This window comes from Massilia endophytica (assembly GCF_021165955.1).
In the GTDB taxonomy this organism is placed as follows: Bacteria; Pseudomonadota; Gammaproteobacteria; order Burkholderiales; family Burkholderiaceae_D; genus Rugamonas; species Rugamonas endophytica.
Window position 1 is genome coordinate 2,721,647 of sequence record NZ_CP088952.1, and the last position, 222,626, is coordinate 2,944,272.

At 64.6% G+C, this 222,626-nt stretch carries 221 protein-coding genes, 11 tRNA genes and 1 riboswitch (2 of these 233 running past the window's edge); of the genes, 79 read left to right on the forward strand and 153 right to left on the reverse strand.

Going from position 1 to position 222,626, the window contains the following annotated elements:
• Positions 1–825, forward strand: the 3' portion of a protein-coding gene (locus LSQ66_RS12140; protein WP_231765468.1) for a beta-galactosidase. Its footprint begins 1,278 nt before the window's first position; the window shows 825 of its 2,103 coding nt (coding positions 1,279–2,103); the start codon falls outside the window, past its left edge; its stop codon occupies positions 823–825.
• On the opposite strand, the gene LSQ66_RS12145 is transcribed toward LSQ66_RS12140, so the two are convergent.
• Genes LSQ66_RS12145 through LSQ66_RS12155 form a run of 3 tightly spaced genes read right to left on the reverse strand, consistent with a single transcriptional unit; the run spans position 822 to position 5,663 of the window.
• A complete protein-coding gene (locus tag LSQ66_RS12145; RefSeq protein WP_231765469.1) occupies positions 822–1,694 on the reverse strand; it encodes an alpha/beta hydrolase in 873 nt (290 codons plus the stop codon). The two genes, LSQ66_RS12140 and LSQ66_RS12145, sit on opposite strands and share 4 nt — an antisense overlap.
• A gap of 6 nt (positions 1,695–1,700) precedes the next feature.
• Entirely contained in the window at positions 1,701–4,373 is a 2,673-nt protein-coding gene (locus LSQ66_RS12150) for a glycoside hydrolase family 97 catalytic domain-containing protein (protein ID WP_231765470.1), read from the reverse strand.
• A 3-nt stretch (positions 4,374–4,376) separates the two neighbouring features.
• The gene (locus tag LSQ66_RS12155; protein WP_231765471.1) at positions 4,377–5,663 is read right to left on the reverse strand and encodes a GDSL-type esterase/lipase family protein; all 1,287 of its coding nucleotides are present in this window, start codon (positions 5,661–5,663) and stop codon (positions 4,377–4,379) included.
• A gap of 137 nt (positions 5,664–5,800) precedes the next feature.
• On the opposite strand from LSQ66_RS12155, the gene LSQ66_RS12160 reads away from it, so the two are divergent.
• Positions 5,801–6,703: a CHAD domain-containing protein gene (locus LSQ66_RS12160; RefSeq protein WP_231765472.1), complete on the forward strand. Its 903-nt coding sequence runs from the start codon at positions 5,801–5,803 to the stop codon at positions 6,701–6,703.
• Between the two features lie 377 nt (positions 6,704–7,080).
• Positions 7,081–7,719 (forward strand): uridine kinase, encoded by a 639-nt coding sequence (gene udk / locus LSQ66_RS12165; protein WP_231765473.1) that lies wholly within the window; start codon positions 7,081–7,083, stop codon positions 7,717–7,719.
• A 69-nt stretch (positions 7,720–7,788) separates the two neighbouring features.
• Here the strand turns inward: udk and LSQ66_RS12170 are convergent, their stop codons facing one another.
• The gene (locus LSQ66_RS12170; protein ID WP_231765474.1) at positions 7,789–8,406 is read right to left on the reverse strand and encodes a LysE family translocator; all 618 of its coding nucleotides are present in this window, start codon (positions 8,404–8,406) and stop codon (positions 7,789–7,791) included.
• Positions 8,407–8,523: 117 nt separating this feature from the next.
• Complete coding sequence (locus LSQ66_RS12175; RefSeq protein ID WP_231765475.1) at positions 8,524–8,979, reverse strand: cache domain-containing protein; 456 nt, start codon at positions 8,977–8,979, stop codon at positions 8,524–8,526.
• Positions 8,980–9,289: 310 nt separating this feature from the next.
• Here LSQ66_RS12175 and LSQ66_RS12180 point away from each other — a divergent pair, with 310 nt between their 5' ends.
• A complete protein-coding gene (locus LSQ66_RS12180) occupies positions 9,290–9,958 on the forward strand; it encodes a hypothetical protein (RefSeq protein WP_231765476.1) in 669 nt (222 codons plus the stop codon).
• Positions 9,959–10,033: 75 nt separating this feature from the next.
• On the opposite strand, the gene LSQ66_RS12185 is transcribed toward LSQ66_RS12180, so the two are convergent.
• Both LSQ66_RS12185 and LSQ66_RS12190 read right to left on the reverse strand, forming a co-directional pair.
• Entirely contained in the window at positions 10,034–10,303 is a 270-nt protein-coding gene (locus tag LSQ66_RS12185) for a hypothetical protein (protein WP_231765477.1), read from the reverse strand.
• Positions 10,304–10,453: 150 nt separating this feature from the next.
• Positions 10,454–10,840: a hypothetical protein gene (locus tag LSQ66_RS12190; protein ID WP_231765478.1), complete on the reverse strand. Its 387-nt coding sequence runs from the start codon at positions 10,838–10,840 to the stop codon at positions 10,454–10,456.
• Positions 10,841–11,096: 256 nt separating this feature from the next.
• Here LSQ66_RS12190 and LSQ66_RS12195 point away from each other — a divergent pair, with 256 nt between their 5' ends.
• The 7 genes from LSQ66_RS12195 to LSQ66_RS12225 all read left to right on the forward strand — a co-directional run bounded on the left by LSQ66_RS12195 (position 11,097) and on the right by LSQ66_RS12225 (position 17,415).
• Positions 11,097–11,330, forward strand: coding sequence for a tautomerase family protein (locus LSQ66_RS12195; protein WP_231765479.1), 234 nt, complete (start codon positions 11,097–11,099; stop codon positions 11,328–11,330).
• 394 nt (positions 11,331–11,724) lie between these two features.
• A complete protein-coding gene (locus LSQ66_RS12200) occupies positions 11,725–12,591 on the forward strand; it encodes a helix-turn-helix domain-containing protein (protein ID WP_231765480.1) in 867 nt (288 codons plus the stop codon).
• Positions 12,588–14,786, forward strand: coding sequence for a xanthine dehydrogenase family protein molybdopterin-binding subunit (locus LSQ66_RS12205; protein WP_231765481.1), 2,199 nt, complete (start codon positions 12,588–12,590; stop codon positions 14,784–14,786). Before LSQ66_RS12200 ends, LSQ66_RS12205 begins: the two co-directional genes overlap by 4 nt.
• A 3-nt stretch (positions 14,787–14,789) precedes the next feature.
• Positions 14,790–15,839 (forward strand): alpha/beta hydrolase, encoded by a 1,050-nt coding sequence (locus tag LSQ66_RS12210; protein WP_231765482.1) that lies wholly within the window; start codon positions 14,790–14,792, stop codon positions 15,837–15,839.
• A gap of 108 nt (positions 15,840–15,947) precedes the next feature.
• Entirely contained in the window at positions 15,948–16,499 is a 552-nt protein-coding gene (locus tag LSQ66_RS12215) for a dihydrofolate reductase family protein (protein WP_231765483.1), read from the forward strand.
• Complete coding sequence (locus tag LSQ66_RS12220) at positions 16,496–16,960, forward strand: GNAT family N-acetyltransferase (protein WP_231765484.1); 465 nt, start codon at positions 16,496–16,498, stop codon at positions 16,958–16,960. Before LSQ66_RS12215 ends, LSQ66_RS12220 begins: the two co-directional genes overlap by 4 nt.
• On the forward strand, positions 16,957–17,415 hold the full coding sequence (locus tag LSQ66_RS12225; RefSeq protein ID WP_231765485.1) for a (2Fe-2S)-binding protein: 459 nt from the start codon (positions 16,957–16,959) through the stop codon (positions 17,413–17,415). The genes LSQ66_RS12220 and LSQ66_RS12225 overlap by 4 nt, the downstream gene beginning before the upstream one ends.
• Before the next feature lie 83 nt (positions 17,416–17,498).
• Here the strand turns inward: LSQ66_RS12225 and LSQ66_RS12230 are convergent.
• The 19 genes from LSQ66_RS12230 to LSQ66_RS12320 all read right to left on the reverse strand — a co-directional run bounded on the left by LSQ66_RS12230 (position 17,499) and on the right by LSQ66_RS12320 (position 30,819).
• A tRNA-Cys gene (locus LSQ66_RS12230) sits at positions 17,499–17,572 on the reverse strand.
• Positions 17,573–17,620: 48 nt separating this feature from the next.
• Positions 17,621–17,696: transfer RNA gene (locus LSQ66_RS12235), tRNA-Gly, on the reverse strand.
• A 36-nt stretch (positions 17,697–17,732) separates the two neighbouring features.
• Positions 17,733–17,808, reverse strand: a tRNA-Gly gene (locus LSQ66_RS12240).
• Positions 17,809–17,869: 61 nt separating this feature from the next.
• A tRNA-Gly gene (locus LSQ66_RS12245) sits at positions 17,870–17,945 on the reverse strand.
• Positions 17,946–18,016: 71 nt separating this feature from the next.
• Positions 18,017–18,601, reverse strand: a complete 585-nt coding sequence (gene pgsA / locus LSQ66_RS12250) for a CDP-diacylglycerol--glycerol-3-phosphate 3-phosphatidyltransferase (RefSeq protein ID WP_231765486.1) — start codon at positions 18,599–18,601, stop codon at positions 18,017–18,019.
• Positions 18,602–18,672: 71 nt separating this feature from the next.
• Positions 18,673–20,526, reverse strand: coding sequence for an excinuclease ABC subunit UvrC (gene uvrC / locus LSQ66_RS12255; RefSeq protein WP_231765487.1), 1,854 nt, complete (start codon positions 20,524–20,526; stop codon positions 18,673–18,675).
• A complete protein-coding gene (gene acpS, locus LSQ66_RS12260) occupies positions 20,519–20,917 on the reverse strand; it encodes a holo-ACP synthase (protein ID WP_231765488.1) in 399 nt (132 codons plus the stop codon). The genes uvrC and acpS overlap by 8 nt, the downstream gene beginning before the upstream one ends.
• Entirely contained in the window at positions 20,914–21,672 is a 759-nt protein-coding gene (gene pdxJ / locus LSQ66_RS12265; RefSeq protein WP_231765489.1) for a pyridoxine 5'-phosphate synthase, read from the reverse strand. The genes acpS and pdxJ overlap by 4 nt, the downstream gene beginning before the upstream one ends.
• Before the next feature lie 7 nt (positions 21,673–21,679).
• Positions 21,680–22,507 carry a DNA repair protein RecO gene (gene recO, locus LSQ66_RS12270; protein ID WP_231765490.1) on the reverse strand — a complete coding sequence of 276 codons (828 nt, stop codon included), beginning with the start codon at positions 22,505–22,507 and terminating at the stop codon, positions 21,680–21,682.
• A 3-nt stretch (positions 22,508–22,510) separates the two neighbouring features.
• A complete protein-coding gene (era, locus tag LSQ66_RS12275) occupies positions 22,511–23,413 on the reverse strand; it encodes a GTPase Era (RefSeq protein ID WP_231765491.1) in 903 nt (300 codons plus the stop codon).
• 13 nt (positions 23,414–23,426) lie between these two features.
• A complete protein-coding gene (gene rnc, locus LSQ66_RS12280; protein ID WP_231765492.1) occupies positions 23,427–24,215 on the reverse strand; it encodes a ribonuclease III in 789 nt (262 codons plus the stop codon).
• 12 nt (positions 24,216–24,227) lie between these two features.
• Positions 24,228–24,611 carry a DUF4845 domain-containing protein gene (locus LSQ66_RS12285; RefSeq protein WP_231765493.1) on the reverse strand — a complete coding sequence of 128 codons (384 nt, stop codon included), beginning with the start codon at positions 24,609–24,611 and terminating at the stop codon, positions 24,228–24,230.
• Between the two features lie 21 nt (positions 24,612–24,632).
• On the reverse strand, positions 24,633–25,556 hold the full coding sequence (gene lepB, locus LSQ66_RS12290) for a signal peptidase I (RefSeq protein ID WP_231765494.1): 924 nt from the start codon (positions 25,554–25,556) through the stop codon (positions 24,633–24,635).
• Positions 25,553–27,346 (reverse strand): translation elongation factor 4, encoded by a 1,794-nt coding sequence (gene lepA, locus LSQ66_RS12295; protein WP_231765495.1) that lies wholly within the window; start codon positions 27,344–27,346, stop codon positions 25,553–25,555. Before lepA ends, lepB begins: the two co-directional genes overlap by 4 nt.
• Positions 27,347–27,483: 137 nt before the next feature.
• Positions 27,484–27,729, reverse strand: a complete 246-nt coding sequence (locus tag LSQ66_RS12300) for a glutaredoxin family protein (RefSeq protein WP_231765496.1) — start codon at positions 27,727–27,729, stop codon at positions 27,484–27,486.
• A 41-nt stretch (positions 27,730–27,770) separates the two neighbouring features.
• Entirely contained in the window at positions 27,771–29,213 is a 1,443-nt protein-coding gene (locus tag LSQ66_RS12305) for a DegQ family serine endoprotease (RefSeq protein WP_231765497.1), read from the reverse strand.
• 172 nt (positions 29,214–29,385) lie between these two features.
• Positions 29,386–29,670, reverse strand: a complete 285-nt coding sequence (locus LSQ66_RS12310) for a sigma-E factor negative regulatory protein (RefSeq protein ID WP_231765498.1) — start codon at positions 29,668–29,670, stop codon at positions 29,386–29,388.
• A 54-nt stretch (positions 29,671–29,724) separates the two neighbouring features.
• Entirely contained in the window at positions 29,725–30,324 is a 600-nt protein-coding gene (gene rpoE / locus LSQ66_RS12315) for an RNA polymerase sigma factor RpoE (protein WP_231765499.1), read from the reverse strand.
• A gap of 87 nt (positions 30,325–30,411) precedes the next feature.
• On the reverse strand, positions 30,412–30,819 hold the full coding sequence (locus LSQ66_RS12320) for a protein YgfX (RefSeq protein WP_231765500.1): 408 nt from the start codon (positions 30,817–30,819) through the stop codon (positions 30,412–30,414).
• A 245-nt stretch (positions 30,820–31,064) separates the two neighbouring features.
• Between LSQ66_RS12320 and LSQ66_RS12325 the strand changes: the two genes are divergently transcribed.
• A complete protein-coding gene (locus tag LSQ66_RS12325; protein WP_231765501.1) occupies positions 31,065–32,009 on the forward strand; it encodes an IS110 family RNA-guided transposase in 945 nt (314 codons plus the stop codon).
• A gap of 126 nt (positions 32,010–32,135) precedes the next feature.
• On the opposite strand, the gene fabF is transcribed toward LSQ66_RS12325, so the two are convergent.
• The 8 genes from fabF to LSQ66_RS12365 form a co-directional block, all read right to left on the reverse strand.
• Positions 32,136–33,380, reverse strand: a complete 1,245-nt coding sequence (gene fabF, locus LSQ66_RS12330; RefSeq protein ID WP_231765502.1) for a beta-ketoacyl-ACP synthase II — start codon at positions 33,378–33,380, stop codon at positions 32,136–32,138.
• Positions 33,381–33,416: 36 nt separating this feature from the next.
• The gene (gene acpP / locus LSQ66_RS12335; RefSeq protein ID WP_028104092.1) at positions 33,417–33,656 is read right to left on the reverse strand and encodes an acyl carrier protein; all 240 of its coding nucleotides are present in this window, start codon (positions 33,654–33,656) and stop codon (positions 33,417–33,419) included.
• Positions 33,657–33,804: 148 nt separating this feature from the next.
• Positions 33,805–34,551 carry a 3-oxoacyl-ACP reductase FabG gene (gene fabG / locus LSQ66_RS12340; protein WP_231765503.1) on the reverse strand — a complete coding sequence of 249 codons (747 nt, stop codon included), beginning with the start codon at positions 34,549–34,551 and terminating at the stop codon, positions 33,805–33,807.
• Positions 34,552–34,566: 15 nt separating this feature from the next.
• Positions 34,567–35,508 carry an ACP S-malonyltransferase gene (gene fabD, locus LSQ66_RS12345; protein WP_231765504.1) on the reverse strand — a complete coding sequence of 314 codons (942 nt, stop codon included), beginning with the start codon at positions 35,506–35,508 and terminating at the stop codon, positions 34,567–34,569.
• Positions 35,509–35,734: 226 nt separating this feature from the next.
• Complete coding sequence (locus LSQ66_RS12350; RefSeq protein WP_231765505.1) at positions 35,735–36,715, reverse strand: beta-ketoacyl-ACP synthase III; 981 nt, start codon at positions 36,713–36,715, stop codon at positions 35,735–35,737.
• Between the two features lie 5 nt (positions 36,716–36,720).
• Positions 36,721–37,788, reverse strand: coding sequence for a phosphate acyltransferase PlsX (gene plsX / locus LSQ66_RS12355; protein WP_231765506.1), 1,068 nt, complete (start codon positions 37,786–37,788; stop codon positions 36,721–36,723).
• Positions 37,789–37,912: 124 nt separating this feature from the next.
• Positions 37,913–38,095, reverse strand: coding sequence for a 50S ribosomal protein L32 (gene rpmF / locus LSQ66_RS12360; protein ID WP_231765507.1), 183 nt, complete (start codon positions 38,093–38,095; stop codon positions 37,913–37,915).
• Between the two features lie 171 nt (positions 38,096–38,266).
• Positions 38,267–38,761: a YceD family protein gene (locus tag LSQ66_RS12365; protein ID WP_231765508.1), complete on the reverse strand. Its 495-nt coding sequence runs from the start codon at positions 38,759–38,761 to the stop codon at positions 38,267–38,269.
• 137 nt (positions 38,762–38,898) lie between these two features.
• Here LSQ66_RS12365 and LSQ66_RS12370 point away from each other — a divergent pair, with 137 nt between their 5' ends.
• Positions 38,899–39,489, forward strand: a complete 591-nt coding sequence (locus tag LSQ66_RS12370) for a Maf-like protein (protein ID WP_231765509.1) — start codon at positions 38,899–38,901, stop codon at positions 39,487–39,489.
• A 1-nt stretch (position 39,490) separates the two neighbouring features.
• Positions 39,491–40,228 carry an SAM-dependent methyltransferase gene (locus LSQ66_RS12375; RefSeq protein WP_231765510.1) on the forward strand — a complete coding sequence of 246 codons (738 nt, stop codon included), beginning with the start codon at positions 39,491–39,493 and terminating at the stop codon, positions 40,226–40,228.
• Here the strand turns inward: LSQ66_RS12375 and LSQ66_RS12380 are convergent.
• The gene (locus LSQ66_RS12380; RefSeq protein WP_231765511.1) at positions 40,214–41,479 is read right to left on the reverse strand and encodes an EAL and HDOD domain-containing protein; all 1,266 of its coding nucleotides are present in this window, start codon (positions 41,477–41,479) and stop codon (positions 40,214–40,216) included. The genes LSQ66_RS12375 and LSQ66_RS12380 overlap by 15 nt on opposite strands.
• A gap of 68 nt (positions 41,480–41,547) precedes the next feature.
• Positions 41,548–42,468, reverse strand: coding sequence for a 23S rRNA (adenine(2030)-N(6))-methyltransferase RlmJ (locus tag LSQ66_RS12385; RefSeq protein ID WP_231765512.1), 921 nt, complete (start codon positions 42,466–42,468; stop codon positions 41,548–41,550).
• Positions 42,469–42,598: 130 nt separating this feature from the next.
• On the opposite strand from LSQ66_RS12385, the gene LSQ66_RS12390 reads away from it, so the two are divergent.
• Together LSQ66_RS12390 and LSQ66_RS12395 are read left to right on the forward strand one after the other, a co-directional pair.
• Positions 42,599–42,856, forward strand: a complete 258-nt coding sequence (locus tag LSQ66_RS12390; protein ID WP_231765513.1) for a hypothetical protein — start codon at positions 42,599–42,601, stop codon at positions 42,854–42,856.
• On the forward strand, positions 42,853–43,065 hold the full coding sequence (locus tag LSQ66_RS12395) for a hypothetical protein (protein WP_231765514.1): 213 nt from the start codon (positions 42,853–42,855) through the stop codon (positions 43,063–43,065). The genes LSQ66_RS12390 and LSQ66_RS12395 overlap by 4 nt, the downstream gene beginning before the upstream one ends.
• Before the next feature lie 164 nt (positions 43,066–43,229).
• Here LSQ66_RS12395 and aceA read toward each other — a convergent pair whose 3' ends face one another.
• Together aceA and LSQ66_RS12405 are read right to left on the reverse strand one after the other, a co-directional pair.
• Positions 43,230–44,525 (reverse strand): isocitrate lyase, encoded by a 1,296-nt coding sequence (gene aceA / locus LSQ66_RS12400; protein ID WP_231765515.1) that lies wholly within the window; start codon positions 44,523–44,525, stop codon positions 43,230–43,232.
• Between the two features lie 292 nt (positions 44,526–44,817).
• The gene (locus LSQ66_RS12405) at positions 44,818–46,032 is read right to left on the reverse strand and encodes an MFS transporter (protein ID WP_231765516.1); all 1,215 of its coding nucleotides are present in this window, start codon (positions 46,030–46,032) and stop codon (positions 44,818–44,820) included.
• A 90-nt stretch (positions 46,033–46,122) separates the two neighbouring features.
• Here LSQ66_RS12405 and LSQ66_RS12410 point away from each other — a divergent pair, with 90 nt between their 5' ends.
• On the forward strand, positions 46,123–46,911 hold the full coding sequence (locus LSQ66_RS12410; RefSeq protein ID WP_231765517.1) for an AraC family transcriptional regulator: 789 nt from the start codon (positions 46,123–46,125) through the stop codon (positions 46,909–46,911).
• On the opposite strand, the gene LSQ66_RS12415 is transcribed toward LSQ66_RS12410, so the two are convergent.
• The 7 genes from LSQ66_RS12415 to LSQ66_RS12445 form a co-directional block, all read right to left on the reverse strand.
• Positions 46,899–47,417, reverse strand: coding sequence for a hypothetical protein (locus LSQ66_RS12415; protein WP_231765518.1), 519 nt, complete (start codon positions 47,415–47,417; stop codon positions 46,899–46,901). The two genes, LSQ66_RS12410 and LSQ66_RS12415, sit on opposite strands and share 13 nt — an antisense overlap.
• Before the next feature lie 75 nt (positions 47,418–47,492).
• On the reverse strand, positions 47,493–50,099 hold the full coding sequence (clpB, locus tag LSQ66_RS12420) for an ATP-dependent chaperone ClpB (protein ID WP_231765519.1): 2,607 nt from the start codon (positions 50,097–50,099) through the stop codon (positions 47,493–47,495).
• A gap of 82 nt (positions 50,100–50,181) precedes the next feature.
• Complete coding sequence (moaE, locus tag LSQ66_RS12425) at positions 50,182–50,634, reverse strand: molybdopterin synthase catalytic subunit MoaE (RefSeq protein ID WP_231765520.1); 453 nt, start codon at positions 50,632–50,634, stop codon at positions 50,182–50,184.
• Positions 50,631–53,060 (reverse strand): DUF349 domain-containing protein, encoded by a 2,430-nt coding sequence (locus tag LSQ66_RS12430; protein ID WP_231765521.1) that lies wholly within the window; start codon positions 53,058–53,060, stop codon positions 50,631–50,633. Before LSQ66_RS12430 ends, moaE begins: the two co-directional genes overlap by 4 nt.
• Positions 53,061–53,125: 65 nt before the next feature.
• Complete coding sequence (locus LSQ66_RS12435; protein ID WP_231765522.1) at positions 53,126–53,800, reverse strand: hemerythrin domain-containing protein; 675 nt, start codon at positions 53,798–53,800, stop codon at positions 53,126–53,128.
• A gap of 164 nt (positions 53,801–53,964) precedes the next feature.
• Positions 53,965–54,951, reverse strand: a complete 987-nt coding sequence (locus LSQ66_RS12440; protein WP_231765523.1) for a DUF2804 domain-containing protein — start codon at positions 54,949–54,951, stop codon at positions 53,965–53,967.
• Complete coding sequence (locus LSQ66_RS12445) at positions 54,948–56,180, reverse strand: winged helix-turn-helix domain-containing protein (protein ID WP_231765524.1); 1,233 nt, start codon at positions 56,178–56,180, stop codon at positions 54,948–54,950. The genes LSQ66_RS12440 and LSQ66_RS12445 overlap by 4 nt, the downstream gene beginning before the upstream one ends.
• A 123-nt stretch (positions 56,181–56,303) precedes the next feature.
• Here LSQ66_RS12445 and LSQ66_RS12450 point away from each other — a divergent pair, with 123 nt between their 5' ends.
• Genes LSQ66_RS12450 through LSQ66_RS12460 form a run of 3 tightly spaced genes read left to right on the forward strand, consistent with a single transcriptional unit; the run spans position 56,304 to position 63,945 of the window.
• Positions 56,304–58,952, forward strand: coding sequence for a sensor domain-containing diguanylate cyclase (locus LSQ66_RS12450; RefSeq protein WP_231765525.1), 2,649 nt, complete (start codon positions 56,304–56,306; stop codon positions 58,950–58,952).
• Between the two features lie 12 nt (positions 58,953–58,964).
• Complete coding sequence (locus tag LSQ66_RS12455) at positions 58,965–60,200, forward strand: exonuclease SbcCD subunit D C-terminal domain-containing protein (protein ID WP_231765526.1); 1,236 nt, start codon at positions 58,965–58,967, stop codon at positions 60,198–60,200.
• A 4-nt stretch (positions 60,201–60,204) separates the two neighbouring features.
• Entirely contained in the window at positions 60,205–63,945 is a 3,741-nt protein-coding gene (locus LSQ66_RS12460; protein WP_231765527.1) for an AAA family ATPase, read from the forward strand.
• An 8-nt stretch (positions 63,946–63,953) separates the two neighbouring features.
• Here the strand turns inward: LSQ66_RS12460 and LSQ66_RS12465 are convergent, their stop codons facing one another.
• Positions 63,954–64,109: a hypothetical protein gene (locus LSQ66_RS12465; protein WP_231765528.1), complete on the reverse strand. Its 156-nt coding sequence runs from the start codon at positions 64,107–64,109 to the stop codon at positions 63,954–63,956.
• A gap of 181 nt (positions 64,110–64,290) precedes the next feature.
• On the opposite strand from LSQ66_RS12465, the gene LSQ66_RS12470 reads away from it, so the two are divergent.
• The 4 genes from LSQ66_RS12470 to LSQ66_RS12485 all read left to right on the forward strand — a co-directional run bounded on the left by LSQ66_RS12470 (position 64,291) and on the right by LSQ66_RS12485 (position 66,741).
• The gene (locus LSQ66_RS12470) at positions 64,291–64,500 is read left to right on the forward strand and encodes a hypothetical protein (RefSeq protein WP_231765529.1); all 210 of its coding nucleotides are present in this window, start codon (positions 64,291–64,293) and stop codon (positions 64,498–64,500) included.
• Between the two features lie 62 nt (positions 64,501–64,562).
• Complete coding sequence (locus LSQ66_RS12475) at positions 64,563–65,375, forward strand: hypothetical protein (protein WP_231765530.1); 813 nt, start codon at positions 64,563–64,565, stop codon at positions 65,373–65,375.
• An 83-nt stretch (positions 65,376–65,458) separates the two neighbouring features.
• The gene (locus LSQ66_RS12480; RefSeq protein WP_231765531.1) at positions 65,459–66,616 is read left to right on the forward strand and encodes a methyltransferase; all 1,158 of its coding nucleotides are present in this window, start codon (positions 65,459–65,461) and stop codon (positions 66,614–66,616) included.
• A gap of 48 nt (positions 66,617–66,664) precedes the next feature.
• A tRNA-Met gene (locus tag LSQ66_RS12485) sits at positions 66,665–66,741 on the forward strand.
• A gap of 29 nt (positions 66,742–66,770) precedes the next feature.
• On the opposite strand, the gene LSQ66_RS12490 is transcribed toward LSQ66_RS12485, so the two are convergent.
• Positions 66,771–67,202 (reverse strand): hypothetical protein, encoded by a 432-nt coding sequence (locus LSQ66_RS12490; protein WP_231765532.1) that lies wholly within the window; start codon positions 67,200–67,202, stop codon positions 66,771–66,773.
• Positions 67,199–67,456, reverse strand: a complete 258-nt coding sequence (locus LSQ66_RS12495) for a hypothetical protein (RefSeq protein WP_231765533.1) — start codon at positions 67,454–67,456, stop codon at positions 67,199–67,201. Before LSQ66_RS12495 ends, LSQ66_RS12490 begins: the two co-directional genes overlap by 4 nt.
• A 128-nt stretch (positions 67,457–67,584) precedes the next feature.
• Here LSQ66_RS12495 and LSQ66_RS12500 point away from each other — a divergent pair, with 128 nt between their 5' ends.
• The 3 genes from LSQ66_RS12500 (at position 67,585) to dbpA (ending at position 71,001) form a co-directional block, all read left to right on the forward strand.
• Positions 67,585–69,216 carry an acid phosphatase gene (locus tag LSQ66_RS12500; protein WP_231765534.1) on the forward strand — a complete coding sequence of 544 codons (1,632 nt, stop codon included), beginning with the start codon at positions 67,585–67,587 and terminating at the stop codon, positions 69,214–69,216.
• A gap of 84 nt (positions 69,217–69,300) precedes the next feature.
• Entirely contained in the window at positions 69,301–69,525 is a 225-nt protein-coding gene (locus LSQ66_RS12505; protein ID WP_231765535.1) for a hypothetical protein, read from the forward strand.
• A 69-nt stretch (positions 69,526–69,594) separates the two neighbouring features.
• Entirely contained in the window at positions 69,595–71,001 is a 1,407-nt protein-coding gene (gene dbpA, locus LSQ66_RS12510; protein ID WP_231765536.1) for an ATP-dependent RNA helicase DbpA, read from the forward strand.
• Here the strand turns inward: dbpA and LSQ66_RS12515 are convergent, their stop codons facing one another.
• A complete protein-coding gene (locus LSQ66_RS12515) occupies positions 71,002–72,603 on the reverse strand; it encodes an amidase (protein WP_231765537.1) in 1,602 nt (533 codons plus the stop codon).
• A gap of 238 nt (positions 72,604–72,841) precedes the next feature.
• Here LSQ66_RS12515 and LSQ66_RS12520 point away from each other — a divergent pair, with 238 nt between their 5' ends.
• The gene (locus tag LSQ66_RS12520; protein WP_231765538.1) at positions 72,842–74,662 is read left to right on the forward strand and encodes a DUF4214 domain-containing protein; all 1,821 of its coding nucleotides are present in this window, start codon (positions 72,842–72,844) and stop codon (positions 74,660–74,662) included.
• 63 nt (positions 74,663–74,725) lie between these two features.
• Here LSQ66_RS12520 and LSQ66_RS12525 read toward each other — a convergent pair whose 3' ends face one another.
• From LSQ66_RS12525 to gltX, 14 genes are all read right to left on the reverse strand, one after another.
• Positions 74,726–75,301: an elongation factor P gene (locus LSQ66_RS12525; protein WP_231765539.1), complete on the reverse strand. Its 576-nt coding sequence runs from the start codon at positions 75,299–75,301 to the stop codon at positions 74,726–74,728.
• Positions 75,302–75,366: 65 nt separating this feature from the next.
• Entirely contained in the window at positions 75,367–76,509 is a 1,143-nt protein-coding gene (gene earP / locus LSQ66_RS12530; RefSeq protein ID WP_231765540.1) for an elongation factor P maturation arginine rhamnosyltransferase EarP, read from the reverse strand.
• Positions 76,510–76,560: 51 nt separating this feature from the next.
• Positions 76,561–76,636: transfer RNA gene (locus LSQ66_RS12535), tRNA-Glu, on the reverse strand.
• 58 nt (positions 76,637–76,694) lie between these two features.
• Positions 76,695–77,000 carry a cytochrome C oxidase subunit IV family protein gene (locus LSQ66_RS12540; protein WP_231765541.1) on the reverse strand — a complete coding sequence of 102 codons (306 nt, stop codon included), beginning with the start codon at positions 76,998–77,000 and terminating at the stop codon, positions 76,695–76,697.
• 10 nt (positions 77,001–77,010) lie between these two features.
• On the reverse strand, positions 77,011–77,670 hold the full coding sequence (locus tag LSQ66_RS12545; protein WP_231765542.1) for a heme-copper oxidase subunit III family protein: 660 nt from the start codon (positions 77,668–77,670) through the stop codon (positions 77,011–77,013).
• Between the two features lie 3 nt (positions 77,671–77,673).
• A complete protein-coding gene (locus LSQ66_RS12550; RefSeq protein WP_231765543.1) occupies positions 77,674–78,339 on the reverse strand; it encodes a cytochrome c oxidase subunit 3 in 666 nt (221 codons plus the stop codon).
• Positions 78,336–80,075 (reverse strand): cytochrome c oxidase subunit I, encoded by a 1,740-nt coding sequence (ctaD, locus tag LSQ66_RS12555; RefSeq protein ID WP_231765544.1) that lies wholly within the window; start codon positions 80,073–80,075, stop codon positions 78,336–78,338. The genes LSQ66_RS12550 and ctaD overlap by 4 nt, the downstream gene beginning before the upstream one ends.
• An 8-nt stretch (positions 80,076–80,083) precedes the next feature.
• Positions 80,084–81,184, reverse strand: a complete 1,101-nt coding sequence (locus LSQ66_RS12560; protein WP_231765545.1) for a cytochrome c oxidase subunit II — start codon at positions 81,182–81,184, stop codon at positions 80,084–80,086.
• A 1-nt stretch (position 81,185) separates the two neighbouring features.
• A complete protein-coding gene (locus LSQ66_RS12565; protein WP_231765546.1) occupies positions 81,186–81,686 on the reverse strand; it encodes a hypothetical protein in 501 nt (166 codons plus the stop codon).
• 113 nt (positions 81,687–81,799) lie between these two features.
• A tRNA-Glu gene (locus LSQ66_RS12570) sits at positions 81,800–81,875 on the reverse strand.
• Between the two features lie 19 nt (positions 81,876–81,894).
• Positions 81,895–81,970, reverse strand: a tRNA-Ala gene (locus tag LSQ66_RS12575).
• Between the two features lie 29 nt (positions 81,971–81,999).
• Positions 82,000–82,075: transfer RNA gene (locus LSQ66_RS12580), tRNA-Glu, on the reverse strand.
• A gap of 37 nt (positions 82,076–82,112) precedes the next feature.
• Positions 82,113–82,188, reverse strand: a tRNA-Ala gene (locus LSQ66_RS12585).
• Between the two features lie 75 nt (positions 82,189–82,263).
• The gene (gene gltX, locus LSQ66_RS12590; RefSeq protein ID WP_231765547.1) at positions 82,264–83,673 is read right to left on the reverse strand and encodes a glutamate--tRNA ligase; all 1,410 of its coding nucleotides are present in this window, start codon (positions 83,671–83,673) and stop codon (positions 82,264–82,266) included.
• An 86-nt stretch (positions 83,674–83,759) separates the two neighbouring features.
• On the opposite strand from gltX, the gene LSQ66_RS12595 reads away from it, so the two are divergent.
• Positions 83,760–85,202, forward strand: a complete 1,443-nt coding sequence (locus tag LSQ66_RS12595; protein ID WP_231765548.1) for a serine hydrolase domain-containing protein — start codon at positions 83,760–83,762, stop codon at positions 85,200–85,202.
• A 74-nt stretch (positions 85,203–85,276) separates the two neighbouring features.
• Here LSQ66_RS12595 and LSQ66_RS12600 read toward each other — a convergent pair whose 3' ends face one another.
• From LSQ66_RS12600 to LSQ66_RS12610, 3 genes are all read right to left on the reverse strand, one after another.
• Positions 85,277–86,311 carry an alpha/beta hydrolase gene (locus LSQ66_RS12600; RefSeq protein ID WP_231765549.1) on the reverse strand — a complete coding sequence of 345 codons (1,035 nt, stop codon included), beginning with the start codon at positions 86,309–86,311 and terminating at the stop codon, positions 85,277–85,279.
• Positions 86,312–86,393: 82 nt separating this feature from the next.
• Positions 86,394–87,422, reverse strand: a complete 1,029-nt coding sequence (locus LSQ66_RS12605; protein WP_231765550.1) for a WD40/YVTN/BNR-like repeat-containing protein — start codon at positions 87,420–87,422, stop codon at positions 86,394–86,396.
• A gap of 41 nt (positions 87,423–87,463) precedes the next feature.
• Positions 87,464–87,829, reverse strand: a complete 366-nt coding sequence (locus tag LSQ66_RS12610) for a VOC family protein (protein WP_231765551.1) — start codon at positions 87,827–87,829, stop codon at positions 87,464–87,466.
• A gap of 86 nt (positions 87,830–87,915) precedes the next feature.
• Here LSQ66_RS12610 and LSQ66_RS12615 point away from each other — a divergent pair, with 86 nt between their 5' ends.
• Entirely contained in the window at positions 87,916–88,221 is a 306-nt protein-coding gene (locus tag LSQ66_RS12615) for a helix-turn-helix domain-containing protein (protein WP_231765552.1), read from the forward strand.
• Here the strand turns inward: LSQ66_RS12615 and apbC are convergent.
• Positions 88,218–89,306 carry an iron-sulfur cluster carrier protein ApbC gene (gene apbC / locus LSQ66_RS12620; RefSeq protein ID WP_231765553.1) on the reverse strand — a complete coding sequence of 363 codons (1,089 nt, stop codon included), beginning with the start codon at positions 89,304–89,306 and terminating at the stop codon, positions 88,218–88,220. The two genes, LSQ66_RS12615 and apbC, sit on opposite strands and share 4 nt — an antisense overlap.
• Positions 89,307–89,420: 114 nt before the next feature.
• Here apbC and metG point away from each other — a divergent pair, with 114 nt between their 5' ends.
• Together metG and LSQ66_RS12630 are read left to right on the forward strand one after the other, a co-directional pair.
• Entirely contained in the window at positions 89,421–91,562 is a 2,142-nt protein-coding gene (gene metG, locus LSQ66_RS12625; protein WP_231765554.1) for a methionine--tRNA ligase, read from the forward strand.
• A 9-nt stretch (positions 91,563–91,571) separates the two neighbouring features.
• Positions 91,572–92,051, forward strand: a complete 480-nt coding sequence (locus LSQ66_RS12630) for a GNAT family N-acetyltransferase (RefSeq protein WP_231765555.1) — start codon at positions 91,572–91,574, stop codon at positions 92,049–92,051.
• Between the two features lie 78 nt (positions 92,052–92,129).
• Here LSQ66_RS12630 and LSQ66_RS12635 read toward each other — a convergent pair whose 3' ends face one another.
• Positions 92,130–92,675, reverse strand: coding sequence for a hypothetical protein (locus LSQ66_RS12635; protein WP_231765556.1), 546 nt, complete (start codon positions 92,673–92,675; stop codon positions 92,130–92,132).
• 62 nt (positions 92,676–92,737) lie between these two features.
• Complete coding sequence (locus LSQ66_RS12640; protein WP_231765557.1) at positions 92,738–93,640, reverse strand: DMT family transporter; 903 nt, start codon at positions 93,638–93,640, stop codon at positions 92,738–92,740.
• Between the two features lie 114 nt (positions 93,641–93,754).
• Between LSQ66_RS12640 and LSQ66_RS12645 the strand changes: the two genes are divergently transcribed.
• From LSQ66_RS12645 to panC, 3 genes are read left to right on the forward strand one after another with little or no spacing between them, the layout of a single operon-like run.
• Positions 93,755–93,967: a DUF3460 family protein gene (locus LSQ66_RS12645; protein ID WP_231765558.1), complete on the forward strand. Its 213-nt coding sequence runs from the start codon at positions 93,755–93,757 to the stop codon at positions 93,965–93,967.
• A 19-nt stretch (positions 93,968–93,986) separates the two neighbouring features.
• A complete protein-coding gene (locus tag LSQ66_RS12650) occupies positions 93,987–94,928 on the forward strand; it encodes a segregation and condensation protein A (protein WP_231765559.1) in 942 nt (313 codons plus the stop codon).
• Between the two features lie 17 nt (positions 94,929–94,945).
• The gene (panC, locus tag LSQ66_RS12655) at positions 94,946–95,785 is read left to right on the forward strand and encodes a pantoate--beta-alanine ligase (protein ID WP_231765560.1); all 840 of its coding nucleotides are present in this window, start codon (positions 94,946–94,948) and stop codon (positions 95,783–95,785) included.
• Here panC and LSQ66_RS12660 read toward each other — a convergent pair whose 3' ends face one another.
• From LSQ66_RS12660 to flhD, 19 genes are all read right to left on the reverse strand, one after another.
• Positions 95,786–96,256, reverse strand: a complete 471-nt coding sequence (locus tag LSQ66_RS12660; RefSeq protein ID WP_231765561.1) for a hypothetical protein — start codon at positions 96,254–96,256, stop codon at positions 95,786–95,788.
• Positions 96,253–96,888: a DVUA0089 family protein gene (locus LSQ66_RS12665; RefSeq protein WP_231765562.1), complete on the reverse strand. Its 636-nt coding sequence runs from the start codon at positions 96,886–96,888 to the stop codon at positions 96,253–96,255. The genes LSQ66_RS12660 and LSQ66_RS12665 overlap by 4 nt, the downstream gene beginning before the upstream one ends.
• Before the next feature lie 103 nt (positions 96,889–96,991).
• Positions 96,992–98,224 (reverse strand): hypothetical protein, encoded by a 1,233-nt coding sequence (locus LSQ66_RS12670; protein ID WP_231765563.1) that lies wholly within the window; start codon positions 98,222–98,224, stop codon positions 96,992–96,994.
• On the reverse strand, positions 98,221–99,429 hold the full coding sequence (locus LSQ66_RS12675; RefSeq protein ID WP_231765564.1) for an EAL and HDOD domain-containing protein: 1,209 nt from the start codon (positions 99,427–99,429) through the stop codon (positions 98,221–98,223). Before LSQ66_RS12675 ends, LSQ66_RS12670 begins: the two co-directional genes overlap by 4 nt.
• A gap of 51 nt (positions 99,430–99,480) precedes the next feature.
• Positions 99,481–100,125 carry a protein phosphatase CheZ gene (gene cheZ / locus LSQ66_RS12680; protein WP_231765565.1) on the reverse strand — a complete coding sequence of 215 codons (645 nt, stop codon included), beginning with the start codon at positions 100,123–100,125 and terminating at the stop codon, positions 99,481–99,483.
• 3 nt (positions 100,126–100,128) lie between these two features.
• Positions 100,129–100,518 (reverse strand): chemotaxis response regulator CheY, encoded by a 390-nt coding sequence (gene cheY / locus LSQ66_RS12685; RefSeq protein WP_028104141.1) that lies wholly within the window; start codon positions 100,516–100,518, stop codon positions 100,129–100,131.
• Between the two features lie 133 nt (positions 100,519–100,651).
• Positions 100,652–101,722, reverse strand: coding sequence for a protein-glutamate methylesterase/protein-glutamine glutaminase (locus LSQ66_RS12690; protein WP_231765566.1), 1,071 nt, complete (start codon positions 101,720–101,722; stop codon positions 100,652–100,654).
• Positions 101,723–101,742: 20 nt separating this feature from the next.
• Positions 101,743–102,342 (reverse strand): chemoreceptor glutamine deamidase CheD, encoded by a 600-nt coding sequence (gene cheD / locus LSQ66_RS12695; protein ID WP_231765567.1) that lies wholly within the window; start codon positions 102,340–102,342, stop codon positions 101,743–101,745.
• A gap of 11 nt (positions 102,343–102,353) precedes the next feature.
• Positions 102,354–103,220 (reverse strand): CheR family methyltransferase, encoded by an 867-nt coding sequence (locus LSQ66_RS12700; RefSeq protein WP_231765568.1) that lies wholly within the window; start codon positions 103,218–103,220, stop codon positions 102,354–102,356.
• 41 nt (positions 103,221–103,261) lie between these two features.
• A complete protein-coding gene (locus tag LSQ66_RS12705) occupies positions 103,262–104,965 on the reverse strand; it encodes a methyl-accepting chemotaxis protein (protein ID WP_231765569.1) in 1,704 nt (567 codons plus the stop codon).
• An 82-nt stretch (positions 104,966–105,047) separates the two neighbouring features.
• Complete coding sequence (locus LSQ66_RS12710) at positions 105,048–105,539, reverse strand: chemotaxis protein CheW (RefSeq protein ID WP_231765570.1); 492 nt, start codon at positions 105,537–105,539, stop codon at positions 105,048–105,050.
• A 16-nt stretch (positions 105,540–105,555) separates the two neighbouring features.
• A complete protein-coding gene (gene cheA, locus LSQ66_RS12715) occupies positions 105,556–107,778 on the reverse strand; it encodes a chemotaxis protein CheA (protein ID WP_231765571.1) in 2,223 nt (740 codons plus the stop codon).
• Positions 107,779–107,820: 42 nt separating this feature from the next.
• On the reverse strand, positions 107,821–108,186 hold the full coding sequence (locus LSQ66_RS12720) for a response regulator (RefSeq protein WP_231765572.1): 366 nt from the start codon (positions 108,184–108,186) through the stop codon (positions 107,821–107,823).
• Positions 108,187–108,239: 53 nt separating this feature from the next.
• Positions 108,240–108,788, reverse strand: a complete 549-nt coding sequence (locus LSQ66_RS12725; protein WP_231765573.1) for a chemotaxis protein — start codon at positions 108,786–108,788, stop codon at positions 108,240–108,242.
• 33 nt (positions 108,789–108,821) lie between these two features.
• On the reverse strand, positions 108,822–109,733 hold the full coding sequence (gene motB, locus LSQ66_RS12730; RefSeq protein WP_231765574.1) for a flagellar motor protein MotB: 912 nt from the start codon (positions 109,731–109,733) through the stop codon (positions 108,822–108,824).
• 12 nt (positions 109,734–109,745) lie between these two features.
• Positions 109,746–110,606, reverse strand: a complete 861-nt coding sequence (gene motA / locus LSQ66_RS12735; protein WP_231765575.1) for a flagellar motor stator protein MotA — start codon at positions 110,604–110,606, stop codon at positions 109,746–109,748.
• A 94-nt stretch (positions 110,607–110,700) separates the two neighbouring features.
• Positions 110,701–111,465: a class I SAM-dependent methyltransferase gene (locus tag LSQ66_RS12740; RefSeq protein WP_307730213.1), complete on the reverse strand. Its 765-nt coding sequence runs from the start codon at positions 111,463–111,465 to the stop codon at positions 110,701–110,703.
• A gap of 45 nt (positions 111,466–111,510) precedes the next feature.
• Positions 111,511–112,056, reverse strand: coding sequence for a flagellar transcriptional regulator FlhC (gene flhC / locus LSQ66_RS12745; RefSeq protein ID WP_231765576.1), 546 nt, complete (start codon positions 112,054–112,056; stop codon positions 111,511–111,513).
• A 28-nt stretch (positions 112,057–112,084) separates the two neighbouring features.
• Positions 112,085–112,402, reverse strand: a complete 318-nt coding sequence (flhD, locus tag LSQ66_RS12750; RefSeq protein ID WP_231765577.1) for a flagellar transcriptional regulator FlhD — start codon at positions 112,400–112,402, stop codon at positions 112,085–112,087.
• Between the two features lie 567 nt (positions 112,403–112,969).
• Here flhD and kynU point away from each other — a divergent pair.
• The 3 genes from kynU to LSQ66_RS12765 all read left to right on the forward strand — a co-directional run bounded on the left by kynU (position 112,970) and on the right by LSQ66_RS12765 (position 115,763).
• The gene (gene kynU / locus LSQ66_RS12755) at positions 112,970–114,211 is read left to right on the forward strand and encodes a kynureninase (RefSeq protein WP_231765578.1); all 1,242 of its coding nucleotides are present in this window, start codon (positions 112,970–112,972) and stop codon (positions 114,209–114,211) included.
• Positions 114,212–114,218: 7 nt separating this feature from the next.
• Positions 114,219–115,061 (forward strand): tryptophan 2,3-dioxygenase, encoded by an 843-nt coding sequence (gene kynA / locus LSQ66_RS12760; protein ID WP_231765579.1) that lies wholly within the window; start codon positions 114,219–114,221, stop codon positions 115,059–115,061.
• A 108-nt stretch (positions 115,062–115,169) separates the two neighbouring features.
• Positions 115,170–115,763, forward strand: coding sequence for a CHRD domain-containing protein (locus LSQ66_RS12765; protein WP_231765580.1), 594 nt, complete (start codon positions 115,170–115,172; stop codon positions 115,761–115,763).
• A 35-nt stretch (positions 115,764–115,798) separates the two neighbouring features.
• On the opposite strand, the gene htpG is transcribed toward LSQ66_RS12765, so the two are convergent.
• Complete coding sequence (gene htpG, locus LSQ66_RS12770; RefSeq protein ID WP_231765581.1) at positions 115,799–117,712, reverse strand: molecular chaperone HtpG; 1,914 nt, start codon at positions 117,710–117,712, stop codon at positions 115,799–115,801.
• A 65-nt stretch (positions 117,713–117,777) separates the two neighbouring features.
• Entirely contained in the window at positions 117,778–119,226 is a 1,449-nt protein-coding gene (locus LSQ66_RS12775; protein WP_231765582.1) for an aminotransferase-like domain-containing protein, read from the reverse strand.
• Between the two features lie 103 nt (positions 119,227–119,329).
• Here LSQ66_RS12775 and LSQ66_RS12780 point away from each other — a divergent pair, with 103 nt between their 5' ends.
• From LSQ66_RS12780 to LSQ66_RS12800, 5 genes are all read left to right on the forward strand, one after another.
• Positions 119,330–120,295, forward strand: a complete 966-nt coding sequence (locus tag LSQ66_RS12780) for a threonine dehydratase (RefSeq protein ID WP_231765583.1) — start codon at positions 119,330–119,332, stop codon at positions 120,293–120,295.
• A gap of 1 nt (position 120,296) precedes the next feature.
• The gene (locus LSQ66_RS12785; RefSeq protein WP_231765584.1) at positions 120,297–121,229 is read left to right on the forward strand and encodes a DMT family transporter; all 933 of its coding nucleotides are present in this window, start codon (positions 120,297–120,299) and stop codon (positions 121,227–121,229) included.
• Between the two features lie 41 nt (positions 121,230–121,270).
• The gene (locus tag LSQ66_RS12790) at positions 121,271–121,732 is read left to right on the forward strand and encodes a RidA family protein (protein WP_231765585.1); all 462 of its coding nucleotides are present in this window, start codon (positions 121,271–121,273) and stop codon (positions 121,730–121,732) included.
• 82 nt (positions 121,733–121,814) lie between these two features.
• Positions 121,815–123,008, forward strand: a complete 1,194-nt coding sequence (locus tag LSQ66_RS12795; protein ID WP_231765586.1) for an aminotransferase-like domain-containing protein — start codon at positions 121,815–121,817, stop codon at positions 123,006–123,008.
• 218 nt (positions 123,009–123,226) lie between these two features.
• Complete coding sequence (locus tag LSQ66_RS12800; protein ID WP_231765587.1) at positions 123,227–124,585, forward strand: diguanylate cyclase domain-containing protein; 1,359 nt, start codon at positions 123,227–123,229, stop codon at positions 124,583–124,585.
• On the opposite strand, the gene LSQ66_RS12805 is transcribed toward LSQ66_RS12800, so the two are convergent.
• From LSQ66_RS12805 to LSQ66_RS12815, 3 genes are read right to left on the reverse strand one after another with little or no spacing between them, the layout of a single operon-like run.
• The gene (locus tag LSQ66_RS12805; protein WP_231765588.1) at positions 124,582–126,144 is read right to left on the reverse strand and encodes an FGGY-family carbohydrate kinase; all 1,563 of its coding nucleotides are present in this window, start codon (positions 126,142–126,144) and stop codon (positions 124,582–124,584) included. The genes LSQ66_RS12800 and LSQ66_RS12805 overlap by 4 nt on opposite strands.
• Positions 126,137–127,759, reverse strand: a complete 1,623-nt coding sequence (locus LSQ66_RS12810; protein ID WP_231765589.1) for a glycerol-3-phosphate dehydrogenase/oxidase — start codon at positions 127,757–127,759, stop codon at positions 126,137–126,139. Before LSQ66_RS12810 ends, LSQ66_RS12805 begins: the two co-directional genes overlap by 8 nt.
• Entirely contained in the window at positions 127,756–129,357 is a 1,602-nt protein-coding gene (locus tag LSQ66_RS12815) for an FAD-binding oxidoreductase (RefSeq protein WP_231765590.1), read from the reverse strand. Before LSQ66_RS12815 ends, LSQ66_RS12810 begins: the two co-directional genes overlap by 4 nt.
• 65 nt (positions 129,358–129,422) lie before the next feature.
• Here LSQ66_RS12815 and LSQ66_RS12820 point away from each other — a divergent pair, with 65 nt between their 5' ends.
• Positions 129,423–130,457 (forward strand): AraC family transcriptional regulator, encoded by a 1,035-nt coding sequence (locus LSQ66_RS12820; RefSeq protein WP_231765591.1) that lies wholly within the window; start codon positions 129,423–129,425, stop codon positions 130,455–130,457.
• On the opposite strand, the gene LSQ66_RS12825 is transcribed toward LSQ66_RS12820, so the two are convergent.
• The 4 genes from LSQ66_RS12825 to LSQ66_RS12840 all read right to left on the reverse strand — a co-directional run bounded on the left by LSQ66_RS12825 (position 130,454) and on the right by LSQ66_RS12840 (position 135,783).
• Positions 130,454–130,894 carry a hypothetical protein gene (locus LSQ66_RS12825; protein WP_231765592.1) on the reverse strand — a complete coding sequence of 147 codons (441 nt, stop codon included), beginning with the start codon at positions 130,892–130,894 and terminating at the stop codon, positions 130,454–130,456. The two genes, LSQ66_RS12820 and LSQ66_RS12825, sit on opposite strands and share 4 nt — an antisense overlap.
• Positions 130,895–130,976: 82 nt before the next feature.
• Positions 130,977–131,504 carry an SRPBCC family protein gene (locus tag LSQ66_RS12830; RefSeq protein ID WP_231765593.1) on the reverse strand — a complete coding sequence of 176 codons (528 nt, stop codon included), beginning with the start codon at positions 131,502–131,504 and terminating at the stop codon, positions 130,977–130,979.
• A gap of 38 nt (positions 131,505–131,542) precedes the next feature.
• A complete protein-coding gene (locus LSQ66_RS12835; RefSeq protein ID WP_231765594.1) occupies positions 131,543–134,365 on the reverse strand; it encodes a M16 family metallopeptidase in 2,823 nt (940 codons plus the stop codon).
• A gap of 47 nt (positions 134,366–134,412) precedes the next feature.
• Positions 134,413–135,783 (reverse strand): MFS transporter, encoded by a 1,371-nt coding sequence (locus tag LSQ66_RS12840; protein WP_231765595.1) that lies wholly within the window; start codon positions 135,781–135,783, stop codon positions 134,413–134,415.
• 105 nt (positions 135,784–135,888) lie between these two features.
• Here LSQ66_RS12840 and LSQ66_RS12845 point away from each other — a divergent pair, with 105 nt between their 5' ends.
• The 4 genes from LSQ66_RS12845 to LSQ66_RS12860 are packed head-to-tail and all read left to right on the forward strand — an operon-like array spanning position 135,889 to position 139,227.
• Positions 135,889–136,764 carry a LysR family transcriptional regulator gene (locus tag LSQ66_RS12845; RefSeq protein ID WP_231765596.1) on the forward strand — a complete coding sequence of 292 codons (876 nt, stop codon included), beginning with the start codon at positions 135,889–135,891 and terminating at the stop codon, positions 136,762–136,764.
• 15 nt (positions 136,765–136,779) lie between these two features.
• Entirely contained in the window at positions 136,780–137,613 is an 834-nt protein-coding gene (locus LSQ66_RS12850; RefSeq protein ID WP_231765597.1) for an MlaE family ABC transporter permease, read from the forward strand.
• Between the two features lie 7 nt (positions 137,614–137,620).
• Positions 137,621–138,568 carry an MlaD family protein gene (locus LSQ66_RS12855; RefSeq protein ID WP_231765598.1) on the forward strand — a complete coding sequence of 316 codons (948 nt, stop codon included), beginning with the start codon at positions 137,621–137,623 and terminating at the stop codon, positions 138,566–138,568.
• Positions 138,565–139,227 (forward strand): hypothetical protein, encoded by a 663-nt coding sequence (locus tag LSQ66_RS12860; RefSeq protein ID WP_231765599.1) that lies wholly within the window; start codon positions 138,565–138,567, stop codon positions 139,225–139,227. Before LSQ66_RS12855 ends, LSQ66_RS12860 begins: the two co-directional genes overlap by 4 nt.
• On the opposite strand, the gene LSQ66_RS12865 is transcribed toward LSQ66_RS12860, so the two are convergent.
• Positions 139,224–140,471 carry a DEAD/DEAH box helicase gene (locus LSQ66_RS12865; RefSeq protein WP_231765600.1) on the reverse strand — a complete coding sequence of 416 codons (1,248 nt, stop codon included), beginning with the start codon at positions 140,469–140,471 and terminating at the stop codon, positions 139,224–139,226. The genes LSQ66_RS12860 and LSQ66_RS12865 overlap by 4 nt on opposite strands.
• 47 nt (positions 140,472–140,518) lie before the next feature.
• Positions 140,519–141,688, reverse strand: coding sequence for a mandelate racemase/muconate lactonizing enzyme family protein (locus LSQ66_RS12870; protein ID WP_231765601.1), 1,170 nt, complete (start codon positions 141,686–141,688; stop codon positions 140,519–140,521).
• A 92-nt stretch (positions 141,689–141,780) separates the two neighbouring features.
• Between LSQ66_RS12870 and LSQ66_RS12875 the strand changes: the two genes are divergently transcribed.
• Positions 141,781–142,662: a LysR family transcriptional regulator gene (locus LSQ66_RS12875; RefSeq protein ID WP_231765602.1), complete on the forward strand. Its 882-nt coding sequence runs from the start codon at positions 141,781–141,783 to the stop codon at positions 142,660–142,662.
• On the opposite strand, the gene LSQ66_RS12880 is transcribed toward LSQ66_RS12875, so the two are convergent.
• Together LSQ66_RS12880 and LSQ66_RS12885 are read right to left on the reverse strand one after the other, a co-directional pair.
• Positions 142,663–143,052 carry a VOC family protein gene (locus LSQ66_RS12880; protein ID WP_231765603.1) on the reverse strand — a complete coding sequence of 130 codons (390 nt, stop codon included), beginning with the start codon at positions 143,050–143,052 and terminating at the stop codon, positions 142,663–142,665.
• A 42-nt stretch (positions 143,053–143,094) separates the two neighbouring features.
• On the reverse strand, positions 143,095–143,493 hold the full coding sequence (locus tag LSQ66_RS12885; RefSeq protein ID WP_231765604.1) for a hypothetical protein: 399 nt from the start codon (positions 143,491–143,493) through the stop codon (positions 143,095–143,097).
• Between the two features lie 80 nt (positions 143,494–143,573).
• Here LSQ66_RS12885 and LSQ66_RS12890 point away from each other — a divergent pair, with 80 nt between their 5' ends.
• The 12 genes from LSQ66_RS12890 to LSQ66_RS12945 all read left to right on the forward strand — a co-directional run bounded on the left by LSQ66_RS12890 (position 143,574) and on the right by LSQ66_RS12945 (position 153,973).
• Positions 143,574–143,933, forward strand: a complete 360-nt coding sequence (locus tag LSQ66_RS12890) for a MerR family transcriptional regulator (protein ID WP_231765605.1) — start codon at positions 143,574–143,576, stop codon at positions 143,931–143,933.
• Between the two features lie 26 nt (positions 143,934–143,959).
• A complete protein-coding gene (locus LSQ66_RS12895; RefSeq protein WP_231765606.1) occupies positions 143,960–144,679 on the forward strand; it encodes a Mut7-C ubiquitin/RNAse domain-containing protein in 720 nt (239 codons plus the stop codon).
• A gap of 64 nt (positions 144,680–144,743) precedes the next feature.
• Positions 144,744–145,604 (forward strand): flagellar motor stator protein MotA, encoded by an 861-nt coding sequence (gene motA, locus LSQ66_RS12900; RefSeq protein WP_231765607.1) that lies wholly within the window; start codon positions 144,744–144,746, stop codon positions 145,602–145,604.
• Positions 145,605–145,679: 75 nt separating this feature from the next.
• Positions 145,680–146,897, forward strand: a complete 1,218-nt coding sequence (gene dapC, locus LSQ66_RS12905) for a succinyldiaminopimelate transaminase (RefSeq protein WP_231765608.1) — start codon at positions 145,680–145,682, stop codon at positions 146,895–146,897.
• A gap of 4 nt (positions 146,898–146,901) precedes the next feature.
• On the forward strand, positions 146,902–147,729 hold the full coding sequence (gene dapD, locus LSQ66_RS12910) for a 2,3,4,5-tetrahydropyridine-2,6-dicarboxylate N-succinyltransferase (RefSeq protein ID WP_231765609.1): 828 nt from the start codon (positions 146,902–146,904) through the stop codon (positions 147,727–147,729).
• A gap of 29 nt (positions 147,730–147,758) precedes the next feature.
• Positions 147,759–148,901: a PilT/PilU family type 4a pilus ATPase gene (locus LSQ66_RS12915; protein ID WP_231765610.1), complete on the forward strand. Its 1,143-nt coding sequence runs from the start codon at positions 147,759–147,761 to the stop codon at positions 148,899–148,901.
• A gap of 73 nt (positions 148,902–148,974) precedes the next feature.
• Positions 148,975–149,166 carry a hypothetical protein gene (locus LSQ66_RS12920; protein ID WP_231765611.1) on the forward strand — a complete coding sequence of 64 codons (192 nt, stop codon included), beginning with the start codon at positions 148,975–148,977 and terminating at the stop codon, positions 149,164–149,166.
• A complete protein-coding gene (locus tag LSQ66_RS12925) occupies positions 149,163–149,561 on the forward strand; it encodes a hypothetical protein (protein WP_231765612.1) in 399 nt (132 codons plus the stop codon). The genes LSQ66_RS12920 and LSQ66_RS12925 overlap by 4 nt, the downstream gene beginning before the upstream one ends.
• A gap of 51 nt (positions 149,562–149,612) precedes the next feature.
• On the forward strand, positions 149,613–149,963 hold the full coding sequence (locus LSQ66_RS12930; protein WP_231765613.1) for an ArsC family reductase: 351 nt from the start codon (positions 149,613–149,615) through the stop codon (positions 149,961–149,963).
• 4 nt (positions 149,964–149,967) lie between these two features.
• A complete protein-coding gene (gene dapE / locus LSQ66_RS12935) occupies positions 149,968–151,101 on the forward strand; it encodes a succinyl-diaminopimelate desuccinylase (RefSeq protein ID WP_231765614.1) in 1,134 nt (377 codons plus the stop codon).
• A gap of 5 nt (positions 151,102–151,106) precedes the next feature.
• A complete protein-coding gene (prmB, locus tag LSQ66_RS12940; protein WP_231765615.1) occupies positions 151,107–151,994 on the forward strand; it encodes a 50S ribosomal protein L3 N(5)-glutamine methyltransferase in 888 nt (295 codons plus the stop codon).
• Positions 151,991–153,973 (forward strand): ATP-binding cassette domain-containing protein, encoded by a 1,983-nt coding sequence (locus tag LSQ66_RS12945; RefSeq protein ID WP_231765616.1) that lies wholly within the window; start codon positions 151,991–151,993, stop codon positions 153,971–153,973. The genes prmB and LSQ66_RS12945 overlap by 4 nt, the downstream gene beginning before the upstream one ends.
• A 6-nt stretch (positions 153,974–153,979) precedes the next feature.
• Here LSQ66_RS12945 and LSQ66_RS12950 read toward each other — a convergent pair whose 3' ends face one another.
• From LSQ66_RS12950 to LSQ66_RS12960, 3 genes are all read right to left on the reverse strand, one after another.
• Positions 153,980–154,450, reverse strand: coding sequence for a chemotaxis protein CheW (locus LSQ66_RS12950; protein ID WP_231765617.1), 471 nt, complete (start codon positions 154,448–154,450; stop codon positions 153,980–153,982).
• Positions 154,451–154,563: 113 nt separating this feature from the next.
• Positions 154,564–156,426, reverse strand: a complete 1,863-nt coding sequence (locus tag LSQ66_RS12955) for a flagellar assembly protein A (RefSeq protein WP_231765618.1) — start codon at positions 156,424–156,426, stop codon at positions 154,564–154,566.
• 177 nt (positions 156,427–156,603) lie between these two features.
• Positions 156,604–157,005 (reverse strand): hypothetical protein, encoded by a 402-nt coding sequence (locus LSQ66_RS12960; RefSeq protein WP_231765619.1) that lies wholly within the window; start codon positions 157,003–157,005, stop codon positions 156,604–156,606.
• Positions 157,006–157,183: 178 nt separating this feature from the next.
• On the opposite strand from LSQ66_RS12960, the gene ompR reads away from it, so the two are divergent.
• The 6 genes from ompR (at position 157,184) to LSQ66_RS12990 (ending at position 162,306) form a co-directional block, all read left to right on the forward strand.
• On the forward strand, positions 157,184–157,951 hold the full coding sequence (gene ompR / locus LSQ66_RS12965; protein WP_231765620.1) for an osmolarity response regulator transcription factor OmpR: 768 nt from the start codon (positions 157,184–157,186) through the stop codon (positions 157,949–157,951).
• A 6-nt stretch (positions 157,952–157,957) separates the two neighbouring features.
• Complete coding sequence (locus LSQ66_RS12970) at positions 157,958–159,301, forward strand: ATP-binding protein (protein ID WP_231765621.1); 1,344 nt, start codon at positions 157,958–157,960, stop codon at positions 159,299–159,301.
• Positions 159,302–159,410: 109 nt separating this feature from the next.
• Positions 159,411–159,887 carry a VOC family protein gene (locus LSQ66_RS12975; protein WP_231765622.1) on the forward strand — a complete coding sequence of 159 codons (477 nt, stop codon included), beginning with the start codon at positions 159,411–159,413 and terminating at the stop codon, positions 159,885–159,887.
• A 19-nt stretch (positions 159,888–159,906) separates the two neighbouring features.
• Positions 159,907–160,332 (forward strand): YciI family protein, encoded by a 426-nt coding sequence (locus LSQ66_RS12980; RefSeq protein WP_231765623.1) that lies wholly within the window; start codon positions 159,907–159,909, stop codon positions 160,330–160,332.
• A 16-nt stretch (positions 160,333–160,348) separates the two neighbouring features.
• Positions 160,349–161,047: a YciI family protein gene (locus LSQ66_RS12985; RefSeq protein WP_231765624.1), complete on the forward strand. Its 699-nt coding sequence runs from the start codon at positions 160,349–160,351 to the stop codon at positions 161,045–161,047.
• Positions 161,044–162,306 (forward strand): RNA polymerase sigma factor, encoded by a 1,263-nt coding sequence (locus LSQ66_RS12990; RefSeq protein ID WP_231765625.1) that lies wholly within the window; start codon positions 161,044–161,046, stop codon positions 162,304–162,306. The genes LSQ66_RS12985 and LSQ66_RS12990 overlap by 4 nt, the downstream gene beginning before the upstream one ends.
• Positions 162,307–162,334: 28 nt before the next feature.
• On the opposite strand, the gene LSQ66_RS12995 is transcribed toward LSQ66_RS12990, so the two are convergent.
• Positions 162,335–162,796, reverse strand: coding sequence for an Imm26 family immunity protein (locus tag LSQ66_RS12995; RefSeq protein ID WP_231765626.1), 462 nt, complete (start codon positions 162,794–162,796; stop codon positions 162,335–162,337).
• 34 nt (positions 162,797–162,830) lie between these two features.
• Positions 162,831–163,133, reverse strand: coding sequence for a ferritin family protein (locus LSQ66_RS13000; protein WP_231765627.1), 303 nt, complete (start codon positions 163,131–163,133; stop codon positions 162,831–162,833).
• A gap of 106 nt (positions 163,134–163,239) precedes the next feature.
• A riboswitch (TPP riboswitch) is annotated at positions 163,240–163,337 on the forward strand.
• Positions 163,338–163,391: 54 nt separating this feature from the next.
• Here LSQ66_RS13000 and LSQ66_RS13005 point away from each other — a divergent pair.
• Positions 163,392–165,488 (forward strand): TonB-dependent siderophore receptor, encoded by a 2,097-nt coding sequence (locus tag LSQ66_RS13005; protein WP_231765628.1) that lies wholly within the window; start codon positions 163,392–163,394, stop codon positions 165,486–165,488.
• Here the strand turns inward: LSQ66_RS13005 and LSQ66_RS13010 are convergent.
• The 10 genes from LSQ66_RS13010 to LSQ66_RS13055 all read right to left on the reverse strand — a co-directional run bounded on the left by LSQ66_RS13010 (position 165,485) and on the right by LSQ66_RS13055 (position 182,291).
• On the reverse strand, positions 165,485–166,192 hold the full coding sequence (locus LSQ66_RS13010; RefSeq protein ID WP_231765629.1) for a hypothetical protein: 708 nt from the start codon (positions 166,190–166,192) through the stop codon (positions 165,485–165,487). The two genes, LSQ66_RS13005 and LSQ66_RS13010, sit on opposite strands and share 4 nt — an antisense overlap.
• 2 nt (positions 166,193–166,194) lie before the next feature.
• Positions 166,195–166,716, reverse strand: coding sequence for an AAA family ATPase (locus LSQ66_RS13015; RefSeq protein WP_231765630.1), 522 nt, complete (start codon positions 166,714–166,716; stop codon positions 166,195–166,197).
• A complete protein-coding gene (gene pnuC, locus LSQ66_RS13020; protein WP_231765631.1) occupies positions 166,713–167,345 on the reverse strand; it encodes a nicotinamide riboside transporter PnuC in 633 nt (210 codons plus the stop codon). The genes LSQ66_RS13015 and pnuC overlap by 4 nt, the downstream gene beginning before the upstream one ends.
• 50 nt (positions 167,346–167,395) lie before the next feature.
• Positions 167,396–169,534: a S46 family peptidase gene (locus LSQ66_RS13025; protein WP_407659507.1), complete on the reverse strand. Its 2,139-nt coding sequence runs from the start codon at positions 169,532–169,534 to the stop codon at positions 167,396–167,398.
• Between the two features lie 87 nt (positions 169,535–169,621).
• Positions 169,622–171,037 (reverse strand): efflux transporter outer membrane subunit, encoded by a 1,416-nt coding sequence (locus LSQ66_RS13030; RefSeq protein WP_231765632.1) that lies wholly within the window; start codon positions 171,035–171,037, stop codon positions 169,622–169,624.
• Entirely contained in the window at positions 171,034–174,264 is a 3,231-nt protein-coding gene (locus LSQ66_RS13035; protein WP_231765633.1) for an efflux RND transporter permease subunit, read from the reverse strand. The genes LSQ66_RS13030 and LSQ66_RS13035 overlap by 4 nt, the downstream gene beginning before the upstream one ends.
• Positions 174,261–177,362, reverse strand: a complete 3,102-nt coding sequence (locus tag LSQ66_RS13040) for an efflux RND transporter permease subunit (protein WP_231765634.1) — start codon at positions 177,360–177,362, stop codon at positions 174,261–174,263. The genes LSQ66_RS13035 and LSQ66_RS13040 overlap by 4 nt, the downstream gene beginning before the upstream one ends.
• Complete coding sequence (locus tag LSQ66_RS13045) at positions 177,359–178,732, reverse strand: MdtA/MuxA family multidrug efflux RND transporter periplasmic adaptor subunit (protein WP_231765635.1); 1,374 nt, start codon at positions 178,730–178,732, stop codon at positions 177,359–177,361. Before LSQ66_RS13045 ends, LSQ66_RS13040 begins: the two co-directional genes overlap by 4 nt.
• Positions 178,733–178,948: 216 nt before the next feature.
• Entirely contained in the window at positions 178,949–180,808 is a 1,860-nt protein-coding gene (sppA, locus tag LSQ66_RS13050; RefSeq protein WP_231765636.1) for a signal peptide peptidase SppA, read from the reverse strand.
• A gap of 10 nt (positions 180,809–180,818) precedes the next feature.
• Positions 180,819–182,291, reverse strand: coding sequence for a sodium:solute symporter (locus tag LSQ66_RS13055; protein ID WP_231765637.1), 1,473 nt, complete (start codon positions 182,289–182,291; stop codon positions 180,819–180,821).
• 75 nt (positions 182,292–182,366) lie between these two features.
• Here LSQ66_RS13055 and dgt point away from each other — a divergent pair, with 75 nt between their 5' ends.
• Positions 182,367–183,581, forward strand: coding sequence for a dGTP triphosphohydrolase (gene dgt / locus LSQ66_RS13060; RefSeq protein WP_231765638.1), 1,215 nt, complete (start codon positions 182,367–182,369; stop codon positions 183,579–183,581).
• 1 nt (position 183,582) lies between these two features.
• On the opposite strand, the gene LSQ66_RS13065 is transcribed toward dgt, so the two are convergent.
• Complete coding sequence (locus LSQ66_RS13065; protein WP_231765639.1) at positions 183,583–184,791, reverse strand: MFS transporter; 1,209 nt, start codon at positions 184,789–184,791, stop codon at positions 183,583–183,585.
• Positions 184,792–184,893: 102 nt separating this feature from the next.
• On the opposite strand from LSQ66_RS13065, the gene LSQ66_RS13070 reads away from it, so the two are divergent.
• Both LSQ66_RS13070 and LSQ66_RS13075 read left to right on the forward strand, forming a co-directional pair.
• A complete protein-coding gene (locus LSQ66_RS13070) occupies positions 184,894–185,103 on the forward strand; it encodes a DUF3820 family protein (protein ID WP_231765640.1) in 210 nt (69 codons plus the stop codon).
• A 216-nt stretch (positions 185,104–185,319) separates the two neighbouring features.
• Positions 185,320–185,706: a KGG domain-containing protein gene (locus LSQ66_RS13075; protein WP_231765641.1), complete on the forward strand. Its 387-nt coding sequence runs from the start codon at positions 185,320–185,322 to the stop codon at positions 185,704–185,706.
• A gap of 70 nt (positions 185,707–185,776) precedes the next feature.
• Here the strand turns inward: LSQ66_RS13075 and LSQ66_RS13080 are convergent, their stop codons facing one another.
• The 5 genes from LSQ66_RS13080 to LSQ66_RS13100 all read right to left on the reverse strand — a co-directional run bounded on the left by LSQ66_RS13080 (position 185,777) and on the right by LSQ66_RS13100 (position 191,613).
• Entirely contained in the window at positions 185,777–186,682 is a 906-nt protein-coding gene (locus tag LSQ66_RS13080) for a DMT family transporter (protein ID WP_231765642.1), read from the reverse strand.
• The gene (locus LSQ66_RS13085) at positions 186,679–187,341 is read right to left on the reverse strand and encodes a glutathione S-transferase N-terminal domain-containing protein (RefSeq protein WP_231765643.1); all 663 of its coding nucleotides are present in this window, start codon (positions 187,339–187,341) and stop codon (positions 186,679–186,681) included. The genes LSQ66_RS13080 and LSQ66_RS13085 overlap by 4 nt, the downstream gene beginning before the upstream one ends.
• Before the next feature lie 88 nt (positions 187,342–187,429).
• Positions 187,430–189,472, reverse strand: coding sequence for a putative bifunctional diguanylate cyclase/phosphodiesterase (locus tag LSQ66_RS13090; RefSeq protein WP_231765644.1), 2,043 nt, complete (start codon positions 189,470–189,472; stop codon positions 187,430–187,432).
• Between the two features lie 103 nt (positions 189,473–189,575).
• Complete coding sequence (locus LSQ66_RS13095) at positions 189,576–190,547, reverse strand: EAL and HDOD domain-containing protein (RefSeq protein WP_231765645.1); 972 nt, start codon at positions 190,545–190,547, stop codon at positions 189,576–189,578.
• 112 nt (positions 190,548–190,659) lie between these two features.
• Positions 190,660–191,613 (reverse strand): LysR substrate-binding domain-containing protein, encoded by a 954-nt coding sequence (locus LSQ66_RS13100; RefSeq protein WP_231765646.1) that lies wholly within the window; start codon positions 191,611–191,613, stop codon positions 190,660–190,662.
• Between the two features lie 126 nt (positions 191,614–191,739).
• On the opposite strand from LSQ66_RS13100, the gene LSQ66_RS13105 reads away from it, so the two are divergent.
• The 4 genes from LSQ66_RS13105 to LSQ66_RS13120 all read left to right on the forward strand — a co-directional run bounded on the left by LSQ66_RS13105 (position 191,740) and on the right by LSQ66_RS13120 (position 195,565).
• The gene (locus LSQ66_RS13105) at positions 191,740–192,438 is read left to right on the forward strand and encodes a pirin family protein (protein WP_231765647.1); all 699 of its coding nucleotides are present in this window, start codon (positions 191,740–191,742) and stop codon (positions 192,436–192,438) included.
• Between the two features lie 104 nt (positions 192,439–192,542).
• Positions 192,543–193,196, forward strand: a complete 654-nt coding sequence (gene ribA, locus LSQ66_RS13110; protein WP_231765648.1) for a GTP cyclohydrolase II — start codon at positions 192,543–192,545, stop codon at positions 193,194–193,196.
• A gap of 36 nt (positions 193,197–193,232) precedes the next feature.
• Positions 193,233–194,588, forward strand: a complete 1,356-nt coding sequence (locus LSQ66_RS13115; protein ID WP_231765649.1) for a S1 family peptidase — start codon at positions 193,233–193,235, stop codon at positions 194,586–194,588.
• Positions 194,585–195,565, forward strand: coding sequence for an FHA domain-containing protein (locus tag LSQ66_RS13120; protein ID WP_231765650.1), 981 nt, complete (start codon positions 194,585–194,587; stop codon positions 195,563–195,565). The genes LSQ66_RS13115 and LSQ66_RS13120 overlap by 4 nt, the downstream gene beginning before the upstream one ends.
• Before the next feature lie 44 nt (positions 195,566–195,609).
• On the opposite strand, the gene LSQ66_RS13125 is transcribed toward LSQ66_RS13120, so the two are convergent.
• The 3 genes from LSQ66_RS13125 to LSQ66_RS13135 are packed head-to-tail and all read right to left on the reverse strand — an operon-like array spanning position 195,610 to position 197,250.
• A complete protein-coding gene (locus LSQ66_RS13125) occupies positions 195,610–196,020 on the reverse strand; it encodes a VOC family protein (RefSeq protein ID WP_231770107.1) in 411 nt (136 codons plus the stop codon).
• A gap of 11 nt (positions 196,021–196,031) precedes the next feature.
• On the reverse strand, positions 196,032–196,934 hold the full coding sequence (locus LSQ66_RS13130; RefSeq protein WP_231765651.1) for a hypothetical protein: 903 nt from the start codon (positions 196,932–196,934) through the stop codon (positions 196,032–196,034).
• A 13-nt stretch (positions 196,935–196,947) separates the two neighbouring features.
• On the reverse strand, positions 196,948–197,250 hold the full coding sequence (locus tag LSQ66_RS13135) for a hypothetical protein (RefSeq protein WP_231765652.1): 303 nt from the start codon (positions 197,248–197,250) through the stop codon (positions 196,948–196,950).
• A gap of 104 nt (positions 197,251–197,354) precedes the next feature.
• Between LSQ66_RS13135 and LSQ66_RS13140 the strand changes: the two genes are divergently transcribed.
• Both LSQ66_RS13140 and LSQ66_RS13145 read left to right on the forward strand, forming a co-directional pair.
• On the forward strand, positions 197,355–197,627 hold the full coding sequence (locus LSQ66_RS13140) for a BrnT family toxin (protein ID WP_231765653.1): 273 nt from the start codon (positions 197,355–197,357) through the stop codon (positions 197,625–197,627).
• Positions 197,563–197,832, forward strand: coding sequence for a hypothetical protein (locus LSQ66_RS13145; RefSeq protein WP_231770200.1), 270 nt, complete (start codon positions 197,563–197,565; stop codon positions 197,830–197,832). Before LSQ66_RS13140 ends, LSQ66_RS13145 begins: the two co-directional genes overlap by 65 nt.
• Here LSQ66_RS13145 and ispF read toward each other — a convergent pair.
• The 27 genes from ispF to LSQ66_RS13280 all read right to left on the reverse strand — a co-directional run bounded on the left by ispF (position 197,810) and on the right by LSQ66_RS13280 (position 219,816).
• The gene (ispF, locus tag LSQ66_RS13150) at positions 197,810–198,304 is read right to left on the reverse strand and encodes a 2-C-methyl-D-erythritol 2,4-cyclodiphosphate synthase (RefSeq protein ID WP_231765654.1); all 495 of its coding nucleotides are present in this window, start codon (positions 198,302–198,304) and stop codon (positions 197,810–197,812) included. The genes LSQ66_RS13145 and ispF overlap by 23 nt on opposite strands.
• Entirely contained in the window at positions 198,301–199,005 is a 705-nt protein-coding gene (ispD, locus tag LSQ66_RS13155) for a 2-C-methyl-D-erythritol 4-phosphate cytidylyltransferase (protein ID WP_231765655.1), read from the reverse strand. Before ispD ends, ispF begins: the two co-directional genes overlap by 4 nt.
• Before the next feature lie 5 nt (positions 199,006–199,010).
• The gene (locus LSQ66_RS13160; RefSeq protein WP_231765656.1) at positions 199,011–199,712 is read right to left on the reverse strand and encodes a hypothetical protein; all 702 of its coding nucleotides are present in this window, start codon (positions 199,710–199,712) and stop codon (positions 199,011–199,013) included.
• A 3-nt stretch (positions 199,713–199,715) separates the two neighbouring features.
• A complete protein-coding gene (locus LSQ66_RS13165; RefSeq protein ID WP_231765657.1) occupies positions 199,716–200,273 on the reverse strand; it encodes an NUDIX domain-containing protein in 558 nt (185 codons plus the stop codon).
• A 38-nt stretch (positions 200,274–200,311) separates the two neighbouring features.
• Positions 200,312–200,614, reverse strand: coding sequence for a DUF2818 family protein (locus LSQ66_RS13170; RefSeq protein ID WP_231765658.1), 303 nt, complete (start codon positions 200,612–200,614; stop codon positions 200,312–200,314).
• Between the two features lie 3 nt (positions 200,615–200,617).
• The gene (gene nuoN / locus LSQ66_RS13175) at positions 200,618–202,102 is read right to left on the reverse strand and encodes an NADH-quinone oxidoreductase subunit NuoN (protein WP_231765659.1); all 1,485 of its coding nucleotides are present in this window, start codon (positions 202,100–202,102) and stop codon (positions 200,618–200,620) included.
• Between the two features lie 22 nt (positions 202,103–202,124).
• Positions 202,125–203,630 carry an NADH-quinone oxidoreductase subunit M gene (locus LSQ66_RS13180; RefSeq protein ID WP_231765660.1) on the reverse strand — a complete coding sequence of 502 codons (1,506 nt, stop codon included), beginning with the start codon at positions 203,628–203,630 and terminating at the stop codon, positions 202,125–202,127.
• A 24-nt stretch (positions 203,631–203,654) separates the two neighbouring features.
• Complete coding sequence (gene nuoL, locus LSQ66_RS13185) at positions 203,655–205,727, reverse strand: NADH-quinone oxidoreductase subunit L (protein WP_231765661.1); 2,073 nt, start codon at positions 205,725–205,727, stop codon at positions 203,655–203,657.
• A 37-nt stretch (positions 205,728–205,764) separates the two neighbouring features.
• On the reverse strand, positions 205,765–206,073 hold the full coding sequence (gene nuoK, locus LSQ66_RS13190; RefSeq protein WP_231765662.1) for an NADH-quinone oxidoreductase subunit NuoK: 309 nt from the start codon (positions 206,071–206,073) through the stop codon (positions 205,765–205,767).
• Positions 206,070–206,702, reverse strand: a complete 633-nt coding sequence (locus tag LSQ66_RS13195; protein ID WP_231765663.1) for an NADH-quinone oxidoreductase subunit J — start codon at positions 206,700–206,702, stop codon at positions 206,070–206,072. The genes nuoK and LSQ66_RS13195 overlap by 4 nt, the downstream gene beginning before the upstream one ends.
• Before the next feature lie 16 nt (positions 206,703–206,718).
• Positions 206,719–207,207 (reverse strand): NADH-quinone oxidoreductase subunit NuoI, encoded by a 489-nt coding sequence (gene nuoI / locus LSQ66_RS13200; RefSeq protein WP_231765664.1) that lies wholly within the window; start codon positions 207,205–207,207, stop codon positions 206,719–206,721.
• Positions 207,208–207,219: 12 nt separating this feature from the next.
• Positions 207,220–208,296 carry an NADH-quinone oxidoreductase subunit NuoH gene (gene nuoH, locus LSQ66_RS13205; protein WP_231765665.1) on the reverse strand — a complete coding sequence of 359 codons (1,077 nt, stop codon included), beginning with the start codon at positions 208,294–208,296 and terminating at the stop codon, positions 207,220–207,222.
• Positions 208,296–210,626 carry an NADH-quinone oxidoreductase subunit NuoG gene (nuoG, locus tag LSQ66_RS13210; protein ID WP_231765666.1) on the reverse strand — a complete coding sequence of 777 codons (2,331 nt, stop codon included), beginning with the start codon at positions 210,624–210,626 and terminating at the stop codon, positions 208,296–208,298. Before nuoG ends, nuoH begins: the two co-directional genes overlap by 1 nt.
• 12 nt (positions 210,627–210,638) lie before the next feature.
• Positions 210,639–211,937, reverse strand: coding sequence for an NADH-quinone oxidoreductase subunit NuoF (gene nuoF, locus LSQ66_RS13215; RefSeq protein WP_231765667.1), 1,299 nt, complete (start codon positions 211,935–211,937; stop codon positions 210,639–210,641).
• Positions 211,934–212,410, reverse strand: coding sequence for an NADH-quinone oxidoreductase subunit NuoE (gene nuoE / locus LSQ66_RS13220; RefSeq protein WP_231765668.1), 477 nt, complete (start codon positions 212,408–212,410; stop codon positions 211,934–211,936). The genes nuoF and nuoE overlap by 4 nt, the downstream gene beginning before the upstream one ends.
• Before the next feature lie 17 nt (positions 212,411–212,427).
• Positions 212,428–213,681, reverse strand: a complete 1,254-nt coding sequence (locus tag LSQ66_RS13225; protein WP_231765669.1) for an NADH-quinone oxidoreductase subunit D — start codon at positions 213,679–213,681, stop codon at positions 212,428–212,430.
• Positions 213,681–214,274 carry an NADH-quinone oxidoreductase subunit C gene (locus LSQ66_RS13230; protein ID WP_231765670.1) on the reverse strand — a complete coding sequence of 198 codons (594 nt, stop codon included), beginning with the start codon at positions 214,272–214,274 and terminating at the stop codon, positions 213,681–213,683. The genes LSQ66_RS13225 and LSQ66_RS13230 overlap by 1 nt, the downstream gene beginning before the upstream one ends.
• Positions 214,275–214,291: 17 nt before the next feature.
• Positions 214,292–214,768, reverse strand: a complete 477-nt coding sequence (locus tag LSQ66_RS13235) for a NuoB/complex I 20 kDa subunit family protein (protein ID WP_008450353.1) — start codon at positions 214,766–214,768, stop codon at positions 214,292–214,294.
• 3 nt (positions 214,769–214,771) lie between these two features.
• Positions 214,772–215,131 (reverse strand): NADH-quinone oxidoreductase subunit A, encoded by a 360-nt coding sequence (locus tag LSQ66_RS13240; protein WP_231765671.1) that lies wholly within the window; start codon positions 215,129–215,131, stop codon positions 214,772–214,774.
• Positions 215,132–215,306: 175 nt separating this feature from the next.
• Positions 215,307–215,391, reverse strand: a tRNA-Leu gene (locus LSQ66_RS13245).
• Positions 215,392–215,487: 96 nt separating this feature from the next.
• Positions 215,488–215,913 (reverse strand): preprotein translocase subunit SecG, encoded by a 426-nt coding sequence (gene secG, locus LSQ66_RS13250; RefSeq protein WP_231765672.1) that lies wholly within the window; start codon positions 215,911–215,913, stop codon positions 215,488–215,490.
• A 41-nt stretch (positions 215,914–215,954) separates the two neighbouring features.
• Positions 215,955–216,704 carry a triose-phosphate isomerase gene (tpiA, locus tag LSQ66_RS13255; protein ID WP_231765673.1) on the reverse strand — a complete coding sequence of 250 codons (750 nt, stop codon included), beginning with the start codon at positions 216,702–216,704 and terminating at the stop codon, positions 215,955–215,957.
• 65 nt (positions 216,705–216,769) lie between these two features.
• Positions 216,770–217,750, reverse strand: coding sequence for an NAD(P)H-quinone oxidoreductase (locus LSQ66_RS13260; protein ID WP_231765674.1), 981 nt, complete (start codon positions 217,748–217,750; stop codon positions 216,770–216,772).
• A gap of 49 nt (positions 217,751–217,799) precedes the next feature.
• On the reverse strand, positions 217,800–218,417 hold the full coding sequence (locus LSQ66_RS13265; RefSeq protein WP_231765675.1) for a tetratricopeptide repeat protein: 618 nt from the start codon (positions 218,415–218,417) through the stop codon (positions 217,800–217,802).
• A gap of 54 nt (positions 218,418–218,471) precedes the next feature.
• Positions 218,472–219,230 (reverse strand): GIN domain-containing protein, encoded by a 759-nt coding sequence (locus LSQ66_RS13270; RefSeq protein WP_231765676.1) that lies wholly within the window; start codon positions 219,228–219,230, stop codon positions 218,472–218,474.
• A gap of 86 nt (positions 219,231–219,316) precedes the next feature.
• Positions 219,317–219,523 (reverse strand): hypothetical protein, encoded by a 207-nt coding sequence (locus LSQ66_RS13275; protein ID WP_231765677.1) that lies wholly within the window; start codon positions 219,521–219,523, stop codon positions 219,317–219,319.
• Between the two features lie 131 nt (positions 219,524–219,654).
• Positions 219,655–219,816, reverse strand: coding sequence for a hypothetical protein (locus tag LSQ66_RS13280; RefSeq protein ID WP_231765678.1), 162 nt, complete (start codon positions 219,814–219,816; stop codon positions 219,655–219,657).
• On the opposite strand from LSQ66_RS13280, the gene LSQ66_RS13285 reads away from it, so the two are divergent.
• Positions 219,796–220,035 carry a hypothetical protein gene (locus LSQ66_RS13285; protein ID WP_231765679.1) on the forward strand — a complete coding sequence of 80 codons (240 nt, stop codon included), beginning with the start codon at positions 219,796–219,798 and terminating at the stop codon, positions 220,033–220,035. The genes LSQ66_RS13280 and LSQ66_RS13285 overlap by 21 nt on opposite strands.
• Positions 220,036–220,153: 118 nt before the next feature.
• On the opposite strand, the gene LSQ66_RS13290 is transcribed toward LSQ66_RS13285, so the two are convergent.
• Positions 220,154–221,203, reverse strand: coding sequence for a zinc ribbon domain-containing protein (locus tag LSQ66_RS13290; RefSeq protein ID WP_231765680.1), 1,050 nt, complete (start codon positions 221,201–221,203; stop codon positions 220,154–220,156).
• A gap of 89 nt (positions 221,204–221,292) precedes the next feature.
• Between LSQ66_RS13290 and LSQ66_RS13295 the strand changes: the two genes are divergently transcribed.
• Positions 221,293–222,626, forward strand: the 5' portion of a protein-coding gene (locus LSQ66_RS13295) for a c-type cytochrome (protein WP_231765681.1). Its footprint extends 46 nt past the window's final position; the window shows 1,334 of its 1,380 coding nt (coding positions 1–1,334); its start codon is at positions 221,293–221,295; the stop codon falls past the right edge of the window.

Below are 222,626 nucleotides of genomic sequence, written 5' to 3' on the forward strand. Positions count from 1 at the left end.
ATGCCCTTCGCAAAGGAAACGCAATGGGGAGCTGGCGGCAGCAAGGCCGATTACGGCTCGCTCGTGCGCCAGATGCACCGCGCGCTCTACGACATGAACGTTGGCGCCGACTTCGTTTTTCCGGATACGGAGAACTTCTCTTCCTACAAGCTGCTGCTCGTGCCGTCGCTGTACATTGCCGACGAAGCCCTGCTCAAGCGCATTGCGGAATACATCCGCAAGGGCGGGCACGCCGTGATGACCTTCAAGAGCGGTTTCGCCAACGAAAACGCCGCCGTGCGCTGGACCATGGCGCCCGGCCCCCTGCGCGAAGCCCTCGGCTTCCACTATCAGGAATTCTCCAATCTCGCGCAGCCGCTGAAGCTGAAGGACGATCCCTTCCAGACCGGCGCGGACAACAAGGTGCAATACTGGGCCGAATTCCTGCAGCTCGATACCGCAAGGGCCCTCGCCTACTACGACCATCATTTCTTCGGCCGCTGGCCCGCGGTCACGCAGAACCAGTACGGCGCGGGCAAGGTGATTTATGAAGGGAGCTACCTCTCGGACAAGCTGCAGAAGGCCGTGCTGCAAACGGCCCTGCGCGAGGCAGGCCTCGCGGGGCCGGACCAGCAGCTGCCGCCGCAGATCCACACCCGCAGCGGCACGAACGGCAATGGCCGCACCGTGCGCTACTTCTTCAACTATTCCGGCGCGGCAGCCAGCTTCACCTACCAGCACAAGGCGGGAGCCGAGCTGCTCGCCCCGCGCCAGGTCAAGCCGGGCGACACGCTGGCCCTGGCGCCATGGGATGTCGCGATTATCGAGGAAGGGACGGGCCGCTAGCGGAACAGGAAGCGGGCGAAGTGGTACAGGTTCTCCGCCCAGCTTTCGCGGTCATGCCCGTACGCGTCCACATTCCACACATGCGGCACTCCCTGCTGCTGCAGGTAGCTGTGCAGGTCCTGCGATACGCCCATTAATCCGTCCTGCCTGCCGCATGAAAGATAGAGCAATTGCAGCTGGCGCCGCGCGGCGGCGGGTTCCGGCAGCAGCGCGGCTGCGGGCCGGGTATTGGGCGCGGACGAGAAGCCGCCCACCCAGGCAAACGTATCGAGGTGGGTGAGGCCGAAGTTCAGCGCCTGCCCGCCTCCCATCGAGAGTCCGGCAATCGCCCGTTTCGTGCGGTCGGCCAGGGTGGGATAGGCCTTGTCCACGGCCGGAATCAGGGACTCCAGCAGGTCGCGCTCGAACTGGGCAAAGGCAGCGATGTGGTCGGGCGCAAAGGTGCGCTCGCCTGGCGGCACCCTGTCGTCGGCCATCGCCCGTCCATTGGGCATGACCACAATCATGGGAACGGCCCCGCCCTCTCCAATCAGGCCGTCGAGGATGGGTTGCGCCCGCACATAGCCGGTCCACTCATGCTGGTTGCCTCCAATGCCGTGCAGGAGGTAGAGCACGGGATAGCGGCGCTGCGGGGTGTAGCCGGGAGGCAGGTAGACTCGCGCCATGCGCTGGGTGCCGGTGACGGCGGAGGCATAGCCGAAGTCCGCCACCGTTCCCTGCGCGGCGCCTGGCTTCACCTTGTCGAAACCGGCCGCCGGCGCTGCCGCCTGGGCACGCACTTCCTGCACAGGCGACGCGGCGCCGATTGCGGCCAGAGCGCCAGCGAGCAGGGCCGGCGCCAGTTTTTTCAGGGTGGAATTCATCGCCATGGAGCCTCAGGGCAGCGGCGAAAGCACGGCGACCGCGCCGCCGGAGGCGGCGAGCGAAAGCTTCACCCGGCTGCCGCGCTTCACGCGCGCTTCGCTGGAGTTCAGGTGATTGGCATCCTTCCCGTCCTGGAGAATTTCGGCGCGGTAGTTCACGCCCGGCTCGATGAAGGAAAGGGGCAGGTCGATCACGCGCGGCGCTTCGTTGCCCATTGCCCCGATATACCAGGTGCGCCCCTTGCGGCGGGCGGTGACGATGTACTGGCCGATATCGCCTTCCAGGACGCGCGTTTCGTCCCAGCTCGTGGGCACCTTGCCGATGAAGCTTGCGCCGTCGGCCCAGCTGCCGTCGGCGTTCCTGTACGCATCCGGGCTGTCCGCAACCATGGCCACTGGCGAATCGTAGACCACATACATGGCCACCGCCTGGCCGCGCGTGGTCTGCACGAAGGGCTTGGCGGAGCGGATCTGCTTGGGGAACTCGGATGACGCCAGCGAGCGGAAGCCGCCCGGCGTGTAGTCCATCGGTCCAAGCAGCATGCGGGTGAAAGGCAGCGTCACGTTATGGGTGGCCGTGATGCGCTTGCTCCACTTGTTGTACTCGGCGCCCAGCACGCCTTCCTGCGTCATGTAGTTCGGATAGGTGCGCAACAGGCCATCGGGCGGATAGGCCCCGTGCAGGTTCACCATGAGGCGGTTGGCTGCAGCCTTCTCCAGCAGCTTGTGGTAGAAGCCCACCATCTCCTGGTCGTTGCGGTCCATGAAGTCCACCTTGATACCCTTGATGCCCCAGGAGGAATACAGGCGCAGGGCATCGTCCATCTGCCGGTCCAGCTGCTTCCACTGCAGCCATACCCAGACGCCTACGCCCTTCTCCCTGGCATAGGAAATAATGCCCGGCATATCCATCGCCGCGATTGGGCGCAGGACATTGGCGGGCGCCGGGGTTTCGGAACTGCCCTCGTACCAGCCTTCGTCGATGAGAATGTATTCGAGGCCCATGGAGGCGGCAAAGTCGATATAGGCGCGGTAGGTGGCCGTGTTCACGCCCGCGTTCGGAACGCCGGCGGCCCAGCCGTTCCACCAGTCCCAGGCAGCCTTGCCCGGCTTGATCCAGCTGGTATCGGCAATCTTCGAAGGGGCGCCAAGGGTCGCAATGAGACTGGACGCCGTGAGCCCGCCCGGCGAGTCGGCCAGCATGACCACGCGCCACGGCGTAGCCAGAGGAGCTTCCGCCAGGTTCGCATTGACGGCGGGACGCTGCCAGGGCGACTCATCGCCCTCGCCTTTGCCCCACGACAGCGACACCTGGACACCCAGTCCGCCCTCGCCCCGTCCGGCGTAGTAGGCGCCAGCGTAGTCCCGCTTGTCGGCTTCGGCGATGGCGAAGGTGGTGCTCTTGCGGCCCGTCTTGCACACCAGCGGCGCGTCGAACAGGTGGGCGGGGCGGATGGCCGAGGCCTTGACGGGATCGAACTCGCCTTCGTGGGAATTCTCGTTGCGGCCCGGGTTGAAGCCCCAGCACTGGTAGTCGGACGGGAAATGGAAACCCGTCATCTCGCCGAAGATGCCCAGCTTCTTCTCCTGTTCCTGCTTCGGCAGCACGTAGCGGAACGCGATGCCATCGTCGTATGCCCGCGCCACCAGCCGGAGCTGCAGGGGCTTGTCCTTTCCGGTCAGCGCCAGCTCGGCTTCGTTGTAATGGTCTTGGACACTGGCCGCCTTGCCAGCGACGGGACGATAAGTGTCGTTCACTGCCCGCTGCTCCACGCCCGCCAGCCGCAGCGAGTTGCCGTCCAGCGCGCCCGCATTGGTGGCCAGGCCGAGCGGCGACTGCGCAATCACCACGGCGCCGTCGCGGGTGACGGTATAGGCCAGCTTGCCATCGCGCACCGCCAGGTCGATGCGGTTACGTCCGTCGGGGGACGTCACCGTATAGGCCGGATCGGCGGATGCCAGCAGGCGCTCGATATCGGGAACCATCGCGCCAGCCAGCAGCTGGTAGCCTTTCTCGGAGAAATGCAGGAGATCGGGCTGCAGCTCCTTCGACAGCTCGCCGCCCGGTCCGGTGAAGAGCGATCCATAGTCATGGACGAAAACCGCCTTGCCGTCGTCCAGCGTCCTGATTTTCGCGTTGAGCGCCGCGATCTGCTTTCGCTCCCCGGAATCCGGCCCTGCTTCAGGGAGCACGGAATTGAGCAGGATACGCGCCGCCGGGTACTGCTTGCGCAGCTTCGCCACAACGGCCTGGATGCCGCCGAACACCTGCCCGGCCTTTTCGTTGCAGAGATTGATGTTGTTCACGCCAATCATCAGCACCACCAGCTTGGGCTTCAGGGACGCGATGGCGGGGTCCTTCAGCCGCCACAGAACATTGCCGGTGTGGTCGCCGCCGATGCCGAAGTTGGCGGGATTGAAGCGGCCGAAGCTGCTCTCCCAGAGCGCTTTCGGCCACATTTCGGTGAGAGAGTCGCCGACGAATATCACATCGACATTGCCCTGCTTCGCGCGCGCCACCTGCTCCGCGTGCATCCCGCGCCAGCGCTCGATGGACATCCATGGGTAGTCGACAGTGCGCGGGGCCACATTGAGCGCGCAGCTGGCTGCACTTGCCGACTGCGCGAGGCTCGCAGCCAGCAGGAGAAAAACGGCACAGGCGGATTTACGCATCGGTTCTTTCAAGGTTTACTCCGATAACAGTTTTTGCAGGACGGGCTCCATGCTGCGAGCCCAGATTTCGTAACCCTTTTCCTGCGGATGCAGCATGTCGGGCATGATCTCGCGCGAGAGCGTGCCGTCGGCATTCAGAAGGGAGGAATTGATATTGGCGAAGAAGACATGGCGGTCATCCGCGTATCCCCCGATGATCGCGTTCACCCGTTCGTTCAGGCGGCGCAGGAAGGCCGAAGGCTGTTCTTCGCGCGGGAAAATGGCCAGCAAAAGGATCTTGGTCTGCGGCAGGCGGCGGCGCAGGTCCTCGATGATTGCCTTGACGCCTGCCGCTGTCGCTTCCGGCTCGTCCTCGCGGTGGCCCGCGTTGTTTGTGCCTATCATGAGCACCGCCACCCTGGGCGCAATCCCATCCACCTCGCCATGCTGCAGGCGCCACAGCACGTTCTCCGTGGTGTCGCCACTGAAGCCGAGGCCCACCGCGTTGTATTTCGCGTAGTAGCGCTGCCAAACCGGAGCGCCGGACTTCTCCCAGCCTTCGGTGATCGAATCGCCGACGAAAATCAGCTGCGGGCTCTTGCCCGCTTCCCTGAGCTTGCGGACCTCTTCCAGCTTCTTCTCATGGCGCGGAATCCACCAGCCGAGCGACCAGGCGTGGGTAAGCGGCGCCGGGGTCACCGCCTCGGTGCGGTAATCCGCACATTGCGCATTGGGCTCCCCGCCGCGCACAAGCCGTATATTCGCCACCGCCACCTGGCCTGCGCCATTGCCCTCCAGCGCGAAAGGCGTGGAGACCTTGCTGAAATCGTCGCCTGCGCGCGCGAAGCACGCCAGGGAGAAGGACAGGCGCCGCCAGCCCTTGCCCTGCAGCGCACGCCCTGGCAGCACATAGGAGACTTTGCGCTTGCAGTCCGGTCCGCAGCGCATGGTGAAATAGATGCCGCCTTCGGAGAGGTCGGTGACATGGATGTCGAATTCCAGCGTTCCGTCCCCGGTGAACGGCCGTAGATCCAGAGGCGCCCCGCCGTCCAGGCGCAGGCCGGAGAACCAGGCGTCCTTCCATTGCAGCGAAAGCGCGTCATGCCTGCCCGCCACCTCCCCTGCCCGCGCGCTCACCCGGCCGTTCACCGCCGGGGAGTCGGCCCGCAGGACCTGCTCGGGCCCCTCGGTACCCGCTACCATCACGCTCCACGAAGGGAGCGGCTTGCCGTTGTAAAGGATCAGCTCACGGTTCTGAGCACAGGCGAGGGGCACGGTCGCCGCGAGGGCGGCCGCTGTAATGAGTGAGATTGCAGTCTTCATCCGGCGATTGTGCAAGCGGCAGATGAGCGGAGCAATTACAAAATTCGCTAATCGGGAAAACGATATTGCACAGGCCAGAACAGAACCTGGGCAAGTCTTGCGATATCATCGGCTCGCATGCGTGTCGTGGAGCAGCGATGGAAACCGAGATCAAACGCCAGCTGGCCCCCAAGAAAGCCACCCCGGTAGCGTTGCATCCGAAAATGACGATGGCCCAGGCCTTTCGCCGCATTGCCGGGAACTGCCTGGACCAGATACAGGCCAACGAAGAAGGCGTGAGGCATCTCGACGCCGAGAGCCTGCACCAGATGCGGGTGGGTGTGCGCCGCTTCCGTGCGCTGCTCGACCTGTTCTCGCCACTGCTGGCCCCTCCCTCAGACCTGGAGCAGCACCTCGAGTGGCTGGCTGGCGAATTTGGCCCGGCGCGGGACTGGGATGTGCTGGCCCATGTAACTGCACCGCGCGTCACCGAAACCTCCGCCGTGGCCCTACCCCTTGTCGCGGCGGCGCAGAAGCGCGCCGAAACGCATCACTCGCGGCTGGCGCAGCTATTGCAGGAAGCGCGCTACGCAGGCTGCATGCAGGAACTGCATACCTGGCTGCTGGGGGAAACATGGGCGCAGGACGGTGGCGGTATCTGGGCGCGAAAGGCGCGCAAGGAAATGCTGCCCCTGCTGAATAATGCGACACGCCGCCTGCGCAAGCGCGCCAGAAAATGGGAGGAGGCGGATGCGCAGGCCCGGCACCGAGTCCGCATGGCCGCCAAGAAAGCGCGCTACGCGATCGAATTCTTCGCCGACCTGCTGCCGGAACGACAGGTAAAGGCAAGCAGCCGCCTGCTGGCCGATCTTCAGGAAAGCCTGGGGCGCCTGAACGACGCAGCTGTGGCGGACGGTCTGCTCGTCGATCTTTGCGCCCGGGACGCCACAGCGGGTGAGGCGGCCAGCTTCGTCCGCGGGTATTTGTGCGCAGAGGCTGGCAGGGCCGACCGCGGGCTCGGCAAGCTTGTGAAAAAGGCCGCCTCCCTGCGCATCGGCTAGCGCGCCGGCGTGTCCTCAGCCCGCAACGCACCACCGGCCAGAACCCGCGCGATCACCTCCTGGCGCAAGCCCTGCCCTTTCAAATGCTCTACGGCCGCCACGGCGCCCACTTCGCGCCGGATGACCAACGCATGCCGCACTGCGGCCGATTGCTTCAGCGCGTTTCCAGCACGCCGTCGCCGTTATTGCTCCCTGAGTCCATAACATCCCTCTCACTGCTGTGCTGCAATAAGTACAATTTCCGCAAGTTGTTGAGCTGCGGAAAACTCTGCCATCATAGGCCGCGATTGCGACAAGAATTTGATATGGATTTCCTGCGGCCGCAAATCATTCCGGCGATACTGTCAGTCCGCACTTGACTCCGGTAAAATTCGGGGATGAATGAGATTTCTTTCCGCCCGTTTGTGATTGGCGTCGCTGGGGGCAGCGGCAGCGGCAAGTCTACGGTTTCCCAGCAAGTGCTGTCCTCCTTTGGCGCCGATATGGTGTCGGTGGTCATGCAGGACGACTACTACTGCGATCAAACCCACCTCACCCCCGAGGTTCGCCGCCAGCAGAACTACGACCACCCCCAGGCTTTCGACTGGCCGCTCCTTATCCAGCATGTGCAGGCCCTGCGCAACGGCGAAACGATCCAGATGCCGGAGTACGATTTCACCATCGACAACCGCTCCGACAGGACCATTCCCGTCAAACCAGCCCCGGTTATCGTGATCGAAGGCCTGTTCGCGCTGTATAACGCGGATTTGCGCGACATGATGTCGCTGCGGATCTTCGTCGACACAGCCTCCGACGTTCGCTTCATCCGCCGCATGCAAAGGGACATCGCCGAACGCGGCCGTTCGCTCGAAAGCGTTGTCGCCCAGTATATGGAAACGGTGCGCCCCATGCACAAGCAGTTCATCGAGCCCACCAAACGCCACGCCGACGTGATCTTGCCTCACGGCGCCAATGGGCCTGCAGTCGACATCATCACGACAAAAGTAGCGAGTGTTGTTGGCCAGTTGAAGCTGTAGTGAGCGCGGCCGCCTGCGCGCCGATACGGGAGCTCAGCGTCCGGTGAGAATGAAGCCATCCATGTGCTTTCATGCAGGTGACACGCAGGTCATCAATCCGGCTGAGCCGAGCAGAGCGAGACCGCACAGCCTGTTCGCCCAGACGTTGGCCGCTGGCGGCAGTCGCAGTGTCCCAGTGCGACTGCCGAGCAAGGCATAGCCCCCGTAACTTAGGCAGTCGGCAACAAGGCAGGTTGCACCGAACAGTACAAACTGCGGCGCCAAGGGCTGCGACTGCACGACAAACTGCGGCAATAGCGCCGTGAAGTACAACAGGGCTTTAGGATTGGACAACTCAATCAGGAGCGCCTGCAGGAGTTTCGGCATACCGCCCCTGCCGCGCGCAATAGGGCTCATCATAACGAAGCGCCGGCGTGAAAGCAGCGAGCTGAGGCCGAGATAGCCCAGATATACTACACCTGTCCACTTGATGGCCGAGAACAAAGCAGGAGTAGAGACCAGCGCCGCGGCGACCCCCATGGCGGACAGGATGAAGTAGCCGGCGTTCGCAAGGGCGATGCCTGCAATGGACCAGCTTGCAGCCCGCCACCCCGCAACAGCGCCGTGGGAGGCTACGATTAGCGCCGCCGGGCCCGGAGCCAAGCACACCAGGAAGGTTGTGGTAGTGAAAAGCAAATAAGAGTTCATGGGGATACGAGTGCAGGTAGTTACTGGGCTTGCGTTTGTTCCCCACCCTTAGCGTACGACGTTACCATTGGCATATGGCAGGCGACGTGCGCGACAGTCCCGGCGATGTTGCGGGGCTTACTTATAGATGCCGCAGGCCACGATCAACGGCCCGGCCAGCTGGACATAGGTGGCCTTCTTTTCCAGCCCTTTCGTGACCGGGTTGACCCAGATGTAGTCCACCCAGCCACTGCCCTTGGTCTTTGCCACCTTGAGAAAGTCCTGGATGAAATACTTTCCCTCTGCATCCTTAATCTCCGAAACGTCTTTCCCGATCAGCTTGGGATTCGCGCCGTGGGACAGGATTTTCCCCTTCAGATCCATAACGAGGACGTACAGGTCCCGGTCGGAAAATTGCGGGGACTGCTTGTTGATGTCTTCAAAGACCTTGTCCATACCGCGCTTGTTTATGTCCGCGATGGCGCTCTTCACCAGTGCAACCGCCTCATCCGCCGTACCTTTATCGCCAGCGCAGGCCACCGAGGCAACGCACAGCGCGCCGATCCCCACCACCGTTTTCCACCATGCTTTCATGAATCCTCCGTCCAGGTTGCTTTGCCCAATCACTTCTTGCGTGCTACTCCAATCCGCGACACCCTACCTCGCTACCGCTTACCGATGGCTTACGGATGTCTGCTGGTAGCAAAACCGGCGGGGCGAGCCCCACATACCGCCGCACGGGTACAGCCTGGCGCGACTCCCTGGCCCTACTCCTCCAGACCGAGCACACTAACCGATCCATTACCAATGGCGTCTCAGTGTGCCTTGCGTATGCCATCGGTATCCTGCGCGGCGCTACGGTGCTCGTTCCGCCTTTGGCACCTAAGAAAGTAGCGAACTGAACATGAATCCATCATTGCACTGGCCTGATCTGGATGACAGGACGATCGATCCTGATTTCACCCTGCACCATCTGCGCGCGCAGGATGTCGCACGCGTGAGCAGCTGCCTGAAGGCCTGGTATCCCGACATCGGCACAGGCGCCGCGCAAGGCTTCCTCGATCCCCACTTCTACGCCGAGAACGCCGCCCTGGCTGGCAGCGGCAAAGGGAAGATCCTGGCCTTGCTGGTCCTGACCGCTGGCCGCCCCGCAGCGTTTTACGCCTACGAACAGGATCCCGACGCCCTGAGCCTGTATTGCCGCCTCGTCGTTATCGCCCCGGAATTCCGGCGAGGGGGTCTGGGCGGACATTATTTGCGGCTGGCAGAATACCTCGGGCGCAGAATGGGACTCGGCTTTTTGTATGGCCTGGTCAGCATGAAGCAGCGCGCCAACATGGAGGGGGCCGAGAAGAGCGGATGGCGGCTGGTGGGCATCATGCCTGGCGCGGACCGGGAGCAGGTGGCGCCCGGCGTCGTCAAGCGGGTCTATGAAGCGATCTATGCCAAACAGCTGGCGCCGGCAGAGGACTTTATGATTCCGGAACCAGAGGTGCTGTCGCAGCAAGGCCGGGCGCTGGCCGAGGTGCTGTTCCCAGAATTGCTGGCTCCAGTGCCGGAACGCAGGCGCTGAGCCAGACGAGTTGGCGGCTTTGGCACTCTGCCCAAGCCGCGCCCGGCGCTTGCCTAGGACAAGGCCGCTAGTTGATCAGCCGAGAAGCTGCAGCTCAACCGGACTGCCCACAATTTCCACCATCATCGGTGCAATAAGGTGGGCTGGTGTGAGGTCGATGTAGAGCGCGGTCACGCCCGGGCCAGTGCCCGGACCACCGTCGTCAATTACACCGGGACCGGTACCTGGACCACCGGTGGTGCCGGGGCCAGTGCCCGGGCCGCCGCCGTCAAGTATGCCTGGTCCGGTACCTGGAACACCCGACACAACCACAGTGTCGTTATCAAACAGTATATCGAGCTTCATTACTACTCCCATTTACGTAAATGGCCCAGCCAGGATAGCCGGGCCGTCCTGGCGAAAAGTTAATTCGCCGCCCTGCGGCGGCCAGAGCATCTTACGGACGCTGACCCTACACTTCGCATACGGATATAGTTCTTCGTGGCAATAGTTTGCTCAGGGGCTGGGCCAGAAATAGCAGGAAAGAATGAACAAGGCCAACCAGAAGGCAGCCTCGATCGTTTCCTGACGCGGCTGGACACTTCGCCAGCCGCCGTACAAATGCACCAGCACCATCGAGCCGAAGCAGGCGGACGAAAGGGCGAAAAAGAAGGCATGAAGGACCGGCTTGAACGCGGCGTAAAGCCCAGCTAGCCCAAGCAATGTGCTGACACAACCCAGGCAGCGGCCGTAGTAGACGGACAGGTCGGTTTGCGGACCAACTCGCCAGCCGACACAACGCGCCCATGCCAAAGGAAACAGGATCATGGGCAGAAACGCCAATACGGCGCCAGCGCCCACAAAGACAAGGAAACGGCCTGCTGTGCCGAGCTCGGAGAGCATGTTTACGCCTTTCAGTTAGCAAGCGGCACGGCGACGGCGAGGCAATCGCGGCACCGAAGAAGACGGCCGAGATCATAGTCAGCGACCAAGTACGGATCGCTTACGTTTAAGCACGCGCGCGAACAATCCAGCCGACACCCGACCTCCCCCATTTCGAGGATGCGTAAGCCAACTGTAGGAGCGGGTATGTGCTAATCGCTGATACCTCCCCCCGGGGCGGTTTCTTACTTCCGATACATCTTGAAGGAGAGTTGAAATGCCTATCGTGCACATCTACACGACCGAAGGCTGGGTATCCCCCGCGCGAAAGAGAATGATGATCGAAAAAGTCACGAACGCAGTGGTGGAAGCGGAGGGCTTGCCGCAGGTACGCGACATGACCTATGTTGTCATCCATGACGTGCCGGATGGCGGATGGGGGTTCCAGGGCCGAGTGTATCTCAAGAAAGATTTTGCGTCGCACATTCCGCCGGATCCAACCGAATCCTGAGCCAGGCGCGTACCATTACCACCTGCCGCGGTGGCAGGAAAGGCGATTGAGACCGCTGCGATATTGGAGGCAAGGATCGGAATTGAACCGGCGTACACGGCTTTGCAGGCCGAATCGCACTTTCGAAATCAAATCCTGAGAAAGCCGTTCGGTGACGGTCGCCATGGTTCGGTTCAACTTACTTCCTCTCGCATTCTAGAGAGGACCTTGCCGATTCCCGGGGAGCTGCCTTCGTTGCATCTCCTTCATCCCGTCGTGATCAGCCACAGGGCGTGAGGCATTCTGGGGATGCGACGTCCAAAAAACAATAACGCGAAAGGTAATCGTTTCTTGACCTTTCAGGTCATGGCTTCCAACTTGCGTTTGCAGGTAGTATCCTTGCATGCCAGCTCTCTTGAATACGCCTGCAGCAGTCGGACATCTGTTGCGTGAGTGGCGCGCCGCGCGCCGTTACAGTCAACTCGATCTCGCCCTGGAGTCGGACACTTCCGCACGCCACCTCAGTTGCATCGAGACCGGAAAAGCCCAGGCAAGCCGCAATCTGCTGATGCGGCTGGCCGATGTGCTCGACATGCCGCTCCGGGAACGCAATGCACTGCTGCGCGCCGGGGGCTACGCGCCGAAATTTCCTGAAACCAGTCTCGATAGCCCGAGGATGGAGCAGATCAACCGGGCCATCCAGTTCATCCTCGACCAGCAGGAGCCTTACCCGGCCTTCCTCATGAACCGGCACTGGGACGTGCTCGCCGCCACGCGGGGAGCCTTCAACATCTGCAATTTCCTGCGCGACGGACGCCCCGAGAAGCACACCAATATGCTGCTGTCGGCCTTTGATCCGGACGACGTCCGCGGGGCAATCGTCAACTGGGATGATGTCGCCAGCACGTTGATCGGACATCTGCATGCATTGGTGTCGAACTCCCCGACCGATACCAGGGCGCGCGCCCTGTTGGATGAGATACTGGCATTCCCCGATATCCCCGACCGCTGGCGCTGCCGCGACCTCGATACTCCCCCCGCCCCGCTGCTGAACACGGTATTCCGGCACCGGGGCGTCACACTGCAGTTCTTCTCAACCATTACGACCTTCGGCACGCCGCGCGATATCACTGCCGAAGAATTGCATATCGAATCCTGCTTTCCGATGGACGAGGACACGGCGCGCTTCTGCCGCGAACTGGCGCAGGGCGAGCCAGATGCCATCGCAGCGGGGCAGCGGCCCGGGCCGGCACTATGCCTGGCCAGCGGGAGCCAGCCATGATCGAATGGAACGTGCGGAGCAGCGGTGCGCGTGACGGCCTGTCGCGCAGGTCCTTCTTCAAGGCCAGCGCTGTGCTGGGCGGCGGACTGGTGCTGGGCTGGTTTGGGCCCGGTTCGCCACGGACAGCGCAAGCCGCCGAAGCCAATGCCATCTACACACCCAATGCGTTTATCCACATTGCACCGGACAACACCGTCACGGTGGCGGTCAACCGGGCGGAACTGGGACAGGGCATTGCCACGGGCCTGCCTATGGTCATTGCCGAAGAACTGGACGCGGACTGGTCCCTGGTACGCTCCGAACTCGCTCCCGCAGCCGACGTGTACAAGGATCCGGTACGCGGACACCAGATGACAGGCGGCTCCGGCTCGATCAAGCGCTCCTTCGCCCAGTACCGGGAAATCGGCGCCCGCGCCCGCGCGATGCTGCTGGCGGCCGCCGCGCAACGATGGAACGTCAAGCCCGGACAATGCCGCACGGCGCGCAGCATGGTGTTCGGGCCGGCGGGCCAGAAAGCCAGCTACGGCTCACTTGCCGAGGCTGCCATGCGCCTGCCGGTACCCGAGCAGGTCGCGCTCAAAGACCCTTCAGAGTTCAAGCTGATCGGCCAGCCCACGCGCCGCCTCGACGCCCGCGCCAAGTCCAGTGGGCGCCAGGTGTACGGAATGGATTTCAAGCCAGCCGGCAGCAAGGTGGCCGTGGTCGCACGTCCGCCCGTCTTTGGCGGCAAGGTGGCGCGCTTCGATGCGGCGAAGGCCCTGGCTGTCAAAGGCGTGCGCGCCGTGCTGCCAGTCCCGACTGACCGCGGCGGAAACGGACTGGCTGTGATCGCCGACGGCTACTGGCCCGCCAAGCAGGGCCGCGATGCCCTGGATGTCCAGTGGGACACGGCGGGCGTCGAAAAGGTCGACACGGCGCAGTTGTTCGCACGCCTGGCCGCCGTATCCGGGCAACCGGGCGGGGCCGCCATGAGTGCCGACATCCGGCCGCTCGCCCAGGCATCGAAACGCATCTCCGCGGTCTATACCTTCCCCTATCTTGCGCACGCGCCGATGGAGCCGCTCAACTGTGTGGTGGACCTCGGGCCCGACCACTGCGAAATCTGGGCGGGAAGCCAGTACCAGACCATCGACCAGAACCATGCGGCGCAGGTCCTGGGACTCGATCCTGCGCGGGTGACATTCCACACCATGATGGCAGGCGGTGGTTTCGGGCGCCGCGCGGTGCCCTCATCGGACTACATTGTCGAGGCCGTCCAGGTGGCGAAGGCCTGGCGCGCTTCCGGACAGTCAGGACCGCTGAAAGTCATCTGGAGCCGCGAAGACGACCTGCATGGCGGCTACTACCGGCCGGCCCACCTGCACCGGGCCGAGATCGGGCTCAATGCCGATGGACGCATCGTCGCCTGGGACCACGTCATCGCCGGCCAGTCCATCCTGATGGGGACGCAGTATGAAAAGTTCGTGCAGGGCGGAGTCGATGGCACTATGGTCGAAGGCATGGGGCGGCCGTACGAGCTGCCGATCAACCTGACAACCCACATCGTGCAGGCCAATGTGCCGGTGCTGTGGTGGCGCTCGGTCGGCTCGACGCACACCGCCTTTGTCATGGAGACGCTGATCGACGAAGCGGCGCAGCTGGCCGGCATCGATCCTGTTGCGTACCGCAGGCAGCTTATCCCACCGGACAAGCTCCGCCATCACGCAGCGCTCGACCTCGCCGTCGCCAAGTCCGGCTACGGAAAAAGGACGCTGCCGAATGGGCATGCCTGGGGCGTGGCCATGCACGAAGCGTTCGATTCCATCGTGGTATACGTGGTGGAAGCCTCCGTGCAGGACGGCGTGCCGCGTTTGCATCGCGCCACGGCAGCGGTCCATTGCAACCTGGCGGTCAATCCCATGTCGATCGAGGCCCAGGTGCAAGGTTCCGTCCTGATGGCAGTCGGCACGACCTTGCCGGGTGCAGCCATCACCCTCAGGAACGGCATCGTCGAGCAGGACAATTTCCATGCCTATACCGTGGCGCGCATGCCCGACATGCCCCATGTGGAGGTGCATATCGTCCCTTCCGCCGATGCGCCGACAGGGATGGGTGAACCCGGCTTTCCGCCGCTGGCGCCTGCCTATGCCAACGCCATCGCGCGCCTGACCGGCAAACGGCTGCGCTCGCTGCCATTCTATCTGAAGGAGGCTTGAACCGTGCGTACCGCTCTGCTGGGCTGCCTCGTGGCGCTCGCCCTCGCCGCGGCCGGCGCCGCAGCACAAACCGTGGCCGACTCCCATGTGCCCACGGCCGACGGCGTACGCATCTTCGTGCGGGAAATCCGTCCAGCCGGCCCTGCCGTGGGAGAGCCGGTCATCCTCATCCACGGGGCGCGCGCGCCGGGCCTGGCGAGTTTCGACCTGCCGGTCGCACGGGGTTCGCTGGCGCGCGACCTGGCTGAGCGCAGCCATCGCGTGGTCTTTGTCATGGATGCCCGCGGCTACGGCGCCTCGGACCGGCCGCCCGGCATGGAGAAGCCCGCGCAGGGCCAGCCATCTGTGGCGCGCAGCTATGAAGTCGTGCGCGACATCGGCGCCGTCGTGGCCTTCGCGCGCGAGCGCACCTCGGCCGGCCGCGTGTCCCTGTTCGGCTGGGCCACGGGCGGCCTCTGGGCGGGCGCCTACGCCGCGCTGCACCCGGAACGGATCGGGCATCTTGTCACCTTGAATGCGCTGTATGGCGCCAATGTGCCGCATCCTCGATTCGGCGCAGGCTCTCCGCTCAGCGATCCGAAAAATCCTGAACGCTTCAATCCGGACATCGGCGCATGGACCGCGAACGAGGCGGCGTCGCTGCGCGCCGTGTGGGAGCGCTCTATTCCAACTGCCGACAAGGACCTGTGGCGCGACCCCGCCATTGCCGACGCGCTTACGCGTGCCGTTGCCGACAGCGATCCGGGCTATGGCCGTGCGCACCCGGGCCAGTTCCGTGCGCCCAGCGGCGCCCTGGAAGACAGCTTTTACCAAGCCTGCGGACGCCGCCTGTACGATGCTTCATCCATCACAGCCCGTGTACTGCTGATTCGATCGGGCCACGACTTCTGGAGCCGGCCCGAAGACCTTGCCGCTTTCCTGCACGATGCGGCGCATGCGGCAGCGGCACGTGCGCTGATGCTCCCTGATGCCACCCACTTTGCGCATCTGGACCGCGACGAGCGGGGCCGCAGCGAGCTGCTGGCGGCAGTCGTACGCTTCCTCGACGAATAAGACCCTGCACCTGCGCTCAAATTGATGTGCGACGTCATTGCCCCCTTTGTGCTGCAAGCCTAGCATCTGCTTCGCTTCAACATAATCTTTTACTGCAGAGGAGCATCAATGCGCAAAGTGGTCGTCACTGAATTCATGTCGCTGGACGGTGTCATCGAATCGCCCGAGAAATGGTCTTTCCCCTACTGGAATGACGAGATCGAAAATTTCAAGAACGCAGAGCTTGCCGCCACTGGTGCTCTGCTACTTGGCCGCAACACTTACGAGGCCTTTGCCGCCGCGTGGCCCACACGCAGCGGTGCTTTCGCCGATCGCATGAACAGTCTCCCGAAGTATGTCGCATCGTCCACGCTCGATGCCGTGCATTGGCAAAGCGCCAGCTTGCTGGGGCAAGCGCTGCCTGACGCGATGGCGCAACTTAAGCAGGATGAAGGGAAGGACATCGTGGTGCACGGCAGCGCGGCGCTGGCGCAATCACTCATGCGGCACGATCTGGTGGACCAGTATTCCTTGCTGGTGTATCCGACCATCCTCGGCACGGGCAAGCGCCTGTTCAAGCCCGGACAGCAGGCCAAGCTCAAGCTGGCCGGCTCGACGATGTTTTCGTCGGGCGTGGTGGCGCTCACCTACCATCGGGCAGCTTCCGAACCCGGCGCATGAGCGCGCGCGAAAGCACGGGCTTCATGAACATGTGCATCCGGGCGGCAGAAGCCGGCGACCTCGACTCCATGTGGGCCGTGGTCCAGACCATTAGGGCCGATGGCGATGCCCCGCCATTTTTCGCTGGTTTCGACAAGGAGACTTTTCGATCGCATTGGTTCGGATCGCAAGCGTCCTACGTGGCTGTTCGGGAAGGCGAGGTGCTGGGCATGTACAAGCTCGGCGCAAACTATCCGGGCACTGGATGGCATTTCGCCAGCGCCACGTACCTCGTCAGCCCGCATGGCAAGGGCCTGGGCATCGGACATTCGCTGGTTGCGCACAGCATTGGCCATGCTTCTTGTGACGGTTCTCTAGCCATGCAGTTCAATTACGTGGTGAGCAACCTCGCCACCGCTGTCATGTTCGATGAGGAAAAAGGCTTTTCCATTGTTGGCACCCAGTATAGGAACAGCACATGATCACCTTGAACATCAATGGGCGCGACATTCAAGTTGACGCCGCGCCGTCCACACCTGTTTTGTGGGCTTTGCGCGATAACCTGGACCTTACTGGCACCAAGTTTGGCTGTGGCGCAGCGATGTGCGGCGCCTGCACAGTGCATTTGAACGGTGAACCGGTCCGTTCCTGTATTACGTCCATCTCCACTGCCGCTGGACAGAAGATCCTCACTATCGAGGCGATGGAGAATGACCACATCGGCAAGGCGGTGCAGGACGCGTGGGTGCGCCATGACGTACCGCAGTGTGGATACTGCCAGAGCGGACAGGTGATGAGCGCCGCAGCACTGCTGCGCACGAAGAAGCATCCCACGGATGCGGATATCGACGCTGCGATGAGCGGAAATATCTGCCGTTGCGGCACCTACCAGCGCATCCGGGCGGCCATCAAGGACGCCGCCCAATCCCTGGCCTGAGCGGCCGTTTGGGCGGCAAGCGGGCAGCAAAGTGAAATGACCGGGAAATCCCGGTCATCTCACTTATAAATGCTTGATTTCTTTGGAGGCGAGGGCCGGAATCGAACCGGCGTACACGGCTTTGCAGGCCGCTGCATAACCACTTTGCTACCCCGCCTTGGAGGGGAAGAAAAAACGCGGCCAGCGCCGCGTCTGTTCTGTATTCTGGAGCGGGAGAAGAGTCTCGAACTCTCGACCTCAACCTTGGCAAGGTTGCGCTCTACCAACTGAGCTACTCCCGCATGGAGTTTTGCTGCTTGTACGGCCCCAGAGTTATCTGGAGCGGGAGAAGAGTCTCGAACTCTCGACCTCAACCTTGGCAAGGTTGCGCTCTACCAACTGAGCTACTCCCGCGTACAGGAACCGCATTATCGCAGAAACATTAATACATTTCCAGCGAATATTGACGCCAATTTGGAGCGGGAGAAGAGTCTCGAACTCTCGACCTCAACCTTGGCAAGGTTGCGCTCTACCAACTGAGCTACTCCCGCTTTGCTTGTCGTCATCAACAACAGGCCAGCATTATAGAGCATGGGGCTGGCCTGTCAAGAGTAATGTTTCGTCAATCCAGAACGCCGGAGCGTTCCTTGATCAGGGGCCAGGCTTTGCGCAGGTAGTAGAGCATGGACCAGACCGTCAGCACGCTTGCCAGCCACAGCAGCTTCTCGCCCCAGAAGCGGGTGTCGATAGCGCCCAGCAGCACGTCGTAGTACAGCAGGGCCGGAATGGCCGTCATCTGGGCCGCCGTCTTGATCTTGCCGATGGAGTTCACCGCCACGGACTTGGAGGCCCCAATCTGCGCCATCCATTCGCGCAGGGCGGAGATGGTGATTTCGCGGCCGATGATGATGAAGGCGAGGATGGCGTTGCAGCGGTCCAGCTGCACCAGCACCAGCAATGCCCCTGCCACCATCAGCTTGTCCGCCACGGGGTCGAGGAAGGCGCCGAAGGCCGAAGTCTGGTTCCAGCGGCGTGCCAGGAAGCCGTCGAACCAGTCGGTGATGGCGGCCACGATGAAGACCAGTGTCGCGGCCAGGTTGCGGTCTTCCAGGGGGAGCCAGGCGGGGGGCAGGTAGAACACGCCTACGACCAGCGGAATGAGCGCGACGCGCAGCCAGGTCAGCAGGATCGGAATGTTAAAAGGCATAAGACAGCGGCGGTAAGAATAGTTATCACGCGCCGCTAGTCTAACCCGTATTACTGACGGGCACGACAACTTTAATGCAGCTGCCGGTATATTTCTTCGGCCAACGTGCTCGAAATGCCTTCAACGGACATCAAATCCTCCACGCTGGCGTTGGCGACCCCGCGCAGGCCGCCAAAGCGGGCCAGGAGCTTCTGCCGCCTTTTGGCGCCAATTCCTTCGATCTCCTCCAAACGCGAGGTCTGGCGGGCCTTGGCGCGCTTGGCGCGCATGCCGGTGATGGCGAAGCGGTGGGCTTCGTCGCGGATCATGGCCACCAGCATCAGGGCGGCCGATTCCTTGCCCAGCTCCTGGGGCGCGCGGCCGTCCACGAACATCAGGGTTTCCAGGCCTACACGCCTGCCCTCCCCCTTCGCCACGCCCACGATCAGGCTGATGTCCAGGCCCAGTTCCACGAAGACCTGGCGCGCCATTTCGATCTGGCCCTTGCCGCCGTCGATCAGCACCACGTCCGGCATCACCCCGTCGCTGTTGGCCACCTTTTCGTAGCGGCGCGTGAGCACCTGGCGCATGGCGGCGTAGTCGTCGCCCGGGGTGATGTCGTTGATGTTGTAGCGGCGGTATTCGCTGTTCTGCATCTGGTGGTGGTGGAAGACCACGCAGGAGGCCTGGGTCGCCTCGCCCTGGGTGTGGCTGATGTCGAAGCACTCCACGCGCAGCGCGTCCAGGTCTTCGCATTCGATGCCCAGGGCATCCACCAGCGCCCTCGTGCGCGACTGCTGGGAGCCCTGCTCGGACAGCAGGCGCGCCAGCGAGATCTCGGCGCCCTTCTGCGCCAGTTCCAGCCACTGGCGCCGCTGGCCCTGGGGCTGGAAGATGAGGTTGATGCGGTGGCCGCACTGCTCCTGCAGCGCGATCATCAGCTCCGGCTGGTCGAACTCGATGTTCAGGATCAGGCAGCCCGGAATGTACTTCTCCGTGTAGTGCTGCACCAGGAAGGCGGCCAGCACTTCCACTTCGATGGGGCGTTCGGCCACGGCTTCCGCGTCCATCACATGGGTGGGGAAGTAGGCGCGGTCGCCCAGGTGGCGGCCGCCGCGCACCATGGCCAGGTTGACGCAGGCGCGGCCGCCCTGCACCACCACGGCGATCACGTCCACATCGGCATCGCCCGAGGTCTCCATGCTCTGCTGGTGCAGCACCTTGGACAGGGACTGGATCTGGTTGCGCACGCCCGCCGCCTGCTCGAACTTGAGGTCGGCCGCGTAGCTGTGCATCTTCTTTTCGAGTTCTTCCATCACCTCGGTCTGACGCCCGCGCAGGAAGCGCGCGGCGTTGTTGACGTCCACGCGGTAGTCCTCGGCCGTGATGGCGCCCACGCAGGGCGCGCTGCAGCGGCCGATCTGGTGCAGCAGGCAGGGGCGCGTGCGGTTCTGGTAGACGCTGTCCTCGCAGGTGCGCAGCATGAACACCTTCTGCAGGATCTGCATGGATTCCTTCACCGCCCAGGCGGAGGGGAAAGGTCCGAAATACTGGTTCTTCTTGTCCACCGAGCCGCGGTAGTAGACCATGCGCGGCACCTCGTCGCCCGTGAGCTTCAGGTAGGGGTAGGACTTGTCGTCGCGGAAGAGGATGTTGAAGCGCGGCTGCAGCGTCTTGATCAGGTTATTTTCGAGGATCAGCGCTTCCGCCTCGCTGTGCGTGACCGTGGTTTCGAGGCGCGCGATGCGTTCCACCATCATCGCAATGCGCGGGCTCGAAAGGTTCTTCTGGAAGTAGCTGGACACGCGCTTCTTCAGGTCGCGCGCCTTGCCTACGTAGAGAACCTTGTCCTCCGCGTCGAAATACCGGTACACGCCCGGCAGGTTGGGCAGCTTGGCGACGGTCGCCAGCACCTGTTCGCGCGGGTCTTGAATCTGTTCAGTCATCTGCCTTCTCAACGATCACGAATGCGACCGCCACATCGTCTTCATCGCTGACGGACACCTGCGCCGTCAGCCGGTTCTGCTGCATGAATTGCTCGAGCGGCCCGCTGCACACCATCATGGGCTTGCCGCTGGGGGCGTTCAGCATCTGCGCCGTTTGCCAGGTCATGGGCGCCGTCAGCCCGAGGCCCAGGGCCTTGGAGAAAGCCTCCTTGGCGGCGAAGCGCGTCGCCACATAACGCACGCCGCGTACCGCGTGGCGCGCACTGCGGTGGTGATACTCTTCCAGCTCCTCCGGGCCGAGCACGCGCTGCGCGAACCGCACGCCGTGGCGCTGCAGCGCGGCCTCGATGCGCGGAATCTTGCAAACGTCCGTGCCGACGCCGTAGATCATTTTGCTCCCAGGCGGGTCGATACCATGATCGCCTTCATCTCGCGCACGGCATTCTCCCAGCCCGCGAACACGGCATGGGCCACGATGGCGTGGCCGATGTTCAGTTCTGCGATCTCGGGAATGGCGGCAATCGCCTGCACGTTCGTGTAGTGCAGGCCGTGGCCGGCGTTGACCTTCAGGCCCTTCTGCACGCCCCAGCGCACACCGGCCTTGATGCGTTCCAGTTCCTTCAGCTGTTCTTCGCCTTCCGCGTCGGCGTAGGCGCCCGTGTGCAGCTCGATCACGGGCGCGCCGACATCCGCGGCGGCCGCGATCTGGGTTTCATCGGCATCGATGAACAGGCTGACGCGGATGCCCTCGCCCTGCAGCTGCTTCACGGCGGCCGCCACTTCCTTGTGGAAGCGCACCACATCGAGGCCGCCTTCGGTGGTGATCTCCGTGCGCTTTTCCGGCACCAGGCATACGTCGGCAGGCTTGATGCGGCAGGCGAAGTCAATCATCTCCTGGGTCACCGCGGCTTCCAGGTTCATGCGGGTGATGAGCTGGGGCGCCATCGCGATCACGTCGGCATCCTTGATGTGGCGGCGGTCTTCGCGCAGGTGCAGGGTGATGCAGTCGGCGCCCGCCTGCTCGGCCAGCAGCGCGGCGCGGAGTGGATCGGGGTAGCTCGTGCCGCGCGCATTGCGCAGGGTGGCGACGTGGTCGATGTTCACGCCCAGGTCGATCACCGGGCCGGATGGTTGAAGAAAGCTCATTGTGTTTTTAGAGTTGCATCAGGTCGATCAGAATCTGGCGCGTGTTCAAGGGCGCGCCGCCGAGGTGGTGCGCGAGCAGGAAGCGCATCAGCTGCTTGGATTGGGCTTGCGTGATGGCGTCCTGATAATCCTCGCGTTCCATGTCCAGCAGCGTCTTGCCCGATACGCGAGGGACGAAATCGTCGTCGTCGCGTTCGGGACGGGGGCCGCGCTCCGGCTCCACCACATACTGTACATCGACCAGCACTTTCGTGCGCGTGGCGGTGCAGCGGGTGAGATCTGCCGCAACGCCAGTCTCCTTAAGTAAGGCCGTTTCGAACTTGCGCAAGACGATGGGCGCCGGTTCCGCGTGCGCCAGCTGGTTCAGGGTCGATACATAGTGATCGAACAAGGCGGGGTGGGCGTCGTCTCGCGCCAGCAGCTTCACCATCAGCTCATTGAGGTAGAAGCCGCACAGGAGGGCCGTCTTTTCAAGGGGGAGCATGCCGCCGACCCAGTCGGCATCCGTGAGGGTGCGCAGCTCGTTCTTGCCGGTCCAGCTCACGGACAGGGGCTGGAAGGTTTGCAGCACGCCGCGCAGCTGGGAATGGGGACGCTTCGCGCCCTTGGCGATCAGTGCTACCCGCCCGAAGTCGCGCGTCAGCAGCTCGACGATCAGGCTCGTTTCCTTGTAGGGATAGCTATGCAGGACAAAGGCTGGCTGGCCGCTGACGCGGATGCCGACCGTGCGCGGCGCTGTCCGCTTGCGTACAGCCGAGCCCGCCGGATGGCCGTACCCGTCATTGGGGTCTGACCCCAACGTGGACACGGCCTCGGCAGTCACAGCGGAGGACATGCTTTATTCGTAACCGTAGGCGCGCAGGCCGGCTTCGTTGTCGGCCCAGCCGGATTTGACCTTGACCCAGATCTCGAGGTACACGGGGCCGCCGAACAGCTTTTCCATGTCCAGCCGCGCCTGCGTGGACACTTCCTTCAGCCGCGCGCCCTTGTTCCCGATGATCATGGACTTGTGCCCGTCGCGCTCGACGAGGATAGCCGCAAAAATGCGGCGCAAGTTGCCTTCCTGCTCGAATTTTTCGATCAGCACCGTGCTCGTGTATGGCAGCTCGTCGCCCACGAAGCGGAACAGCTTTTCGCGCACGATTTCCGATGCGAGGAACTTTTCGCTGCGGTCGGTGATGTCGTCTTCGCCGAAGATCGGCTCGTTCTCCGGCAGGAAGCGCTTGATCTCGTTCTGCAGGCCGTCCAGCTGGAAGCGCAGCTTGGCCGACACCGGCACCACGGCCGCGAAGTCGAATTTGGATGCCACCTGCTGCGCGAAGGGCAGCAGCACCGCCTTGTCCTTGGCCCGGTCGGATTTGTTGATGACGAGGATCACCGGCACGTTCTTCGGCAGCAGGTCGATCACCTGCTGGTCCGCTGGACCGAAGGTGCCCGCTTCCACCAGGTAGAGAATCACGTCGGAGGAATCCAGCGTGTTCGTCACCGTCTTGTTCAGCGTCTTGTTCAGGGCGTTCGAGTGGCGCGTTTGGAAGCCGGGCGTGTCGACGTAGATGAACTGGGCGTCGCTCACGGTCTGGATGCCGGTGATGCGGTGGCGCGTGGTCTGCGCCTTGCGCGAGGTGATGCTGACCTTGGCGCCGATCAGGGCGTTCATCAGCGTCGATTTGCCCACGTTGGGACGGCCGACGATGGCAATGTATCCGCAGCGGAATCCGGCGGGAGTGGGAACGCTAGTCATACTCGATCTCGATTTATTTGGTGGCGGCTTTGCTGTCCGCCGGTTCGTCGCTCTGGACGGTGGCGATGCCTGCCAGTTTCAGTTGCGCAGCCCGGGGACGCGCCTTGCGCGCCGCAGCCGGCGTTTTTTGCAGGGCCTGCTCGGCCACTTCCAGGGCCAGCTTGGCGGCGGCCTGTTCGCCCGCGCGGCGGCTGCCGCCCCGGCCGTAGACCTGGATGCCCAGCTTGGGCACCAGGCATTCGATCTCGAACTCCTGGCTGTGCGCGGCGCCATGGGTGGCCACCACGTTGTACAGCGGCAGGGAGATCTTCTTCGACTGCAGGAATTCCTGCAGCAGGGTTTTGGCGTCCTTGCCCAGGGTGCGCGGGTCCACCGTGTCCAGGATCGGAATGTAGAACGCGCGAATCACCTTGGCCGCGGCATCGAAGCCTGAGTCGAGGAAGATGGCGCCCAGCAGGGCTTCCAGGGTATCGGCGAGGATGGAGGGACGGCGGAAGCCGCCCGACTTCAGCTCGCCCTCGCCCAGGCGCAGGAACTGCGAGAGCTCCAGCTTCTGGGCGATTTCGTACAGGGACTGCTGCTTGACCAGGTTGGCGCGCAAGCGCGACAGGTCGCCTTCGTCGATGGCGTTGTAGCGCTCGTAAAGGATGGAGGCCACTACGCAGTTGAGGATGGAGTCGCCGAGGAATTCGAGGCGTTCGTTATGCAGGCTGCTATGGCTGCGGTGCGTCAGGGCCTGCTGTAACAAACCAGCATCCTGGAACGTGTGGCCTAGCCGAGTCTGCAATAACTGTAAATTCATCGTGTCCCAAACTTACTGCGCGGGCGCCGTTGCGGGCATGCCGTTCTTCGAGGTGGTGCCTTTATATTCCAGCAGCAGGCTGGCCGGGCCGAACAGGTGCACTTTCTTGTCGTAGGCGTAGCTCACTTCCATTCCGCTCTCTTCGCGGGTAATGATGAGGTCGCTACCCTTGATCGAGGTGATGTAGTTGACTTCCGCGCTCTTGTCGAAGGAAGCCTTGATCTCGGCCGGGGTGCTGCCGGCCGTCTTGGCCTTTTCCACCGCCGACTGCACCGAGCGGTATTCGGTATAGGTCGGGAAGACCTGGGCCGCAATCAGGCCCACGAAACCGAGAATTGCCAGCACCAGGATCAGGCTCACCAGGGAAATGCCGCGCTGCTTGTCGATTGCTACCATCCCGTTCTCCGCTCGTTGTTGTCAGTGGATCCCGCCAATGCGGCGCGGGTTGCTCAGGTTCATCCAGACTGCGACCGCCTTGCCGACGATATTCTTGTCCGGCACGAAGCCCCAGAAGCGGCTGTCTTCGCTATTGTCGCGGTTGTCGCCCATCATAAAGTAATTGCCTGGCGGAACGACGCACGTGAAGCCTTCGTAGGTGTAGCTGCAGTTTTCGCTGTGCGGAAAGTCCTTGACGTTGGCGCGGATAAAGGCGGGCGCGCGGTCGTCGTTCAGGATGCGGTGTTCGATGCCCGTCAGGTTCTCCGCAAATTGTTTCTTGTAGGTAAGGCTTTCACTGCCCTCTTCCAGGTAATCGTCCAGGGGCTTGTAGTCCAGCGGCTTGCCGTTCACCGTTAAGCGCTTGTTTTCATACACAATTTTATCACCGGGAACACCGATGACGCGCTTGATGTAGTCCTGGCTCATGTCGCGCGGGAACTTGAACACCATTACGTCGCCGCGCTGGGGGTCGTTGATCTGCACGATCTTCTCGTTGATGATGGGCAGGCGGATGCCGTAGGTGAACTTGTTCACCAGGATCAGGTCGCCCACCAGCAGGGTCGGCACCATCGAGGACGAAGGAATCTTGAAGGGCTCGTAGAGGAAGGAGCGCAGGAAGAACACGAGCGCAATCACGGGGAAGAAGCTGCCCGAGTACTCGATCCAGGTAGGCTGGCGCAGCAGGGCATGTTCGATCTGGGCGCGGGCGCCGTTCTGTTCCACCTTGATGCCGTCCGCCGTCAGCTTGGCGGTGCGCGCGTCGTACTCGGCCAGGGCCTTGTTGGCGGCGATGCGGCGCTTCTTGGCCAAATAGAAGACGTCGAGACACCAGATCACGCCCGTGATCACCATCAGCACGAACAGGATCAGGGCGAAGTTGCTCAGGATACCTTGGAGGCTCATTTCTCTTCCACTTGTAGGATTGCCAGGAATGCTTCTTGTGGGATCTCGACCGAACCCACCTGCTTCATGCGCTTCTTGCCGGCCTTCTGCTTCTCCAGCAGTTTCTTCTTACGGGTGATGTCGCCGCCGTAGCACTTGGCCAGCACGTTCTTGCGCATCGCCTTCACGTTTTCACGCGAGATGATATTGGAGCCGATGGCGGCCTGGATGGCCACGTCGAACATCTGGCGCGGAATCAGCTCGCGCATCTTCGCCGCCACGGCGCGGCCGCGGTAAGGCGCATTGGCGCGGTGCACGATGATGGCCAGCGCATCCACCTTCTCGCTGTTGATCAGCATGTCCACTTTCACCACGTCGGCGGCGCGGTACTCCTTGAACTCGTAGTCCATGGAGGCGTAGCCGCGCGAGGTGGACTTCAGCTTGTCGAAGAAGTCCAGCACGATCTCGGCCATCGGCATCTCGTACACCAGCTTCACCTGGCGGCCGTGGTAGCTCATGTCCAGCTGGATGCCGCGCTTGGCGATACAGAGGGTGATGACGGAACCCACATACTCCTGCGGCATGTAGAGGTTCACGGTAACGATGGGCTCGCGCACCTCCGTGATGCGGGAGGGGTCCGGCATGCGGGACGGGTTGTCCACGTTCAGGATGGTGCCGTCGCGCTGCTCCACTTCGTACACCACGGTCGGCGCCGTGGTGATGAGATCCATGTCGAACTCGCGCTCCAGGCGCTCCTGCACGATCTCCATGTGCAGCAGGCCGAGGAAGCCGCAGCGGAAGCCGAAGCCCAGGGCCTGGGATACTTCCGGCTCGAACATCAGGGCCGCGTCGTTCAGCTTCAGCTTCTCCAGCGAGTCGCGCAGGGCGTCGTACTGGTTCGCTTCCACCGGGAACAGGCCCGCGAACACCTGCGGCTGCACTTCCTTGAAGCCGGGCAGCGGCGCTTCGGCAGGCTTGGCGGCGGTGGTGATGGTGTCGCCCACGCGGGCCACCTTCAGTTCCTTGATGCCCGCAATGACGAAGCCCACCTGGCCCGCGCTCAGCTCGGGCAGGGAAACGGAACGGGGCGAGAAGATGCCGATGTCTTCCACCAGTTGCACGGAGTCCGTGGCCATGAGGCGGATCTTCTCTTTCGGGCGCATGGTGCCGTTCACCACGCGCACCAGCATCACCACGCCCACGTAGGCGTCGTACCAGGAGTCGATGATGAGGGCCTGCAGGGGCGCTTCCGGGTCGCCCTTGGGCGGCGGCACCTTGGCGATGATGGCTTCCAGCACCTCGTCCACGCCCAGGCCGGTCTTGGCCGAGCAGTGCACGGCGTCGCCCGCCTCGATGCCGATCACGTCCTCGATCTCGGCGATGGCGGTGGGCGGATCGGCGTTCGGCAGGTCGATCTTGTTCAGGACCGGCACCACTTCCACGCCCAGGTCCAGCGCGGTATAGCAGTTGGCCACGGTCTGGGCTTCCACGCCCTGGGAGGCGTCCACCACCAGCAGCGCGCCTTCGCAGGCGGACAGGGAGCGGCTCACCTCATAGGAGAAGTCCACGTGGCCGGGGGTGTCGATCAGGTTCAGGTTGTAGGTCTGGCCGTCGCGGGCCTTGTACTGCAGCGCTGCCGTCTGGGCCTTGATGGTGATGCCGCGCTCGCGCTCCAGATCCATCGAATCGAGCACCTGCGCTTCCATCTCGCGCTCGGACAGGCCGCCGCACAGCTGGATGATGCGGTCAGCCAGCGTGGATTTGCCATGGTCGATGTGGGCGATGATGGAAAAATTGCGTATGTTCTTCATTAAAATTCAAAACCGGTATGACGGCAGCTATACAAAAAAAGCGCTCATGAGCGCCTTTGGACCGCGAGAAGCAAAGGAAAACCCTTCGCATTTTACCGGATTTCAGAGGGGAAAGCCGGAATTCTGACGTATTCCCCTCACAAAGATGCCAAAATGGCACGTACCTTATTTTCGTCCAGGAAATAGTGGCAAATCTCGGGCTGGTCGAGGCTGGCGAACAGCACGGGAACGAGCTCGTCGAAGCGCTCCACCAGCTTCGGGTCTTCATCGACGTCGATCACCTGCACGGTGAAGGGCTTTTCGGGAGTCTGCAGGGCATTCAGGGCGTCCAGCATGTCCTGGCAGAGGTGGCAGTAGCTGCGCGAGTAGAGGGTAAATTGCATGCGTTGGGGGGCGGCGGAGAGGCCTCCGCCGCCTTCAGGTCTTACTTGGCCGCCGGGCGGATCACGATATGGGATGCCGCTTCGCCGCGCCGCACCAGCACCACGGCAGGCTTGGCGGGATCGAGCTTGCTCACCATGGCGTTGAACTGCGCCGCGCTCACGATGGCCGTGCTGTTCAGCTGCAGCAGCACGTCGCCAGGACGCAGGCCCGCGCCCGCGGCACGGCCTTCCGCCGCGTCCACCATCACGCCGCCTGTCACGCCCAGCTCCTTCCTCTGGGCGGCCGTGAGGTCGCTCACCTTGAAGCCCAGGGCATTGGACGGGCCCTCGGCCTTCGGCTTGCTGCGCTCGCCCGGCTTGCCCTTGGTGGGCTGGTCGGATTCGCGCTCGGCCACGGTAATCGGCAGATCCACCATGGCGCCTTCGCGCCACACGGTGACGGAGGTCTTGGTATTGGGCGCGGTATTGCCCACCAGGCGAGGCAGGTCGGTGGAGCGCGCGATCTCGGCGCCGCCGAACTTCACGATGATGTCGCCGGGCTTCAGGCCGGCCTTGGCTGCCGGACCACCCTCTTCCACCATGGCCACTTCGGCGCCGCGCGCGCCTTTCAGGCCCAGGGCGTCCGCCACCTCGCGGCTCACTTCGCTCAGCGAAATGCCGATGCGGCCGCGGGTCACCTTGCCCGATTTCTTCAGCTGGTCGGCCACCCGCATGGCCTCGTCGATCGGCACGGCGAAGGAAATGCCGTTATAACCGCCGGACAGGGTGGCGATCTGGGAATTGATGCCGATGACCTCGCCGCGCATGTTCAGCAGCGGACCGCCGGAGTTGCCGGGGTTGACCGCCACGTCGCTCTGGATGAGGGGCAGGTATTCCCCCGTGTCGCGCGCCTTGGCCGAGATAATGCCCGCCGTGACGGTGCTTTCGAGGTTGAAGGGCGAGCCGATCGCCAGCACCCATTCGCCCGGACGGATCTTGCTGGAGTCGCCGATGGTCAGTACGGGCAGCCTGGCGCCGTCAATCTTCAGCACGGCCACGTCCGTGCTCACGTCCGAACCCAGCACCTTGGCCTTGAACTCCCGCTTGTCGGTCAGGGTGACATAGACTTCATCGGCCCCCGCCACCACGTGGGCGTTGGTCAGCACGTAGCCGTCCGCCGAAATGATGAAGCCCGAACCCACGCCGCGTTGCACTTCCTGCTCCTGCTGCGGGGCCTGGCGGCGGTTGTTGCGGGGCGCCTGGCCGCGCGGCATCTGGCCGCCGAAGAAGCGGCGGAAGAACTCCTGCATTTCGTCTTCGTCCGGCATGTCGCGCATCTTCAGGCGTTCCGTGGTGCGGATGTTCACCACGGCGGGGCTGACACGGTCCACGATGTCCGCGAAATCCGGCAGGCCGGCCACGGCCGGAGCGGCCACGGCCGCCGGGGCGGCGCCCATGAGGGCAGGCGCGAACAGTACTCCCGCGCTGATCAGCAGCGCCGACATCGTTTTACTACCAGCAGAAAATTGAGTTTTCATATGAAATAGTAGGTTCATCAATGAGTCAGGGGTCGCTTGGCGCACGCGCGAAGCCTCACCATGGTAAGCGAATTCGGGCGTTGCAGCACACACAAGATGTTGCAAGCCATTGGGAATTTCAAGAGGGAATTTGTAGCGTTTATGTTGCGGCGGGGGCGGCGCGCTTCAAGGGGGCGGCCTCGGGGGCGGCGGCGGGGGCCTCCTCCTGGGCCAGGCGGGCATTCAAGCGGGCGTGGAAGTCCTTGCTCAGCTCCGATCCCGGCTGGTCGGCGCGCAGCAGGTCGCCGATCAGCTGGTAGGTGTGCCAGGCATCCTGTCCTTCCGGCAGGGCCAGGGCGGCGAGCGTCAGCTCGACTTCGCTGTCCGGCAGTTCGCCGTCCAGCATGGCCGAGATGTTCTCTTGCAGGTGTTTGGAGCTGTTCATCGCCAGAGATCTTTACCAGAAATTACAGCAAACTGATCCTTAGTTTTAAGCCTGTTACCAGCGCTTGTCAACCGGCATATCCAATAAAGGACGTAATTTTTCCGCAATCACTTCCCGCGCCCGGAAAATCCGGCTGCGCACCGTGCCGATGGGGCAGCCCATGATGGCGGAAATCTCCTCATAGCTCAGGCCTTCGATCTCGCGCAGCACAATGGCGGTCCGCAAATCGAGCGGCAGCGCGTCCATCGCCTCGTTCACGGTGGCCGCAATCTGCTTGCTGGCCAATACCGATTCCGGCGTATTGATGTCGCGCAGCGGCTCGCCCTCCCCCTGGGCCGCCGCCTCCAGGTCCGCCTCGGTCGAGGTGGGCGGGCGCCGTCCCTGGTTCACCAGGAAGTTCTTCGCGGTGTTGATGCCGATCCGGTACAGCCAGGTATAGAACGCCGAATCGCCCCGGAAGTGGCGCAGCGCGCGGAAAGCCTTGATGAAGGTTTCCTGCACCACGTCTTCCGCCTCCGCCGGGTCGTGCACGATGCGCGACACCAGCCGCATCAGCCGCCGCTGATACTTCGAAACCAGCAAGTCGAAGGCCTGCCTCTCGCCTGCCTGGACTCGCTCGACCAGCAATTGATCGCCCTCACGGTCTGTCGTCACACCAATATCCTCGGTGGGCTGCGGCAGGACGCTTCTTGTTATAGAGTTTGTCCGCTGCAATAAGTTCAGGGTTCGGCGGCCTTTTTTTCAGCCGCGTGCGGCTATCGCCCGCAACGCCAGCGCCAGCCGGCGAAAACCGTCCGGCGCCACGCTGTCCGGCAGCACCAGCAGCCAGCGGATGCGCCCGCCCTCCAGGCGCAGCAGCATCAGCCAGGGCCAGAATGTCGAGCCGGGCAGCAGGCGCACCGCCACGCCTTGCTGCTGGTATACCGTCAGCCGGATTCGCCCGACACCAGAAATATCAATGCCTACCGGCTTGACAGGCCGGCACAACGCAAGAAGCGTGGTCAGCGCGCAGGCCAGCAGCACGCCGCCGGGCCAGGACGGCAGCTGCACCAGCCCGCCCGCCGCCAGCGTCAGGCCAAAACCGGCCCGCAGCAGCCGCAGCCTGGGCGAAGCACGGATGACAAGGGATAGGGCAATCGCACCGCTCACTCCGGTATGAGTGCGGTGGTGGGAAAAAGTTCAGTGGAGGAGGAAAATTCCGGGGACAGAGGGGACAGACCTCGGGGGGTCTTATATCTTCAACATACGCTAAATTATGTCTGCGGGCATGCCAGTCTGATAGGTCTGTGGGAGCAAATCCCGTGGGACAGCCAATGACGGCATGCTCGATTCTTTGTAGCCCGAACAGTTGTCAGGGGGCGAACCCCGGATCAGTAAGAATGGGAGAAAGAATCATGCAGAACGCAGACGATGGGTTGTACGTCGGGATCGATGTCAGCAAGAAGAGTCTGGACGTCGATAGTCTTCCGCTGTCACATCGGGCGCAGTTCCCCAATGACGCGGGTGGTCATCAGAACCTGAAAGCCAGGTTGTTGCAGCTACAGCCGCGATGGATCGTGGTGGAGGCGAGCGGCGGTCTCGAAATGGAATTGGTCAGCGTACTGGCAACTGCGGGGTTGCCAGTGGCGGTCATCAATCCCAAACAGGCCAGGGATTTCGCCAAGGCCATTGGCGTGCTTGCGAAAACTGACCAGGTCGATGCCATTGTTCTGGCCCGCTTCGGGCAAGCGGTCAAACCGGCACTGCGTCCAATTAAAGACGGTGAGCTACGCCATCTGGAGGACGTTCTGACTCGAAGACGCCAGTTGGTCGATATGCTCACAGCTGAGAAGAACCGAAAGCTGCAGGCGACCGCTCTCATTGCAAAAGAGATCAATGAGCATATTGAATGGCTCGAGCAGCGTATCAAGGGCACCAATGGTGATCTGGGGCGGGCTATCAAGGAAAGTCCGCTATGGCACGCTAAAGCCGACCTGCTCTCCATCCCCGGCGTAGGCTCCATCACCGTCGCAACCCTGCTGGCGCAGTTACCCGAGCTTGGCACGCTCAATCGGCGCGAAATCGGTGCGCTGGTTGGCGTCTGCCCATACAGCCGTGACAGCGGCAAGATGCGGGGGAAGCGAAGAATTTGGGGTGGCAGGGCATCGGTACGGGCGGTCCTCTACATGGCCACCTTGGTCGCCATCCGACACAATCCCGTCCTCAAAAGCGCCTACGCCCGGCTGCTCGCGGCAGGAAAACTCAAGAAAGTAGCCATCGTGGCTTGCATGCGCAAGCTGCTCGTCACCATGAACGCCATGTTGCATAACAACGAGAGGTGGGCAGCAACCCTCGATTAATTAATCAAGACAGTTGCTGTCCCCGAGAGCCGAGTCCGCTACCGAACACAGTTAGCTGACTATGTTCGGTGGCGGACCAGGTTACCGGGGACAGACCCCGTGCGGGGTCTGTCCCCTGCACTATCTTCAGATCTTGCCGAAGACCAGGCTGCCGTTGGTGCCGCCGAAGCCGAAGGAGTTCTTCACGGCATAGTTGATCTGCATATTGCGCGCGGTGTTGGCGCAGAAATCCAGATCGCAGGCAGGGTCCTGGTTGAAGATGTTGATGGTCGGCGGCACCACCTGGTGGTGGATCGCCAGCACGGTAAACACCGACTCCAGGCCGCCCGCGCCGCCCAGCAGGTGGCCGGTCATGGACTTGGTGGAGGACACCACCATGTTCTTCGCGTGCTCGCCGAAGGTGCGCTTGATGCCCACCACTTCGGCCACGTCGCCCAGGGGCGTCGAGGTGCCGTGCGCGTTCACATAGTTGACCTGGTCGGGGTTGATGCCCGCGTTGCGGATCGCCGCCACGGCCGACTTGCTGCCGCCGCTGCCGTCTTCGAGCGGCGAGGTCATGTGGTAAGCGTCCGCGCTCATGCCGAAGCCGAGCAGCTCGGCGTAGATCTTGGCGCCGCGCGCCTTCGCGTGTTCGTATTCTTCCAGCACCATGACGCCGGCGCCTTCGCCCAGCACGAAGCCGTCGCGGTCCTGGTCCCAGGGGCGGGACGCGGTCGCGGGGTCGTCGTTGCGGGTGGACAGGGCGCGGGCCGAGGCGAAACCGCCCAGACCCAGCGGCGACACGGTCGATTCCGCGCCGCCGGCAACCATGATGTCGGCATCGCCGTACTCGATCAGGCGGGCCGCCGCGCCGATGCTGTGCAGGCCGGTGGTGCAGGCCGTCACGATCGCCAGGTTGGGACCGCGCATGCCGTACTTGATCGAGAGGTTGCCGGAGATCATGTTAATGATCGAGGCCGGGACGAAGAACGGGGAGATACGGCGCGGACCGCGCTTGTCGTAGTCTTCCTTCTGCTCTTCGATCATCGGCAGGCCGCCGATGCCGGAGCCGATGATCACGCCGATGCGGTCGGCGTTCTCTTCGGTGACGACCAGACCGGAATCCTGGATCGCCTGAATGCCTGCTGCCATGCCATAGTGGATAAAGGTATCCATGTGGCGGGCTTCCTTGGCGTCGAGGTAGTCCTCGACGTTGAAGCCCTTGACCTCGCCTGCAAAGCGGGTCGAGAACGGCGCTGCATCAAACTTGGTGATGTTAGCGATACCGGACTTACCCTCGGTAATTGCGCTCCACGCTTCGGCAATCGTATTGCCGACCGGGGAAACGCAGCCGAGGCCGGTTACCACTACACGACGGTTTTTGGAACTCAAGCGAATCTCCTGGAGTCGATCGGGTACTGCTGAAACTTAGGCCTTGACGTGGGCGGTAGCGTAGTCGATGGCTTGCTGCACGGTGGTGATCTTCTCAGCCTGCTCGTCAGGGATTTCCATTTCGAATTCGTCTTCCAGTGCCATCACCAGTTCAACGGTGTCCAGAGAATCGGCGCCCAGGTCATCCACGAAGGAGGATTCGTTCTTGATGTCTGCTTCAGCGACGCCCAGTTGCTCAGCGACGATTTTCTTAACGCGTTGTTCGATATCCGACATGTTATGGCTCCATTATGTGTATGTTACGGAAAGCGCGCATTTTATCAGGTTTGCGCGCTGAAAAACTAATTTCGGCTTTTGCGTCCAGCTGGACCGAAATCACTGCTAAAAGACGGGAACGCGCAGCCAACGTGCCGCGCGGGCCTCATCAATTCATATACATGCCACCGTTCACGTGCAGCGTGGTGCCGGTGATGTAGGCCGCAGCCGGGGACGCCAGGAATGCGACCGCTGCTGCGATGTCTTCCGGTTTGCCCAGGCGGCCCAGGGGAATCTGGGTCAGCAGGGCTGCATGCTGGTCTTCGCCCAGCACCTTGGTCATATCGGTATCGATGAAGCCAGGGGCAACGCTGTTGACGGTGATGTTGCGGCTGCCGATCTCGCGCGCCAGCGCGCGGCTCATGCCTTCCACGCCGGCTTTCGCCGCCGCGTAGTTCATCTGGCCGGGGTTGCCGGAAGACGCCACCACCGAAGTGATATTAATAATACGCCCAGTCTTCGCTTTCATCATGCCGCGCAGGACCGCGCGGGACAGCCGTCCCACAGCGGACAGGTTGGTGGAGATGACGCTGTCCCATTCCTCGTCCTTCATGCGCATGGCCAGGTTGTCCTGGGTGATGCCCGCGTTGTTGACCAGGATGCCCACGGCACCGTAAGTTTTGCCGATCTCGTCGATGACAGCGTTGCAGCGCTCGACATCGGTCACGTTCAGCATCAGGCCCTTGCCTGCCTCGGGGCCGATCTCGGCCAGGTAGGCGGAAATGGCTTCCGCGCCCGCCTCGGTGGTGGCGGTGCCGACCACGATGGCGCCCTGGCGCGCGAGCTCCTGGGCAATGGCCTTGCCGATGCCGCGCGAGGCGCCCGTCACCAGCGCAACTTGCTTGGACAGATTCATTCGAACTCCTTCTTATTATTTAAGGGAAGCCAGCAGGCGTTCCAGCGAAGCCTGGTCGGTGATCGCATCACCCACCAGACTGGCGTCGATGCGCTTGGTCAGGCCCATCAGCACCTTGCCCGGACCGCATTCGATCACGTTCACGATGCCGTCGGCCGCCACCTTCTGCATGGTTTCGACCCAGCGCACGGGGCTCGCGGCCTGGCGCACCAGCGCATCCTTGATACCGGCCGGGTCGTTCACCACGGCCACGTCCACGTTGTTGATCAGGGCGATCTGCGGGGCCTTGAATTTGATGTTCGCCATGTAGTCGCGCAGGCGGTCCGAAGCGGGCTTGAGCAGCGAGCTGTGGAAAGGCGCGGACACCGGCAGCTTCATGGCCCGCTTGGCGCCCTTGGCCTTGGCGATCTCGCAGGCTTTTTCCACGGCGGCGGTATGGCCCGCGATCACCACCTGTGCGGGCGCGTTGAAGTTCACCGGCTCCACCACTTGCGAGGGATCGGCGGCAGCCGCTTCGGCGCAGGAGGCGCGCACATCGTCGTCCGACAGGCCGAGTACCACGGCCATGGTGCCCTGCCCCACGGGCACGGCTTCCTGCATGGCCTGGGCGCGGAAGCGCACCAGGGGAACGGCGTCCTTGAAATCGATCACGCCCGCGGCGACCAGGGCGGAGTATTCGCCCAGGCTGTGGCCCGCGACCACGGAAGGGACGGCGCCGCCGGCGGCAATCCAGGCGCGGTAGGCGGCCACGGCGGCGGTCAGCATCACGGGCTGGGTGTTGGTGGTCAGGTCCAGTTCTTCCTTCGGACCTTCGGCCATCAGCTTGCCCAGGTCGAAGTTCAGTGCATCGGAGGCTTCGGCAATGGTCTGCTCCACCACAGGGTTGCCCGCAAAGCCTTCCATCATGGCGACGGCCTGGGAGCCCTGGCCGGGGAATACGAATGCAAATTTGCTCATAGTTGTGTTCTTTTAGACTACTAATTCTAAAGATGTGCGATTTTACACGGGTCCGGGAAGCTGCCCTTACATTTTCGCAAGCTGCCGGCGCCGGGGTCAGACCCCGCATGGGGTCTGACCCCGGTACCACAGTCAGCCACCGATCACAGTTGGCTGACCGTGTTCGGTGGCGGACTAGGCTTTCGGGGTCAGACCCCGTCCGGGGTCTGACCCCATCTGCCGCCGACTACATCCGGGCGAGGACGGCGCCCCAGGTGAAGCCGCCGCCCACGCCTTCCATCATCACGGTCTGGCCCTTTTTCACGCGGCCGTCGCGCACGGCCAGGTCCAGGGCCAGGGGAATGGAGGCGGCCGAGGTGTTGCCGTGCTGGTCCACCGTCACCACCATTTTCTCGGCAGGCAGGCCCAGTTTCTTGGCCGTGCCGTTCATGATGCGGATATTGGCCTGGTGCGGAATCAGCCAGTCGATCTGCTCGGAGGTCATGCCCGCCTGCTCCAGAGCCTCGTTGGCCACCTTTTCCAGCACGTTCACGGCCAGCTTGAAGACGGCCTGGCCGTCCATGTAGAGGAAGGCATTGCCCTCGACCGCGCCGCCGGAGAGATTGCCCGGCAGGTTCAGGATGTCGCCATGGCGGCCGTCCGCATGCAGCTTGCAGGCCAGGATGCCCGGCTCTTCGGAAGCCGTCATCACCACGGCGCCCGCGCCGTCGCCGAACAGCACGCAGGTGGTGCGGTCTTCGAAATTGAGGATGCGCGAGAACACTTCGGAGCCGATCACCAGGGCGTTCTTGTGCATGCCGGACTTGATGAAGCTGTCCGCCGTGGCCATGGCGTAGACGAAGCCGCTGCACACGGCCTGCACGTCCAGGGCCGCGCCGTTATTGCTCATGCCCAGCTTGCGCTGCACCACGCAGGCGGTGCTGGGGAAGCTGCCGAAGAAGTCCGGCGTGGAGCTGGCGACGATGATGAGGTCGATATCGTCCGGCTGCAGGCCCGCCATTTCCAGCGCCTTCTTCGCGGCCAGCACGCCCAGGTCGGAGGAGTTCTGCTCCGGCTCGGCGTAGTGGCGGGCGGAGATGCCGCTGCGCGAGGTGATCCACTCGTCCGAGGTTTCGATGCCCTTGGCCGCCAGCTGATCGGTCAGGTCCTGGTTCGTGACACGTTTTTCCGGCAGGTAGCTGCCAGTGCCAATGATTTTGCTGTACATAGGTCTCACCCGATATTCGTCGTAGCAACCGGTTCTTGTGGAGGAGTCTCGCGCGGCATCAGTTCGGCAATCATGGTAGAGAGCTGGTGCAGCACGTCCTGCTGGGCTGCGTCGTGCGCGCGGCGGATCGCCCATTGGAAGGCTTCCGCGTCCGCGCCGCCATGGCTCTTGAACACCAGGCCGCGCAGGCCGAGCAGGCTCGCGCCGTTATAGCGCGAGGGGTTCAGCCTGTTAGAGATGCGGCGCAGCGCGGAGTTCGCGATCAGTGCGCCCAGCATGGTGATGGGGTTGCGTTTGAATTCGGTGGTCAGCACCATCTTCACGAAGCGCGCCAGGCCTTCCACGGCCTTCAGGGTCACATTGCCCACAAAGCCGTCGCACACCACGATGTCGGTGGTGCCCTTGAAGATATCGTTGCCTTCCACATTGCCGTAGAAGTTCAGGGCGCCGCGCTCGTGGTCGGCCTGCAGCAGCTTGGAGGTGAGCTTCACCACCTCGTTGCCCTTGATGTCTTCCGTGCCCACGTTCAGCAGGCCGATGGTCGGGCGCTCGATGCCTTCCATGGCGTGCACCAGCACGGAGCCCATGATGGCGAACTGGTGCAGGTGGTGCGGTTCGCAGTCCACGTTGGCGCCCAGGTCCATCACATAGGTCGGACCGTCCTTCTGGTTCGGCAGGATGGAGCAGATGGCGGGCCGGTCCACGCCGGCCATGGTTTTCAGCACATAGCGCGACACGGCCATCAGCGCCGCCGTATTGCCCGCGGAAACGCAGGCATTGGCCTTGCCGTCCTTGACCAGCTCGATGGCGACGCGCATGGAGGAATCCTTCTTGCGGCGCAGGGCCACTTCCAGGGGATCGTCCATGGTCACCTGCTCGGAAGCGTGGTGGACGGTGATGCGGGGATGCGTGTCGGCGCCGGTCTTCTTGAGTTCAGCGCGGATGACGTCTTCCAGGCCTACCAGGATCAGTTCGGCGTCGGGTTTGCGTTGAAGGAAGGAGACTGCGGCGGGAATGGTGACTGAGGGGCCGTGGTCGCCGCCCATGCAGTCGATAGAGATTTTGAGTGTCATTGCGGGGCTAGGAGCAACGCTGACGAACGTCAGTTGCTGGGGAGTTCAAAAAAGAAAAAGCGGCGCCACGTCAGCATGCACTGCGTCGCACCGCTTTAGTCTCGGGCCCAACAAAAAACGTCGATTACTCGTCGTTCTTGGTCTTCAGCACTTTGCGACCACGGTAGAAGCCGTTCGGGCTGATGTGGTGACGCAGGTGGGTTTCACCGGTGGTTGGCTCGACTGCCAGTTGCGGAGCAACCAGGAAATCGTGCGAACGGTGCATACCGCGCTTCGATGGGGACTTCTTGTTCTGTTGAACTGCCATGATGACTCCTAATACTTAAGTTCTAAAATTTTAACACAGTCGATCGGCAAAATCATGCAGATCGAGTATCCCTGGGGCAAATATTTTTACCCCTTACTGCCTACCTACCAAATGCCAATACTCGATCAACTACACGCGTTTTGACACGTTCCTGCGCGAAGCTCGCTCCGCTTATTTCTTCAGATCCTTGAGGCCCGCGAAGGGGCTCGCCTTTTCGCTTTTCAGCTTGTCGAGCAGCGCCGTATCCGGGCAGACCTCGTGACGCGGCGATTGCGGCAGCGCCAGCAAAGCCTCGTCTTCAATCAAATCCATCAGGTTCATGGAGCGGGTGCCGACGATCACGTCGATCGATTCGTCGTCGATGAGCTCTTCGATCTCATCGGCATCGGCATCGCTCTCGCCCAGCATCAGCAGCGTGGACGAATTCATTTCGTATGCAAACGGGGTCAGGCAGCGCTGGCAGGCCAGTTGCACGGTGCCCGCGACGCTCAGGCGCATCTGCGGATAACCCTGCTTGCTGGTGCTGCCCTCGGCCGTCCAGCGAATCAGGCCGCTGTCGTCGGCGCAGTCCTTGGACAGGCGCTCCATTTCAGCCACCGGCGTCACGCCGTCGCGCTTGCTGTTGGTCCGACAGAACTCGAAAGCGTCGATCACAAAAGCATTCATTGGCTAAAATTTCCCTCGAAAACCTGCGATAATAACAGGATTTTCACCGCCGAGTCAAAGACTTGCGCGCTTTTTCGCACAAAACCGACGGCGCACAGAGCATATAACAAATCCTGCCGCCTAGCCAGAACAAAAAAATGCCGAATCCGCCATTGATCCTCGCCTCCAGCTCCGCCTACCGGCGCGAACTGCTGTCGCGCCTGCAACTGCCTTTCACGGCCGAAGCGCCCCACCTCGACGAAACCCCGCTGCCGGGCGAATCGCCCTCCGCCACCGCCCTGCGCCTGGCGCGCGAGAAGGCGGCCGCCGTCGCCGTCCGCCATCCCGGCAGCCTCGTCATCGGCTCCGACCAGGTGGCCACCCTGGACGGCGCCCAGATCGGCAAGCCGGGCGACCATGCCCGCGCCCTCGCCCAGCTGCAAACCATGCGCGGGCGCGAAGTCGTCTTTCATACCGCCCTCTGCCTGTGGGACGGACGCGATGGCAGCCATCAGTTGGAAGACATCCGCACGGCCGTGAAGTTCCGCGATCTGCCCGACGCGGAGCTGGATGCCTACCTGCGCATCGAACAGCCCTACGATTGCGCGGGCAGCGCCAAGAACGAGGCCCTGGGCATCGCCATCCTCGAACGCATCGATTCCAGCGATCCTACCGCCCTCACCGGCCTGCCCCTGATCGCCCTGACCGGCATGCTGCGCAAGGCCGGCGTCACCTTCTTCCAGCTTTGATATGCCAGGCACTCTTTTCCTGATTCCCAATACGCTCGGCGAGACCGAATCCCTGTCCCATGTCATTCCCGAGCAGGTGCAGATCCTGACGGCCAGCCTCGATCACTTTGTGGCCGAGAACGCCAAGACGGCGCGCGCCTTCCTCAAGCTGGTGGGCGCCGCGCATCCGCTGTGCAAGCCGATGCAGGAAATCGCCATCGCCGAGCTGAACGTGAATACGAAGCCCGAGGCCCTGGCCGCCCTGCTGGCGCCGCTCCAGGCGGGCCACGATGTGGGCCTGCTGTCCGAAGCGGGCGTGCCGGCCGTGGCCGATCCGGGAGCGGACCTGGTGCGCCTCTGCCACCAGCACGGCATTGCCGTGCGCCCCCTGGTGGGGCCGTCTTCCCTGCTGATGGCGGTGATGGCGAGCGGCCTGAACGGGCAGAGTTTCGCCTTCAACGGCTACCTGCCCACCGATGCGGCGGCGCGCGGCAAGCGCATCAAGGAGCTGGAGGAGCGCTCGCGCAAGGAGAAGCAGACCCAGCTCTTCATCGAGACGCCTTACCGCAATGCGGCCATGCTGGATGCGCTGGTGGCAGGCTGCCAGCCGTCCACGCTGATCTGCGTGGCGACCGACCTCAGCCTGCCTTCGGAAACGGTGCACACCCGCTCGGGCGCGCAATGGAAAAGCCTGCTGGGCGCAGGCCAGGCGCCGGACTTCCACAAGAAGCCGACGGTCTTCCTCTTAATGGCCGGATGACACGCCGTTGACCCACTCGTAGGCGGTAAGCTGGGTTTCGTAGAGGTCCTGCAGGTCCATGCCCAGCTTTTCCAGGCGCTCGCCCAGCTCGCTGCCGCCGTGCGCCATCTCCACCAGCTCGATCAGGGTGAGCGCCTCGCCAAACTGGCCTTCGCGATTGAGCAGCGCATCGCGCACCTCTTCCGGCACGTTGATGCTTTCCAGCAGTTCGTCCATCTGGATCGAGAACAGCGCATCCATCAGGGACATGATGCCCACGGTGAAGCCGATTTCGGCCGTCACGCGGTCGCGCGGGCGCAGCTTCTCCATCATCAGCTCCATCATCTTGCCGCGCGAAGTGGCCAGCTGGAGCAGCGGAGAGTCGAACTCGGAGCCGCGCGCATACAGCAGGATCTGCAGCCAGCGCTGCAGCTGGCGGCGGCCCAGCACCATCAGCGCGTGGCCGACGGAGTTGATGCGCACGCTGGAACCGAGGCCTGGGGTGTTCACCAGCTTCAGCAGGTTCACCGAAATCAGCGGGTCCTGCTTCACGTGCTGCTCGATATCGCGCTGCTCGGCGTCGCCGGTCAGCAGTTCCAGCAGCTTGATGATGGCGATCTGGGACGGCGAAATCTTCTTGCCGGTGAGGACGGCGGGCTTGGCGAAGTAATAGCCCTGGAAGTATTCGTAGCCCAGGTCCAGGCACTGCTGGAATTCTTCCTGGGTCTCGACCTTCTCGGCCAGCAGCTTGTGCTGCGGGCTGCGCAGGGAGTCGGTCAGCGCGGCCAGGCCCTCGGGCGGAATGGCCTTGATGTCCACCTTGATGATGTCCACCAGGGGCTGCAGTTTCTGCACCACCTCGCAATCGGTTGCCACGTCGTCCAGGGCAAATCGGTAGCCCATGCCCTTCAGCTCATGGATGCGGCCGATCACCTCTTCCGTCGGGATCACGGTCTCCAGCACTTCCAGAATGACCTTGTCGTGCGGGAGGAAGCCGATGAAGTCGCTCATCAGGCCCGCAGCATCCACGTTGACGAAGGCCAGCTGGTCGCCCACGACCTGCTGCATGCCCAGTTCGTTGGCATGGGCGATCACGGAAGCGGTGGCGGACGTCCCGTCCGGGAAGGCGCCGCCCGGGGTGTAATTGGCATTCCGGTACAGCAGCTCATAGGCGAACAGGCGCTGTTCGCGGTTCAGGATGGGCTGGCGGGCCAGGAAGAATTGATTTACGACACCGGGGGAGGCGAAGGCGGCGCTTTCGGCGACCATCATGGCGGGACTCACTTACAAAAGGGGATCTTCTGTAAGACTAGTCCTACTAGTGACATTTGGCAACATCTTTATGGTTTGCTACCACCCTTGCCAGAAGATGTAGCTGCCTCGCCACTTTCCAATGTAAATTTAGCACCATTGTCCCGGGCGAGCGCCTTGACAAGCCAGGGCATAACCTGCTTGAGGGTGGGCTCCAGGGTGTATGGCGGATTCAGCAGGAACATGCCGCTGCTGTGCAGGCCGAAGCCGTCCGGCCCCGGCGTGGACACGGTCAACGTGACGTTCAGCCAGCTGGCCGCGGGCAGGCGCTTGAGCTTCTCGGCAAAATTGCGCGCCTCGATCCGCTGCAGCACGGGATACCAGATCGCGTAGGTGCCGGTGGGGAAGCGCTTGAGCGAGTCCGCCAGCATGTCGACCACCTTCTTGTAATCCTGCTTGTCCTCATAAGGCGGGTCGCACAGCACGAGGGCGCGGCGCGACGGCGGCGGCAGCAGCGCCTTCACGCCCAGGAAGCCGTCGGCCTTGTTGACGATGACGCGCTTGCCGCGCGCGGCGGGACGGCGGCCCTGGGCCGCTTCATGCTGTTCCAGCTTGCGGAAGTTCTCGTCCAGGATCTTGGCGTCGGCCGGGTGCAGCTCGAAGAGGCGGATGCGGTCCTGCTCGCGCGCCACCTGCTCGGCGACATACGGCGAGCCGGGGTAGTAGCGCATCTTCCCGCTCGGGTTCATGGCGCGCACGAGGTTCACATACTCGGCCAGGGCGGGCGGCAGGTCTCCGCGCTCCCACAGGGGGCCGATGCCGGTTTCGAATTCCGCGTTCTTGGTGGCCTGGGCGCTGTCCAGGGCATACACCCCTGCGCCGGAGTGGGTGTCGATATAGGTGTAGGCGACGTCCTTCTGGTTCAGGTATTGCAGCACCTGCATCTGGACGAAGTGCTTGAGGACGTCGGCGTGATTGCCGGCATGGAAGGCGTGGCGGTAACTGAACATGGATGCGGATTATTCTTGGGCGATCCGCCATTATCCCATATCGACCTGGATCAAAGGCGAGCCCGGCAGCAGGCATACCATGGAGCATCCGTGCGCAATTGGGCGTGCGGCATGTTCAATGGAGGACACCATGGCATTCAACAACGTCGGTCCCCTGACCTTCCTGGCTCCAGGGCAGTCGGCCTTCTGGTTCTACAGCTATGGCGGCGACCATGGCACCCAGTTCGCTTCGGCGGACATCAAGACGCCCAACCTGGGCGCGGTGCACCTGGCCGACCAGCAGCGCAAGCAGAAGCTGAACGACGGCACCACCAACTACTTTGTCGCCATCCACAACCTGGGCACGGGCGGCTGCTTCCACAACCTGCAAGGCGGAGGTATGAAATGAAGATGACCATTGTGACGGACCGCGCCGGCAACATCATCGGCGCCGTGCAGGGCGAGTCCCTGACCGAGAAGAAGGATGGCGTGGAAGCGACGGTGAACTTCGCGCCAGGCCACCAGCTGCATACCGTGGAAGTGGACGACGACATGGGCACCATCCGCGACCTGGATGAATACACCCAGCGCCTGTCGGCGCACATTCCAAAGCCGTAGTTGGCAGAGGGGACAGACCCCACTTACGAAGTAACTGGGGTCTGTCCCCGAAAACACAGTCCGCCACCGAACACGGTTAACGGATTGTGATCGGTGATCGACTGGGTTACCGGGGACGGACCCCGGTTTCGGCTGCGCCGAAAGCAGGGTCCGTCCCCTCCGCCTTAGGCTACTTTCTTGTCGAAGAACTGCTCGTCTTCCGTGGAGCCGTGCAGCGCCGTGGTCGAGCTCTGGCCCTGCTGGATGGTCTGGGTCACGGCATCGAAGTAGCCCGTGCCCACTTCGCGCTGGTGCTTCACTGCAGTGAAGCCCTTCTCGGCAGCAGCGAATTCCGCCTCCTGAAGCTCGACGAAGGCCGACATCTGGCGGCGCGCATAACCATGCGCCAGGTTGAACATGCCATAGTTCAGCGCGTGGAAACCGGCCAGCGTGATGAACTGGAACTTGTAGCCCATGGCGCCCAGCTCCTTCTGGAACTTGGCGATGGTGGCGTCGTCCAGGTTCTTCTTCCAGTTGAAGGACGGCGAGCAGTTATAGGCCAGCATCTTGCCCGGGAACTTGGCGTGCACCGCTTCGGCGAACTGCTTGGCGAAGGCCAGGTCCGGCTTGCCGGTCTCGCACCACACCAGGTCCGCATACGGCGCATAGGCCAGGGCACGTGCGATCGACTGGTCGATGCCGGGGCGGACCTTGAAGAAGCCTTCCACCGTGCGCTCGCCGGTGCAGAAAGGCTGGTCGTTGGCATCGATATCGGAGGTGAGCAGGTCGGCCGCCTCGGCGTCGGTGCGGGCGATGATAAGGGTGGGTGTGCCCATCACGTCCGCCGCCAGGCGCGCCGCGGTGAGTTTCTCCACCGCCTCGCGGGTCGGCACCAGCACCTTGCCGCCCATGTGGCCGCATTTCTTGACGGAGGCCAGCTGGTCCTCGAAGTGCACGCCCGAGGCGCCCGCCTCGATCATGGATTTCATCAGCTCGAAGGCATTCAGCACGCCGCCGAAGCCCGCTTCCGCGTCGGCCACGATGGGAGCGAAGAAGTCGATGTCGTCCTTGCCTTCGGACCACTGGATCTGGTCGGCGCGCTGGAAGGTGTTGTTGATGCGCTTGACCACCATGGGCACCGAGTTGGCCGGATACAGCGACTGGTCGGGATACATCTCTCCCGCCAGGTTGGCATCGCCCGCCACCTGCCAGCCGGAGAGGTAGATGGCCTTGAGGCCCGCCTTCACCTGCTGCATGGCCTGGTTGCCGGTCAGCGCGCCCAGGGCGTTGACGAAGGGCTCGTTGTTCACCAGGTCCCACAGTTTTTCGGCGCCGCGCTTGGCAAGCGTGTGCTCGATCTGCACGGAGCCGCGCAGGCGGACCACGTCTTCGGCGGTGTAGCTGCGGGTGATGCCCTTCCAGCGCGGGTTGCTGTCCCAATCTTTTTGCAGTGCTGCGACTTGCTGTTCACGAGTTGCCATGATGCTCTCCTATGAATGAAAACGAGATGTCAGAAAAAGCGAATCCGTTAAGAACATCATAGGCACTATTGTTCAGTGCAACAATGGTCTTATATAAGACAGATGATCAATTTATTTTCCTTTTTTATCAAATACTTGCATTTCAAATTCCATGATACGCAATGACATTTCTTGGAATGGAAGGCAAACCCATGCTTGAGTTTGTGCACTTTTCAAGATGTGAAACAGGGTTCTCGCAGGATGAAAAATAATGCCCCGGCAAGCGGGGCATCGTGTTGCGTTAGCGCATTTTCTAAGCGGTCCGGAGCTGGGCCGCCCGTGTGCTTCCGCCGACGCCCACCGCCGTCGCAATCGCCAGCGCCTGGAACAGGGCGATACCGGCGAAGACCCAGCTGGGGTGGCCCGCATCCATGACGGCGCCGAACAGCAAGGGCCCGATGGCGAGACCGCTGTCCAGGCCGGAGTACACGACGCCATACACCCTGCCCGTTGCGCCTTTCGGCGCCGCGGCCCGGATCATCAGGTCGCGCGACGGACCGGCGATACCGGAGCACAGGCCGATCATGGCCATGAGCGGCAGCGCCATCCAGGCCGGTCCCGCGCCTGCCGCGAGCACCAGCGCCAGCAGGGCCGCAGCAGCGAAGGCCAGGGCCACCGTGCGGTCATGATGCCTGGCGCCTGCGCCCAGGAAGCCGCCAGCCAGCATGCCCGCCGCGGAGGCCAGCATGTAAGCCGTATAGGAACTCGTGGCCAGTTCACGCGAAATGCCGTACAGGGACTGGAGGCTGATGGAGGCGAAACTCTGGATGCCGCCCAGGGCCACGGCCGTCAGCAGGAAGAAGGCAAAGCACATCCACACGGAAGGCAGGCGCATGAAAGCCATGCTGCCGCCCTGCCCCGCCGCCGCGCTGCGCGGGGCAATGGGATCGGGACGCAGGGCCTCGCGGTTCAGCCACAGCACGAGCAGCACGCCGAACGGCAGCAGGGCCGCCCACAGCAAGGCCGAGCGCCAGCCCGATACGGCGGCCACCGACGTCAGGAACAGGGGCGCGGCCGCCCAGCCGATATTGCCGCTGATGCCGTGCACCGAGAAGCCGTGCGCCAGCCGCGCCCGCGATACGCGCTGGTTCAGGAGCGTGTAGTCGGCGGGGTGGAAGATGGCATTGCCGACACCTGCCAGCACGGAGCCCGCCAGCAGGGCCGCATAGCTGGCCGCGCCGGACAGCATCAGCGCGGACAGGCCCAGCATCGCCATGCCGAAAAAGAGCACGGCGCGCGCGCCCACGCGGTCCACCACGAAGCCGGCCATGGCCTGGCCCACGCCGGAGACCACGAAGAAGACCGTCATCAGCATGCCCAGCTCCGTGTAACTGAGGTTGAAGGCGGGCTTCAGCCAGGGAATCAGCGCGGCCAGAATGAGGTGGTAGAAGTGGGAGGTGCCGTGGGCGATGCCGACCAGGCCGATCACGCGGGCGTCCTGCCGGAATGGGGCGGTTTCCGTGCTCATGCGAATAATCCTTCAAGAAAGGATTTCAGTTTAAGCAAAAGCTGTCCGTCTGAATTAAGATAGATAGCCAACATTTATCGCAAAACCGCCATGCACCCTACCCTTCGCGTCCCGCCCATGGCCGGAGCGGGTCCGACACCCGGCCGCCCGGTCACGATCTCCGGCCGCACTCTCGATGCGGACACCGTCGTCGGCGCGCACAGCCACGAATGGGGCCAGCTTACCTATGCCGGGCACGGAATGATGCGGGTCAGCGCGGAGCGCAGCAGCTGGATCGTACCGCCGCAGCGCGCCATCTGGATCGCGCCCGGCGTCCTGCACGAGGTGGTGACGCTGGAAGAAGCCTACCTCTGCCCCTTGCGCATCCATGCGGCGCGCGAGCCTTTCAATGGCGAGAAGTGCCGGGTGGTGGAAGTGAGCCCCCTGCTGCGCGAGCTGATCGCCGCGCTCGAGCCGGCAGATGGCGAGCTGCCGGAAGCGCGGGCGGCCCTGCTGGGAGAACTGATTCTGGATGAACTGGCGCGGGCGCCGACGCGGCCGATACGCGTACCCCTGCCGCAGGACAAGCGCCTGAAGGCGCTCTGCGAAGCGCTGATCGAGGCGCCGGGCGCGCCGCAGACGCTGGAACACTGGGCGCGCGAGGTGGGCGCCTCCGAGCGCACGCTGGCGCGTTTGTTCGAAAAGGAGCTGGGCATGCGCTTCGGCCAGTGGCGCCAGCAGGTGCGGCTGGCGCATGCCGCGCCCATGATCGCGCGCGGCATGCCGCTCTCGCGGGTGGCCGAGGAACTGGGCTACGCCAGCCAGTCGGCCTTCACTGCCATGTTCCGCAAGACTTTCGGCAGTCCCCCATCGAGCTTTTTCGCGCGTCAGCCTCCCTGAGCGGCCGGCTGCTGGCGCACGAACACCATTTCGTAGTCGAGCTTCCCGCGCGGCGAGTCGGTGCTGCGGCGGACGGTCAGCACATTGCCGTCCGCGCTCAGGCTCCAGTCCTCGGCGTCGTTGCTGGTAATCTGCTGCCCGCCCATGGGGATGGTGCGTTTGGTGAGGAAGTGGACGCCGCCCTCCGCGTCGGTGCTGCCCGTCACCGTCGCGGGAACGCTCACCTGCCCTTGCTGCATGCGGATCTTCGATTCGGTGTTGAGCACACTGCCGTCCAGGGGATAGACGATGGCCGTTTTGTCCTTCTCGGGCAAACCGGCATCCATTTCCACCATCACGTTCAGGCGCGTGGGAGTCTGGGTGTTGATCAGGATATGGCTCCTGACCCGCTCATATGGCGGCGGGAGCTTGCTGCGGGATTTGTCGAGCGCCCAGGTGCCGCTGTAGTCGGCGGCACGCGCAAGCGTGGACAGGGCGAGAAGGGAAGCCAGCAGAATCGATTTCATCAAGGTACTCCGTGTATGCCGCGTGAGCGGTGTGCCACGCGCGCCGGGGCAGCATAGCACGGAGACCGGTGAGCATTACATGTGGACGACTTCTTCCTTGCCGTCCGCGCTGAAGACCAGCGAGCCGTTGCGGGCGTCGATGCGGATCACGTCCTTCGGCCCGAAGCGGCCTTCGAGGATCAGCTTCGACAGCGGGTTCTCGATCTGCTGCTGGATCGCGCGCTTCAGCGGACGGGCGCCATACACCGGGTCGTAGCCCGCTTCGGCGATCTTCTGCAGCGCGGCGTCGCTCACTTCCAGGCCCATGTCCATGCGCTTCAGGCGCTCTTCCAGGATCTTGAGCTGGATCTTCGCAATCGAACCGATATTCTTGTCGTCCAGGCCGTGGAAGACAACGATCTCGTCGATGCGGTTGATGAACTCCGGCCGGAAGTGGGAACGCACCTCCGCCATCACGGCCAGCTTCACCACGGCCGGATCGCTTTCGTCCATCGACTGGATCTTGTGAGAGCCAAGATTGGAGGTCATGATCACCACAGTGTTCTTGAAGTCCACGGTGCGGCCCTGGCCATCGGTCATGCGGCCGTCGTCCAGCACCTGCAGCAGCACGTTGAACACGTCGTGGTGGGCCTTCTCCACCTCGTCGAGCAGGATCACGCTGTAAGGCTTGCGGCGCACGGCCTCCGTCAGGTAGCCACCTTCGTCGTAGCCCACGTAGCCCGGCGGCGCGCCGATCAGGCGGGCCACCGAATGCTTCTCCATGAATTCGCTCATGTCGATGCGGATCAGCGAATCCTCCGTGTCGAAGAGGAAGGCCGCCAGCGCCTTGGTGAGCTCCGTCTTGCCCACGCCCGTCGGGCCGAGGAACATGAAGGAGCCGTATGGGCGGTTCGGATCGGCCAGGCCCGCGCGCGACCGGCGGATGGCGTCGGCCACGGCGTTGATCGCCTCGTCCTGCCCCACCACGCGTTCGTGCAGCTTCTCCTCGATGTGCAGCAGCTTGTCGCGTTCGCCCTGCATCATGCGCGAGACGGGAATGCCGGTGGCACGCGAGACCACTTCCGCGATCTCCTCCGCACCCACCTGGGTGCGCAGCAGGCGCGGCTTGTCCTCGGCCTCACCGCCTGCCGTTTCGGCCTGCTTCAGCTGGGCCTCCAGCTCCGGCAGCTTGCCGTACTGGAGTTCGGACACGCGCTGCCAGTTGGAGGCGCGCGTCGCTTCCTCCATCTGCTGCTTGATGCGCTCGATCTCTTCCTTGATATGCGTGGTGCCCTGTACATTGGCCTTTTCGGCCTTCAGCACCTCCTCATAATCGTTGTACTCGCGCTGGAGCTTCGCGATCTCCTCGTCGATCAGGTCCAGGCGGCGGCGCGAGGCCTCGTCCTTCTCCTTCTTGACGGCTTCCTTCTCGATCTTCAGCTGGATCAGGCGGCGTTCGAGCTTGTCCATCACCTCCGGCTTGGAGTCGATCTCGATCTTGATCTTCGAAGCCGCTTCGTCGATCAGGTCGATGGCCTTGTCGGGCAGGAAGCGGTCGGTGATGTAGCGGTGCGAGAGCTCGGCCGCCGCGATAATGGCGGGGTCGGTGATCTCCACCTTGTGGTGCAGCTCGTACTTGTCCTGCAGCCCGCGCAGGATGGCGATGGTCGCCTCCACGCTCGGCTCGTCCACCAGGATCTTCTGGAAGCGGCGCTCCAGCGCGGCGTCCTTCTCGATGTATTTGCGGTATTCGTCCAGCGTGGTCGCGCCCAGGCAGTGCAGCTCGCCGCGCGCCAGCGCAGGCTTGAGCATATTGCCCGCGTCCATGGCGCCTTCGGCCTTGCCCGCGCCCACCATGGTGTGCAGCTCGTCGATGAAGACGATGGTCTGGCCTTCGTCCTTCGCCAGCTCGTGCAGCACGGCCTTCAGGCGTTCCTCGAACTCGCCGCGGAACTTGGCGCCTGCCAGCAGGGCCGCCATGTCGAGCGAGAGCACGCGCTTGCCGCGCAGGGAATCGGGCACCTCGTTGTTCACGATGCGCTGGGCCAGGCCTTCCACGATGGCCGTCTTGCCCACGCCCGGCTCGCCGATCAGCACGGGATTGTTCTTGGTGCGGCGCTGGAGCACCTGGATGGCGCGGCGGATCTCGTCGTCGCGGCCGATCACGGGGTCCAGCTTGCCCATGCGGGCGCGCTCGGTCAGGTCCAGGGTGTATTTCTTGAGCGCCTCGCGCTGCCCTTCCGCCTCGGCCGAATCGACCTTGTTGCCGCCCCGGACGGTATCGATGGCCGCTTCCAGGGACTTGCGGCTCAGGCCGTTCTCCCGCGCCAGGCGGCCCGCGTCGGATTTGTCGTCCGTCAGGGCGAGCAGCACCATTTCGCTGGATACGAACTGGTCGTTGCGCTTCTGGGATTCCTTGTCCGCCAGGTTGAGCATGGACACGAACTCGCGGCTCACCTGCACATTGCCGCCCGTGCCCGACACCTTGGGCAGGCGCTCCAGGCCTGCTTTCAGGGCGTTCATCAGGCCGCCGATGTTCACACCGGCGCGCTGCAGGAGGGAGCGGGCGCCGCCGTCCTCCTGGTTCATGAGCGCCATCAGCAGATGGATGGGCTCGATATAGGGGTTATCGCTTCCGACCGCCAGGCTCTGGGCGTCGGCAATCGCTTCCTGTAGTTTTGTAGTCAGTTTATCTTGACGCATCGTGCAACCATGCCTCCCAAATTTATCCTAACGACAAAATATGGCTGCGCGACCACTTTTCAAGTGTGAAACTGGCGTGTTCCTACTTCCACTTCTCCAGGGCAGCGTCGTCGCTGTTGCGGGCGTCGACCCAGCGGGCGCCGCCGGGGGTCTGCTCCTTCTTCCAGAACGGGGCTTCGGTCTTCAGGTAGTCCATGATGAACTCGCAGGCGGCGAAGGCTTCGCCGCGGTGCGCCGCCGTCACGGCTACGAGAACGATCTGGTCCAGGGGCTTGAGTGGGCCGATGCGGTGGATGACGCGCACCCCATGCACGGGCCAGCGCTCTTCGGCCTGCACGATGATGGCTTCGATCGACTGCTCCGTCATGCCCGGATAATGCTCCAGCTCCATTTCCGCCACGTCGGCGCCATCGTTCAGGTCGCGCACGGTGCCGACGAAGCTCACTATAGCGCCAACCTTGCCCTGTCCGGCGCGCAGTTTGGCGACCTCGGCGGACAGGTCGAAGTCCCCGGCCTGCACGGAAACCCGGCTCATCGGGACTCCGAGGCGCCGATGCGGCGGAACAGCTGTTCGATGCGGCTGGCCGTGCGGTCGTCCACCAGGGCTGGCATGGCGCACAGCGCGAGGAACTGGGCCGCGTGGCTGGCGGGCTTCTGGCCGGACTTGAGGGAGTTCTGCAGCACCTCGACCTGCATCTTCAGGCGGTCGCGCGCGAACTCGGCGCCGCTGTCGATGCCGGCCACGATCTCCAGGCGCAGCACCTCGGACAGCAGGCGCGGCCGGTTCGCTTCCAGCTGGCCCGCATAGGCGGCGCGGGCGCTCGCCTCCCCTCCGGCGGCCTTCAGGGCCGCGTCGAAGCGGCTGCGCAGGGTTTTCTCATAGTCGGCGGGCAGCGCAGGGAGGGCGTGCCAGCGGGCGCCCCAGTCCTGTGCATCGATCTCGTCCGGCGCGGCGATGGCATTTTCCAGCGCCTGCGTCAGGCGCAGCTTGTCGCGCATGGCGTTGGCCTGGGCCGCCCCGGCGCGCTTGCGCACCGCGTCGCCCTGGGCCTGCACCTTGGCCACGGCGGCCCGGTAGCGCTGCTCGATGCGCTGTTCGGCCGCGCGCGGCACGGTGCCGGAGGCGTGCCAGGCCGTGGCCGCGTCGCGCAGGGCCTTGGAGATGGCGGCCTGCACGGCCTTGTCATCGCCCTCGAAGACGGCGTTCTCCAGGGTGGCGCAGATGGCTTCGCGGGCATGCAGGTGGGCCTTGCGTTCGTGGTCGGCGGCATGGGCCGATTCCTTGCGCTGGGCGAACACGGCATCGCAGGCGGCGCGGAATTTCTGCCACAGGGCCTGCTCCGCCTTGCGCTCCAGCGGCAGGGCCTTGGCGTGGGTCTGCCAGGCCTGCTGCAGGCCGCGCAGGGTGTCCACCGTGTGGCGCTCGCTCGGCTTGAGCTTGCCCACCTCCTCGATGAGCTGCTCGCGGCGCGCCACCTCGATCTTGCGCTGTTCTTCCAGCGGCGCCATCAGCGCATCCATGGCCTTGCCGAAGGCGGTGTCGAGCTTGCGCTTGTCCTTGCGGTCGATGGTGCCCAGCTTGCTCCACGCCTGGCGCAGGCGCTGGGAAGCGGAGGCGATGGCGCGCCAATCCTCCTTCGCTGCCGGGTCGGTGGCGATCAGGGCCTGCACCTCGTCGATCAGGGCCTGGGCCTTGGCGGCGTTGCCGTGGCGCTCTTCGGCCAGATGCTTGAAGTGGGCCGCTGCAGGCGCATAGGCGGCCGTGCAGGCGGCGTCGAATTTCTCCCACAGGCTGCGGGGAGCGGGGCCGGATACGCCGTCCAGCGCCTTCCAGCGCTCGCGCATGCTGCCCACCTTCTTGGCCAGTTCGCTCATCGAGAGCTGCTGGGCGGGCAGCTGCTCCACCGCGTGCACCATCTCTTCACGCGAAACATTGCCGCTCCAGCGCGCCCAGTCGCCCAAGCGCTTGAGCTCGCTTCTCACATGGGCCAGGCGGTCGGCCTGGGGCGGCGTGAGGCGGCCCGTCTTGGCTTCCTTGAGCGCCTTGTCGAGATCGGAGGCAATGTGCAGCTGGCCCTGGCTGAGGGCGGCTTCCATCTGGTCCACCATGGCCATGAAGCGCTGGTTGGCTTCCTTGTCCGCCGGGGTGGCCTTGTGGCGTTCGCGCGCAGGCTTGGCGGGCGCAGCGGCCGTTTCCGGCGCGGCGCTCTCGGACGCGGGCGGGGCCGCGTCGGGCGCCGGCGCCGGGCTGCCTGCCACGCGGGCCCGCGCCGCCGCCAGCGCTTCGTCGAAATCGTTCAGGAGATGGCGCGGCAGCGAGGCATGCTCGGGCGCCGCCAGCTGGGCCGCATGGGCCTCGGCAATACGGGCCAGTTCGGCCTCCCCCGCTTCGCCGGGCGCCAGCTGGCGCAGCACGTTCAGCTCGTCGCGCATCTGCCGCTGGAGAGTGACCTGGGTTTCCAGCCGGGCGCCCAGGGCCGTGCGCAGCTGGTCGAACTGGGCCGCCAGGGCGGGCGGCGCGGCGATCACCTGCCACTGGCGGTCGAGGTCGGCCACCTGGTTCGGGGCCAGCTTTTCTTCCTGCAGGAGGCGCTGGGCATTGGAAATGGTGAGCTCGGCCTGCCGCTCCTCGGCCTGGCGGTGGCGGATGGCGTCGAGGCGGCCCTGCACCAGCTTGGCCACGCGGCGGTCCGAATTGCGCACGGCCTGCTGTACCTTGGCCAGCATGTCCTGGGACACCACGTGCTCGGCCGCAGCCAGCCGCACGTCGGCGAATTCGCTGTGCAGGATCAGTTCGACGGCCGCGGCTTCGTCCCCGGCCAAGGCGCGGGCCTGCTCCACCTGGGCGGCCCGGCGCGCCGCCGCGTCCGCTGCGGCAGCCTCGCCCGCTGCCGCGGGCTGGCCGGCATCGCTGTCGGAACCGGAGGATTCGCCTGGACGCTTGCGGAGAAATTCGAACATGATGAGCTATGGATGGATCAAAACCACCATCATAGCGCAGCGCCGCTTTTCACGGCGGGCGGACCCTATTCGGCCGCAGCACGGTGTGCGGCGCGATGGCGGCGCTGGAAATGCAGGTCGGGCACCCGGATGTCCATGGCCTGCACCGCACCGGCTGCGGGCGCGGCGCGCGGCAGCAAGGCAATGGGCTCGGCTTTCTGGACCGGCTGGCCGGGCTGGGCGGCGGTGCGGCGCGCCTCGGCGACTTCGGCGTCGTGGGCCAGCAGCTGGTTGGCGATGGAAAACCAGGCTTCGCCGCCGATGACGGTGCGGGCGATGCCGAACAGCTCGGTCTCCTCCTTTTCCAGGCGCTTGAGCATGGCCTGGCAGAAGCCGTCCATGGCCTCGCAGACGGCGGCGGCCTGGGCCTGGCCGTCCGCGCCCAGCTGCTCGACCTGCAGCTTGACCCGGCGGATGAGGGCCAGGGCGTTCTGGTTCAGGCGGCTCAGCTCGTCCAGCAGCTTGTCGGCGCGCTCCGTGGCCTGGCGCACGGCGGGAATCAGGTAAAGCTCGACCTTGCGCCAATGGCAGGCCTGATAAAGCTGGTCCAGCATTTCGCAGGCGTGCTCCAGCTGCGCCAGGCTCAGGGTGCTGTGGCGCATGAGGTTGGCGTGAATTGTCTTCTGGAAAGACTGGAGACTGAGGCGCACGCTGGCCTGCTCGACAGACAAGGCAACCAGGGTGTAAGTGGCCGTTAACATTCTGACTCCCAATGACACTGTGGCGGAAAGGAAGTTCAAGTGTAAAGATGCCCGACAAGCCCACTTTGACCTTGCTCAAGGCCGTAACCTCAGCGGAGTCCTATTAAGTTAGGATGTTTTCATGGGCAATTCAAGCAAAAGATCGCCCAGCTCGGCTGGATACGTTACCAGCGCGAGTAGTGGTCCTCGGTCACGCCCACCAGGCTCTCGACCATGCGTTTGGGAGCGTCCGGGCTGGCGCGCACCCAGCCGCTGAAGCTGCCGATGGGCTGGATGTAGCGGCTGGCGGCCACCACCATCCTGCGGTCCTGGCGGCGCGCGCTTTCGGGGGTGAAGATGAGGTCCAGCTGGTCGTCCTCGGTGAAGATGTGCCAGGGCTCCAGCGGGTCCTTCTGGTCGTAGATGAAATGGGCGGGGGCCAGCGGGATGAGTTCGCCATCCAGCCACAGGGCGTTCTCGTTGCCGCCGAAGTAGCCCGCCTGCAGGTTGAAGCCCATGTCCAGCGTATGGGCGGAAGCCCATTTCCAGGACGTCTCGCGCGCCAGCAGGCCGTTGGAATAGTCGAAGCTGGCGGCGCCGCCGTCCAGCCGGTATTCGTCGCGCCAGGTGCGCACCTCTCCGCTCAGCGCCATGCCGGGGGATTTCTGCGTGGCGTGCACCGAGCCGCCATTGACCGTGCCCGTGGCCAGCAGCAGGGGCGCGGACGGCGGGCCGAATTCCGCGTCGATCTCCAGATACGGGCACACCAGGGTAAGGCGGTAACGCCCGTCCGCCAGCGCCTCGATATCGATGCTCGTGCCGCGCGCCGAGAAGCTGCTGCTGCCGCCCGCGCTGTCCGCCACACGGGCGGAGGCGCCGAAGGGACGGCCGTCCTGCGAGAAGTTGGCCACGATGTCGCCGTCGTTGCGGTCGAAGGCGTAGCCGAAGCAGGTGCTGGTCCAGCCCACGTCCACGATGGCGACGGCGCACAGCACCTGTTCGCTCACCAGCGCCACGTAGTGCCACTTCTTGTGGTGGAACCGGCGCCACAGCGCGCTGCGCGCGTGGGGCGCGGCAAGTCCGGCCCAGTCGAAGCTCTCCGCCTCGCCTGCAAAGCGGCCAAGCAGCGGCAGGCCGTCCGGTCCCACGATGTGCTTCGGCGCGCGCTTCATGCCGCCATCGCCTCGCCGTCCAGCGCGGCCTGCAGCATCGGTCCGAAGGCTGCGGGTTCGCAGCGCTGCAGCCTGACCTGCGGGCACTGGTGCCATGCGGCGCAGCGCTGGAAGGCTCCCGCCACGTCGCGCACGAAACGGTCGGTCAGGCGCACGCCCGGTTCCAGCGTGAGCGCCTTCAGTTCGAAGACACCTTCGCGGCGGTGCGCCTTGGCGTCCACCCGCCCCACCAGTGCGCCGCGGCGCAGGATCGGCAGGGTGAAATAGCCGTAGCGGCGCTTCTCCGCAGGCGTATAGCATTCGAGGCGGTAGTCGAAATCGAACAGTTCGAGCGCGCGGCGGCGGTCCCATACCACCGGGTCGAAAGGCGAGAGAATCGTGGTCACGCTGGGCGCCAGCGCCCCGTCCTGGGCGGCGCGCGCCAAGTCCGCCAGGTCGGGATGGATGTAGACCGGCTCCTTCCAGCCTTCGACCCGTGCGCGCAGCAGCAGGCCCTGCTCCGCAAACGCTTCGGCGTTCGGGCGCGGCGGCTTGGTACGGTAATAGTCGGCGATCCATGCGGCTTTCGACAGGCCGAGGGCGCGCACGGTCTTGAGGGCTAGCTCGCGCTGCGTTTCTTCGGATGGGGGGAGCTGGCTGTCGTCCCAGCCTGGCAGCACGCGCTCGGCGATGTCGTACACGCGCTGGAAGTTCTGGCGGCGCGCGATCATCAGGCGGCCCGCCGTGAACAGCACTTCGAGGGAGCGCTTCTCGGGCTTCCATTCCCACCAGCCGCCGCTCTTGCCGTCGTTGCGTTCGAAATCGGAGGAACGCACCGGCCCCTTGCTGCGCACGTGATCGAGCAGCGCATCCACTTCGGTGCGGCGCTCCTGCATCCAGCGCTCCGAGTACTTCCACCCCATGGCGGCGGGATCGAGCATGCGGTGGCGCATCAGGCGGTAGTCCTCGATGGGCAGGAAGCAGGCCTCATGCGCCCAGTACTCGAACAGCTTGCCCTCGGCCAGAAGCTCCTCCAGCCAAGCCAGGGGATAGTCGCCGAGGCGGCTCCACAACACCAGGTAGGGGCTGCGCGCAACCACATGGATGGTGTCGATCTGCAGCACGCCGAGGTGGCGGATGGCGTCCAGCACGTCGGCCTTGCGGGCTTTTTTCCTGCGCGGCTGCAGCAGTCCCTGGGCGGCCAGGTGCAGGGCGCGGGCGGCGGGCAGTGAGAGTGTGAAATCGGTCAAAAGGTCGTCCTCGGCTAGTCGGCGTGGCTATTCTAATAAAGTTTCCGTGAGGACCCCATATTTGTGGTGCCAAGGGCGGCATTTGCAGGCAGAATACTGTGCAGGAACAGGAGAATTCGACACGTGACAGCGACTACGACCACCGTCCTGCGGCTCGTGAGAAAAATGTATCGGGCGATACTGCTGCCCGGCTTTACCCTGGTCCTGCTGGCATCGATGTGGGCCGCCGTCGCATGGCAGATAGGACAGGAGCAACACAGCGCGCATATCGAGGCCGTGCTGCATGCCCATGCGCAGGCGCGCACCATGGCGGAAAACGCGAGCCACCTGCTGCGCCAGACCGATCACGCCACCCAGCTTTTCAAGCTCAAATTCGAGGAAACGGAAGGCGCCCTGCGCCTGCCTGAGTTCACGCGCCGCAATGGCCTGCTCGATTCGCTCATGCCCTCCAAGCTGCAGCTGCCCATCGCCCTGTACGGGCCGGACGGCCAGCTCCTGGACAGCCTGTATGGCAGCTTCCCAGCCAGCGTGGGAGAACGGAACTTCTTCCGCACGCTCGGAGCCAGCAGTGCCGACCTGGCGCTGGTCACGAATCCCATGGTGGATCCGCTCAGCAAAAAATGGCAGATCCAGATTTCGCGCCGCCTGAACGACCGCAAGGGCGGCTTTGCGGGAGCGGTGGTGATGATGGTCGATCCCGCCTACTTCGTGGAGGATTACGACCGCCTGCACCTGGAATCGGGTGGCATGATGATGCTCCTCAGCCGGGATACAGGCCTTTCCACCGGCCGCGTGGACGACACGCTCTTCATCAGCGATAACATCGACTTCGTCCCCTCCTCCGATCAGCTCCGGCTTCCCGAGGAAGTGCTGCTCAAGCGCCCCTTCGACGCGATGGAAAGGATCTACAGCTTCCGCGAGATGCCACGCTACGGCCTGACGGCGGTGGTGGGCATCAACACCCGGCACGCCATGGCGCGCTTCGAACGCCGCCGCAGCCTGTATTTCGGCGCGGTGACGGCCGCCTCGCTGCTGGTACTCGCGTTCGCGGTGCTGCTGTTCCAGCAGGGCCGGCGCCTGCGCAACAGCAGCCGTATCGCGCTTGAGGCGCAGCAGCAGCTGCGCGCGGCCGCCGATGCGAGCCTGGACGCGGTTTTCCTGCTCAAGGCCTGCCGCAGCGCGGGAAAGGTGGTCGACTTCACGCTGGTCGACGTCAACGAACGCGGGGCGCAGATGCTGGGCTATCCGCGCGCCGCGGCATTGGGCAAGCGCATCGGCGAACTGGAGCCGGCCTGGCGCAGCGAGGGCTTCATCGACAAATACTGCTCCGTGCTGACGACGGGCCAGCCGCTTGAAGAGGAATTCGAAACCCGCAACCTGCCCGGCGAACCGCGCTGGCTGCGGCACCAGATCGTGGCCATCGAAGACGGCGTCACCGTCACCACCCGCAACATCACGCCGCGCAAACTGGCCGAACTGGCCATGCGCCAGAACCAGGCGGAGCTCGCGGCCGTCAACGATGCATCCCCCCTCGGCCTGCTGCGCGCCGACCGCTTCGGCCACTGCACCTACGTCAACCGCACTTTCGAAACCATTACCGGCATGTCGCGCGCCCTGGCCCTGCATGACGGCTGGATGCAGGGCGTGCACCCGAACGACCGCGAGCTGCTGCGCAACGCGCTGGAGCAGCTGCGCAGCACCCACCAGCCCTTCCAGGACACGGTACGCTGCGTACACCCGGACGGCACGCTGGTGTGGACCTCCGTGAAGATCGCTCCCATCGTGGTGGATGGGAGGATCGAGGGCTACGTGGGCACGCTGGACGACATTACCGTGGTGCGCAAGTCCCTGATGGCGCTGCGCGAAAGCGAAGCCCGCCTGCGCACCATCGCCGACTCCCTGCCGGCGATGATCGCGTACATCGATTTCGACGAGATCTTCCGCTTCCAGAATGTGGCCTATGAGCGCGAATTCAGCGTCAACGGCGAGCCGCCCACCGGCCACCCCGTGCGCGAAGTGGTGAGCGAGGAACGCTACCGCTTCCTGCAGCCCTATATCCGCCGCGCGCTCAAGGGCGAAACCCTGAGTTTCGAGGAAGAGGACGACAGCGGGCCGATGCCGCGCACCTTCGAAGTCGTCTACATCCCGCAGATGGATGCGGATGGCATTACCGTTATCGGCTATCACGTGATGCGCCAGGACGTCACGGCCCAGAAGCGCGAGAAGCAGCGCCTGCTCAAGCTCTCGCAGATCGATGCGCTCACGGGCCTGACCAACCGCGCGGGCTTCCTGCAGAAGCTGGGCGAGAGCATGATCGCCTGCCGCGAGCAGGGCAGCACCATGGCCATCATGTACATGGACATCGACCGCTTCAAGCCCGTGAACGACACCTACGGCCACAGCGTTGGCGATGCGCTGCTGCGCGCCTTCTCCGGCCGCCTCACCCATGCCCTGCGCGGCACCGACACCGTGGCGCGCCTGGGCGGCGACGAATTCACCATCATCATGGAGCGCATTGCGCGCCGCGAGGATGCGGCAGCGACGGCAGCCAAGATCGTGAGCGCCATGCAGGCGCCATTCGACCTGGATGGCATCAAGGTCAGCATTTCCACCAGCATCGGCCTCACCTTCTATTCGAACGAGGACATGAGCAGCGCCGACCTGCTGAAGCGCGCCGATGTGCTGCTGTACGAGGCGAAACAGGCGGGCCGCAACACATTCCGTTCCGGCCCCGCCCTTGCGCCGGAACAGGCGGCGCCGGACGCCGCCTGATAAAATCGCGGCATGCGTCTTCTGCACACCTCGGACTGGCACCTCGGCCAGTCGCTCCACAATTTCGACCGCCACTACGAGCACCAGCGCTTCCTGGACTGGCTGCTCGACCTGATCGTGAGCGAGCGCGCCGACGCCCTGCTGCTGGCGGGCGATGTGTTCGACAACGCCAATCCCTCGGCCGTGTCGCAGCGCCAGTTCTACCGCTTCCTGCAGCAGGCCCGCGAGCGCGCGCCGCAGCTTGACCTCGTGATCATCGCGGGCAACCACGACTCGCCCGGCCGCCTGGAGGCGCCCTTGCCGCTGCTGGAAGCGCACGGCGCCCGCGTTGTCGGCAATGTCACGCGCAAGGAGGACGGGAGCATCGACGTGGGCGGCATGGTGCTGCCGCTGAGGAATGGCGACGGCAAGGTGGCCGCATGGTGCATCGCCATTCCCTTCCTCCGGCCGGGCGACGTTCCACGCGTGGAAGCGGGCGAAGGCGAAGAAGCGCCGGATCCGTACCTGGCCGGGATCGCGGAGCTGTACCGGCTCGCGCTGGAGCACGCGCTGTCCCTGCGCAAGGACGGGCAGGCCATCGTAGCCATGGGCCACTGCCACCTGGTGGAAGGCCAGATGTCGGCGGATTCGGAACGCCGCATCGTCATCGGCGGCACCGAAATGCTGCCCTCGGGGATCTTCGGGCCGGAAATTGCCTATACGGCGCTCGGCCACCTGCATCTCGCGCAGGGCAAGCAGGAACATATCCGCTACTGCGGCAGTCCGATCCCCCTCTCCTTCTCGGAAACCCAGTACAAGCATCAGGTGCTGTGCGTGGAACTGGAAGGTGCGGCGCTGAGCGCTGTCCGTCCTGTTTTCGTGCCTCGCAGCGTTCCCTTGCTGCGGGTGCCTGCGTCGCCCGCTCCGCTGGAGGCCGTACTGGCCGAGCTCTCGGCGCTGGAGCTGCCCGAATGCGAAACCCATGCGCAGCCCTATCTCGAAGTAAGGGTAAGGCTGGATGCGCCCGAACCGGGCCTGCGCGCGCGGATCGAGGCCGCCATCGAAGGTAAGCCGCTTCGCCTGGCAAAGATCGAAACGTCCAGCAGCGCGCGCGGCCAGTCCCTCGAAGATGCGGCCGTGTCACTCGACCAGTTGGCCCGGCTCCAGCCGGACGAGGTGTTCAAGCGCCTCTACCGCCAGAAATACGACAGCGAAGCTCCCGAGGAACAATTGCAGGCCTTTGCCGAACTGCTCCTGGCGCGGGAATGAGGCAATGAAGATACTGCGCATCGGCGGGAAAAACCTCGCTTCGCTGGCGGACGAATTCTCCGTGGACTTCCAGGCCGAGCCCCTGGCGTCGGCGGGCCTGTTCGCCATCAGCGGGCCGACCGGCGCGGGCAAGAGCACCTTGCTTGACGCGCTCTGCCTCGCTCTCTACGACCGCACTCCGCGCCTGCTCAAGGCGACCGGCAAGACTCCGGATGCGGGTGACATCATCGCTTCCGACGATACGCGCACGCTTCTTCGGCGCGGCACGCCGGAGGGCTATGCGGAAGTGGACTTTGAAGGGAACGACGGCCAGCCCTACCGCGCCCGCTGGAGCGTGCGCCGTTCGCGCAACAAGGCGGCGGGCGCGCTCCAGGCGACGGCGATGTCGCTGGCCTCCTTGCCCGGCCTTCTGCCTATCGGCGGCACCAAGACGGAAGTGAAGGCGGAGATCGAGCAGCGCATCGGCCTGAGTTTCGACCAGTTCACCCGCTCGGTGCTGCTGGCCCAGAACGAATTCGCCACCTTCCTCAAGTCGCAGGACGACGAGCGCGGACAACTGCTGGAAACGCTGACCGGCAGCACCGTCTACAGCGAGATATCGAAACGCGCTCACGAGCGCGCCAGGCAAGAGCAGCAGGCATTGCAGCGTCTTCACGCGCGGCTGGCGGACCAGAAACCGCTCGGCGCCGAAGAACGGGCCGCCGCGGAAGAACGGAATACGGCGGCCCAGACGGCGCTCGCGGACATCGACCGGCGCAAAGGAATACTGGAAGCGCAACTGCGATGGCGCTTGCAGGCGGACCAGCATGCGCAAGGCATCGCCCATGCGCAACAGGAGATTGCCGCACGCGGGGAAGCGCTGGAAGCCGCCGCCCCGCGCCGCGCCGCGCTCCAGCGTCTGGAAGCCGTGCAGGCGGCGCGGCCGCTCGCCGACGAATCGCAGCGCCTCACCACGCAGGCGGACGCTATCGTCAGCGCCATCGCCCAGGGTGAAGCCGGCGCCCAGGCGGCACATGCCGCGCAGAACGAGGCCGCCTCCCAGTTGCAGCAGCATGCGGCACGCCTTGAGGCCGCGGAGCAGGCGCGCCGCGCTGCCGCCGCATCGCTGGACCAGGCCAAGGCGCTGGATGCGCGCATCGAGGCGCTTTTGCCCGCGCACTCGCAAGCGCAGGCGGCACTTCAAACCGCAGTGGCAGCGGAGGCTTCCGCACGCAATGCGCTCTCCGCAAAACAGGCCGCATTGGACTTGCTGCACGCCGCGCAGAACGCGGGCGCGGCATGGCTGGACGAACATGCATCGCGGGCTGCCATGGCGCGCGAGTGGCCACGCTGGGAGGTGCTGTTCAGCGATGCTGAACAGGCTGGCGCACGCGCCCGCAAGGCCGATGCGGCGGCCATGGATCTCTCCCAACGCCTCGCGGCTGCCAGCACTCGCCATACCGCGCTGGCAGCGCGCGCATCCTCCGCGGCCGAAAACCTCAAGGCGCTGGAATCGCGGCGGCAGCACGCAACGGCGGCGCTTCAAGCCTTCGATCCTGCCGGACTGGCAGCGCGCCGCAATGCCATTTCGCAGCGCCAGACAGCACTGGGTGCGGCCGAACGCGCGTGGACAGAGCTCGATGCCGCGCAGCAGCGCAAGGAACAGCTGGAGGCGCAGTCTTCGGAACTGCAAGCGGTGCGCTCCGGCGCCGAACAAGAACTCGCAGTGGCGGAGCAGGAGAAAACGGCGCAGCGCGCCGCCGCAGCGCAGGCCGAGCGTTCGCTCAGGCTCACCGAGGCGGCTACGGGCGCCAGCGTGGAGAGCCTGCGCGCAACGCTGGAAGACGGCTCGCCCTGCCCCGTCTGCGGCGCCACAGACCACCCCTATCAGCAAGGCGGCGACAAGCTGCATGCGATGCTGGCGGAGCTGCAAGCGGAGCTCGCGCGCTGCCGCACGCGGCTCCAGGCTGCAATCGAGCAGGAGGCGACACAGCGCGCCATCGCACAATCGGCTGCCGACAGGCTGGCGCGGACGGCCGCAGACCTGGAGGCGCTGCATGCCACCCTGAAGGCACTCTCCGCGCGCTGGACGGCGGCGGCGCATGCGCTTTCCGGCCTGCCGGACGAAGGCCGCGCCGCCTGGTTCGCTTCGCAAATAGACACCGTCCATGCGGAACAGAAGGCATGCGAAGCGGAGGAGCAGGCACTGACAGCAGCGCGCACCGCCCGCGATGAGGCGCAGGCGGCATTCGAGCAGGCCTCCGCAGAGCTGGCCAAGCTTCAGCAGGCGGCAGCGGAAGCGCAGAATGAGGTGACGCAGCTTGGCACCCAGCTCGAGGCCACGCGGCAGCAGGCCAGGGAGGCCACGGATCATCTGGAGGACCGGCTAAGCCGCCTGGATGCGGCTTTTGGGGACTCCACGTGGCGCAGCAGCTGGCGCAGCGATCCCGCCCGGTTCCACAGGCAGCACCAGGAAGAAAGCCGCGAGTGGCTGGCGCAGCAAGCCGCCTGCGACGAACGCAAGGCCGAGATCATTTCCGGCTCCGTTGAGCTGCGCGCGCTCGAGGCAGCGGCGAAAAAGGCGGCGGGCGACCTCCAGGCGGCACGCCTGGCGCATGCCTCCGCCGAGGAAGGAATGCGTGCCGCCCGTTCCGCGCGCGCCACCTTGTGGGACGGCCGGCCGGTGATGGAGGTGGAAGCCGAATTGCAGCTGGCCGTCGATACCGCACGCACCGCGCTGCAAGCGCAGCAGAACGCAGTGCACGCGGCGGGCCAGCAGCGCGCACGCGCCGATGAAGCCCTTGCGCAATGCCGCCAGCGCATGGCCGATACGCAGGCGGCGCAGCGCAGCGCGGCGGAAAAGCTGGAGCAATGGCTTGCACAGTTCCGCCAGCGCCCGGATGCCGCGCCGGACGATCCGCAAACACCCGAAGCGCTGCGAGCCCTGCTCGCCCGGCCAGCGGACGACATCCGCAGCGAGGGCGAAGCATTGCACGCGCTGGAACGCGCACTGGCCAACGCCCACAGCGTGCTGGCCGAGCGCACCGCGCAGGCCGCGCGCCATGCAGCGGACGCGCCGCCAGGAACGCCGGAGGACGCGCAAGCCGTCCAGTCGGCGCTCGATGCCGTCACCGCCGAGCGCAAGCTCGCGCACGATGCGGCGGCAGCCTGCCATTTCGCGCTGGCCCAGGACGACGCACGCCGCGCCGCCGCCCAGTCCATGCTCGCCGAGATCACGCGGCAGGAGAACGAGCACCGGCGCTGGGCGCGGCTCGATGACCTCATTGGTTCATCGGACGGCAAGCGGTTCAGGAACTACGCGCAGCAGTTCACACTCGAGGTGCTGCTCGGCTATGCCAACGCGCACCTGCAGCAGCTCGCGCCGCGCTATCTGCTGCAAAGAACGGACAATCCCGCCCAGCCTTCGCTCGGCCTCCTCGTGCGCGACCAGCACATGGGGGACGATCTGCGCTCCGTGCATTCGCTGTCCGGCGGCGAATCCTTCCTGGTGTCGCTGGCCCTCGCTTTGGGACTGGCATCGCTGTCCTCGAACCGGGTGCGGGTGGAATCGCTGTTTATCGATGAGGGCTTCGGCAGCCTGGATGCGGAAACCCTGCGGGTGGCAATGGACGCCCTGGACGGGCTGCAGGCAATGGGGAGGAAGGTGGGCATCATCTCGCACGTGCAGGAGATGACGGAGAGGATCGCGGCAAAAATCGTCGTACAGCCCGCTGCGGGAGGCCGCAGCGCGGTCAGCGTTCAATAGCCAGCAAGTCAGCGGTAATTCGTTGCGCCCCGCTCCATCTTCACCAGGTCCCATCCCAGCTCACGCCGGATCTGCTTGGGGTCGGGCGGCGGACGACGCTCCTCCACTTGCGTTTGCAGCCAGTGGCGGACTGCTTCCTTGCTCGGTTGCTTCTTCTCTTCCATGACGCGAACCTCATCTGAGAACTGGCGGTACTGCTGTCTACTCAACGCGGGCGCCAGATAGCCCGTTGACCCTTGAATTGTAAAAAATATGTCTATCTCCGGATTGTCATGTTGTTATGGTCGGTGATCCGCTGCTTTGCCTGATAAAATCCTGCTTTACGCCACATACGTCGAATCAATCATGTTGAAAGCACCACGTACCCTGACCTTCAAGTGCGCCAAGTGCGGCAAGGCGGTCAAAGTTTCCGTTCAAAAGGTTTCCGCCTGCTCGCACATCACGCCGTACTCGGGCGTGTGCTCCTGCGGCGAGGTCAAGCTGCACGCCATTGGCCAGGCCGACGCCGTGAAGTCTTATCTCGATTCCAACGGTTTGTGGACCCATCACCACTGATCCGCCTCAAGTAATGGCGCGAAAGCGCCGTTAAAAAGTCAACACTGTCCAAGGTAGGCACCATGACTTCGATTAATTCGCTGGCCCCGCGCGGCTACCAGAACCCGGCACTCGGCAATAACGCCGCGGCGCTCCGCAATCCGCCCGCAGGAGAACTCAAGCGCGCGGACCAGGGCAGCCCGGTTTCCCTGTCGAGCAAGGGCCTCGACCTGGAACAGCGGGTGAGCTCGCTGGGCCATGCCACCGTGGACCTGGCGCAGAACCTGCTGGGCAGTTTCGCCCAGAAGATGTTCGGCAATGCCATGCAGGGCGCCACCATCGATTACGATGCCGTCAGCCTGGAATCGGCTGCCAGCTTCGAATCGGGCGTGCTGCACAGCGAAGGCCCGGACGGCGTGTTCGACGCCCAGGCCTTCAGCCTCAGCGAAAGCTCCCATTTCGTCGGCAAGGGCACCATTACCCTGGCGGACGGCCAGCAGTACGAGTTTGAAGTCGAGGTCCGCTACGAGGCCTCGCTCAAGGCCGCTTCGGCATCGAGCAGCAGCGCCGGCGAGAACCCGGCCATGCCGCTGCCTGCCGTCGAGTTCCCGGACATCGACTTCCCCGGCAGCCTGGCCGACCTGTTCCGCCTGCTCGAAAAACCCGTCAAGGGCGAGGTCAAGAAGGACGAGGACAGCCTGGGCGCCCTCTCCCTGCGCCTGCTCAAGCTGGTCAACCGCGAAGCCAGCGACATCTACAGTCCGCCCGAAGCGAAGGCGAAGGCGGTAGCCGATGCCTACGGCGGCGAAATTGCACCGGCTGTTGCGGCCGAGGCCCCTGCCGCGCCCGAAACGCTTGTCCCGGCCGAGCCTGCTGCTCAGGGCGACAGCGCCTGACGCCGCGCGTATAATAAGCAGCTCATCGAAACCGCTTGCCTCCGCGCAGGCGGTTTCGCCGTTTACTCCCGACGAAGAAGACCATGCAAGAAGCCGGCGCGCCTCAACTCATCCATTGGACCGAAAACGGCGAAGAACGTTCCGCGCGCTGGCATTCGGAAGCGGGCATGCCGCCGCCCAGGCGCGTGGCGATTGCGGACGACCGCATGAATGCCGACGTGGCCTACCGCCTGGCCTGCGAAGGCACGGCGCTGCTGTGGCGGGGCGACTTCCAGAACGCGCGGCAGCTGCTCCAGGCGCTGGCGCGGCGCACCGGCCACAAGGGCAAGGGCGGCAAGAAAGCCAGGGCCCCGAAGGTTCCTGGCTCGGCCACCGAAGCCTTCCACCTGCACCGCCAGGCACAGTCGCAGCGCGCCCGCACCCTGGCCATGCTGCTGATTCCCTTCGAGCCCGGCTATACCATTCCCCTGCGCCGCGCGCCGGATGTAAAGCTGGCCTGCAATGAGGCCTACGGCCGGGGCGAGGACGCCTTCGTCATCTCCCTGCGCGAACTGCTGGGCCTGATCGGCGCCCACGAGTGGCGCAAGGCGGGCGTGGAGATTCCTGCGCTGGGCGAACGCATCCATCCGCATTACGGCGTGTTCTCGCCGGTGCGCGGCGAGTATGTGCAGCTGGTGGCGGAAACGCCGCTGCCGCGCGGCGCCCAGCTTGCCTTCGATATCGGCGCGGGCACGGGCGTGCTCTCGGCCGTGCTGGCGAAACGCGGCGTCGCCCATATTGTGGCGACCGACATGGACCAGCGGGCGCTGAGCTGCGCCCGCGACAATATCGCGCGGCTGGGACTGGACGAGCAGATCGAGCTGATCGAGGCCGACCTCTTTCCCGAAGGACGTGCGCCGCTGGTGGTCTGCAATCCACCGTGGGTGCCAGCGCGGCCCAGCTCTTCCATCGAGCACGCCGTGTACGACCCGGACAGCCGCATGCTGCGCGGTTTCCTCGCCGGCCTGAAGGACCACCTGACGCCAGGCGGAGAAGGCTGGCTCATCCTTTCCGACCTGGCCGAGCATCTGGGCCTGCGCCCCCGCGAGCAACTGCTGGGCTGGGTTGCCGAGGCGGGGCTGCAGGTGCTGGGCCGCCAGGACGTGCGCCCTGTGCATCCCCGCTCCCAGGACGCTGACGATCCCCTGCACGCGGCGCGCGCGGCGGAAGTGACCTCGCTGTGGCGGCTCGGAATCGCATAAGCCGACCTTGCGGAAATGGCGGTCACGATATATAATGCTTGCCTCAGACGCGGGGTGGAGCAGTCTGGCAGCTCGTCGGGCTCATAACCCGAAGGTCACAGGTTCAAATCCTGTCCCCGCAACCAGATACGCAAGCCGTTGATTTCGAAAGGAATCAGCGGCTTTTTGCTATGGACTGCCCGAGGTGTTCCCATCTTTCGCGGAGAATCTGGCAGACCTCCAGCGATTGGCGATCTGTCGTGTCGACGAACGCCAGCAGGCCTGAGCCTGCCAACAGACGATTCTGGACCTCGACCAAATCGGCAATGTCCTCCGGCGCCTCCCCAGCATGCGCTGTAGTGAGAACATTCAGCCTGCGTTCATCCTCCAGTATTTCGTCGGCCGCATCTTCGATCTCGTGCGCATTTTCGCTGCAGCAAAGGAACACGCTTACGCCAGCTAGTGCAGCGTTCCTGACGATACGCGATACAGGCACCTTCCCGCGGAGTGACAGTAGACACATCTTCACGGGATCACCGGATGCCATAAGCTCCGTCCAATCAGGCTCCGCACCATCCGGAAAAACCTGCAGCTGTAGATCTTTCATGGTTTCCCACCTGATCCTTTGCTTAAAACCGCATCAATGCTGCGCTCGAATGTCCGGATTTCGCTTTCCAGATGCCTGATGCGTGCCACTCTTTGAGCTTCGATCAGTTCATCCGGCATAGCCTCCATGCCCCGGCGCACAGACCTTTGACGCTGAAAATCTTCAATCTTGCGCTGATGGCGCTCGATCTGGCGCCGCCATGACCGGACAGCACGTCTTTCCTCTGCTGACAATCCGCTTTCGTCAGGATTCATTATAGGCACCGGCACACGGGGAGGCACCAACGATAAGATGCACGCGCCCCCGCTGTGCTGAGCAAATGCAAAATGAGCTCGTTCGGAGTTGCCGGGGTGATACAATTTTCGCGCCGCTAACTCAGGAGATGTATGTGAACGACAAGGACCAGCCAAGCAATCCATCGCGACGGAAAATTTTTCAGGCAGCCACCGCCGCCGGTATCGCCAGCAGCCTGCCCGCCGTTGCGGCGGCGCCGAAAGCCGCAAAGGGCTCGCTCGACGAGAAGCTGAAGGCGAATGTGAAGAATGTGGTGGTGATCTATCTGGAGAACCGCAGCTTCAACAACCTGTTCGGCGACTTCCCCGGTCTTGCGTCTCCCCTCTCTTCGCTGTCTGCGGACCGCTACCAGCAGCGCGACCGCGATGGCAAGGTCCTGCCTTCGCTGCCGAAGATCTGGGGCGGCATGGTGCCCACGCCGCAGGATATCGGCGGCAAGCGCTATGAATTGAAAGAGGACGAGATCAAGGATCTGCCGAACGCGCCGTTCGTGCTCAGGGATACCGCGGGCAAGCCGCTGCCGGAATCCGTCATCACGCGCGACCTCACCCACCGCTTCTACCAGAACCAGATGCAGATCAACGGCGGCAGGAACGATGCCTTCGTGGCCTGGGGCGACACGGGCGCCATGGTGATGGGCTACTACGGCGAAACGCACAAGAACCTCGGTCTGTGGCAGGTCGCGCGCCAGTTCACGCTGTGCGACAACTTCTTCATGGCGGCCTTCGGCGGCTCCTACCTGAACCACCAGTTCCTGATCTCCGGCCGCACGCCCGAGTACTTCAACGCATCCAGCACCGCCGCCAAGCGCAAGATCGCGCAGACCAGCGACGGCCCCACCGGAACCAAGCTCGCCGTGACGCCGGACAGCCCGCACGGCGCGCTGCAGGGCAAGCCCAAGTTCGTGAACGACGGCGCCATCACGCCGGACGGCTACGCGGTCAACACCATGGCGCCGCCCTATCAGCCGAGCTATGTCCGCCCGGCGCCCGGCGGCGACCCGCGCTATGCCGATCCGGCCGATGCCTCCACGCTGCCGCCGCAATCCTACGACACCATCGGCGACCTGCTGTCGCGCAAGGGCGTGAGCTGGGCATGGTATGGCGGCGCATGGCAGGCCGCGCTGGACGACAAGGGCGCGGGCTCGAAGCCGAACTTCCAATATCATCACCAGCCCTTCAACTACTTCAGCAATTACGCGCCGGGCACCGCGGCGCGCGCCGAGCACCTGCGCGACGGCGGCATGGGCGACAGCCCCATCTCGAACAAATTCCTGGCCGACGCAGTGGCAGGCAAGCTCCCCGCCGTAAGCTTCTACAAGCCGCAAGGGAACCTGAACCTGCACGCAGGCTACTCCGACATCGAATCGGGCGACCAGCACATCGTGAACGTGATCGAGCACCTGAAGCATTCGCCGCAATGGGCGAACATGGTGGTGGTGATCACCTTCGACGAGAACGGCGGCTGGTGGGACCATGTGGCGCCGCCCAAGGGCGACCGCTGGGGCCCGGGCAGCCGCGTTCCCGCCATCGTGGTGTCGCCCTTTGCGAAGAAAGGCGCGGTGGACCACAGCTTCTACGACACCACCTCGATCCTGCGCTTCATCACGCGCCTGCACGGGCTGCCGCTGCTGGAAGGCCTGGCTGCGCGCAACAAGGCCTTCGCGGAACACCATGCGCTGCCGCCGGGAGACCTGACGGGCGCCCTCGTTTTCCGTTGACGGTTGTGTTACACTGCGCCCCGCTTTAGATATCGAAGCCCGACTGTTTCAGCCGGGCTTTTGTTTTGTACGGCGCTTTGGACGATGAGAGACAAAAAAGATCACGCGACATTCGACCTGCCCGGCTTCGGCCCCGCAGCGCCAATGGAACCGGAACCGAAGCGCCCTCCTCCGCCGCGCCAGCGCAGGCCTGCCATGAAGCAGGAGCAGCTGGAACTGCTGGAACCGACCGACACAACCGGGCTGCCGCTGTGGCAGCGCGACGAGAATCTCGACCTGACAGGCCTGCCGATCTGGCGCCGCGACTGAGGCGGTGCAGCCGCGCCGCCGGGGGCGCGACTTTGCTAGACTGTACCCACCCTCTTTCCTATCTTCGCCATGACTTCCTTCGCCAGCCTGCCGCTTTCCCCCTCCTTCCTCGCGAACCTCGATTCGCTGGGCTACCGCGAAATGACGCCGATCCAGGCGCAAAGCCTGCCGCATGTACTGCAGGGCCGCGACCTGATCGCGCAGGCCAAGACGGGCAGCGGCAAGACGGCGGCTTTCGGCATCGGCCTGCTGCAGAAGATCAATCCCGCCTGGTTCGCCACGCAGGGCCTTGCACTCTGCCCCACGCGCGAACTGGCGGACCAGGTGGCCAATGAGCTGCGCCGCCTGGCGCGCAGCATGGGCAATGTGAAGATCCTGGTGCTGACGGGCGGCGCGCCGATGCGCCCGCAGATCGCGTCGCTGGAACACGGCGCGCATATCGTCGTGGGCACCCCGGGCCGCATCCGCGACCATATCTCGCGCCAGACCATCGATCTCTCCACCGTGCAGGCCCTCGTGCTCGACGAGGCGGACCGCATGACGGACATGGGTTTCTACGACGAGATCGCGGGCATCGTCAGCGCCTGCCCGAAACGCCGCCAGACCTTGCTGTTCTCCGCCACCTACCCAGACGATATCCGCCAGGCCACGGAAGCTTTCCTCGCCGATCCCGTGGAAATCAGCGTGGAAGTGCAGCACACGGGCGGCCAGATCGAGCAGCGCTTCTACGAGATCGGCTTCGACGAGCGCGACGAGGCAGTGGCCCGCCTGCTGAAGCACTACCGCCCGGCCTCCTGCATCATCTTCTGCAACACCAAAGTGCATTGCCGCGAACTGGCGGACACCTTGCGCTCGCAGGGCTTCTCCGCCCTCGCCCTGTACGGCGAGCTGGAACAGCGCGAGCGCGACGAGATTCTCGTGCTGTTCGCCAACCGCAGCTGCTCCATCCTGATCGCCACCGACGTGGCCGCGCGCGGCCTCGACATCCAGAACCTGGAAGCGGTGATCAACGCCGACGTGTCGAAGGACACCGAGGTCCACATCCACCGTATCGGCCGTACCGGCCGTGGCGGCGAAAAAGGGCTGTCGCTGACGCTGTGCGCGCCCAACGAGAAGAAATGGGTGAAGCTGATCGAGGAATACCAGAACGCGCCAGCCGAATGGCACGCCGTTTCCGAGCTGGCCGCCGACGAATACGCGCAGGGCGATCCCGCGCCCATGGTCACGCTGTGCATCGCCGGCGGCAAGAAGGACAAGCTGCGCCCCGGCGACGTGCTGGGCGCCCTCACCGGCGACGGCCAGCTCACGAAGGAACAGGTGGGCAAGATCAACGTGACGGAATTCCAGACCTATGTGGCGCTGGACCGCCGCTTCGCCTACGACGCCTTCACGCGCCTGAACGACGCGAGCGGCCTCGGTCCCGAATTCGGGAGCTTCAAGGGCCGCAACTTCAAGATGCGTTTTATCGAGGTGTGATCAGCGCACGGCCAGCGACACGCTGGCCGGGAACTGCGGCGCGCGGCGGTGCTGCGTGGCCTGTTCGTAGGCGTAAGCCATGCCGATCAGCGCCGCTTCGCTGAAGGCCGTGCCCACGAAGGACAGGCCCACCGGCAGCCCGTGCACATAGCCCGCAGGCACGGTGATGTGCGGATAACCCGCCACCGCGGCCGGGGACGAGAAACTGCCGCCGTAATGGTCGCCGTTGATGAAGTCCGTGAGCCATGCAGGGCCGCCCGTTGGCGCCACCAGCCCGTCCAGCCGCTGCTCCTTGAGAATCTGGTCGATGCCTTCGGCGCGCGAATAGCGCTGGTTGTTGGCCAATGCTTCCTGATACTCGCGGCTGTCCAGACCCGTCTTCGCCTCCGAACTCTCCAGGTGTTCCTGGCCGAAGTAGCGCAGTTCCGTGGAAGCGTTCTGGCGGTTGAAGGCGATGAGGTCCGCCATGTTGGCGATCTTCGCGTTCGGCGCGTACTGCTTCAGGTAGGCCTCCAGGTCGGTCTTGAATTCGTAGAGCAGCACCTGCAGTTCGCTGTCGTTGTACTTGTCCGTGTTGGGAACCTTCACGTCCACCAGCTCCGCACCCTGCGCCTTCAGTACTTCCAGCGACTTTTCGATGGCTTCGTCCAGGTCGTCGTTCGAGCCGAAGAAGTTGCGGGCCACGCCCAATCGTTTGCCCTTGAGCGCGCCCTTGTCCAGGGCCTTGGCGTAGTTCGTGTCCACCGTGCCTGCGGCGCGCGTGACGGCATCCTTCTCGTCCACGCCCACCATGGCGCTCAGCATCAGGGCGGCGTCGGAAACGCTGCGGGCCATGGGCCCGGCCGTGTCCTGCGAATGCGCGATGGGAATGATGCCGCTGCGGCTCACCAGGCCGATGGTGGGTTTGATGCCCACCAGGCCGCACACCGATGCGGGCGACACGATGGAGCCGTCCGTCTCCGTGCCCACGGCCAGCGTGGCCAGGCTGGCGGCGATGGCCGCGCCGGAACCGGAGCTGGAGCCGCTGCAGTTGCGGTCGAGGGCATAGGGATTGCGGGTCAGGCCGCCGCGCGCGCTCCAGCCGCTCACGGAATGCGTGGAGCGCATGTTCGCCCACTCGCTCAGATTGGTCTTGCCGATAATGACGGCGCCCGCCGCGCGCAGCTGCGCCACCACGTGGGCGTCGCGCTCGGCGCGCACACCCGCCAGCGCCAGCGAACCGGCGGTGGTGCTCATGCGGTCGCCGGTGGCGATATTGTCTTTCAGGAGAACCGGTATCCCGTGCAGCGGGCCGCGCACCTTGCGCGCCATGCGCTCGCGGTCCATTTCACGGGCGATCTTCAGGGCCTCGGGATTGATTTCAATGACTGAGTTGATGCGGGGGCCGGATTTGTCGATGCTCTTGATGCGGGCCAGGTACTGCGAGGTCAGCGAGTGGGAGGTGAGCTTGTTCGCCTCCATCCACTGCTGCTGCTCGGCCACGCCTGCGTCCAGAATGCCGCCCTGCCAGATCTTGGAGGGCGATGCGGCGGCCCTGGCGGGCGCCAGCGAGACCGCGCCGCCGGCAGCGAGTCCCATTCGTACGAAATCCCTGCGATCCATGTGCAAACCCCGGCTTTGATATTGGAATTGGTGCCACAATGCAACATTGAGGATAGTTGCATAACTCAAAATGATCAATCAATTCATCGACTTCCGCTCACAAATTGCAGAAAAACGACAAATGTGTGCGCTAAATGGGGTAAAAGCAGGCTGTGACAGCCGTGTAACAAGGGGCTTTATTTCTTGACAGCATCATAGGGCGCGGCCACACTTATGGAATCGCCTCACAGACGCTGCCATGAATTCCAATCGACTCACCCTTATCAAAGGGCAGGTGCTCGCCGCCGACACCACGCCTGCCATTTCCGGCAATGGCCAGCTGGTTGCCTTCACCACGTCCCAGTCCCTGCTCGCCAGCGACACGACGCCCGGCGACGACGACATCTACATCAAGAACCTGCTCACCGGTACGCTGGAGCAGGTCACGCTGAATGCCGGTGTGGCGGTGGGCGGCACGAATTCCCGCCCCGAGTTATCCCTGGATGGCGGCTTCGTCGCCTTCGAGAACGTGCAGGTGGGCGGCCTGCGCACGGTGATGGTGCGCGACATGGCCGGCGGCGGGGTCACGGAGGCCTCCACCGACGCCAGCGGCGTCGCCGCCAATGCGGCAAGCCACAGCGCGTCGCTGTCGTCCAATGGGCAGTTCGTCGCCTTCCTCAGCGCGGCCGACAACCTGACGGCAGGCGATACCAACACCCTGGTGGATGGATACCTGAAGGATATCGGCACTGGCGCCATCATCAACGTTTCCACGAAGGCGGACGGAACGCTGGCCAACCGGGCGACCAATGGCATCATGGTCTCGGGCGACGGCAACAGCGTTGTCTTCAGCTGCGGCGCGACCAATCTGGGCGCCGAGGAGCAGAGCGCGCTGGAGCGCATCTATATCAAGAAGGTGGCTAGCGGCGCACTGAGCCTGGTATCGGCAACGGCCCTCGGTGAAATGGCCAATGCCATCAGCTACCATCCGGCCGTGTCGGAGAATGGACGCTATGTCGTCTTCACCAGCTCTGCGACCAACCTGAGCAGTGATGCCGTGGCAGGCGTGAGCAGCATCTATCGCAAGGATATGCAATCCGGGGCCATCATGCTCGTGTCGACCGACGCCCAGGGCGCGAGCGGCAGCGGCAATTCGGACAATGCCATGATCTCGGCGGACGGCCGCTACGTCATGTTCGAATCGACCTCCAACCTCACGCCCGGCGACGGCGACGGCAAGCTGGATGTCTTCATCAAGGACCTGGTCACCGGGGCCATCACGCGCATGTCCACCGGCAGTGCGGCGGGCACAAATATCGAATCGGGCAGTTTCGCGCGCAGCAGCCTGGACACCGTCTTCATCTCGAAGCTGGGCGCGGGCGCCACGGGCGTGGATGTGATCCATGGCGCCCTGGGCGCCGGCTTCAACAGCGTGGCCAACACGCTCTACACCGGCGACGCGGGCAAGAACACCCTGGTGGGCGCGGCGGGCAACGACACCTTCAAGGGCAATGGCGGCAACGACCTGATCGACGGCGGCCCCGGCATGGACGAGGCCTACTACAGCGGCAATCTGTCGAGCTATACCATCAAGAAGACTGCCGCTGGACTCGTCGTAACGGATGTGCGGGGCATCGACGGCATCGATACCCTGGGCAATGTGGAAACGCTGCGCTTCGCGGACCTGAATCTGTCCTTCGACACCAAGGGCATACCCGGCCAGGTCTACCGCCTCTACCAGGCCGCCTTCGACCGCGTGCCGGACCAGCCCGGCCTCGGCCACTGGATCGAGCTGATGCAGGAAGGCATGGAGTTGCGCGAGGTGGCGCGCCAGTTCTTCGGCTCCACGGAAGCGCAGGCCCGCTACGGCGTCAATCCGAGCAACGAGACGCTGGTGGAAGCCATGTATGCCAACGTGCTGCACCGCGCCCCGGAACCGGCGGGTTTCTCGCACTGGCTGGCGCGCCTCCAGGAAGGCCTGACGACGGCGGACATGCTCGTGAGCTTCAGCGAAAGCGCGGAAAACCAGGCGGCGCTGGTCGGTGTCATGCAGAACGGTTTCGCCTACACGCCCTTCTGATTCCTGGCGCAGGGACAAAAAAAACGCTGCCGAGGCAGCGTTTTTTCATGGCAGGCGCAAAACTTAGTTGCGCACCACTTTCTTGTACTCGTTGGTACGGGTGTCGATCTCGATCACGTCGTCCTGGTTCACGAACAGCGGCACCTGGATGGTGAACTGCTTCGATTCGATGGCGTTTTCCAGCTTGGCTTCTTTCAGCACGTTGCCGGAGGTGTTGCCCTTCACTGCAGGCTCGGTGTAGATCACCTGGCGAGCGATGGTGATCGGCAGTTCCACGGAGATGGCTTTGCCGTCGTAGAACACGGCTTCGCATTCCATACCGTCTTTCAGGTAGTTGATGGCTTCGCCCATGTTTTCTTCTTCGATTTCGTACTGGTTGTACTCTTCGTCCATGAACACGTACAGCGGGTCCGCGAAGTAGGAGTAGGTCACCGGCTTCTTGTCGAGCACAACGACGTCGAACTTGTCGTCGCCGCGGAACACGTTCTCCAGCGGAGCGTTCGTCAGAAGATTCTTCATCTTCCACTTGTAGGTGAAGCCCGTGCGGCTAGAACCATTGACGTCGGAACGCAGCACGATGAAAGGCTTGGCATCGACCATGATGATATTGCCAACACGAATTTCTTTTGCGGGTTTCATAGAGAGTGTACGTATAAAAATGGGTTGCGGTAACCGCTCATCATAACATGTTCCCGGCGCCGCGACTACCGATGTGAGCGCACGAAGGTGACCAAATTGGTGGCCAGATCCCCGATTTCCAACACCTTTTGCGCCCATTCCCCCGCTTTTTCCGCGATTGTTGGCGTTTCTGCTTGCAGGGCGGGCCACAACTTGTCCATCTCGCCAGCCTGGGCGCCGTTCCAGCACAGGGAAAAGTCCGCCAGGGCGTCCAGGCCCTGGGCGTAGCGCCCGAGGAAGGCGCGCAGCTTCTTGTGGTGCAGGTTCTCGTCCTGCGGATAGATGTGCCAGACGAAGGGCCGCAGCGCCCACTGGGCGCGCACGAAGGAGTCCTCGCCGCGCACGAAGTTCAGGTCGCAGGCCCAGAGCAGGCGGTCGTAATCGTCCTGCGGCAGGAAGGGCAGCACGTGCACAGTCAGCTTGCCTTGTGTCCGGGCGGCGCCCGCCTTCGCCTCTCCGCCCAGGAAGCGCTGGACGGCATCGGCCGCCACCCCTTCGGGCACCAGGCAGCAGACCGGCTCGCTTCCCGCGGCCCAGGCCTCGAACAGCGGAGCGACGGGCGCGTGGGGATAGCAGAACAGGCTGATCTTGCGCGCTGCACAGTCGGCATCGCCCAGGCCCAGTTGGGCCAGGAAGCGGCGCTGCGCCGCCGGGTCGGACTGGAAGCGTTCACGCGCCTCCAGCAGGCCCGCTTCGCGCAGCAGGCCGCCCGTCTTCGGCGTGAAGCCGGGGAAGAAGAAGTATTTGGTGAGCGGCAGGCGCGGGTGCATGGAGGGCAGCGTATGGCAGCCCTCCACCCACTCCTCCGCCGTCAGGCCTTCGAGGTTCAGCCATACGGGACGCGGCGCGCGGCGCGCCATCGCTTCGACATAGCCCGGCGGCAGGTCGACGGCGAAGAACTCGATCGCCACATCGCCGGTCTCTTCGGGCGCGAACTCGCCTTCCATCGATGTCCAGTGGCGCACGGTGACCCCGCGCAGCTGCTGGAGCGGCGCCTGCACGTCCACCTCGGGGCAGATGCGGCGGAAACTGGAGAGGTCGTCGACCCAGAGCGTGACGGCGATGCCGTGCTCGGCCTGCAACTGGCGGGCCAGGCGCCAGCAGATGCCGATGTCGCCGAAGTTGTCGACGACACGGCAGAACAGGGTCAGCGTGGAAGGAAAGCTCATAAGCGCCCAAAACAAAAGAGCCGCACAAGGCGGCTCGTCTGCAGAATTCGGTGGCGTCCCCACGGGGATTCGAACCCCGGTACTCACCGTGAAAGGGTGATGTCCTAGGCCTCTAGACGATGGGGACGTCGTAAAAGCGTGGCGAGATTATAGCACGCGGCAATTTTAGGGCACAAGGGCAAGACTTAGCGGAAATAAAGGCTGCGCGTCAGGAAAACATAGTCCGACTCCGCCACCATCATGCCTGCCAGCACGAGCAGCGCGGCAGGCGGAATCACCACCAGGCAGATCAGCGCCAGGCGCTCCCAGCGCAGGTGCATGAAGACGGCGACGATGAGCCCGGCCTTCGCCATCATCAGGCTCAGGATGAGGGTCCAGCGCAAGTAGCTCTGCACGTGGAAGAAATCCACCAGATAGGACAAGGCGCTGAGCAGGAACAGCAGGCCCCATACCTTGAAATAGATGCCCAATCCACCGGCTGCATGGTCCATATGCCCTCCCCTACCACAGATAGAACAGCGCGAAGATGAAGACCCAGACCAGGTCCACGAAGTGCCAGTACAGGCCCGCGATCTCGACGATGGAATAGTCGCCCGCCTTCTCGTAGTAGCCTGAGAGCACGCGGCGCGCCACGATCAGCAGGTAGATCACGCCCGCCGACACGTGCAGGCCGTGGAAGCCCGTGATCATAAAGAAGCTGGCGCCGAACTGGGCCGCGCCCATGGGATTGCCCCAGGGCCGCACGCCCTCGGCAATGAGCTTGCTCCATTCGAAGGCCTGCATGCTCACGAAGATCGCTCCGCAGGCGGCCGTGGCGAACATGAGCTGGGCGCAGCGGCGCCGGTCGCGCCGGTAGCCGAAGTTGACGGCCATGGCCATGGTGCCGCTGCTGCTGATGAGCACGAAGGTCATGATGGCTATAAGGATGAGCGGCAGGTGCACGCCGCCCAGGGTCAGGGCGAACACTTCGCTGGGATTGGGCCAGCCCGTGGTGGTGGCGATGCGCACCGACATGTAGCCGGTGAGGAAGCTGCCGAAGATGAAGGTGTCGCTGAGCAGGAAGATCCACATCATGGCCTTGCCCCAGGGGACGCGGAAGACTTCGCGGTCCCCCGCCAGGTCATGCGCGGCGCCGCGCCACCCTTGATATCCGGTATCCATGCTTCACCTCGCAGAAATGCCCGTGATGCCGATTGCGCTGCACAGTTCGCGCACCATCTCGGGCGGCAGCGCGAAGAGCAGGCCGAAAAGCGCCAGCCACAGCAGCAGAAGAAGGTGCCAGTACTGGGCGCACAGGCCGATGGCCGCCGCGTCGTGCGCTTCGCGCGGCCGCCGCAGCGTGAGCCAAGCTGCGGCCGCGAGTCCCCCGGCCATGTGCAGCCCATGCAGGCCCGTGAGCAGGTAGAAGAAGCTGCTGGCGGGACCGGAGGCCACGCTGTGGCCGCTCGCCGACATGGCCTGCCAGGCGCTCAACTGGCTGCCCACGAAGAACAGGCCGAGCAGCCACGCCAGGCGGACCAGGCCTTCCGCCTTGCGCAGCTCGCCGCGCCGCGCCCTGCGCGCCGCCAGCTGCCAGGCCAGGCTGCTCAGCGCCAGCAGTCCCGTCGAGAGCCACAGCTGCCAGGGCGGAGGCGGCAGTACGCGCCAGTCCTCGTAGGCAATGCGCATCAGGTAGGCCAGGCCGCAGAGCATGAAGAGCGCGCACATCACGCCCATGAAGCACCACAGGCCGACCTGGGCGGCGCTGCGCGGCGCCGGCTGGATGGGCCACTGGCCCGAGCCCGGATGGAAATAGCTGGCGCCGAATGCGCCGGGCCGCGGCAGGTTCATGACGGTTTCTCCGTACGCAGGGGCAAGCCTTCGGGCAGGTTCTGCGGCAGGAAGTCGCCCTCCTCGCTCGCATGGCCGTAGTCGTAGGCGCCGCGGTAGACGACGGGCAGCTCCTCGCCCCAGTTGCCATGCTGCGGCGGCGTGTGCGGCGTGTGCCATTCCAGGCTGGCCGCGCGCCAGGGGTTGGGCCCCGCGTCCCTGCCCTTGAAGGCGCTCCGGCCCAGGTTGTAGAGGAAGATCAGCTGGGCCAGGCCGACCACGATGGCCGCCACGGTGATGTAGGCGTTCAGGGTGTGGGCCGACTCGGGAATGAACTGGTAGTTCTCGTAGGCGTAGTAGCGGCGCGGCATGCCGAGCAGTCCCAGGTAATGCATGGGGAAGAAGATGGCATAGGCGCCCAGGAAGGTGATCCAGAAGTGCCATTGCGCGAGCTTCTCGTTGTACATGCGTCCCGTCACCTTGGGGAACCAATGGTAGAGCCCGCCAAACACGGCCAGCACGGGCGATACGCCCATCACCATATGGAAGTGGGCCACCACGAAATAGGTGTTCGAGAGCGGAATATCGACGCTCACATTGCCCAGGAAGAGGCCCGTCAGCCCGCCGATCAGGAAGGTGCTGATAAAGCCCAGCGCGAACAGCATGGGCGCGGTGAGGTGGATGTCGCCCCGCCACAACGTCAGTGTCCAGTTGTAGACCTTGAGCGCGGTGGGCACGGCGATCACCAGGGTGGTGATGGCGAAGAAGAAGCCGAACCAGGGGTGCATGCCGCTTACATACATGTGGTGGGCCCAGACCACGAAGCTCAGCGCGCCGATGATGACGATGGCCCACACCATCATGCGGTAGCCGAAGATCTCCTTGCGCGCATGCACGCTGATGAGGTCGGAGATGATGCCGAAAGCGGGCAAGGCCACGATATACACCTCCGGGTGGCCGAAGAACCAGAACAGGTGCTGGAAGAGCAGCGGACTGCCGCCCTTGTAGTTCATGGACTGCCCCATGGAGAGGATGGCGGGCATGAAAAAGCTCGTGCCCAGCACGCGGTCCAGCAGCATCATCACGCCGCTCACGAAGAGCGCGGGGAAGGCCAGCAGCGCAAGAATGGTGGCGATGAAGATGCCCCAGACGGTGAGCGGCATGCGCATCAAGGTCATGCCGCGCGTGCGCGCCTGCAGGATGGTGGTGACGTAGTTCAGGCCGCCCATGGTGGCGGCCACGATGAAGACGATGAGGGACACCAGCATCACCACGATGCCGCCATCCACGCCCGGCGTGCCGCGCAGGATGGCTTGCGGCGGATACAGGGTCCAGCCCGCGCCCGTGGGCCCGCCCGTCACGAAGAAGCTGCCCACCAGGATCAGCACCGCGAGCAGGTAGAACCAGTAGCTCAGCATGTTCAGGAAGGGAAAGACCATGTCGCGCGCCCCCACCATAAGGGGAATGAGGTAGTTGCCGAAGCCGCCGAGGAAGATGGCCGTGAGCAGGTAGATCACCATGATCATGCCGTGCATGGTCATGTACTGGTAATAGCTCGCGGGGTCGATGGACTGGAACTTGCCCGGGAAGCCCAGCTGCAGGCGCATCAGGTCCGACAGCACGATGGCGAGCACGCCCACCGCCAGCGCCGTCAGGGTGTACTGGATGGCGATCACCTTGTGGTCCTGGCTCCAGACGTAGCGCGTCCAGAAGCTCTGCGGCGCGTGCGCCTCTGCCTCATGCTTGCCGTAGCCCATGCCCCCTCCTAGTGCAGCGACTTGATGTACTCCACCACCGCCGCCGTCTCCGCCTCGCTCAGCTGGGCAGGCGGCATCACGGGCGCGAAGCCCTTGACGATGCGGGCCTGCGGCGCCGTGATCGATTCCTTCAGGTAGTCCTCGTCCACGGCCACGGACTTGCCGTCTGCCATGGCTTCGCTGCGTCCGAACAGCCCTTTCCAGCTGGGGCCGACGCCCGCCGTGCCGTCCACGCTGTGGCAGGCCAGGCAGCCCTTGCCCTGCGCCACGAGGCGCCCCTGCTTGCCGGGCTCGGCGGGACCGCCGACGCCCGCCTTCCCGCCGCCGCCGAAGGTAGGCTGGCGCGCCAGCCAGTTTTCATAGGCCGCCATGTCTTCCACCACCACGTAGCTGCGCATATTGGAGTGGCCCACGCCGCACAATTGGGCGCACAGCACCTCGAAGCGCCCGTTCTTTTCGGGCGTGAACCAGAAATGGGTGACCATGCCCGGCACCATGTTCATGCGGGTGCGGAACTGGGGCACATAGAAGTCGTGCAGCACGTCCTGGGCGCGCAGCTGGGCCAGTGCGGGCCGCCCTTGCGGCAGGTGCAGCTCCTGGCCGTCCACCAGCACATCGTCCTGCCCTTTCGGGTCCTCGGGATCGATGCCGAAGGGGTTGGAAGGCTGCATGAAGCGCACGTCCGTCACGCCCAGCTTGCCGTCCTTGCCCGGCAGGCGGTAATGCCATTGCCATTGCTGGCCCATGACCTCGAAAACGCTGGCGTTCGCGGGCGGGGTAATGAGATGGGCATAGACCGTGAGGCCCGGCGCCAGCAGGCCGATGATGCCCAGGGTCGTGAGCCCGATCAGCCACCATTCGAGCTTGCGGTTGCCGTGCTCGCGCGAAGCCACGCGGCCGGGCTGGTGGCGGAAGCGCATCACGGCATAGGCCACAAAGAGATGCAGGGCCACGAAGACCACGCCGGTGATGGCAAAGGTCAGCAGCAGCGCATCGTCCATCGCGTGCCAGTTGGAGGCGATGGGCGTCAGCCACCACGGGCTGGCGTAGTGGAAGGCCAGCGAGCCGATGGCGATGGCCACCAGCGCTATGGCGATGGCGGCAGCCATGTCAGGCCTGGACGTAGGGACGTTCGAGCCAGCGGTAGATCCACGCCGCCGCCATGCCGAAGACGACATGGCCCAGCAGCGTATAGCCGTCGCGCATCTCCGCGAACCAGGGGAAGGCGCTGGTCATCACGTAGAAATTGAAAAGATAGAGCGCGAGGCCGAAGCCGAAGCCCGTGAGCAGCACCATGCCCAGGCTCGAGTCGAGCTGGAAGGGCGCGATCAGGCAGGCCAGGGCCACGCCGAAGGCGGCCCCCAGCAGGTAGTGCACGGCGAGGGCCGCGGCCAGGACGGCGGCGCTGTAGCCTGTGGTCTGCAGGGCGGCGTCGCCCATGAGGAAGGCGGCCACGAGGCGCGGTGTTCGCCAGGGATCGCTGCCCATGGCCATGGCGAACGCCAGTTCGGCCAGCATCAGGATGCCGCCGGCGCCAAAGCCGGCGATGGCTGCAACAGTCCAGTCCGGCTGTCGCGCGATCATGCGGTGGGAATGCAGATGGATATCCATAGCGCCTCCTTGTCCTCGCTGTCCCGGTTAGAGGCCGGGCTCGCAAAAAGGTTCCAGCGTACAGATCATCATAGTAAAAAAGCCGCTCAGCGAGCGGCTTTTTTGTCAATTCTTGGCGTCCCCACGGGGATTCGAACCCCGGTACTCACCGTGAAAGGGTGATGTCCTAGGCCTCTAGACGATGGGGACCCGGACGGTTGTTTGTACTTGGTGGAGGTAAGCGGGATCGAACCGCTGACCTCTTGCATGCCATGCAAGCGCTCTCCCAGCTGAGCTATACCCCCCTGGTACAAACAATGTACTACGCGCACTCTGGCGTCCCCACGGGGATTCGAACCCCGGTACTCACCGTGAAAGGGTGATGTCCTAGGCCTCTAGACGATGGGGACCCTGGACTGCTTTTTTACTGCCTCTCTCTCGCCAAACTGGTGGAGGTAAGCGGGATCGAACCGCTGACCTCTTGCATGCCATGCAAGCGCTCTCCCAGCTGAGCTATACCCCCGTTTGCGAAAGAGACAGAAGTATAGCAGCTCTTCCGCGAATTGCAAATGCACATTTGCAAGTTCTGCGAATATTTTCAGAGATATTTCGCGAGGCGCGCGCTTACCGTGTCGCGGCCGAACACCTGCAGCACGGCATCGATGGCCGGGGTCTGCAGCTGGCCGGTGATGATGAGGCGCAGCGGCATGGCGATCTGCGGCATCTTCAGGCCGTGCGCGGCCAGCACTTCCTTGATCATGGCGGCAATGGCTTCCTTGCTCCACTCCACCGTCTTGATGCGCTCGGCGAAGGCGGCCAGGGCGGGCTTGACGGCGTCCGTGAAGTGCTGGGCCATCAGGGCCGCGTCCGGCTTGGGCTCGCGGTAGAACAGCATGGCGGCGTCGGCCAGTTCGTTGATGGTGTTGGTGCGCTCCTTCAGCAGGGCCAGCACCACGGGCAGCGCGGGCGCGCCCTCGAACACGGCGCCGTCGGCGATCAGCTTCGGCTTGGCGAGCTCGGCCAGACGCTCATTGTCCGCCTGCTTGATCCAGTAATTGTTCAGCCAGGCCAGCTTCTCGTTGTTGAACTGCGCGGCCGAGGCCGTGAGGTGCTCCAGGTTGAACCACTCGCAGAACTGCTGCATGGAGAAGACTTCGTCGTCGCCGTGGCTCCAGCCCAGGCGGGCCAGGTAGTTCAGCATGGCTTCCGGCAGATAGCCCTGGGCCGGGTACTCCATCACGCTCACGGCGCCGTGGCGCTTGGACAGCTTCTGGCCGTCCGAACCCAGGATCATGGGCAGGTGGCCGTACTCCGGCAGCGGTGCGCCGATGGCGCGCAGGATATTGATCTGGCGCGGCGTGTTGTTCACGTGGTCGTCGCCGCGCAGCACGTGGGTGATGCGCATGTCCCAGTCGTCCACGGCCACGCAGAAGTTATAGGTGGGCGTGCCGTCCGGGCGCGCGATGACCAGGTCGTCCAGCTCCTTGTTCGAGATGGTGATGGTGCCCTTCACCACATCGTTCCAGGTCACGTCTCCGTCCAGGGGATTGCGGAAGCGGACGACGGGCTTGCGGTCCGCCGGCACGGGCGGCAGGGTCTTTCCCTCCTCCGGGCGCCAGGTGCCGTCGTAGCGCGGCTTCTCGCCGGCGGCGCGCATGCGTTCGCGCATGGCCTCCACTTCCTCGGGCGAGGAATAGCAATGGTAGGCGGTGCCCTCCTTCAGCATCTGGGCCACCACCTCGCGGTAGCGGTCCATGCGCTGCATCTGGTAGAAGGGGCCCTCGTCGTGGTCCAGGCCCAGCCACTTCATGCCGTCCAGGATGGCCTGCACCGCCTCGGGGGTGGAGCGTTCCAGGTCCGTATCCTCGATGCGCAGCACGAAGGTGCCGCCGAAATGGCGCGCAAAGGCCCAGGAATACAGCGCCGTGCGGGCGCCGCCAAGGTGCAGGAAACCGGTCGGGCTGGGCGCGAACCGGGTGCGGACGGGAGTTGCTGGTGCAGTGGTCATTTCAGTCGAAAGCGATAGGTATAAAGGCGATATTTTACCCGCAAAGGCCTTATACTCGGATGTCACAACAATAAGGGAGCCGCCTCTTGAGAACCAATGCCCGCCTGCTGGCCATCGCCGCCCTGCTTGCCGCCCACAGCGCCGCCTTCGGCGCGGACGATGCGCTGGCCAAACGCATCGCCAATGTCGAACAAGGCCTGCAGCCGGCCGTCGCCATCCAGGGTGCGCCCGTCCAGCGCAAGACGCTCGCCGAGGAAATGGCGCGGCTGGGCGTGCCGGGCGTGAGCGTGGCCGTGATCCACGCGGGCGAGATCGAATGGGCCAAGGGCTACGGCGTGGTGACGCCGGGCGGCGCGGCGGTGACGCCGAATACCCTGTTCCAGGCAGCCTCCATCAGCAAGCCCGTGACGGCGATGGCGGCGCTCAAGATGGTGGAAAACGGCGCCCTCGCCCTGGACCGCGACATCAACGCCTACACGGGGCTCTGGCGCCTGCCAAGGCAATACGACGACAAGCCGGTGACCTTGCGCCAGCTGCTGTCGCACACGGGCGGCGTGACCGTGCACGGCTTCCCCGGCTATGCGGCAGGCAAGCCCGTGCCAACGCTGATGCAGATCCTGAACGGCGCGCCGCCAGCCAACACCCGCGGCATCCAGTCGCGCGGTGTACCGGGCAGCAAATGGCAGTACTCGGGCGGCGGCTACGAGGTCCTCCAGTACATCATGGCCGAGCGCAGCGGCGTCGGCTTCACGCAGCTCCTGCGCGACACCGTGCTCACGCCGCTCGGGATGAAGGACAGCACCTACGCCCAGCCCCTGCCCGCCGAACTGCTGGCGAACGCCGCCCTGCCCCATGACAGGGAGGGCAAGCCCGTGCCGGGCGGCCCGCACACCTATCCCGAACAGGCGGCGGCCGGGCTGTGGTCCACGCCGAGCGACCTGGCCCGTTTCGCCATCGAGACGCGGCGTTCGGCGGCCGGGCAATCGAACCGGGTGCTGTCGCAGTCCATGAGCAATCTCATGCTCGCGCCGGTGATGGACAACTACGGGCTCGGCTTCTACGTGGAGGGCGCGGGCCAGCAGCAAGGCTTCGGCCACAGCGGCTCCAACGAGGGCTACCGCTGCGCCATGACCGCCTACACCGAGCGCGGCGACGGCGTAATCGTGATGACGAATGGCGAGCGTGGCGGCGAGCTGCTCGGCGCGATCATCCGCGCTGTCGCAGCCGAATATGACTGGCCGACCTTGCGCACCAAGGTGCGCGAGAGCGTGCCCGTGAGCGCCGCGGCACTGGACGCCCTTCCCGGCAGCTACGAAGCGGGCGCGGCGGGCGGCTTCGCCATCGCGCGCGCCGGCAACGGCCTGACGATCGCCTTTGGCAAGGGCACACCGGAAACGCTGTATGCCGGTCTGGGCGGCGTCTACTTCATCACCTCGCGCGACACCGAGCTCCGCTTCGACGGCCCCAACAACAGCGGCCGCCTGACCTCCGGCACCTTCACCGCCCCCATCACGCCAGCCAAGCGCTAATACCGTAACGGCCGAGCTTGTGTCCACTTCTGGTGCCAGGGAAGAAAAGTGGACACGGGCTCAGCGCTAACGCCCTACGGCCGAGTTCGTGTCCCAATTTCTTCCCTGGCACCAGAAGTGGACACGGAGTCATCCGTGAGGAAGCGCAGGACTTCGCGGTAGAGGTCGTGGCGGGCGGCTTCGAGGTGGGCGACGTGGGTGCCTTTGGGGACGACGCGGTAGTCCCTGGAGGCGGCGTTGCCGAGGCCGCTTAGCAGGGCGAGATAGTCTTCGTGCGTGGGGTAGGCGTCCCATTCGCCCCGTATCAGCAGGACCGGCGCGCGGATGGCGGCGGGGTCGTAGTAGCTGCGGCCGTGCGACAGGTCTTCGATGTCCTGGCTCGGACCTGAAGGGAAGCGCACCCTGTCCTTGCCGCCGTTGATGCCCGCTGTGTCCGAAGCCAGCCACTGCGCGCCCCAGCGGCTCAGTACCTCGGGCGCCAGCTGCGGACGCGCTTCCACCGGCGCAAGGCCGTTCATCCCCGCGATACGCTGCTCGGGCGTCAGTTCCTCGTAGGCGCTCTGCACTTGGGCCGCAGGCGCTGTGCCGCTACGCGCCGTGATCGCGGCGAACAGCACCAGCTTCGATACTTTCTCAGGATGCAGCCCGGCGTAGCGCGCCGCTACCGAGCCGCCCCAGGAATGGCCGATCAGCAGGACTCGGCGCTTTCCCGTCCTGCGCAGGATCAGGTCCACCGCCGCGTCGACATCGCCCGCCACATCCTTCGCACGCCCCACCGGATAGGCCGCGCCGGATGACATCTCGGGATAGCGGTCTGACAGGCCATAGCCAGTGAAATCCAGCGCATAGACGTCGAATCCCTGTTCCGCCAGCTGGTCCATCCACGAGCCCCCTGCCATCTGGAAGTCGAAGGCCAGCGCGGAGGGGAAAGAGGAGCCGTGCACGAAGAGCACAGGGTCGCGGCCAGCCTTCACGGCGCCATGTTTATGGCGGATGCCGAGCTTGAGCCCAGCGCGGTGGCTGGGCGCGGTCAGCACCTCGTTCGGATACCCGGCATGCGCCGGAATGACGGAGCCTGCAAGAACGGCAGCAAGAAGAAGATGTCGCATGGGTCGGTGCCTCGGCAATGGAAAAAAAATCCATGCTAAGGCCCCACGCACTTCTACAATTCGCCCACGGTCGAAGTGTGGATTACTTGCCGAGCACCGGTCCGGCGTACTTCATCAGCAGCCCTTTCGGGCCGACGGCCCAGCCCACCGTGGGCGACGCGAAACCGACGGTATTCATGGGCGTGCGGTCGAGCGCCGTCCAGCTCTTGCCGTCGTCGTTGCTGTAGCCGGAACCGGCCAGGCCTGCCGCCACATAGCTGTGCAGGGTGCCCTTGACCGGCACCACCACGGACATGTACCCGGCAGGGAGAATGGATGCCGCCGTCCACGTCGCGCCGCCATCCTCCGTACGCGCGCCGTTCGTGGCAGCCATCGCCGTTTCCTTGTAATCGCCGCCCGCGGCAATGCCGTTGCGGCCGTCGCGGAAGCCGACGGAGAAAATGCCGCGCGCTGGCGCGCCGGCAGGAATGGGCGCCGCACTCGCACGCCAGCTGCGGCCGGCGTCCGACGAATGGAAGACCCGCGCGGATGCGGCGCCGCCGGTGGCGAACCATGCGTCCTTGCTGCCCGCAACCGTCAGACAGGTGCCGCTGGCGGCAAACGCGCCTTCGTTGGGCAGGGCAGCGAGACCGGGATCGTTTTTCGGCTGCCAGCTGGCGCCGCCATCCGCCGTCACGAGCACCTGGAAGGCGCCCTTCACGGGGTCGCCGAACATGATGCCGTTGTTGGAGTCCCAGAAGGCGATGGCGTCCCAGAAGCCCGCCGGATCTGGATTGGTGATGGCGAGCTTCCACGTCGCGCCGCCGTCCGTCGTGCGGTAGACGCGCGACGCGTCGCCCGGACCGGCGCTCATGATGATGGCGGTATCCGCATCCACCGCGTGGATATCGCGGAAGTCCAGATGCTCCGCGCCAGGCACGGTCATGGCCTTCCACACCTTGCCGTCCACGGTGCGCAGCACCCTGCCCTTCGCGCCGCTGGCCCATGCCACGCTTTCGCTCACCACGGACAGGCCGCGCAGTTCGGTATCGATTCCGCTTTCCTGCGGCTGCCAGGACTGCGCCATTGCGGGCCAGGCGGCCAGCGCCAGCATCATTACTGCTGTTTTCAAGGTGTCGTCTCCGTGGTTGGCAAAACGGCACCCATTATGCCCTAGCTGGACGAGAGCACGAAGGTGTTGCCGTCCGGGTCGCGGAACTTGGCGAAGGTGCCCCAGGGCTGGCTCGTTGGCGGCTCGACGAACTCCACGCCGCGCGCACTCAATTGGCGGTAAGTGGCCTCGACGTTGTCGCAGGCCAGCGCGCCGTTGAAGAAGGTGCCGATGCGGTCTTCGTGCCCGTCCGGGGTGAACAGCACCACCTTCGTTTGCGAGTGCGCGATGCGCAGCTCGATCCAGCGCTGGCCCGGCCCCATGGGCTGGTCGGTGGCGATTTCAAAGCCCATCTGCTCCGTGTAGAAGCGCAGTGCGCGATCCTGGTCGCTGACGGGAATGCCGACGAATTTGACCATGGTGATCATGATGTCCCTCCTTGTGTTCGAATGCCTGCCATTCTAACGGCCCGGCATGGCCCTCCATAGCAATGGATGCTATAGTAATTAATACCATGAACGACCATTTCGATCCCTACGTGCTGAACGTGCTGATGCCCGACCTGGTGGGGCATGACCGCAGTCCTGCCGCCTTTGTCGTCTACCTGTATTTATTGGGGAAAGCGAACCGCGCCCGGCGCGATACGGTGTCGGCAAGCCTTCAGACCATTGCCACCGAAACGGGATTGTCGAAATCCGCGGTGCAGATCGCGTTGCGCCGCCTGAAGCGGCGCGGCCTGCTGGATGCGTCGGTGACGGCAACCGTCACCGATCCTGTGCGGCGCGTGCTGCAGCCGTGGCTGCGGCTGCGCCGTTCCTAGTCGTGCTTGATGACGATGCTCGGGAACTTGCTGCTCATGTCCTTCGCCTTCTCGGCAATGCTCACTGCAACCTTGCGCGCGATCTCCTTGTAGGTCGCGGTCACCGGGCTGTCCGGATCCGCCACCACGGTGGGCTTGCCGGAATCGGTCTGCTCGCGGATCGCCATCTTCAGCGGCAGCTTGCCGAGGAAGGACACGCCGAAGTCGGCGCACATCTTCTCGCCGCCGCCTGCACCGAATATCTCCTCGGTATGGCCGCAGTTCGAGCAGATATGGGTGCTCATGTTCTCCACCACGCCCAGGATCGGAATGCCGACCTTCTCGAACATCTTCAGGCCCTTGCGCGCGTCCAGCAGGGCGATGTCCTGCGGCGTGGTCACGATCACGGCGCCTGTCACCGGCACTTTCTGCGACAGCGTGAGCTGGATATCGCCCGTCCCCGGCGGCATGTCCACGATCAGGTAGTCCAGGTCGCGCCAGTTGGTCTGGTCCAGCAGCTGCTGCAGGGCCTGGGTGACCATGGGTCCGCGCCACACCATCGGTTCGTCCGGATCGATCAGGAAGCCGATCGAGGAGACCTGGATGCCATGGCCTTCCATCGGCTCCATCGTCTTGCCGTCGTTGGACATGGGCCGCCCGCTCACGCCCAGCATCATCGGCTGCGAGGGGCCGTAGATGTCGGCGTCGAGAATGCCCACGTTCGCGCCTTCCGCCGCCAGCGCCAGCGCCAGGTTCACGGCGGTGGTGGATTTGCCCACGCCGCCCTTGCCCGAGGCGACGGCAATGATGTTCTTCACATTGGCCAGCGGCTTCAGGCCGCGCTGCACGGTGTGCGAAATGATCTTGCTGTAGACGTTCAGGTGAATCTTGCCGCTGCCCGCCAGGGGCTGGAGCGCGGCCAGCACACTGGTGCGCAGCGCGTCGATCTGGCTGCGGGCCGGGTAGCCAAGCTCGATATCCAGCGAAATGTCGCCGTTTTCCGTTTTCAGGTTGCGCACCGCCTTGGAAGTGACGAAATCCTTGCCCGTATTCGGGTCGATCACTTGGGACAGCGCTGCCTTGACGTCTTCTACCGTGGTGCTCATATGACAATCTCCGTATTCGATGCCGCAGTCTAGCGCAAAACGGCAAGAATGCGCAGCCATGTCATCCGCTGGTAAAATGCTCTTTTTTGCCAACTTAACCAGCGCATCAACACCATGACCCGCAAGCTGTTCGTCACCACTGCCCTGCCTTACGCAAACGCCGCCTTCCACATCGGCCACATGATGGAGTACATCCAGGCCGACATCTGGGTCCGTTTCCAGCGAATGCAGCGCGAGGGCGAGGGCCTGCGCGAGGTGCATTTCGTGGGCGCGGACGACACCCACGGCACGCCGATCATGATCGCTGCTGAAAAGGAAGGCATCACGCCCCAGGAATTCGTGGCCAAGATCGCCGCGGGCCGCGCCCAGTACCTGGACGGTTTCCATATCGCCTTCGACAACTGGTATTCGACCGATTCGCCGGAAAACGTGGAGCTCTCCCAGGGCATCTACCGCAAGCTGCGCGACAATGGCCTGATCCAGACGAAGACCGTCGACCGCTTCTTCGACCCGGTGAAGGGCATGTTCCTGGCCGACCGCAATATCAAGGGCGAATGCCCGAAATGCGGCGCCAAGGACCAGTATGGCGACAACTGCGAGGTGTGCGGCGCGGCCTACCAGCCCACCGACCTGGTGAACCCCTATTCCGTGTTTACCAACGCCACACCCATCCTGAAGCCTTCGGAGCAGTACTTCTTCAAGCTCTCCGACCCGCGCTGCTTCGAGTTCCTGCGCGACTGGCTGAACACGCCCGGCCGCCTGCAGCCGGAAATGGTCAACAAGGTGAGCGAATGGCTGGGCGAAGCCGGTGAAAAGCTGGCGGACTGGGACATCTCCCGCGACGCGCCCTACTTCGGCATCCCCATTCCCGACGCGCCGGGCAAGTTCTTCTACGTGTGGCTGGACGCGCCCGTGGGCTACCTGGCTTCGCTGAAGAACTACTGCGCCAAGCAGGGCATCGACTACGAGGCCCTGCTGCGCGATCCCGGCACGGAACAGGTGCACTTCATCGGCAAGGACATCGTCTCCTTCCACCTGCTGTTCTGGCCCGCCATGCTGAAGTTCTCGGATCACCCGGTGATCGACAAGCTGAAAGTGAACGTGCACGGCCACCTCACCGTGAACAACGAGAAGATGTCCAAGTCGCGCGGCACCGGCATTTCGCCGCTGCGCTACCTGAACCTGGGCATGAATCCGGAATGGCTGCGCTACTACATCGCCTTCAAGCTGAACTCCAAGGTGGAAGACCTGGACTTCACGGGCGAGGACTTCGTGGCCCGCGTGAATTCGGACCTGATCGGCAAGTACGTGAACATCGCCAGCCGCTGCGCCGGCTTCATCGCCAAGAAGTTCGACGGCATGCTCGCCTCCGAGCTCTCGCCGACCGCGCACGGCTGGATCAAGCGCGCGCTGCTGAACGCCGACGGCGCCGAGCGCCAGGCCTCCATCGCCGCCAACTTCGAGAACCGCGAGTTCGGCAAGGCCCTGCGCGAGATCATGGAGATCGCCGACGTCACCAACCAGTACGTGGACGAGAACAAGCCCTGGGTGCTGGCCAAGGACCCGGAAAAGACCGCCGAACTGCACGAAGTGTGCACCACGGCCCTGATCCTGTTCCGCCAGCTCACCATCCTGCTGTCGCCAGTGCTGCCGGGCGTCGCCGCCCAGGTGAAGAGCTTCCTGAACGACGAGAAGCTGGTGTGGGCCGATACCGAGCTGTCCACCGGCGCCGTCTTCAGCACCATGCTGGGCCGCTCGATCTGCGCCTATAACCACCTGATGACGCGCGTTGACGCCAAGATGATCGAAGATCTGTTCGACGCGCCGAACCAGCAGGCCGCCGCCGCGAAAGCCGCTCCGGCAGCCGCTGCCCCCGCCGCCGCTGCGGCGCCCGCAGGCATCGAGGAGCTCGCCCCCGAAATCAAGATCGACGACTTCCTGAAGGTGGACCTGCGCATCGCCCAGATCGTGAACTGCGAACACGTGGAAGGCTCGGACAAGCTGCTGCGCCTGACGCTCGACGTGGGCGAAGGCCGCCACCGCAACGTCTTCTCCGGCATCAAATCCATGTACAAGCCGGAAGACCTGGTGGGCAAGCTGACCGTGATGGTCGCCAACCTGGCTCCGCGCAAGATGAAGTTCGGCGTGTCGGAAGGCATGGTGCTGGCCGCCTCGGCAGCCGATGAAAAGGCGGATCCGGGCATCTACATCCTGAATCCATGGCCTGGCGCCAAGCCGGGCATGCGTATCCGCTAAGGGCCGGCCGTGAATATCGTAGTGCGGGAGGCGGCCACTGACGATGCTCAGTTATTGGCCGCCCTCACCCGCGCTGCGTGGGCGAATAAGGTCGCCGTCACCTCCAGCGGACATCGCGAAACCGCCGTCAAATGCGCAGAGGATTTGCGCCTTGGCGGCGGTTTTATTTTATTGGCCGATAATATTCCCGTGGGTTCGGTGCGCTGGCTGCCGGTCGAATCCGAGCCGCATATCTGGGAGATATTAAGGATGGGCGTTATTCCCGAATATCGCGGCCACCATTTATCCCAGCATTTACTGGAAGCCGTGATCCACCACGGCCTGCTTTCCGATATCGAAGAGCTGCGCCTTGCCGCCCGTGCGGACCAGCCCCAGCTGATCGACTTCTACACCGCCTTCGGCTTCGAGCTCGCTCCCGAGCTGGAGTACAGCCACGCCAATCCCCTCGAACCGGCGCCGCTCGTCATGCGCCGCGTTCTCAGGCCCTGAAACGCCCCGCCACCCCGCAAGCCGCACAATTGCGTCCCGCGCGTGCCAGGTCCTGATTCGATCAAGCCAGAAGCTGGCTTAAAGGCAGCCTTCGACGTAGGAAACGGAGGGCTGCATGCCCGCCCGCAGCTTGAGGATGCGGCGGCTGTTGTCCTCCAGCACGAAGGCCGTGTTGCCATCGCCCGCGATGGTCAGGTAATGCCCGTTGTGGAGGTATTTGTGCGGCGTCACCTGAACGTTGGGGAATTTCCTGCGCACCTGATCCACAGGCGAATCGATATCCACGCCGATAATATTCGGCACGCCCCGCTCCGCATCGGCGCGCGTAATAATCCCCTTCTCGACCATAAAGCGGACCCGGGGCATGGACGCAAACCGCACGGTACTGCATTCGGCATTCACCGGGCCCAGCGGCTGGGCATTTTCATTCAATGCCCTTTCGGCCTCCTTTAAGCCCATGCCAAATACCACGCCGCCAATTCCGGACGCGGATAAAGAAACAGCCGGCTTATCGGCGGCCGGCTGTTCGATTACTGCTATGGGTTTGGGTGGTTTCGGCGGCGCCTTATCGCAAGCCGTCAGGAATAACACGGCCACGCCTGCCGCAATGACAAGCTGTCGCATACGCACTCCTCTGGCAGTTGGACAGGCTCACCATAACAGAAAGGCAAGTCCGCTGTCGCCCGCTAGGCGCGGCGCGAGGACACCACAATGCCGCCCACGATCAGCAGGAAAGCCACCGCGTGGTAAAGATGCGGCGCCTCGCCCAGGATGAGGGAGGACATGAGCGCGGCGAAGAGCGGGGTGAGATTGCTGAAAAATGCCGCAATCGCCGGACCCGCCCGGCGCACGCCCTCGCCCCAGCAGCGGAAGGCGATAACGGCCGGGCCCACGGCCACGTAAAGCAGCGCGGCCGCCAGGGTCCAGTTCCAGTCCACCCTGGCGGCGCCCAAGGTCCATTCGCCCGCCGCGAAGGCGCCGGACCAGACCACGCCGAAGGCCACCTGGGCCAGCAGGAAGCCGGCCCAGTCGGCGCGCAGGCCTGCCGGTTCCGTGGTGCGCATCAGCAGCCAGCTGTAAAGGGACCAGGCGATGGTGGCGAAAATCATGAAGATATCGCCGGCCACCAGCCGCAGCGCCAGCAGGTGTTCCAGTTCGCCGCGCGCCAGCACCACCAGCACGCCCGCAATGGACAGCACCGCGCCCAGCACCTGGCGGCGCGACACGGCGGCGCCGAAGAAGAGCCAGCCGGTCAGCATCATCCACACCGGCATGCCCGCCGCAACGAGGGTGACGTTGATGGGAGTGGAGCTTTGCAGCGCCATATACTGGAGGGCGTTATACAGGCCGATGCCGAGCAGGCCGAGCACCGCGAAGCGGCGCCAGTGCGTCCACACGCCGGAACCGGAGCGGAACACGGGGCCCGCGAGCGGCAGGAGGATAAGGAATGCGAGCGCCCAGCGCAGGAAATTGAGCAGGATGGGCGGCACCATGTCGTGCACCATGCGGCCCACGATGGCATTGCCCGCCCACAGGACGGGCGGCAGGGTCAGCAGGAATGCGGTGCGGAGGCTCAGGCGTGAATTCATGTGGCGGACAGCATAACCGATCTGGCAACTCGTCGCAGGGCGGCGACAGAAATTCCCTGCGGCACGCTGCGGCGCGGTAAAATAAGCCCTTGGTTCTCACCACTTTTTCACGATATGAAACTCTTCTTTAAACAGCACCGCATGTACGAGTCGGACCACACCAAGTTCATCAAATCGCTGAAGGACCAGAATCCGTCCATGGAAGAAGGCCAGCGCCAGGGCCGCTCCCTGCTGTGGGACAAGGCGCCGCTGTCGCTCGAAGAGCGCGCTCGCCAGCAGCAGTCCGCCATCAAGCAGCAAGCCTACGTCTACCAGACCAAGGTCTGAGTCTCCAGGACGGCACGCCATGCTGCCACAGGAAGCCGCGGACGAGGCGCCGGAAGACCACGGCGCCGGCGCCCCCTTGCACCTCGACGAGGCCGCGCTGGCCCTTGCCGCTGAAGCGGCAGGCGATGCTGCCACTTCCGGCGCTGCCGAATCTGGCAACGGCGCCACTGCGGAAGCCGAAAACGCTGCGCCGGCCCGCCTGTACGGCGAGCCCCTGCTGCGCCTGCCGACCGACCTGTATATTCCGCCGGACGCGCTGGAAGTTTTCCTCGAAGCCTTCGAAGGCCCGCTCGACCTGCTGCTTTACCTGATCCGCAAGCAGAACTTCAATATCCTCGACATTCCGATGGCGCAGGTGACCCTGCAATACCTGAAGTATGTCGAGCAGATCCGTCTGTCCAACCTGGAGCTGGCCGCCGAGTACCTGCTGATGGCGGCCATGCTTATCGAGATCAAGTCGCGCATGCTGCTGCCGCAGCGCCAGCACGACATCGAAGCCGAAGCGGAAGACCCGCGTGCGGAACTGGTGCGCCGCCTGCTCGAATACGAGCAGATCAAGCTGGCCGCCTACGAGCTGAACTCGATGCCCCAGCTGGACCGCGACTTCGTACGCACCCAGATCTACATCGAGCAAAGCCTGGTGCCCGTGTGGCCCAATGTGAACGTGGACGACCTGCAGGCCGCCTGGCGCGACCTGATGAAGCGCGCCACGCTGAAGCAGCACCACAAGATCACGCGCGAAGAGCTTTCCGTGCGCGAGCACATGACCATCATCCTGCGCAAGCTGCAATCGAGCCGCTTCGTGGAATTCGCCGACCTGTTCGATACGGACGGCGGCGTGCCCGTGGTGGTAGTGAACTTCGTCGCCATGCTGGAGCTGGCGAAGGAAACGCTGATCGAAATTACCCAGGCCGAGCCCTTTGCACCCATCTACGTGCGGCTGGCCTACTCTCCTGCCTAAGAACAGAATAAAGCAATATGAAAATCATTACCTCCATCCAGGAACTGCGCGACCAGCTGAGCGGCCAATTGCGGACCGCCTTCGTGCCGACCATGGGCAACCTGCACGAAGGCCACCTCTCGCTGATGCGCCTGGCGCGCCGCCATGGCGACCCGGTGGTGGCGTCCATCTTCGTCAACCGACTGCAGTTCGGCCCGAACGAAGACTTCGACAAATACCCGCGCACCTTCCAGGCCGACGTGGAGAAGCTGGAGAAGGAAGGCGTCTACGTGCTCTTCGCGCCGACGGAGAAGGACATGTATCCGGAGCCGCAGGAGTACCGCGTGACGCCGCCGGATGGCCTGGGCAATACGCTGGAAGGCGAATTCCGCCCCGGCTTCTTTACGGGCGTGTGCACGGTGGTGACCAAGCTGTTCTCCTGCGTGCAGCCGCGCGTGGCGGTGTTCGGCAAGAAGGACTACCAGCAGCTCATGATCGTGCGGAACATGACGCGCCAGTTCGCGCTGCCCACCGAAATCATCGGCGCCGAAACCTACCGCGCGGAAGACGGCCTGGCTCTGTCCTCGCGCAATATGTACCTGTCGACGGAAGAACGCGCCGAAGCCCCCGCCCTGTACCGCAGCCTGAACTTCGTGGCCGGTGAAATGCGCGGCGGCCATCTGGACGTGACGCAGCTGGAACGCAAGGCGATGGACGACCTGGCCAAGCGCGGCTGGAAGCCGGACTACATCTCCATCCGCAAGCGCTCCGACCTGCAGGCTCCGAACGCGGGCGACCTGGCGCAAGGCGAACCGCTCGTGGTGCTGGCCGCCGCCAAGCTCGGCACCACCCGCCTCATCGACAACCTGGAAATCTGATCAGGGCGTGTTGTCGGGGAAGAAGCCGTGCACGCGCATCTCAAGGTGTTCCGCCTGCGGTCCGCTTCCGTTGTAGATCGCGCCGCCCGAGCAGGCAGGGTCGAACAGGCGCGTGACAAGGCCCGCCCAGCTGATTTCCCGATGGCCTGAGTCGTCAGGCCCGTTGGGCTGCGGCGTCGGCAGCCAGTCGATGCCGCTCGGCCCGCAATAAAAGCCGACCGCAGTAACGGTCGTCGCCGCATTGAAGCGGATCTTGTAGGACAGGAAGACTGTCACGAAGCGCACCGATCCTGGCGACGTGCCGGGGATGGACCAGGTGCACTGCTGGCTGGCGTTGGCGTCGCAGGCGATCACCGTGCTGCCGCTGTTGCCCAGCCGGTCGATGTTGCGCACCAGGGCCGCCTTCTGCGCCAGCGCAGGCGCGCACAGAACGGCCGCCAGCGCCAGGCTCACCACCTTCAGCGTTTTCATTTCGGAGCTCCCTTGTGAATTGGCCGCGCCAGCAGGAGCAGCCCGGCCAGCACCAGCAAAAGCGTGGCTGGCGCGGGCACCGCCACCAGCTCACTGTTGGAAACAATGTCGAAGGCGTAGACGCTGCTGCACACGCCGCCGCAGGCGCCATCGGAGAAGCTGGCATCGAGCCCGATGAAGCCGTCGCCCAGGGTGCCGCTGCCCAGGTTCTCCGCAAAGGAGAAGTTGAAGGGCAAGGTCAGCGCCAGCGTGTAATAGCCGGCGGGCACATTCAGCAGGTCGAGCGTGGAATCGGCGCACGCGGGAGCCGCCGTGCCGGGCGGGCAGGCGCCGTCGTCGTTCGAGGCGAGGAAGGTGGCGCCTGGCCCAAGGCCCAGGAAAAGCGACAGGTAGGGATCGAAGCCGCCGGGGGCAACGGCCTGGCCTGCGGCATTGACGCCGCCGGGAGCGGATGCGCTGCCGCCGTAGCCGTAGGTCTGGAAATGCAGGTCGCCATCGGCGAGCAGGCGGAAACCCAGGAGCACCACCGCATTCGGGTCGCCGGCGGGCATCTGGCCGGTGGCCGAGATCTCTCCGCCGCGCGCCAGGGCCGCCGATACCAGAAGGCAAAGAAGACACAGGAGTTTTTGCATGGCCGGCCTCGCGCATCGGGGAATGCGCAAGGGGATGCATATCGCATGCCATCGCAGTATGCCCCTGGGGGGCGGACAGCCTGTCAAAAAGTCCGACGCTCGCCTACTTTGCGGCGTCAGCCTTCCACTCGTCCTTCGGCGGCAGCATCTTCACGATGGGGTCCGGCCGGTCGGGCTTCGGCTTGAATACGGCATCCACGAAGGCTTCGATGCTGCCGTACTGCTTCACGGTGCCGGCCTGCTGCTCGGGGGAATCGATCATCTCGATGCGGCGCTTCAGCTCCCGCTTGAAGGCGGGGGTGTAGATGTCGAAGGTGCCGCTGGCCTGGTACTGGTCCAGCGGGCCGGGGAAGATCACGGCATCGTAGGCGTCAGCGATGGTCTGGCCCGGCGCGGCATCGAGCATGTGGTTGCCGAGATAGGACGCCTTTCCGAAAGGCGTGCCCGCGAGCTCCACCGCCTTGGGCATGCCGCCCGCGGCGTCGAAGGCGCTGTCCCACAGGCCTTTCTCCATTCTCACCCAGCGGTACTCCACGTTGTCCAGGCCCTCGCGCGTGGCGGCCTTGCCTTCGCCGCGCTTCTTGATGAAGAGGATGGGAGCATGCACGCGCAGCGAATAGGATTTGCCTGGCGAGTGCTGGCTGAAGAAGGTGCCCGCGTTCCAGTAAAACTGGCCCTTGCTGTTGCGGATGCCCTTGTAGGCGTGCCGTGTGTTCGTGAGCAGAATGCCTTTCCGCCCCTGCTTGAAGTCGCCCATCACTTCCTTCACCACCGAGTACATGTGGTAGTCGCGCGCCGTGCCGGAGAGGCGGCTCTGTTCCCAGTCCTGGTGGGTGCGCTGCAGCGGATAGGTGGCGGGCATGTCGGTGGCGATCACGCGCATGCGCCGTTCCGCAGGCTTGCCCGCATTGGCCTCGCGCACAGCCTTCAGCAGGTCGAGGTAGGTGGTGAGCGCCCAGCCCATATCGCTCGCGTCCTGGAACAGGGGCAGCAATTGCTCGTCGCTCGCCTTGCCGTCCATCCAGGCGTCGATCAGGGGCTGGTGGTTCAGCGGGGCCACTTCGAGGAAGATATAGCCCACCTTTGAGGCGAATTCGGGATTGCGCACCAGCTGGATGTAGAACTGCCAGGGGTCTTTCGCGCTGTGCAGGCCGTCGTCGAAGATCAGCACATCGTGCTGCTCCAGCTTGCGGTTGACGAAGGTGGCGGGATCCGGCGCGGCGCGCAGAGCGGCGACATACGGCGCCAGGGCGGCATCCGCCGGCGCCGCCTGCGCGCCGGACGCCATGAGGCAGGCGGCGCTCAGCAGCAACGCCCGGGTCCAGTGCGCCGTCATGCGGTAATGTTCTGGGTCCAGGCCAGTGCCGAGAGGTGGGCCTTGTTGATCTCGGCGGGCGGCAGGTTGAGCGAGGCCGCCATCGAGGATACGAGGCTGGAATTGAGCTCGCAGGCCTCGGCCAGCGCCAGGTAGGGGCCGTACTTGCCGCCCCGCTCCAGCAGCGCTTTCTGCACTTCGTCGGAGAGCTGGATGGTCTGCAGCACTTCTTCCATGCTGATGCCGAGCAGGCGGTCCAGCAGGGAGAACATGCCCGCCACGAACACATTCTCCGCCTCGGCCTTGCCCAGCGGCTTCTGGGCCAGCAGCTCGGCCAGGCGGCCGCGCACCACGGCCGTTTCCAGCAGCACGGGCGAATAGCCGCTCGTGCTGGCGGTGGCCAGCAGCACGGTGAGCCAGCGGTAGAGCGGCTGGTAGCCCAGCAGCGTGATGGCCTGCTTCAGGGACTGGATTTCGCGCCCCGCGCCAAAGCCTGCCGAGTTAATGTGGCGCAGCAGCTTGTAGGACAGGGCGGCGTCGCGTTTCAGCACGCTTTCCAGCTGGGCGATGTCGGCGTTCGCGTTCACCATCTGCATCAGCTGCAGGATGATGGTCTGGGCCGGGTTCATGCCCGCGCCGTCGCTGCCGGGGCGCGGCGTCAGGTGCAGCTTGCCGACGAAGGCGTCCAGGCCCAGTGCCGCGCAGGCGTCGAAGTCGGCCCAGGTGGTGACGGGGCGCCCCACCATGCGCAGGTTGGACTGCTTGAGCGCCGCATAGGTGCGCGCCTGCGAGGCGACGTCCGCGCCCGAGAAGCGCACTTCCACGTAGGAGGCGATGGTGCCCAGGCGGCTGCCCACGCGCGCCAGGTCGGCTTCGCGCAGCAGGATGCCCACGCCGCCCGCGCGCAGGGCCTGCACGGCCGCCAGCGTATCGGGGTTGGCCAGTTCCGCGGTGCGGATCGACAGCACCGTGTGCTGCGGCGGCAGGGTATGCAGGGCGTCCGTGGACAGCATGGCCGGCACGGCTTGCAGGAAAAGGGTCTTGTCGCGCAGCAGCCAGCCCCGCTCTTCGTCGCAGACCTGGCCTGCGACGAAGCTCACCAGGTCTTCCAGCTCGGCCTGGGTGTAGGGGGCGCCGGTCTGGTGCTGCCAGCGCAGTTCGTAGCCGACGACGCGCTGCTGCGGATCCAGCAACGGCTCACGGACAAGAAATTGGGTTTGGTGCATGGCTGTCTTGTGTGAGGCTGATTGGGCTGCCGGCCGGCAGCGGAAGCCGGCTTAGAAGCCCAGGCTGTCGAGCAGGTCGTCGACCTGGCTCTGGTCCGCCACCACGCCTTCCTTGGTGGTATCGATCTGCGGGCCGTTCAGCAGGCCGTTGTCGATTTCCTTCTTCAGCTGTTCGGGTGCGAAGTCGATCAGGGTCTGCACCAGCTGCTGCTCCAGGTTCTGGGCGATGGCCGTGACCTTCTTGATCACCTGCCCTGTCAGGTCCTGGAAGTCCTGGGCCATCATGATATCCATCAGGTGCACCTTGGTGCTGGCGGCGGAGATGGCGGCCATGTCCAGCTTGGCCATCGTCTGCTGCGCCAGGGCGCGCCACTGCTCTTCGCTGGCGGGACCGTCGAGCAAGGCCTGCCAGGCGCCCTTCAGGTCCTTGGCGTCCGCGCTGATCCGGTCCTGCAGGGGGCCTGCCTCGTCGGTGGCGTTCAGCACCTTCTGCGCCGCGTTTTCGCTCAGGCGCGCCACGTAATCGAGCCGGTCGCGGGCATCCGGGATATCCTCGGCCGCCTTCTCGATCAGCTTGTCCAGCCCCAGGCCACGCAGGTTTTCGTGCAAGGCCCGCGTCATGTGGCCGATGCGCGACAGGAACTCCTCGTTGGCCAGCGCCGGTACAGCCCCGGCCTCAGCGTGATGCTCAACCATCGATCAGGCTCCGAGCTTCTCGAAGATCTTGTTCAGCTTTTCGTCCAGGGTGGCGGCGGTGAAGGGCTTCACCACATAGCCGTTGGCGCCGGCCTGGGCCGCCGCGATGATGTTTTCCTTCTTCGCTTCCGCGGTCACCATCAGCACCGGCAGCTTGGCCAGGGCGGGATCGGCACGGATGTTTTGCAGCATGGTCAGGCCGTCCATGTTCGGCATGTTCCAGTCGGAGACCACGAAGTCGAACTGCTCGGCGCGCAGCTTGGCCAGCGCCATCACGCCATCTTCGGCTTCGTCCACATTGGCATAACCCAGTTCCTTCAGCAGATTCCGGACGATGCGGCGCATCGTCGAGAAGTCGTCCACCACCAAAAATTTCATCTTCGGATCAGCCATGAATCACTCCGTTGTTGCTCAAAACGCGGTTATTAAATTGGTTGCTTAGCACTAGCAAGTTGTAGGATAGCATTTATGTTGTTCCAAAGCGAACAAAAGGCCCCCCAGCGAGGGGCAAAACGCCAATACCGTATCAAACGCGCAAAGCGCGCGATCCATGCTGGGCAAGATATCCCAGCACCATGCCCGGCAGCGCCTGCAGCGCCCCTACCTCGTGCGTGGCGCCGACGGCAATCGCCTCGCGCGGCATGCCGAACACGACGCAGCTCGCCTCATCCTGGGCAAAATTATACGCCCCGGCCGCCTTCATCTCCAGCATGCCCGCCGCGCCGTCCTTGCCCATTCCGGTCAGGATAACGCCAACCGCGTTTTTACCCGCGTTCTGTGCGGCGGAACGGAACAGCACATCCACAGAGGGGCGGTGGCGGTTGACGGGCTCGCCCTGATCCAGCTTGGTCATATAGTTGGCGCCCGAGCGCGCCAGCATCAGGTGCGAATGGCCGGGCGCGATGTAGGCATGGCCCGGCAGTATGCGCTCGTTGCCCGCCGCCTCCAGCACCGCGATCTTGCACAGGGAATCGAGGCGCTTGGCGAAGGAACGGGTGAAGCCTTCCGGCATGTGCTGGGTGATCAGGATGCCGGGGCAGTCCGACGGCATCTGCATCAGGAATTCGCGGATCGCCTCGGTGCCGCCGGTGGAGGCGCCCACGATGATCAGCTTTTCCGAGGACATGAGCGGATTGCGCAGCTGGGGCAAGGTGCCCTGCCCTTCCGCGCCCGGCTGCGGCAGGGTGCGGGCCCGGATGCGGGCCTTGGAGGCGGCGCGGATCTTGTCGGCGATGAGGTCCGTGTACTCGCGCATGCCGCTCTGGATCGAGATCTTGGGCTTGGTGACGAAATCGACGGCGCCCAGCTCCAGCGCGCGCATGGTGATCTCGGAACCGCGCTCGGTCAGCGAGGACACCATCACCACCGGCATGGGGCGCAGGCGCATCAGCTTTTCCAGGAAGTCCAGGCCGTCCATCTTCGGCATCTCGACGTCCAGGGTCAGCACGTCCGGGTTGTGCTGCTTGATCAGTTCCCGCGCCACCAGGGGGTCGGGCGCCGTGGCCACCACCTGCATGTCCGGCTGGCTGTTGATGATCTCGCTCATGACGCTGCGGATCAACGCAGAGTCGTCGACGATCAGTACCTTCGTTTTCATGGAACGTCCCTTGTCTCTTTCTAGAACAGCTCGACCTCGCCAGCCACCGGCTGGACTTTGAGGCGGCTTGCATATTCGATTTCGCGTTTGGCCAGCGTATCGTTATGGGTCTGCATCAGCTTCTTGACCAGCACCTTGCCCGTGCGGGGGAAGAAGTACACCTTGCGCGGATAGATGTCGTTCAGGTCCTCGGCCACGATGCGGATCTTCTCGTTCTTCAGGAAGGTCTGCACGAAGGCCGCATTGCGCTCGCCCACGTTCATGGCCGTGAAGCCTTTCAGCACGGCGCCGCCGCCGAAGACCTTCGCTTCCAGGTTCTCGCGCCGCGCGCCCGACTTCAGCAGGTCGTTGATCAGCACCTCCATCGCGTAGGTGCCGTAGCGCGCCGAGGCGGACACGGGGCTGTTCACGTCGCCGCCCCCGTCCGGCAGCATGAAGTGGTTCATGCCGCCCAGGCCCGTGGTGCGGTCGCGGATGCAGGCCGACACGCAGGAGCCGAGCACCGTCACGATCAGCATGTCCTTGTTGGTGAAGTAGTACTCGCCAGGCAGGATCTTGGCGGCGTCGCAGTCGAAGGTGCGGTCGAAATAGACGTTTGTGGCGAACTGTTCTTTATCCATGATCTTCTTTCTTACGCACGCTGCGGCGACTGGCGGACGGCGGCGCCACGCCGTTCGTCCAGCTCATACACCGTCTTGCCGCGCAGTTTCAGCGAGTCCGACACATACAGGAAATTCTCGGAGTGGCCCGCGAACAGCAGCGCGTCCTGCTTCATCAGCGGCACGAAGCGCGACAGGATCTTGCGCTGCGTGGCCTTGTCGAAGTAGATCATCACGTTGCGGCAGAAGATCACGTCGAAGGGGCCGCGGATGTCCCACTGCTCGTCCAGAAGGTTGAGCTGGCGGTAGACGATCAGCTGGCGCAGCTCGGGGCGCACGCGCACCATGCCCGCCTTGTCGCCCTTCCCGCGCAGGAAGAAGCGGCGCTGGCGCTCGGCGGCCATCTTGTCGATGCGCTCGATCGGATAGATGCCGTTGGCGGCCGTCGCCAGCACATTGGTGTCGATGTCGGTGGCGATGATGTTCACCGGCGGCGTGAGCGTGTTGAAGGCCTCGCAGCAGGTGATCGCGATCGAATAGGGCTCCTCGCCCGTGGAGCTGGCCGAGCACCAGATGTTGATCGGCTCGTTGCGGTGCGCCTTCACATGCTCCGCCAGCAGCGGAAAATGGTGCGCCTCGCGGAAGAAAGAAGTCAGGTTGGTGGTCAGGGCGTTGGTAAACGACTCCCACTCGTCGCCCAGGCGGCCCGCTTCCAGGTCGTCCAGGTACTTGACGAAGGAGTTGATGCCGGTGGCGCGCAGGCGGCGCGCCAGGCGGCTGTACACCATCTCTTGCTTGCTGTCGGCCAGCGCGATGCCGGCCCGTTTGTAGATCATCGCGCGGACCCGCTCGAAGTCCTTGCTGTTGAAATCAAACTCTTTGACGGTGTCTTTGGACATATCCCATTCCTGCCAGGCGGGGGCTCAGCCCCGCGCCTCGATTAAAACTCTTCCCAGTCGTCGCCCGGTGCGGCCGCGGCTGCGGCCAGCTTCTTGGGCGCGGCCGGCTTGGCCGCCACGCGCGGCGCTGCCGGACGCGGCGCCGGGGCGGGCGCCGCCGCCGGAGCCGGACGCACCGGCGCGGCGCGCTTGAATTCGTCGCCCGCCAGCTTGAAGATGCTGACGGCCGCCGCCAGCTTCTGCGCCTGCTCCTGCATGCTTTCCGCCGCTGCCGCCGCCTCTTCCACCAGGGCCGCGTTCTGCTGCGTCATTTCGTCCATCTGCGTGATGGCCTGGTTCACTTCCTCGATGCCGTGGCTCTGCTCCTGCGTCGCCGCCGTGATCTCGCCCATGATGTCGGCCACCTGCTTGATCGAGGTCACGATCAGGCCCATGGTCTGGCCGGCCTCGTCGACCAGGCGCCCGCCGGTATCGACCTTGGTCACGGAATCGTCGATCAGGGCCTTGATCTCCTTGGCCGCGCTGGCCGAACGCTGGGCCAGGTTGCGCACTTCGGATGCCACCACCGCAAAGCCCCTGCCCTGCTCGCCCGCGCGGGCCGCTTCCACGGCCGCGTTCAGCGCCAGGATATTGGTCTGGAAGGCGATGCCGTCGATGACACCGATAATGTCCACGATCTTGCGCGAGGAGTCCTTGATCGAGCCCATGGTATCGACCACCTGCTCCACCACGCTGCCGCCCTTGACTGCGATCGAGGACGCCGACACGGCCAGCTGGTTGGCCTGGCGCGCGTTGTCCGCGTTCTGCTTCACGGTGGACGTCAGTTCTTCCATCGAGCTCGCCGTCTCCTCCAGCGAGCTGGCCTGCGATTCGGTGCGGGCCGACAGGTCGGCGTTGCCCGAGGCGATTTCCTGCGAGGCCACGGTGATGGTTTCGGTGCCGCTGCGCACTTCGCTCACCGTCTTCACCAGGCTGTCGTTCATGTCCTTCAGGGCCTGCAGCAGCTCGGAGGTTTCGTCCCTGCCTTCCACGGTGACCTGCGAGGTCAGCTCGCCGGCGGCCACGCGCTGCGCCACTTCCACCGCGCCATGCAGCGGCACCGTGATCGAGCGGGTGATGACGAAGGCGCAGCCCGCGCCCAGCGCCAGGCCGATCACCGACAGCACGACCGTCAGCGTCACCACGCGGCTGTCGGAAGCTGCCGATTCCTCCTTGGTGGCGAGCACCTCGGCCGCCTGCATGTCCACCAGCTTGTTCAGGGCCGCGAGGGTGCGCTGGTTCAGCGGGTCGATGCGGCTGGCGATGACCTTGGCCGCGCCTTCGCTGTTAAAGGCCAGCACCTGGCCGATGGCTTCCTTGAAGGCCGAATCGACTTCCGCGTCCAGCGCGGCGATGTCGCTCAGCACCTTCTTCTCGGTGTCGTTCAGGCCCGTCGCCTGCAGCTTGCCGCGCGCCGCCTCGTAGCGTGCGCGCTGCTGCTTCACCTTGGCCTCTTCCGCCTGCATCTGCGCCACGTCGGACTGCAGGCCGATATTGCGCATGGCGATGCCGGTTTCCAGCATGGCGCTCTTCATGGCCTGCACGTGCGAGGTCTGGGCCGTGACCAGGTCGATCCCCTTGGTCAGCGCGACCTTGCTGCGGTAATTCAGCACGTTGGCGGCCAGCACCACCACCACCAGGATCAGCAGAATGATGCCGAAGCCGATGCCGAGCCGTGTGCCAATCTTGAAGTCGCGGATACTCATGACTTGTCTCCCTCGATGAACCCTGTTGTAGTCTCTCTTGTGCCAGCCCGCCTTCTTGCGAGGCCTTGCGGCCGGCGCCGAATCACGCGGCCAGCTTCTCGATCAGGCCCATCTCCGGGCTGGACATCAGCTTGTTGATGTCCACCAGGATCAGCATGCGCTCGTCGATGGTGCCCAGGCCGATCATGTACTCGGTGCTGAAGGCCGTGCCCATCTCGGGCGCGGGCTTGACCTGGTCCGGCGTCAGGGTCGTCACGTCGGACACGCTGTCCACCACCATGCCCACCACGCGGCCGTTGATGTTGAGGATGATGACGACGGTGAACTGGTCGTACACCGGCTCGCCCAGCTTGAACTTGATGCGCATGTCCACCACCGGGATGATGATGCCGCGCAGGTTGATCACGCCCTTGATGAACTCGGGGGCGTTGGCGATGCGCGTCACAGCCTCGTAGCCGCGGATCTCCTGCACCTTCAGGATGTCGATGCCGTATTCTTCCGAACCGAGTTTGAAGGCCAGGAACTCGTGGCCTGCGATGTCCGCAGCGCCAGCACTCTGGATTGCGTCTGCCATGGTGGACTCCTTTTACTTAGAGCGTGTGAAAAATGGATTCGTCGGCCAGCTGGCGCGACGAACGGATCAGGGCGGCCACGTCCAGGATCAGCGATACGCCGCCGTCGCCCAGGATGGTGGCGCCGGAAATGCCGGCCACCTTGCGGTAGTTCGATTCCAGGTTCTTGACCACCACCTGCTGCTGGCCCACCAGTTCGTCCACGAAGAGGCAGGCCTTGCGCCCTTCCGTCTCCAGGATCACGAGGATGCCTTCGGACGGATCGGTGAAGCGCGGCGTGATCTCGAACATCTGGTACAGCGGGATCAGGGGCAGGTATTCGCCGCGCACCTTGACCACGCGGCCCTTGCCGCTGATTTCGCGCACATCCTCGGGCTGCGGCTGCAGCGATTCGATGACGAAGCCCAGCGGCAGGATGTAGACCTCCTCGCCCACCCGGATCGACATGCCGTCCAGGATGGCCAGGGTCAGCGGCAGCGAGATGGAGATGGTGGTGCCGAAGCCCTTGGCCGAGCGGATGTCCACCGAGCCGCCCAGGGCCGTGATATTGCGCTTGACCACGTCCATGCCCACGCCGCGGCCCGACACGTCGGTGACCTGTTCGGCGGTGGAGAAGCCGGGCGCGAAGATCAGCTGCCACACGTCGGCGTCGCTCATGTTATCGCTCACGGGCAGGCCGTTCTGCCGGGCCTTGGCCAGGATGCGCTCGCGGTTCAGGCCTCCGCCGTCGTCCGACACCTCGATGATGATGTTGCCGCCCTGGTGGGTGGCGGAGAGGAAGAGCTTGCCCGTTTCCGTCTTGCCCGCGGCGCGGCGCACTTCCGGCATTTCGATGCCGTGATCGATGCTGTTGCGCACCAGGTGGGTGAGCGGGTCGACGATGCGCTCGATCAGGCCCTTGTCCAGTTCCGTGGCGGCGCCGTTGGTGATGAAGTCCACCTTCTTGCCCAGCTTCGTGGCCAGGTCGCGCACCATGCGCGGGAAGCGCGAGAACACGAAGTCCATCGGCATCATGCGGATCGACATCACCGCTTCCTGCAGGTCGCGCGTGTTGCGGGTCAGTTGGGACACGCCGTTCAGCAGGCGCTCGTGCAGCATGGGGTCGAGCTGGCTTGCGCGCTGCTCGATCATGGCCTGGGTGATCACGAGTTCGCCCACCAGGTTGATGAGCTGGTCCACCTTCTCCACCGACACGCGGATGGAGGAGGATTCGGCGCCGTGGGCGGCGGCCGGCGCAGCCGCCTTGTCGCTTTCGCGGCGGGCAGGCTTCTTCTCCAGCTCCTCGGCGGGCTTGTCGGGCGCAGGTGCATCGGTGATGCCGGCTGCCGCGCGGATCTGCTCCACCGGCTGGAAGAAGCCGTAGCCGCGCTGGTCGTCCGCCGCCGCGCTGGCGTTGGAGCGGATCTCGTCCAGCGGCTGGAAGAAGCCGTAGCCCGGGTCGCCGTCCTTAGCCTGCGGGGCGGGCGCGCCCGCCGCGGGCTGGTCGAAGAAGCCGTAGCCCAGGGCGTTCTCCACCTTGCTGCGCTCCGCGTTCTCGCGCGCGGCCTGGGTGGGCGTGAGCGCGGGCAGTTCGGAGATCTTCATCTCCTCGGTGTTCAGCACGAAGGAGCAGATGGCGATGATGTCGTCCAGGCTCTCGTGGGTGGTGGCGACGATGGCGCTGCGTTCGGCGTCGATCGGCGTGATCGACACCTCGGCCATCAATCCCAGTTCGGCAGCCAGCGCATTGACCTCGCGCTGCGCCATCTTGGGCAGCTCCAGGCGGTAGCGCCTGCCGCCGCTGTGGTCCACCGCCTCCTCCTGCGCGGCGCCGTGGAAGGACGGCGCAACGGGGGCCAGTGCGGCCATCTGCACGTCCTGCGCCAGGTGCTGCAGCATCATGCGCACGTCGCCCACGGCGTCCTGGTCCACTTCGGAACCCAGGCGGTGGCCGTCCAGCTGCATCTTCAGGATATCCTTGGCCGCCAGGAAGGCGTCGACATGCTCGCCGGTGAGCGCCATCTCGCCCTTGCGGATGCGGTCCAGCAGGGTTTCCAGGATATGGGTGACCTCCGTCATGTCCGACAGGCCGAAGGTCGAGGCGCCACCCTTCACCGAATGCGCGGTGCGGAAGATCGCATTGAGATCCTCCTCGGTGGGCGATGCCACATCGACGGCCAGCAGCAGCCGCTCCATTTCAGCCAGCAGCTCCTCGGCTTCATCGAAGAAGACCTGGAAGAACTGGCTAATGTCGATGGTCATGGCGAGACTCCGTCAAGAACTAAACACATGGCGCACCTCTAATCAGCCGATGACCTTCTTCACCACTTCGATCAGGCGCTGCGGGTCGAAAGGCTTGACCAGCCAGCCGTTGGCGCCGGCGGCGCGGCCCTTGGACTTCATTTCGTCGGAGGATTCGGTGGTCAGCATCAGGATCGGCACCTTGGCATAGGCGGGCTGCTCGCGCAGCAGCTTGATGAGGGTCAGGCCGTCCATGCGTGGCATGTTCTGGTCGGTCAGCACCAGGTCCACCGTCTGCAGCTTCGCCTTTTCCAGGCCGTCCTGGCCGTCGACGGCTTCCACCACCTGGTAGCCCGCAGCCTTCAGGCTGAAGGCCACCATCTGGCGCAGGGAGCTCGAATCGTCAACTGCAAGAATTGTCTTAGCCATCTTCTTTTCTCACTTAAAGTTTGGGCAGGTGTTTATCGATAATCGGGGGCGGCTCAGAACAGCTCGATGTCGCCGCTTTCAAGATGCTTCTGGCTGACGGCCTTGCGCAGCACGCTGCGCAGCTCCAGGCTCTGGATGGCCAGCGCCATGCTCACGCGGCCCAGCAGGGCCACGATCTCGTCGTTGTCGCTTTCGGCCACCATCTCGGCGCCGTGCGCGCCCAGGGTGCCGAGGAATTCGCGCAGGCCGGTCACGCGCTTCAGGGTGCGGTCGATCAGCTGGCTCGTCATGTCCTGGAACTGCATGCTGGTGATGGCGGCGTTCACGTGGCCGCCGACCTGTTCGCCCAGGGCTGCCAGGGCGGCCTTCTGCTCCGGCGTGGGCTGGCCGCCATCGAGCAGCAGCTTGATGGTGGCCTGCTGCGCATTGACCGCTTCGTGGATCGCCACGAAATTGCGGGTCAGCTTGTCGATCGCCTCCTCCAGCAGCAGGTTGGTCTGCAGCAGGTCGGTTTCCACTTCGGTCAGGTGCCGCTTGCCATGGTCGGAAACGCCGGACAGGAGGCGCTTGACATGGGAGCCGAGGATTTTTTTTCTCGTCATAACAATCTCGTCTTGGGCGGTGGTGCTTGTTTCTTACTGCGTCGCCGGGGCCGCGTCGGCGCCTGCGCCCACTTCCAGCTTGCCGGCATCGCGCATCAGGCCTTCTTCGGTCTTCTTGTTCATCACGATGATGCTGATGCGCCGGTTGATCGGGTTGAACGGGTCCTTGCGGTCCAGGTGCGCGACCGAGGCCAGGCCCACCACGCGCAGGACCTTATTATCCGCCATGCCGCCCTGGACGAGCGCGCGGCGCGAAGCGGCGGCGCGGTCGGCCGACAGCTCCCAGTTCGAATAGCCCGTCTCGGTGAAGTAAGGCGTCGAATCCGTATGGCCCGACAGGCCGATCTTGTTGGGCACCTCGTTGAGCACGGGGCCGATGGCCTGCAGGATTTCGCGGGTATAAGGTTGCAAGTCAGCCTTGGCCAGGGCGAACATGGGGCGGTTCTGCTCGTCCACGATCTGGATGCGCAGGCCTTCGCTGGTGAAGTCCAGCAGCAGCTGGTCCTTGAACTTCTTCAGGTTGGGATTGGCGTCGATGGTGGCCGAGATGCGCGTCTTGAGCTGCTGCAGGCGCTCCTTCTCCTCGCGCTCAAGCTGGGCCTTGGCGGCCGTGAGGTTGTAGGTCTTCTTGACGGCGGGATCGTCGCTGGCCTTGACCTGGCCGTCGCTGCGCGTGAGGTCCTTGCCGCCGCCCTTGATGATGTGGGAGCTGTCGCCGGAACCGGCGCCGCCTTGCATGGCCACCTTCAGCGGGGTCTTGAAGTATTCTGAAATACCGTTGAGGTCACCCTTGGTGGTCGAGCCCAGCAGCCACATCAGCAGGAAGAAGGCCATCATGGCCGTCACGAAGTCGGCATAGGCGATCTTCCACGCGCCGCCATGGTGGCCGCCGCCGTGTTTCCTGACGCGCTTGACGATGATGGGCCGCAGGCCTTCTTCAGCCATGGTGGATCCTCATTACTTCGCTTTCGATTTCTTGATGTGGTCTTCCAGCTCGGCGAAGCTTGGGCGCTCGGTGGAGTACAGCACCTTGCGGCCGAACTCCACGGCCAGGGCCGGGGCGTAGCCGTTCAGGCTGGCCAGCAGCGTCACTTTGACGCACTGGAACATCTTGGTCGATTCTTCCAGCTTCTGTTCGAGCAGGCTGGCCAGGGGGCCCACGAAACCGTAGGCCAGCAGAATACCGAGGAAGGTGCCGACCAGGGCGTGCGCGATCATGATGCCCAGCTCGGAAGGCGGAATGCCCACCGATTCCATGGTGTGCACCACGCCCATCACCGCCGCCACGATACCGAAGGCGGGCATGCCATCGCCCAGCTTGGCGATCACATGGGAGGGCACGATGCCCTCGGCGTGGTGGGTCTCGATCTCGTTGTCCATCAGGTTCTCGATCTGGAAGGCGTCCATATTGCCGGAGACCATGAGGCGCAGGTAGTCGGTCATGAATTCCACGATGTGGTGGTTCTCCAGCACACCGGGGTACTTGCTGAACAGGGGGCTCTCGGCCGGGGCCTCGATGTCGCTTTCGATCGACATCAGGCCCTCCTTGCGCACCTTCGACAGCACGTCGAACAGCAAGGACATGAGCTCCATGTACAGGTCCTTGGTGAAGCGCGAGGGCTTGAACAGGGTTGGCAGGGCCGCCAGCGTGGCCTTGATGGCCTTGCCGTTGTTCCCGACGATGAAGGCGCCTGCGGCGGCGCCGCCGATCATCAGCAGCTCCAGCGGCTGGAGCAGCGCGGCCAGGTGTCCGCCCTGCAGCGCAAAACCGCCGAAGACGGAGGCCAGCACCACGACATAACCAATAATGACTAGCAAACCTGCAAACTCCCCAAAAAATCGCCCAAAATCGATAAATTCTTCAGGGAACTACAATAACGTGAGAACGCAGGTTCCGGCAAGCAAAAGCAGGCTAAAACGACCAGATATAGAGTGGCGGATGTCCCTCTGTGGTAACTATGGTCTTGTCCGCTTCATAAGCGGGGACGGGGAACTCGTAGCTGATGAGGAGGCTGCCCGGCTTCATCTCCGCGCGGGCCTTGCGCATTAGCGACTCCATGGCGGCCGGCGACAGGTAGGCGAAGACCAGGTCGAAGGCGCCGAAATCGAGCTGCTGGTAGTCGCCGCGCAGGAACTGCGCGCGGCTGCCTGCGAGCCGGGCGCGCAGCCAGGACAGGAGCCACGGCAGGGGCGCGATCTCGACGCCGATGCATGCACATTCGGGCCGCACCCGCGCCAGATACAGGGACAGGCCGCCCAGGCCGCTGCCGATTTCCACCACCCGCCCTGCCCTGCCCGGCGGCAGCTGGGCCGCCACGGCCTCCCACACGTCCTGGCCGGAGGGGTAGTACGGCACCTGGGTGCGGAAAGTGGACCAATAGACCAGCAGCAGGACGCCGAAGACCAGCAGGTAGACCCAGGACGGCAGTCCCAGCCCCAGCGCCAGCAGCAGCGCGGGTGCGAACAGCAGCAGGATGGGCCGCCACCAGGCGGCGAGCCGCAGGCGCCAGCCGATCAGCATGGCGGACAGGCCATGCAGCAGGGCGCCGTGCAGCAGGGTCGGGGTGGCGCCGGCCGCGTCCAGGGCGAAGGCGGCCAGGGCCGTGGGCGCCAGCGCCAGCAGCAGGGCCAGCAGCGCGCGCAGGGCCGGAATGCGCCAAAGCCGGGACCGCATCATCTGCGGCCCCGGCTTTGGCGGAGGGAGTTCGGGGAGATTGGCACCTCAGGCGGCCAGCGCCTCGGCATCCTTGGCCTTGCGGGTCTTCCCGGCGCGGGAAGGCATGTGGCACAGGCCGCAGTGGTAGCCGCCGTTCAGGTCCATGGCGTTGACCACGAACTTGCCCTGGCATTTGGCGCAGGGTTTCAGTTCCAGCATCTTGCTGCTGAAGAAGCGCACCAGGGTCCAGGCGCGGGTCAGGGACAGTACCGGCTCTTCGCCCGCTTCCGGCGGCATCTGTTCCAGGTAGAGCTGGTACGCCTTCATCACGGCCTGGATGCCGGTGGCGCCTGCGTGCTGCACCAGGAAATTGTGGATGTTGATGAACAGCGAGGAATGGATGTTCGGCTGCCAGGTCAGGAACCAGTCGGTGGAGAACGGCAGCATGCCCTTCGGCGGCGACACGCCCTTCAGCTCCTTGTAGAGCTTCAGCAGGCGCTCGCGCGACAGCGACACTTCCGATTCCAGCAGCTGCAGGCGCGCGCCCAGGTTGATCAGCTCGATGGCCAGCTGGATTTCCTGTGCTTCGGTGACGACGCTCTTCTTGCTCATGATCCGGGCTCCAGTGAAGTGGGCAGGCTTAAACGATCTCTTCGGCAGGCTGGCCGGCCATCAGGATGGCGGCGTGGGACTGGGCCAGGCCGCGGTCCTTATTGTAGTTGGTCAGCATCGAGAGGATCGCGCCGTCGTCGAAGCGGAAACGGGCCAGCATCATGTTGCCGCCTGCCAGTTTCAGGATCTGGGCGTTGCTCATGCCTTCGATCAGGTCGGCGATGTCGGCCGAAATGCCCAGACGGAAGATCGCGGTCACCTTGTCCGCGCGGATCATCTGCTGAGCCAGCATCAGGTAGCTCAGGTTTGCATCGCGGATCTCAGCCATCATATCGTTTGCGGTCATGTCCATCTCCCTGTTGAATTTGTATCTCGAACGCAATTGCGTTTCCGTTGAGATACATTCTGCTGGAGCAAGGATAGGCCGAGAAGAGGCAGCTTTCTGTATTTTCGGTCGGAGAATGCGGAGATAGCCCTGTCCGCCTTTGTCTGACAAAGGCAGGGCGACAGAGCTGCAAGCCAGTACTGGCGCGGCTTTCCGATTTTTGACGCCCTGGACAAAAATGCCGTCTCAAGGCAAGAAAAGAGATGGCGCAGTGCGACTTTTTTGCGACATCTATGCTGGTAACGGCTGAGTTTTGGAGAACTTTAGGGTCTGGACGAAAAAATTTTAAATTTTTTTCGCCCTACCCCAAGCCTCGAACAAAGGCCTTTTACCGGACATCTAAGAACGGTAACGGCAGCACTTTCGGGAACTTTAGGGTTTTTCGAAAAAATTTTTAAAATTTTTTGAAAAAGTTCCCAAACCCAGTATCCATGCGGGTTTGCGGCCGGCGGGACGGGCCCGCACCTTGCAGAATCGCTACTTTATGCGTGCTAAACTGCCGTTTTCTTTCAAGCTTCAAGCATTTTTATGGTCAACCGTAACGACTGCCTGAACCGCGACGCCGCCGACCCCCTGGCCCCGCTGCGCGACCAGTTCGACCTGCCCGCTGGGGTGATTTATCTCGATGGCAACTCCTTGGGCGCCCGCCCCAAGGCCGCCCTCACCCGCGCCACCGAAGTCATCGCGCGCGAATGGGGCAAGGACCTCATCACCAGCTGGAACACGGCAGGCTGGTTCCACATGCCCAAACGCCTGGGCGACCGGCTGGCCTCCCTCATCGGGGCCCGGGAAGGCGAAGTAGTGGTGACCGATACCACCTCCATCAACCTCTTCAAGGCCCTGGCTGCTGCCCTGAACATGCAGGCGGGTGCTGCTGAGCGCAAGGTCATCGTTACAGAACGTAGCAATTTCCCGACTGACATATACATGGCCCAGGGCCTGAGCAGCTGGCTGGACCGGGGCTATAGCCTCAAGCTGGTGGAGTCGCCGGAGGAAATCGCCGCCGCCGTGGGCGCCGATACGGCCGTGCTGATGCTGACCCATGTGAACTACCGCACCGGTTACCAGCACGACATGGCTGCCCTTTCCGCCCTCGCCCGCCAGCACGGCGCGCTGACGGTCTGGGACCTGGCCCATTCGGCGGGGGCGGTGCCGGTGGACCTGCATGCGGCCGGGGCGGACTTCGCCATCGGCTGCACCTACAAATACCTGAACGGCGGGCCCGGTGCGCCGGCCTTCATCTGGGTGCCGCAGCGCCACCAGGCCGCTTTCACCCAGCCCCTGTCCGGCTGGTGGGGCCATGCCCAGCCCTTCGCCATGGCGCCGCACTTCGCGCCCACGGAAGGCATCGGCCGCGCCCTGTGCGGCACCCAGCCCGTGGTCTCGCTGGCGATGGTCGAATGCGGGCTGGACGTCTTTGGGCAAACGACCATGGCCGCCATCCGCGAAAAGTCCCTGGCCCTGACCGACCTCTTCATCGAGCTGGTGGAATCGCGCTGCGCGGGCCATCCGCTGCAGCTGGTGACGCCGCGCGAGCATGGGCGGCGCGGCAGCCAGGCCAGCTTCGCCCACCCCCATGGCTATGCCGTGATGCAGGCCCTGATCGCGCGCGGCGTGATCGGCGACTACCGCGAACCCCACATCATGCGCTTCGGCTTCACGCCGCTGTACACCAGCTTCGCCGACGTATGGGACGCGGTGGAGATCCTGAAACAGATCCTGGACGACCAGGCCTACGATATCGCCGCCGAGCGCGGCGCAGTCACCTGAGCACACTATGAGCGACGACAAGAAACCGGCCGGCCAGTGGCATGGCGCACAGATGGACTTCTCCAGGTCCATGAGCTACGGCGACTACCTGGCGCTGGACAAGATACTGAACGCCCAGCACCCCCTGTCCCCCAACCACAACGAAATGCTCTTCATCGTGCAGCACCAGACGAGCGAGCTGTGGATGAAACTCATGCTGCACGAGATGCATGCGGTGCGCGACCACCTGCGCGCGGGCGACCTGCCGCCCGCCTTCAAGATGCTGGCGCGCGTGGCGCGCATCATGGACCAGCTGGTGCATGCCTGGGACGTGCTGGCCACGATGACGCCGCCGGAATACTCGGCCATCCGCCCCTATCTGGGCGCATCGTCCGGTTTCCAGTCCTACCAGTACCGCGAGATCGAGTTCATCCTCGGGAACAAGAACGCCAACCTGCTCAGCGTGCACAACACAACGCCCGACACCTATGTCATCCTGGAAAAGGCGCTGAACGAGCCCTCGGTGTACGACGAGGCGGTGCGCCTGCTGGCGCGCAACGGGCTGCCCGTGTCGGAAGCGCGGCTGAACGCGGACCCGACGCAGCCCACGGTGGCGGACGAGTCGGTGAAGGCGGCGTGGCTGGAGGTCTACCGCGATCCGGACCACCACTGGGCCCTCTACGAGCTGGCCGAAAAGCTGGTGGACCTGGAAACGGCCTTCCGCTTCTGGCGCTTCCGCCATGTGACGACGGTGGAGCGCATCATCGGCTTCAAGACCGGCACGGGCGGCACGGCGGGCGTGAGCTATCTGCGCAAGATGCTCGACGTCGTCCTCTTCCCCGAACTTTTCGCCCTCCGTACCGCTCTGTAACAAGAACGTTACGGTTCCAGTAGCGGCGGGGACGCTGCCTCCTCTGGAGGATGCGTGGCGCGCGTTTTGCATGGATTTCTCCATCCTGTCTGCGATGGAGGAGTCGCCATGAAATCCCTGTTCCTGAAGTGCCTTGCCGCCCTGGCCCTCGCCCTGGGCAGCGCCGCCGCCATGGCGGAGAGCTATACGACGAGCATGACCGGCCTGCAGGAGGTCACGCCCAACGATTCGCCCGCCGTCGGCGCCGGCATTGTCACATTCGATGTGACGAGCCATACCATTACCATCGGCGCGGTCTTCACGGGCCTGGAAGCGGGCGTGACGGCGGCGCATATCCATTGCTGCACGGCCGATGCAGGCGTGGGCGGCGCCCCTGTCGCGACCATGGTGCCAACCTTCGCCGGCTTCCCTGCGGGGGTGACGGAAGGCACCTACCTGATGAGCTTCGACACCTCGATGGCCTCGTTCTGGAATCCCGCCTTCATTACCGCCCATGGCGGCACCACCTCGGGTGCGGAAATGGCCCTGCTGGATGGCATGAATGCGGGAATGGCCTACCTCAATATCCACACGAGCGAATACCCCGGCGGCGAGATCCGCGGCTTCCTGATGCTGACTCCGGTGCCGGAGCCGGGAATGGGATGGATGCTGCTGATGGGTGTGCCCCTCGCCGTGGGACTGGCAAGGCGCAGGAGGGAATAGGAAGGGAGGGGACGCACGTCCCCTCCGGGTGAAGCTTACTTACCGCCCAGCAGCATCTCGTTCATGCGCTTGACGAAGGCGGCCGGGTCGCTCAGCGAACCGCCTTCGGCCAGCAGCGCCTGGTCGAAGAGGATATGCGACCAGTCGGAGAATTTGACGCTGTCCGGCCCTTCGTACTTCAAGCGCGTGACGAGCGGGTGATTCGGGTTGATCTCCAGGATCGGCTTGGACTCGGGCGCATTCTGTCCGGCGGCCTTCAGCATGCGCAGCAGGTTGCCGGAGAGCTCGTGCTCGTCCGCCACCAGGCAGGCCGGGGAATCGGTAAGGCGGAAGGTCACGCGCACGTCCTTGGCCTTGTCGGCCAGGGATTCCTTCATCTTGGCGACCAGATCCTTGTACTGGGTTTCGGTCTCCTCGTGTTCCTTCTTCTCGGCTTCGTCTTCCAGCTTGCCCAGGTCCAGGCCGCCCTTGGCCACGGATACCAGCTCCTTGCCTTCGAACTCGGTGAGGAAGGACAGCATCCACTCGTCCACGCGGTCGCTCAGCAGCAGCACTTCCACGCCCTTCTTGCGGAAGATTTCGAGGTGCGGGCTGTTCTTCGCGGCCGTGTAGTTGTCGGCCGTGACATAGTAAATCTTGTCCTGGCCTTCCTTCATGCGGCCCACGTAGTCTTCCAGCGACACGTTCTGGGCATCGCTCTCGTTGTGGGTGGAGGCGAAGCGCAGCAGCTTGGCCAGACGGTCCTTGTTGGCCATGTCCTCGCCGATGCCTTCCTTGAGCACCTGGCCGAATTCGGTCCAGAAGGTGGCGTACTTGTCCTTCTTTTCCTGCTCCTCGGCGTTCGCCAGTTCCTCCAGCATGCCGATCACGCGCTTGGTCGAACCTTCGCGGATCGCCTTCACGTCGCGCGATTCCTGCAGGATCTCGCGCGACACGTTCAGCGGCAGGTCGGCCGAATCGATCACGCCTTTCACGAAGCGCAGGTAGGTCGGCATCAGCTGCTCGGCATCGTCCATGATGAAGACGCGCTTCACATAGAGCTTGATGCCGCCGCGCTTGTTGCGGTCCCACAGGTCGAACGGCGCCTTGGCGGGGATGTAGAGCAGCTGGGTGTATTCGCTGCGGCCTTCCACGCGGTTGTGCGTGTACGTGAGGGGCGCCTGGAAGTCGTGCGATACGTGCTTGTAGAACTCTTCGTACTGCTCCGGCGTAATGTCGCTCTTGCTGCGCGCCCACAGGGCGCTGGCCTGGTTGATGGTCTCCAGTTCGTCCTTGAGCGCCATCTCCTTCTTCTCTTCATCCCACTCTTCCTTCTGCATCTGGATCGGCAGGGAGATGTGGTCGGAGTACTTGCGGATGATGGATTTCAGCTTCCAGCCGGAGAGCAGCTCGTCCTCGCCTTCGCGCAGGTGCAGGATGATGTCGGTGCCGCGCCCCGCCTTCTCGATCTGCTCCACGCTGTAATCGCCCTCGCCGGTCGATTCCCAGCGCACGGCCTCGTTGGCGCCCAGGCCCGCACGGCGGGTCTCGACGGTGATCTTGTCGGCCACGATGAAGCCGGAGTAGAAGCCCACGCCGAACTGGCCGATCAGGGCGGCGTCCTTCTGCTGGTCGCCGGAGAGCTTGCCGAAGAACTCGCGGGTGCCCGATTTGGCGATGGTGCCCAGGTGGGCGATGGCCTCGTCGCGGCTCATGCCGATGCCGTTGTCCGAGATGGTGATGGTGCGGGCGGCCTTGTCGAAGCTGACCTTGATCTTCAGTTCGTGGTCGTTGCCGTACAGGGCGTCGTTGTTGATCGCCTCGAAACGCAGCTTGTCGGCGGCGTCGGAGGCATTTGAAATCAGCTCGCGCAGGAAGATCTCCTTGTTGGAATACAGGGAGTGGATCATCAGTTGCAGCAGTTGCTTGACTTCTGCCTGGAAGCCCAGGGTTTCTTTGTGATCGGCCATTGTTTTCCTCAATAGTCTTGTGGGGTTGTACGGATTCGCGCCATCTGGGGGCGGCTTTCGCTATTTCAAGAGCTTTTTGACAGCATTTCGCGTTCCAGGAAGCGCCAGACGGCCGCATCCCCCATGGCCGCCACGTTCAGGCGCAGGTAAGTGGACGGCAGCTGGCTGGGCGAGAACAGGCTGCCGGGGGCCAGCAGCATGCCCTCGGCCATGGCGCGCTCGGCCATCACATTGGTGTCCCGGCCCGTGTCCGCCCAGACGAACATGCCCGCCGTGGGGGCGCTGCCGAAGCGCATGCCCACGCGTTCGAGCTGGCGCAGGGTGCGGGCGCGCAGACCGTCCAGCCGCACCCGCATGCGTTCCACATGCTTCCGGTACAGGCCTTCGGAAAGGATCTTGTAGACCACCCGCTCCCCGATATCGCTGGTGGTGAGGGTCTGCAGCATCTTGCGGTCGGCCAGGCGCTGGGCCAGCTCGGGGGCGGCGGCGATGAAGCCCACCCGCAGGTTGGCGGCCATGGTTTTCGAGAAGCCGCCCAGGTAGATGACCCGCTTGAGCTGGTCCAGGGCCGCCAGCCGGATCGCGGGCTGGACGGCGCTGCCGGGATGCAGGTCGCAATAGATATCGTCCTCCACCACCATGAAGCCGTTTTCCTCCGCAATGCGCAGCACCTGGAAGGCCTTGGCCGCCGAGAGCGAGGTCGAGGTGGGGTTGTGCAGGATGGAGTTGATGACGTAGAGGCGCGGCTTGTGCACGGCCGCCAGCTCCGCCAGGCGCTCGATGTCCGGCCCGTCCGGCAGGCGCGGGATCCCCACCACCTTGGCGCCCAGCGCGGAGAAGGAGCCGAACATCAGGAACCATGCCGGGTCGTCCACGAAGACCGTGTCGCCGGGCCGCAGGAACTCCCTCGCCACCATGTCCAGCGCCTGGGTCACGCCCGCCGTGGTGACGAACTGCTCGGGCGCGGCGCCGATCTCCAGCTCGGCCAGCTTGTGCTGGAGCTGCTGGCGCAGCGGCAGGAAGCCCTGGGGCAGGCCGTAATTGAGCATGCCTGCGGGACTCTGGCGGCTGATGCTGCGCAGGGCATTCGCGACGGAGGGGCCATCCAGCCAGTCCGTGGGCAGCACGCCGGCGCCCGGAGTCTGCTGGTGGGGCAGCTGGCGAAACATGTTCCGCACCAGCCAGACCACGTCCAGCGCCTGCTGCGGACTGCTCTCGGGCGCCGCATCCTGGGGCCGCTGGCTGTGCAGGGGAATCCGCTCGCGGACGAAGAAACCCGCGCCGCGCCGCGACTCCAGGTAGCCGCGCGCCACCAGCTTGTCGTAGGCGGCCACCACGGTGAAGGGCGATACAGCGTGCGAGGCGGCGAAGCGCCGGATGGAGGGCATGCGGCTGCCGCTGCGCAGCACCCGTTCATCGATGCGGGCTGCCACGGTGCGCACGATCTGATCGATCAGCGATTCGCCCGCATCGCGCGAGAGCAGCGCCAGCGGCGCCGAGAGTGTACTGGTCATTTTACCGTCACAGTGTGTGAAATTATGCAGGGAAGTGTATTGGCTCTGTACTGGTCAATTATTCTACGATACACCCATCGCCTTCACTTTTCCACTACCTGCCATGTTCCTGCCCGACGCCGCCGCCCTCGCCTCCGCCGCCGATATCGTGTACCAGTTCGTCCCGCCGACGCCACAGTACTCCTGGCCGCAGATTAACGCGGCGCTGGGCACGGAGGCCTGGGTGAAGCACGAGAACCACACGCCGCTCGGGTCCTTCAAGGCGCGCGGCGGCGTGGTTTACGTGCGCCGCCTGCTCCAGCGCGAACCGGAGCTGAAAGGGCTGATTGCGGCGACCCGTGGCAACCATGGCCAGTCCGTGGCCTTCGCCGCCCGCGAACACGGGCTGAAAGCCACCATCGTAGTCCCGCACGGGAACAGCGCGGAGAAGAACGCCGCCATGCGCTCCCTCGGCGCACAGCTCATCGAGCACGGCGAGGATTTCCAGGCCAGCCGCGAATACGCGCAGGTGCTGGCGGTACGGGACGGCCTGCACATCGTGCCCTCCTACCATGAGGACATCGTGGCCGGTGTAGGCAGCAGCTGGATGGAGCTGTTCCGCGCCCAGCCGGATTTGGATACCGTCTTCGTGCCGATCGGCCAGGGCTCGGGCTTCTGCGGCGCCATTGCCGCCCGCCAGGCGCTCGGCCTGCGCACCCGCGTGATCGGCGTGGTGTCGGCGCTGGCCCCGGCCTACCAGCTCTCCTTCCAGGCGCGGCGCAGCGTGGAGGCACCGGTAAGCACCATGATCGCCGACGGCATGGCCTGCCGCGTGGCCGATTCGGGCTCCCTGGCATGCGTGCTGGAATTTGCCGACGACGTGGTCACGGTCAGCGACGAAAGCGTGGCTGCCGCCATGCGCCTGTACTTCAGCGCCACCCACAACGTCGCCGAGGGCGCGGGTGCGGCTGCCCTCGCCGCTGCCCTTCAATTGAAGGACGATTCCCGCGTTCGCGGCTGCCGCATCGGCCTGCCCCTCACCGGCGGCAATGTGGATGCTTCACTGTTCCGTACCGTCCTGGAAAGCTGATATGCAGAAGTCCCTTTCCCTTGCCCTGTCCTCCCGCCGCGGCCTCCTGTCCCACCTGTCGGCGGAATCGGCCGGAATGCTGCTGGGCCTGATCGGCGTCGCCATCTTCAGCCTGACCCTGCCCTTCACGCGCATGGCCGTCGCCGAGCTCGATCCCGTGTTTTCGTCCATGGCGCGCGCCGTCATCGCCGCGGCGCTCTCCGGCGGCTGGCTGCTGTGGAGCCGTGCGCCCCTGCCTTCGCGCGCCATGTTCGTGCCCCTCTTCTGGGTGGCGGCAGGCTGCGTGATCGGCTTTCCCCTGCTGACATCGATGGCCATGCAGCATGTGCCCGCCTCCCACGGCGCGGTGCTGATCGGCATCCTGCCGCTGATGACGGCCCTGTTCTCGGCCCTGCGCAACAAGGAAAAGCCTTCGCGCGGCTTCTGGGCCTTCGCGCTGCTGGGTTCGGCCATTGTGGTGGGCTTTGCCCTGCGCGAGAACAGCGGGGTGCTGCATCCGGCGGACCTTGCCATCCTGGCGGCAGGCATCATGGCTTCCTTCGGTTATGCCGAGGGGGCCCGGGCTTCCCACACCCTGGGCGGCACCCAGACCATCTGCTGGGCCCTGCTGCTGGCCTTGCCCGTCACGGTGCCGCTCACCCTCGTCCAGGGCCTTGCCCATGCGGACGGGATTGCCGAAGCCGGCGCCCGCGCCTGGACCGGCCTGGCCTATACCAGCGTGTTCTCCATGTTCCTCGGCTTCTTCTTCTGGTATCGCGGCATGGTGCTGGGCGGCGTGGCGCGCGTGGGCCAGGTGCAGCTGGTGCAGCCCTTCCTCACCCTGCTGGGCGCGGCCCTGGTGCTGGGCGAGCCGCTGCAGGGCCAGCACCTGCTGTTTGCCCTCGCCGTGATCGCAACAGTCGGCTTCGGCCGCCGCATGGCCATACGGCGCTGATACAATAACGGTCTTCGCCGTCTTATTTTTGGAATACGAATATGTCCGTCTACGAAAAACTGAAGTCGCTCGATATCACCCTCGCTCCGCCAGCCGCCCCGGTTGCCGCCTACGTCATGTACGTACAGACGGGCAACCTGGTCTTTATTTCGGGCCATATCGCCAAGAAGCCGGACGGCACCCCCTGGGTGGGCCAGCTGGGCAAGAACATCGACACCGCCGAAGGCCAGAAGGCCGCGCGCGCCATCGCCATCGACCTCATGGGCACCCTGCAGGAAGCCGTGGGCGGCGACCTGAACCGCGTCAAGCGCATCGTCAAGGTGATGTCCCTGGTGAACTCGACCCCGGACTACACCGAGCAGCACCTGGTGACCAACGGCTGCTCCGAGCTGCTGGGCGAGGTGTTCGGCGACGCCGGCAAGCATGCACGCTCCGCCTTTGGCGTGGCGCAGATTCCGCGCGGCGCCTGCGTGGAAATCGAACTGATCGCTGAAGTAGCATAATAGAGTCACGGGCGGGGCCTACCCGGCGCCGCTCTTCATGAAGCCGCCACAAGCGCGCTTGTTCCCCACCAGAGAGAATGGTATGAAAATCGAAAACCCGAACCCGATCCAGTGGCGCTTTTCCGAACGCGCTGCACAGCTGCAAAGCTCCTTCATCCGCGAGATCCTGAAGATCACGCAGCAGCCTGAAATCATCTCCTTCGCCGGCGGCCTGCCTTCGCCTGCCACCTTCCCGGTCGATGTGATGAAAGCGGCGTTCGACAAGGTGCTGTCCGCCAACGGCAAGACGGCCCTGCAATACGGCCCGACCGACGGCTACATGCCGCTGCGCCAATGGGTGGCCGATTCCCTCTCCGGCAATGGCGCGAAGATCGCGCCGGAACAAGTGCTCATGGTATCGGGCTCGCAGCAGGCGCTGGACCTGCTGGGCAAGGTGCTGATCGACGAAGGCAGCAAAGTGCTGGTGGAGACGCCGAGCTATCTGGGCGCCCTGCAGGCTTTCTCGGTGTACCGTCCCCAGTTCGCCTCCGTGCAGACCGACGACGACGGCCTGGTGCCGTCCTCCCTGGACGCCGTGGCTGAAGGCGCCCGCCTGCTGTACGCCCTGCCGAACTTCCAGAACCCCACCGGCCGCTCGCTCTCCGTGGCGCGCCGCCAGGAACTGGTGGAAACCTGCGCCCGCCTGGGCCTGCCGCTGATCGAGGACGATCCTTACGGCTCCCTGAGCTACAAGGGCGACCCGATGCCGAAGATGCTGACCATGAATCCGGACGGCGTCATCTACATGGGCTCCTTCTCCAAGGTGCTGACCCCCGGCATCCGCCTGGGCTATGTGGTGGCCCCGCTGGCGCTGGCGCGCCGCATGGAACTGGCCAAGCAGGCCACCGACCTGCACACCGCCCAGCTGACCCAGATGGTGGTGCACGAGGTGGTCAAGGACGGCTTCCTGGACCAGCATATCCCCACCATCCGCGCCCTGTACGGCAACCAGTGCCAGGTGATGCTGGATGCCATGGCCGAACACTTCCCGGCCGGCGCCACCTGGACCAAGCCGGAAGGCGGCATGTTCATCTGGGTGACCCTGCCCAAGCACATCAACGCCATGGAACTGCTGGACGAGGCGATCCGCGAAAAGGTGGCCTTCGTGCCGGGCGCGCCCTTCTATGCCAACGAGCCGGAAACGAACACCCTGCGCCTGTCCTTCGTGACGGTGCCGCCGGAGCGCATCCGCCAGGGCATCGAAATCCTGGGCAAACTGATCAAGGCGCGCATGTAATTGCTTCAGCGCTGAACGAACAAACGGCGGCTTCGGCCGCCGTTTTTCATTTGTGCGACGGAAGTGTATCGCTTTAGCTATAATTTCCATGCAGCAATTCAAATGTGTCGCAGGAAATTAAAAATTGGCGTATTGTCCTATTAAACTTTCCTAAGCTCACTATTTTTTCTGCTAACCCAGGCGTATGATCATGGGATAGTTAACATGCATAGGACAACATGAACCTTGGCAGTGCCAGTTTCGCTCCCCGCCGCGACGCCGCGATCCTGATCGTGGACGACGCGCCGGATCACCTGAGCGCCTTACGCAAGCTGATGGTCGAACAGGGCTATCAGACTTTCGTGGCGAACTCGGGCGAGCGGGCGCTGCAACTGGCACGCCGGGTGCACCCCGACCTGATCCTGCTCGACGTGGTCATGCCCGGCATCGACGGTTTCGAGACCTGCCGCCAGCTCAAGGCGCATCCCGTCACCCAGCGCATTCCCGTGGTCTTCATGAGCGCCCGCAACGAGAGCGACGATGTGGTGGCCGGTTTCGACCTGGGCGCTGTCGATTACATTCCGAAACCGCTGCGCATGGCCGAAGTGTGCGCCCGTGTGCGCACCCAGCTCCAGATCCGCGCCAGCAGCGAGACCCAGCAGGAACAGGCCGAGCGCCTGCGCACCATCGTCAATAACATGGCGGAGGGCCTGCTGATCATCGAGGCCAGCGGCCGCATCCAGTTTACCAATCCGGCCTGCGACGCATACCTGGGCTACGACGCGCACGAACTCTCGGGCCAGTACATCTCCGACCTGCTCAATCCCCTGGTGGCGCAGGAATACCTGGAATACTTCGCGCGCTACGCGGCCAATCCCGAAACGGCGCACAGCCACGGCACGCGCGAGGTCATCATCCGCCACAAGCAGGGCAGCTCCGTGTGCATGGACCTGACGCTCACGCCCATGTTCCTGCGCCAGCCGCTCTTCATCGGCCTGCTGCACGACATCACGCACCACAAGCTGTCGGAAGATGCGCTGCAGCGCGCCGCCATGGTCGACCCGCTCACGAAGATCGCGAACCGCCGCCATTTCGACAGCTTCCTGGAGAAAGAGTGGCAGCGCGCCATCCGCACCGGCTCCCCGCTCTCGCTCGTGGTGCTGGATGTGGACCACTTCAAGCTGTACAACGACACCCTGGGCCACGCGGCGGGAGACATCTGCCTGCAGCAGGTGGCCCAGGCCATCAATGCGCACGCGCTGCGCGTGACCGACCTCGCGGCACGCTACGGGGGCGAGGAATTCGTGCTGCTCTTCGCGGAGACCGATGGCGAGGCCGCCGCCATGCTGGCCGAGTCGATCCGCTCGCATGTGGAAGGCCTGCAATTGCCGCATCCCCGCTCGCCCACCTCGGCCTGGATCACCGTCAGCATCGGCGTGGCCACCATCGTGCCGAGCCAGCTCGATAATATCGAATCGCTCTTCGTCGCTGCCGACCGCGCCATGTACGTGGCGAAGGAAGAAGGCCGCAACCAGGTGCGCTCCACCCGTCCGGGCAACGCCGCCATGGATGCGATCAAGGCCGTTGTCTCGGGCTAGCAGGTCTGCGGATACCCGGTGATATCGGCAATGTCCTCGTACATCGGCTGCAGGCGCTGGTACATCTTCAGGTAAACGCGGCGGTACAGTTCATCGTAAGTCCGGCTGTGGGCAGGATCAGGCATGAACGTGCGGCCGGGACGCGTCATGGCGCCGATGGCGGAGTCGAAATCGCGGTAGGCGCCTGTTCCCACCGCGCCTGCGATGGCCGCTCCCAGGCCCGAGGATTCATAGATGTGCGCGCGTGAGGCGGGCAGGCCGAAGATATCGGCCGTGAGCTGCATGGCCGCGTCGCTCTGCGATCCGCCGCCCGCGACGCGCAGCTCCGTAATGCGCGTGCCGCTGCGCTTCTCGATGCGCTCCCTGCCCTCGCGCAGCGCATACGCCAGCCCTTCAAGAATGGCGCGGTACATGTGGGCGCGCGTGTGCACGTCCCCGAAACCGATCATTGCGCCTTTCGCTTCAGGCCCGGGCACCCGCACGCCGGGACTCCAGTAAGGCTGCAGCATCAGGCCCATGGAGCCGGGCGGCACGGCGTTCACGAGCTGGTCGAAGAGCGCTTCGGCGCTCATGCCCTGTTCGCGCGCGGCGGCCTGCTCGCGGTCGCCGAACTGCTCCTTGAACCAGTTCACCATCCAGTAGCCGCGGAAGATCTGCACCTCGGTGTTGTAGGCGCCCGGCATGGCGGCGGGGTACGGCGGAATGAATGGCGTGACCTCAACGTATTTGCGCGTGGTGGTGTTGATGGTGGCCGTGGTGCCGTAACTGAGGCAGCCGATGTGCGGAGCGAGGCCGCCGGAGCCGATCACTTCGCAGGCCTTGTCCGCTGCTGCGGCTATCAGCGGCAGGCCCGCCGGAATGCCCGTCGCGCGTGCTGCGTCCTCCGTAACCGCTCCAATGGCCTCCCCCGGCTTCACCAGATCCGGCAGCATGGAAGGCTTGATGGTGAGCGCCTGCCATTTCCAGTCGCGCGCGCCCGCCCAGCGGTGCTTCCTGTAATCGAAGGGAACGTAGCCGACCTGCGAGCCGACGGAATCGGCATAGCGGCCGCTCAGGCAGAAATTCAGGTAGCCCGAGAGCAGCAGGAACTTGTGCGTGCGCTGCCAGACGTCCGGCTGCTGGGCGGCGATCCAGTTGATCTCCGCCTCGCGCTGGAAGTAGCGGATGGTGCGGTCCACGCGCGCCAGGCGGAAAGCCGCGCTCCACAGTGGGCCGATCTGCGGCACCTGGTCGGTGCGGCGCTGATCCAGCCAGGTGATGGCCGGCCGCAGCGGCCTGCCTTCGGCGTCCACATTGATCACGGTGGCGCGCTGCGTGGTGACGGCGACGGCGCGGATGCGCGACTTGTCCACTCCACTCTCTGCCCACAGCGTGCGGCAGGCTTCGCATACTGCATCCCAATAGCCTTCGGCCTTGTGTTCGGCCCAGCCGGGATGATCGGAATAATAGGCCTGCAGGGGAACCTGCGATTTGGCGAGCAGGTTTCCCTGCAGGTCGAACAGCAAGGCGCGCACGCTCTGCGTTCCGTTGTCGATGGAGAGAATGATGTCGTCAGCCATGGTGTCCCGTGTCCCGCTCTGCTGGCAAGCTGTAATGTGACTTGCATAATGCCAGATAAGCGTCCGCTTCGGCAGTCCATCGCTGCCGGTCCCAGCCCAGTTCCTGCGCGCAGATCACCTGCACGCGCGGCAGCAGCCGCTTGCCTCCCTGTGGCAGAAGGATGCCCAGGCGTGTGCGGCGCAGCATCAGGTCGTGCAGGTGCTGCACCGACTCATGGCGCGCGGCCCAGCGCAGCTCCGCCCACAGCGTCTCCGTGCCCGGCACCGTCTCCAGCTCCCCTGCTTTCGCCGCATGAATCAAGGGCTGCGCCCATGGTCCATAGCGTCCGCCGATACGCCGGGCCTGGCCCGGCGGTAGAACCGCGCTGTAGCGCACTTCCTCCGTGGGCGCGAAGATCGGCCGCGTTTCCAGTTTCTCCGTCCAGCCGGGCAGCTCGGGCCGGGCAAGCCTCAGGGCGTCCATTGCAATGGCGCGGAAAGTAGTCAGCTTTCCGCCCATGACCGTGAGCAGTCCGTCTTCGAGCCATAGCGCATGGTCGCGTGTTTCCTTCGAGGGGTCGGCCTGGCCGCTGTCGATCACCGGCCTCACGCCCGCGTAGGTGGCGATCACGTCTTCTTCGCCGAGCGCCAGCGAAGGGAACTGGAAGCGCAGCGCCTCGATAAGGTAGTCCACTTCTTCCTGCGTGATGGCCGCTTCCTCGTTGAGGCCAGCGCGGTGATCGATGTCCGTCGTACCGGCGAGCACTGCGCCTTCCCAGGGATAGGCGAACACAGGGCGCCCGTCTCGCGGGTGCATCAGGCTGACCGCCTGCGCCAACGGCAGGCGCCAGGCAGGCAACACAAGGTGGCTGCCCCGCAAAGGCCGCAGGCGTCTTCCGGCCTTTCCTCCGGCCGTCTGGAGCAGGCCGCCGGACCAGGCCCCGCACGCATTCACCGTAAGCTTCGCGCGCACGGCATGGCGTTCGCCTCCAGGAACATCCAGCAGCGATGCGCCGCTCACCCTGCCCTCCTCGCGCAGCAGCGCATCGGCTGCGAGGTAGTTCACGGCCATGCCGCCGTGCTGGCGCGCTTCCTGAAGCACGCGCAGTACCAGCCGGGCGTCGTCGGTGCGGGCGTCCGTATAGCAGATGCCGCCGCGCAGCCCCTCCACGGCAACATGCGGCGCCAGCGCCAGGAACTCGTCGCGGCTGTGGTAATGGCGCTCGGAGTGGCCCGCCATGCGGTCGTAAATGGCGAGCCCGAAGAGCATGGAGCGTTTGCCGGGCTTGCGGCCTTCGTAGTCGCCAAAAGCGAAGCTTTGCGGTTCGACCAGCCCCGCCGCGTCGCGCAGCAGGCTCTCCCGCTCATGCACCGATTCGCGCGTCAGGCGGAAGCGGCCTTCCTTCAGGTAGCGCAGGCCGCCATGTATCAGCTTCGAGGAACGGCTGGAGGTGCCCCATGCGAAATCCCGTTGCTCGACCAGCAGCGCCTTGAGCCCGCGGCGCGAGGCTTCGAGCAGGATACCTGCTCCCGTTATGCCGCCGCCGATAATCAGGAGATCCCACTCGCGGGCCAGCAGGTCTGGCAGCAGTTTGCGCCCGCCGGGCTGCCAGTGCGCACCACCGGGCGTGCTCACCTCAGGTCCCCCAGCAGCTTCCCGGGATTCATCATGCCGTCCGGATCGAAGTGGCGGAACAGCGCGCGCATCGCGGACATGCCCTCTGCGCCTTTTTCCGCCTGCAGATATGGGGCGTGGTCCGTGCCTACCCCATGCTGGTGGCTGATGGTGCCGCCATGTTCGACGATCGCAAGGCTGACCGCATGCTTCAACGCCCGCCAGCGTGCGAGGTCCTGCTCGAAGTTGCCCGCCAGCCGGAATACGAAGGTGCTGTACACGCTCGCCCCCTGCGCATAGACATGCGAAAGATGGGTATAGGTATGCAGTCGCTCCCCCATGGCTGCCAGCGCGGCCCTCGCCGCCTCTTCGATGGAGCGCATCATCGTTCCCACGCGCGGCCAGTCCACCGCCGTTTCGACCGTATCGATGGCATAGCCGCGTTCCCACGCAGCGTTGCGCAGGTAGACGTTGCGGAAGCGGCCCTGCTTCCATTTTTCTCCCAGCCTGCGCCCCACGTGCACGCCCCGGTGCCTGCCGCACAGGCCCAGCGCCGCACGCAAGGCGTTTCGCGCCAGGCCTCGCGTGCCACTTGCTCCGACAAGCAGCATGCATTTGCCTTCCCCGCAACCGCGCAGGCGCAGCCAGCCTTCCAGCACGGCGACCAGCCTGCGGTGCCCGGCCAGCGCCAGCATGGTTTCCGTCTCAACGGAGTTCGACAGGCGGAGCATGGACAGGCCAGGCCGCAGCTGGGCCAGCGCGCGGATCGCCGCCTCGCCCTCTTCCCAGGCCGGGAAGAACACGGCATGGAAAGCCTCATATTCCGGCGCAGGCGTTACGCGTACGGTGGCCTCGGTCAGGACGCCCGCGCGGCCTTCCGAGCCGAGCACCATTTCGCGCAGGTCGATACCCGCAGCGGAAGCGGGAAAGGCCGGAATACGCAAGGTGCCCGCAGGCGATTCGAGCATGCCGCCCGCGAAGAGCTGCTCGATGCGGCCGTAGCGCAGGGATTGCTGGCCCGAGGAACGGGTGACGATCCAGCCGCCGAGGGTGGAATATTCGAACGACTGGGGATAGTGGCCCAGCACATAGCCGTGGGCACGCAGCTGTGCTTCCAGGTCCGGCCCGTAGATGCCCGCGCCGAAGGTCGCCAGCTGCGACTCCTTGTCCAGGTGGAGCATGCGCGCCAGGCGCGTGGTGTCCAGCGACAGCACAAGGCGGCCGCCTCCGTTGGCGCTCAGATGGCCCGCAACGCTGGTGCCGCCGCCATGCGGGATGAGGGCCACGCCATGATCCTTCGCGTAGGCGAACAGGGCGCGCACGTCCTCGCCGCTTTCCGGGAAGGCCACGCCATCCGGCGCTGCGTCGACACGGCCATGGCGCAGCCGCAGCCAGTCCGGCAGGCTCTGGCCCAAGGCATGCCGCAGGCGCGTGCCGGGCCGCGTATCGATCAGGGGATGCGAAGGCAGGCGCGAAGGCGCGATGGCCGCGCAGGCCTGCTCGAAACTCGCATCCGTCCCTGGCTGTCCATGCCCGATTCGCCTTGCCAGGAAGGCCAGCGCACCGCCGTGCAGCGGATACTCAATGCTCTCGTCACCCCAACCATTCCATCGCCGCATCGTTTCCTCATCGTTATATACTGACAAGAGATTACGTTACGGCTCCGAGCCGGTCTTGCGGATTCATGCCAAACACCTTGTCCGATCATGCCAGCGCCGGACGGCGCGTGGCGGGCTCCTATGTCCAGCCCTTGCTGGAAGCCGCTGCTGCGCGCGGCGTCGGCTCGCCCGCGCTGGAGAAAGCCGTGGGTCTGCCGCCGGGGAGCCTCGATCCCCTGCCCGAGTGGCTGCCTGCCGACAGCTATGTCGCCCTCCTCGACGCAGGGGCGGAACTCGCGGAAGATCCGCACTTCGGCCTGCACGTGGGCGAGCGCGTCAAATTGGGAACCTACAGCGTCTATGGCCTGATCCTTCTGAGCTGCCGCGATTTCGGCCAGGCCCTGGAACAGACCATCCGCTACGAACAGCTTGCGCATGATCTCGGGCGTTCCAGCGTGCGGCTGCTGGGCAGCCAGGCCGAATACGCATGGCACAGCAACTACCCGGTGCGCCACCGCCATCTCGTGGACAGCGTGTTCGCGGGCATCCGCGTCTTCGGCAACTGGCTGGCAGGTCGCCCCCTGCCTTCCGGCGAGCTGGCCTTCATGCATGACGGCGGCGACCCGGCCGGATACGGCGAGTACGAACGCATCTTCGGCGCCGTCCCCGTCTTCGGTGCGGCAGCTAACGCTGGCCGGGTGGATGCGCAGATGCTGGCCTGGCCGGTGCCGAATGCCGACGTGAGCCTATACCCCGTTCTCCAGCAGCATGCCGAAGCGCTGCTGCAGAAACGCAGCGCCGGTTCGGGTATCGTGGCGCAGGTGGAAGCCTGCATCGGCAAGGCGCTGCCGCAGCAGGTGCGGCTAGCCTCGGTGGCGGAGCAGCTTGGGCTCACGCCCCGCACTTTGCAGCGCAAGCTCTCCGAGGCGGATGCCAGCTTCCAGCAGGTGCTGGACCGCACGCGCTTCGCCATGGCGAAGGACTATCTTGCCCAGCCCGGGCTCAGTCTCGTGGATATCGCATTCCTCCTCGGTTACCAGGAGCAGAGTGCGTTCAATCACGCCTTCAGGGAATGGGCGGGCATGAATCCCGGCGCCTGGCGCGAGGGCCGGCGAGCTTAAATCGTTGCCGTGCCGCGCACGCGGATAAAGGGACCGATGCAGGCCCTGGTATCCCGCTGCTGGCACATGAGGAACATATTGCCGCTGCCGTGGAACAGCAGGTAGCTGGTGACAGAGCGCCCCACTTCGGTCACGTTGCCGGAACAATCGAGCTTGCCGTTGTCCTTCACGATCTTGTCCTGCGACTTGTAGAAGCCTTCTTCGTCCGGCTGATCGTCGATGGTGAAGTGGGACTCGGCCACTTCCTGGGCGCTGGTAATGAGCGTGGTGCCGTCCGCGCGGATACGGTAGGTCTCCTCGCAGGAGCCGTCCGGCAGTTCGAATTTCCAGATGCCGAGAATGGGGTGATCGCCGCGCACGGGGGGCGCGGCGGCGGCAGGAAATGCCAAGGCTGCGGTGCAGGCAAGCAGCGCAGCGCGCGTCGAAAGCTTATGCATGGATCACCTCACTCGAAGGGCGTCCCGCCCAGTATAGCGCGGCGGGACGCTTTGCACTTTTTCAATCGAGCGGGATGCAGTCTTACTTCTCAGCCACTTCCTTGAGCTGGGCCAGGCCTTTTTCGAAGTCCTTGCCGATCATCTTGTCCATGCTGACGAAGAGGCCCATCAGCTTGGTGATGAAGGGGCTCGGACCGGACATGGTCCAGGTCACGAGGGTGCCATGCGTCTGCGGAACCAGCGTGAAAACGGTGGTGTTGTGGGCTTCGAAGGGTTTGATGAAGCCCAGCTTGATGCCTACCTTGTTGGGGACCACGTTCTCGGTGATTTCCATGCGGCCCTGGCCAACATCGTCATTGCCGCTCCAGCCGTAGGCGGATCCCACGCCGCTCGCAGGTCCCTCGAAGTTGCGCTGCATGTTCGGGTCCAGCTTTTCCCATGGCGACCATGCCTGCCACGCGTGGAAATCATTCAGATAGCCGATCACCTTTTCAGGCGGCGCATTGATCGTGATGGTGCGCTGCACCTGGAAGCTGTCCGGCTGGGTCATGGCCAAGCCAAGCACCGCCACGACGACGACGACCAGCCCGATCAGAATCTTTTTCAGCATCTTGCCCCTCCATCGTTGTTAGTATGCGAAAAAGACTATCACAAGCCTGGGGTCTCGGGATAGAGGACCACTTGCACGTAGTTTTCGAAGTCGAAGTAGCGAGCCGCAGCCTTTTGCAGGTCGCCCGGCTTGAGCGCATCCACCCGTTCGGCGTACTGCAGGATGGTGGCAGGCGCGAGTCCGTTCAGGTAGGCGCTCTGGAAGTAATTGAGCCAGTAGCCGTTTTCCCGCATGGACTTGCGATGGTTGTTGGTCCAGTTCTGCTTCACCTTTTCCAGGTCGCCCGCTTCGGGGCCCTGGGTCTGCAGCTTGCGGATCTCGGCGAAGGCCGCGTCGATCACCTTGTCCACGTTCTCGGGGCCGCATGGCAGGGACAGCGTGATCGCATAGTTCCCGTAAGGGAGCTTGCTGAGCGTGCCATTCGCACCGCCGCCGTAGATCAGGCCCTTCTGCTCCCGCAGCACCTCGGTGAGCTTGATATTCAGGACCTCCAGCATGGCCTGCAGCTTCGTCTGCTCCATCTGCGAATAGTCGGCCGTGCCGCTGAAGGTGATGGAAATGCTGCTCTTGGCCTCGCGCCCGCGCCGCACTTCCTTCTTTACCACGCCGCGCACGGGGCGCACCATGGGATCGTGGAAGTTCAACGGGATGTCCGGAACTGGCAGGCTTGCGATATAGGTCGCTACCAGCGGCTTGATCTTCTCCGCATCGAAGCTGCCGACGATGAAGAAGGTCCAGCCCTTCGCGCTGCCGAAGCGGGAGCGGTAGATCTGCTCTATGCGGTCCAGCTGCACCTTGTCGAAGTCCTCCACCCGGGGTGCACGCGGCACGCGGGGGTGGTTGTTGAACAGGGTGCTGGCAATGGTATCGGCGAACACCGCTTCCGGCCTTGCCAGGCTGTTGCGCGCCGCATCGCGCTGGCGTGCCAGGAAGGACTCGAACAGCGCCGGGTCCTTGCGGGGATACATGAGCCGCACGTACAGGAGCTGCAGCATGGTCTCCACGTCCGCACTGCCCGCGGTGCCCGCCAGGCCTTCGGACAGGGCGCTCATGGACACGGCGGCGTTGACGCTGCGCCCGGCGAGGATTTTCTGCAGGTCGAGCGGGGTGTAATCCAGCGCGCCCATGCTCGCCATGACGGCATTCGCATAGCGCGCGTTGAAGATGTCCTCGTCGCCCACAAGGGACTGCCCTCCCAGACGCACGGCGCCCAGCAGCACCTGGTCGTTGCGGAAGTCGGTGGGTTTCAGGATCACATGCACGCCATTGCCCAGAACCAGCTCGGTGGTGCCCAGCGCCGCGTCACGCGTTTCGCTTACGATGCGGCCCGGTTCCGGCAGCTTTTCCAGTAGCTGGCTGGCGTAGGCCTTGTCTTCGCGGGCGGTGACGGTGGCGCCGCGCGCTGCGTCCACGGCCGCCAGCAGCTCCGCAGGCACTGGCGCAGGCACGTCGGGACTATCCACACCCATGTACACCACCAGCTTCGGCTCCTCGGTGGGAATCGCCTTGCGCACGAAGGCGTTCACCTCGTCCAGCGCGATCCCTGGCAGCAGCTCACGTGCATAGCGGTACTCGTTCTCGATGCCGGGCATGGACTCGCCCTCGAGGAAATTGCGGATGTATTCGGCCACATAGCCTGCCGAATCCGACTTTTCCCTTTCGTTGTACACCCGCTCGTAGTTGCGCAGCAGGCTGCGCTTGGCGCGTTCCAGTTCGGAAGCCGTGAAGCCGAACTGGCGCGCCCTTTCGTTCTCCTGCACCAGGGCGTTGATGGCCGGCGTGGGGCCGCCCTTTCCCAACAGGGCGCTCACATTGAAGGCACGATAACCGCGCGCGACCTTCACCATGCCGCTGCCGCCCTGGATGAAGGGCGGATCGGCGCGCTGCGTCAGCTCCGCCATGCGCTGGCTGAGTATCGCGGAGGCGAGGCGCTCAACCAGGTCGCTCCGGTAGCCGCCCACCGTGGTGCTTTCCACCTTCGGGATAATTGGATAGCGGATCAGCAGCATATTGCCGCTCGCCTCGCGGTCGCGCAGCACCAGCACGTCTGACTTGAGGCGCTCGGGAATGCGGGCATACTCGCGCGGCCGCGCGTCTTCGGGGTTTTTCAACTGGCTGAAATTGGCGCGGATCATCTGTTCCGCAGCGGCGGGATCGATATCGCCAACCGCGATCACGGCCATCAATTCGGGCCGATACCACTCCTTGTAGAAGCGCCGGATGGCGTCGGGCTTGAAGCTGCGCAGCACTTCCGCCTTGCCGATGGGCAGGCGCTCGGCATAGCGCGAGCCGTTGAAGATCCGGGGAAGCAGGATCTTGTTCATCCTGTCGTTGGCGCCTTTCCCCAGCCGCAGTTCCTCCAGCACGATACCGCGTTCGCTCTCGATATCGGCATCGTTCAGCTTCAGGCCCTGGGCCCAGTCCTGGAGCACCAGGAAGCCTTTCTCGATGTTCTCCGGCTTGTCCGTTGGAATGGGCAGGATATATACCGTTTCGTCGAATCCGGTGTAGGCATTCAGGTCGGCGCCGAACTTGATCCCGATGGACTGCAGGTAGGACACCAGCTCGTGGCGCTTGAAATGCGTGGAGCCGTTGAACGCCATGTGCTCTGTGAAGTGGGCGAGGCCCAGCTGGTCTTCGTCTTCCAGGATGGACCCCGCCTTGACCACGAGCCGCAGCTCCAGCTTCTTCTCGGGCCGTGCGTTCTTCTGGATATAGTAAGTGAGGCCGTTGGCCAGCTTGCCCACCCTCACCTGCGGATCGACGGGCAAAGGCTCGCTCAGGGCTGGCGCGGCAGCCTGGGCGAGAAAGGACAGGGATAGCAGCGCAAGCGCGGCAAGGCGGATCAGGCGGAGCGGCATAGGACCTCGGTGTACGTTTCGAGCGCATACGATACACCAGAATCCGGTCAGGAATCGCTTCCCAGGGCCGGGCTGCGATCCTGCAGCATTCCAGCTTTCGGCGCCTGGATTTTGCGGTACACAACGGCCCAGGCCAGCGCATAGGCCAGCGCCATGGCGCCGAAAGCGAGGGGCAGCCTGCGATCCCAGTCCGGCGCCATGTGCAGCACCGTACCTGCGATGGCAACGCCAACCAGGGCGCCGATCTGGCGGTTGGCATTCAGGGCAGCCGAGGCCACGTTCGCGTCGCTGCGCCCAGCCGCCTTCAGCACGGTCGTCGTCATGGCGGGAATGGCAAGGCCGACGGCGAAGAAAAGCAGGACGCAGCCGGCCATCACCAGCCAGACAGGGGTTGCAGCGCGGCTCCCTGCCAGCAGCATGGCGCACATGGCCGCCACGCCCAGGCCGCCCAGCAAGGGCGGCCTGGCGCCAAGGCGATCGATCACCCGTCCCGCGGCGAAATTGGTAATGGTGCTGGCCACCATGGTGGGCATCAGCCACAGGCCGGTGTTCAATGCACTGGCGCCGTGCGCCTGCTGCAGGTAGAGGCTCATCACGAAGAGCTGGCCGAAGACGCCGAAGTTGATCAGGAAGCCGGTGCCGATGGCGGCGGCGAAGCCCGGCCGCTGCAGCAGCGCGCGGGGGACGAGCGGCTGGGGTGAGCGCCGCTCGCGCAGCACCATGGCCGCCCCAAGCACCGCTGCCAGAACGGCCGCGCCCAGTACCGCGGGATGCGTCCAGCCCAGAACCGGGCCTTCGATGAGCAGGTAGCTGAGCGATGCCAGGGCGGCCATGCCCAGCGCGTGGCCCGCAATGGGAATTGGCCGCCGCGTCGCGGCAGGCGCCGCGACGCGCAGCTGGGCCAGCACAATACCGGCCAGACCTATCGGCAGATTGATCCAGAACACCGAGCGCCAGCCGAACGCCTGCACCAGCAGGCCGCCTACCAGCGGCCCCGAAGCGGCCGCGCAGCCGACGATGGCCGACCATGCGGCGACCATGCGGGCGCGCTCGCCGTCGCCAGGAGCGGCATGCGTCAGCAGGCTCAGGGAACTGGGCATGAACAGGGCCGCGCCGCAGCCTTGCAGCAGGCGTGCCCCGATCAGGGCATCGCCGCTGGGCGCCAGCGCGCAGCAGACGGAACCCAGGAGAAAGACGGCGAGTCCCCCCTGGTAGACCGCCTTCGGTCCATAGCGGTCGGCCAGGGCGCCGCCCGCCAGCAGCAGGGCTGCGAAGCTGAGTGTATAGCCGTCCAGCACCCACACCAGCCCATCCAGGGGAACATGCAAATCGGCGGCGATGTTGGACAGCGCCGTGTTGACGGCGGTGACGTCCAGCATTGCCATCACGAATCCGATGGCCAGCGTCAGCAGCAGCATGGTTTTCCTTTGATCTGGTTCATCCGGCCATGCTAGCCAGCTTGCGCGATGCAGTAAACGTGCATAACATCAGCGCTGTGATGCATTTTTGCATCGGGAGCGACCATGGACTGGGACAACGCACGCATTTTCCTCGGCATCTACCGTGCAGGCACCCTGCGCGGCGCGGCAGCGCAGCTGGACATCGACCAGGCCACGGTGGGCCGCAGGCTGGCGGCCATGGAAAAATCGCTGAACGCCCGCCTCTTCCTGCGCACGCCAGCAGGCTATGTCGCCACCCCGGCCGGGGAAACTGCGGCCCGTTCGGCGGAACTCATGGAGGAGGCGGCGCACCGGCTCCAGCGCGAGATGCAAGGCATCGACAACCGGCTCTCCGGCACGGTGCGCGTCACCACCACGGACACCATGGCCGTTCACTTCGTGATGAACGCCATGGCGCTGCTGCACGAGAGGCATCCCGAGATCCAGGTGGCGCTGAGCATTGGCACCCAGTTGACCAGCCTTACGCGGCGCGAAGCGGATCTTGCCGTGCGCACCGCCCGGCCTTCGAGCCCGGACCTGATCTCGCGGCACCTGGCGCGGCGCACTGCGGGACTGTACGCGACGGCGGATTACCTGAAACAGCGGGGCATGCCGGTTCCCGGCAGCGGCTTCGAGGGCCACGATATCGTGGTGTACGAGGCGGCCGTCGCCCCGCGCCACAGTGAGAAGCTCGCGGGCGAGCCGGTACACAACGCGCGTGTGGCCATGACGGTCAACACGGGGCTGATGCTGCTGCTGGCAGCGAAGTCCGGCCTGGGCATCGCCGAGCTGCCGACCCATCTGGCCGACCCGGATCCCAATCTCCAGCGGATCTGGCCGGAGCGCGAGCACCACTACGATACCTGGCTCGTCATGCATGGAGACCTGAACCGGAGCGCGAGGGTAAGGGCCGTGGCGGACGCCATTGTCGAATCCGTGCCCGGCATGTCGCCGGAGTGATGCTAAGATCGCAATATGGCTACCCATGCATCAATTCTCCCGCCGCTCCAGCGGCTGCACCGCGCCACCATGGCCTGGCTCACCAGTTGGTGGCGCCTGTTCCAGTTCGCCGGGCTGCTGCTGATGCGCGCCGTGGCGCCGTCCAGCTACCGGCGCGACAACCGCAATGCGCTTGCCAATCACCTGGTGCTGGCGACGGCCCCCAACCTGCTCTGGTTTTCCGTGCTCGCGGCCCTTATCAGCCTGGTCATCATCCGCATTGTGGTGGTGACGGCAGCCAGCTACGGCCTTTCCGGCTACGCGCTGGAAATGGTGGTGCGCGTCCTCGTGCTGGAGCTGATTCCGCTGACCGCAGCCCTCTTCGTCGCCCTGCGCAGCACTCTCCCAGCCTCTGTGGAATTCGCGCAGATGCGGGTGGCGGCGGCGGCTGCCGCTCCTGCCGGTTCCGCAGGCGATGTGCCCTCCCCTGCCTTCGTGCTGCGCACCGAGTTCTATCCCCGTGCGGCGGCCGGCATCTTCGCCGTATGGATGCTCGCGGCCGTGAGCTGCGTGCTGACATTGATCCTGGCCTACATCACCATCTACGGCTTCACCCCATGGGCGCTGCCGGGATACACGCGCGTGGTGGGCCAGATCTTCAATCCCGCCGTGTCCATGATCCTGCTGCTGAAGATCTTCTTCTTCAGCCTTGCTGTCGGCATTATTCCGCTCGCCTCGGCGTTCTACGACGAAGCGGCGAACCCGGTACTGCACCGTTTCAGGTCCACGCACGGCCTGTCCGACATGGTGCGGATGTTTTCCGTGATCCTGCTGATCGAGGCAGCGTCCCTGATGGGCAATTACTACTGATACTGCTATGAACCAGCCATCCACTACACCGCAGCCGGTGCGCAACGCCGAGTTCAAGGCGGCGCTGCTGCTGATCCTGATGGCGGCGCTCCTGATCGGCGCCGTTCTCTATCTCATGTATGCGCGCGGCGCATTCGAGGCGACACAGCGGCTGGTACTCACCGCGGACGACTCCGAGGGCGTAAGCGTGGGGATGGACGTGACGTTCGCGGGCTTCCCCATCGGCCGCGTGCAGCGCATCGAATTGAGCAAGGACGGCAAGGCGCGCATCCTCATCGATGTTCCGAAGAAGGATGCGCACTGGATGCGCACCAGCAGCATCTTCACCCTGGAGAAAGGCATTGTGGGCGGCGCCCGGCTGCGCGCCTTCACAGGCATTCCCACCGACCCGCCGCTGCCGGAAGGGGCGGAACGGACCATCCTCGTAGGCGACGCGGCGGCCGAGATTCCGCGCCTGCTCTCCGCCGCGCGCGATGTCCTGGCCAATATCACTGCCCTTACCGCCAGCGACTCAGCCCTGGGCAACAGCCTGCGCAATGTGCAGAGCGTGACCGAGAAGCTGAACGGTCCCGGAGGCGCCATGGGCCTCATCGCTGGCGAGGACCGCAAGGCTCAGGAACTGCTGCGCAATGCGAACTCGCTGATCGTCAAGGCCGACTCCCTGGTCGGCAATGCGGACCGCCGCGTCTTTGGCGACAAGGGCATTGCTACGGATGCGCAGGCCGCCGTGGTCCAGCTGAACGGCCTGCTGGCCGACGCCCGCACAAGCCTGAAGAAGATGGACGCGGTACTGGCCGAAGCGCAGGCCGTAGGCGCCAATGCACGCGAAGCGACGGAAGACCTGGGCGCCCTGCGTGCAGACATCGACAGCAACCTGCGCAAGATCGAAGAACTGGTCAATGAGATCAACCGCAAATGGCCGTTCAAACGCGAAACGGAGATAAAGCTCCCATGAAAACCCGCCTCGCCCTGATCGCGCTGGCCACGCTCGCTGCCTGCAGCAGCGGTCCGCCCGTGCCGGACTGGAAAATGAATGCGCAAAGCTCGCTGAAACGCGCCACCGACGCCTATATGGACGGCAAGGCCCAGATCGAAAAGAACGAATTCGCACGCGCCCGTGCCGAAATCGGCAGCACGGGCAAACTCGATCTGGCCATCCGCGCGGAACTCATTCGCTGCGCGGCCCGTACGGCGGCGCTGGATTTCGAAGAATGCAGCGGGTTCGAAGCCATGCGGGCCGACGCCAGCGCTGCGGACCTGGCTTACGCCGCGTATCTCGCTGGCCGCGCCAGCCAAGCCGATGCTGCCCTTCTGCCGGATCCGCAGCGCGCAGTGCTGGCTGCGGGGTCCGACCAGGCGGCAGCGGCAGCCGCCAACGCAATCGCCGATCCGATGTCGCGGCTGGTCGCGGCAGGCGCCCTGTTCAAGGCGAACCGGGCCACGCCTGAACTGATCGCGCAGGCGGTGGAGACTGCGTCCGGCCAGGGCTGGCGGCGCGCGTTGCTGGCGTGGCTGAACGTGCAGGCCCTGCGTGCAGACAAAGCTGGCGACACCGCGGAAGCGGAGCGCATACGCCGCCGCATTGTGTTGGCGGAGACGTCGGCCAAACGCTAGCCGTCGCTCTTCCCCTGTGCGGCCGCCTCGCGCAGCTTGTCCTTCTTGCTCTTGCGTTTTCCCTTGATCCCGCCGTTCGGGTCTGACGCGACCGGAGCCGCCGCCTGCTGCACGGGCTCGAAGCCTGCGATGCGTTCGCGCGGCACGCGCTTTTGCTGGCGGTTTTCGATCAGCCGAAAATGCGCCTCGGTGTCCGCGCTGACGAAGCTCACGGCGACACCGCTCTCCCCCGCCCGGCCCGTGCGGCCGATGCGGTGGGTGTAGTCCGCCGGGGAACGCGGCAGGTCGTAATTCACTACAACCGGCAGGCGCGCGATGTCGATGCCCCTCGCTGCGACATCGGTGGCCACCAGCACCTGCAGCCTTCCCGACTTGAAGTCGGCCAGCACCTCGGTACGCGCGCCCTGGCTGAAATCGCCGTGGAAGGCTTCGGCCCGCACGCCGTTGCGGCGCAGCTTGTCCGCCACGTGTTCGGAGGCGTATTTTGTGGCGACGAACACCAGCACCCTGCTCCACTTCTCCTGCTTGATCAGCTGCCGCAGCAGCTGCGTGCGGCGCGGCGCATCCACCTCGATGGCGCGCTGCAGGATGTCCGGTTCGTGCGCTTCTTCGTTCGACGCCTCGATCCGCACCGGTTCGCGCAGCATCGCTGAGGCCAGCGCCTGCACGGCGGGTGGGAAGGTGGCCGAGAAGAACAGGTTCTGGCGCCGGGCGGGCAGCTTGGCGAGTATGGATGCAATCTCCTCGCTGAAGCCCATGTCCAGCAGCTTGTCCGCTTCGTCCAGCACCAGGACAGACGTGGCGTCCAGTTTCAGGGCGTTGTGCTCAACCAGGTCGAGCAGGCGGCCGGGCGTGGCCACCATGATGTCCGTGCCGCCCCGCAGGGCCATCATCTGGGGATTGATGGACACGCCGCCGAAGGCGATCGACACCTTTACCGGCTGCGGCAGGCGCTGCACCAGTTTGCGGATCGCCTCGCCCACCTGGGTGGCCAGCTCGCGCGTCGGAACCAGCACCAGCCCGTACAGCCCGCGCCGCTCGCGCTTTCCGCTGATCAATGCATGCACCATCGGCAGCGCAAATGCTGCAGTTTTGCCGGAGCCCGTCTGGGCGGATCCCAGCACATCCGCACCGCGCAGGGCGGCGGGAATGGCGGCCGCCTGGATGGCGGTGGGCTGTTCGTAGCCGATGCCTGCAACGGCATCGGCGAGTTCCGGCGCGAGGCCGAGTGAGGAGAAGGACATGGTCTGCCTGATATTGCTGAAGGCAGCAGTATAAAGCAGGCCCGCTTCTACTGGCCGCTCAGCGCCCGCATTTCGGCGTAGAGATTGGACTTTCCTTCGAAGCCGATACCCGTCAGTTCCGGCATGGTGATGTAGCCCTGCTCCACGCGCACGCCGTCCGGGAAGCCGCCGAAAGGCTGGAACAGGTCGGGATAGCTCTCGTTGCCGCCCAGGCCAAGCCCCGCCGCGATATTCAGCGACATCTGGTGGCCGCCATGGGGAATGCAGCGGCTGCGCGACCAGCCGTGTTCATGCAGCATGTCCAGGGTGCGCAGGTACTCGACCAGGCCGTAGCTCAGCGCGCAGTCGAATTGCAGCCAGTCCCGGTCGGGCCGCATGCCGCCGTAGCGGATCAGGTTGCGCGCGTCCTGCATCGAGAACAGGTTTTCGCCCGTGGCCATTGGCTTGCTGTAGTAGCTGCGCAGCGTGGCCTGGAGCTCGAAGTCCAGCGGATCGCCGGCCTCCTCGTACCAGAACAGGTCGTACCGGGACAGGGCCTTGGCATAGGCAATGGCGGTATCGAGGTCGAAGCGGCCATTGGCATCCACCGCCAGCTTCTGTCCGTCCTGAAGCACGCTCAGGATGGAGTCGATGCGGCGCAGGTCCTCGTCCAGCGATGCGCCGCCGATCTTCTTCTTCACCACCGTGTAGCCGCGGTCGATATAGCTGCGCATCTCGTCCTTCAGTGCGTCGTGGCTCTGCCCCGGATAGTAGTAGCCGCCCGCCGCGTAGACGAAGACCTTGGGGTCCGGCTTGCCGCTGCCATAGCGCTCGGCCAGCAGGTGGAACAGCGGCTTGTCCGCGATCTTGGCGGTGGCGTCCCAGATCGCCATGTCGATGGTGCCGATGGCCACGGAGCGTTCGCCATGGCCGCCCGGCTTCTCGTTCTTGTACATGCAGTCCCAGATCTTGTGCGGGTCGAGGTTGCTGCCGTCCTCGTTCACAAGCGTGGACGGATCTGCTTCAAGGATGCGGGGAATGAAGCGTTCGCGCATCAGCATGCCCTGGCCGTAGCGGCCGTTGGAATTGAAACCATAGCCCACAACCGGCTTGCCGTTCCGGATCACGTCCGTGATCACGGCGACGAGGCTCAGCGTCATTTTGCTGAAGTCGATATAGGCATTGCGGATGGGGGAGCTGATGGGGATGGTCTTCTCGCGGATTTCAACGATGCGCATGGCGTTCTCCTGTAGCGGTATTCGATGAACGAAGCATATCCTTGTTGCCGACAGCTATAATTCATCCATATTCACAATATTATTCAGTTAAAGTGAAAAGCGATCTGGAATTCTTCGTGCTGCTGGCGAAGCTGGGCAGCCTGTCCGCTGCAGCCCGTGAGCTGGGCATCACGCCGCCGGCCGCCACGCGCCGCCTCATGACCATGGAACAGCGCCTCGGCGTGCGCCTGGCCAACCGCAGCACGCGGCGCGTGAGCCTGACCAGCGAGGGCGAACTGTATCTGGTGCAGGCCACTCAGATCCTGGCGGATATCCAGGCCATGGAAGAATCCGTGCGCAGCAGCCGCGCGGCGCCAAAGGGCCTGCTGCGCGTGAACGCCACGCTGGGCTTCGGCCGCACCACCATCGCGCCGCTGGTATCACGCTTCGCCCGCCGCTACCCTGAGGTCGAAGTGCAGCTCCAGTTGACGGACCGCGCCATCAACCTGGTGGAGGAAGCCTTCGACCTCGGCATCCGCTTCGGCGAGCTGCCGGACACGCGGCTGACGGCGCGCCGCATCATGTCCAACCGGCGATTCCTGTGCGCCGCGCCTTCCTATCTCAAGAAGCACGGCACGCCTGCATCGCCTGCCGAACTGGCGCAGCACGACTGCATCCTGCACCGCCAGAATGACGACGCCTACATGAGCTGGAAACTGAGCAAGGGCCGCAAGACGGAAACCGTGAAGGTGCGCGGCAAGCTGTCGAGCAACGACGGCGATGTGGTGCTGGGCTGGGCGCTGGACGGCCACGGCATCCTCCCGCGCTCCGAATGGGATGCGGCGAAATACCTCGAGAGCGGGCGGCTGCAGGTGGTGCTGCCGGACTACGCCCTGCCCTCCGCCGACCTGTATGCCTACTATCCCAGCCGCCAGCACCAGCCGGCCAAACTGCGCGCCTTCATCGACTTCCTGGCGGGCGAGCTCGCGGCCTGACTACATGCCGACATCGCCATAGGGCCCGGCGACCACCACCACATAACCCTCGGGATCGCGCAGCCAGATTTCCCTGTGCTGGGCATTGCTGTTTTCCTTGGGCCCTTCCAGGACGGTGGCCCCGGCGGCCGCAATGCGGTCCACGGCCTCGTCGAAATCCTCGGTATAGAACCACAGCAGCGCGCCGTTCCCGTAAGGCCGCTTTTCGGGATCGCCCAGATGGGGATGATGGTGGGCGCCCCAGCGGTGCAGCTGGAGTACCATGAGGTCGCCCCACAGCAGCTGTTCGTATTCCTTGCCCCCATGGCGGCTGCGCAGGCCCAGCACGGACTGATACCAGCGGCTCGATGCTTCCACATCGCTCACGGCAATCAAAGGTTGCGCTTGCATGATCCCTCCTTCGGCTCGTCGGAGGAACAGGATACACCCGCCTCACTCGCCACGGCGCAGCGGTAGCCACTGCACAATGGCCCAGATCAATTCCGGCGCCAGAAAACACCACAGCAAGGGAGCCCCGGTCTGCCACAAGGCCCAGGCCATCCACAAGGAGAACAGCATGCGCCCGGCGCCGTCGAAGCGGCCGAAGCGCGGCTGGGGATCGGCAATGCGCAGCACGGCCCACACCAGCACAATACTGCCGAGCAGGCAGGCGAACAGCACGTGGAATGGATCGAAGAGTGGCAGCGGCGAGCCGCCCAGCGCCACATTCATGCCCGAGAGATGATCGCGCGCCAGGGCGAAGGTCCAGGGCGTTGCGAAGGGCGCTGTCACCAGCAGGTCGTAGATTGCACTGCCGCGCACGAAGCGCCGGAAAACTGCGGAAGAAACCATGGCTGCTCCATCAGGTTGAGATGGGCGGATGCTAAAGCCTGGAGTACACTCCATGGTCAAGCATTTTTTGAGGAGAGAGCATGCGCATCGGCGACCTGGCCGCGGCCAGCGGCATCAGCCGCGATACCCTGCGCTTCTACGAGAAGCGCGGCCTGCTGCGCGCGCGGCGCGGCGCGAACGGCTACCGCGACTATCCCGAGGAAGCGGTGGACTGGCTGCGCTACCTGCGCACCGCCCAGTCGCTCGGCTTCACGCTCAGCGAGATCGAAGCGGACCTGCCCCTGCTCTCCGGCGGCGGCAGCACGGCCGCCGCCCTGCGCGCGGCGCTGGCTGCGAAGCTGGAGGAGATCGACCGGCGCATCTCCGGGCTGCAGGCGCTGCGCGGGGAGCTGTCCCTGCGGCTGGGCGAAGACATGGCGGCCTGTCCCCTGCGCCCCTGAGCTGCCTGCGGTGCCATACTGGGCGCATGGTGACGGCCCGCTTCCGCCTGTACGAAGAACTCAGGGACTTCCTGCCGCGCGAGCGGCGGGATACGGCGTTCGACGCGCCCTGTGCCCGGAACGCCACCGTGAAGCACATGCTGGAAGCGCTGGGCGCGCCGCATACCGAAATCGGCCCGGTGCGCCGTAACGGCCGGGCGGCTTCGCTGGACGATCTGCTGGCCGATGGCGACCTGGTGGAAGCCTGGCCTCTCGCTCCGGCGCCGCCGCCGCACTCGCCGCCCCGCTTCGTCGCCGACGCGCATCTCGGCGGGCTGGCGCGCTTCCTGCGCATGGCCGGTTTCGACACCCTGTACGAAAACGGCTTCGCGGACGACGCCATTGAAACCATCGCCAGCATCGAGCACCGCATCGTGCTGACGCGCGACCGCGAGCTGCTGAAGCGGAGCGGCGTGCTGCGCGGCTGCTATGTGAGGGCGCTGAAGCCGGAACCGCAGCTGCGCGAGGTCTTCCTCCGCTACAGCCTTGCCCCGGCGGTGCGCCCCTTCTCGCTCTGCCTGAACTGCAATACGCCGCTGCGCCCTATCGATAAGGCCGCCATCGCAGACCGCCTCCCGCCCTCGGTGCGCGCCAGCCACGAGCACTTCCAGCATTGCCCCAGCTGCGGCGGCGTGTTCTGGCAAGGCTCGCACTGGCGCCGGATGCGCGCCCTCATCGCGTCCATCGCTCCCGGTGCGACGACGTAAAGTCTCCAAATCCCGCTGAAAAACAGTTAATATTGCCGTCTGGCATCTTTTTAGCGAGGTAAGCGTGCTGGTTATTTTCGGATTCATCGTGGTCATGGCCTCGGTGCTGGGCGGTTTTGCCCTTCAGGGCGGCCATCTCGCGGCCCTGTTCCAGCCCACCGAACTGCTGATCATCGGCGGAGCGGCGCTGGGCGCCTTCTTCGTGGCCAACGACGGCAAGGCGATCAGGGCCACGCTCAACTCCATCCCCACCCTGTTCCAGACCTCGCGCTACACCAAGGGCATGTACATGGACCTCATGTCCCTGATGTTCGAGCTGCTGACCAAGGTGCGCAAGGAAGGTCTGATGTCGGTGGAAGGCGATGTGGACGATCCGTACGACAGCCCGATCTTCACCCGCTACCCGCGCATCATGGAAGACGGCCATATCCTCGAATTCATCACCGACTACCTGCGCCTCATGATCTCGGGGAACATGGACGCCTTCCAGATCGAGAACCTGATGGACAACGAGATCGAAACCCACCACGAGGATGCCGAGCTGCCCGTCAACACCATCCAGTCGATGGCGGAAGCCATGCCGGCCTTCGGCATCGTGGCGGCGGTGGTGGGCGTGGTGCACACCATGGCCTCGGTGGGCCTGCCTCCCTCGGAGCTGGGCGTGCTGATCGCCGGAGCGCTGGTGGGCACCTTCATCGGCATCCTGCTGTCCTATGGCTTCGTGGGTCCGCTGGCCCAGCTGCTGCGCCGCAAGCACATGGAACAGGCCAAGATGTACCAGTGCGTCAAGGTGACGCTGCTGGCGAGCCTGAACGGCTATGCGCCCGCCCTCTCCGTGGAGTTCGGCCGCAAGGTGATCTCGGCCACCGAGCGGCCCTCGTTCCTGGAACTGGACAAGCAGGTGCGCACCGTGAAGGTCAAGTAAGCCCGGCGCGGCTTCACGTTATAATGGGCGGCTATATATCCATGCCTTATCCGAATTGCCCGACTGGTCCGCAACGTGAATCCTCTTCTCGACAAGCTGCAACCGTATCCGTTCGAAAAGCTGCGCCAGCTCTTCGCCGCCGTCAAGCCCAATCCCGAGTACCGCGCCATCAGCCTTGGTATCGGTGAACCGAAACATCCCACGCCTGCCTTCATCCAGCAGGCGCTGACCGAAAACCTCGCCGGTTTGGCGAACTATCCGCTCACCGCAGGAAGCGACGCGCTGCGCGGCGCCATCGCCGCCTGGCTGGAGCGCCGCTACGACCTGCCTGCGCTGGACACGGCCACCCAGGTGCTGCCCGTGAACGGCTCGCGCGAGGCGCTCTTCGCGCTCGCCCAGGCGGTGATCGATCCGAAGGCAGGCGCGCTGGTGGTGTGCCCGAATCCCTTCTATCAGATCTACGAAGGCGCGGCCTATCTGGCGGGCGCGGAGCCTTACTTCGTGAACTCCGACCCGGCCCGCAACTTCGCGCCCGACTTCGACACCGTGCCGGAAGAGGTCTGGAAACGCGTCCAGCTGCTGTACATCTGCTCGCCCGGCAATCCCACCGGGGCCGTGCTGACGCTGACGGACTGGGAGCACCTGTTCGCCCTGTCCGAGCGCTACAACTTCATCATCGCGGCGGACGAGTGCTATTCCGAAATCTATCACGGCGATGAACCGCCCATGGGCGCCATGCAGGCCGCCCACATCCTGGGCCTCGCAGGCGTGGAACGCCCGTATGCCCGCCTGGTGATGTTCTCCAGCCTCTCCAAGCGCTCCAATGTGCCGGGCATGCGCTCCGGCTTCGTTGCAGGCGATGCGGACGTCCTGAAAAAATTCCTGCTGTACCGCACCTATCACGGCGGGGCCATGAGCCCTCCCGTGCAGGCTGCGTCCATCGCGGCCTGGAACGACGAAACCCATGTCGAGGCCAACCGCGAACAGTACCGCGCCAAGTTCGACGCCATCACCCCGCTGCTGCAGGAAGTGATGGATGTCGCCCTGCCCGACGCCGGCTTCTACCTGTGGGCCGACGTGAGCCGCACCGGCCTGTCGGACACCGAATTCGCGCAGCGCCTCTACGCCAGCCACAGCGTGACCGTGCTGCCCGGCAGCTACCTGGCGCGCGAAGCGCATGGCGTCAACCCTGGCCGCAACCGCATCCGCATGGCGCTCGTCGCCGAAACGGCGGAAGGCCTGGAAGCTGCGCAGCGCATCGTCCAATTCTGCAAAACCCTGACCACTCAATAAGATCATGACTCAACAACTTCAGCAAATCATCGACCAGGCCTGGGACAACCGCGCCGAGATCAATCCTTCCAACGGCAGCGCCGAGCTGCGCGACGCCGTGTCGCACGTGCTGGCCGCGCTGGACAACGGCAGCCTGCGCGTGGCGCAGAAGGATTCGGGCGCCTGGGTGGTGAACCAGTGGGTCAAGAAGGCCGTGCTGCTGTCCTTCCGCCTGGAGAACAACGTGGTGCTGCCGTCGGACGGCACCATGCAGTTCTACGACAAGGTGCCAACCAAGTTCGCCAACTACACGGCCGACGATTTCGCCAAGGGCGGCTTCCGCGTGGTGCCGCCAGCCGTGGCGCGCCGCGGCTCCTTCATCGGCAAGAACGTGGTGCTGATGCCTTCCTACGTCAACATCGGCGCCTACGTCGATGAAGGCGCCATGGTGGACACCTGGGCCACCGTGGGCTCCTGCGCGCAGATCGGCAAGAACGTGCACCTGTCCGGCGGCGTGGGCATCGGGGGCGTGCTGGAGCCGATGCAGGCCAATCCGACCATCATCGAAGACAACTGCTTCATCGGCGCCCGCTCCGAGATCGTGGAAGGCGTGATCGTGGAAGAGAACTCGGTGATCTCGATGGGCGTCTACATCGGCCAGTCCACCAAGATTTACGACCGCTCGACCGGCGAGGTAAGCTACGGCCGCGTGCCTTCCGGTTCCGTAGTGGTGTCGGGCTCCCTGCCTTCCGACGACGGCAAGTACAGCCTGTACTGCGCCGTGATCGTCAAGCGCGTGGACGCGCAGACCCGCGCCAAGACCGGCATCAACGAACTGCTGCGCGGCGTATAACAAAACCGTTTTGACCTGAGGAGGCCGATATGGCGATGGACCGCTTGTTCCAGCTGATGAAGGAAAAAAGTGCATCGGATATGTTCTTTGCGGTGAACTCGCCGGTCCACATCAAGATCAACGGCAACCTCGTTCCCGTGAACCAGCAGAAGCTGGAGAACGAGAACATCCTGCAGCTGCTGGGCGAAATCTGCACGCGCGAGCAGCTGCAGGAGCTGGAATCGACCAATGAACTGAACACCGGTTTTTCGGTGCCGGGAACGGGACGGTTCCGTCTTTCCGCCTTCCGCCAGCGCGGCAGCATCTCCTGCGTGTTCCGCTTTGTGCCCGCGAACATTCCGGCGCTGGGCGAACTGGGGCTGCCGGAAGTGCTGGCGGACCTCATCATGGAAAAGCGCGGCCTGCTGCTGCTGGTGGGCTCCACCGGTTCCGGCAAGTCCACCACCATCGCGGCCATGCTGGACCACCGCAACGAGCAGAAGACGGGGCATATCCTCACGCTGGAAGACCCCATCGAGTACCTGTTCCAGAACAAGAAGTCCATCGTGAACCAGCGCGAGATCGGCGCGGACGCAAAGGACTTCTACACGGCCCTGCGCAACTCCATGCGCCAGGCGCCGGACTGCATCCTGATCGGCGAGATCCGCGACAAGGAAACCATGGCTGCGGCGCTGGCCTATGCCCAGTCGGGCCACCTGGTGCTGGCCACCCTGCACGCCAACAACAGCTACAACGCGCTGAACCGCATCATCAGCTTCTACCCCATCGAGAACCGGGCGGCGCTGCTGCAGGATCTCTCGTCCACCGTGAAGGCGATTGTGTCCCAGCGCCTGATCCGCTCTTCGGACGGCGGCAAGCGCACACCTGCGGTGGAAGTGCTGGTCAACACGCGCCTGATCGGCGAGATGATCGAGAAAGGCGAGATCGGCGAAATCAAGGAAGCACTGGAAAAGAGCCTGTCGCCGGGTTCGCAGTCCTTCGAGCAGGCCCTGTTCCGCCTCTTCAAGGAAGGGAGGATCACCCAGGAAGAAGCGCTCGCCAACGCGGACTCCGCCACCAACCTCCTCTGGCTCCTCAACAACGCCACCGACGCCAAACCCGCCGAAGGCGAAAAGGAAGCCAAGCCCGCCGCCGCCGAAACCTCCTTCACCGAGTTCACCCTCAACACCTGAGCGCCCGCAAGGATACCGACGACGGTAACGCCTTCAACAACTGATTGGCGAGCTATCCGAACTCCCGGAAGGATTGGCGCAACTGCCAAACGAAATCCGGTATAAACTGAAGGCGCTTGAGCGCTCGGTGCCAGTTCGGCCGTGGTCCTCCTGGACCATCAAAGGGCGCACCATGCTTGAACTTCGCAAGCAGATTGCAGCCGAGAATATTCCTGCAATAAAGGAGGTGCTGAAGGACTGGCGTTCCTTTACGGAGGATTTATGAACGAGTACGAACGTCTTTTTGCGGAAATCGTCCAACAGACAAAAGACGGCAGCCTCCAATGGCGCCAGGTCCGCCGCACGGAAAACGCGGAGCTGCTGCTGAATGCCGACACGGTGATTCGGCAGTTCGAGGCGACTTTTACAAGGAACTCTCATCCGTACAAGTTGCTCTTGCTGGAAAAGCGCGTGGAAGATGAGCATTTTTTCTGGACCTTCCAGCAGAGGGAGCCCGAACTGCACGTTGTCGACGACGGTGAATTAGTGACGTCGCTGGACCGCCTCTATATTGATGCAAATGAGATCAGAGGCCTGCTTGGCTTGGTAGAACCGCGTGCAGACAGATCCTACCGCCTATTCGGCACAGTGCATCCAGGCAGAGCCGCGAGCCAGACCTGAGCGGGATATAATGTCGCCTTTGGCCGCGCGCCAGGCGACACGTTTATCCCCATGACGACACTCTACGGTATCCCCAACTGCGACACAGTGAAAAAGGCCCGCACCTGGCTCGCCGGGCAGCAGCAGGACTTCACCTTCCACGACTTCAGGAAGCAGGGCCTGACCGAGGCCATCGTCCAGGAGTGGCTCAAGCACGTGGACTGGGAAACGCTCGTCAACAGGAAGGGCACCACCTGGCGCGGCCTGCCCGATGAGCGCAAGGCCTCTGTCACCGACGCGGCCAGCGCCACACAGCTGATGCTGGAGTTCCCCTCCGTGATCAAGCGCCCCGTGCTGCAAACCCCGTCCGCCAGCCACGTCGGCTTCTCGGACGCCCAATACCGACAAATCTTCCAGCTGTAAGCCAATGACCGCTTCCCGTACCCTCGCGCTGACCGAAAAACTGATCGGCCTTTCCTCCGTCACCCCTGAAGACAAAGGCTGCCAGGACCAGCTGATCCACCTGCTGGAGCCGCTGGGCTTCCAGTGCGAGACCATCCAGTCCGGCGAGGTCACGAACCTGTGGGCGCGCAAGGGCACGGAACAGCCGCTGCTGGTCTTCGCCGGCCACACCGACGTGGTGCCCACCGGCCCAGTCGAGCAGTGGGCGTCGGAACCCTTCTACCCCACCCACCGCGACGGCAAGCTGTATGGGCGCGGCACGGCGGACATGAAGACCTCCATCGCCGCCATGGTCGTGGCCTGCGAAGAGTTCATCGCCGCGCATCCGGACCACAAGGGCTCCATCGCCTTCCTCATCACGAGCGACGAGGAAGGCCCGGCCACGGACGGCACGGTCGTCGTATGCAACAAGCTGAAGGAACGGGGCGTAAAGCTGGATTACTGCATCGTGGGCGAACCCACCTCCAGCCAGACCCTGGGCGACATGATCAAGAACGGCCGCCGCGGCTCGCTCTCCGGCTGCCTTACCGTCAAGGGCGTGCAGGGCCATATCGCCTACCCCCAGCTGGCGAAGAATCCCATCCACCTCGCCGCCCCTGCCATGGCCGACCTGGTGGCCGAAGTCTGGGACGAAGGGAACGAATACTACCTGCCCACTTCCTGGCAGATGTCCAACATCAAGGCAGGCACCGGCGCGAACAACGTCATTCCGGGCGAGATGGTCATCGACTTCAACTTCCGCTTCTCCACCGCCAGCACGGCGGACAGCCTGAAGGAGCGCGTGCACGCGATCCTGGACCGCCACGGCCTCGAATACGACCTGAAGTGGACGCTGAGCGGCCTGCCCTTCCTCACGCCGCGCGGCACCCTGTCCACCGCCATCTGTGAAGCGATCAAGGATGAAACGGGCGTGGACACCGAGCTCTCCACCACCGGCGGCACCTCGGACGGGCGGTTTATCGCCCAGATCTGCCCTCAGGTGATAGAATTCGGCCCGCCCAACGGCAGCATCCACAAGATCGACGAGCACATCGAAGTGCGCTTCATCGACCCGCTGAAAAACATCTACCGCCGCACGCTGGAAAACCTGCTGCGCTGACCACCATGGATACCACGCTCTTTACGACGCCGCGCGACCTGCTGCGCTATGCCACCACCCGTTTCAACGCGGCCAAGCTGTTCTTCGGCCATGGCAGCGCGGAAGCCTTCGACGAGGCGGCCTACCTGATCCTGCACACCCTCAAGCTGCCGCTGGACAAGCTGGATCCGTTCCTGGATGCGCGCCTGCTGCCGGAAGAAGTGCAGCAGGTAATGGCCGTCATCGAGCGCCGCGCCACGGACCGCATTCCGGCCGCCTACATCACGAACGAAGCCTGGCTGGGCACCTATAACTTCTACGTGGACGAGCGCACCATCGTGCCGCGCTCCTACATCGCCGAGCTCATTCCGCAGTACTTCGCGCCCTGGGTCAACGAACCGGAAGGCATCGCGAACATCCTCGAACTGTGCACGGGCTCCGGTTGCCTGGCCATCATGATGGCCGACGCCTTCCCGGACGCGGTGGTCGACGCGGTCGACATCTCGCCGGACGCGCTGGACGTCGCACGCCGCAACGTGGACACCTACAAGCTGCAGGACCGCGTGAACCTGATCCAGTCCGACCTCTACGCGAACGTGCCGGACAAGAAGTACGACCTGATCATTACCAATCCTCCCTATGTGAATTCGGGCTCCATGGCGAAACTGCCGCAGGAATACCTGCACGAGCCGCAGATCGCCCTGGACGGCGGCGCGGACGGCATGGACCTGGTGCGCAAGATCGTGGAAGGCGCAGCGGGCCGCCTCACCGACGAGGGCCTGCTGATCGTCGAAATCGGGAATGAAAAAGAATTCGCGGAAGCGGCCTTCGGCCATCTCGGCCTGACCTGGCTCACCACCAGCCAGGGCGACGACATGGTCTTCCTGCTGACCGCAGACCAACTGAAACTATGATCAAACTGACTAACGTCAGCCTGATGCGCGGCCTGAAGCCGCTGCTCGAACAGGCTGACCTCACGCTGAATCCCGGCGACAAGATCGGCCTGATCGGCGCCAACGGCGCCGGCAAATCCAGCCTCTTCGCCATGCTGCGCGACGAGCTGCATCCCGACCAGGGCAGCATCGACTTTCCCGCCAAATGGCGCATGGCCTACGTGGCCCAGGAAACGCCGCCGCTGGAGCGCGCGGCCCTGGACTACGCCATCGACGGCGACGTGAACCTGCGCAAGCTGCAGGCCGAACTCGAACGCCTGGAAGCCCTGCCGGACACGCCGGAAAACGGCATCGCCCTCGGCGAAGTCCACAGCGCGCTGGCCGATGCCGACGCCTACACCGTGCAGTCGCGCGGCGAACAGCTGCTGCTGGGCCTCGGCTTCACGCTGGACCAGATGCGCCAGCCTGTCGCCAGCTTCTCCGGCGGCTGGCGCATGCGCCTGAACCTGGCGCAGGCCCTGATGTGCCCTTCCGACCTGCTGCTGCTGGACGAACCCACCAACCACCTGGACCTGGACGCCATTATCTGGCTGGAGGACTGGCTGAAGCGCTACACGGGCACGCTCATCATCATCTCCCACGACCGCGATTTCCTGGACGAGATCGTGAACGTGATCGTTCACATCGACGAGCGCAAGCTGAAACGCTATTCGGGCAACTACTCCAGCTTCGAACGCCAGCGCGCCGCCCAGATGGTGCTGGCCGCGGGCGCGGCCGAGAAGCAGGCGCGCAAGAAGGCCCACCTGGAGTCCTTCATCAACCGCTTCAAGGCCAAGGCATCCAAGGCCAAGCAGGCCCAGAGCCGCATGAAGGCCCTGGCCAAGATGGAGGAGCTGGCGCCCCTGCGCGCGGCCGCCGAATTCTCCTTCGAGTTCCGCGAGCCCCTGAGCGCTCCCAATCCCCTGCTGGTGATGGAAGACGTGAACGCGGGCTATCGCACGGAACAGGGCGACAAGACGATTGTCCGCGGCATCAACTTCTCGCTGCAGACGGGCCAGCGTATCGGCCTGCTGGGCGTGAACGGGGCCGGTAAATCCACCCTGATCAAGACCATCGCGGGCGAACTGAAACCGCTGGAGGGCGAAGCCACCACCGGCAAGGGCCTCATCATCGGCTACTTCGCCCAGCACCAGGTGGAGATGCTGCGCCACGACGAATCGCCGCTCTGGCATTTGCAGAAGATTTCGCCGAACACCCGCGAACAGGAACTGCGCAACTTCCTCGGCGGCTTCAACTTCCCCGGCACCATGGTCACCAGCCCCATCGCCCCCTTCTCGGGCGGCGAGAAGGCGCGCCTGGCCCTGGCCCTCATCGTGTGGCAGCGTCCCAACCTGCTGCTGCTGGACGAACCGACCAACCACCTGGACCTGGAAACGCGCGAGGCGCTGACCGAGGCGCTGGCCCAGTTCGAAGGCACCCTGGTGGTGGTCTCCCACGACCGGCACCTGCTGCGCGCCACCACCGACCAGTTCATCATCGTTGCGGACAGCAAGCTGCAGCCCTTCGACGGCGACCTGGACGACTACAAGGACTGGCTGCTGCAAACGAAGCTTGGCAAGGGCACGGACGTGCTGCCCGCCGCGGGCAAGGAGAACAAGACCAGCTATCCCTCCACCTCGCCCGTTGCGCCGCCGCCTTCCGCTCCCGCCGTCGACAAGCGGGAACAGAAGCGCCTGGAAGCGGAGCAGCGCCAGCGCCTGTCCGTCCAGCGCAAGCCGATCGAGAACAAGATCAGGCAGCTGGACGACCTGATTGCCAAGCGCACGGCGCAGAAGGCGGAAACGGATGCCGCCCTGGCCGATCCGGCCATTTACGAAGCCGCGAACAAGCCGAAGCTCAAGCAGCTGCTGGCGGACCAGTCCTTCTACACGAAGGACCTGGAGAAGCTGGAAGGCGAGTGGCTGGAGCTGCAGGAGCAGCTGGAAGCGCTCGCCGCCTGAGGCGGCTCACGCTGCGTGGCGCGAACCCAGCGTCACGCGGCGGATCGCCATCAGCTTGTCGATGTCGATCACAATCAGCTTGCGGGCATTGATCGTGCCCATGCCGAGCAGGTAGCCCGCATCTTCGCTCAGGTTGTCGAAAGGCCGGATCTGGCCTGCGCCCATGGTGACGATGTCCGTCACGCCGTCCGTCACCATCCCCATCACGCAGTTGGACAGCTTCAGGATGATCACGTCCGTGTGCGGGTCGTGCTCGGGCGGGCGCGGACCGAAGGCGATGCGCATGTCCACGATAGGCATGATCACCCCGCGCGACACCGCCACGCCGCCGAGCACCTCGCCATCGGCCGCAAAACGCTCGAGCGAAAGCAGCGGACGGAGTTCCTGCACCTTCGCATAGTCGAGCGCATATTCAAGCCCCCCCAGACGGAAGGTCAGGTACTGGCGGGGTGCGGTGTCTTTGCGGGCGGATGGCATGGCAGTCCTTTCGGGCGGCAAGGTGCCGCTGCTGTCCTGCCATGCTAAGACTGCTCTGCTCCTAATGCGTTGATTGTGCTCAACTTTTTCAGCGCCCTGCCGAAGTGCGGCGCCTAGGTCTTCGTAGACCAGTCGATCTCGCCCCCGCCGCTGTTGAAGATGGGGGGCTGCACATAGGTGCCCGCGCGCAGGCGCGCCTTGACCTCGCGGGGCGGCAGTTCGATCATGGGGCCTTCGTCAGGCTTGAACACCATGGTCCGCAGCAGGGTTTCGCCTGAAATGGCAGCCACCTTGCACCGGGCCTCCCCCGCCACGGCGGCCTTCTGCTCCCGCAGCTGCTCCGCCTGTTTTTCCAGCACCGCGCGCTGCCCTTCGCCCTCCTTGGATGCGACAGACAGGCGCGCCACTTCCTTCAGCGCCGGGCCTACCTGCACCGCCATCTTCTGGAACAGGGGCAGCTGCTCGGGCGTCAGGGTCACCTCCTGCTTGCGCACTTTCGTGGCCAGGGTGAGGTAGCTGCGCACATCCTGCTGGCTCGTGATGGCGTCGATCTGGGCCTTGAGCTTCTGGGCCTGGGCGTCCAGCTGCGCGAGGCGGATGGCCACTTCCTGCAGCAGCTGGTCGAACTTGCTGGTATCCGGCACCAGGGCAAAGAGCAGCATTTCGCTCTGCTTGCGCGGTCCCGCGCTCTCGATACTGATATTGCGCGCGGCAATGGCGCAGCCATTGGCCACGCCGATCACCACTTCGTCCGCCACGATCTCGCAATTGGTGGCCTCGGTGATGATCACGCGCGGCGCCGTGATCACGCTGTTCTGCACCGAATTGAGCGTCACCTGCCCCACCTTGGCGTGCACCACGGAGTTCGACACCACGCCGCCCACGGTGATCGGCCCGTCCGCATTGGTGGCCGCGCCGCCCATGAGGTTCTGCTTGAGGTGGATGGAACCGCCGCGCGAAACGATCTTGCCGAACACGTCGGCATGGATGGTGATGTTGAAGCCATCCACCACGCGCCCTTCCTGCACCTCGCCGAATTCCTCGTACTCGCCGGAGAGCTGCAGGTTGCCGGTGGTGCGCACGCTCACGCCCTCCCGGCTGATGATCTTGGGGCCGATGGAGATGCGCTTGCTGCGCCGGTCCACATTGATGAAGCCCTCGACGGATGAAACGAGGAAGTCCTCGCCCGCCAGGTGCTGGATCACGGTGCCGGCGCCCGCCATCGGGTTCAGCTCCACATCCTCCGGCAGGGGCGGCTCCACGGGAATGCCGGACAGCTCGAAACCCCGCGTTCCCGGCACGCGCGGCACCTTCTTCAGGAGCGGCGTGTGCGCGGCCACCTGGGGGAAGCGGTTCTGGTAGGTGTGCAGATCGAAACGGCCGTTGGCCATTTCCTTGGGGGCGTTGGAGCGGTGGATCTTCTGCGAGACTTCCACGATCATCGCATCCTGGCCCGGCGCGGGGCTCAGGCGGCGCGCCACGGTCAGGCGGGTGGACTTTCCCTCCTCGATGGCCTGGCTCACCACGGGCGCGTCGATGCCGAAGCGGATGCCCTTCTCCCACATGTCGGCAACGAATTCGCCGAAATCGAGATTCGAAGGCGTTTCCTCTGGCGTGCCCGAATTCAGGTAGACGGGTTCGAAGTAGTATTCCGCCTCGCCCGCGATGATGCGCACGGACTTGTACAGGGAGCGGCGCTGCTCGCTGAAGGGCGCCACCGCGTCGGCGAAGCGCACCAGGGGCTTGTCCTTGTATTCCGGGGGCAGCTCGGGGCCTGCCTCGTACAGCATGCGGATGAAGACACCGTAATCGATGCCCGTGAAATAGGCGCGCGCCTGGAACAGCTGGTTGACGGCCGCCACGCAGGCCGCCGCACCGGCGTCCGCACGGAAGTACACCCCGTCCGTGCGCTGGACGATGGCAGGCGAGGCAGCGCCCCCTGCGGTTGCTTCAGGCGCCGCAGCCTTGTTTGACACGTTCACATTCCCCTAGCACGATCATGAAACACTTTTGTTGCACAATCGATAACACCCCGTTTATATTTATTAACTAGCGTAACATGTTCCCAGAGCGAAAGGGTCAGAATTTTGCATCCTGAAAGGTAAAACGGGGCTGCAAATGCAGCCCCGCGGGAAGAATGTGGAAAGCTGGCCTCAGCGGCGCGGCGTAATCGAATACACCTCGGCGCCCGCCTCGTTGATCTGGCGGCGCAGGTCGCGGCGCTCGTCGGCCGTCATGCGGCTCATGCGGCGGTTCATTTCGGCGTTGTTCGCATTTTCCTGCATGATGCGGCGCTGCTCCTCGGCGCGCGCTTCGAAGGCACGGGTATCGCGCTCATCGCCCCAGCGCGAATCGCGGAAGCTGCGCGGATTGCGCTGCGGCTGGCCGGCCTGCTGGCCTTCGTCGCGGCGCACGCCCTGCCCGCTTTGCGGGTCGGCGAAGGCAGCCGGAGAGGCCGCCAGCAGGGCGCAGCCCAGGGCAAACGCGGCGGCGCCGGCGCGTGCGCATGCTGCCGCGCCCTTCGCCCACTGTCCATTGCCGATCGATTTGCCCATTGCTTTCCTCGTTGGTATAAGCTGTACTGCCATGGCCAAAGTGTATGCCCGATTCCCTATGAAGGTAAGACGCACGGGGTAAAGTTTGTAACACTTTGTAATGGGTTCGCATGGATGCGCCCCGTCAAGCATTATGACGTTACCATAGCGACATAATTCTGACAATTCGGACAGCCTTATGACAACGACATCGACAGAATCCGGCAACACCCCCGGCACCCAGAACGGCCACCAGGCGAAGATCATGGTGGTGGACGACGACGTGCGCCTGCGCGACCTGCTGCGGCGCTACCTCACCGAGCAGGGCTTCAACGTCTTCACGGCGGAAAACGCCACGGCCATGAACAAGCTCTGGCTGCGCGAGCGCTATGACCTGCTGGTGCTGGACCTGATGCTGCCGGGCGAGGACGGCCTTTCGATCTGCCGCCGCCTGCGCGGCGCGGGGGACCAGACCCCCATCATCATGCTGACCGCCAAGGGCGAGGACGTGGACCGCATCGTGGGCCTGGAAATGGGGGCGGACGACTACCTGCCCAAGCCTTTCAACCCGCGCGAGCTGGTGGCCCGCATCGGCGCCGTGCTGCGCCGCAAGGCGCCGGACGAGATCCCCGGCGCCCCTTCCGAAACCCCGCAGACCTTCGAGTTCGGCCAGTTCGTGCTGGACCTGGGCACCCGCACCCTGAAGAAGAACGGCGAGACCGTGCCCCTGACCACGGGCGAATTCTCCGTGCTGAAGGTGTTCGCCCGCCATGCCCGCCAGCCGCTCTCGCGCGAAAAGCTCATGGAACTGGCGCGCGGACGCGAATACGAGGTCTTCGACCGCAGCCTGGACGTGCAGATCTCCCGCCTGCGCAAGCTGATCGAACCCGATCCGTCGAGCCCCCTCTATATACAGACGGTGTGGGGCCTGGGCTATGTCTTCATCCCGGAGGGCCAGCCGCGCTGATCCCCCATGATGGCGTTTAAACTGCCCCGCTTCGGGCGGCCGATGAGCGGCCTGTTCTGGCGCACTTTCCTGCTGCTCGGCGTGCTGACGACGCTGAGCATGGCCTCCTGGATCGGCATGATCAGCGTCGTGCAGCGCGAGCCCCAGGCGCAGCAGCTTGCGGCCCAGGTGATCTCCGTGGTCACCATCACCCGCGCCGCCCTCACCCACTCCGCCCCCGACCTGCGGCGCGAGCTGCTGTTCGAGCTCGTGTCCAACGAAGGCATCCGCGTCTTCTCGCTGGAGGACGACGACGAGGTGGAGCCGCCGCCCGCCAACGCCCTCATGCCCCTGATCGAGTCCATGGTCAAGGCCAAGCTGGGGGCGGACACCCGCTTCTCGGCGCGCGTGAACGGCATGCGCGGCTTCTGGGTCAGCTTCAAGATCGACGACGACCAGTACTGGCTCATGCTGGAGCGCGAGCGCATCAGCGGCCTCACGGGCGTGCAGTGGCTGGGCTGGGCGGGCGTGGTCTCCCTGGTCTCCCTGCTGGGCGCAGCCCTGATTTCGAGCCTCATCAACCTTCCCCTCAAGCGCCTGACCGCCGCCGCGCGCGACATCGCCCGCGGCCTGCGCCCCGAACCGCTGCCGGACAAGGGGCCGCAGGAGGTGCGCCAGGCGAACCGCAGCTTCAACCAGATGGTGGACGACCTGCAGCAGGTGGAATCGGACCGCGCCGTGATCCTGGCCGGCATCTCGCACGACCTGCGCACCCCGCTGGCGCGCATGCAGCTGGAAGTGGAGATGGCCCACCTGCCGCCCGACGCGCGCTCCGGCATGCAGTCCGATATCGCCCAGATGGACGCCATCATCGCCCAGTTCCTGGACTACGCGAAGCCCACCGAGACCTCCACCTTCGTGCTGGTGGACGTTTCCGGTATGCTGGAAGACGTGGCCCACGAGGCCACCCGCCTGCCGGACGTGCGCGTGCAGACCGTTTTGTGCGAAGGCGCCCAGGTCCGCGGCAACCCCACCGACCTGAAACGGGTGTTCAACAACCTGGTGGAGAACGCCCGGCGCTACGGCAAGACGCCCGGCGGCGAGCTGGCCGAGATCGAGATCCACTGCACGGCCAAGGGCGGGCGGGTGGTCATCGAGTTCCTGGACCACGGCGTCGGCGTTCCGGAAGACCAGCTGGACCAGCTGCGCAAACCCTTCACCCGCCTCGACACGGCGCGCAGCCAGGCCAATGGCGCGGGGCTGGGCCTGGCCATCGTGGAGCGGGTGCTGCAAAAGCACGAGGCGGAGTTGCAGCTGAGCAATCGTCCCGGCGGCGGCTTGGTGGTTCGGATTACCCTCAACGCGGGCTGAAAAAATCTGAAAAAAATTAAAAAACTTTGTCGATCTGGAGTTTTCCCGTTCGTCGTGGGATTATGGCGGCGCAGTTCGCGCTTCCGGTCAACGAAACAGGAGAGACACCATGGTTCAAAAGATTCCTGAAGGCATGCACTCGCTCACCCCGCACCTGGTGTGCCGTGGCGCGGCGGACGCGATCGAGTTCTACAAGAAGGCCTTCAATGCAGAAGAATGCGCGCGCATCCCCTCCCCGGACGGGAGCGGCAAGCTGATTCACGCAATGGTCAAAATCGGCGATTCCAACCTGATGCTGGTCGACGAGTTCCCCGAAATGGGCGCGCGGGCGCCGCAGGGCTTCTCGCCCGTGACCATCCACCACTATGTGGAGAACGCCGACGCCACGTTCGAGCGCGCCATTGCCGCCGGCGCCACCGTGCGCATGCCGCTGGACGACATGTTCTGGGGCGACCGCTACGGCGTGCTGGTCGATCCGTTCGGCCACATGTGGTCCATCGCCACCCATATCCGCGACGTGTCCTTCGAAGAAGCGACGGCCGCCGCAGCCAGCATGCCCGCCGAATGCGGCGGCAAAGCCCAATAACAGGAACAAGGAGAACAACATGCGATTCATGGTCATTGTCAAAGCTAGCGCCGACACCGAAGCAGGCGTCATGCCGCCAACCGAACTGCTGGAAGCGATGGGCAAGTTCAACGAAGAACTGGTGAACGCCGGCGTGATGCTGGCAGGCGAAGGCCTGCACCCGAGCTCGCGCGGCGCGCGCATCCAATTCTCGGGCAAGGACCGCAAGGTCATCGACGGCCCCTTCGCCGAAACCAAGGAGCTCGTCGCGGGCTTCTGGCTGGTGCAGATGAAATCCCTGGACGAATGCGTGGAATGGTTCAAGCGCGCCCCGATGCTGGAGGGCGACCAGCTGGAGATCCGCCGCGTCTTCGAGGCCGAGGACTTCGGCGCCGAGTTCACGCCGGAGCTGCGCGAGCAGGAAGAACAGCAGCGCGCCAAGATGGCTTCCCAGCACGCAGCCTGATAAATAGGGGGATGCAATGCACTTCATGATCCTGCGCCGCGCCGACCGCAGTTCCGAACAGGCGGCCTTTCCGCTTCCCGAACTGAGCAAGGCAGTACCGTCAGGGCGGTGGTTGCATCCCAGTGCGCGCGGCGCCCGCCTGCGCAAGCGCGACGGCCAGTGGAGCGTGCACGACGTTCCTTTCGCCGATGCGCGCGAGCTGGTGGCGGGCTTCACCATCATCGATGTGCCCTCGAAACAGGATGCCATCGAGTGGGCCAAGACCTGGCCCACGGCCGACGGCGAAGGCGAAGTGGAACTCGAAGTGCGTGAAACGGGCTGCTCCAGCGGCTGCGTGGGCTTCGACACCCAGGCCGCGGCCCAGCTCACGCCCTATATCGTGCTGCTCAAGTCCGACCGCAACACGGAAGCCGACCTGCCCACGCCGCCCGAGGTGATCGCGCAGATGAACGCCGCCAACCAGGCAGGCGTGAAGGCAGGCATTGTGCTGGCTGGCGAGGGCCTGCAGCCGACATCCAAGGGAGCGCGCGTGAAGTTCGGCGGCGGCCGCAGCACCGTCATCGACGGTCCGTTCACCGAGATCAAGGAACTGATCGCAGGCTTCTGGCTGATCCAGACCGCCACGCGCGAAGAAGCCTTCGACTGGGTGAGGAACTATCCCTTCCCGCTCGGCCCGAACATGGAGGTCGAGCTGCGCGAAGTGGTGCGCGCTTGAACCAGATTCACCGGGCGCTGGAAGCTGTCTGGCGCATCGAATCCGCAAAGATCATCGCCGTGCTCGCGCGCATGCTGCGCGACGTGGGCCTGGCGGAAGAAATGGCGCAGGAAGCCCTGGTCAGCGCACTGGAAAGCTGGCCGGAACAGGGCACGCCCGACCGCCCTGCCGCCTGGCTGATGACGGCGGCCAAGAACCGCGCCCTGGACTACCTGCGCCACAAGAAGCTGGAGCAGGAGAAGGAACCCGAGCTCACCTACGAAATCGAAGGCCAGCTGCAGGACGCGGCGCCGGACCTCGAACGCACGCTGGACGACAATATCGGCGACGACCTGCTGCGCCTGATCTTCGTGGCCTGCCACCCCGTGCTCCCCACCGAGGGCCGGGTGGCCCTGACCCTGCGCCTGCTGGGCGGCCTGAGCACCGAGGAAATCGCGCGCGCCTTCCTGGTGCCCGAACCCACGGTGGCGCAACGCATTGTGCGCGCCAAGCGCACCCTGGCCGAGGCGCGCGTGCCCTTCGAAGTGCCGCGCGGGCCGGAGCTGGTACAGCGCCTGTCTTCGGTGCTGCAGGTGATCTACCTGGTCTACAACGAAGGCTATTCCGCCAGCGCGGGCGTGGACTGGATGCGCCCCGCCCTGTGCGAGGAAGCGCTGCGGCTGGGACGTATCCTGGCTGAGCTGGTGCCGCACGAGCCGGAAGTGCACGGCCTGGTGGCGCTGATGGAGATCCAGTCTTCGCGCCAGCGGGCGCGCACCGACGCGAAGGGCGTGCCCGTGCTGCTGCTGGAACAGGACCGTTCGCGCTGGGACCAGCTGCTGATACGGCGCGGCCTGACGGCGCTGGCGCGCGCGGAGCAGCTGGGCCAGAGCCTTGGCCCCTATGCGCTGCAGGCGGCCATTGCGGCCTGCCACGCGCGGGCGCGCAAGGCCGAAGACACGGACTGGCTGCGCATCGCGGCCCTGTACGACGGCCTCTCGCAGCTGGCGCCCTCCCCTGTCGTGGAACTGAACCGCGCAGTGGCGCTGGCCATGGCCTTCGGCCCCGCCACGGGCCTGGAAGTGGCGGACCAGCTGCTGGACGAACCGGCGCTGCGCAACTATCACCTGCTGCCCAGCGTGCGGGGCGACTTCCTGTTCAAACTGGGAAGGCTGGAGGAAGCGCGCGCCGAGTTCGAGCGCGCGGCGGACATGGCGCACAACGAGCGCGAACGCGCCCTCCTCCTGGCGCGCGCCGCCGCCTGCCGTCCACTCAAGTAAGCGTGGCAGCCGCCTTCGCGCTTGGGCCTCACTCCAGCAATTTGGTCAGCAGCAACTCGGTCGACCCGTAGCCGTAGAGGGAATCCGTTTCCAGCCCTTCCGTTTCATAGGGCACGGAGACTTCGCGTTCGGGCTTGGCGGGATCGTCGGAATAGGTGGCGCGCCAGGCGCGCTTGAGGGCGTCGGCGCGGCGGATAAAGACGGGAACGGGCCAGTCGGCCCGGTCGAAGCGTTCGGACTGGCCGATGACGGGCCAGCGGCCATTGGCCAGCGCCATGTCGCCGGTGCGGATGGCCTTGAGCGCATCGCCGGCGCGCAGCCCCTGCACCTGCTCCAGCGTGGGCACTCTCTCGAACTTCGGCCCGAACAGGTAGGCCAGCATGATCTTCCCCTGCGGGGACAGGCGGGCGACCAGGCCGGTGGCATAGCCGCCGTTCCTCAGGGGCACGGCAAACCAGCTTCCTTCGCGGTACGGCTGCAGCAACTTCATTCACGTCCTTTCACGTGCCGCCGTACCGCCGGGATCACTCCTCGTAGTGGTACTGGGCGGCGATCGGTCCCGCCTTGAACAGCGCTTCCTTCATTTCCTTGTCCAGCTTCGGATCGCGCCGGCGCACCCATTCGAACAGCATGGCAATGTGCTTGCGCGTGGCATCGCGCTGATGCGCCATCACCAGCTTCAGTTCGGGATCGGTGCAGGCTTCGATACGCTGGTTCTGGGTGTCCAGCATGCCCAGCTTGTCGATCAGCGACGTCAGGCCCCTGTGCATGTCCAGCACTTGGGCATGCAGCTTGTCCCGCGGTTCGACAACGTGTTCTTCGGTCATGGCAATCTCCTGGTCGATTCGGATGAGCACATTGTCCGCCGCCGGAGCGCATTTCTCAAGTGTAGCGGCGGGCGCCGGCAGGCGGCGCACGAATTGTGGTAAGCTTCGGCCTCGCTAGGGGTCCTGGAACGCCGTTCCGGGTGAGAGATACCCTTCGTACCTGATCTGGATAATGCCAGCGAAGGAAAGCGCAAAGTTGTTCCTCCCTCCTTTGAGTGCTCTCCCCGCGTTGGCTCGACCGAAGCATAAGAGCACAACATGACCAAGACGAAATTCGCCGTAACCGCCGCCGCGCTCGCTGTAGCGCAGGCTTTCCCGCACACCGCCGCCGCCCAGTCCGAGCCGAAGATGGCCGAAGTGGTAGTGAGCGCCACCCGTACCGTGGCCGACCGCGCCTCCGTGGCAGGCTTCTCCGATTCCCCCCTGCTGCAGACGCCCGCCTCCGTGAGCGTGATCACCCGCGAGCAGATGCAGGACCTGAACATCCAGACCACCACCGATGCGGCGCGCTACGACGCCAGCATCAGCGACGCCTATAACGCCGTGGGCTACGCCGAGCAGTTCTCCATCCGCGGCTTCAAGCTGGACAACGCGAGCAGCTACCGCAAGGACGGGCTGGCCATTTCCGGCGACACCCAGATCCCGCTGGAGAACAAGGAAAGCATCGAGGTGCTGAAAGGCCTCGCGGGCCTGCAGGCAGGCCTGGCCGCGCCGGGCGGCATCGTGAACTATGTGACCAAGCGCCCCACCAGCCAGACCATGCGCTCCGCCTTGTTCGGCGTGAGCGAGCGCGGTTCGCTGCACGGCGAGGTGGACCTGGGCGGCCGCTTCGAGGACCGCCGCTTCGGCTACCGCATCAATGCCGCCGCCGACCGCCTGCGCTCCTACATCAAGGGCGCGGATGGCCACCGCAGCTTCGTTTCCGGCGCCTTCGACTGGCAGATCACGCCCCAGGCCCTGCTGCAGATCGATGCCGATTACCAGAACAAGTCCCAGGTTTCCGCGCCGGGCTTCCAGCTGATCGGCGGCACGTCCCTGCCCGATGTGGCGGCGGACAACATGCTGAACAACCAGCCATGGAGCCTGCCGGTGAAGACCGAGAGCAGCAATATCGGCGCCCGCTTCCAGTACCAGTTCTCCCCCGAGTGGCATGCCACCGTGAGCGCCAACCGCCACCTCTTCAAGCGCGACGACTACACCGCCTTCCCCTACGGCTGCAGCACGGAAGAACTGTGGCCAGGCTTCTGCGCCAACGGCGACTACGATGTCTACGACTACCGCAGCCTGGGCGAGAAGAAGAAGCCCCTGGCCGCGCAGGCCATGCTGCAAGGCCGCTTCGCAACGGGCTCCCTGCGCCACGAATTCACGGGCGGCTTCTCCTACTTCGAGAATCACGAGTACTGGGGCGACTACATCTACAACTGGGTTGGCGTGAGCAATATCTACCACCCGGTGGCGGTGCCTCCGGATGGCGGCAGCAGCGGCCCCGTTTCCGAGCGCCGCAACGACCATGAGCGCGCGCTCTTCGTGCAGGATATCGTTGCCCTCACCGGCGAGCTGAAACTGCATGCTGGCGCGCGCTACGTGAAGGTGCGCCGCAACGAAGTGGACGTGATTCCGACCAACGCCAACTTCTGGCTGCCGAATGTGGCGCTGGTCTACAGCCCGCGCGAAACCGCCTCGCTGTACGTGTCGTACGCGCAGGGCCTGGAGCATGGCGGCATCGCGCCTATCGAAACGAGCAACGCGAACCACGCTCTCCCGCCGGGCAAATCCAGGCAGGTGGAAGTGGGCGCGAAGGCGCTGGTGGGCGGCGTGAGCTACAGCGGCGCCTTGTACCAGATCGAAAAAGGCCTGGAATACACGGACGCCAGCGGAACCTTCGTGCGCAACGGCCAGGCGCGCCACCGCGGCATCGAGTTCGCCGCGCAGGGCAGGCTCACGCGCGAACTGATGGTGGGCGTATCGGCCACGGCGCTGCACACGGAGCAAAGCGGCACCGGGAAGTCCATCTACGACGGCAAGCGCGTGACCAATGTGCCTGCCTTCAAATCGACGGTGTTCGCCGAGTACACGCTGGCGCAGGTGCCCGGCCTGAAGCTGAACGGCGACTGGCAGTTCGCGGGCAAGAAGGCTTTCGATGAAGAGAACACGGTCATGGTACCCAAGTACCATGTGCTGAACCTGGGCGCTTCGTACTCCACCCGCCTGGGCGGCGCGCCCACCGTGTTCCGTGCGCAGGTGCGCAATGCGCTGGACAAGTTCTACTGGCGCGATGTAACGCCGGACCTGGGAGGCTATCTCTTCCCGGGCGCCGAGCGTACCTTCCGCGTCTCCGCGCAGGTGTTCTTCTAAAAGATGTACTGGACCCGCATGGTGAAGCTCTTCGCCCTGCGGTCCGAATTCTTGCCCATCAGGTAGGCCGCTTCGTATTTGATCTGCTGGCGGCCTACATCCACATAGCCGAAGATGGCCGGTCCGATGCGGTGCGACTGGTCATGCTTCGCTTTCCAGTCGTTCCACTTCCCGACTTCGCCGAAGCCCTGCACACCCGGCTGCAGCCAGCTTTTCCAGCGCTGCTTCACCTGCCACTGGTAAACCAGCTCCGTGTCCTCGTGCTCCCCGGTATCGAACTCGCGCTGCAGGAAGACGTTGAAGTTGAACTGGGTGCGCCAGATTTCGGTCTGCATCACGGGCCCCATCTCCACGCTGTAGCCGCGGTCCTTGCCGCGCTCCACCAGGGTATGCAGGGCCACGTCCACATCGTACTGGCCCTGGGTGAGCATGAAGTCGTTCTGCCAGGAGGTGCCGATGTAGCGCGTGCGTTCGCCGTTGAACTGGATCCAGCTGCCGTAGATTTCCGTGTACCAGCGGTCCGTCACGCCATAGCCGAAGCCGAGGTCCGGCACGGCGACGCGGCGGTCGCGGTAATGGGCGTTCCAGTATTTGTAGTCGATGGACGCCTGGCCGGCGACATCGTAGGTGGAGACCAGGTAATAGCCGGTGGCAGCGCTGACGCATTGGGGCAGCATCGTCGCCAGTACCAGCAGCTTTTTCATGGTCATCCCTCCCCGAGCACCTTCGCTACCTGTTTCAGTCTTTCTTCCAGTGGACCGGAAATGCGCACGAAAGGAATCCGCCGCGCCTCCAGCTCCTCGTCGAGCAGCCGGTTGATGATGCCGCTCACGTCCCGCGACTCGCGGTGCAGGCCATCCGGAACCCAGGGCAGGTCCGCGGCGCACACCAGGGTTACATCGTAGTGGCGGCTCGCCAGCAGCGCTTCCAGGTCCGGCCGGATCCCGCCGAAGTAGTGGCGGCTGTAGACGGCGGTCATCAGCGGTGTAGTATCGCAGAAAATATAATTTCCGCCACGCACGAATGTGGCATCTTCGCGCTCGACTTGCGTTCGGGCAATATGGATCTGGTCCTCCTCGACCGGCACACGCTGCACGGTATCGACGAACTCGCGCAGGTATTCCGGTACCCACAGTGCGCCATGGCGTTCGGCAAGGGCTGCCGCCAGCGTGGTCTTGCCGGAGGACGCGCTGCCGACGATGGCCACGCGCAAAGGCTGGCCGCTCATTTGAGCACCATGGCGTCGCCCGCGGCCTGCGCCTCCTGGGCGCCGTCCATGGCGCGGCGCCAGGCCAGCAGGCCGATGGCGGCCATGACGACGAACATCGCATACAGCACGGCCGTCAGCATCAGGCCCTTGTGCACGTAGAGGGCGACATAGAGCACGTCCACGATGATCCACACATGCCAGTTCTCCAGCTTCTTGCGCGAGAGGAGAAGCTGGCCTACGAGGCTGCCTGCGGTGAGGAAGCCGTCGGCGTTCGGCACGTCGGTGTCGGTGAAGGACTTGAGGAACCAGGCCAGCGCGCCGAAGCCGAGCAGCCAGCCCAGGGCGGCAAGCCAGCGTCCGCGCGCATCGAGCACGGTGACGGGCAGCTGCTCATGGCTGTCGTCGCCGCGCAGCCACTGATACCAACCCCAGATGGAAACGGAGATGAAGACCAGCTGCAGCGCCATGTCGCCATACAGGCGGGCGCCGTAGAACACCACGCCGTAGGTGGCCGAGGAGATGATCGCGAACAGCCAGGCCCAGTGCTTCTGGCGGATGTTCAGCCACACGGTGGCCACCGACAGTACGAAGGAGATCAGTTCAAGCGGAGTGGTGGACAGGCCGAACAGGGTTAGGGTTTGATTCATATACGCTGAAAAAACGGGGCCTTGCTGGCCCCGTTGTCATTGTACCCGCTTTACTTCTTCGGATACTTGATCGTCATTTCCTTCAGCAGGTTGTCCGCGTGGTGGACTTCCTTCATCAGCCAGAGCATATAGCGCACATCGAGGTGGATGGCGCGGGTGATGTCGCGGTCGAAGTACCAGTCCTTCGTGATCGACTCATAGGTGGAATCGAAGTTCAGGCCAATCAGCTCGCCGCGCTTGTTCACGATGGCCGAACCGGAGTTGCCGCCCGTGGTGTCGGCGCTGCTCAGGAAGTTCACGGGCACGGTGCCCAGCACGGGGTCCTTGAACTGGCCGTAGCGCTTGGCCTTGATGGCTTCCAGCAGGTTGGCCGGGGCGTCGAACGGGTCCTTGCCCGTGTGCTTCTCCACGATGCCTTCAACAGTCGTGAACGGGCCCTTGGTCACGCCGTCGCGCGGCGAGTATGGCGACACGGTGCCGTAGGTGATGCGCAGCGTGGAGTTGGCGTCCGGGTAGACCGGCTTGCCCTGGGATTTCTTGAACGCGATCACGGCAGCCATGTACTGGGGGATCACCTTCTCCAGATTGCCCTCCACTTCCTTGGAGCGGTTTTCCAGCGCGAGGCCGATCTCGTTCAGCTTCACGGCCAGCTGCATGAACGGGTCGCCGGACTTGGCCAGGGTGGCCGCATCCGTGTCCAGCAGGGCCAGGCGCTTGGCGGTGGCGCCCAGCTCAGTGCCTGCGTACAGGGCGTCCAGCTGCTGCTGCTGCGAAGGCAGGAGCGCATCCAGGCCTTGCGGATGGAAGGCGGCAGGCAGCGCTGCATAGCGCTTCAGGCCTTCGGCGTAGCGGGCCTTGTCCACATTGGCATCGTAAGACTGCTCAAGGCGGGTCAGGCGCGCCTTGATGAAGCTAAGGTCGCGGTCCTGGTAGCCGCTTTCGCGCTCGGCGTTCGGCTTCTGGCGCTCCTGGGCCAGGCGGTAGAGAGTGCGGGCGCTCTTCAGCATGTCGCTGTTGGTGGCCACGTACCAGCCGAACTGCGCCTGCTCCTGCGCCATGTCAGCGGCGATTGCCGCGTCCAGCTCGGCCAGCAGGGTCGGCGACACGTTCGGCTGCTTGCCGTACCAGGCGCGGAACTCCGCATCCTGCACATCCTTGATGGCGGCCAGGTCCTTGCGCGAGAAGCCGTCCAGCAGGCCCTGCGTCTTCTTCATGCGGTTGTTGATCGACTTGACCACCGAGGCGTAGCGCACAGCGGCAGCATCGTTGCCCTTGGTGGCGGCGGCAATGGTATCCAGGTCCGCCTGGAACTCCTTCACCTGATGCGGATAGCTCGTATCGCGCGCATAGCGGATCTCGGACGGCAGCTTGTAGCGGCTCGTGCGGCCGGGGTAGCCCGCCAGCAGGATAGGATCGCCGTTCTTCAGGCCTTCGGCGGAGACCACGAGGAAGTCCTTGGACTTGTACGGCACGTTGTCCGGCGACGGATCGGCGGGACGGCCGTCCTTGCCCACATAGGCGCGCAGGAAGGAATAGTCGCCCGTGTGGCGCGGCCACTCGTAGTTGTCGATATCGCCGCCGTAGTTGCCGATCATGTCCGGCGGCGCGTACACCAGGCGCACGTCGCGGATCATCATCTGGCGGATGCGGTAGTACTCCAGGCCGCGGTGGAAGGCGGGCACGGAGCAGCGGTACATCTTGTCGGTCTCGCACTCGGCGATCAGGTCCTTGATGCGGCGCTCGATAGCTTCATGGCGCTCCTTGCCGCCGGTCTTCTCCAGGCCCTTCAGCACGCGGCCGGTGACGTTCTCCACCTTCTCGGTCACATACACCAGCGTATTCGGGCCGCCCGGCAGTTCCTCGGCGCGGGTCTTGGCCAGGAAGCCGTCGACGATGTAATTCTTCTGCGGGGTGGAATTGCGCTGGATGGCGCCATAGGCGCAGTGGTGGTTGGTGACGACCAGGCCATCAGGGGACACGAAGGAAGCGGAGCAGCCGCCGAGCGACACGATGGCGCTCATGGGGTGCTTGGTCAGGTCGGTGAGCTGCTCGGCCGGGATCTGGATGCCGATGCGCTTGAGTTCCGCTTTCAGCTGCGGCATCTGGTGCGGCTGCCACTGGCCCTCATCGGCCATGGCAGGGGCGAACGCGGCCAGCAGCGCTGCTGGCAGTACGAGAGATTTGAGCAAGATTGTCCCCTGAGTTATCGAAAGCACCGGCAGTATAGACCTTCCGCCAGGCACTGAAAATGCTAAATTCGCCACACGGGCGCAAGCTCAGGGGGCGTGCCAGCCGCCCCCGAGGGACTGGATGAGGGCGACGGCCGTGGTCTGGCGGTCGGACTGGCTCTGGATCAGCGCGCGGCGCGCGTTGAGCGCCGTGACCTGGGCCTGCACCACTTCCGCATAACTCACCTGCCCCGCGCGGTAGCGGTTGAGCTGCTGCTGCTCGACCTGGTCCGCCGCCTCCGAGGCCTGGCGGCGCAGTTCCTGCTGCTGCATCAGGATGCGCGTCGCCGAGAGCTGGTCCTCCACGTCAGCAAAGGCGTTCAGGACTGTCTGCCGGTAATGGGCCACGGCCTGGTCGTGGGCGGCGCGCGCCTGGTCCACCCGCGCGCCGGTGGCGCCCGCGTCGAAAATGGTCTGCGCCGCCGCCAGGCCCAGGGACCAGAGGCTGTTCGATGCGCTGAACAGGCCCGAGACCGCGCTGGCGCCAAAGCCGTAGGATGCCGTCAGGTTCAGGCTGGGGAAGTAGGCGGCGCGCGCAATCCCGATCTGGGCATTGGCCGCCGCCACGCGGCGCTCGGCCGCTGCAATGTCGGGACGGCGCTGGAGCAGCGTGGATGGCAGGCCTGCCGGAACATCGGGCACTTTTGTCTGCCACGGCGCCGGGGCCAGCGTAAAGTCTGCGGGCGCCTTGCCGACGAGGATGGCGATGGCGTGTTCGAGCTGGGCGCGCTGGCGCGCGAGCGTAAGCTGGTCTGCCTGCGCGTTCGCGAGCTGGGTCTGGGCCTGCAGCAGGTCGCCTTTTGCGGCTATGCCCGCATCGAAGCGGTTGCGGGTAATCTGGAGCACGCGCTGGTAGCCTTCGACGGTGGTGTCCAGCAGCTGCTTCTCCGCGTCCACGGAACGCAGCTGCAGATAGTTGGCTGCCAGCTCGCCCTGTGCTGAAAGGCGCGCCGCCGCCAGGTCCGCAGCGCTGGCGGCCGCGCTGGCCTGTGCACCGCTCACGCCTGCACGCAGCCTGCCCCAGATGTCCGGCTCCCAGCTGCCGCCGATGTTCACGCGGTAGTTGTTGCCGCCGCGCGCTCCGCCGGTACTGCCTGCGCTGCCCGTGCCGTTGCCATTGCCGCCCCCTCCTCCGCTGCGGCTTCCCGATGCGTCGAGGCTGACCGAGGGGAACAGCGCCGCACGCTGTTCGGCGACGGCGGCGCGTGCCTGGGCATAGGCCGCGGCGGCAGCCGCCACGTTCTGGTTGTTCACTTCGATGCTGGCTGCGAGCTGGTTCAGGGTTTCGTCGCCGAACATGGTCCACCACGGGCCGCTCTCCAGCGTGTCCGCAGGCGCGGCGGGCTCCCAGCCCTGCGCTTCCTTGAACTGCGCGGGACTCGCGGTGGACGGCACCTCATATTTCGGGCCCGCCGCGCAACCGGCGGCGAGAACGGGAACGGCAATCAGGGTCAGTGTTTTCATGGCGAAGTGGGCGCAGGCTCCTGGCCGTGCGTGCGGCTGAGTTGTTGTTCGTCCAGGCTGCGGGTGCGCAGCCTGTCCATCAGGATGTAGACGACCGGCGTCGTGAGCAGGGTGAGAAGCTGGCTGGCGATCAGGCCGCCGATGATGGCAATGCCGAGCGGCTGCCGCAGCTCCGATCCCTCGCCGAAGCCGATGGCAAGCGGCAGCGCCCCCAGCGCAGCAGCCAGCGTCGTCATGAGGATGGGCCGGAAGCGCAACAGGCAGGCTTCGCGCACTGCTTCCACCGCTGTCAGCCCGCGCGCGCGTTCCGCTTCCAGCGCAAAGTCGATGATGAGGATGGCGTTCTTCTTCACGATGCCGATCAGGAGGAAGACCCCGATCAGAGCAATGATCGAGAACTCCATCTTGAACATGAGCAGGGCCAGCACGGCGCCCACGCCTGCGGAGGGCAGCGTGGACAGCACCGTCACCGGGTGCACCAGGCTTTCGTACAGGATGCCCAGCACGATATAGATCACGACAATCGCCGCCAGGATCAGGAAGGGCTGCTCCTTGTTCGATTCCTGCGCCTGCCGCGCCTGGCCCTGGAAGCTGCCGCGCACATTGTTCGGCATGCCGATATCGGCTTCCGCCTGTTTCACCGCGTCCTGCGCCTGGCTCAGGCTGAAGCCCTCCGCGATATTGAAGGAGACCGTGGTGGCGAGTTCGCCGTCCTGGTGGTTGACCGAGGTTGGCGTGGCGCTTTCGGCGAAGGTGGCGATGCCGGAGAGCGGCGCCATGGTCGACGCGGCGGTGCTCAGGGCGGAACCGCTCGATGCGTCGCGCTGGGCTGCCGTGTTGTTGGCGGTGCTGTTGGCGCCTCCCGAGACGCTTGCGCCAGCGCCGCTGGAGGCCGGGCGCGCTGCCACATACACGTCGTTCAGCGCCTCAGGGCTCTGCGCGAACTCGGGCGCCACTTCCATCACCACCTTGTACTGGTTCAGCTCATCGTAGATGGTGGCGACCTGCCGCTGGCCGAACGCGTTGTACAGCGCATTGTCTACATCGCGCACTGTCATGCCGAGCCGCGCGATGCTGTCCTTGTCGATGGTGACGAAGGTCTCGACGCCGTTGTCCGCCTGGTCGGTATCGACGTCCACCAGCGCCTTCTGCGCCTTCATCGCGTCCGCCAGGCGCGAGGCCCAGCGTTTCAGGTCGGCGCGGTTATCGCTCTTCAGGGTGTACTGATACGTGGAATTGCTCTGCCGTCCGCCCATGCGCAGGTCCTGCACGGGGTTGAGGAAGAGCGACACGCCCGTGACCCTCGCAAGCTGCGGCCGCAGGCGCGCGATCACCTGCTGCCCCGTTTCGCTGCGTTCGGAAACGGGCTTCAGGTTGACGAACATGAAGCCACCGCCCGCGCGCGTGCCGCCAGTGAAGCCGACCACCGTGGCGACCGCCGGGTCCTTGCGGATGATGTTCACCAGTTGCCGCAGCTTCTTCTGCATGGCCTGGAAGGAGATGCTCTGGTCGGCGCGGATGCCGCCGTTGATCTGGCCAGTGTCCTGCTGCGGGAAGAAGCCTTTCGGCGCCGCCGAGAACAGGTACACGTTCAGCCCAACCACCATCACGAGGATCAGCATGACGAGCCATACGCTGTGCAGCGCCCAGTCCAGTGAATGCTCGTAAGTGCGCAGCACCACGCCGAATGCGCGTTCGAAGAAGCGCGAAATGCGGCCGGGAGGCTTGCGTTCGCCCTCCGGCTTGAGGAGCCAGGCGCACATCATGGGCGTGGTGGTGAGCGAAATCACGAGCGAAATCATCACCGCCGCCGACAGCGTGACCGCGAACTCGCGGAACAGGCGTCCCACCTGCCCTCCCATGAAGAGCAGGGGGATGAACACGGCCACCAGCGAGAGGCTGATGGACAGCACGGTGAAGCCTACTTCGCGCGCGCCCAGCAAGGCGGCCTTGAAGCGGTCCATGCCCTCTTCCACATGGCGGGAGGTGTTTTCCAGCACCACGATGGCGTCGTCCACAACAAAGCCCGTCGCCACCGTGAGCGCCATGAGGCTGAGATTATTCAGGCTGAAGCCCAGCAGGTACATTACGCCGAAGGTGCCGAGCAGGGATACCACGGTCGCAATCGCCGGAATGACAGTCGCCCGCACGCTGCGCAGGAAGACGCTCACCACCAGGACCACCAGCAGCACGGAAATCATCAGCGTCACTTCGATTTCGTGCAGCGAGGAGCGGATGGAGTTGGTGCTGTCCGAGGCCACGGCCAGCTTCACGTCCTGCGGGAGCTGGGCCTGAAGCTGCGGCAGCAGAGCGCGCACGCTGTCCACCGTCTCGATCACATTGGCCCCCGGCTGTCGCGTCACCAGCACGATCACTGCGGGGTCGCCGTTGTACAGGCCGAGGGTGTTCTTGTTCTCCGCGCCGTCCTGCACGCTGCCCACGTCGCGCAGGCGGATCGCCGCGCCGTCGCGCCAGGCCACCACGAGATCGCGGTAGTCGGCGGCACTGCGCCGGCCACTCGTTCCGGTGGGGGCGGAATAGATCTGCAGCCTGCGCCCCTCGCTTTCGATGGCGCCCTTGGGCCGGTTGGCGTTGGTGGCCTGGATTGCGGCACGCACATCCTCCATCGATACGCCGTAGCGGTTGAGCGCATAGGGCAGCAGTTCCACACGCACGGCGGGAAGCGAGCCGCCCCCGATCTCCACATCGCCCACGCCCTTCACCTGCGCCAGCTTCTGCTGCACGATATTCGATACCGCCTCGTAGATCTGGCCGGGGCTGCGCGTGGGCGAGGTGAGCGCCAGGATGATGACTGGCGCATCGGAAGGATTGGCCTTGCGGTAGGTGGGATTGCTGCGCAGGGTGGACGGCAGGTCGGCCCGCGAAGCGTTGATTGCGGCCTGCACCTCGCGCGCGGCGGAATCGATCTTGCGGTTCAGGTCAAACTGCAGGTTGATACGGGTCGACCCGCTGCCCGACGAGGAAGTCATTTCGTTCACGCCCGCGATCACGCCCAGCCGGCGCTCCAGGGGCGTAGCGACGCTGGTGGCCATGGTGTCCGGACTGGCGCCCGGCAGGCCGGCGCTGACGGAGATCGACGGGAAATCGACCTGCGGCAGGGGCGAAACGGGCAGCACGAAGAACGCGCCGATACCCGCCAGCGCCATACCGATGGTCAGCAGCACCGTCGCGATGGGCCGCCGGACGAAGGGCTCGGAGAGATTCACGGCCCCGCTCCATCAGGCGAACGCGCCCGGTTCCGCCCGCGCCCCCAGCGCTGGCCCAGGCGGTCAAAGCCGAGATAGATCACCGGCGTCGTGTAAAGCGTGAGCATCTGGCTCACGATCAGCCCACCGAAGATGGCGAGGCCCAAAGGACGGCGCAGCTCCGCCCCCTCGCCCCAGCCCAGCATCAGCGGCACGGCGGCAAACAGCGCAGCCAGCGTCGTCATGAGGATAGGCCGGAAACGCAGCAGCGCGGCCTGGTGGATGGCGTCGCGCGGTGGCTTGCCTTCTTCCCGTTCGGCCTCGATGGCGAAGTCGATCATCATGATCGCGTTCTTCTTCACGATGCCGATCAGGAGGATGATGCCGATAATGCCGATCACCCCCAGGTCCTGCCCCGAGATCATGAGCGCCAGCAGCGCGCCCACGCCCGCCGAAGGCAAGGTGGACAGGATGGTGAGCGGGTGGATATAGCTTTCGTACAGAACGCCCAGCACGATGTACACGCAGATCACGGCGGCCAGGATCAGCCAGAGCTGGTTGGTGAGCGAGTTCTGGTAGGCACCCGCCGCGCCGAGGAAGGTCATGGTCACGGAGCCCGGCATGTTGATCTCATGCGCCGCCTCGCGGATGGCGTCGACCGCCTTGCCCAGGGCCACGCCATTGGCCGTGTCGAAGCCAAGCGTCGTCGCGGGATACTGGGCCACGTGGGTGATCTGCAGCGGCGCGGGCTTCTCGCTGATGGACGCCACCGCCGACAGGGGCGTCGGCTTGCCGCTGCCGGTGCGGATCTGAAGATTGCCCAGCGACTCGGGCGTGCTGAGAATGCCGGGATGCGCCTCCAGGATCACGCGGTACTGGTTGGTCTCCGTGAAGATGGTGGACACGATGCGCTGGCCGAAGGCGCTGTACAGCGCATCGTCGATGGCTGCCGCTGTGATGGACAGGCGCGATGCCGTGTCGCGGTCGATGCTGATGTAGGCGGCCGCGCCAGTCGCTCCCGCGTCGGACACCACGTTGCGAAGCTGCTTCTTCGTCGCCATCTGCGCCGCCAGCTTGTTCGCCCACTCCGTGACGGAGGCCGTATCCGCACCTTCGATAGACACCCGGTACTGGGTCGGCCCGGTTTCCGCGTCGATGGTGAGATCCTGCGTGGGCTGGAGGAAGATGCTCACGCCCGCGATATCGCTCACGCGCCTGCGCAGGCGTTCCATGATTTCGTCCTGATCGCCCCGGTCGCGCTTCAGGTTGATGAGCATCGTGCCCGTGTGCAGCATGGTGTTGTTGGCCGCGTCCACGCCCACGATGGAGCTGAGCGTATCCACCTCGGGATCTTCCAGGATGGCCCTGGCCGCCTGCTGCTGCAGCTCCGCCATGCGGCTGTAGGACACCGCCTGCGCGGTCTCGATGCGCGCCTGGAGCTGGCCCGTATTCTGCGTTGGGAACAATCCCTTCTGGATCAGGACGTAGAGCAGCACCGTCAGCAGCAGCGTGGCCAGCGCCACGGCCAGGGTCAGGCCCTGGCGCCCCAGCACCCACTGCAGGGAGCTGTCGTACTTGTGGATCACCTTGTCGAAGAAGCGCTGGATGCGCGCGCCCATGCTGCCCGGCTTCTCGTCCTTGTGGCTCATGAGCCAGCGCGCGGACATCATGGGCACCAGCGTCAGCGACACCACCGCGGAGATAAGGATGGTGATCGACAGCGTCACCGCGAACTCGCGGAACAGCCGGCCTACCACGTCGCCCATGAACAGCAGCGGAATCAGCACCGCGATCAGGGACACCGTCAAGGAAATGATGGTGAAGCCGATCTGGGTCGCGCCCTTGAGCGCCGCCGCCATCGGCGTTTCGCCCGCCTCGATATAGCGCGCGATGTTCTCGATCATGACGATGGCGTCGTCCACGACAAAGCCGGTGGCGATGGTGAGCGCCATCAGGCTCAGGTTGTTCAGGCTGTAGCCCAGCAGGTACATTACCCCGAAGGTGCCGATCAGCGAAATCGGCACGGCAAGGCTGGCAATGACGGTCGCGCGCACGCTGTGCAGGAAGAAGAAGATCACCAGCACCACCAGCACCACGGCCAGCACCAGCTCCATTTCCACGTGCTCCACCGAAGCGCGGATGCCGTTGGTGCGGTCGCTCAGCACATCCACCCGGACGGCGCCCGGCAGGCTGGCCTGCAGTTCCGGCAGGCGCGCCTTGATCGCATCGACCGTGGCAATGACGTTGGCGCCCGGCTGCCGCTGCACGTTCAGGATGATGGCGGGTTTCAGGCCGGACCATGCGCCGAGCTTCACGTTCTCCGCGCTGTCCACCACCTGCGCCACATCATGCAGGCGCACCGGGGCGCCGTTGCGGTAGGCGACGATCATGGTCTTGTAGTCGTTTGCCGTGAGCAGCTGGTCGTTGGCGTTGATGGTGAAGGAGCGCGTGGGCCCGTCGAAGCTGCCCTTTGCGCTGTTGGCATTGGCTGCCGTGATGGCCGTGCGCAGGGTGTCGAGACCCAGGCCGTAGCTCGCGAGGGCCAGCGTATCCGCCTGGATGCGCACCGCCGGACGCTGCCCGCCGTTCAGCGTGACGAGGCCGACACCGCTCACCTGGCTGATCTTCAGCGCCAGCCGCGTGTTCACGAGGTTCTGCACTTCGGTAAGCGGCATGGTGTCCGAAGTGATGGCCAGCGTGAGCACCGGCGCATCGGCCGGGTTGACCTTGGCGTACACCGGCGGCGCGGGCAGGTCGGTCGGCAGCAGCGAGCCGCCCGCATTGATGGCGGCCTGCACTTCCTGTTCCGCCACGTCCAGCGTCTGGCCCAGGCCGAATTGCAGCGTAATGATGGAGACCCCGGCCGCGCTGGTGGAGCTCATGCGCTGCAGGCCGGACATCTGGCCGAACTGGCGCTCCAGGGGCGCGGTGACCGTCTGCCCCATCACTTCGGGGCTGGCGCCGGGATACAGCGTTTGCACCTGGATGGTGGGGAAGTCCACCTGCGGCAGCGCGGACAACGGCAGGAACCTGAAACCTACCAGCCCAGCCAGCACGATCGCCAGCATCAGCAGCGATGTGGCTACCGGGCGCTGGATGAACGGGGCGGACGGGCTCATTGCGCTTTTTCCGCCTGCCTGTTGCGGCGGCGCTCGCCGGATCCTTCGGCGCCTGCGCCGTCCGCTGGCGCGCCGTCGGTCTGCACACGGCGATGGCGGCGCTCGCCCGGTCCGCCTGCTTCCCCTCCCTGCCCGCGCCGGCCCGCACCGGGATTGTCGCCGGGGAGAACGACCTTGGCGCCATCCTTCAGGCGGTCCGCCCCTTCGGTGATGACCTTCTCGCCCGCTGCAAGGCCGGTGGCGATCTGCACCTTGTCCACCGTGGCCTGGCCTCTTGTTACAGGGCGCAGCGACACCGTGCGGTCCTGGTTCAGCACATACACATAATCGCCCTTGCTGCCGTGGCGAAGCGCCGTCACCGGCACCATCACGGCATCGCGGATGGTGCGCAGTTCCAGGCGCACGTTCACGAACTGGCTGGGGAAGAGCGCGTTCTTCGCATTGTCGAAGCGCGCCTTTGCACGCACTGTGCCGGTTTGCGTGTCCACCTGGTTATCCAGCGCAGCGAAACGGCCGGTTTCGAGCTGCGTGGTACGAGTGCGGTCGAACGCCACGGCGGGCAGCGCCGCACCTTCGTGCACGCGGGCCATCACGTCCGGCACCTGGTCCTGCGGAATGGAGAATTCGACGTCGATGGGCGAAAGCTGCGTGATCACGGCAATGCCAGCCGCGTCGCTGGAATTCACCAGATTGCCCACGTCCACCGCGCGCAGGCCTACACGCCCGGTAATCGGCGCAAGCACTTTTGTGTAGCCAAGATTGAGGCGCGCCGTGCCTTCCGATGCGCGGTCCGTCATGACGGTGCCTTCCAGCTGCTTCACCAGCGCGGCCTGCGTATCGACGTCCTGCCGCGCAATGGAGTCCTGCGAGAGCAGCGTGCGGTAGCGCTCCAGGGTCAGGCGCGCGTTCTCCAGCTGCGCCTCGTCGCGCTGGCGCTGGCCGGTGGCCTGCAGCAGCGCCATCTCGAACTGGCGCGGATCGATCTGGGCCAGCACCTGGCCTGCCTTCACCATCTGCCCTTCCTTGAACAGCACCTTCTGCAGGATGCCGGACACCTGGGGGCGGACGGTGGTGGTTGCCGCTGCCGTCACGGTTCCCAGGGCGTCCATTGTCACGGGCAGGTCCGCCTTCTCGGCGGCCGCCACGCCGACCGTGCTGGGCGGCGCCCCACGTCTACCGCCCGGCCCGCCTGCCCTGCCCTGGCCGCTCGCGCTGGGCCCGGCCGCATCCGTAGCCGGATGCGTGAGGTGCCAGGCGAGCCAGCCGAGGCCGATCATCGCGAGCACGGCAATGATGGCGCCAACAATCCTGGCGCGCCTGCTGTGGCGGGGTTTTACGGGTGGTGTGGTCGGCGCGGAAGGCGAACTCATCGCATGTCCTTCGTGGTCAAAAGCAATGTCAGAATGGCAAAAATACTCTAACACAGCACCTTCGCCACATTGCGTCACGGTGGATACAATTGACATGCGGAAACCCGCCCGGAGGCTCGCCACCGGCCCCAAAAGCGCAGCGCCACCGGGCCGGAGCCTCGGTGGCGCTGTCAGATCTGGTTACAAAGTCGCTACAAATCTCCTGGCGTGCGCTCCCTAATCCGGTGATTCGCAGAGGCAGTGGGCCAGCGCCATGAAGGGCTTGCGCTGGGCGCTCATTTCATTCAACCAGTTCAGTTCACCCGCAACCTGCTGGGCCACCCCGGCCGGTACGCCGGGCGCGAGCAAGGTGCGCGCCTGCTGGCCCACCGCCTGGGCGGCCGATGCGCCGAACAGTTCGAGCAGCCGGTCGAACTTCGAGACCTCGCGTTCGATGTACACGATGCGAGGTTCGCCGGAGAGCTTGGCGCGGCGCGCCGCCGAACGCACTGCGTCGTTGAAGCCGCCCAGCGTATCGACCAGGCCCCGTTCCTGGGCCTGCGCCCCCGTCCACACGCGGCCCTGGGCCACGGCGTCGATCTTCTCGGGCGTGGTCTTGCGCGCCTGCGCAGCCTTGGCGGTGAATTCGCTGTACACGTGGCCGATGGCGCCCTGGATCAGCTGGCCGAAGCGCGGGTCCATCGGACGCAGGGGGTTGCCCGCGTCGCCCAGCCAGGTGGTGGGCTGGCCTGCCGTGTGGATGCCCAGCTTGTCCGCCACCTTGTCCACGGTCGGGAAGACCGCGAACACGCCAATGGAGCCGGTGACGGTGGAAGGATCGGCGATCACTTCATCGGAAGCCATGGAGATCCAGTAGCCGCCCGATGCCGCCACATTGCCCATCGAGACCACCACCGGCTTGCCCGCAGCACGGGTGAGTTCCAGTTCGCGGCGAATGAGTTCCGAGCCGAAGGCGCTGCCGCCGGGCGAATCCACGCGCAGCACAATGGCCTTGATGTCCTTGTCCTCGCGCGCCATGCGGATCAGGTTCGAGGTGGACAGGCCGCCGATGGAGCCCGGACCCGCTACGCCGTCGCCGATCTGCCCCACTGCCATCACCACGCCCACCGCATCGCCCGTGAATTTGGGGCTCAGGCGGCCGGCGTAATCCGCCAGCGTGACCTGGCGGAAGGACTTGCCTTCGATATCGCGTTCGCCGCGCTGGATCAGCAGCTCGCGGATCTGGTCGCGCGTCTTCAGCCCATCCACCAGCTTTGCGTCCAGCGCCAATTTGGCGAGGTTGCCGCCCGCCGCCTGCACGCGCGCGGGCAGCTCCTCGATGCCCTTGGCGATGGCGCCTTCGGGCAGCTTGCGCGCCTTCTCCACCTCGCCCGTATAGCGGCTCCACAGGTCCTTGTTCAGATAGGCCTCCGCTTCGGCCGCCTCGGGCGAAGGGCCGTTGCCGACGAAGGGCTCCGCGAAACTCTTGTAGGTTCCCACCTTCATCACGTTGACCGTCACGCCCAGCTTGTCGAGCGCGTCGCGGTAGTAGTTGCGGTACTGGCCGAAGCCATCCAGCACCACCGCGCCCATCGGGTGCATATAAACCTCGTCCGCGTGCGCGGCGATCTGGTACTGGCGCTGGTTGTAGCTCGAACCCCAGGCCACCACCTTCTTGCCGCTGGCGCGGAAACGGTCCACGGCCGCGCCGACCTCGCGCAGCATGGCCTGGCCGCCGCCTTCCATTTCGTCCAGCACCAGCACGGCCCCGGCGATCTGCGGGTCCTTCGCCGCCGCATCCAGCACGCGCAGCACGTCGCGCAGCTGTACGAACTTGCGCAGTTCGCCGCCGCTCAGGTTGGACATGAGGGCCGCGCGCGGATCGATGCTGCCCTGCTCCACCAGTTTGCCTTCCAGGTTCAGCACCAGCATGGTCTTGTTCCCCAGCGGCTTCGCGCCGCCGAAGAACAGCGCATACAGGAGCGCCACCAGAAGGATCAGGAATATCAGGTTGAACACGAAACGGCGGCTGACATCGACGGCACGCCACAGCCAGCCGATGCCGCCACGGATGCGGGAGAAGACGGAACGGGACATGCGTTCTCCTTTACGAAACCACGGCGCCCGCAGGCTTGGCGCTGGCAGGCGCGGAAATCAGGAACAGGCCGCCCATCACGAGCAGGCCGTTAATCACGAGAAGCTCAAGGCCCAGCTTGTAGCTGCCCAGCAGCAGGTGCTGCTGCGATTCCAGGATAGCGCACAGCACGGGACCGGCCACCACGATCAGCGGCACCAGCTTGTCGTTCACCACGCGGCTGGTGAGGATGCCGAAACCGAAGAGGCCAAGCAGCGGGCCATAGGTATAGCCCGCCAGCTTCAGGATCACGCCGATCATGCTCGGATTATCGATCCACTTGAACACCATCACCATGACGAGGAACAGGGCGCAGAAGCTGAGGTGGACGGTGTGGCGCCAGCGGGTGCGCTGCTTCTCCGTGATGTCCTGGCGGCGCTGGATGCCCAGGATGTCGATGCAGAAGGAGGAAGTCAGCGCCGTGATGGCGCCGTCCGCGCTCGGGAACAGCGCGCTCACCAGCGCGATGAAGAAGATCAGCTGCATGGCGGCAGGCAGGTGGCCCATCACCACGGCCGGGAAGATCTTGTCGCCGGTGGCGGTGACGCCAGCCTGCGGCGCGTACATGTACAGCAGGCCGCCCAGGAAGAGGAAGAGCGACATCACGATCACCAGGATGAAGGTGAGCGCGATCATGTTCTTCTGCGAGTCGCCCAGGGTCTTGACGGAGATATTCTTCTGCATCATCTCCTGGTCCATGCCCGTCATGGCCAGCACGATGAAGACGCCTGCCAGGATCTGCTTCCACATGTAGTTGGGGCTATTGATGTCGGTGGTAAAGACCTTGGCCAGGCCGCTGGCCTGCATCTGCGCCAGGCTCTCGAACACGCCCAGGTTCATTTCGTGAAGCAGGAAGCCGACGCAGCAGACCAGGCCCACAAGCATGCCAGTGGTCTGCAGCGTGTCGGTCCAGACGATGGTCTTCACGCCGCCCTCGTAGGTATAGGCCAGGATCATGAGCAGGATCACGAGGTTCGTCAGCCAGAACGGCACACCCAGGCTGTCCAGGATCGTGGCCTGCAGGATGTTCACCACCAGGTAGAGGCGCGCGGTGGCGCCCAGGGTGCGCGACACGATGAAGAAGGCAGCTCCGCTCTGGTAGGAGCGGCGGCCGAGGCGCACATCCAGGTAGTGGTAAATGGAGGTAAGTTTCAGGCGGTAGTACAGCGGCAGCAGAATGTAGGCGACGGCGAAGTAGCCGATCACATAGCCCAGCACGATCTGCATGTAGGCGAAACCGTCGTGTCCCACTGCGCCCGGAACGCTGATGAAGGTGGCGCCGCTCAGCGTCGTGCCCACCATGCCGAAGGCCACCAGGCCCCAGTTGGAGCTCTTGTTACCGATGAAGAAGCTGTCGTTGTTGGCATTGCGGGAAGTCCACCACGCCACGCCGAGCAGCAAGCCGAAATATGCGAAGATGACGAAAAACAGGAATACTGGCGACATATACCATCCGAGAACGTAAAGAATCCGCCAGCAATATACACCGGAAATGCAGCCCCTCGTCGAGAACCTAAGGTAATGTACTCCAACGACACAATCGACTTCGCCCGCCAGCAGGAAGCCCTCGTGCTGCCCCTCGAATACCGCGTTCACGCCCAGGCCGACGGCCGCAGTGTGGGCCGTGAAGAGTGCATGCGCGACTACGCGCGCGTGCTCTACTCCGCATCCTTCCGCAGGCTGCAAGGCAAGATGCAGCTGCTCGGCGTGGACGCCAACCGCTTCAACCGCAACCGCCTCACGCACAGCCTGGAGGTCGCGCAGATCGCCCGCTCCATCGCGGCGGACCTGGGCCTCGAACGCAGCGTGGTTTCGGAAACCTGTTCGCTCGCCCACGACATCGGCAACCCGCCCTTCGGCCACTACGGCGAGAAGATCCTGAACGAACTGGGTATGGAGCACGGCGGCTTCGAAGGCAATGCGCAGGCCTTCCGCATCCTGCGCACGCTGGAGAAGAAGCACCATGCCTACGCGGGCCTGAACCTCACGGTGCGTTCGCTGTTCGGCATCACCAAATACTTCCACCTGCGCGCGGACAATCCGAAGAAGTTCCTCTACGACGAGGACCACGCCTTCCTCAAGCAGGAGCTGGGGCGGCATGGCATCGCGGTCCGCAAGAGCATCGATGCGCAGATCATGGACCTGGCCGACGAAATCGCCTACGCCGCGCACGATGTGGAAGATGCACTCAGCTTCGGCATCATCACCTGGGGCGAGATCCTGCACGAGTTCAAGATCAGCAAGGAGTTCGCCGAGGCCTTCGAGCCCTTCTCGCGCATCGCACATGATGCGCACGAAGAAGCGCTGAAGTGCGAGATGCAGGCGAGCTCCGAGGAATACTCCATCGTGCTGCGCAAGGAGCTCACCTCGCAGATCGTGCACGACCTGTGCCGCGATATCGCCGTGGTGGATGGAAAGAACGGCCCCGAGCTGGGCTACCGCAGCATGGCGCTGCTGGCCAAGGGTCTCAAGACCTTGCTGTGGAAAGCCATCCTGCGCAAGAAGGACGTGCAGCTGTACGAGAAGCGCGGCGAGAAGATCATCCGCGGCCTGTTCGAAGTGCTGACGGACACCCGCTACAACCGCGACAACATCCTCCTCCCGCCCGAGCTGCGCTGCCTGAAGGATTCGCGCGAGCGCCTCGTCATCGACTACATCTCCGGCATGATGGATTCATACGCGGCGCAGGAGTACGAAAAATACTTTGGCAAGGGCTCGCTGGACGCCATCTACTGAGTCAGTGCGCGGCCACCCGCACCGTGCGCGGCGCTGCCGCCGCGGCGCGTGGATTGAGGCGGTCAAGGCGGCCGCTCAGCGCCGTCAGGCCGAATGCGCCCAGCACCACCAGCGCCCCGATCCAGCCCGTGTGCACCAGGCCAAGGTGTTCGACGATATGGCCGCCGCCCCATGCGCCGCCCGCGATGCCGAGATTGAAGGCGGCGATATTCAGGCCGGAGGCCACATCCACCGCGCGCGGCGTGAAGTGCTCCGCCTGCTGCACCACATACACCTGCAGGCCCGCCACATTGCCGAAGGCGACAGCGCCCCACAGCAGCACAGTGGCCAGCACAAGCCACTGGTTCGGCGCAGTGAAGGTCAGCGCCAGCAGCACGGCGGCCAGGCCGAGGAAGATAATCTTCAGCGCGCCGATGGGGCCGCGCCGGTCCGCCAGCTTGCCGCCCCAGATATTCCCCACCGCGACGGACACACCGTACACCAGCATGACCAGGCCCACCGCGTTGGCGCTGAAGCCAGACACGCGTTCGAGAATCGGCGCCAGGTAGGTGAAAGCGATGAAGGAGCCGCCGTAACCCACCGCCGTCATGGCATAGACCAGCAGAAGGCGCGGCTGCGCCAGCACCTTCACCTGCTGCATCAGCGAAGCCGGTTTGCTGTGATGGATATTCGAGGGCACGAAGAGCAGGCTGCCGATAAAGGCGATCACGCCCAGCGCGGACACGGCGAGGAAGGTCTGGCGCCAGCCGAAGTGCTGGCCGATGAAAGTCCCGAGGGGCACGCCCGTCACCAGCGCCACGGTGAGGCCGGTGAACATGATGGCGATGGCGCTCGCGGCCTTCTCCTTCGGCACCAGCGAGGTGGCGATGGTGGAGCCGATGGAGAAGAACACGCCGTGCGCAAGGCCGGTGAGGATGCGCGCGGCGATCAGCGACTCGTAGCCCGGCGCCTGCCAGGCCAGCAGGTTACCGGCGGTGAACAGCACCATCAGCGAAAGCAGCAGCAGCTTGCGTGGCATCTTGCCGGTGAGCGCAGTCAGGACGGGCGCGCCGACGGCCACGCCCATCGCATACAGGCTCACAAGGAGTCCGGCCGATGGCAGGGAAACGGCAAGGTCATTGGCAATGGTGGGGATCAGGCCGACGATGACGAACTCCGTCGTCCCGATGGCGAAGGCGCTGATGGTCAGCGCGAGCAAGGCAATTGGCATGGCTAAACTCCTGTAAAGTTAACGCCATGCAGTATCCCCAAGTTCTTTGTTTCGAAAAATACAGGCTCAAGCAGAAGAATTTTGATTCAGCCGCAATAATCCATGAGTTCCGAAGCGCTTGCCCTCCTCCTCGTCCGTGAAATGCCCTATGGGAAGTACAAGGGCCGCAAGCTGGCGGATCTACCGGGCCACTACCTTGGCTGGATGGCCCGCGAAGGCTTCCCGAAAGGCGAACTGGGCGCCCTGCTCGCCCTGATGTACGAGCTCGATCACAACAACCTGCGCCCCCTGCTCGCCCCGCTGAAACGCTAGACAAGCTCAGCGGCAATTGTGAGATCGCCTTATTGCTGTGTTACTTTTCACTGAGGGTTTGTCCTACAAGCTACTGTCCTGAGTTCTTATTAATATGTCCACGCCGGACGACTACCATGGTCGCTCCTTTACATGACTTGCGCAGCGCTGGTTTTACTGCTGTGGCAACAGGTCAGGTAAAGGATGTGCAATGTTCATCAATTTAAGGAGAGAACCATGGCATCATCGAATCAAGGCGGTAATCAAGGCAATCGTGGCGGTAACAAGCAATCCGGTCAGGGCGGCAACAATCAGAGCGGGGACACCAGTAACCGCGGCTTCGCTTCCATGGACCCGGAACGCCAGCGCGAAATCGCCAGCGAAGGGGGCAAGGCAGCACACGCCTCCGGCAATGCACACGAGTTCACTTCGGAAGAAGCTCGCCGTGCAGGCTCCATGAGCCACAAGAACGACGGTAATCGCCAAAGCGATTCCGACTCGGGTAACCGCGGCAGCAGCGGCGGTGGCAATTCTGCAGGCAGCGGTGGCGGCACTCGCGGTGGTACGCCTGAGCAACACGCGCAGGCTGGCCGTCAAAGCCACAAAAACGACGATAAGCGCTAAGCGCTGAGTCGACCGGCGCATAGGGCGCCACCGTTTCCTGCCTAAGGAAACACCCGTCAAAAGCCGCTCGTCAGAGCGGCTTTTGCATTGGGCGCCGCACGAACTGCGGCAGCGAGACCACGCCCGTGGTCAGCGCGCAGCCGCACAGGATCACCACGCAGCTCACGCCCATGCGCAGCGTGAATTCCTCGTGCAGGAAAAGCGTGCCCCACAGCACACCGAAAGCGGGAATCAGGAACAGCGCGCTCATGGCCCGCGATGCGCCGAGGCGCGTGATCAGGCCATAGAACAGCACATAGGCGAAGGTGGTGCACAGGGCGGCCAGCGCCAGCAAGGCGCCCCAGCCCTGCCAGGACGGCGCGTCGGACGGCCAGCCGATCACCGTGCCCGGCGCCAGCAGAACGGCGGCGAAGAACTGGCTGCCCGCCGCAATCGTCATCGGCTGCGCGCCCGAGAGGTAGCGCTTCGTGAAATTGCCGGTGAAGCCGTACAGCAGCGTCGCGCACAGGCAGGCCAGCGCCGCCATCAGGGTCGCGAACGCGTCCGACTGCATGTGCAGCTTGCCCGCCACCAGCATGAACACGCCGCCGAAGCCGATGGCCAGGCCCACAATGCGCTGTCTGCCCAGGGATTCGCCCAGCCAGAGGGCCGCAATCAGCGCCGCGAACAGGGGCGTGGTCGAACTGAGGATGGAGGAGAGCCCAGCCGAGATGTGCAGGGCCGCGTAGTTAAAGAGCAGGAAAGGCAGGGCCGCATTGGTCACGCCAACCAGCGCCACGCCCTTCCAGTAGCGGCGCAGGTCCGGCAGCAGGCCGCGCCACAGCACCAGCGGCAGCAGCATCAGCGATGCGAGCACCGCGCGCAGGCCCGCCATGGCCCAGGGACCGAAAGCCGGCGCCGCCACGCGGATGAAGAGATAGGAGGCTCCCCAGATCGCCGCCACCAGCACGAGCTGCATCATGTCGCTGCGCTTCATGCTACCGCCTTCACCGGCTGGCCGGGACGGGAATACACGCAGGCGACGCCTTCATAGGCGCGCTGCACCGCAGGCCGGGCGGCAATGGTTTCGAACCAGCGGCGCAGATTGGGGAAGTCGGCCAGCACCTGGCCATGCGGCGCATGGGGAACGATCCAGGGATAGCAGGCCATGTCGGCAATCGAGTATTCGCCTGCGATGAATTCGCGGCCTTCGAGCTGGCGGTCCAGCACACCGTACAGGCGCGCGGTTTCGCGCGTATAGCGGTTGATGGCGAATGGCACTTCCTCAGATGCGTAGACGCGGAAGTAGCCCGCCTGCCCCGCCATCGGGCCCAGCCCCGCCATCTGCCAGAACAGCCATTGCAGCGCTTCGCTGCGCGCGCGGGCCTGCCACGGCAGGCCGTAGCCGCATTTCTCCGCCAGATAGAGCAGCATGGCCCCGGATTCGAACATGGACAGCGGCTCGCCACCGCCAATCGGCGCGTTGTCGACCAGGGCCGGGATTTTCCCGTTGGGCGAGATGCGCAGGAACTCGGGCGTGTGCTGCTCGCCCTTGCTCAGGCTGAGCGTGCGCAGGCGGTAGGGCAGGCCCGCTTCTTCCAGATACACGCGGAGCTTCTGGCCGTTGGGGGTGGGGGCGTAATAGAGGTCGATCATGGCGTCCCTTTCAATGCAGTCGGGGACATTGTGCCGGGAATGCTGGCTCCATATAAGATCCAGCAGAGCGAAGTTTTATGGAGCCAGACTAGCGGGAACCGAAGGCCAGGCGCTTGCCTTCGCGCAGCATGCGCTCGAAGTCCGCCGCCGCCACGGGCTGGCTGAAGAGGTAGCCCTGAAGCTGGTCGCAGCCCAGCTCGCGGAGGAAGGCCATCTGCTCCACCGTTTCCACGCCCTCGGCCACGATCTCCTGGCGCAGCTGCTGGGCCATGGTGACGATGGCGCGCGCGATAGCGCAGTCGTTCTCCTCGTACGGCAGGCCGACCACGAAGGCGCGGTCGATCTTGAGGGTGCTGATGGGGAATTTCTTCAGGTAGGCCAGGCTGGAATAGCCGGTGCCGAAATCGTCCAGTGCCAGCGCCAGGCCCATGGCCACCAGCTCGTTCATGATGGCGATCACCGTTTCGGCGCCGCGCACCAGCAGGCTTTCCGTAATTTCGAGCATGATCTGCTCGGGATGCACCTGGTGCCGCTCCAGCACTTCGGCCATGCGCTCGGGCAGCGTGCGGTCGAACTGCCGCGCCGAGAGGTTCACGGCAATGGGCGGCATGATCAGGTTCGCGTCCTTCCACGCGCGGATCTGGCGGCAGGCCTCCTCCACCACCCAGTTGCCCAGATCGAGGATCAGGCCCGTTTCCTCGGCAACCGGAATGAAGACGCCGGGCGACACGAGGCCGCGCACGGGATGGCGCCAGCGCAGCAGCGCTTCGGCGCCCACGATACGGCCGCTGCGCAGGCTCACCTTCGGCTGGTAGTACAGCAGGAGTTCGTTGTTGGCCAGCGCGTCGCGCAGTTCGCTCTCGATGCGCAGGTGCTCCTTGGCGCGCTGGTTCATTTCTTCGCTGTAGAACAGCAGCGCCGCGTCCATGCCCTGCCCCGCCTTCGCCGTCGCCACCTCGGCGCCGCGCAGCAGGGAGGCCGCGTCCTGCGCATCCTCGGGATAGACGGCTATGCCAACGTTTGCACCCACCTGCAGGCTGTGATTGCCGATCACGATGGGCGCGGAGAGCGCGTCCACCAGCTTGCGCGCCACCAGGGCGGCGTGCTCGCGCTTCTCGATCTGCGGCAGCGCGATGGCGAACTTGCTGCCGTCCAGGCGCGCCAGGATATCGCCTTCGCGCAGCTTCAGGCGGAACATGCGGCCGATCTCCACCATTACTGCATTGCCCACCTCATGGCCAAGCGTGTCGCTGATCGCGCCCAGGCGCGCGACTTCCACCACCACCAGGGCGCCATGCGCCTGCGCGCGGCGCGCCTCGGCCATGGCCTGGCCCAGGAGCTGGAGCAGCAGGCCCTGGTTGGGCAGGCCGGTCAGGCTGTCGTAGTTGGCCATGCGCTGCATGCGCGCTTCGGCGTCCTTGTGCACGCTGATGTCGGAGAACAGCGAGAAGGTGTGCGTGATATTGCCCGCCTCGTCGCGCACCACGCTGATGGTCACGGACTGGGGAAAGAGCTCGCCGTTCTTGCGCTTGCCGATGATTTCGCCGCGCCAGGGGCCGGCGCCTTTCATGGCGCCGCGCACCTTGGCGCGGAACTCGGCATCGTGCACGCCGGAGCGCAGCAGGTCCGGCGTCTGGCCGATGGCCTCCGCCATGGTGTAGCCGGTGATGCGGGTGAAGGCGCCGTTGATGGAGACAATGCGTTCGCTCGAATCCGTGATCAGCACGCCCTGGTCGCTGTCTTCGATGATGCGGGCGTGCAGGTTGACCTTCTCCTGCTGCGTGAGCGCCTCGTTCACCTGCCGCAGCTTCACCAGCATGCCGAGGGGCTCGTGGCTTTCGTCATGCATCAGCGAGAGCGCGAGCTTGACCCAGATAACGTCGCCGGACTTCTTGCGGCGCCGGACTTCCGTGCCCTCGCTGCCGTCGTCCACGAACAGTTCGGCGATATTGCCTTCCTCGTCGTCGTCCGTATAGAGGAAGAGAATATGCTGGCCGATGGCTTCCTGGGCCGTGTAGCCGAACAGGCTTTCGGCGCCCCGGTTCCAGCTCGTGACATAGCCCGCGAGATCGAGCTCCAGCTCCGCCTGCGGCGCCGCATCGGCGGCCCCGGGAGCAGGCAGGGCGCGCATCCCTGCTAGGGTGTCTTCAAGTGATGCAAGCGTGCGTGCGAGCGCTTCGCCCTGCTGAGTGCGGGCGTCCCGGCTCAGGGCCAGACAGCGCTCTATCGCATTTTCAAGCATTGGCCCTTCCCGCCACATCGCGCGTGACGCTCAGCATCCACAGGTTCGCTTCCGCGACCACGGCATTGAACTCTGGGGCGGACAGCTGCACTTCCTCCAGCTTCGCGGACACGGTGCCGAAGTCGCCCTGCTCCGCCGCTTCCACCAGGGCCAGCAAGGTACCGATGTCGCCCTGCTTGTTCAGCAGCGCCTGCTGCGCCGCGTCGCCGATATTCAGTGGCGCCAGCACTTCCTCCAGCGGCATGCCGAACAGCACACCCAGCAGGGAGAACATGCCGACCATGAAAGCCTGTTCCTGATTGTGCTTGTCCAGGCCCGTTTCGCGCGCCAGCAGTTCCATCGAGCGGGCGCGCACGGACACGCGCGCCAGCAGCATGGCCGAACGCACGTCCCCTTCGCGGGCGGCGAACAGCATGAGGTTCAGCCAGCGGCGCAGCTGCTGGCGGCCCAGGATCAGGATGGCCTGGGAGAAGCTGGTCACGCGGCGTCCCGTGCCCATGCCCAGGGAGTTCACGAGCTTCAGCAGGTGATAGGACAGGGTCGGGTCGCGCCGCAGCAGCGCTTCGATTTCATGGGTGTCCGCGTCGTTGCTCACAAGGGCCACCAGCTGCAGGGCCAGGGCGCGCGAGGCGGCCTGGTTGCCGACGGGTTTCGCAGGCGGCGCCAGGGGCCAGTCGCCCTCCACCCAGCTCACATTGGGCGGCAGGTTCTTGTCGAAGGGACTGTCGGCGCGCAGCACCTGCTCGGTGGGCAGCCTGCGCCAGCCGGCCTGCTCCAGCTCCTCGGCCAGCGATTCCGATACCTGCTCGCGGAAATGGCAGGGCAGCTGGGTGGCCAGCTCCGCCAGTTCCTCCGGCAGTTCACAGGCGTCGCTCGCACCGGCAAAGACCAGCCCCGAGGGGATGCCATTGCGGTCGGCGAGCAGTTGCAGAAAGACGGGAGGGGCGGTGTTCAGAGCATTCATTCGGGCATTCCAGGATGGGACAATGATAGACGGTTTTAGCTCTCTAATGGTACTCCGAATCAATTAGCCAGAGTCAACAGATATGTCATGACATTGTCACCAGGAAATTACTTCATTTGTCATTTTCTTGCGCATCCGCAAGTGTTTGGGCGCCAGGCAGATGCTGGCACAGGCAATCGAAGATATCATCGCGCCGCATGCGCTTGATCCACCAGTCCAGGCCCGCCCCTGTTTCGCCGCTGCGCCAGGCGAGGTAGAAGGTCTCGTCCGGCTTCGGCTCCTCCACTTCCTTCTCCACCAGCAGGCCGGCCGCAATGGCGGCGCGGGCGCACTGCTCGGGCAGGAAACCGAATCCCAGTCCTGCCAGCTGGTACTGGTACTTCGCAGCCATGGACGATACGGTCAGCGTATCCTGCCCCAGCAGCAGGCCCACTGTGCGGGGCGGCATGCGCCGGGCGGAGTCGGCGACCACGATGGCGCGGTGATGCTGCAGCTCCGTGCGGCCCAGGGGACGGTCGACCGCCGCCAGTGGATGGCCGGGCGCCACGGCAAACACCCATTTCACGCTGCCGATAGGCTGGGACACATAGCCTCCGCCGGCCGGGCCGTCGCCGGGCGCGCCGACGATGAGGTCCACGCGCCGGTCCAGCAAGGCCTCCCAGGTGCCGGACAGCGCCTCCTGCACAATGCGCAGGCGCGTCTGCTGGGCCACTTCGTAGAAGGCGCGCACATCCGGCTCGAAGGCGGACGCCGAAAACATGGAATCGATGCCCACGGCCAGCTCGGTTTCCCAGCCCGAGGCCACGCGCCGCACACGGTGCTCCAGGTCCTGCGCCGCCTTCAGCAGGTAGCGCCCTTCCTTCAGCAGCTCGCGTCCCGCCCGCGTCAGTTCCACGCGGGGGCCGTTGCGCTCGAAGACCTGCACACCCAGGTCGTCCTCCAGCTTGCCTACAGTGTAGGAAATGGTGGACGGCACGCGGTGCAGCTCCTTGCCCGCGGCGGAGAAGGAACCGCGGCGGTCGATGGCGTCCACGATCTGCAGGGCTTCCAGGCTCAGTCTAAGCATTCGATTTTTTCGACACTAAATGGGTAAATTTTCCGTTTTTTGAAACCGCACGCGCGGCCTATACTTTGATTCATCCAAGGAGAAATCCTTCGAATTCATCGCATATCATATCAAAGGAGCTCGACCATGTTGCAAATTCGTAAAAGTGAAGAACGCGGCGCCGCCAACCACGGCTGGCTGGACTCCCGCCACACCTTTTCCTTCGGCCATTACTTCGATCCGGCGCATACCGGTTTCGGTCCTCTGCTGGTGATCAACGAGGACCGCGTGAAGCCCGGCCAGGGCTTCGGCACCCACGGCCACCGCGACATGGAAATCATCTCCTACGTGCTGGAAGGCGCGCTGGAGCACAAGGACAGCCTGGGCACCGGCTCCGTGCTGCACTACGGCGATGTGCAGCGCATGAGCGCGGGCACCGGCGTGCGGCACAGCGAGTTCAACCACTCGCAGGAGGAAGACGTGCACTTCCTGCAGATCTGGATCCAGCCGAACCAGACCGGGATTCCGCCCAGCTATGAGGAAAAGCACTTTGCGCCCGAGAGCAAGACCGGCAAGCTGCGCCTGATCGCTTCCAGCGACGGCCGCGAGGGTTCGGTGCTGATCCACCAGGATGCCGCCCTCTACGCCAGCATCCTGAACGGGGCCGACGCGGTGGAGCACCGCCTGGAGGCGGGCCGCAGCGCCTATGTGCACGTCGTCCGCGGCAGCCTGAGCGTCAACGGCACGGCGCTGAAGGGCGGCGATGCGGCCAAGATCAGCGGCGAGAGCCTGTTGAAGCTGGACAAGGCCGAAGCCGCCGAGGTTCTGCTCTTCGACCTGCCGTAAGCGGCTGGCCGCGCCCCTCCCTGCTGGCATTGCATCTTTTTGTTATGATGAGGGGCGCGCCCAGCCCGGCGCGCATTTTTACTGTTTGAGAAGAAGAGCACGCAATGCAGCCCCTAGCAGACCTCCCTGCCACCGAAGAACTGGACTACGTCACGTCCTGCGCCCTGCCGACGCCCTGGGCCCAGTTCACGCTGCACGCCTTCGTGGAGCACGCCACCGGCAAGGAGCACCTGGCCATGGTGCTGGGCGATATCGGCGACGGCCAGCCCGTGCTGGCCCGCGTACACAGCGAGTGCCTGACGGGCGACGTGCTGTTCTCCCAGCGCTGCGACTGCGGCGCGCAGCTGGAAGGCGCGCTGCAGCGCATCGCCCAGGAAGGCCGCGGCGTGCTGCTCTATCTGCGCCAGGAAGGCCGCGGCATTGGCCTGATCAACAAGATGCGCGCCTACCGCCTGCAGGAAGCGGGCGCGGACACGGTGCAGGCCAACGAGCAGCTGGGCTTCAAGCCCGACCAGCGCAGCTACGGCCTGGTGGCTCCCATGCTGCAGCAGTTCGGCGTGCGCTCGCTGAAGCTCATGACGAACAACCCGCGCAAGATCGCGGCGATGGAAAAGCTGGGCATCGCGGTGGCCGAGCGCGTGCCCCTGCTCGTGAACCGCAACAAGTTCAACCAGCACTACCTGAACACCAAGGCCGCCAAGCTGGGCCATATGATGCACCCGATTACCGCCACCGCTACCGGGGACGGCGAACAGTAGGGTACACTGCACCTGACTCAACCAGGTGTGTATTGCATGAAATTCAACAAGCTTGCCCTAGCGTTGACCTTGGCCTGGGGCTCCACCGCTTTCGCGGCGCCGTCCCAGTCCCGTCCTGCTCCCGCTGCGCAGCCCGCCCCTCCTGCCACCCAGGAGGAAGCCGTGGCGCTGCCGACGCCTTCCAGCGCCGCGCAGAAGCTCTACATGAACGCCAAGAAGGATCTGCTGCAGGTGCGCTCGCTGCTGAAAAGCGGCCGCACGCAGTCCTCCGTCGGTTCCGGCTTCCTGGTGGGCACCTCCAACCTGGTGCTGACCAATTACCACGTGGTGTCCCAGTTCGCCCTCGATCCCGAAACCTATACGGGCGAATGGGTGGACACGGCGGGCCAGCGCGGCAACATCGAACTGCTGGCCGTGGACGTGCTGCACGACCTGGCCGTGGTGCGCGTGAACCGCTACGGCACAGGCGTGTTCAAGGTGCCTGAGCGCGAAGTGCGCCTGTCGCAGGGCCAGTACCTCTACTCGCTGGGCAATCCCCTGGACCTGGGCTTCGCCATCTCGGAAGGCTCGTACAACGGCGTGATCACGCGCAGCTTCTACGAGCAGCTGATGTTCACGGGCCCCATCAATTCCGGCATGAGCGGCGGCCCAAGCGTGACGGCCGATGGCGAAGTGGTGGGCGTGAACGTGTCCAAGCGCCTGGACGGGGAGCTGGTGAGCTTCCTCGTGCCGATCCGCTATGCGCAGGAACTGCTGAAGCGCGTGCCGTCAGACGCCCAGCCGCCCCACGACTTCACCACCATCGTTACGCAGCAGCTGCTCGCGCACCAGCGCGCCATGGTGGACCAGCTGCTGGCCGGGCCCCTGAGCACCAAGCAGATGGGCCCCTACCAGGTGCCCGTGCGCGAGAACGAGCAGATGCGCTGCTGGGGACGCGCCAACGTCAAAGGCGAAAAGGCCTTCGCCGTCGACAACACCAACTGCTCGATGGAGTCGGCGATCTTCGTCTCCGGCTCCATGCAGACCGGCCAGGTCGCCATCCGCCACCAGTTCATGCGCAGCACGGGCCTCGATCCGATCCGCTTCGCCCAGCTCTCCAGCATGTCGTTCAAGAACGAGTCCTTCGGCAGCTACAAGGACAGCCGCATGACGCCGCCGAACTGCACCGAGCAGTTCGTGAAGAACAAGAGCATGCCGATGCGCGCCGTGATGTGCGTGCGCGCCTACCGCAAATTCCCGGGCCTCTACGATTTCTCGCTGCTCACCGCCAGCACCGACGACAGCCTGATGAACCTGCAAAGCCGCCTGGATGCGCGTGGCGTGTCCTATGAAAACGGCATGCGGGCTGCGCGCGCGTTCATGGAATCCCTGGCGCGCGAGGGCGGCAAATGAAGGCGCCTTACTTCATCGAACTGCTGGCCCGCAATGGCGATGTGCTGCACCGCGTGCGCGCGGAATCGCTGCCCGTCACCATTGGCCGGGCCTACGACAACGACATCATCCTGGACGACGCGCACACGGCGCCCCGCCACGCGGTGGTGGAAGCCGACGGCGAAGGCGGCCTGGTGCTGCGCGACCTGGGCAGCCAGAACGGCATCATCCATCACGGCAAGCGCCACGCCAGCGTCGCCCTCTCGGGCAGCACTGTGGTACGCCTCGGGCATACGAGGCTGCGCATCCGCAGCGCGGACTTCCCTGTGCCGCAGGAAGTCACGGACACCACCATGCACGCCTGGGAAGGCGGCGCGCCCGCCGTGGCGGGCCTGGCGCTGATCGCCCTGTTCATCGGCGTGGAAGAGGCCATGTCGGATACCGAGTCCTTCGAGGCCATCCGCTACCTGCTGACGATCGCTTCCGGGCTCGCTGCAGGCCTGCTGTGGAGCGCCGTCTGGGCCGTCGCCAATCGCCTGTTCGGCGGCCACGCGCGGCTGGGGCGCCACCTCTTCATCCTCGGCGCGGGCCTGATCGTGATCGGCGGCTGGAAGGTATTCAGTACCGTGCTGGCCTATGCGTGGTCGGCCGAAGTGTTCACGCGCTACGGCAATCACGTGACGCTATTGATAGCCTGCGGCATGGTGTTCTTCCACTTGCGGACGATACGGCCGCATCATCCTCCGCGCAGGCTGCTCGCCACTTGCGGCGTGTTCATGGCGCTGGGCTCCGGCCTCGTTTTGATGAGCAACCTGCAGACGACGGGCCGCCTCTCGGACGAACTCTATATGTCCGTGCTGCTGCCGCCGTCGCTGCGCCAGAGCCCCGACCACAGCGTGGACGACTTCTTCAAGCAGTCCGGCGAGCTGAAAAAGAAAGTGGACGCCGACCGCAGCCGCGCCCCCCGCGACGGCGAAGACGAAGACGACGAGGAGTGACGGCAGAGGGGACAGACCCTGTCCAGGGTCCGTCCCCTCTGCCGCTAGCCCGAATAGGGCGCGCCCTTCAGCTCCACGGTATTTCCTTCGGGATCGTTGATGTAGATCGACGGCCCCTCCCCTTCCGCTCCATAGCGCGATTCGGAGGCGCCGTTCGCCACGTCGAAACGGTCCAGGTGGGCGCGGATGGCCGCTTCATCGAAAGGCTCTACGCGGAAGCAGAAATGGTCCACGTTGCGCCCCTCCCTGCCCGGCGGCGCGCCGCCCATGCGGCCCAGCTTCTGGTCCACCGGCACAAGGTCCACCAGCGAACCGCCCGCGCGCAGCTGCACGAGGCCGATCTCATCCTGGCGGCGCTCGATGCTGCAGCCCAGCACTTCGGTGTAGAAGCGGATCATGCGGTCCAGGTCCACCACGCGCAGCACGATATGGTCGATCTCGCGAATACGTATCATCATTGTTCCTTTCAGAAGGCAGGCGCGGGATTCTCGCCGGACTCCAGTTCATATTTTCCCTTGCGGTACACGAAGCGCACGCTCTGCTCGATTTTCTCCGCAGGCTGCGGCGCTCCCCTGAGCGATTCGCTGCGCGCGCCCTTGAAATCGATGGCGAAATCGCCCGGTTCCCTATCCGATGGTTCGACACGCCACATGCCGCGCACGGAAATGCAGCGCCGTTCGGCGGCAAGGCGTTTCTCGTCTTCGTCCACGTAGTCGCTGGCGCGCAGTCCCGGCAGGACGCTCCACAGGCGCTCGGGGCAGCCGTGCAGGGCGCCGAGATTGTCGGCCTTGAGGGTCTGCTCAAGGACCGGTTTCGTGTTCACGCCTTTGCTGTTGAATTCATACAGCGTGATCCAGTCGTTGCAATAGCCCTGCCAGCAGCTGCCGTACTCCACCAGCACTGCCGGACGGCCGCGCGCCAGCTCCACGTGGGTCAGCTGGGCCTCGGCAAACAGGCCGTGCAGCGCAAAGGGCTCCTGGCGTGCAACCAGCTTCCACCCTGAGGACGAAGTATCGAAGATGTAGGCGGCAACGCCGAGCGGCGTGACGTGCGCCGCTTCCGCAGTGCCGTCATCGGATGCCGGAAGCAGCTTGGCGATCAGGCTCACCCGCTTCGGCCCCAGGCGCGTGACGAACTGCGGCTGCACGATGACCTTGCGCGTTTTCGCCTTGCGTGGCGCGCCGCCATCCCAGGCGCGCGACATCTTGTTCAGGGTGATGGACTGCAGGCGGCCTTCGGTATCGTCCGCCCACTTCGGGAAAGCGAGCACCATGAGGTCTTCCGCGGCGGGCAGCTCGTCTTCTTCCTGCCGGGCCTGGGCGGCGAAGCAGATAGTAAGGGTGGACAGCAGAACGATCAGGTAGCGCATGATGGGTCCTGTATCAGATACGGCCACGGCGGAACTCGGCGAGGAAGCGCTCGCACTGCTGCGGCGAAAGCACGACGACCGGATCGCCGTGATAGACGTAGAGGTAGGGCATGCCGCCCAGGCGGTCGGTCAGCTTGGCCAGCACGCGGAAGCAGGTGCCGACCGGATATTTGCTGGTGTCCGTCAGCTCGCGCGAGCACTGCACGCGCAGGCCTGAATGGTAGGCCTGTCCGTTCACCGGCCGCACGCGCACCTGCGCGCCGTCCTGAAACGACTCCACAGCCACATCGCGGTAAGCGTAGATATCCCTTGCCATGTCCCAATGGTATCAGAGACGGCGTTAGCTGATCTGCCTTAAGGCCTGAATTGGGAACGCAGGCGACAATCGCTTGCATTCCCCTCTCCGGCGCGTACACTGAAATGCGGATCACCTGGGACGAAGCCAAGCGCCGCAGCAACCTCAAAAAGCATGGGCTGGATTTCCAGTGCGTTGCGCAGGTTTTCGAGGGCCAAACCTATACTTGGGAGGACAGGCGCTATGAATACTCCGAGCGGAGATTCTGCACGGCGGGCCTGCTCGGTGATCATGCCGTCGTTGTTGTTCACACAGAATTTGGGAGCACGATCCATGTCATCTCGTTCCGCAAAGCAAATCGGCGGGAAACCCACGTCTACTGGGAGCGACGCTATTGAAGACCTGACGGACTGGGCACGCGTCGAAGCAATGGACGACGAGGACATCGTCTACGACGAAGACTCTCCGCCGTTGCCGGACGACTTCTGGGTGGAGGGCCAGTTCAGAAAAGGCGGCCGTCCGGCTACGGACGATGAAATTGCGGAATTCCTGGAAAAGGTAGAAGCCTACTCCAACCGTCCTAGGAAGACGCCCGCAAAATGAGGAGGGCGACGGCTTCGGCGTTGATGCCTTCCTCGCGTCCGAGGTAGCCCAGCTTCTCGTTGGTTTTCGCCTTGACGTTCACCTGCCCCGGCGCGATGCCGAGGTCCTCCGCGATATTCGATACCATCGTTGCGATGTGCGGCGCCATTTTCGGGCGCTGGGCGATGATGGTGGCGTCCACGTTCCCGATGTCGTAGCCCGTCTCCTTCACCCGTTTCGCGGCCTCGCGCAGCAGCACGCGCGAGTCGGCGCCGCGGAATTCTTCGGCCGTGTCCGGGAAGTGCTTGCCGATGTCGCCCAGCGCCGCCGCGCCGAGAATGGCGTCGGTGATGGCGTGCAGGAGCGCGTCGGCGTCCGAGTGGCCGAGCAGGCCCTTGTCGTGCGCGATCTCGACGCCGCCGAGTATCAGCTTGCGGCCTTCAACCAGGCGGTGGCTGTCGTAGCCCTGTCCAATGCGGAATGGCAGTTTCATGTGAGATCCTGTTTCAGATACATTTCGGCGATCCCCAGATCGGAAGGGAGCGTCACCTTCAGGTTGCGCGGATGCCCTTCCACCAGCTGCGGAGACATTCCCAGCGCCTCGATGGCGCTCGCATCGTCCGTGATGGCGGCAGGATCGCTGGCGGCGCCCAGCGCACGCACCAGCAGCGCATAAGGGAACATCTGCGGCGTCTGCGCCAGCCACAGGCCGTCGCGCGGTGTCGTCATCACCTCGCCGCCGCGCGTGCTCTTCACGGTATCGACTACCGGCAGTGCGAGCAGGCCGCCGGCGGGATTGCTGCCAACCTCCTCGATCAGCTTGCGGATCAGCGCCGGCGTCAGGCCGGGCCGGGCGGCGTCGTGGACCAGTACCAGGTCCTCGTCCGCGATACGCTCGCGCAGGGCGCGCAGGCCGTTCAGGATCGAATCCATGCGCGTGGCGCCGCCGCAAGCCAGCACCGTCACGCCCTGCGCGGGCAGCACGCCGTCGATATAGCCATCATCCTGGCTCACCACGACGAAAGTATGCGCAATCAGCTCGCTGCGCAGGAAGGCGTTGACGGTGTGCCGCAGCATGGGCACGCCGTTCAGCAGCAGGTACTGTTTCGGCGATGCCGCCGCCATGCGCGCGCCGACGCCTGCTGCGGGAATCAGCGCGAAATAGCGTGGAGCTTTTGTTCCGGTATCCGTCATGCTTGTCATCTGCCGCCGGGGCGGCGCGTCCTGTTCAGTACTTTCTGGATCTCGCCATTGCAGGCCTTGCCGAGCCGAGCGTATTCGACCGGCGAATCGATGGCCTCCTGCAGCACTTCCACCTTCGCCATCTCGGCCTTGATATAGCTTAGCCAGCCGCTGTTGATCTCGTGCGAGAGCGCGGACTGCGCGGTGCCCGAAGGCGCGTATAGCGGCTTGCTGCCGAAGCGTTTGGCCAGCGCCGCCCTCACCTTCTCCTCCACGCGCGGCAGATGGTCCATGTAGGTCTTCATGTGCCGCATTTCGTGCGCAAGGATGACATCATACCCGCAAGTGCCCGCCGGGAACTCCTTGCCGACATAGACCTTCACTGGCGCATAGGTGAGCTCCACCACGATCTGCGGCGCGATGCATTCGTAGCCACTGGAAGGGTCCTGCAGGATCTTGCCGTTGGTGGCGATCTGCACGCGCGACTCCGTGCGCGTGAGCCCCAGCACATAGGAATTGGCCGAGGCCACGCCCTTCATCACCGTCAGCATCTTGTAGGAGAGCTGGTTGTTCACCGAGTAGCCGTTCTGCTTCGCGGACAGCACGGACAGCGTCTTGCCGATGGTGTCCTCGCAACTGGCCTGGAAAGGCGTGCGCGGCGCGGCCAGGCCTGCCGCGGCGGGCAGCATGAGCGCCAGCAGGAGCAGCAGGCGCCGCATCGCTCAGTCCAGCTTCCAGTCCCCGGAGCGCAGCTTGTCCAGCCAGAAGATGCCGATGATGGTTTTCACGTCCGAGATCTGGCCGCTGCGCACCATCTCCAGCAGTTCGTCAACGCTCGCCGTGAAGGTTTCGAGGAATTCGCCTTCATCCAGCTTGGCCTCCCCCGCTTCCAGGCCGCGCGCCAGATAGATGTCCAGATGCTCGTCCGAATAGGCGATGGCGTTGTGGATCGTGGTGATGAAGTCCCACTCGGAAGCGGTGTAGCCCGTTTCCTCCTGCAGCTCGCGGATGGCGCTGGCCAGCGGGTCTTCGCCCTCGTCGATCTTCCCGGCCGGGAGCTCGATGAAGACGCGGTTGTTCGGATAGCGGAACTGCCGCTCCAGCAGCACGCGGCCGTCGTCCAGCACGGGGATGACCACCACGGCGCCGGGATGGCGGAAATACTCGCGGCTTGCTTCCGCACCGTTCGGCAGCTTTACGGTGTCCTTGTGGACCTTGAGGAAATTGCCGTCATAGACCACGCCACCATTGACCTTGGTCTCCTTCAGGTGCGCATCCATGCACGCTCCTTCACATCAGATTCGAAAACGACAGTGTATCAGTGACGCTTGCGCAGGTAGCGCGCCACAAAGCCGGGGAAGGCAAAGACGAGAAACAGGCAGGCGGTAATGGCGTAGAACTCCCAGTTCTGGGGGAATACCGTGCCGATGCGGGCTTCCAGCGCGAGGCCGATCCCGCCAACGACAAAGTACAGCGCCGCCAGTTCCAGCAGGCGCACGATGAATGGCTTGCGCCCCGCGCGCCAGGGAAGAACGGCGAATACCTTGTCATTGAAAAACGGCAGGTTGGCGGCTGCTAAACCCAGCAGTATCACCAACCAGCTCGATGCGCCGACATCCATCGATCAGGATGCCAGCGTCTTCTGCATTGCGCTCATGCAGGCGTTCAGCAGCGGGCCCGGGATCACGCCCAGGGCCACCACCAGCAGGCCGTTCACGGCCAGCACGATCGACTTGTCGCCTGCCACCTGGATCGGCGCGGTGTCGGTCGGTTCGTCGAACCACATGGTCTTCACGACGCGCAGGTAGTAGTAGGCGCCGATCAGCGATGCCATCACCGCGAAGATGGTCAGCCACAGCTGGCCGGTCTTCAGCACGGATTGCAGCACGGCGAACTTGGCGGCGAAGCCCATCATCGGCGGCACACCGGCCAGGGAGAACATCAGCACCGTCATCAGCAGCGCGTACCACGGGCTGCGCTTGGACAGGCCCTTGAAGTCGTTCAGTTCTTCCGCTTCGAAGCCGGAACGCGCCAGCACCATGATCAGGCCGAAGCTGCCCAGGGTGGTCAGCACGTAGGTGATCGAGTAGTACATGGCGGCGCTGTAGGCGGCCGAGGCATTGCTCTGGTCCTGGCCCACCACGCCGGCCAGCAGGCCAAGCAGCACGAAGCCCATTTGCGCGATGGTGGAGTAAGCCAGCATGCGCTTCAGGTTCGACTGGGCGATAGCGGTCAGGTTGCCGATGGCCAGGGACAGCACGGCCAGGATCATCAGCATCTGCTGCCAGTCGAAGGCCAGCGGCAGCATGCCTTCCACCAGCAGGCGCACGCAGATGGCGAAGGTCGCCAGCTTCGGCGCGCCGCCCAGCAGCAGGGTCACGCCGGTCGGAGCGCCCTGGTAGACGTCCGGCACCCACATGTGGAAGGGCACGGCGCCAAGTTTGAAGGCCAGGCCGGCGACGATGAACACCACGCCGAACACCAGGATGGTGGGGTTGATGGTGCCTGCGCCGATCTTGCGCGAGACTTCGGAGATGTCCAGCGAGCCGGTCGCGCCGTACAGCATGGACATGCCGTACAGCAGGAAGCCGGAAGCCAGCGCGCCCAGCACGAAGTACTTCATCGACGCTTCCGTCGCGGCGGTGTTATCGCGGCGCATGGCCACCAGCGCGTACAGCGACAGCGACATCAGCTCCAGGCCCAGGTAGATGGACAGGAAGTTGTTGGCCGAGATCATGACCATCTGCCCCAGCATGGAGAACAGCGCCAGCACATAGAATTCGCCGCCCAGCGAGCCGCCCAGCATGCCGCGGTCGGTCGAATACTGGCGGGAATAGACCAGCGTGATGCCCACGGTCAGGTAGGTGAACATCTTCAGCAGGTTGCCCATGGGGTCGGACACGAACATGTTCGAGAAGGTGTACACCGTGGTGCCCGCGCTGAAGTCCACGAAGGTGAACGCGGCGCAGCCGGCGAGCGTGAGCAGCGACAGCACGTAAGTGATGTTGCGCTTCGCTTCGGACAGGAACATGTCGATCAGCAGAATCGCCGAGGTGGCGACCACCAGGAAGATCTCTGCGTAGATCGGGATCAGGTTAGTGTTATTCATGAAAACTTGGTCCTATCGGCATTCAGTGTGCAATGGCGAGCTTGCTCTGGGCGACGTGCTTGAGCAGGTCGGCCACCGAGGTTTGCATCGTGTCGGTGAACGGCGCCGGGTACAGGCCCATCACCAGCACCGCGATCGCCAGGATGCCCAGCATCAGGAATTCGCGGTTGTTGATATCGGTCAGCTCCGCCACGTGGTGGTTGGTCACGGTGCCGAAGATCACGCGCTTGGCCATCCACAGCGAGTAGGCGGCGCCGAAGATCAGCGCGGTCGCAGCCAGGATGCCGGTCACGAAGTTGAACTGCACTGCGCCCAGGATCACCATGAACTCGCCCACGAAACCGGAGGTGGCAGGCAGGCCGCAGTTGGCCATCGAGAACAGGATGAAGAAGGCCGCGAATTTCGGCATCTTGTTCACGACGCCGCCGTAGTCGGCGATCTGGCGCGAGTGGGCGCGGTCATACAGCACGCCGATGCAAAGGAACATGGCGCCGGAGATGAAGCCGTGCGAGATCATCTGCACGATGCCGCCCTGCACCGACATGTCGTTGAACATGAAGAAGCCGAGCGTCACAAAGCCCATGTGGGCGATGGACGAATAAGCCACCAGCTTTTTCATGTCCTTCTGTACCAGGGCCACGAGGCCGATGTAGATCACTGCGATCAGGGACAGCACGATCACGAAGCCAGCCAGGTAGTGCGAAGCGTCCGGCACGATGGGCAGGGAGAAACGCAGGAAACCGTAGGCGCCCAGCTTCAGCATGATGGCGGCCAGCACGGCGGAGCCGCCGGTCGGCGCTTCCACGTGCACGTCCGGCAGCCAGGTGTGGACCGGGAACATCGGCACCTTCACGGCGAAGGCCATGAAGAAGGCGATGAAGATCGCCACCTGCTCGGTCATGGTCAGCGGCAGCTGGTGCCACGCCAGGATGTCCCAGCTGCCCGACTTGTTGTACAGGTAGATGATGGCAACAAGGGTCAGCAGCGAGCCGAAGAAGGTGTAGAGGAAGAACTTGAACGAGGCGTAAATGCGGTTCGCCCCGCCCCACACGCCGATGATGATGTACATCGGGATCAGGGTCGCTTCGAAGAAGAAGTAGAACAGCAGGCCGTCCATGGCGGCGAACACGCCGATCATGAGGCCGGACAGGATCAGGAAGGCGCCCATGTACTGCGCCACGCGCTCCTGGATCACTTCCCAGGCGGAGATCACCACGATGATGGTGATGAAGGCGGTCAGCGGAATGAACCACAGCGACAGGCCGTCGATGCCAAGGGTGTAGAAGATGTTGAAGCGCTCGATCCAGGCCGCCTTCTCCACGAATTGCAGGCCGTGGGCATTGTTGTCGAAGTTGGTGATCAGCGGGATCGTCGGCAGCAGCGAGACAATGGAGCCGACCAGGGCCAGCACGCGCACCATGCCGGCGCGGGTGTCGCGCCCGATCGCCAGGATGATCAGGCCGAACAGCACCGGAAGCCAGATCGAGAGGCTCAGGTAAGGAGGTAAAGTATTAATCGTTGACTGCATCTTTTATCTCTTTTGCGTGTCCGGTTAAGCGTGCCAGAACGGCAGGAAGTACACCAGGAAGCCCAGGATGCCGATGATCATCACGAAGGCATAGTGGTAGATGTAGCCGGTCTGCGCGAGGCGGGTCAGGCCGGAGAACCAGCCTACTACCTTGGCGCTGCCGTTCACCACCAGGCCGTCGATCAGGGTGCGGTCGCCCACGTTCCACAGGCCGTCGCCCAGCAGGCGCGCGCCCTTCGCGAACACGGCCTCGTTGATCTTGTCCATGTAGTACTTGTTGTCCAGCAGCGTGTGGATGGCCTTGAACTTGGCGTAGAACCAGGCTGGCACGCGCGGATTGATCATGTAGCAGTAGTAGGCCGTCGCCACCCCTGCCAGCGCGAGCCAGAACGGCGCCGTCATCAGGCCGTGGATGGCCATCGCCACCGGGCCGTGGAATTCCTCGGCCAGTTCGTGCATGGCGTGGTGGTTCTCGCCCACGGCGATCACACCCTTGAAGAATTCGCCGAACAGCATGGGCTGGATGGCGAAGAAGCCGATCAGCACCGACGGGATGGCCAGCATCACCAGCGGGAACCAGACGACGAACGGTGATTCGTGCGGCTTCTGGCCCGGCTCCAGGCCGTGGTGGCCATGGGCTTCGTCTTCCTCTTCATGGTGCGCATCGGAGTCGTGCGCCGGAGCGTGGTCGTGGGCATGGTCGTCATGCGCATGGGCCTTGCCGAAGCGCTCTTCGCCGTGGAAGACAAGGAAGTACATGCGGAAGGAGTAGAAGGCGGTCACGAACACGCCCGCCAGCACGGCGAAGTTGGCGAAGCCCGCGCCCGGGATATGGGTCGCGTGCACCGCTTCGATGATCGAGTCCTTCGAGTAGAAGCCCGAGAAGAACGGGGTGCCGATCAGCGCCAGGGAGCCGAGCAGCGAAGTGATCCAGGTGATGGGCATGTGCTTGCGCAGGCCGCCCATGTTGCGGATGTCCTGGTCGTGGTGCATGCCGATGATGACCGAGCCCGCGCCCAGGAAGAGCAGCGCCTTGAAGAAGGCGTGGGTCATCAGGTGGAACACGGCCACCGAGTAGGCCGAGGCGCCCAGCGCCACGGTCATATAGCCCAGCTGCGACAGGGTCGAATAGGCCACCACGCGCTTGATGTCGTTCTGGATGATGCCCAGGAAGCCCATGAACAGCGCGGTGATGGAGCCGATCACGAGGATGAAGGACAGCGCAGTGTCCGACAGCTCGAACAGCGGCGACATGCGCGACACCATGAAGATGCCCGCGGTAACCATGGTTGCGGCGTGGATCAGCGCGGAGATCGGGGTCGGGCCTTCCATCGAGTCAGGCAGCCACACGTGCAGGGGGAACTGCGCGGATTTACCCATGGCGCCGATGAACAGGCAGATGCAGGCCACGGTCAGCAGGCCCCAATCGGTGCCCGGCAGGTGCAGCGCGGCAAGCGCCTCGCGCTTGGCGAAGACATCGGCATAGTTCATGGTGCCGGAATAAGCCAGCAGCAGGCCGATGCCCAGGATGAAGCCGAAGTCGCCCACGCGGTTGACCAGGAAGGCCTTCATGTTCGCCACAATGGCGGTCGGGCGCTTGAACCAGAAGCCGATCAGCAGATAGGACACCAGGCCCACCGCTTCCCAGCCGAAGAACAGCTGCAGGAAGTTATTGGCCATCACCAGCATCAGCATGGAGAAGGTGAACAGGGAGATGTAGGAGAAGAAGCGGTTGTAGCCTTCGTCCTCCGCCATGTAGCCGATGGTGTAGATGTGCACCATCAGGGACACGAAGGTCACCACGCACATCATCATCGCCGACAGCGAGTCGATCTGGAAGCCCACTTCCAGGTTCACGCCTGCCACCGTCATCCAGCGGTACACGGTGCCGGTATAGGTGGCGCCGTCCATCACCGCCATCAGGGTCTGGAAGGAGATCAGGAAGGCGATCAGAACGCCCAGGATGGTCGCCGTATGCGATACCTTGCGGCCGACGACGTTGCCGAAGAACTTGGTGCCCAGCAGGCCCGCGATCGCGGAGCCGGCCAGCGGCGCCAGGGGAACGGCAAGAAGAAGGTTAGGGTTAAGCCCCGTCATGATGAACCTATCTGTTTATTATTCGAGGATTGAACACTTAGCCTTTGAGGCTATCCAGGTCTTCCACGTTGATGGTGTCCAGGTTACGGAACATCACCACCAGGATCGCGAGGCCGATTGCCGATTCGGCGGCCGCCACGGTCAGGATGAAGAAGACAAAGATCTGCCCGGCCGCGTCGCCCAGGTAATGCGAGAACGCGACGAAGTTCATGTTCACTGCCAGCAGCATCAGTTCGATGGCCATCAGCAGGATGATGACGTTCTTGCGGTTCAGGAAAATACCGACGATCGAGATGGCGAACAGGATCGCGCCCAGGACCAGGTAGTGTGCGAGCGATAAGGTCATTGCGCCTCCTTCGGTTCAGCCGCTTCGGTGCTGCGTTCCACGACTGCGTCCATCTTCACGATGCGCAGGCGGTCGTTGCGCTTGACGCGCACGGCCTCGCCCGGATCGAAGTACTTGATGTCCTTGCGCTTGCGCAGCGTCAGGGCCACGGCGGCGATGATCGCCACCAGCAGCACCACGGCCGCGATTTCAAACGCATAGATGTATTGGGTGTAAATCAGCTTGCCCAGTTCCTTGGTGTTGCCGATGGTGCCGGCCGCCGCGGGCGCGGTGGTGTTGCCGGTGCCGAAGCCGCGCCACAGCACGGAAGCCATCTCCAGCACGATCACGCCGCCGATGGTGGCCGCCGCGGGGAGATAGTTCCAGAAGCCTTCGCGCATCTTCTCGGTGTCGATGTCGATCATCATCACCACGAACAGGAACAGCACCATCACGGCGCCGACATACACCAGCACCAGTACGATGGAGAGGAATTCGGCTTTCAGCAGCATCCAGATGCCGCCAGCCTGGAAGAAGGCCAGCACCAGGAACAGCGCCGCCTGCACCGGATTGCGCGCCGTGATGACGCGCAGCGCCGCGAACACCATGATCGCGGAGAAGACGTAGAACAGAATCGTTGTAAAGTCCATGTGGTATCCAGTTCGATCAGCGGTACGCAGCGTCGGCGGCGCGGTTGGCGGCGATCTCCGCCTCGTAACGGTCGCCCACGGCCAGCAGCATCTCCTTGGTGTAGTACAGGTCGCCGCGCTTCTCGCCGTGGTACTCCAGCACGTGGGTTTCCACGATGGAGTCGACCGGGCAGGATTCTTCGCAGAAGCCGCAGAAGATGCACTTGGTCAGGTCGATGTCGTAGCGCGTGGTGCGGCGGGTGCCGTCGTCACGCTCCTGCGATTCGATGGTGATGGCCATGGCCGGGCACACCGCTTCGCACAGCTTGCAGGCGATGCAGCGCTCTTCGCCGTTCGGATAGCGGCGCAGGGCGTGCAGGCCGCGGAAACGCGGCGACTGCGGGGTCTTCTCTTCCGGGTACTGCACGGTGATCTTGCGCGAGAACATATACTTGCCCGTCAGCGCCATCCCCTTGATCAGTTCCGACAGCATCAGGCTGCCGAAGAAATCTTTAACTCGTTCCATGATGTCGCTTCCTTACTTCCAAATATTCCATGGCGTCTGCATCCAGCCCGCGACCAGCACCAGCCAGACCAGGGTCAGAGGAATGAAGACTTTCCAGCCCAGACGCATGATCTGGTCGTAGCGGTAGCGCGGGAAAGTGCCGCGTACCCAGATGAAGACCGACACGATGCAGAAGGTCTTGGCGAAGAGCCAGAAGAAGCCGCCGAAACCGCCCCAGAATTCCAGGAACTTGAACGGAGCAGCCCAGCCGCCCAGGAACATGATCGAGGCCAGCGCGCCCACCAGGATCATGTTGGCGTATTCGGCCAGCATGAACATGGCGTAGGACATGCCCGAGTACTCCACCATGTGGCCCGCCACGATCTCGGACTCGCCTTCCACCACGTCGAAGGGGTGGCGGTTGGTCTCGGCCAGGCCGGAGGTCAGGTAGATCACGAACAGCGGCAGCAGCGGCAGCCAGTTCCAGGACAGGAAGCTCAGGCCCATGTCCGCGAAGTAGCCCTTGCCCTGCCCCGTCACGATGTCGATGAAGTTCAGGGAACCGGACACCATCAGCACCACCACCAGCACGAAGCCCATGGGGATCTCGTAGGAGATCATCTGCGCCGAGGCGCGCATGGCGCCCATGAAGGAGTATTTCGAGTTCGAGGACCAGCCCGCGATGATGATGCCGTACACCTCCATGGAGGTGATGGCCAGCAGCAGCAGCAGGCCCGCGTTCACGTTGGCCAGCACGGCCTCGGGACCGAAAGGCACCACCGACCATGCGGCCAGCGCAGGCATGATGGTCATGATCGGGCCGATCACGAACAGGCTGCGGGTGGCCTTGGTCGGGATCACGATCTCCTTGAAGAGGAGCTTGAGCGCGTCGGCGATCGGCTGCAGCAGGCCTGCGGGGCCCACGCGGTTCGGGCCGATACGGATCTGGATCCAGCCGATCAGCTTGCGCTCCCACAGGGTGGCGTAGGCGACGAGGCCCATCAGCGGCAGCAGCACGCACAGCAGCTTGATCATGGTCCAGACCAGGGGCCAGACGGGACCCAGCAGCGCGGCGCCGTTGGTGTTAAGGGTCGTGATGAAGTCGCCCATTACTTGGCCTCCCCTGCTTTGGCAACCGAAATCGGGCCGAACATAGCGCCCAGGGTGCTGGTCGATACGTGAGCGGCGGCTACGCGCACCACGTTGGCAGGCAGCGCCGCGTCAACGAGGGCTTCCAGGATGGCCGAGCCGGAGCCCTGCACCACCTGCACCATGCCGCCGGTGGCGACGCCGATCTGCTGCGCCAGGGCGGCGGAGATGTGCGCCTTCGGCGCGGCCGCGTCGGCGGTCGCCTGCAGCGGGCCGGAACGGCGGGCCAGCGCGTCGGCGAAGTAGATCGGCACATCGGCGATGCGTTCCAGCTGGTCGCCGCCGCCAAAGGCAGCTGCCACCAGGGTCTGCTTCGATGCATTGTTCAGTTTTGCGGACAGGTCGGTCACGCCCTTGCCCAGCACCTCGTCGCGGATCGCTTCCGAGGTCTCGTAGTCGAAGCCTTCCAGGCCGAGGATGTTGCCCAGCACGCGCAGCACCTTCCAGGCCGGACGGGCTTCGCCCAGCGGCTTGACGCTGCCGTTGAAGCTCTGGGCGCGGCCTTCGGCGTTGACGAAGGTGCCCGAGGTTTCGGCGAACGGCGCGATGGGCAGCAGCACGTCGGCGTAGTCCATGCCGTGCTTGAAGGCGGACATGACGACGACCATCTCGGCCGCTTTCAGCGCGGCGGTGGCGGCCTGCGGGTTGGCCGCATCCAGCTCAGGTTCGGCGTTCAGCAGCACATAGGCTTTCTTCGGCGCGGAGAAGGCGGGAGCAGCTTTCTTCGCGGTGGCGCCCACCAGGTAGCCGCCCACGGTGTTGGCCGCCTCGGTCAGGTAGCCCAGCTTGGCGCCCGTGGCTTCGGCGATCCACTGCGCGGCAGCGTGCAGCGCGGAGGCCTGCGGGTGCTGCACGGCGGCGTTGCCCAGGAATACGGCCTTGCTCTCTCCGCCCAGCAGGCTGGCGGCGATCGCGTTCGCGGTCTCCGAGGAGGTCACGGTGTCGAAACCTGCCGGCGCGGCCACACCCTTGGCCTTGGCCACGGCGGCCACCACGCCAGTCAGCGCCGCCAGCCAGTCGGATGGCGCGGCGATCAGCTTGTTGGCGGTGTTGATCAGGTTATCGTCGTTGACCGCGTTCAGCGTGGACAGCTTGCCGCCCGCCTTCACGGCCGCGCGCAGGCGGGTCGCAAACAGCGGATGATCCTTGCGCAGGAAGGAGCCGATCACGAAGGCGCGCTGCAGGGTGCTGATCTCGGCGATCGGCATGCCCAGCCACGGCGTCACCTCGCCGTCCAGGGCGAAGTCGCTCTGGCGCAGGCGGAAGTCGATGTTGTCCGAACCCACGCCGCTCATCATCTTCTTCAGCAGCGCCAGTTCTTCCACGGTCGAATGGCCGGTCGCGTAGGCGGCCAGCGCGTCCGCGCCGTGTTCGTGCTTGATGTTCTTCAGGCCGTGCGCCACGTATTCCAGCGCGGTCTGCCAGTCCACTTCCTTCCAGTCGCCGCCCTGCTTCAGCATCGGCTGCGTCAGGCGCTCTTCGCTGTCCAGCGCCTCGTACGAGAAGCGGTCCTTGTCGGAAATCCAGCACTCGTTGATCGCTTCGTTCTCCAGCGGCAGCACGCGCTTCACCTTGCCCTGCTTGACCTGGACGATCAGGTTGGCGCCGGTGGAATCGTGCGGCGTGACGGACTTGCGGCGCGACAGTTCCCAGGTACGGGCGCTGTAGCGGAAAGGCTTGGAGGTGAGCGCGCCGACCGGGCACAGGTCGATCATGTTGCCCGACATTTCCGAGTTCACCGCTTCACCCACGAAGGTGGTGATCTCGGAGTGCTCGCCGCGGCCCAGCATGCCCAGCTCCATCACGCCGGCCACTTCCTGGCCGAAGCGTACGCAGCGCGTGCAGTGGATGCAGCGGCTCATTTCCTTCATCGACACCAGCGGGCCGGCTTCCTTCGGCACCACCACGCGCTTGTCTTCCTCGTAGCGCGAGTTGTTCTTGCCGTAGCCGACGGCCAGGTCCTGCAGCTGGCACTCGCCGCCCTGGTCGCAGATCGGGCAGTCCAGCGGGTGGTTAATCAGCAGGAATTCCATCACGCTCTTCTGCGCCTGGACCGCCTTCTCGCTGTGCGAGCGCACGATCATGCCGGCGGAGACCGGCGTGGCGCAGGCAGGCAGGGGCTTGGGCGCCTTTTCCACTTCCACGAGGCACATGCGGCAGTTCGCGGCGATCGACAATTTCTTGTGATAGCAGAAGTGCGGAATGTAGGTGCCCAGCTTGTTGGCGGCGTCCATCACCATACTGCCCGGTGGGACTTCGACTTTTTTGCCGTCTATTTCGATTTCAACCATGATGATCGCAGCTTAGTAGGCCGAGACAGGCACCAGGCAGTGCTTGTGTTCGACGTGGTATTCAAATTCTTCGCGGAACTGCTTGACGAAGGCGCGCACCGGCATCGCGGCGGCATCGCCCAGGGCGCAGATGGTGCGGCCCTGGATGTTGTCGGCGATCGAATTGAGCATGTCCAGGTCCGAGGCGCGGCCCTGGCCGTTCTCGATACGGTGCACCATGCGGTACATCCAGCCCGTGCCCTCGCGGCATGGCGTGCACTGGCCGCAGGACTCTTCGTAGTAGAAGTAGGCCAGGCGTTCCAGCGCCTTGACCATGCAGCGCGTTTCGTCCATCACGATCACGGCGCCCGAACCGAGCATGGAGCCGGCCTTCGCGATCGAGTCGTAGTCCAGGTCCGTGTTCATCATGATCTCGCCACGGATCACCGGCGCGGAGGAGCCGCCGGGGATCACGGCCTTGATCTTCTTCCCGCCGCGCATGCCGCCCGCCAGTTCCAGCAGCTTGGCAAACGGGGTGCCCAGCGGGACTTCGTAGTTGCCGGGACGTTCGATGTCGCCCGAGATCGAGAAGATCTTGGTGCCGCCGTTATTGGGCTTGCCCAGGCCGAGGTAGTTTTCCGGGCCCACGTTCAGGATGAAGGGAACGGCCGCGAAAGTCTCGGTGTTGTTGATGGTGGTCGGCTTGCCGTACAGGCCGAAGGACGCCGGGAACGGCGGCTTGAAGCGCGGCTGTCCCTTCTTGCCTTCCAGCGATTCGAGCAGCGCCGTCTCTTCGCCGCAGATGTAGGCGCCGTAGCCGTGGTGGGCGTGCAGCTGGAAGCTGAAATCGCTGCCCATGATCTTGTCGCCCAGGAAGCCGGCGGCGCGCGCCTCTTCCAGCGCCTCTTCGAAGCGCAGGTATTCCTGGAAGATCTCGCCGTGGATGTAGTTGTAGCCCACGGTGATGCCCATCGCATACGCGCCGATGGCCATGCCTTCGATCAGCGAGTGCGGGTTGTAGCGGATGATGTCGCGGTCCTTGAAGGTGCCCGGTTCGCCCTCATCTGTATTGCAGACGAGGTATTTCTGGCCGGGGAACTGGCGCGGCATGAAGGACCATTTCAGGCCGGTGGGGAAACCGGCGCCGCCGCGGCCGCGCAGGCCGGAGGTCTTCAGGTCGGCGATGATCTGCTCGGGAGCGATCTTCTCTTCCAGGATGCGGCGCAGGGCGGAGTAGCCGCCGCGCTTGACGTAGTCGGCCAGGCGCCAGTTGTCGCCGTTCAGATCCTTCAGGATCAGGGGATTGATGTGGCGGTCGTGCAGGGAAGTCATTTCTTCAGCTCCTCCACGAGGGCGTCCAGCTTGTCGTTGCTCATGAAGGAGCACATGCGGTGGTTATTCACCAGCAGCACCGGCGCGTCGCCGCAGGCGCCCATGCACTCGCCTTCCATCAGCGTGAATTCGCCGTCGGCGGTGGTGTCGCGGAAGTCGATGCCCAGCTTCTGCTTCAGGTGCTCGGCCGCTTTCACGCCGCCCGACAGCGCGCATGGCAGGTTGGTGCACACGGTGATCTTGTGCTTGCCGATGGGCTTCAGGTTGTACATGTTGTAGAAGGTCGCCACTTCCTGCACGGCGATGGCCGGCATGCCGATGTAGTCGGCGATTTCCTTCATGGTTTCGGGCGAGACCCAGCCCAGCTCCATCTGTGCGTGGGCCAGGGAGGCCATCACGGCGGACTGGCGCTGGTCGGCCGGATACTTGGCCAGCTCGCGGTCGATTTTTTTATAGCACTGCTCGGATAACATAATCTTTTCTGCCTCGCTTATCGGTCAATACTGCCGAACACAATGTCCTGCGTACCAATGATGGTCACGGCGTCGGCGATCATGTGGCCGCGCGCCATTTCATCCAGGCTTTGCAAGTGGGCATAGTCCGGGGCACGGATTTTCAGACGATAAGGTTTGTTGGCGCCGTCGGACACCAGGTAGATGCCGAATTCGCCCTTCGGATGCTCGACCGCGCAATACGCTTCGCCCGGCGGCACGTGGAAGCCTTCCTGGAACAGCTTGAAATGGTGGATCAGCGATTCCATGTTGGACTTCATGTCCACGCGATTCGGCGGCGCCACCTTGCGGTTGCCGCTCATGACCGGGCCCGGGTTATTGCGCAGCCACTCCACGCACTGCTTGATGATGCGGTTGGACTGGCGCATCTCTTCCACGCGCACCAGGTAGCGGTCGTAGGAGTCGCCGTTGGTGCCGACCGGGATGTCGAACTCCATCAGGTCGTACACTTCGTAAGGCTGCTTCTTGCGCAGGTCCCACTCCACGCCCGAGCCGCGCAGCATGGCGCCGGTGAAGCCCATGGCCAGCGCGTCTTCCGGCGACACCACGCCGATGCCCACGGTACGCTGCTTCCAGATGCGGTTGTCGGTCAGCAGGGTCTCGTATTCGTCCACATAGGTGGGGAAGCGGCGGGTGAAGTCCTCGATGAAGTCGAGCACGGAACCCTGGCGGTTCTCGTTCAGCGCGGCGATGGCCTTGGCCGAGCGGATCGGCGACTGCTTATGCTGTGGCATCGCGTCCGGCAGGTCGCGGTAAACGCCGCCGGGACGGTAGTAGGCCGCGTGCATGCGCGCGCCCGACACCGCCTCGTAGATGTCCATCAGGTCTTCGCGGTCGCGGAAGGCGTACAGGAAGGGGCCCATGGCGCCCACGTCCAGCGCGTGCGCGCCGAGCCACAGCAGGTGGTTCAGCAGGCGCGTGATCTCGTCGAACATCACGCGGATGTACTGCGCGCGCAGCGGCACTTCGAGGCCCAGCAGCTTCTCGATGGCCATCACATAGGCGTGCTCGTTGCACATCATGGACACGTAGTCCAGGCGGTCCATGTAGGGCACGGACTGCAGGTAGGTCTTCTGCTCGGCCAGTTTCTCCGTGGCGCGGTGCAGCAGGCCGATATGGGGGTCGGCGCGCTGGATCACCTCGCCGTCCAGTTCCAGCACCAGGCGCAGCACGCCGTGCGCTGCCGGGTGCTGCGGACCGAAGTTCAGGGTGTAGTTCTTAATCTCAGCCATTATTTCATCCCGTAGTTTTCTTCGCGGATCACGCGCGGCACGTTTTCGCGCGGCTCGATGGTCACAGGCTGGTAGATCACGCGCTTCTGCGCTTCGTCATAGCGCATCTCGACGTAGCCGGAAACCGGGAAGTCCTTGCGGAACGGATGGCCGATGAAGCCGTAGTCGGTGAGGATGCGGCGCAGGTCGTTGTGGCCTTCGAAGAGAATGCCCAGCAGGTCGAAGGCTTCGCGCTCGTACCAGTTGGCGGCGCGCCACAGCGGGGTAACCGATTGCACGAGGGGCATGTCGTCGTCGGCGCAGAACACGCGCACGCGCAGGCGCCAGTTGTTCTTCACCGACAGCAGGTGCGACACCACGGCGAAACGGGCGCCTTCCCAGGCGCCCTCTCCGTAGGTCGAATAGTCGACGCCGCACAGGTCGATCAGCTGATCGAAGCCGAGTGCGGGATCGTCGCGCAGCGTCTGCATGATGCCGTAGTAGTCGTCAGCCTTGACGACGATGGTGATTTCGCCCAGCGCCACGGTGATTGCCGCGCGCTCGCCTAGGGCCTTGCCGAGGGCGGTTTCCAGGACTTCCAGATGTGTAGTCATTTTTCTTCAGCGCCCCATCAACGTGCGATCGTGTTCGTGCGCTTGATCTTGTTCTGCAGCTGCATGATGCCGTAGAGCAGAGCCTCCGCGGTCGGCGGGCAGCCCGGCACGTACACGTCCACCGGCACGATGCGGTCGCAGCCGCGCACCACGGAGTAGGAGTAGTGGTAGTAGCCGCCGCCGTTGGCGCAGGAGCCCATGGAGATGACCCAGCGCGGTTCCGGCATCTGGTCGTAGACCTTGCGCAGCGCGGGCGCCATCTTGTTGCACAGCGTGCCGGCCACGATCATCACGTCGGACTGACGCGGGGACGGACGGAACACCACGCCGAAGCGGTCCATGTCGTAACGGGCAGCGCCCACGTGCATCATTTCGACCGCACAGCAGGCCAAGCCGAACGTCATCGGGAACATCGACCCGGTGCGCGCCCAGTTGATCAGCTTGTCGGCCGAGGTGGTGATGAAACCTTCGTTCAATACGCCTTCAATAGCCATGGCTTATTCCCAATCAAGGGCACCTTTCTTCCAGATATACCAAAAACCGACCACGAATTCGGCGATGAACACCATCATCGTCACGAAGCCCTGCCAGCCCAGTTCGCGCATGGATACGCCCCACGGGAAGAAGAATGCCGTTTCCAGATCGAACAAAATAAAGAGGATTGCGACGAGGTAGTAACGCACGTCGAATTTCATGCGCGCGTCTTCGAAGGCTTCGAAGCCGCACTCGTAAGGGGAAAGTTTCGCCGCATCGGGCTTGTGGGGGCCAAGCAGGCGGCCCAGCACTTGGGGAACGACGCCGACGCTGAGGCCGACGAGCAGGAACAGGAGGACGGGGAAGTAGTTTTCGAGGTTCACGATGTGGTAGCAGCTTATAACGATCGGTTGGGAGTGCACTGCCATGAACCGCAGTGCATGAACGCTCGACCCCAATCGAATGCTGAGACCAGGATCAAACGACACATCCTCGTAAAAAAACCAGCAAGGGCATGAGTTTGTGCAACTCGGGCGCCCATGCTGGCCTCTCAATTCTTGGTGCCGACGACGAGACTCGAACTCGTACAGCTTGCGCCACTACCCCCTCAAGATAGCGTGTCTACCAATTTCACCACGTCGGCATTAAGGCCGCTATTCTACTCTGGTTTGCGCACTTTGTTAATGTCAATTGCGCCAGATCAAGAAGAAAAATAGCGGAAGGCTGAAAATAGCCGGTTTTACTTCGGGATTTGTTGAGCCGGTGCGCCGGAGGCAGGCGCAGGGGCGGCCGGTGCGGCTTCCGCCGGCGCCGGAGTGGCAGCTGCCGGAGCAGGCGCCGGGTTCGCCGAAGGAATGGCGGCCGAACCCTTGACCGGAGCAGGCGCGGTCACGTTCGACATCACGCCGCCGCCCACCGCCGTCGTGCGCTGGTTGGCCAGCAGGGACAGGCCCAGGGTCGCGGCGAAGAAGATCGCTGCGGCCACCGCGGTGGACTTGGACATGAAGTTCGAGGAGCCGGTGGCGCCGAACAGGCTGCCGGAGGCGCCGGAGCCGAAGGCCGCGCCCATGTCGGCGCCCTTTCCGTGCTGCAGGAGCACCAGGCCGATGATGGCCAGGGCCGACAGGACCTGCACTACTACGATCAGATTGAACAGGGTGTTCATGCTATTCCATTCTCAGTTTAACGAAGGTACTACTTAATCACTTATTCGGCAGCGTGTACGATGCCGAGAAAATCTGCCGCCTTCAGCGCGGCGCCGCCAATCAGGCCGCCGTCGATATCCGGCTGGGCCAGCAGCTCGCGCGCGTTGTCCGGCTTGACGCTGCCGCCGTACAAAATCTGCAGCGCTTCGGCCGCGGCCGGGCTGCGCTTGGCCACCTGCTTGCGCAGCAGCGCATGGATTTCCTGCGCGATGGCGGGCGTGGCCGTCTTGCCGGTACCGATGGCCCATACGGGCTCATAGGCCAGCACAATCTTTTCCAGCGCCGGGGTTTCCAGCACGTCCAGCACGGCCTGCAGCTGGGCGCACACCACCAGGGCCGACTGCCCTGCTTCGCGCTGCTCCAGGGTTTCGCCCACGCAGACCACCGGCGTCAGGCCCGCGTTCAGCGCGGCCAGCACCTTTTGCGCCACCAGCTCGCTGCTTTCCTGGTGATAGGCGCGGCGCTCGGAGTGGCCGCACAGCACATAGCGGCAGCCGAAATCCTGCAGCATGGAGGCGGCGACTTCGCCGGTATAGGCGCCCGCCGCGTAGGCCGACACGTCCTGCGCGCCCCAGCTGATGGGCGTTCCGGCCAGCTCGGCCTGGCATTGGGCCAGGTAGGGGGCTGGCGCACAGACCGCGCAATCGGCATTCTTCGCGGCATAGCCAGCGACAACTCCGGACAATAATACCGAATTGCCAGCCAGGCTGCCATTCATCTTCCAATTGCCGATAACCAGTTTGCGTCGCATAGGCGTCCGTGAGCAAATAACCCGTAATTGTAACGTGGTGCGCTCGGGCGGGTCAAACCCGGCCCTTAAATAACTTGCAACATGATCTTGCCGACGTGGGCGCTGCTCTCCATGAGCGTGTGCGCGGCGGCTGCCTGCTCCAGGGGAAAGGTCTGGTAGATGACGGGCCTGATGTCGCCCGCTTCGATGAGAGGCCAGGCCTTCTCGCGCAGCTGGCGCGCGATCTCCGCCTTGAAGGCCACGGAGCGGGGACGCAAGGTGGAGCCGGTGACGGTGAGGCGGCGGCGCAGCACCTGGCCCATGTCCAGCTGCCCTTTCGCCCCGCCCAGCAGGGCGATGATGACGAGGCGGCCGTCATCGGCCAGGCAGTTGATTTCGCGCGGCAGGTAGTCGCCGCCCACCATGTCCAGGATCACGTCCACGCCCGTGTCGCCGGTGAGCTGCTGCACCACGGCGGCGAAGTCCTCGTGCCGGTAGTTGATGCCCCGCTCCGCGCCCAGCGCCTCGCAGGCGCGCGCCTTCTCGTCGCTGCCAGCCGTGGCGAACACGCGGTGGCCCAGGGTGCTGGCCAGCTGGATGGCCGTCACGCCGATGCCTGAACTGCCGCCCTGCACCAGCAGGGTCTCGCCCCGCCCAAGGCGGGCGCGGTCGAACACATTGCTCCACACGGTGAAGAAGGTCTCCGGCAGCGAGGCCGCCTCCAGCGCCGACAGCCCGCGCGGCACCGGCAGGCACTGTTCGATGGGCGCTGTCACATATTCGGCATAGCCGCCGCCCTGCACCAGGGCGCACACCATCTGCCCGATGCGGAAGCCGCTGCCCGCCAGGTCGCCGTCCACGATTTCGCCCGCCACTTCCAGGCCGGGAATGTCGGAGGCCCCGGGCGGCGGCGCGTAGCTGCCCAGGCGCTGGAACACGTCGGGCCGGTTGACGCCCGCCGCATGCACGCGGATGCGCACTTCGCCCGCCTGCGGCACGGGCACGGGCCGCTCGGTCAGGCGCAGGACCTCGGGCGGCCCGGACTTGCTGATTTCAATGGCACGCATGATCGCCCCTTTCGCTGGAAAGGGGCGATTTTACCGTGGGCGGAAAAACTCAGCCGCCACCCGTGCGCGAGGTGCGCGGCAGGGGCATGCCCGGCTTCCAGGCCGAGGACAGGCGCTGCCCTTCCTCGATCTGCTCCGGGCTCATGGTCTTGGCCACGGCGGCGCGCTGTTCGGCGGCGTTGGCATTGCCCGCCGCCGCCGACAGGTTCCACAGGGTGTAGGCGATGACGTTATCCTGCGGCATGCCGCCGATGTGGTAGCGGTACATCAGACCCAGCACCTGCTGGGCCTCCGCATGGCCCTGCTCGGCCGCCTTGCGGAACCAGCTCACGGCCTGCTTGTGGTCCTGGACCACGGCATTGCCCGTGTAGTACATGGCGCCCACGACATACTGCGCGTCGGCCTTGCCCTTCATGGCCGCCTTGCGGTGCCAGACGAGGGCCTGCTTGTAGTCCTGCGGCACGCCGCGGCCCATGTAGTACATCAGCCCCAGGAGGTGCTCGGCTTCCGTGTTGCCGGCGCGCGCCAGCGGCAGGATTTCCTTGTACGCCAGGGCATAGTTCTTGTTGTTGTAGGCGGTTGCGCCTTCAGCGAAGCCGGCTATCGCGCTGCCTTGCAGGCCGAGCGCGACGCCGATCGCCACGATGATGCGTCCTAGTTTTTTCATTTGTCCGAAATGGCTTCGTTCTTGATGTTATTCGCCCCTGTCCCCGGGGCCCATTTACTTCCAGCTGACTTTACCCAGTCCATCCACACTGACGTTGCGGTTCAGCGGCTTGCCGTACACGGTGACCGATCCCAGGCCGCTCAGGTTCAGGTTGGCGTTGGTGCGGGCGTTCACGGTGGCATTGCCCAGGCCGCTCAGCTCCACTTCCACCGAATCGGCCTGGAACTGCTGCGCATTCAGGCCGCCCAGTCCGCCCAGGTTGGCCCGCAGCATCTTGCTGCGCCCGCCCAGGGTCACATAGCCCGCGCCGCCCAGTTCCAGATCCACCGCGTCGTTCTCCGCCACCCACAGGTGCATGCTGCCCACGCCGCCAAGGTTGGCCTTCAGGCGGCGGTAGTCGCAGACCACCTTCATGCTGCCCGCACCGTCCAGCGTCAGTTCGATTTCCTCGCCCTTGAAGCCGCTCACCTCCATGGTGCCCACGCCTTCCGAGACCAGCTCGCGCAGCTGCGGCAGCACCACGTCCGCGCGCACCGTGGAGCGGCTCCACTTCATGCCGCGGCTTTCCGTGTCCAGCAGCAGGGTGTCGCCGTTCTGCACCACCTTCACCTTGTCCACATAGCGCTTCTCGCCCGTGATGTGGACGGAAGGCTGGTCGCCCTGGCGCAGCCGCAGGTCGATCACGCCATCGAGCTTAACGCGCACCACGCGGGCGTCGATGACAGGGGCGGTGGTCTGCTCCTGGGCGCCGGCGGCGCCCGCGAACAGGGCCAGGGCGGCGATCAGCAGGGAGAAACGGATTGGGTTCTTCATGGCAGCATCCTCATGCAGTGTTCTTGTGTGCCAGCAGGCAAACGATCTGGTAACTGTACCGTGCGGCCGGGCCGCGGGCAACAGGCTTACAGGGCGGCTTTCTCTGCCGCGTTCAGACGCTTGGCGCTGACCACGACCACCGGCATCGGGGCTTGGGCCGCCTGGGCGGTGACCGCTGGCGGAGCAATGCCGCGCACCACGGGGCGGATGGCCTTGGCGGTCGCCATGCTGGTGCCGCCCACCAGAATGATGGCGGCCACAAAGATGAACTCCATGTTTTTGGCGATGTTCATGATCCCTCCCCGTGCAAGCGTTGTTGGTATGCTTGCATCGTAACCAGCCGCCGGGCAAGCATCACGCGGATTGCGATGAACTGCAGAATTGGCGTGCCAGACGACAGAATCGGGGGATATTCGCGCGTTTCTCAGCGCCAGCCGAGGTGCTGACCCAAGGTGTGCATGCCCCGGCGCATCCAGCGCCAGGTGACAATGACCGGCTCGAAGTAGAAAGCCGGGGTCCTGCGTATGCCAATGACGACGCCTTCCTTGAATCCCAGCCAAAATTCATGCAGATCGGACTTGATCATGGCCACTCCTTCGAATTTCGCACCAGCCAGCGTATCAGCCAGACCGCCAGCAGCAAGGCGTCGAAACATAGAAGTATGATGTGCGTCAAACGGGCAAATAGCAAGAAGTCCGGATCCCGGACGATTGCGGTCATCCATTCAACCAGCGCCGCGATTGCGGCGCTGAACAGCAAAGTGATGGAAAAAAGAACGCTGCTCGTCGCCAGATCGGCCGCGTAGGCTCCAATGAACCGCCCTGCCCGCCTGGACCGCAAGTGCCCTGCCCGCCGTCTGCCCACGCCGCCCTCCCGTTTGGCTCAGCATAGCCCGGCAGCGATGGTGAGGGCATGAGGTGGCGCTATTCGACCGGGGCGGTGGCGGCGGGGGTGCCGCAGGAGAAGCAGAAGCGGGTGAAGGCGTTCTTGCGGGTGTCGCAGGCCGTGCAGCGGTTGAAGAGGCCGATACCGCAGTGGGGACAGAAGTCCATCTTCGGGTCCTTCAGGTCCGCCGGCCGCTCGCAGCCGGGGCAGACGCCCTTGGCCAGGCGCGCCTGGGCCACCTCGTAACTCAGGTCCTGGCGGCGCTGATTGTCCGGCAGGGCTTCGGCGGCGCGCTGGCGTTCCAGGTAGCGCTGCAGCGAAACGATGGCCTGCCGCCCCACCACCACCGTCAGCAGGATGCCCACCACATAGCGCACATAGCCGCCATAGCTCGGCAGATAGGGCACCAGCTCCACGAAGAAGGCGAACAGCGCGAAGAAGATGAAGCCCCAGACGAAGGGCCAGTAGGTGCTCTTGCGCTGCTTCATCCACAGCCAGCCCGCCGCCGCCAGCAGCGGCAGGGTCAGCGCCAGGCGATAGCCGAAGACGCGCAGCTCGCGCATCTGGCGGGCCCGGTCCAGCAGGGGCTGGGCCGACGCCTCCAGCTGGTTGATGCGCGTGGCGGCCCGGTCGCGCGCCTGGCTCGCGTGCAGATGCTTCTGTTCCTGGGCCTGCACGGCGCCCAGGGCCGTGCGCTCGGCCGCCTTCAGCCCGTCGAGCTCGCGCGTGCGGGCGATCAGTTCGGGGTCCTGCTCCGGCCGCGCCGTCACGCGCCGGGTGGAGAGCCAGTTGTCGAAGGTCTCGCTCGCCGTCTGGCTGTTGGAGGCGGCCACCTTGTGCTTCTGCCGGGCCTGCTCGAGCGCGGCCTGGGCCTCCACCACGCCCGCCTCGGCCAGCTGCAGCTCCATCTCGGCCTTCCGGTAGGCCGCTTCGTCCACGAACTGCTGCAGGACCAGGGGCTCCTCCACCAGGTTCATGTTCTCCACCACCTTGCCGCCCAGGCCGATGAGGAAACCGGCGAAGACCAGGGCCACCAGCCACAGGCCGCGCTGGAACCATTTTTCAGACAGACGCAGGGCTTTGCTCATTGCATGCTCCAAAGTTCAATATGGACGGGATACTACCATTGCGCTGCCTGGCGGTAATATGAGCGTTTTCAACATATCCAACGACAAGAATGCGCCACTTCCCACTCCACGCGGCCCTGCTGGGCCTGGCTCTCGCGGCCGGCGCCGCCTCCGCCGCCCCCACGGTCTCCGCCGAAAAGCTCTACCAAAGCAACTGCGCCCAGTGCCACGGCGCGAAGATGGAAGGCGCGGTGGGCCCTGCCCTCGCCGACCAGGCCTGGATCCACGGCGAGCCCACGCGCGCCAACCTGATCCGCCTCATCACCAAAGGCGTGCCGGACAAGGGCATGCCTGCCTGGGCCGGCACCCTGAACAAAATCCAGATCGCCGCGCTGGCGGATTATGTCGCGCCGCGCAAGCCCGGCGCGGGGCAGGCCCCGGCCCGCGAGCCCGATGCCCTCTCCGGCTTCCGCCTGCAGAAGGGCTTCCGCATCGCCGTCTACGCGGACAAGGTGCCGAGCGCACGCTCCATGGCCGTTTCCGACAGCGGCATCGTCTACGTCGGTTCGCGCAAGGCGGGCAAGGTCTATGCCGTGGTGGACGAAAACCGCGACGGCGTGGCGGAAAAGGTGGTGACGATTGCCGAGGGCCTGAACAACCCCATCGGTGTCACCCTGCTGAACGGCGCGCTCTACGTGGCCGAGATTTCCCGCGTGATCCGCTTCGACGACATCGACCGCCGCTACGCCGCCAAGCCCGCTTACAAGGTGGTGAAGGACGACCTGCCCAGCGACAAATGGCATGGCGAGAAATTCATCAAGGCGGGCCCGGACGGCAAACTGTATGTGCCAGTGGGTGCGCCCTGCAATGTCTGCGACAAGGAAGACGAAATCTATTCCAAGATCTGGCGCATGAATCCGGACGGCTCGAACTGGGAGCTGGTGGCAAAGGGCGTGCGCAACACGGTAGGCTTCGCCTGGCACCCCGTGACGAAGGAGCTCTGGTTCACCGACAACGGCCGCGACGAGATGGGCGACAATACCCCGTCCTGCGAACTGAACGTGGCGCCCAAGCTGGGCATGCACTTCGGCTTCCCCTACTGCCATGGCGGCGTGGTGCCCGACCCCCAGTTCGGCGGCAGCCGCAGCTGCGAGGAGTTCACGCCGCCCGTTGCCAAGCTGGGCCCCCATGTGGCCCCGCTCGGCATGGCCTTCTATACGGGCCGCCAGTTCCCCGCCCACTACCGCAACAATGTGCTGGTGGCCGAACACGGCTCCTGGAACCGCAGCACGAAGAGCGGCTACCGCGTCAGCCTCGTCACCCTGCAGGGCAACAAGGAGGTCACCACCACCACCTTTATCGACGGCTTCCTGCAAGGCGATGATGTGGTGGCAAGACCCGTGGACATCGCCCAGCTCGCCGATGGTTCCATCCTGATCAGTGA

Bases quoted from the DNA above. Each gene is read 5' to 3' on its own strand.
- LSQ66_RS12145 (WP_231765469.1), bottom strand. From the start codon at position 1,694: ATGGCGATGAATTCCACCCTGAAAAAACTGGCGCCGGCCCTGCTCGCT.
- LSQ66_RS12155 (WP_231765471.1), bottom strand. From the start codon at position 5,663: ATGAAGACTGCAATCTCACTCATTACAGCGGCCGCCCTCGCGGCGACC.
- LSQ66_RS12160 (WP_231765472.1), top strand. From the start codon at position 5,801: ATGGAAACCGAGATCAAACGCCAGCTGGCCCCCAAGAAAGCCACCCCG.
- udk (WP_231765473.1), top strand. From the start codon at position 7,081: ATGAATGAGATTTCTTTCCGCCCGTTTGTGATTGGCGTCGCTGGGGGC.
- LSQ66_RS12170 (WP_231765474.1), bottom strand. From the start codon at position 8,406: ATGAACTCTTATTTGCTTTTCACTACCACAACCTTCCTGGTGTGCTTG.
- LSQ66_RS12175 (WP_231765475.1), bottom strand. From the start codon at position 8,979: ATGAAAGCATGGTGGAAAACGGTGGTGGGGATCGGCGCGCTGTGCGTT.
- LSQ66_RS12180 (WP_231765476.1), top strand. From the start codon at position 9,290: ATGAATCCATCATTGCACTGGCCTGATCTGGATGACAGGACGATCGAT.
- LSQ66_RS12185 (WP_231765477.1), bottom strand. From the start codon at position 10,303: ATGAAGCTCGATATACTGTTTGATAACGACACTGTGGTTGTGTCGGGT.
- LSQ66_RS12190 (WP_231765478.1), bottom strand. From the start codon at position 10,840: ATGCTCTCCGAGCTCGGCACAGCAGGCCGTTTCCTTGTCTTTGTGGGC.
- LSQ66_RS12195 (WP_231765479.1), top strand. From the start codon at position 11,097: ATGCCTATCGTGCACATCTACACGACCGAAGGCTGGGTATCCCCCGCG.
- LSQ66_RS12205 (WP_231765481.1), top strand. From the start codon at position 12,588: ATGATCGAATGGAACGTGCGGAGCAGCGGTGCGCGTGACGGCCTGTCG.
- LSQ66_RS12215 (WP_231765483.1), top strand. From the start codon at position 15,948: ATGCGCAAAGTGGTCGTCACTGAATTCATGTCGCTGGACGGTGTCATC.
- LSQ66_RS12220 (WP_231765484.1), top strand. From the start codon at position 16,496: ATGAGCGCGCGCGAAAGCACGGGCTTCATGAACATGTGCATCCGGGCG.
- LSQ66_RS12225 (WP_231765485.1), top strand. From the start codon at position 16,957: ATGATCACCTTGAACATCAATGGGCGCGACATTCAAGTTGACGCCGCG.
- pgsA (WP_231765486.1), bottom strand. From the start codon at position 18,601: ATGCCTTTTAACATTCCGATCCTGCTGACCTGGCTGCGCGTCGCGCTC.
- uvrC (WP_231765487.1), bottom strand. From the start codon at position 20,526: ATGACTGAACAGATTCAAGACCCGCGCGAACAGGTGCTGGCGACCGTC.
- acpS (WP_231765488.1), bottom strand. From the start codon at position 20,917: ATGATCTACGGCGTCGGCACGGACGTTTGCAAGATTCCGCGCATCGAG.
- pdxJ (WP_231765489.1), bottom strand. From the start codon at position 21,672: ATGAGCTTTCTTCAACCATCCGGCCCGGTGATCGACCTGGGCGTGAAC.
- recO (WP_231765490.1), bottom strand. From the start codon at position 22,507: ATGTCCTCCGCTGTGACTGCCGAGGCCGTGTCCACGTTGGGGTCAGAC.
- era (WP_231765491.1), bottom strand. From the start codon at position 23,413: ATGACTAGCGTTCCCACTCCCGCCGGATTCCGCTGCGGATACATTGCC.
- rnc (WP_231765492.1), bottom strand. From the start codon at position 24,215: ATGAATTTACAGTTATTGCAGACTCGGCTAGGCCACACGTTCCAGGAT.
- LSQ66_RS12285 (WP_231765493.1), bottom strand. From the start codon at position 24,611: ATGGTAGCAATCGACAAGCAGCGCGGCATTTCCCTGGTGAGCCTGATC.
- lepB (WP_231765494.1), bottom strand. From the start codon at position 25,556: ATGAGCCTCCAAGGTATCCTGAGCAACTTCGCCCTGATCCTGTTCGTG.
- lepA (WP_231765495.1), bottom strand. From the start codon at position 27,346: ATGAAGAACATACGCAATTTTTCCATCATCGCCCACATCGACCATGGC.
- LSQ66_RS12300 (WP_231765496.1), bottom strand. From the start codon at position 27,729: ATGCAATTTACCCTCTACTCGCGCAGCTACTGCCACCTCTGCCAGGAC.
- LSQ66_RS12305 (WP_231765497.1), bottom strand. From the start codon at position 29,213: ATGTCGGCGCTGCTGATCAGCGCGGGAGTACTGTTCGCGCCTGCCCTC.
- LSQ66_RS12310 (WP_231765498.1), bottom strand. From the start codon at position 29,670: ATGAACAGCTCCAAACACCTGCAAGAGAACATCTCGGCCATGCTGGAC.
- LSQ66_RS12325 (WP_231765501.1), top strand. From the start codon at position 31,065: ATGCAGAACGCAGACGATGGGTTGTACGTCGGGATCGATGTCAGCAAG.
- acpP (WP_028104092.1), bottom strand. From the start codon at position 33,656: ATGTCGGATATCGAACAACGCGTTAAGAAAATCGTCGCTGAGCAACTG.
- fabG (WP_231765503.1), bottom strand. From the start codon at position 34,551: ATGAATCTGTCCAAGCAAGTTGCGCTGGTGACGGGCGCCTCGCGCGGC.
- fabD (WP_231765504.1), bottom strand. From the start codon at position 35,508: ATGAGCAAATTTGCATTCGTATTCCCCGGCCAGGGCTCCCAGGCCGTC.
- LSQ66_RS12350 (WP_231765505.1), bottom strand. From the start codon at position 36,715: ATGTACAGCAAAATCATTGGCACTGGCAGCTACCTGCCGGAAAAACGT.
- plsX (WP_231765506.1), bottom strand. From the start codon at position 37,788: ATGACACTCAAAATCTCTATCGACTGCATGGGCGGCGACCACGGCCCC.
- rpmF (WP_231765507.1), bottom strand. From the start codon at position 38,095: ATGGCAGTTCAACAGAACAAGAAGTCCCCATCGAAGCGCGGTATGCAC.
- LSQ66_RS12365 (WP_231765508.1), bottom strand. From the start codon at position 38,761: ATGAATGCTTTTGTGATCGACGCTTTCGAGTTCTGTCGGACCAACAGC.
- LSQ66_RS12370 (WP_231765509.1), top strand. From the start codon at position 38,899: ATGCCGAATCCGCCATTGATCCTCGCCTCCAGCTCCGCCTACCGGCGC.
- LSQ66_RS12375 (WP_231765510.1), top strand. From the start codon at position 39,491: ATGCCAGGCACTCTTTTCCTGATTCCCAATACGCTCGGCGAGACCGAA.
- LSQ66_RS12380 (WP_231765511.1), bottom strand. From the start codon at position 41,479: ATGATGGTCGCCGAAAGCGCCGCCTTCGCCTCCCCCGGTGTCGTAAAT.
- LSQ66_RS12385 (WP_231765512.1), bottom strand. From the start codon at position 42,468: ATGTTCAGTTACCGCCACGCCTTCCATGCCGGCAATCACGCCGACGTC.
- LSQ66_RS12390 (WP_231765513.1), top strand. From the start codon at position 42,599: ATGGCATTCAACAACGTCGGTCCCCTGACCTTCCTGGCTCCAGGGCAG.
- LSQ66_RS12395 (WP_231765514.1), top strand. From the start codon at position 42,853: ATGAAGATGACCATTGTGACGGACCGCGCCGGCAACATCATCGGCGCC.
- aceA (WP_231765515.1), bottom strand. From the start codon at position 44,525: ATGGCAACTCGTGAACAGCAAGTCGCAGCACTGCAAAAAGATTGGGAC.
- LSQ66_RS12405 (WP_231765516.1), bottom strand. From the start codon at position 46,032: ATGAGCACGGAAACCGCCCCATTCCGGCAGGACGCCCGCGTGATCGGC.
- LSQ66_RS12410 (WP_231765517.1), top strand. From the start codon at position 46,123: ATGCACCCTACCCTTCGCGTCCCGCCCATGGCCGGAGCGGGTCCGACA.
- LSQ66_RS12415 (WP_231765518.1), bottom strand. From the start codon at position 47,417: ATGAAATCGATTCTGCTGGCTTCCCTTCTCGCCCTGTCCACGCTTGCG.
- clpB (WP_231765519.1), bottom strand. From the start codon at position 50,099: ATGCGTCAAGATAAACTGACTACAAAACTACAGGAAGCGATTGCCGAC.
- moaE (WP_231765520.1), bottom strand. From the start codon at position 50,634: ATGAGCCGGGTTTCCGTGCAGGCCGGGGACTTCGACCTGTCCGCCGAG.
- LSQ66_RS12430 (WP_231765521.1), bottom strand. From the start codon at position 53,060: ATGTTCGAATTTCTCCGCAAGCGTCCAGGCGAATCCTCCGGTTCCGAC.
- LSQ66_RS12435 (WP_231765522.1), bottom strand. From the start codon at position 53,800: ATGTTAACGGCCACTTACACCCTGGTTGCCTTGTCTGTCGAGCAGGCC.
- LSQ66_RS12440 (WP_231765523.1), bottom strand. From the start codon at position 54,951: ATGAAGCGCGCGCCGAAGCACATCGTGGGACCGGACGGCCTGCCGCTG.
- LSQ66_RS12455 (WP_231765526.1), top strand. From the start codon at position 58,965: ATGCGTCTTCTGCACACCTCGGACTGGCACCTCGGCCAGTCGCTCCAC.
- LSQ66_RS12460 (WP_231765527.1), top strand. From the start codon at position 60,205: ATGAAGATACTGCGCATCGGCGGGAAAAACCTCGCTTCGCTGGCGGAC.
- LSQ66_RS12465 (WP_231765528.1), bottom strand. From the start codon at position 64,109: ATGGAAGAGAAGAAGCAACCGAGCAAGGAAGCAGTCCGCCACTGGCTG.
- LSQ66_RS12470 (WP_231765529.1), top strand. From the start codon at position 64,291: ATGTTGAAAGCACCACGTACCCTGACCTTCAAGTGCGCCAAGTGCGGC.
- LSQ66_RS12475 (WP_231765530.1), top strand. From the start codon at position 64,563: ATGACTTCGATTAATTCGCTGGCCCCGCGCGGCTACCAGAACCCGGCA.
- LSQ66_RS12480 (WP_231765531.1), top strand. From the start codon at position 65,459: ATGCAAGAAGCCGGCGCGCCTCAACTCATCCATTGGACCGAAAACGGC.
- LSQ66_RS12490 (WP_231765532.1), bottom strand. From the start codon at position 67,202: ATGAAAGATCTACAGCTGCAGGTTTTTCCGGATGGTGCGGAGCCTGAT.
- LSQ66_RS12495 (WP_231765533.1), bottom strand. From the start codon at position 67,456: ATGAATCCTGACGAAAGCGGATTGTCAGCAGAGGAAAGACGTGCTGTC.
- LSQ66_RS12500 (WP_231765534.1), top strand. From the start codon at position 67,585: ATGTATGTGAACGACAAGGACCAGCCAAGCAATCCATCGCGACGGAAA.
- LSQ66_RS12505 (WP_231765535.1), top strand. From the start codon at position 69,301: ATGAGAGACAAAAAAGATCACGCGACATTCGACCTGCCCGGCTTCGGC.
- dbpA (WP_231765536.1), top strand. From the start codon at position 69,595: ATGACTTCCTTCGCCAGCCTGCCGCTTTCCCCCTCCTTCCTCGCGAAC.
- LSQ66_RS12515 (WP_231765537.1), bottom strand. From the start codon at position 72,603: ATGGATCGCAGGGATTTCGTACGAATGGGACTCGCTGCCGGCGGCGCG.
- LSQ66_RS12520 (WP_231765538.1), top strand. From the start codon at position 72,842: ATGAATTCCAATCGACTCACCCTTATCAAAGGGCAGGTGCTCGCCGCC.
- LSQ66_RS12525 (WP_231765539.1), bottom strand. From the start codon at position 75,301: ATGAAACCCGCAAAAGAAATTCGTGTTGGCAATATCATCATGGTCGAT.
- earP (WP_231765540.1), bottom strand. From the start codon at position 76,509: ATGAGCTTTCCTTCCACGCTGACCCTGTTCTGCCGTGTCGTCGACAAC.
- LSQ66_RS12540 (WP_231765541.1), bottom strand. From the start codon at position 77,000: ATGGACCATGCAGCCGGTGGATTGGGCATCTATTTCAAGGTATGGGGC.
- LSQ66_RS12545 (WP_231765542.1), bottom strand. From the start codon at position 77,670: ATGGATACCGGATATCAAGGGTGGCGCGGCGCCGCGCATGACCTGGCG.
- LSQ66_RS12550 (WP_231765543.1), bottom strand. From the start codon at position 78,339: ATGAACCTGCCGCGGCCCGGCGCATTCGGCGCCAGCTATTTCCATCCG.
- ctaD (WP_231765544.1), bottom strand. From the start codon at position 80,075: ATGGGCTACGGCAAGCATGAGGCAGAGGCGCACGCGCCGCAGAGCTTC.
- LSQ66_RS12560 (WP_231765545.1), bottom strand. From the start codon at position 81,184: ATGGCTGCCGCCATCGCCATAGCGCTGGTGGCCATCGCCATCGGCTCG.
- LSQ66_RS12565 (WP_231765546.1), bottom strand. From the start codon at position 81,686: ATGGATATCCATCTGCATTCCCACCGCATGATCGCGCGACAGCCGGAC.
- gltX (WP_231765547.1), bottom strand. From the start codon at position 83,673: ATGACCACTGCACCAGCAACTCCCGTCCGCACCCGGTTCGCGCCCAGC.
- LSQ66_RS12600 (WP_231765549.1), bottom strand. From the start codon at position 86,311: ATGCGACATCTTCTTCTTGCTGCCGTTCTTGCAGGCTCCGTCATTCCG.
- LSQ66_RS12610 (WP_231765551.1), bottom strand. From the start codon at position 87,829: ATGATCACCATGGTCAAATTCGTCGGCATTCCCGTCAGCGACCAGGAT.
- LSQ66_RS12615 (WP_231765552.1), top strand. From the start codon at position 87,916: ATGAACGACCATTTCGATCCCTACGTGCTGAACGTGCTGATGCCCGAC.
- apbC (WP_231765553.1), bottom strand. From the start codon at position 89,306: ATGAGCACCACGGTAGAAGACGTCAAGGCAGCGCTGTCCCAAGTGATC.
- metG (WP_231765554.1), top strand. From the start codon at position 89,421: ATGACCCGCAAGCTGTTCGTCACCACTGCCCTGCCTTACGCAAACGCC.
- LSQ66_RS12635 (WP_231765556.1), bottom strand. From the start codon at position 92,675: ATGCGACAGCTTGTCATTGCGGCAGGCGTGGCCGTGTTATTCCTGACG.
- LSQ66_RS12640 (WP_231765557.1), bottom strand. From the start codon at position 93,640: ATGAATTCACGCCTGAGCCTCCGCACCGCATTCCTGCTGACCCTGCCG.
- LSQ66_RS12645 (WP_231765558.1), top strand. From the start codon at position 93,755: ATGAAACTCTTCTTTAAACAGCACCGCATGTACGAGTCGGACCACACC.
- LSQ66_RS12650 (WP_231765559.1), top strand. From the start codon at position 93,987: ATGCTGCCACAGGAAGCCGCGGACGAGGCGCCGGAAGACCACGGCGCC.
- panC (WP_231765560.1), top strand. From the start codon at position 94,946: ATGAAAATCATTACCTCCATCCAGGAACTGCGCGACCAGCTGAGCGGC.
- LSQ66_RS12660 (WP_231765561.1), bottom strand. From the start codon at position 96,256: ATGAAAACGCTGAAGGTGGTGAGCCTGGCGCTGGCGGCCGTTCTGTGC.
- LSQ66_RS12665 (WP_231765562.1), bottom strand. From the start codon at position 96,888: ATGCAAAAACTCCTGTGTCTTCTTTGCCTTCTGGTATCGGCGGCCCTG.
- LSQ66_RS12670 (WP_231765563.1), bottom strand. From the start codon at position 98,224: ATGACGGCGCACTGGACCCGGGCGTTGCTGCTGAGCGCCGCCTGCCTC.
- LSQ66_RS12675 (WP_231765564.1), bottom strand. From the start codon at position 99,429: ATGCACCAAACCCAATTTCTTGTCCGTGAGCCGTTGCTGGATCCGCAG.
- cheZ (WP_231765565.1), bottom strand. From the start codon at position 100,125: ATGGTTGAGCATCACGCTGAGGCCGGGGCTGTACCGGCGCTGGCCAAC.
- cheY (WP_028104141.1), bottom strand. From the start codon at position 100,518: ATGGCTGATCCGAAGATGAAATTTTTGGTGGTGGACGACTTCTCGACG.
- LSQ66_RS12690 (WP_231765566.1), bottom strand. From the start codon at position 101,722: ATGAAAACGAAGGTACTGATCGTCGACGACTCTGCGTTGATCCGCAGC.
- cheD (WP_231765567.1), bottom strand. From the start codon at position 102,342: ATGGATAAAGAACAGTTCGCCACAAACGTCTATTTCGACCGCACCTTC.
- LSQ66_RS12700 (WP_231765568.1), bottom strand. From the start codon at position 103,220: ATGTCCAAAGACACCGTCAAAGAGTTTGATTTCAACAGCAAGGACTTC.
- LSQ66_RS12705 (WP_231765569.1), bottom strand. From the start codon at position 104,965: ATGAGTATCCGCGACTTCAAGATTGGCACACGGCTCGGCATCGGCTTC.
- LSQ66_RS12710 (WP_231765570.1), bottom strand. From the start codon at position 105,539: ATGGCAGACGCAATCCAGAGTGCTGGCGCTGCGGACATCGCAGGCCAC.
- cheA (WP_231765571.1), bottom strand. From the start codon at position 107,778: ATGACCATCGACATTAGCCAGTTCTTCCAGGTCTTCTTCGATGAAGCC.
- LSQ66_RS12720 (WP_231765572.1), bottom strand. From the start codon at position 108,186: ATGGCTAAGACAATTCTTGCAGTTGACGATTCGAGCTCCCTGCGCCAG.
- LSQ66_RS12725 (WP_231765573.1), bottom strand. From the start codon at position 108,788: ATGACGAGAAAAAAAATCCTCGGCTCCCATGTCAAGCGCCTCCTGTCC.
- motB (WP_231765574.1), bottom strand. From the start codon at position 109,733: ATGGCTGAAGAAGGCCTGCGGCCCATCATCGTCAAGCGCGTCAGGAAA.
- LSQ66_RS12740 (WP_307730213.1), bottom strand. From the start codon at position 111,465: ATGATGCGGTCCCGGCTTTGGCGCATTCCGGCCCTGCGCGCGCTGCTG.
- flhC (WP_231765576.1), bottom strand. From the start codon at position 112,056: ATGAGCAAGAAGAGCGTCGTCACCGAAGCACAGGAAATCCAGCTGGCC.
- flhD (WP_231765577.1), bottom strand. From the start codon at position 112,402: ATGACCGCAAACGATATGATGGCTGAGATCCGCGATGCAAACCTGAGC.
- kynU (WP_231765578.1), top strand. From the start codon at position 112,970: ATGGTCAACCGTAACGACTGCCTGAACCGCGACGCCGCCGACCCCCTG.
- kynA (WP_231765579.1), top strand. From the start codon at position 114,219: ATGAGCGACGACAAGAAACCGGCCGGCCAGTGGCATGGCGCACAGATG.
- LSQ66_RS12765 (WP_231765580.1), top strand. From the start codon at position 115,170: ATGAAATCCCTGTTCCTGAAGTGCCTTGCCGCCCTGGCCCTCGCCCTG.
- htpG (WP_231765581.1), bottom strand. From the start codon at position 117,712: ATGGCCGATCACAAAGAAACCCTGGGCTTCCAGGCAGAAGTCAAGCAA.
- LSQ66_RS12775 (WP_231765582.1), bottom strand. From the start codon at position 119,226: ATGACCAGTACACTCTCGGCGCCGCTGGCGCTGCTCTCGCGCGATGCG.
- LSQ66_RS12780 (WP_231765583.1), top strand. From the start codon at position 119,330: ATGTTCCTGCCCGACGCCGCCGCCCTCGCCTCCGCCGCCGATATCGTG.
- LSQ66_RS12785 (WP_231765584.1), top strand. From the start codon at position 120,297: ATGCAGAAGTCCCTTTCCCTTGCCCTGTCCTCCCGCCGCGGCCTCCTG.
- LSQ66_RS12790 (WP_231765585.1), top strand. From the start codon at position 121,271: ATGTCCGTCTACGAAAAACTGAAGTCGCTCGATATCACCCTCGCTCCG.
- LSQ66_RS12795 (WP_231765586.1), top strand. From the start codon at position 121,815: ATGAAAATCGAAAACCCGAACCCGATCCAGTGGCGCTTTTCCGAACGC.
- LSQ66_RS12800 (WP_231765587.1), top strand. From the start codon at position 123,227: ATGAACCTTGGCAGTGCCAGTTTCGCTCCCCGCCGCGACGCCGCGATC.
- LSQ66_RS12805 (WP_231765588.1), bottom strand. From the start codon at position 126,144: ATGGCTGACGACATCATTCTCTCCATCGACAACGGAACGCAGAGCGTG.
- LSQ66_RS12815 (WP_231765590.1), bottom strand. From the start codon at position 129,357: ATGCGGCGATGGAATGGTTGGGGTGACGAGAGCATTGAGTATCCGCTG.
- LSQ66_RS12820 (WP_231765591.1), top strand. From the start codon at position 129,423: ATGCCAAACACCTTGTCCGATCATGCCAGCGCCGGACGGCGCGTGGCG.
- LSQ66_RS12825 (WP_231765592.1), bottom strand. From the start codon at position 130,894: ATGCATAAGCTTTCGACGCGCGCTGCGCTGCTTGCCTGCACCGCAGCC.
- LSQ66_RS12830 (WP_231765593.1), bottom strand. From the start codon at position 131,504: ATGCTGAAAAAGATTCTGATCGGGCTGGTCGTCGTCGTCGTGGCGGTG.
- LSQ66_RS12835 (WP_231765594.1), bottom strand. From the start codon at position 134,365: ATGCCGCTCCGCCTGATCCGCCTTGCCGCGCTTGCGCTGCTATCCCTG.
- LSQ66_RS12840 (WP_231765595.1), bottom strand. From the start codon at position 135,783: ATGCTGCTGCTGACGCTGGCCATCGGATTCGTGATGGCAATGCTGGAC.
- LSQ66_RS12845 (WP_231765596.1), top strand. From the start codon at position 135,889: ATGGACTGGGACAACGCACGCATTTTCCTCGGCATCTACCGTGCAGGC.
- LSQ66_RS12850 (WP_231765597.1), top strand. From the start codon at position 136,780: ATGGCTACCCATGCATCAATTCTCCCGCCGCTCCAGCGGCTGCACCGC.
- LSQ66_RS12855 (WP_231765598.1), top strand. From the start codon at position 137,621: ATGAACCAGCCATCCACTACACCGCAGCCGGTGCGCAACGCCGAGTTC.
- LSQ66_RS12860 (WP_231765599.1), top strand. From the start codon at position 138,565: ATGAAAACCCGCCTCGCCCTGATCGCGCTGGCCACGCTCGCTGCCTGC.
- LSQ66_RS12865 (WP_231765600.1), bottom strand. From the start codon at position 140,471: ATGTCCTTCTCCTCACTCGGCCTCGCGCCGGAACTCGCCGATGCCGTT.
- LSQ66_RS12870 (WP_231765601.1), bottom strand. From the start codon at position 141,688: ATGCGCATCGTTGAAATCCGCGAGAAGACCATCCCCATCAGCTCCCCC.
- LSQ66_RS12880 (WP_231765603.1), bottom strand. From the start codon at position 143,052: ATGCAAGCGCAACCTTTGATTGCCGTGAGCGATGTGGAAGCATCGAGC.
- LSQ66_RS12885 (WP_231765604.1), bottom strand. From the start codon at position 143,493: ATGGTTTCTTCCGCAGTTTTCCGGCGCTTCGTGCGCGGCAGTGCAATC.
- LSQ66_RS12890 (WP_231765605.1), top strand. From the start codon at position 143,574: ATGCGCATCGGCGACCTGGCCGCGGCCAGCGGCATCAGCCGCGATACC.
- LSQ66_RS12895 (WP_231765606.1), top strand. From the start codon at position 143,960: ATGGTGACGGCCCGCTTCCGCCTGTACGAAGAACTCAGGGACTTCCTG.
- dapD (WP_231765609.1), top strand. From the start codon at position 146,902: ATGACTCAACAACTTCAGCAAATCATCGACCAGGCCTGGGACAACCGC.
- LSQ66_RS12915 (WP_231765610.1), top strand. From the start codon at position 147,759: ATGGCGATGGACCGCTTGTTCCAGCTGATGAAGGAAAAAAGTGCATCG.
- LSQ66_RS12925 (WP_231765612.1), top strand. From the start codon at position 149,163: ATGAACGAGTACGAACGTCTTTTTGCGGAAATCGTCCAACAGACAAAA.
- LSQ66_RS12930 (WP_231765613.1), top strand. From the start codon at position 149,613: ATGACGACACTCTACGGTATCCCCAACTGCGACACAGTGAAAAAGGCC.
- dapE (WP_231765614.1), top strand. From the start codon at position 149,968: ATGACCGCTTCCCGTACCCTCGCGCTGACCGAAAAACTGATCGGCCTT.
- prmB (WP_231765615.1), top strand. From the start codon at position 151,107: ATGGATACCACGCTCTTTACGACGCCGCGCGACCTGCTGCGCTATGCC.
- LSQ66_RS12945 (WP_231765616.1), top strand. From the start codon at position 151,991: ATGATCAAACTGACTAACGTCAGCCTGATGCGCGGCCTGAAGCCGCTG.
- LSQ66_RS12950 (WP_231765617.1), bottom strand. From the start codon at position 154,450: ATGCCATCCGCCCGCAAAGACACCGCACCCCGCCAGTACCTGACCTTC.
- LSQ66_RS12960 (WP_231765619.1), bottom strand. From the start codon at position 157,005: ATGGGCAAATCGATCGGCAATGGACAGTGGGCGAAGGGCGCGGCAGCA.
- ompR (WP_231765620.1), top strand. From the start codon at position 157,184: ATGACAACGACATCGACAGAATCCGGCAACACCCCCGGCACCCAGAAC.
- LSQ66_RS12970 (WP_231765621.1), top strand. From the start codon at position 157,958: ATGATGGCGTTTAAACTGCCCCGCTTCGGGCGGCCGATGAGCGGCCTG.
- LSQ66_RS12975 (WP_231765622.1), top strand. From the start codon at position 159,411: ATGGTTCAAAAGATTCCTGAAGGCATGCACTCGCTCACCCCGCACCTG.
- LSQ66_RS12980 (WP_231765623.1), top strand. From the start codon at position 159,907: ATGCGATTCATGGTCATTGTCAAAGCTAGCGCCGACACCGAAGCAGGC.
- LSQ66_RS12985 (WP_231765624.1), top strand. From the start codon at position 160,349: ATGCACTTCATGATCCTGCGCCGCGCCGACCGCAGTTCCGAACAGGCG.
- LSQ66_RS12995 (WP_231765626.1), bottom strand. From the start codon at position 162,796: ATGAAGTTGCTGCAGCCGTACCGCGAAGGAAGCTGGTTTGCCGTGCCC.
- LSQ66_RS13000 (WP_231765627.1), bottom strand. From the start codon at position 163,133: ATGACCGAAGAACACGTTGTCGAACCGCGGGACAAGCTGCATGCCCAA.
- LSQ66_RS13005 (WP_231765628.1), top strand. From the start codon at position 163,392: ATGACCAAGACGAAATTCGCCGTAACCGCCGCCGCGCTCGCTGTAGCG.
- LSQ66_RS13010 (WP_231765629.1), bottom strand. From the start codon at position 166,192: ATGAAAAAGCTGCTGGTACTGGCGACGATGCTGCCCCAATGCGTCAGC.
- LSQ66_RS13015 (WP_231765630.1), bottom strand. From the start codon at position 166,716: ATGAGCGGCCAGCCTTTGCGCGTGGCCATCGTCGGCAGCGCGTCCTCC.
- pnuC (WP_231765631.1), bottom strand. From the start codon at position 167,345: ATGAATCAAACCCTAACCCTGTTCGGCCTGTCCACCACTCCGCTTGAA.
- LSQ66_RS13030 (WP_231765632.1), bottom strand. From the start codon at position 171,037: ATGAAAACACTGACCCTGATTGCCGTTCCCGTTCTCGCCGCCGGTTGC.
- LSQ66_RS13040 (WP_231765634.1), bottom strand. From the start codon at position 177,362: ATGAGCCCGTCCGCCCCGTTCATCCAGCGCCCGGTAGCCACATCGCTG.
- LSQ66_RS13045 (WP_231765635.1), bottom strand. From the start codon at position 178,732: ATGAGTTCGCCTTCCGCGCCGACCACACCACCCGTAAAACCCCGCCAC.
- sppA (WP_231765636.1), bottom strand. From the start codon at position 180,808: ATGTCCCGTTCCGTCTTCTCCCGCATCCGTGGCGGCATCGGCTGGCTG.
- LSQ66_RS13055 (WP_231765637.1), bottom strand. From the start codon at position 182,291: ATGTCGCCAGTATTCCTGTTTTTCGTCATCTTCGCATATTTCGGCTTG.
- dgt (WP_231765638.1), top strand. From the start codon at position 182,367: ATGTACTCCAACGACACAATCGACTTCGCCCGCCAGCAGGAAGCCCTC.
- LSQ66_RS13065 (WP_231765639.1), bottom strand. From the start codon at position 184,791: ATGCCAATTGCCTTGCTCGCGCTGACCATCAGCGCCTTCGCCATCGGG.
- LSQ66_RS13070 (WP_231765640.1), top strand. From the start codon at position 184,894: ATGAGTTCCGAAGCGCTTGCCCTCCTCCTCGTCCGTGAAATGCCCTAT.
- LSQ66_RS13075 (WP_231765641.1), top strand. From the start codon at position 185,320: ATGGCATCATCGAATCAAGGCGGTAATCAAGGCAATCGTGGCGGTAAC.
- LSQ66_RS13080 (WP_231765642.1), bottom strand. From the start codon at position 186,682: ATGAAGCGCAGCGACATGATGCAGCTCGTGCTGGTGGCGGCGATCTGG.
- LSQ66_RS13085 (WP_231765643.1), bottom strand. From the start codon at position 187,341: ATGATCGACCTCTATTACGCCCCCACCCCCAACGGCCAGAAGCTCCGC.
- LSQ66_RS13090 (WP_231765644.1), bottom strand. From the start codon at position 189,472: ATGCGCGCCCTGCCTGCTCCCGGGGCCGCCGATGCGGCGCCGCAGGCG.
- LSQ66_RS13095 (WP_231765645.1), bottom strand. From the start codon at position 190,547: ATGAATGCTCTGAACACCGCCCCTCCCGTCTTTCTGCAACTGCTCGCC.
- LSQ66_RS13100 (WP_231765646.1), bottom strand. From the start codon at position 191,613: ATGCTTAGACTGAGCCTGGAAGCCCTGCAGATCGTGGACGCCATCGAC.
- LSQ66_RS13105 (WP_231765647.1), top strand. From the start codon at position 191,740: ATGTTGCAAATTCGTAAAAGTGAAGAACGCGGCGCCGCCAACCACGGC.
- ribA (WP_231765648.1), top strand. From the start codon at position 192,543: ATGCAGCCCCTAGCAGACCTCCCTGCCACCGAAGAACTGGACTACGTC.
- LSQ66_RS13115 (WP_231765649.1), top strand. From the start codon at position 193,233: ATGAAATTCAACAAGCTTGCCCTAGCGTTGACCTTGGCCTGGGGCTCC.
- LSQ66_RS13120 (WP_231765650.1), top strand. From the start codon at position 194,585: ATGAAGGCGCCTTACTTCATCGAACTGCTGGCCCGCAATGGCGATGTG.
- LSQ66_RS13125 (WP_231770107.1), bottom strand. From the start codon at position 196,020: ATGATACGTATTCGCGAGATCGACCATATCGTGCTGCGCGTGGTGGAC.
- LSQ66_RS13130 (WP_231765651.1), bottom strand. From the start codon at position 196,934: ATGCGCTACCTGATCGTTCTGCTGTCCACCCTTACTATCTGCTTCGCC.
- LSQ66_RS13135 (WP_231765652.1), bottom strand. From the start codon at position 197,250: ATGGCAAGGGATATCTACGCTTACCGCGATGTGGCTGTGGAGTCGTTT.
- LSQ66_RS13140 (WP_231765653.1), top strand. From the start codon at position 197,355: ATGCGGATCACCTGGGACGAAGCCAAGCGCCGCAGCAACCTCAAAAAG.
- LSQ66_RS13145 (WP_231770200.1), top strand. From the start codon at position 197,563: ATGTCATCTCGTTCCGCAAAGCAAATCGGCGGGAAACCCACGTCTACT.
- ispF (WP_231765654.1), bottom strand. From the start codon at position 198,304: ATGAAACTGCCATTCCGCATTGGACAGGGCTACGACAGCCACCGCCTG.
- ispD (WP_231765655.1), bottom strand. From the start codon at position 199,005: ATGACGGATACCGGAACAAAAGCTCCACGCTATTTCGCGCTGATTCCC.
- LSQ66_RS13160 (WP_231765656.1), bottom strand. From the start codon at position 199,712: ATGCGGCGCCTGCTGCTCCTGCTGGCGCTCATGCTGCCCGCCGCGGCA.
- LSQ66_RS13165 (WP_231765657.1), bottom strand. From the start codon at position 200,273: ATGGATGCGCACCTGAAGGAGACCAAGGTCAATGGTGGCGTGGTCTAT.
- LSQ66_RS13170 (WP_231765658.1), bottom strand. From the start codon at position 200,614: ATGGATGTCGGCGCATCGAGCTGGTTGGTGATACTGCTGGGTTTAGCA.
- nuoN (WP_231765659.1), bottom strand. From the start codon at position 202,102: ATGAATAACACTAACCTGATCCCGATCTACGCAGAGATCTTCCTGGTG.
- LSQ66_RS13180 (WP_231765660.1), bottom strand. From the start codon at position 203,630: ATGCAGTCAACGATTAATACTTTACCTCCTTACCTGAGCCTCTCGATC.
- nuoL (WP_231765661.1), bottom strand. From the start codon at position 205,727: ATGACGGGGCTTAACCCTAACCTTCTTCTTGCCGTTCCCCTGGCGCCG.
- nuoK (WP_231765662.1), bottom strand. From the start codon at position 206,073: ATGACCTTATCGCTCGCACACTACCTGGTCCTGGGCGCGATCCTGTTC.
- LSQ66_RS13195 (WP_231765663.1), bottom strand. From the start codon at position 206,702: ATGGACTTTACAACGATTCTGTTCTACGTCTTCTCCGCGATCATGGTG.
- nuoI (WP_231765664.1), bottom strand. From the start codon at position 207,207: ATGGAACGAGTTAAAGATTTCTTCGGCAGCCTGATGCTGTCGGAACTG.
- nuoH (WP_231765665.1), bottom strand. From the start codon at position 208,296: ATGGGCGACTTCATCACGACCCTTAACACCAACGGCGCCGCGCTGCTG.
- nuoG (WP_231765666.1), bottom strand. From the start codon at position 210,626: ATGGTTGAAATCGAAATAGACGGCAAAAAAGTCGAAGTCCCACCGGGC.
- nuoF (WP_231765667.1), bottom strand. From the start codon at position 211,937: ATGACTTCCCTGCACGACCGCCACATCAATCCCCTGATCCTGAAGGAT.
- nuoE (WP_231765668.1), bottom strand. From the start codon at position 212,410: ATGTTATCCGAGCAGTGCTATAAAAAAATCGACCGCGAGCTGGCCAAG.
- LSQ66_RS13225 (WP_231765669.1), bottom strand. From the start codon at position 213,681: ATGGCTGAGATTAAGAACTACACCCTGAACTTCGGTCCGCAGCACCCG.
- LSQ66_RS13230 (WP_231765670.1), bottom strand. From the start codon at position 214,274: ATGACTACACATCTGGAAGTCCTGGAAACCGCCCTCGGCAAGGCCCTA.
- LSQ66_RS13235 (WP_008450353.1), bottom strand. From the start codon at position 214,768: ATGGCTATTGAAGGCGTATTGAACGAAGGTTTCATCACCACCTCGGCC.
- secG (WP_231765672.1), bottom strand. From the start codon at position 215,913: ATGAACACCCTGTTCAATCTGATCGTAGTAGTGCAGGTCCTGTCGGCC.
- tpiA (WP_231765673.1), bottom strand. From the start codon at position 216,704: ATGCGACGCAAACTGGTTATCGGCAATTGGAAGATGAATGGCAGCCTG.
- LSQ66_RS13260 (WP_231765674.1), bottom strand. From the start codon at position 217,750: ATGCGTGCCATTGAAATCAGCAAGTCCGGGCCGCCCGAGGTCCTGCGC.
- LSQ66_RS13265 (WP_231765675.1), bottom strand. From the start codon at position 218,417: ATGAAAAAACTAGGACGCATCATCGTGGCGATCGGCGTCGCGCTCGGC.
- LSQ66_RS13270 (WP_231765676.1), bottom strand. From the start codon at position 219,230: ATGAAGAACCCAATCCGTTTCTCCCTGCTGATCGCCGCCCTGGCCCTG.
- LSQ66_RS13275 (WP_231765677.1), bottom strand. From the start codon at position 219,523: ATGAACATCGCCAAAAACATGGAGTTCATCTTTGTGGCCGCCATCATT.
- LSQ66_RS13285 (WP_231765679.1), top strand. From the start codon at position 219,796: ATGCAGATCGGACTTGATCATGGCCACTCCTTCGAATTTCGCACCAGC.
- LSQ66_RS13280 (WP_231765678.1), bottom strand. From the start codon at position 219,816: ATGATCAAGTCCGATCTGCATGAATTTTGGCTGGGATTCAAGGAAGGC.
- LSQ66_RS13290 (WP_231765680.1), bottom strand. From the start codon at position 221,203: ATGAGCAAAGCCCTGCGTCTGTCTGAAAAATGGTTCCAGCGCGGCCTG.